The sequence below is a fragment of the Streptomyces exfoliatus genome (assembly GCF_000725545.1).
GTDB lineage: Bacteria > Actinomycetota > Actinomycetes > Streptomycetales > Streptomycetaceae > Streptomyces > Streptomyces exfoliatus.
Genome location: NZ_JNZP01000015.1, coordinates 115344 through 340024, shown reverse-complemented (window position 1 = coordinate 340024; position 224681 = coordinate 115344). Strand labels below are relative to the sequence as shown.

213 protein-coding genes, 7 tRNA genes and 2 pseudogenes (2 of these 222 cut by a window edge) are annotated in these 224681 nt (G+C 72.0%); 143 read left to right on the top strand and 79 right to left on the bottom strand.

Features of this window, described 5'->3' with window-relative positions; translation table 11 throughout:
* Both IO20_RS0119365 and IO20_RS0119360 read right to left on the bottom strand, forming a co-directional pair.
* On the bottom strand, positions 1-187 hold the start of the coding sequence (locus IO20_RS0119365; protein ID WP_245684980.1) for a response regulator. Its footprint begins 509 nt before the window's first position; 187 of the gene's 696 nt are visible here — the first part of the coding sequence; it begins with the start codon at positions 185-187; the stop codon falls past the left edge of the window.
* A gap of 5 nt (positions 188-192) precedes the next feature.
* A complete protein-coding gene (locus IO20_RS0119360; protein WP_030551547.1) occupies positions 193-1392 on the bottom strand; it encodes a sensor histidine kinase in 1200 nt (399 codons plus the stop codon).
* 159 nt (positions 1393-1551) lie between these two features.
* On the opposite strand from IO20_RS0119360, the gene IO20_RS0119355 reads away from it, so the two are divergent.
* Positions 1552-2463 (top strand): ATP-binding cassette domain-containing protein, encoded by a 912-nt coding sequence (locus IO20_RS0119355; protein ID WP_030551549.1) that lies wholly within the window; start codon positions 1552-1554, stop codon positions 2461-2463.
* A 37-nt stretch (positions 2464-2500) separates the two neighbouring features.
* On the top strand, positions 2501-3388 hold the full coding sequence (locus IO20_RS0119350) for an ABC transporter permease (RefSeq protein WP_030551551.1): 888 nt from the start codon (positions 2501-2503) through the stop codon (positions 3386-3388).
* A gap of 65 nt (positions 3389-3453) precedes the next feature.
* On the opposite strand, the gene IO20_RS0119345 is transcribed toward IO20_RS0119350, so the two are convergent.
* The 3 genes from IO20_RS0119345 to IO20_RS0119335 all read right to left on the bottom strand — a co-directional run bounded on the left by IO20_RS0119345 (position 3454) and on the right by IO20_RS0119335 (position 5943).
* A complete protein-coding gene (locus tag IO20_RS0119345; protein WP_037635796.1) occupies positions 3454-4377 on the bottom strand; it encodes a DMT family transporter in 924 nt (307 codons plus the stop codon).
* Between the two features lie 168 nt (positions 4378-4545).
* The gene (locus IO20_RS0119340) at positions 4546-5241 is read right to left on the bottom strand and encodes an ArsR/SmtB family transcription factor (RefSeq protein ID WP_030551555.1); all 696 of its coding nucleotides are present in this window, start codon (positions 5239-5241) and stop codon (positions 4546-4548) included.
* Positions 5242-5259: 18 nt separating this feature from the next.
* Entirely contained in the window at positions 5260-5943 is a 684-nt protein-coding gene (locus tag IO20_RS0119335) for a TetR/AcrR family transcriptional regulator (protein ID WP_030551556.1), read from the bottom strand.
* 70 nt (positions 5944-6013) lie between these two features.
* Here IO20_RS0119335 and IO20_RS0119330 point away from each other — a divergent pair, with 70 nt between their 5' ends.
* The 3 genes from IO20_RS0119330 to IO20_RS0119320 all read left to right on the top strand — a co-directional run bounded on the left by IO20_RS0119330 (position 6014) and on the right by IO20_RS0119320 (position 8268).
* A complete protein-coding gene (locus IO20_RS0119330; protein WP_030551558.1) occupies positions 6014-7171 on the top strand; it encodes an acyl-CoA dehydrogenase family protein in 1158 nt (385 codons plus the stop codon).
* Between the two features lie 109 nt (positions 7172-7280).
* Entirely contained in the window at positions 7281-7568 is a 288-nt protein-coding gene (locus IO20_RS0119325; RefSeq protein WP_030551560.1) for a YiaA/YiaB family inner membrane protein, read from the top strand.
* A gap of 73 nt (positions 7569-7641) precedes the next feature.
* Positions 7642-8268, top strand: a complete 627-nt coding sequence (locus tag IO20_RS0119320; protein ID WP_030551561.1) for a TetR/AcrR family transcriptional regulator — start codon at positions 7642-7644, stop codon at positions 8266-8268.
* Here the strand turns inward: IO20_RS0119320 and IO20_RS0119315 are convergent.
* Entirely contained in the window at positions 8259-8720 is a 462-nt protein-coding gene (locus tag IO20_RS0119315; protein WP_030218146.1) for a MaoC family dehydratase, read from the bottom strand. The two genes, IO20_RS0119320 and IO20_RS0119315, sit on opposite strands and share 10 nt — an antisense overlap.
* Before the next feature lie 123 nt (positions 8721-8843).
* Here IO20_RS0119315 and soxR point away from each other — a divergent pair, with 123 nt between their 5' ends.
* Complete coding sequence (gene soxR / locus IO20_RS0119310) at positions 8844-9323, top strand: redox-sensitive transcriptional activator SoxR (protein WP_030551563.1); 480 nt, start codon at positions 8844-8846, stop codon at positions 9321-9323.
* Between the two features lie 9 nt (positions 9324-9332).
* On the opposite strand, the gene IO20_RS0119305 is transcribed toward soxR, so the two are convergent.
* From IO20_RS0119305 to IO20_RS0119290, 4 genes are all read right to left on the bottom strand, one after another.
* Positions 9333-9947, bottom strand: coding sequence for a hypothetical protein (locus IO20_RS0119305; protein WP_030551566.1), 615 nt, complete (start codon positions 9945-9947; stop codon positions 9333-9335).
* A 163-nt stretch (positions 9948-10110) separates the two neighbouring features.
* Positions 10111-11376, bottom strand: coding sequence for an alpha/beta hydrolase family protein (locus IO20_RS0119300; protein WP_031127463.1), 1266 nt, complete (start codon positions 11374-11376; stop codon positions 10111-10113).
* A gap of 127 nt (positions 11377-11503) precedes the next feature.
* The gene (locus IO20_RS0119295) at positions 11504-12838 is read right to left on the bottom strand and encodes an erythromycin esterase family protein (protein ID WP_030551570.1); all 1335 of its coding nucleotides are present in this window, start codon (positions 12836-12838) and stop codon (positions 11504-11506) included.
* A 119-nt stretch (positions 12839-12957) separates the two neighbouring features.
* Positions 12958-14199: an exo-beta-N-acetylmuramidase NamZ family protein gene (locus IO20_RS0119290; RefSeq protein WP_030551572.1), complete on the bottom strand. Its 1242-nt coding sequence runs from the start codon at positions 14197-14199 to the stop codon at positions 12958-12960.
* Between the two features lie 139 nt (positions 14200-14338).
* Here IO20_RS0119290 and IO20_RS0119285 point away from each other — a divergent pair, with 139 nt between their 5' ends.
* Positions 14339-15115 carry an SDR family oxidoreductase gene (locus IO20_RS0119285; protein ID WP_030551574.1) on the top strand — a complete coding sequence of 259 codons (777 nt, stop codon included), beginning with the start codon at positions 14339-14341 and terminating at the stop codon, positions 15113-15115.
* 83 nt (positions 15116-15198) lie between these two features.
* Positions 15199-15792 carry a TetR/AcrR family transcriptional regulator gene (locus tag IO20_RS0119280; protein WP_030551576.1) on the top strand — a complete coding sequence of 198 codons (594 nt, stop codon included), beginning with the start codon at positions 15199-15201 and terminating at the stop codon, positions 15790-15792.
* A 60-nt stretch (positions 15793-15852) separates the two neighbouring features.
* Here IO20_RS0119280 and IO20_RS0119275 read toward each other — a convergent pair whose 3' ends face one another.
* Positions 15853-17067 (bottom strand): acyl-CoA dehydrogenase family protein, encoded by a 1215-nt coding sequence (locus IO20_RS0119275; protein WP_030551578.1) that lies wholly within the window; start codon positions 17065-17067, stop codon positions 15853-15855.
* 6 nt (positions 17068-17073) lie between these two features.
* Positions 17074-18096: a phosphotransferase family protein gene (locus IO20_RS0119270; RefSeq protein ID WP_030551579.1), complete on the bottom strand. Its 1023-nt coding sequence runs from the start codon at positions 18094-18096 to the stop codon at positions 17074-17076.
* A gap of 134 nt (positions 18097-18230) precedes the next feature.
* Here IO20_RS0119270 and IO20_RS0119265 point away from each other — a divergent pair, with 134 nt between their 5' ends.
* Positions 18231-19520: an enolase C-terminal domain-like protein gene (locus tag IO20_RS0119265; protein ID WP_030551580.1), complete on the top strand. Its 1290-nt coding sequence runs from the start codon at positions 18231-18233 to the stop codon at positions 19518-19520.
* Positions 19521-19523: 3 nt separating this feature from the next.
* Here the strand turns inward: IO20_RS0119265 and IO20_RS0119260 are convergent, their stop codons facing one another.
* From IO20_RS0119260 to IO20_RS0119230, 7 genes are all read right to left on the bottom strand, one after another.
* Complete coding sequence (locus IO20_RS0119260) at positions 19524-20456, bottom strand: MBL fold metallo-hydrolase (protein ID WP_030551582.1); 933 nt, start codon at positions 20454-20456, stop codon at positions 19524-19526.
* A 77-nt stretch (positions 20457-20533) separates the two neighbouring features.
* The gene (locus IO20_RS0119255; RefSeq protein ID WP_030218178.1) at positions 20534-20830 is read right to left on the bottom strand and encodes a hypothetical protein; all 297 of its coding nucleotides are present in this window, start codon (positions 20828-20830) and stop codon (positions 20534-20536) included.
* Between the two features lie 112 nt (positions 20831-20942).
* Positions 20943-21251 carry a DUF202 domain-containing protein gene (locus IO20_RS0119250; protein WP_030551584.1) on the bottom strand — a complete coding sequence of 103 codons (309 nt, stop codon included), beginning with the start codon at positions 21249-21251 and terminating at the stop codon, positions 20943-20945.
* Complete coding sequence (locus IO20_RS0119245) at positions 21248-21643, bottom strand: YidH family protein (protein WP_030551586.1); 396 nt, start codon at positions 21641-21643, stop codon at positions 21248-21250. Before IO20_RS0119245 ends, IO20_RS0119250 begins: the two co-directional genes overlap by 4 nt.
* A gap of 20 nt (positions 21644-21663) precedes the next feature.
* Positions 21664-22191 carry an NUDIX hydrolase gene (locus tag IO20_RS0119240; RefSeq protein WP_030551588.1) on the bottom strand — a complete coding sequence of 176 codons (528 nt, stop codon included), beginning with the start codon at positions 22189-22191 and terminating at the stop codon, positions 21664-21666.
* Positions 22192-22226: 35 nt separating this feature from the next.
* Entirely contained in the window at positions 22227-22991 is a 765-nt protein-coding gene (locus IO20_RS0119235; RefSeq protein ID WP_030551590.1) for a glucose 1-dehydrogenase, read from the bottom strand.
* Positions 22988-23644: a TetR/AcrR family transcriptional regulator gene (locus IO20_RS0119230; RefSeq protein ID WP_051874540.1), complete on the bottom strand. Its 657-nt coding sequence runs from the start codon at positions 23642-23644 to the stop codon at positions 22988-22990. The genes IO20_RS0119235 and IO20_RS0119230 overlap by 4 nt, the downstream gene beginning before the upstream one ends.
* Positions 23645-23737: 93 nt before the next feature.
* Here IO20_RS0119230 and IO20_RS0119225 point away from each other — a divergent pair, with 93 nt between their 5' ends.
* A complete protein-coding gene (locus IO20_RS0119225; protein WP_030551594.1) occupies positions 23738-25393 on the top strand; it encodes an FAD-binding dehydrogenase in 1656 nt (551 codons plus the stop codon).
* A gap of 18 nt (positions 25394-25411) precedes the next feature.
* Here the strand turns inward: IO20_RS0119225 and IO20_RS0119220 are convergent, their stop codons facing one another.
* Genes IO20_RS0119220 through IO20_RS0119210 form a run of 3 tightly spaced genes read right to left on the bottom strand, consistent with a single transcriptional unit; the run spans position 25412 to position 27835 of the window.
* Positions 25412-25849, bottom strand: a complete 438-nt coding sequence (locus tag IO20_RS0119220) for an ASCH domain-containing protein (protein WP_030551596.1) — start codon at positions 25847-25849, stop codon at positions 25412-25414.
* Between the two features lie 54 nt (positions 25850-25903).
* Positions 25904-27301 (bottom strand): GntT/GntP/DsdX family permease, encoded by a 1398-nt coding sequence (locus IO20_RS0119215; RefSeq protein ID WP_030551597.1) that lies wholly within the window; start codon positions 27299-27301, stop codon positions 25904-25906.
* Between the two features lie 15 nt (positions 27302-27316).
* Positions 27317-27835, bottom strand: a complete 519-nt coding sequence (locus tag IO20_RS0119210; protein WP_030551599.1) for a gluconokinase — start codon at positions 27833-27835, stop codon at positions 27317-27319.
* Between the two features lie 146 nt (positions 27836-27981).
* Between IO20_RS0119210 and IO20_RS0119205 the strand changes: the two genes are divergently transcribed.
* The 4 genes from IO20_RS0119205 to IO20_RS0119190 all read left to right on the top strand — a co-directional run bounded on the left by IO20_RS0119205 (position 27982) and on the right by IO20_RS0119190 (position 32174).
* Positions 27982-28683, top strand: a complete 702-nt coding sequence (locus IO20_RS0119205) for a FadR/GntR family transcriptional regulator (protein ID WP_030551601.1) — start codon at positions 27982-27984, stop codon at positions 28681-28683.
* Positions 28684-28879: 196 nt separating this feature from the next.
* A complete protein-coding gene (locus IO20_RS0119200) occupies positions 28880-30337 on the top strand; it encodes an amino acid permease (protein ID WP_030551604.1) in 1458 nt (485 codons plus the stop codon).
* A 122-nt stretch (positions 30338-30459) separates the two neighbouring features.
* Positions 30460-31545: an S-(hydroxymethyl)mycothiol dehydrogenase gene (locus IO20_RS0119195; protein ID WP_030551606.1), complete on the top strand. Its 1086-nt coding sequence runs from the start codon at positions 30460-30462 to the stop codon at positions 31543-31545.
* Positions 31545-32174: an MBL fold metallo-hydrolase gene (locus IO20_RS0119190; RefSeq protein ID WP_030551608.1), complete on the top strand. Its 630-nt coding sequence runs from the start codon at positions 31545-31547 to the stop codon at positions 32172-32174. Before IO20_RS0119195 ends, IO20_RS0119190 begins: the two co-directional genes overlap by 1 nt.
* On the opposite strand, the gene IO20_RS0119185 is transcribed toward IO20_RS0119190, so the two are convergent.
* A complete protein-coding gene (locus tag IO20_RS0119185; RefSeq protein WP_031127456.1) occupies positions 32158-33018 on the bottom strand; it encodes an RluA family pseudouridine synthase in 861 nt (286 codons plus the stop codon). The genes IO20_RS0119190 and IO20_RS0119185 overlap by 17 nt on opposite strands.
* Before the next feature lie 56 nt (positions 33019-33074).
* Positions 33075-33159: transfer RNA gene (locus tag IO20_RS0119180), tRNA-Leu, on the bottom strand.
* 207 nt (positions 33160-33366) lie between these two features.
* Between IO20_RS0119180 and IO20_RS0119175 the strand changes: the two genes are divergently transcribed.
* The 3 genes from IO20_RS0119175 (at position 33367) to IO20_RS40995 (ending at position 35986) form a co-directional block, all read left to right on the top strand.
* Positions 33367-34692, top strand: coding sequence for a M20/M25/M40 family metallo-hydrolase (locus IO20_RS0119175; protein ID WP_030551611.1), 1326 nt, complete (start codon positions 33367-33369; stop codon positions 34690-34692).
* Positions 34693-34818: 126 nt separating this feature from the next.
* Complete coding sequence (chpH, locus tag IO20_RS0119170) at positions 34819-35052, top strand: chaplin ChpH (RefSeq protein WP_030218232.1); 234 nt, start codon at positions 34819-34821, stop codon at positions 35050-35052.
* 139 nt (positions 35053-35191) lie between these two features.
* Positions 35192-35986, top strand: coding sequence for a chaplin (locus IO20_RS40995; RefSeq protein WP_030551613.1), 795 nt, complete (start codon positions 35192-35194; stop codon positions 35984-35986).
* 71 nt (positions 35987-36057) lie between these two features.
* Here IO20_RS40995 and IO20_RS0119160 read toward each other — a convergent pair whose 3' ends face one another.
* Entirely contained in the window at positions 36058-36246 is a 189-nt protein-coding gene (locus tag IO20_RS0119160) for a DUF5703 family protein (RefSeq protein WP_030218240.1), read from the bottom strand.
* A gap of 47 nt (positions 36247-36293) precedes the next feature.
* Between IO20_RS0119160 and IO20_RS0119155 the strand changes: the two genes are divergently transcribed.
* Positions 36294-36986 carry a hypothetical protein gene (locus IO20_RS0119155; protein ID WP_031127452.1) on the top strand — a complete coding sequence of 231 codons (693 nt, stop codon included), beginning with the start codon at positions 36294-36296 and terminating at the stop codon, positions 36984-36986.
* Positions 36987-37058: 72 nt separating this feature from the next.
* Here the strand turns inward: IO20_RS0119155 and IO20_RS0119150 are convergent, their stop codons facing one another.
* Together IO20_RS0119150 and IO20_RS0119145 are read right to left on the bottom strand one after the other, a co-directional pair.
* Complete coding sequence (locus IO20_RS0119150; RefSeq protein WP_030551617.1) at positions 37059-39233, bottom strand: ATP-dependent DNA helicase; 2175 nt, start codon at positions 39231-39233, stop codon at positions 37059-37061.
* On the bottom strand, positions 39230-40207 hold the full coding sequence (locus IO20_RS0119145; RefSeq protein WP_037635793.1) for an aldo/keto reductase: 978 nt from the start codon (positions 40205-40207) through the stop codon (positions 39230-39232). The genes IO20_RS0119150 and IO20_RS0119145 overlap by 4 nt, the downstream gene beginning before the upstream one ends.
* 130 nt (positions 40208-40337) lie before the next feature.
* Between IO20_RS0119145 and IO20_RS0119140 the strand changes: the two genes are divergently transcribed.
* Both IO20_RS0119140 and IO20_RS0119135 read left to right on the top strand, forming a co-directional pair.
* Positions 40338-41387 carry an LLM class F420-dependent oxidoreductase gene (locus IO20_RS0119140; protein WP_030551620.1) on the top strand — a complete coding sequence of 350 codons (1050 nt, stop codon included), beginning with the start codon at positions 40338-40340 and terminating at the stop codon, positions 41385-41387.
* Between the two features lie 255 nt (positions 41388-41642).
* Positions 41643-42428, top strand: a complete 786-nt coding sequence (locus tag IO20_RS0119135) for a hypothetical protein (protein ID WP_030551622.1) — start codon at positions 41643-41645, stop codon at positions 42426-42428.
* 53 nt (positions 42429-42481) lie between these two features.
* On the opposite strand, the gene IO20_RS0119130 is transcribed toward IO20_RS0119135, so the two are convergent.
* Complete coding sequence (locus tag IO20_RS0119130; RefSeq protein WP_030551623.1) at positions 42482-43474, bottom strand: magnesium and cobalt transport protein CorA; 993 nt, start codon at positions 43472-43474, stop codon at positions 42482-42484.
* A gap of 95 nt (positions 43475-43569) precedes the next feature.
* On the opposite strand from IO20_RS0119130, the gene IO20_RS0119125 reads away from it, so the two are divergent.
* The 4 genes from IO20_RS0119125 (at position 43570) to mshC (ending at position 47096) form a co-directional block, all read left to right on the top strand.
* The gene (locus IO20_RS0119125) at positions 43570-44259 is read left to right on the top strand and encodes a histidine phosphatase family protein (protein WP_030551625.1); all 690 of its coding nucleotides are present in this window, start codon (positions 43570-43572) and stop codon (positions 44257-44259) included.
* 68 nt (positions 44260-44327) lie between these two features.
* Positions 44328-44918, top strand: a complete 591-nt coding sequence (locus IO20_RS0119120; protein ID WP_015032465.1) for a DUF3090 domain-containing protein — start codon at positions 44328-44330, stop codon at positions 44916-44918.
* Positions 44915-45718, top strand: a complete 804-nt coding sequence (locus IO20_RS0119115; protein WP_030551628.1) for an SCO1664 family protein — start codon at positions 44915-44917, stop codon at positions 45716-45718. The genes IO20_RS0119120 and IO20_RS0119115 overlap by 4 nt, the downstream gene beginning before the upstream one ends.
* Before the next feature lie 148 nt (positions 45719-45866).
* Positions 45867-47096 (top strand): cysteine--1-D-myo-inosityl 2-amino-2-deoxy-alpha-D-glucopyranoside ligase, encoded by a 1230-nt coding sequence (gene mshC, locus IO20_RS0119110; RefSeq protein ID WP_030551630.1) that lies wholly within the window; start codon positions 45867-45869, stop codon positions 47094-47096.
* A gap of 141 nt (positions 47097-47237) precedes the next feature.
* Here mshC and IO20_RS0119105 read toward each other — a convergent pair whose 3' ends face one another.
* From IO20_RS0119105 to IO20_RS0119085, 5 genes are all read right to left on the bottom strand, one after another.
* Entirely contained in the window at positions 47238-48320 is a 1083-nt protein-coding gene (locus IO20_RS0119105) for a PAC2 family protein (protein ID WP_078946046.1), read from the bottom strand.
* A gap of 188 nt (positions 48321-48508) precedes the next feature.
* The gene (locus IO20_RS0119100) at positions 48509-50113 is read right to left on the bottom strand and encodes a glycerol-3-phosphate dehydrogenase/oxidase (RefSeq protein WP_030551634.1); all 1605 of its coding nucleotides are present in this window, start codon (positions 50111-50113) and stop codon (positions 48509-48511) included.
* A 6-nt stretch (positions 50114-50119) separates the two neighbouring features.
* Positions 50120-51646: a glycerol kinase GlpK gene (gene glpK, locus IO20_RS0119095; RefSeq protein WP_030551636.1), complete on the bottom strand. Its 1527-nt coding sequence runs from the start codon at positions 51644-51646 to the stop codon at positions 50120-50122.
* A gap of 35 nt (positions 51647-51681) precedes the next feature.
* Entirely contained in the window at positions 51682-52440 is a 759-nt protein-coding gene (locus IO20_RS0119090; protein ID WP_030551637.1) for an MIP/aquaporin family protein, read from the bottom strand.
* Between the two features lie 253 nt (positions 52441-52693).
* A complete protein-coding gene (locus IO20_RS0119085) occupies positions 52694-53458 on the bottom strand; it encodes an IclR family transcriptional regulator (protein WP_030218268.1) in 765 nt (254 codons plus the stop codon).
* 243 nt (positions 53459-53701) lie between these two features.
* Between IO20_RS0119085 and IO20_RS36710 the strand changes: the two are divergent.
* The 4 genes and pseudogenes from IO20_RS36710 to IO20_RS0119065 all read left to right on the top strand — a co-directional run bounded on the left by IO20_RS36710 (position 53702) and on the right by IO20_RS0119065 (position 61684).
* Positions 53702-57128 (top strand): annotated as a pseudogene (locus IO20_RS36710) (homocysteine S-methyltransferase family protein).
* A 128-nt stretch (positions 57129-57256) separates the two neighbouring features.
* A complete protein-coding gene (locus IO20_RS0119075; protein WP_030551639.1) occupies positions 57257-57955 on the top strand; it encodes an HAD family hydrolase in 699 nt (232 codons plus the stop codon).
* Between the two features lie 472 nt (positions 57956-58427).
* On the top strand, positions 58428-60017 hold the full coding sequence (locus IO20_RS0119070; protein ID WP_030551640.1) for an ABC transporter substrate-binding protein: 1590 nt from the start codon (positions 58428-58430) through the stop codon (positions 60015-60017).
* 86 nt (positions 60018-60103) lie between these two features.
* Positions 60104-61684: an ABC transporter substrate-binding protein gene (locus tag IO20_RS0119065; RefSeq protein ID WP_030551641.1), complete on the top strand. Its 1581-nt coding sequence runs from the start codon at positions 60104-60106 to the stop codon at positions 61682-61684.
* A gap of 104 nt (positions 61685-61788) precedes the next feature.
* Here the strand turns inward: IO20_RS0119065 and IO20_RS0119060 are convergent, their stop codons facing one another.
* Both IO20_RS0119060 and IO20_RS0119055 read right to left on the bottom strand, forming a co-directional pair.
* Positions 61789-62463, bottom strand: coding sequence for a response regulator (locus IO20_RS0119060; protein WP_030220416.1), 675 nt, complete (start codon positions 62461-62463; stop codon positions 61789-61791).
* A gap of 43 nt (positions 62464-62506) precedes the next feature.
* Positions 62507-63409, bottom strand: coding sequence for a RecB family exonuclease (locus IO20_RS0119055; protein WP_245684979.1), 903 nt, complete (start codon positions 63407-63409; stop codon positions 62507-62509).
* Positions 63410-63590: 181 nt separating this feature from the next.
* Between IO20_RS0119055 and IO20_RS0119050 the strand changes: the two genes are divergently transcribed.
* The 3 genes from IO20_RS0119050 (at position 63591) to IO20_RS0119040 (ending at position 66380) form a co-directional block, all read left to right on the top strand.
* Positions 63591-64724, top strand: coding sequence for a site-2 protease family protein (locus IO20_RS0119050; RefSeq protein WP_245684985.1), 1134 nt, complete (start codon positions 63591-63593; stop codon positions 64722-64724).
* An 18-nt stretch (positions 64725-64742) separates the two neighbouring features.
* Entirely contained in the window at positions 64743-65630 is an 888-nt protein-coding gene (locus tag IO20_RS0119045) for a tRNA (adenine-N1)-methyltransferase (RefSeq protein WP_015032448.1), read from the top strand.
* A gap of 171 nt (positions 65631-65801) precedes the next feature.
* A complete protein-coding gene (locus IO20_RS0119040) occupies positions 65802-66380 on the top strand; it encodes a hypothetical protein (protein WP_030551650.1) in 579 nt (192 codons plus the stop codon).
* 3 nt (positions 66381-66383) lie between these two features.
* Here IO20_RS0119040 and IO20_RS0119035 read toward each other — a convergent pair whose 3' ends face one another.
* On the bottom strand, positions 66384-66695 hold the full coding sequence (locus tag IO20_RS0119035) for a ferredoxin (RefSeq protein ID WP_030551652.1): 312 nt from the start codon (positions 66693-66695) through the stop codon (positions 66384-66386).
* 253 nt (positions 66696-66948) lie between these two features.
* On the opposite strand from IO20_RS0119035, the gene arc reads away from it, so the two are divergent.
* The 5 genes from arc to prcA all read left to right on the top strand — a co-directional run bounded on the left by arc (position 66949) and on the right by prcA (position 72581).
* The gene (gene arc / locus IO20_RS0119030) at positions 66949-68715 is read left to right on the top strand and encodes a proteasome ATPase (protein WP_030220400.1); all 1767 of its coding nucleotides are present in this window, start codon (positions 66949-66951) and stop codon (positions 68713-68715) included.
* Between the two features lie 181 nt (positions 68716-68896).
* The gene (gene dop / locus IO20_RS0119025) at positions 68897-70408 is read left to right on the top strand and encodes a depupylase/deamidase Dop (protein WP_030551654.1); all 1512 of its coding nucleotides are present in this window, start codon (positions 68897-68899) and stop codon (positions 70406-70408) included.
* A gap of 160 nt (positions 70409-70568) precedes the next feature.
* Positions 70569-70781 (top strand): ubiquitin-like protein Pup, encoded by a 213-nt coding sequence (locus IO20_RS0119020; protein ID WP_030213091.1) that lies wholly within the window; start codon positions 70569-70571, stop codon positions 70779-70781.
* Positions 70782-70942: 161 nt separating this feature from the next.
* A complete protein-coding gene (prcB, locus tag IO20_RS0119015) occupies positions 70943-71782 on the top strand; it encodes a proteasome subunit beta (protein WP_030551656.1) in 840 nt (279 codons plus the stop codon).
* Positions 71783-71828: 46 nt separating this feature from the next.
* Entirely contained in the window at positions 71829-72581 is a 753-nt protein-coding gene (prcA, locus tag IO20_RS0119010; RefSeq protein WP_030551658.1) for a proteasome subunit alpha, read from the top strand.
* A 66-nt stretch (positions 72582-72647) separates the two neighbouring features.
* Here prcA and IO20_RS0119005 read toward each other — a convergent pair whose 3' ends face one another.
* The gene (locus tag IO20_RS0119005; protein WP_030551659.1) at positions 72648-73667 is read right to left on the bottom strand and encodes a LacI family DNA-binding transcriptional regulator; all 1020 of its coding nucleotides are present in this window, start codon (positions 73665-73667) and stop codon (positions 72648-72650) included.
* 120 nt (positions 73668-73787) lie between these two features.
* Here IO20_RS0119005 and IO20_RS0119000 point away from each other — a divergent pair, with 120 nt between their 5' ends.
* The 13 genes from IO20_RS0119000 (at position 73788) to IO20_RS0118935 (ending at position 87673) form a co-directional block, all read left to right on the top strand.
* Positions 73788-75068 (top strand): MFS transporter, encoded by a 1281-nt coding sequence (locus IO20_RS0119000; RefSeq protein WP_030551660.1) that lies wholly within the window; start codon positions 73788-73790, stop codon positions 75066-75068.
* Between the two features lie 69 nt (positions 75069-75137).
* On the top strand, positions 75138-76499 hold the full coding sequence (gene pafA, locus IO20_RS0118995; protein WP_024755470.1) for a Pup--protein ligase: 1362 nt from the start codon (positions 75138-75140) through the stop codon (positions 76497-76499).
* Between the two features lie 116 nt (positions 76500-76615).
* Positions 76616-77554 carry an FKBP-type peptidyl-prolyl cis-trans isomerase gene (locus IO20_RS0118990; protein ID WP_030551661.1) on the top strand — a complete coding sequence of 313 codons (939 nt, stop codon included), beginning with the start codon at positions 76616-76618 and terminating at the stop codon, positions 77552-77554.
* A gap of 43 nt (positions 77555-77597) precedes the next feature.
* The gene (locus IO20_RS0118985) at positions 77598-77978 is read left to right on the top strand and encodes an FKBP-type peptidyl-prolyl cis-trans isomerase (protein ID WP_030551662.1); all 381 of its coding nucleotides are present in this window, start codon (positions 77598-77600) and stop codon (positions 77976-77978) included.
* A 143-nt stretch (positions 77979-78121) separates the two neighbouring features.
* Entirely contained in the window at positions 78122-79078 is a 957-nt protein-coding gene (locus tag IO20_RS0118980) for a helix-turn-helix transcriptional regulator (protein WP_030551663.1), read from the top strand.
* Between the two features lie 16 nt (positions 79079-79094).
* Positions 79095-80048, top strand: coding sequence for a helix-turn-helix transcriptional regulator (locus IO20_RS0118975; protein WP_030551664.1), 954 nt, complete (start codon positions 79095-79097; stop codon positions 80046-80048).
* A gap of 57 nt (positions 80049-80105) precedes the next feature.
* The gene (locus tag IO20_RS0118970; protein WP_037635791.1) at positions 80106-80369 is read left to right on the top strand and encodes a CpXC domain-containing protein; all 264 of its coding nucleotides are present in this window, start codon (positions 80106-80108) and stop codon (positions 80367-80369) included.
* A gap of 31 nt (positions 80370-80400) precedes the next feature.
* On the top strand, positions 80401-80598 hold the full coding sequence (locus IO20_RS0118965; RefSeq protein ID WP_030551669.1) for a hypothetical protein: 198 nt from the start codon (positions 80401-80403) through the stop codon (positions 80596-80598).
* Between the two features lie 185 nt (positions 80599-80783).
* A complete protein-coding gene (gene tatA, locus IO20_RS0118960) occupies positions 80784-81086 on the top strand; it encodes a Sec-independent protein translocase subunit TatA (protein ID WP_030220367.1) in 303 nt (100 codons plus the stop codon).
* Positions 81087-81191: 105 nt separating this feature from the next.
* Positions 81192-82094 (top strand): twin-arginine translocase subunit TatC, encoded by a 903-nt coding sequence (tatC, locus tag IO20_RS0118955; protein WP_211270396.1) that lies wholly within the window; start codon positions 81192-81194, stop codon positions 82092-82094.
* Between the two features lie 40 nt (positions 82095-82134).
* Positions 82135-83157: a diacylglycerol kinase family protein gene (locus IO20_RS36705; protein ID WP_030551674.1), complete on the top strand. Its 1023-nt coding sequence runs from the start codon at positions 82135-82137 to the stop codon at positions 83155-83157.
* Positions 83158-83201: 44 nt separating this feature from the next.
* A complete protein-coding gene (locus IO20_RS0118940) occupies positions 83202-86030 on the top strand; it encodes a DEAD/DEAH box helicase (protein WP_030551676.1) in 2829 nt (942 codons plus the stop codon).
* Positions 86031-86263: 233 nt separating this feature from the next.
* A complete protein-coding gene (locus IO20_RS0118935; RefSeq protein WP_030551678.1) occupies positions 86264-87673 on the top strand; it encodes a cytochrome P450 in 1410 nt (469 codons plus the stop codon).
* 14 nt (positions 87674-87687) lie between these two features.
* On the opposite strand, the gene IO20_RS0118930 is transcribed toward IO20_RS0118935, so the two are convergent.
* Positions 87688-88575 carry a hypothetical protein gene (locus tag IO20_RS0118930; RefSeq protein WP_245684984.1) on the bottom strand — a complete coding sequence of 296 codons (888 nt, stop codon included), beginning with the start codon at positions 88573-88575 and terminating at the stop codon, positions 87688-87690.
* Positions 88576-88756: 181 nt separating this feature from the next.
* Between IO20_RS0118930 and IO20_RS0118925 the strand changes: the two genes are divergently transcribed.
* Positions 88757-89389 (top strand): MerR family transcriptional regulator, encoded by a 633-nt coding sequence (locus IO20_RS0118925; RefSeq protein ID WP_030551682.1) that lies wholly within the window; start codon positions 88757-88759, stop codon positions 89387-89389.
* 145 nt (positions 89390-89534) lie between these two features.
* Here IO20_RS0118925 and IO20_RS0118920 read toward each other — a convergent pair whose 3' ends face one another.
* Complete coding sequence (locus tag IO20_RS0118920) at positions 89535-90371, bottom strand: siderophore-interacting protein (RefSeq protein WP_030551684.1); 837 nt, start codon at positions 90369-90371, stop codon at positions 89535-89537.
* An 82-nt stretch (positions 90372-90453) separates the two neighbouring features.
* A complete protein-coding gene (locus IO20_RS0118915; RefSeq protein WP_030551686.1) occupies positions 90454-91359 on the bottom strand; it encodes a 5'-3' exonuclease in 906 nt (301 codons plus the stop codon).
* A 279-nt stretch (positions 91360-91638) separates the two neighbouring features.
* Between IO20_RS0118915 and IO20_RS0118910 the strand changes: the two genes are divergently transcribed.
* The 4 genes from IO20_RS0118910 (at position 91639) to IO20_RS0118895 (ending at position 96013) form a co-directional block, all read left to right on the top strand.
* Complete coding sequence (locus IO20_RS0118910) at positions 91639-92691, top strand: quaternary amine ABC transporter ATP-binding protein (RefSeq protein WP_037635790.1); 1053 nt, start codon at positions 91639-91641, stop codon at positions 92689-92691.
* Entirely contained in the window at positions 92684-94498 is a 1815-nt protein-coding gene (locus tag IO20_RS0118905; RefSeq protein WP_030551690.1) for an ABC transporter permease/substrate binding protein, read from the top strand. Before IO20_RS0118910 ends, IO20_RS0118905 begins: the two co-directional genes overlap by 8 nt.
* Before the next feature lie 165 nt (positions 94499-94663).
* On the top strand, positions 94664-95215 hold the full coding sequence (locus IO20_RS0118900; RefSeq protein ID WP_030551692.1) for a helix-turn-helix domain-containing protein: 552 nt from the start codon (positions 94664-94666) through the stop codon (positions 95213-95215).
* Between the two features lie 81 nt (positions 95216-95296).
* Positions 95297-96013 (top strand): helical backbone metal receptor, encoded by a 717-nt coding sequence (locus IO20_RS0118895; RefSeq protein ID WP_030551694.1) that lies wholly within the window; start codon positions 95297-95299, stop codon positions 96011-96013.
* Here the strand turns inward: IO20_RS0118895 and IO20_RS0118890 are convergent.
* Positions 95940-97112, bottom strand: coding sequence for a TDT family transporter (locus tag IO20_RS0118890; RefSeq protein WP_030551695.1), 1173 nt, complete (start codon positions 97110-97112; stop codon positions 95940-95942). The genes IO20_RS0118895 and IO20_RS0118890 overlap by 74 nt on opposite strands.
* A gap of 70 nt (positions 97113-97182) precedes the next feature.
* On the opposite strand from IO20_RS0118890, the gene IO20_RS0118885 reads away from it, so the two are divergent.
* Positions 97183-98130 (top strand): LysR family transcriptional regulator, encoded by a 948-nt coding sequence (locus tag IO20_RS0118885; RefSeq protein ID WP_030551697.1) that lies wholly within the window; start codon positions 97183-97185, stop codon positions 98128-98130.
* Positions 98131-98392: 262 nt separating this feature from the next.
* Here IO20_RS0118885 and IO20_RS0118880 read toward each other — a convergent pair whose 3' ends face one another.
* Both IO20_RS0118880 and IO20_RS0118875 read right to left on the bottom strand, forming a co-directional pair.
* Entirely contained in the window at positions 98393-100021 is a 1629-nt protein-coding gene (locus IO20_RS0118880) for an amidohydrolase (RefSeq protein ID WP_030551699.1), read from the bottom strand.
* A 43-nt stretch (positions 100022-100064) separates the two neighbouring features.
* Complete coding sequence (locus IO20_RS0118875; protein WP_030551701.1) at positions 100065-100832, bottom strand: TetR/AcrR family transcriptional regulator; 768 nt, start codon at positions 100830-100832, stop codon at positions 100065-100067.
* A gap of 69 nt (positions 100833-100901) precedes the next feature.
* Between IO20_RS0118875 and IO20_RS0118870 the strand changes: the two genes are divergently transcribed.
* Together IO20_RS0118870 and IO20_RS0118865 are read left to right on the top strand one after the other, a co-directional pair.
* Positions 100902-102356 carry a purine-cytosine permease family protein gene (locus tag IO20_RS0118870; protein WP_030551703.1) on the top strand — a complete coding sequence of 485 codons (1455 nt, stop codon included), beginning with the start codon at positions 100902-100904 and terminating at the stop codon, positions 102354-102356.
* A complete protein-coding gene (locus tag IO20_RS0118865) occupies positions 102353-103438 on the top strand; it encodes a C45 family autoproteolytic acyltransferase/hydrolase (protein WP_051874543.1) in 1086 nt (361 codons plus the stop codon). Before IO20_RS0118870 ends, IO20_RS0118865 begins: the two co-directional genes overlap by 4 nt.
* A gap of 15 nt (positions 103439-103453) precedes the next feature.
* On the opposite strand, the gene IO20_RS0118860 is transcribed toward IO20_RS0118865, so the two are convergent.
* The 3 genes from IO20_RS0118860 to IO20_RS0118850 all read right to left on the bottom strand — a co-directional run bounded on the left by IO20_RS0118860 (position 103454) and on the right by IO20_RS0118850 (position 106487).
* A complete protein-coding gene (locus IO20_RS0118860) occupies positions 103454-104146 on the bottom strand; it encodes a gamma-glutamyl-gamma-aminobutyrate hydrolase family protein (RefSeq protein ID WP_030551707.1) in 693 nt (230 codons plus the stop codon).
* A 48-nt stretch (positions 104147-104194) separates the two neighbouring features.
* On the bottom strand, positions 104195-105640 hold the full coding sequence (gene eat, locus IO20_RS0118855) for an ethanolamine permease (RefSeq protein ID WP_030551709.1): 1446 nt from the start codon (positions 105638-105640) through the stop codon (positions 104195-104197).
* A 118-nt stretch (positions 105641-105758) separates the two neighbouring features.
* Positions 105759-106487, bottom strand: a complete 729-nt coding sequence (locus IO20_RS0118850) for a FadR/GntR family transcriptional regulator (RefSeq protein ID WP_030551711.1) — start codon at positions 106485-106487, stop codon at positions 105759-105761.
* An 89-nt stretch (positions 106488-106576) separates the two neighbouring features.
* Here IO20_RS0118850 and IO20_RS0118845 point away from each other — a divergent pair, with 89 nt between their 5' ends.
* The 4 genes from IO20_RS0118845 to IO20_RS0118830 all read left to right on the top strand — a co-directional run bounded on the left by IO20_RS0118845 (position 106577) and on the right by IO20_RS0118830 (position 111442).
* Positions 106577-107941, top strand: a complete 1365-nt coding sequence (locus IO20_RS0118845; protein ID WP_030551713.1) for a glutamine synthetase family protein — start codon at positions 106577-106579, stop codon at positions 107939-107941.
* A 17-nt stretch (positions 107942-107958) separates the two neighbouring features.
* Complete coding sequence (locus IO20_RS0118840) at positions 107959-109323, top strand: aldehyde dehydrogenase family protein (RefSeq protein ID WP_030551715.1); 1365 nt, start codon at positions 107959-107961, stop codon at positions 109321-109323.
* Positions 109320-110102 (top strand): 3-oxoacyl-ACP reductase, encoded by a 783-nt coding sequence (locus IO20_RS0118835; RefSeq protein WP_030224212.1) that lies wholly within the window; start codon positions 109320-109322, stop codon positions 110100-110102. The genes IO20_RS0118840 and IO20_RS0118835 overlap by 4 nt, the downstream gene beginning before the upstream one ends.
* Before the next feature lie 86 nt (positions 110103-110188).
* Positions 110189-111442 carry a haloacid dehalogenase-like hydrolase gene (locus IO20_RS0118830; protein ID WP_030551717.1) on the top strand — a complete coding sequence of 418 codons (1254 nt, stop codon included), beginning with the start codon at positions 110189-110191 and terminating at the stop codon, positions 111440-111442.
* A gap of 167 nt (positions 111443-111609) precedes the next feature.
* Here IO20_RS0118830 and IO20_RS0118825 read toward each other — a convergent pair whose 3' ends face one another.
* A complete protein-coding gene (locus IO20_RS0118825; protein ID WP_030551719.1) occupies positions 111610-112812 on the bottom strand; it encodes an amino acid deaminase/aldolase in 1203 nt (400 codons plus the stop codon).
* A 110-nt stretch (positions 112813-112922) separates the two neighbouring features.
* On the opposite strand from IO20_RS0118825, the gene IO20_RS0118820 reads away from it, so the two are divergent.
* The 3 genes from IO20_RS0118820 to IO20_RS0118810 are packed head-to-tail and all read left to right on the top strand — an operon-like array spanning position 112923 to position 116290.
* Complete coding sequence (locus IO20_RS0118820) at positions 112923-114350, top strand: hypothetical protein (protein WP_342668774.1); 1428 nt, start codon at positions 112923-112925, stop codon at positions 114348-114350.
* Positions 114347-115513 carry a type VII secretion-associated serine protease mycosin gene (mycP, locus tag IO20_RS0118815; RefSeq protein WP_030551722.1) on the top strand — a complete coding sequence of 389 codons (1167 nt, stop codon included), beginning with the start codon at positions 114347-114349 and terminating at the stop codon, positions 115511-115513. Before IO20_RS0118820 ends, mycP begins: the two co-directional genes overlap by 4 nt.
* A 45-nt stretch (positions 115514-115558) precedes the next feature.
* Positions 115559-116290, top strand: coding sequence for an SseB family protein (locus IO20_RS0118810; RefSeq protein ID WP_030551724.1), 732 nt, complete (start codon positions 115559-115561; stop codon positions 116288-116290).
* 9 nt (positions 116291-116299) lie between these two features.
* Here the strand turns inward: IO20_RS0118810 and IO20_RS0118805 are convergent, their stop codons facing one another.
* Positions 116300-116677 (bottom strand): DUF1844 domain-containing protein, encoded by a 378-nt coding sequence (locus IO20_RS0118805; protein WP_030204702.1) that lies wholly within the window; start codon positions 116675-116677, stop codon positions 116300-116302.
* 354 nt (positions 116678-117031) lie between these two features.
* Here IO20_RS0118805 and infC point away from each other — a divergent pair, with 354 nt between their 5' ends.
* From infC to IO20_RS0118755, 10 genes are all read left to right on the top strand, one after another.
* Complete coding sequence (infC, locus tag IO20_RS0118800; protein WP_078623348.1) at positions 117032-117709, top strand: translation initiation factor IF-3; 678 nt, start codon at positions 117032-117034, stop codon at positions 117707-117709.
* A 122-nt stretch (positions 117710-117831) separates the two neighbouring features.
* Positions 117832-118026 (top strand): 50S ribosomal protein L35, encoded by a 195-nt coding sequence (gene rpmI / locus IO20_RS0118795; protein WP_024760685.1) that lies wholly within the window; start codon positions 117832-117834, stop codon positions 118024-118026.
* 106 nt (positions 118027-118132) lie between these two features.
* On the top strand, positions 118133-118519 hold the full coding sequence (rplT, locus tag IO20_RS0118790; protein WP_015032398.1) for a 50S ribosomal protein L20: 387 nt from the start codon (positions 118133-118135) through the stop codon (positions 118517-118519).
* A gap of 113 nt (positions 118520-118632) precedes the next feature.
* Complete coding sequence (locus IO20_RS0118785) at positions 118633-119472, top strand: TrmH family RNA methyltransferase (protein WP_030551728.1); 840 nt, start codon at positions 118633-118635, stop codon at positions 119470-119472.
* 80 nt (positions 119473-119552) lie between these two features.
* Complete coding sequence (locus IO20_RS0118780) at positions 119553-120749, top strand: sensor histidine kinase (protein ID WP_030551730.1); 1197 nt, start codon at positions 119553-119555, stop codon at positions 120747-120749.
* 156 nt (positions 120750-120905) lie between these two features.
* Positions 120906-122033, top strand: a complete 1128-nt coding sequence (gene pheS / locus IO20_RS0118775; protein ID WP_030551732.1) for a phenylalanine--tRNA ligase subunit alpha — start codon at positions 120906-120908, stop codon at positions 122031-122033.
* A complete protein-coding gene (gene pheT, locus IO20_RS0118770; protein ID WP_030551734.1) occupies positions 122033-124561 on the top strand; it encodes a phenylalanine--tRNA ligase subunit beta in 2529 nt (842 codons plus the stop codon). The genes pheS and pheT overlap by 1 nt, the downstream gene beginning before the upstream one ends.
* Positions 124562-124848: 287 nt before the next feature.
* Positions 124849-125916, top strand: a complete 1068-nt coding sequence (locus IO20_RS0118765) for a PP2C family protein-serine/threonine phosphatase (protein WP_030551736.1) — start codon at positions 124849-124851, stop codon at positions 125914-125916.
* A 326-nt stretch (positions 125917-126242) separates the two neighbouring features.
* Complete coding sequence (locus IO20_RS0118760) at positions 126243-127583, top strand: NsdA family TPR-like regulatory protein (RefSeq protein ID WP_030551738.1); 1341 nt, start codon at positions 126243-126245, stop codon at positions 127581-127583.
* A 62-nt stretch (positions 127584-127645) separates the two neighbouring features.
* Positions 127646-128176 (top strand): NUDIX hydrolase, encoded by a 531-nt coding sequence (locus IO20_RS0118755; protein ID WP_030551741.1) that lies wholly within the window; start codon positions 127646-127648, stop codon positions 128174-128176.
* A gap of 79 nt (positions 128177-128255) precedes the next feature.
* On the opposite strand, the gene IO20_RS0118750 is transcribed toward IO20_RS0118755, so the two are convergent.
* Positions 128256-129116, bottom strand: coding sequence for a 3-hydroxybutyryl-CoA dehydrogenase (locus IO20_RS0118750; RefSeq protein ID WP_030551743.1), 861 nt, complete (start codon positions 129114-129116; stop codon positions 128256-128258).
* Positions 129117-129285: 169 nt separating this feature from the next.
* On the opposite strand from IO20_RS0118750, the gene IO20_RS0118745 reads away from it, so the two are divergent.
* The gene (locus IO20_RS0118745; RefSeq protein ID WP_051874544.1) at positions 129286-130566 is read left to right on the top strand and encodes a glycoside hydrolase family 10-like protein; all 1281 of its coding nucleotides are present in this window, start codon (positions 129286-129288) and stop codon (positions 130564-130566) included.
* Here IO20_RS0118745 and IO20_RS0118740 read toward each other — a convergent pair.
* Together IO20_RS0118740 and IO20_RS36700 are read right to left on the bottom strand one after the other, a co-directional pair.
* The gene (locus IO20_RS0118740) at positions 130542-130745 is read right to left on the bottom strand and encodes a DUF1918 domain-containing protein (RefSeq protein ID WP_030551747.1); all 204 of its coding nucleotides are present in this window, start codon (positions 130743-130745) and stop codon (positions 130542-130544) included. The two genes, IO20_RS0118745 and IO20_RS0118740, sit on opposite strands and share 25 nt — an antisense overlap.
* 82 nt (positions 130746-130827) lie before the next feature.
* Complete coding sequence (locus IO20_RS36700; protein ID WP_031127438.1) at positions 130828-131832, bottom strand: DMT family transporter; 1005 nt, start codon at positions 131830-131832, stop codon at positions 130828-130830.
* Between IO20_RS36700 and IO20_RS0118730 the strand changes: the two genes are divergently transcribed.
* The 4 genes from IO20_RS0118730 (at position 131831) to IO20_RS0118715 (ending at position 135813) form a co-directional block, all read left to right on the top strand.
* Positions 131831-133267 carry an aminotransferase-like domain-containing protein gene (locus tag IO20_RS0118730; RefSeq protein ID WP_078946050.1) on the top strand — a complete coding sequence of 479 codons (1437 nt, stop codon included), beginning with the start codon at positions 131831-131833 and terminating at the stop codon, positions 133265-133267. The genes IO20_RS36700 and IO20_RS0118730 overlap by 2 nt on opposite strands.
* 123 nt (positions 133268-133390) lie before the next feature.
* Positions 133391-133843 carry a GNAT family N-acetyltransferase gene (locus IO20_RS0118725; RefSeq protein WP_030551753.1) on the top strand — a complete coding sequence of 151 codons (453 nt, stop codon included), beginning with the start codon at positions 133391-133393 and terminating at the stop codon, positions 133841-133843.
* Between the two features lie 69 nt (positions 133844-133912).
* Positions 133913-134488, top strand: coding sequence for a histidine phosphatase family protein (locus tag IO20_RS0118720; RefSeq protein WP_030551755.1), 576 nt, complete (start codon positions 133913-133915; stop codon positions 134486-134488).
* 161 nt (positions 134489-134649) lie between these two features.
* Positions 134650-135813 (top strand): methyltransferase, encoded by a 1164-nt coding sequence (locus IO20_RS0118715; protein ID WP_030551757.1) that lies wholly within the window; start codon positions 134650-134652, stop codon positions 135811-135813.
* A gap of 55 nt (positions 135814-135868) precedes the next feature.
* On the opposite strand, the gene IO20_RS0118710 is transcribed toward IO20_RS0118715, so the two are convergent.
* The 5 genes from IO20_RS0118710 to IO20_RS0118690 all read right to left on the bottom strand — a co-directional run bounded on the left by IO20_RS0118710 (position 135869) and on the right by IO20_RS0118690 (position 140325).
* Positions 135869-136270, bottom strand: coding sequence for a VOC family protein (locus IO20_RS0118710; protein WP_030551759.1), 402 nt, complete (start codon positions 136268-136270; stop codon positions 135869-135871).
* Positions 136271-136289: 19 nt separating this feature from the next.
* Positions 136290-137120 (bottom strand): sigma factor-like helix-turn-helix DNA-binding protein, encoded by an 831-nt coding sequence (locus IO20_RS0118705; protein ID WP_030551761.1) that lies wholly within the window; start codon positions 137118-137120, stop codon positions 136290-136292.
* 157 nt (positions 137121-137277) lie between these two features.
* On the bottom strand, positions 137278-138723 hold the full coding sequence (argG, locus tag IO20_RS0118700; RefSeq protein ID WP_030551763.1) for an argininosuccinate synthase: 1446 nt from the start codon (positions 138721-138723) through the stop codon (positions 137278-137280).
* Between the two features lie 171 nt (positions 138724-138894).
* A complete protein-coding gene (locus IO20_RS36695) occupies positions 138895-139326 on the bottom strand; it encodes a dihydrofolate reductase family protein (RefSeq protein ID WP_342668772.1) in 432 nt (143 codons plus the stop codon).
* A 123-nt stretch (positions 139327-139449) separates the two neighbouring features.
* Positions 139450-140325: a metalloregulator ArsR/SmtB family transcription factor gene (locus IO20_RS0118690; RefSeq protein WP_030551764.1), complete on the bottom strand. Its 876-nt coding sequence runs from the start codon at positions 140323-140325 to the stop codon at positions 139450-139452.
* A gap of 116 nt (positions 140326-140441) precedes the next feature.
* Here IO20_RS0118690 and argC point away from each other — a divergent pair, with 116 nt between their 5' ends.
* Genes argC through IO20_RS0118665 form a run of 5 tightly spaced genes read left to right on the top strand, consistent with a single transcriptional unit; the run spans position 140442 to position 145299 of the window.
* Entirely contained in the window at positions 140442-141470 is a 1029-nt protein-coding gene (gene argC / locus IO20_RS0118685; protein WP_030551766.1) for an N-acetyl-gamma-glutamyl-phosphate reductase, read from the top strand.
* Positions 141467-142633: a bifunctional glutamate N-acetyltransferase/amino-acid acetyltransferase ArgJ gene (gene argJ, locus IO20_RS0118680; protein WP_030551768.1), complete on the top strand. Its 1167-nt coding sequence runs from the start codon at positions 141467-141469 to the stop codon at positions 142631-142633. The genes argC and argJ overlap by 4 nt, the downstream gene beginning before the upstream one ends.
* Positions 142630-143547 (top strand): acetylglutamate kinase, encoded by a 918-nt coding sequence (gene argB, locus IO20_RS0118675; protein WP_030551770.1) that lies wholly within the window; start codon positions 142630-142632, stop codon positions 143545-143547. Before argJ ends, argB begins: the two co-directional genes overlap by 4 nt.
* Positions 143547-144761, top strand: coding sequence for an acetylornithine transaminase (locus IO20_RS0118670; RefSeq protein WP_030551772.1), 1215 nt, complete (start codon positions 143547-143549; stop codon positions 144759-144761). The genes argB and IO20_RS0118670 overlap by 1 nt, the downstream gene beginning before the upstream one ends.
* A gap of 7 nt (positions 144762-144768) precedes the next feature.
* Positions 144769-145299, top strand: a complete 531-nt coding sequence (locus IO20_RS0118665; RefSeq protein WP_030204657.1) for an arginine repressor — start codon at positions 144769-144771, stop codon at positions 145297-145299.
* 9 nt (positions 145300-145308) lie between these two features.
* Here the strand turns inward: IO20_RS0118665 and IO20_RS0118660 are convergent, their stop codons facing one another.
* The 3 genes from IO20_RS0118660 to IO20_RS0118650 are packed head-to-tail and all read right to left on the bottom strand — an operon-like array spanning position 145309 to position 147005.
* Positions 145309-146001, bottom strand: a complete 693-nt coding sequence (locus IO20_RS0118660; protein ID WP_030551774.1) for a L,D-transpeptidase family protein — start codon at positions 145999-146001, stop codon at positions 145309-145311.
* A gap of 48 nt (positions 146002-146049) precedes the next feature.
* On the bottom strand, positions 146050-146649 hold the full coding sequence (locus IO20_RS0118655; RefSeq protein ID WP_030551776.1) for a pyridoxamine 5'-phosphate oxidase family protein: 600 nt from the start codon (positions 146647-146649) through the stop codon (positions 146050-146052).
* 59 nt (positions 146650-146708) lie between these two features.
* On the bottom strand, positions 146709-147005 hold the full coding sequence (locus IO20_RS0118650) for a hypothetical protein (RefSeq protein WP_030551778.1): 297 nt from the start codon (positions 147003-147005) through the stop codon (positions 146709-146711).
* A 294-nt stretch (positions 147006-147299) separates the two neighbouring features.
* Between IO20_RS0118650 and argH the strand changes: the two genes are divergently transcribed.
* Positions 147300-148727, top strand: coding sequence for an argininosuccinate lyase (gene argH, locus IO20_RS0118645; RefSeq protein WP_030551780.1), 1428 nt, complete (start codon positions 147300-147302; stop codon positions 148725-148727).
* Positions 148728-148747: 20 nt separating this feature from the next.
* Here argH and IO20_RS0118640 read toward each other — a convergent pair whose 3' ends face one another.
* Positions 148748-149260 carry an HAD domain-containing protein gene (locus IO20_RS0118640; protein WP_030551781.1) on the bottom strand — a complete coding sequence of 171 codons (513 nt, stop codon included), beginning with the start codon at positions 149258-149260 and terminating at the stop codon, positions 148748-148750.
* 84 nt (positions 149261-149344) lie between these two features.
* Here IO20_RS0118640 and IO20_RS0118635 point away from each other — a divergent pair, with 84 nt between their 5' ends.
* Both IO20_RS0118635 and IO20_RS0118630 read left to right on the top strand, forming a co-directional pair.
* Complete coding sequence (locus tag IO20_RS0118635; RefSeq protein ID WP_030551783.1) at positions 149345-149896, top strand: TetR/AcrR family transcriptional regulator; 552 nt, start codon at positions 149345-149347, stop codon at positions 149894-149896.
* On the top strand, positions 149893-151437 hold the full coding sequence (locus IO20_RS0118630) for an MFS transporter (RefSeq protein WP_030551785.1): 1545 nt from the start codon (positions 149893-149895) through the stop codon (positions 151435-151437). The genes IO20_RS0118635 and IO20_RS0118630 overlap by 4 nt, the downstream gene beginning before the upstream one ends.
* Positions 151438-151503: 66 nt before the next feature.
* Here IO20_RS0118630 and IO20_RS0118625 read toward each other — a convergent pair whose 3' ends face one another.
* Entirely contained in the window at positions 151504-152175 is a 672-nt protein-coding gene (locus IO20_RS0118625; protein WP_030551787.1) for a lysophospholipid acyltransferase family protein, read from the bottom strand.
* A 220-nt stretch (positions 152176-152395) separates the two neighbouring features.
* Between IO20_RS0118625 and IO20_RS0118620 the strand changes: the two genes are divergently transcribed.
* The 3 genes from IO20_RS0118620 to IO20_RS0118610 all read left to right on the top strand — a co-directional run bounded on the left by IO20_RS0118620 (position 152396) and on the right by IO20_RS0118610 (position 154822).
* Complete coding sequence (locus tag IO20_RS0118620; RefSeq protein WP_030551789.1) at positions 152396-153583, top strand: glycerophosphodiester phosphodiesterase; 1188 nt, start codon at positions 152396-152398, stop codon at positions 153581-153583.
* 107 nt (positions 153584-153690) lie between these two features.
* Positions 153691-154293, top strand: a complete 603-nt coding sequence (locus IO20_RS0118615; protein ID WP_245684978.1) for a sigma-70 family RNA polymerase sigma factor — start codon at positions 153691-153693, stop codon at positions 154291-154293.
* Positions 154294-154330: 37 nt separating this feature from the next.
* Positions 154331-154822 (top strand): GNAT family N-acetyltransferase, encoded by a 492-nt coding sequence (locus tag IO20_RS0118610; RefSeq protein WP_030551793.1) that lies wholly within the window; start codon positions 154331-154333, stop codon positions 154820-154822.
* A 1-nt stretch (position 154823) separates the two neighbouring features.
* Here the strand turns inward: IO20_RS0118610 and IO20_RS0118605 are convergent, their stop codons facing one another.
* Complete coding sequence (locus tag IO20_RS0118605; protein ID WP_030551795.1) at positions 154824-155252, bottom strand: hypothetical protein; 429 nt, start codon at positions 155250-155252, stop codon at positions 154824-154826.
* Between the two features lie 2 nt (positions 155253-155254).
* The gene (locus IO20_RS0118600; RefSeq protein WP_030551797.1) at positions 155255-155617 is read right to left on the bottom strand and encodes a hypothetical protein; all 363 of its coding nucleotides are present in this window, start codon (positions 155615-155617) and stop codon (positions 155255-155257) included.
* Positions 155618-156180: 563 nt separating this feature from the next.
* On the opposite strand from IO20_RS0118600, the gene IO20_RS0118595 reads away from it, so the two are divergent.
* From IO20_RS0118595 to IO20_RS0118560, 8 genes are all read left to right on the top strand, one after another.
* Positions 156181-157239 (top strand): methionine ABC transporter ATP-binding protein, encoded by a 1059-nt coding sequence (locus tag IO20_RS0118595; RefSeq protein ID WP_030551799.1) that lies wholly within the window; start codon positions 156181-156183, stop codon positions 157237-157239.
* Positions 157236-157904 (top strand): methionine ABC transporter permease, encoded by a 669-nt coding sequence (locus tag IO20_RS0118590; RefSeq protein WP_030551801.1) that lies wholly within the window; start codon positions 157236-157238, stop codon positions 157902-157904. Before IO20_RS0118595 ends, IO20_RS0118590 begins: the two co-directional genes overlap by 4 nt.
* Positions 157905-157996: 92 nt before the next feature.
* The gene (locus IO20_RS0118585) at positions 157997-158854 is read left to right on the top strand and encodes a MetQ/NlpA family ABC transporter substrate-binding protein (RefSeq protein ID WP_030551803.1); all 858 of its coding nucleotides are present in this window, start codon (positions 157997-157999) and stop codon (positions 158852-158854) included.
* 165 nt (positions 158855-159019) lie between these two features.
* The gene (locus IO20_RS0118580; protein ID WP_030551805.1) at positions 159020-159658 is read left to right on the top strand and encodes a GNAT family N-acetyltransferase; all 639 of its coding nucleotides are present in this window, start codon (positions 159020-159022) and stop codon (positions 159656-159658) included.
* Positions 159659-159728: 70 nt separating this feature from the next.
* The gene (gene cbiE, locus IO20_RS0118575; RefSeq protein ID WP_030551807.1) at positions 159729-160976 is read left to right on the top strand and encodes a precorrin-6y C5,15-methyltransferase (decarboxylating) subunit CbiE; all 1248 of its coding nucleotides are present in this window, start codon (positions 159729-159731) and stop codon (positions 160974-160976) included.
* 305 nt (positions 160977-161281) lie between these two features.
* Positions 161282-164917 (top strand): nicotinate-nucleotide--dimethylbenzimidazole phosphoribosyltransferase, encoded by a 3636-nt coding sequence (gene cobT / locus IO20_RS0118570; protein ID WP_030551809.1) that lies wholly within the window; start codon positions 161282-161284, stop codon positions 164915-164917.
* A gap of 300 nt (positions 164918-165217) precedes the next feature.
* Positions 165218-166471, top strand: a complete 1254-nt coding sequence (cobA, locus tag IO20_RS0118565; protein WP_030551810.1) for a uroporphyrinogen-III C-methyltransferase — start codon at positions 165218-165220, stop codon at positions 166469-166471.
* A 76-nt stretch (positions 166472-166547) separates the two neighbouring features.
* The gene (locus IO20_RS0118560) at positions 166548-167366 is read left to right on the top strand and encodes a TrmH family RNA methyltransferase (protein ID WP_030551811.1); all 819 of its coding nucleotides are present in this window, start codon (positions 166548-166550) and stop codon (positions 167364-167366) included.
* A gap of 26 nt (positions 167367-167392) precedes the next feature.
* Here IO20_RS0118560 and IO20_RS0118555 read toward each other — a convergent pair whose 3' ends face one another.
* Positions 167393-168625: a serine/threonine-protein kinase gene (locus IO20_RS0118555; protein ID WP_031127431.1), complete on the bottom strand. Its 1233-nt coding sequence runs from the start codon at positions 168623-168625 to the stop codon at positions 167393-167395.
* Positions 168626-169148: 523 nt separating this feature from the next.
* Between IO20_RS0118555 and IO20_RS40755 the strand changes: the two genes are divergently transcribed.
* The 3 genes from IO20_RS40755 to IO20_RS0118540 all read left to right on the top strand — a co-directional run bounded on the left by IO20_RS40755 (position 169149) and on the right by IO20_RS0118540 (position 170902).
* Positions 169149-169316 carry a hypothetical protein gene (locus IO20_RS40755; protein WP_030551813.1) on the top strand — a complete coding sequence of 56 codons (168 nt, stop codon included), beginning with the start codon at positions 169149-169151 and terminating at the stop codon, positions 169314-169316.
* A gap of 254 nt (positions 169317-169570) precedes the next feature.
* A complete protein-coding gene (locus IO20_RS0118545; protein WP_037635786.1) occupies positions 169571-170563 on the top strand; it encodes a phosphotransferase family protein in 993 nt (330 codons plus the stop codon).
* 45 nt (positions 170564-170608) lie between these two features.
* Positions 170609-170902 (top strand): TFIIB-type zinc ribbon-containing protein, encoded by a 294-nt coding sequence (locus IO20_RS0118540; RefSeq protein WP_030551815.1) that lies wholly within the window; start codon positions 170609-170611, stop codon positions 170900-170902.
* Positions 170903-170965: 63 nt separating this feature from the next.
* Here the strand turns inward: IO20_RS0118540 and IO20_RS0118535 are convergent.
* From IO20_RS0118535 to IO20_RS0118520, 4 genes are all read right to left on the bottom strand, one after another.
* Positions 170966-171037, bottom strand: a tRNA-Val gene (locus IO20_RS0118535).
* A gap of 39 nt (positions 171038-171076) precedes the next feature.
* Positions 171077-171148, bottom strand: a tRNA-Val gene (locus tag IO20_RS0118530).
* A 1-nt stretch (position 171149) separates the two neighbouring features.
* Positions 171150-171223 (bottom strand) — tRNA-Cys (locus IO20_RS0118525).
* A 39-nt stretch (positions 171224-171262) separates the two neighbouring features.
* A tRNA-Gly gene (locus IO20_RS0118520) sits at positions 171263-171335 on the bottom strand.
* Positions 171336-171565: 230 nt separating this feature from the next.
* On the opposite strand from IO20_RS0118520, the gene IO20_RS0118515 reads away from it, so the two are divergent.
* From IO20_RS0118515 to IO20_RS0118505, 3 genes are read left to right on the top strand one after another with little or no spacing between them, the layout of a single operon-like run.
* Positions 171566-172633 carry a chorismate-binding protein gene (locus IO20_RS0118515; RefSeq protein ID WP_030551817.1) on the top strand — a complete coding sequence of 356 codons (1068 nt, stop codon included), beginning with the start codon at positions 171566-171568 and terminating at the stop codon, positions 172631-172633.
* Positions 172630-173460 (top strand): aminotransferase class IV, encoded by an 831-nt coding sequence (locus IO20_RS0118510; RefSeq protein ID WP_030551819.1) that lies wholly within the window; start codon positions 172630-172632, stop codon positions 173458-173460. Before IO20_RS0118515 ends, IO20_RS0118510 begins: the two co-directional genes overlap by 4 nt.
* A gap of 42 nt (positions 173461-173502) precedes the next feature.
* Positions 173503-174342: a GNAT family N-acetyltransferase gene (locus tag IO20_RS0118505; protein ID WP_030551821.1), complete on the top strand. Its 840-nt coding sequence runs from the start codon at positions 173503-173505 to the stop codon at positions 174340-174342.
* Positions 174343-174354: 12 nt separating this feature from the next.
* On the opposite strand, the gene IO20_RS0118500 is transcribed toward IO20_RS0118505, so the two are convergent.
* Positions 174355-174870: a DsbA family protein gene (locus tag IO20_RS0118500; protein WP_030551823.1), complete on the bottom strand. Its 516-nt coding sequence runs from the start codon at positions 174868-174870 to the stop codon at positions 174355-174357.
* A 178-nt stretch (positions 174871-175048) separates the two neighbouring features.
* Between IO20_RS0118500 and IO20_RS0118495 the strand changes: the two genes are divergently transcribed.
* Both IO20_RS0118495 and IO20_RS40750 read left to right on the top strand, forming a co-directional pair.
* The gene (locus IO20_RS0118495) at positions 175049-175471 is read left to right on the top strand and encodes a membrane protein (RefSeq protein ID WP_030551825.1); all 423 of its coding nucleotides are present in this window, start codon (positions 175049-175051) and stop codon (positions 175469-175471) included.
* Positions 175472-175582: 111 nt separating this feature from the next.
* Complete coding sequence (locus IO20_RS40750; RefSeq protein WP_169749523.1) at positions 175583-175744, top strand: hypothetical protein; 162 nt, start codon at positions 175583-175585, stop codon at positions 175742-175744.
* Positions 175745-175773: 29 nt separating this feature from the next.
* Here IO20_RS40750 and IO20_RS0118485 read toward each other — a convergent pair whose 3' ends face one another.
* Both IO20_RS0118485 and IO20_RS0118480 read right to left on the bottom strand, forming a co-directional pair.
* A complete protein-coding gene (locus tag IO20_RS0118485; RefSeq protein ID WP_030551827.1) occupies positions 175774-176331 on the bottom strand; it encodes a CGNR zinc finger domain-containing protein in 558 nt (185 codons plus the stop codon).
* A gap of 190 nt (positions 176332-176521) precedes the next feature.
* On the bottom strand, positions 176522-176935 hold the full coding sequence (locus IO20_RS0118480; RefSeq protein ID WP_015032345.1) for an SsgA family sporulation/cell division regulator: 414 nt from the start codon (positions 176933-176935) through the stop codon (positions 176522-176524).
* Positions 176936-177125: 190 nt separating this feature from the next.
* Between IO20_RS0118480 and IO20_RS0118475 the strand changes: the two genes are divergently transcribed.
* Positions 177126-177548, top strand: a complete 423-nt coding sequence (locus IO20_RS0118475; protein ID WP_030551829.1) for a TIGR02611 family protein — start codon at positions 177126-177128, stop codon at positions 177546-177548.
* A 54-nt stretch (positions 177549-177602) separates the two neighbouring features.
* Positions 177603-177677, top strand: a tRNA-Val gene (locus IO20_RS0118470).
* A gap of 49 nt (positions 177678-177726) precedes the next feature.
* Here the strand turns inward: IO20_RS0118470 and IO20_RS0118465 are convergent.
* Positions 177727-180234, bottom strand: a complete 2508-nt coding sequence (locus IO20_RS0118465; protein ID WP_030551831.1) for an SCO7613 C-terminal domain-containing membrane protein — start codon at positions 180232-180234, stop codon at positions 177727-177729.
* A 92-nt stretch (positions 180235-180326) separates the two neighbouring features.
* On the opposite strand from IO20_RS0118465, the gene IO20_RS0118460 reads away from it, so the two are divergent.
* Both IO20_RS0118460 and IO20_RS0118455 read left to right on the top strand, forming a co-directional pair.
* The gene (locus IO20_RS0118460; protein ID WP_030551833.1) at positions 180327-180773 is read left to right on the top strand and encodes an SRPBCC family protein; all 447 of its coding nucleotides are present in this window, start codon (positions 180327-180329) and stop codon (positions 180771-180773) included.
* A gap of 39 nt (positions 180774-180812) precedes the next feature.
* Positions 180813-180884: transfer RNA gene (locus IO20_RS0118455), tRNA-Val, on the top strand.
* Between the two features lie 48 nt (positions 180885-180932).
* On the opposite strand, the gene IO20_RS0118450 is transcribed toward IO20_RS0118455, so the two are convergent.
* Positions 180933-181661, bottom strand: a complete 729-nt coding sequence (locus tag IO20_RS0118450; RefSeq protein WP_030551835.1) for a 3'-5' exonuclease — start codon at positions 181659-181661, stop codon at positions 180933-180935.
* 121 nt (positions 181662-181782) lie between these two features.
* On the opposite strand from IO20_RS0118450, the gene IO20_RS0118445 reads away from it, so the two are divergent.
* From IO20_RS0118445 to thrS, 3 genes are all read left to right on the top strand, one after another.
* Complete coding sequence (locus IO20_RS0118445; protein ID WP_030551837.1) at positions 181783-182349, top strand: DUF4365 domain-containing protein; 567 nt, start codon at positions 181783-181785, stop codon at positions 182347-182349.
* Positions 182349-183662, top strand: coding sequence for a serine/threonine-protein kinase (locus IO20_RS0118440; protein WP_030551846.1), 1314 nt, complete (start codon positions 182349-182351; stop codon positions 183660-183662). The genes IO20_RS0118445 and IO20_RS0118440 overlap by 1 nt, the downstream gene beginning before the upstream one ends.
* Before the next feature lie 149 nt (positions 183663-183811).
* Positions 183812-185788: a threonine--tRNA ligase gene (thrS, locus tag IO20_RS0118435; RefSeq protein WP_030551848.1), complete on the top strand. Its 1977-nt coding sequence runs from the start codon at positions 183812-183814 to the stop codon at positions 185786-185788.
* Positions 185789-185800: 12 nt separating this feature from the next.
* Here thrS and IO20_RS42180 read toward each other — a convergent pair.
* Positions 185801-186000, bottom strand: a pseudogene (locus tag IO20_RS42180) (potassium channel family protein); the annotation flags it as partial.
* Here IO20_RS42180 and IO20_RS40745 point away from each other — a divergent pair.
* Both IO20_RS40745 and IO20_RS0118425 read left to right on the top strand, forming a co-directional pair.
* Positions 185957-186163: a hypothetical protein gene (locus IO20_RS40745; protein ID WP_030551850.1), complete on the top strand. Its 207-nt coding sequence runs from the start codon at positions 185957-185959 to the stop codon at positions 186161-186163. The pseudogene IO20_RS42180 and the gene IO20_RS40745 sit on opposite strands and share 44 nt — an antisense overlap.
* A 77-nt stretch (positions 186164-186240) precedes the next feature.
* Entirely contained in the window at positions 186241-186804 is a 564-nt protein-coding gene (locus IO20_RS0118425) for an HIT family protein (RefSeq protein ID WP_030204577.1), read from the top strand.
* 88 nt (positions 186805-186892) lie between these two features.
* Here the strand turns inward: IO20_RS0118425 and IO20_RS0118420 are convergent, their stop codons facing one another.
* Complete coding sequence (locus IO20_RS0118420; RefSeq protein ID WP_030551852.1) at positions 186893-188551, bottom strand: hypothetical protein; 1659 nt, start codon at positions 188549-188551, stop codon at positions 186893-186895.
* Positions 188552-188726: 175 nt separating this feature from the next.
* Positions 188727-190934 (bottom strand): elongation factor G-like protein EF-G2, encoded by a 2208-nt coding sequence (locus tag IO20_RS0118415; protein WP_030551853.1) that lies wholly within the window; start codon positions 190932-190934, stop codon positions 188727-188729.
* 271 nt (positions 190935-191205) lie between these two features.
* Between IO20_RS0118415 and pgsA the strand changes: the two genes are divergently transcribed.
* The 15 genes from pgsA (at position 191206) to IO20_RS0118340 (ending at position 206523) form a co-directional block, all read left to right on the top strand.
* A complete protein-coding gene (gene pgsA / locus IO20_RS0118410) occupies positions 191206-191868 on the top strand; it encodes a phosphatidylinositol phosphate synthase (RefSeq protein WP_030204569.1) in 663 nt (220 codons plus the stop codon).
* Between the two features lie 38 nt (positions 191869-191906).
* The gene (locus IO20_RS0118405; RefSeq protein ID WP_031127425.1) at positions 191907-192842 is read left to right on the top strand and encodes a phosphatidylinositol mannoside acyltransferase; all 936 of its coding nucleotides are present in this window, start codon (positions 191907-191909) and stop codon (positions 192840-192842) included.
* The gene (locus IO20_RS0118400) at positions 192839-193990 is read left to right on the top strand and encodes a glycosyltransferase family 4 protein (RefSeq protein WP_030551858.1); all 1152 of its coding nucleotides are present in this window, start codon (positions 192839-192841) and stop codon (positions 193988-193990) included. Before IO20_RS0118405 ends, IO20_RS0118400 begins: the two co-directional genes overlap by 4 nt.
* Positions 193991-194192: 202 nt before the next feature.
* A complete protein-coding gene (locus IO20_RS0118395; RefSeq protein WP_030551860.1) occupies positions 194193-194735 on the top strand; it encodes a membrane protein in 543 nt (180 codons plus the stop codon).
* 117 nt (positions 194736-194852) lie between these two features.
* Positions 194853-195776, top strand: a complete 924-nt coding sequence (gene pdxS, locus IO20_RS0118390; RefSeq protein ID WP_030551862.1) for a pyridoxal 5'-phosphate synthase lyase subunit PdxS — start codon at positions 194853-194855, stop codon at positions 195774-195776.
* Positions 195777-195782: 6 nt separating this feature from the next.
* Positions 195783-196376: a pyridoxal 5'-phosphate synthase glutaminase subunit PdxT gene (gene pdxT / locus IO20_RS0118385; RefSeq protein WP_030551864.1), complete on the top strand. Its 594-nt coding sequence runs from the start codon at positions 195783-195785 to the stop codon at positions 196374-196376.
* 62 nt (positions 196377-196438) lie between these two features.
* A complete protein-coding gene (locus IO20_RS0118380; protein ID WP_030204558.1) occupies positions 196439-197191 on the top strand; it encodes a YebC/PmpR family DNA-binding transcriptional regulator in 753 nt (250 codons plus the stop codon).
* A gap of 129 nt (positions 197192-197320) precedes the next feature.
* On the top strand, positions 197321-197884 hold the full coding sequence (gene ruvC, locus IO20_RS0118375; RefSeq protein ID WP_030551865.1) for a crossover junction endodeoxyribonuclease RuvC: 564 nt from the start codon (positions 197321-197323) through the stop codon (positions 197882-197884).
* Complete coding sequence (gene ruvA, locus IO20_RS0118370; protein ID WP_030551867.1) at positions 197881-198513, top strand: Holliday junction branch migration protein RuvA; 633 nt, start codon at positions 197881-197883, stop codon at positions 198511-198513. The genes ruvC and ruvA overlap by 4 nt, the downstream gene beginning before the upstream one ends.
* Positions 198514-198551: 38 nt before the next feature.
* Positions 198552-199640: a Holliday junction branch migration DNA helicase RuvB gene (gene ruvB, locus IO20_RS0118365; protein ID WP_030551869.1), complete on the top strand. Its 1089-nt coding sequence runs from the start codon at positions 198552-198554 to the stop codon at positions 199638-199640.
* Positions 199641-199805: 165 nt separating this feature from the next.
* Complete coding sequence (gene yajC / locus IO20_RS0118360) at positions 199806-200294, top strand: preprotein translocase subunit YajC (RefSeq protein WP_030551871.1); 489 nt, start codon at positions 199806-199808, stop codon at positions 200292-200294.
* 144 nt (positions 200295-200438) lie between these two features.
* Positions 200439-202208: a protein translocase subunit SecD gene (gene secD / locus IO20_RS0118355; protein WP_030551873.1), complete on the top strand. Its 1770-nt coding sequence runs from the start codon at positions 200439-200441 to the stop codon at positions 202206-202208.
* A 1-nt stretch (position 202209) separates the two neighbouring features.
* The gene (secF, locus tag IO20_RS0118350; protein WP_030551875.1) at positions 202210-203292 is read left to right on the top strand and encodes a protein translocase subunit SecF; all 1083 of its coding nucleotides are present in this window, start codon (positions 202210-202212) and stop codon (positions 203290-203292) included.
* Positions 203289-203840, top strand: a complete 552-nt coding sequence (locus tag IO20_RS0118345; RefSeq protein ID WP_030551876.1) for an adenine phosphoribosyltransferase — start codon at positions 203289-203291, stop codon at positions 203838-203840. The genes secF and IO20_RS0118345 overlap by 4 nt, the downstream gene beginning before the upstream one ends.
* Before the next feature lie 202 nt (positions 203841-204042).
* Positions 204043-206523 (top strand): RelA/SpoT family protein, encoded by a 2481-nt coding sequence (locus IO20_RS0118340; protein WP_030551877.1) that lies wholly within the window; start codon positions 204043-204045, stop codon positions 206521-206523.
* Between the two features lie 67 nt (positions 206524-206590).
* On the opposite strand, the gene IO20_RS0118335 is transcribed toward IO20_RS0118340, so the two are convergent.
* Together IO20_RS0118335 and IO20_RS0118330 are read right to left on the bottom strand one after the other, a co-directional pair.
* Positions 206591-207820, bottom strand: a complete 1230-nt coding sequence (locus tag IO20_RS0118335; protein ID WP_030551878.1) for a DUF349 domain-containing protein — start codon at positions 207818-207820, stop codon at positions 206591-206593.
* A gap of 198 nt (positions 207821-208018) precedes the next feature.
* Entirely contained in the window at positions 208019-208822 is an 804-nt protein-coding gene (locus IO20_RS0118330) for a peptidylprolyl isomerase (RefSeq protein WP_030551879.1), read from the bottom strand.
* 161 nt (positions 208823-208983) lie between these two features.
* On the opposite strand from IO20_RS0118330, the gene IO20_RS0118325 reads away from it, so the two are divergent.
* The 5 genes from IO20_RS0118325 (at position 208984) to rpsD (ending at position 214136) form a co-directional block, all read left to right on the top strand.
* Entirely contained in the window at positions 208984-209700 is a 717-nt protein-coding gene (locus tag IO20_RS0118325; RefSeq protein WP_030551881.1) for an MBL fold metallo-hydrolase, read from the top strand.
* Between the two features lie 8 nt (positions 209701-209708).
* Positions 209709-210971: a histidine--tRNA ligase gene (gene hisS, locus IO20_RS0118320; RefSeq protein ID WP_030551883.1), complete on the top strand. Its 1263-nt coding sequence runs from the start codon at positions 209709-209711 to the stop codon at positions 210969-210971.
* Between the two features lie 164 nt (positions 210972-211135).
* Positions 211136-211762: a vitamin K epoxide reductase family protein gene (locus IO20_RS0118315; protein ID WP_030551885.1), complete on the top strand. Its 627-nt coding sequence runs from the start codon at positions 211136-211138 to the stop codon at positions 211760-211762.
* 43 nt (positions 211763-211805) lie between these two features.
* A complete protein-coding gene (locus tag IO20_RS0118310) occupies positions 211806-213158 on the top strand; it encodes a replication-associated recombination protein A (protein ID WP_030551887.1) in 1353 nt (450 codons plus the stop codon).
* A 363-nt stretch (positions 213159-213521) separates the two neighbouring features.
* Positions 213522-214136 (top strand): 30S ribosomal protein S4, encoded by a 615-nt coding sequence (rpsD, locus tag IO20_RS0118305; protein ID WP_015032311.1) that lies wholly within the window; start codon positions 213522-213524, stop codon positions 214134-214136.
* A gap of 34 nt (positions 214137-214170) precedes the next feature.
* On the opposite strand, the gene IO20_RS0118300 is transcribed toward rpsD, so the two are convergent.
* Entirely contained in the window at positions 214171-216333 is a 2163-nt protein-coding gene (locus IO20_RS0118300; RefSeq protein ID WP_030551889.1) for an ATP-binding protein, read from the bottom strand.
* Positions 216334-216490: 157 nt separating this feature from the next.
* Here IO20_RS0118300 and IO20_RS0118295 point away from each other — a divergent pair, with 157 nt between their 5' ends.
* The 8 genes from IO20_RS0118295 to aroC form a co-directional block, all read left to right on the top strand.
* Positions 216491-216904 carry a DUF948 domain-containing protein gene (locus IO20_RS0118295; protein ID WP_030551891.1) on the top strand — a complete coding sequence of 138 codons (414 nt, stop codon included), beginning with the start codon at positions 216491-216493 and terminating at the stop codon, positions 216902-216904.
* Between the two features lie 6 nt (positions 216905-216910).
* The gene (locus IO20_RS0118290) at positions 216911-217264 is read left to right on the top strand and encodes a DUF6167 family protein (RefSeq protein WP_030551893.1); all 354 of its coding nucleotides are present in this window, start codon (positions 216911-216913) and stop codon (positions 217262-217264) included.
* Positions 217264-219933 carry an alanine--tRNA ligase gene (gene alaS, locus IO20_RS0118285; protein ID WP_030551895.1) on the top strand — a complete coding sequence of 890 codons (2670 nt, stop codon included), beginning with the start codon at positions 217264-217266 and terminating at the stop codon, positions 219931-219933. Before IO20_RS0118290 ends, alaS begins: the two co-directional genes overlap by 1 nt.
* Positions 219934-219935: 2 nt before the next feature.
* The gene (gene ruvX, locus IO20_RS0118280; protein ID WP_030204525.1) at positions 219936-220400 is read left to right on the top strand and encodes a Holliday junction resolvase RuvX; all 465 of its coding nucleotides are present in this window, start codon (positions 219936-219938) and stop codon (positions 220398-220400) included.
* A 101-nt stretch (positions 220401-220501) separates the two neighbouring features.
* Positions 220502-222250, top strand: a complete 1749-nt coding sequence (gene mltG, locus IO20_RS0118275; RefSeq protein ID WP_030551898.1) for an endolytic transglycosylase MltG — start codon at positions 220502-220504, stop codon at positions 222248-222250.
* The gene (locus IO20_RS0118270) at positions 222247-223074 is read left to right on the top strand and encodes a shikimate dehydrogenase (RefSeq protein ID WP_030551899.1); all 828 of its coding nucleotides are present in this window, start codon (positions 222247-222249) and stop codon (positions 223072-223074) included. The genes mltG and IO20_RS0118270 overlap by 4 nt, the downstream gene beginning before the upstream one ends.
* A 62-nt stretch (positions 223075-223136) precedes the next feature.
* Positions 223137-223391, top strand: a complete 255-nt coding sequence (locus IO20_RS40350) for a hypothetical protein (protein ID WP_030551901.1) — start codon at positions 223137-223139, stop codon at positions 223389-223391.
* A gap of 114 nt (positions 223392-223505) precedes the next feature.
* On the top strand, positions 223506-224681 hold the 5' portion of the coding sequence (gene aroC / locus IO20_RS0118260) for a chorismate synthase (RefSeq protein WP_030551903.1). 9 nt of this gene lie beyond the right edge of the window; the window shows 1176 of its 1185 coding nt (coding positions 1-1176); it begins with the start codon at positions 223506-223508; the stop codon falls past the right edge of the window.

Below are 224681 nucleotides of genomic sequence, written 5' to 3'. Positions count from 1 at the left end.
CATCAGGCGCCAGCCGTTCCGCGAGCCGTACCGCCTCCTCGCCGTTCGCCGCCTCGCCCGCCACCTCCAGCCTGGGGTGGTCGGCGATCAGCACCCGCAACCCGTGCCGGACCAGCGGCTGGTCGTCGGTCAGCAGCACCCGGGTCAGCCGGTCCCCGCCGGTACCGGAAGGGTCGTATGACGGCACCCGCGTCATCCGTTCGCCGCCGGTACGGGGAGCCGGGCCGCCACGCGGAAGCCGCCCTCGGCGCGCGGCCCGGCCGTGAACTCGCCGTGCAGCAGCGCCGCGCGCTCCCGCATGCCCGTCAGGCCGTAGCCGGCGGCGCCGGGCAGGCCGGCCGGGCCGTGTCCCTCGTCGGTGATCTCGATGGACAGGTCGTCCGCACGGCGCTCGACGGTCACCCGGCAGGCGTCGGCGCCCGAGTGGCGGACGACGTTGGTGAGGGCCTCCTGGACGATGCGGTACGCGGACAGCTCGATCTCCGCGGGCAGCGGCCGCCGTTCGCCCCGCCAGTCGATGCGCACCCGCACGCCCGCGTCGCGGGTGCGCTCCGCGAGCCCGTCGAGATCGGCGAGCACCGGTGCCGGGCCGAGCGGGGAGCCCCCGTCCCCGGGGTCCGCCTCCCGCAGCGCGCCGAGCATCCGGCGCAGGCCCGCCAGGGTGTCGCGGCTGGTCTCCTCGATGGCGGCGAGGGAGTTGCGGGCCTCCGCCGGCTGGGTGTCGATGACGCGCCGCCCGACCCCGGCCTGGATGGCGATGACGCCGATGCTGTGCGCCACCATGTCGTGCAGTTCCCGGGCGATCCGCAGCCGTTCCGCGGTGACGGCCCGCTCCGCGGCCCGGTCCCGCAGCGCGGCCGCGTGCCGGCGGCGCTCGCCGGCCGAGTGGCCGAGCGTCCAGGCGGTGACCGTCATCAGGGCCAGGAAGGCCGAGACGGCGAGGAACGACGAGGCGTAGTAGGCGGCCGCCCCGATCTGCGCTCCGAGCGCCACGAGCGCGGCGCCGGCCGCCGTCGCCCGCGACCGGGTGGCGGCGATCCGTCCGACGGCGAGAGCGGTGAGCACGGCCTGCAGATACGCGATCTGCCAGGCCTGCGTCCGCGCGGCCGCCGGTACGCCGTCGAAGCCCTGCCCCGCGGCCATCATCGAGTTCGCCATGACGGTCGCCGTGAAGGAGGCGATGAGCAGGAGCGCCAGGGCGGGCAGCGGACGTCGCCGCGTCAGGGGCAGCAGCAGTACGACGGGCAGGGCGGCCGGAACCAGCCGCATGCCGGTCAGTTCGGTGCCGGTGTTCAGCGTGACGACGTACAGCAGGACGACGTAGACGAGGCCCGCGCACCAGGCCGCGACCTCGGCGGGGAGTGCCCGCGGAGCATCCTGAGGGGCGTTCATGCGCAGCTCACCTGCCGGGCTTTCATGCGCCGATCATAGGCAGGCGGTCCGGCCCCGGGCATCGGCCCGTGGGCGTACTCCCGTGGGCTACCGCCGGCGCCCCGATGGTGGCCGGCGGCCCGATGCCCGCGGGGGGTCCGCCCCGGCAGCGTGGACACCGTGATCGAAGCGACCGAACTCATCAAGCGCTACGGCGAGACCACCGCCGTCGACCGCCTGTCCTTCACCGTCCGCCCGGGTGTGGTCACCGGGTTCCTGGGGCCGAACGGTGCCGGCAAGACCACCACCCTGCGGATGGTCCTCGGCCTGAACCGGCCCACCGGCGGCACCGTGACCGTCGACGGGCAGCCGTTCGGCGACCGCCCTCGTGGCCTGCGCCACGTCGGCGCCCTCCTCGACGCCCATGACGTGCACGGTGGTCGGACCGCCCGCGCCCACCTCACGGCACTGGCGGTCGGCAACGGGCTGCCGCGCCGACGGGTGGCGGAGGTCCTCGCGGAGGTGGGCATGGCCGACGCGGCGGGCCGCAGGATCGGCGGGTTCTCCCTGGGAATGAAGCAGCGGCTCGGCATCGCCGCCGCCCTCCTCGGCGATCCGCCCGTACTGCTCTTCGACGAGCCGCTCAACGGCCTCGACCCGGAGGGCGTGCGCTGGGTGCGGAACCTCTTCGGGCGACTGGCGGGCGAGGGCCGCACCGTGCTCGTCTCCAGCCATCTGATGCGGGAGATGGAGCAGACCGCAGAGGAGCTGATCGTCATCGGCCGCGGCAGGCTGATCGCGGCGGAGAGCCTGCGGGACTTCGCCGCCCGCGGCAGGGAGCCGCAGGTGAGCGTCCGTACGCCCGACACGGCCGCCCTGTCCGGGCTGCTGGCGGAACAGGGGGCGGTGGTACGGGCGGAGCCCGGCGGGGCGTACACGGTGACCGGTCTGCCCGCGGACCGCATCGGCGAGCTGGCCTTCGCGCACGGGGTGCGGCTGCACGAACTCAGCACGTGCGCGGCCTCCTTGGAGGAGGCGTTCATGGAACTCACCGCGGAGAGCGTCGAATACGCCGCGGGAGCCGACCGATGACCCCCGTGACCTCCCCGTACTCCTCAGGAGCCGCCCGATGACCCCACTGCTCGACACCGCCCCGGCCCGCCTCCCGGCTCGCCTTCCGCCCAAGGTTCCCGTCCGGTTCCGGCACCTCCTCGCCGCCGAGTGGATCAGACTCTGGTCGCTGCGGTCCACCTCATGGGTGCTCGGCGTCGGAGCGCTGGCCGTGATGGGCATCAACGTGAACTCCGCCGCGTCCAACGCGGACCGGCTCGCGGATCAGGCCCAGCGGCCGCCGGAGCCGCCGGCGGGGGTTCCGGACGGCCCCGAGTTCCTGTTCGATCCGCTGCACACGGCCTTCGTCGATCCCGCCTGGCAGCTGTTCATGATCATCGCCGCTGCCGTGGGGGCGATCGTGGTCTTCGGCGAGTACACGACGGGGCTGATCCGTACGACCTTCGCCGCGGTCCCCGACCGGCGGGCGGTGATCGCCGCCAAGGTGACCGTGGTGTCGGCGGTCATGCTCGCGCTCGGCACGCTGGTCTCCGCCACCTCCTTCGGCGTCACCCAGATGCTGCTGCGCGAGCACGGCGGCCTGTCGCTCGGCGACCCGGGCGCCCTGCGCGCCGTGGTCGCGGGCGCCCTCCTCGCACCGCTGTGCGCGCTGGTCGGTATGGCGGTGGGTGCGGTGGTCCGGCACGCCGCCGGGTCCGTCGTCACGGTCGTCGGCCTGCTGTTGCTGCTGCCGGCGCTGTTCGGGGGCGAGCGCTACCGCTGGGTCAAGGAGATCGGCAACGCCATGCCGCTCAGCGCCTGGCAGCGGCTGGTGACGAACCCCGAGCGGGCGCACGACCTCGGCAGGTATCCGCTGACCGTCACCGAGGCGTGGATCGTGTACGGAGCGTGGACCGCCGCCGCGGTGGCCGTCGCGGTGCTGGTGGTACGGCGCCGGGACGTGTGAGCGCCAGGGGGCCGGCGCCCACCGGAGCGGGCGTCGGGCCCCACCGGCCCGGCGCCCCCGGCCCGTCAGGTGGATTCGGCTGCTCCGGCGCCGACGGACGACCGGGACCGGGAGCGGGAGACGGCCACACCGGCCAGGCACAGCGCGCCCCCGGCGAGGGTGAGAAGCCCGGGCAGCTCGCCCAGGAACACCCACGCCATCAGCACGACCAGGGCGGGTACGGCGTACGTCGTCGCCCCCATCCGCCCGGCGGTCGTACGGGCCAGGGCATAGGCCCAGGTCGTGAACGCGAGCGCGGTCGGGAACACGCCCAGATAGATCATGTTCAGCGTCGCGGACAGCGGTGCGCGGCCCGCCTCCTCGACCAGCTGCCCGGCGAACGGCAGGCAGGCCACCGCCCCCACCAGGCAGCCGAAGGTGGTCACCTGGAGCGCGCTGCCGTGAGCGAGCGCCGGCTTCTGGGCCACCACCCCGCCCGCGTACGCCATCGCCGCGAGGACGCAGAGCACCACCCCGAGCACCGAGGCGTGGCCGCCGGAGGAGCTGCCGTCCGCCCCGGACATGGACAGGCCCACGGTCACCGCGCCCGCGAAGGACACCGCCATGCCGGCGAGCAGCCGGGGCGGCAGCGACTCCCCGAGGAAACGGGCGCCGAGCAGGGCGATCAGGATCGGTCCGATGTTCACCACCATCGCCGCCGTGCCCGCGTCGACCTCCTGCTCGCCCCAGTTGAGCACCACCATGTACACCCCGAACCAGAGCAGGCCCGAGACCGCGATCCCCCGCCAGGCCGCTCGCGGCGGCAGCCCCTCCCGCCGGATCAGGAGGACGGCCCCCAGGACCAGGACCCCCGCGAGCAGCCGGCCGAGCGCGAGCGCGCCGGGCGAGTAGGCCGTCCCGGCGCTGCGGATGGAGACGAAGGCGGAGGCCCAGAGGACCACGGTGACACCGGCGGCGGCGAGCGCGAGCCGCGAGGATTGCTTCTGCATGGCTCGACCGTAGGGCGCGGACGCTTCGGCGTTCACCGCAATATCGCCCCGCGACGGCCCGCCCCGCGACCGCCCGCCCCGCGACGTCGGACCTCGCGCCCTGCGACCGCCGCCCCGCGACCGTGCGTCCTGCGGCCATGCACCCCGCGACCGCGCGCAGGACCGGCCTCACCCAAGCTCCGCCGGAGCGATGCCCAGGGACGCGTACAGCGCGCTCTCGCCCTCCTCGGTCACCTTCACGGCCCGCTCCGACCCGATGCGTACGCACCATCCCGCGTCCAGCGCGTGCCGGCACAGCGCGGCGCCGGCGACCCCCGCGAGATGCGGCTTCCGCTCGGTCCAGTCGAGGCAGCCGCGCGCGACGGGCCGCCGGCCCCGGCGTACGAGGGGGACGCCGAGGTCGTCGAACCAGGCCAGGCCCTGGTCCGTGAGCGCGAAGCCGGTGTCCTGGCGCAGCAGTCCGCGCGCGGTCATCGCCTCGGTCACGACGATGCCCAGCCGTCCCGCGAGGTGGTCGTAACAGGTCCGCCCCCGGGCCATCGCCCGCCCCGCGTTCGCGGCCCGCAGCGAGCGGGGCGGCGCGGCCACCGCCGGTTCGGACCGCACGGCCAGGTCCTCGACGAGGTGCGCGATCCCGGGATCGGCGAGGCGGACGTAGCGGTGGCGCCCCTGCCGCTCCTCCGCGAGGACCCCGCCGGAGACCAGCTTGCCGAGGTGCTCGCTCGCGGTGGACGGCGCCACGCCCGCGTGCCGGGCGAGTTCCCCCGCGGTCCAGGCCCGCCCGTCGAGCAGGGCGAGCAGGAACGCGGCGCGGGTCTCGTCCGCGAAGAGCGCCGCGAGGGCGGCGAGGTCACTGGCTGCCATGCGTCGAGGTTCCCGCACTCACGCTTCGGCGGCGGCCGAAGTGTCGGGGCGGGCCGGGGGGCGCCGGCCGAGGGTCTCGTACTGGAGCCTGAGCCCGTCGAGCAGGGCCCGCAGGCCCGTGTCGAAGGCGCCTTCGTCGACCTTCTGGCGGTGTTCCGCGAGGAGGTGGGCCTGGCCGAGGTGGGGGTAGTCGGCCGGGTCGTAGGCCGACTCGTCGTCGACGAAGCCGCGGGCGAAGGAGCCGAGCGCGGAGCCGGTGATGAAGTACCGCATGAGGGCGCCGATGGAGGTGGCCTGGGCCGGCGGCCAGCCCGCGCGGACCATCGCGCCGAAGACGGCGTCCGCGACCCGCAGACCGGCCGGGCGGCGGCCGGGGCCCTGGGCGAGGACCGGGACGATGTGGGGGTGGTCGGCGAGGGCGGCGCGGTAGGAGACGGCCCAGTCGTGGAGCGCCGAGAGCCAGTCGCGGCCGTCGTCCTCCGTGAACATCGACAGGTCGATCTTCTCGCTCACCGCGTCGGCGACGGCGTCGAGGATCTCGTCCTTCGTGCGGAAGTGGTTGTAGAGCGAGGGGCCGCTCACCCCGAGTTCGGCCGCGAGCCGGCGGGTGGAGAGCGCGCCCAGGCCCTCCGCGTCCACGAGCGCGCCCGCCGTCTCGACGATGCGGTCTCGGCTGAGCAGGGGCTTGCGCGGTCGGGCCATGGCGCACATAGTAGGCCTGCGTTCAAAAACTAGCAGTGGTAATTAACGGGACCGGACGAGGTGATGCACGGTGGATCTGGCGCTGAGCGAGGAACAGGAAGCCGTACGGCGGCTCGCCGAGGACTTCGTGGCCCGCGAGGTCACCCCGCACGCGACGGCATGGGACCGCGCCGAGGAGGTCGACCGGGGAATCGTGAAGAAGCTCGGCGCCGTCGGCTTCCTCGGACTCACGATCCCGGAGGAGTACGGCGGCTCCGGCGGCGACCACCTCGCGTACTGCCTGGTGACCGAGGAGCTCGGCCGCGGCGACTCCTCCGTGCGCGGCATCGTCTCCGTCTCCCTCGGCCTCGTCGCCAAGACGATCGCCTCCTGGGGCAGCGAGGAGCAGAAGCGGCAGTGGCTGCCCCGGCTCGCCTCCGGCGAGGCGCTCGGCTGCTTCGGCCTCACCGAACCCGGCACCGGCTCCGACGCGGGGAACCTCGCCACCCGGGCGGTACGGGACGACGCCACCGGCGACTACGTGATCAACGGCACCAAGATGTTCATCACCAACGGCACCTGGGCCGATGTCGTCCTGCTCTTCGCCCGCACCGGCGACGCCCCGGGACACAAGGGCGTCTCCGCCTTCCTCGTCCCCACCGACACCCCCGGCCTCACCCGCCGGCCCGTCCACGGCAAGCTCGGCCTGCGCGGCCAGGCCACCGCCGAACTGGTCCTGGAGGACGTCCGCGTCCCGGCCGGCGCGATGCTCGGCCCCGAGGGCAAGGGCTTCACCGTCGCCATGTCCGCCCTCGCCAAGGGGCGCATGTCGGTCGCCGCGGGCTGCGTCGGCATCGCCCAGGCCGCGCTCGACGCCGCCGTGCGGTACGCGGGGGAGCGCGAGCAGTTCGGCAAGCCCATCGCCTCGTACCAGCTGGTGCAGGAACTGATCAGCGACATCGCCGTCGACGTGGACGCCGCCCGGCTGCTCACCTGGCGGGTCGCCGACCTGATCGACCGGGGCCAGGACTTCGCCACCGCCGCCTCCAAGGCGAAGCTGTACGCCTCCGAGGCAGCCGTCCGCGCCGCGAACAACGCCCTCCAGGTCTTCGGCGGCTACGGCTACATCGACGAGTACCCGGTCGGCAAGCTGGTCCGCGACGCGCGCGTGATGACCCTGTACGAGGGCACCAGCCAGATCCAGAAGCTCATCATCGGACGGGCGCTGACGGGGATCTCGGCCTTCTGACCTCCGGCTGCCGATCCCCGCCTCCCGCTTCCGATCCGTGCCTTCTGAGTACGACGCTGAGTACCCGGACGGATGTGGCAGCGGCCACGTCCGGCCGATGCTGACCTGCATGAGCGACACACCGGTCAAGCACCAGAACACCGCCGCCTACTACATGCAGGCCGTCCTCTCCTTCGGCATCGCCCTCGCGGCCGTGGCCATCGGGATCTTCCAGCTGGAGGCCAGCGCCTGGGTGCGGGCCTTCCTCGCCGTCGCGGTCCTCTACCTCACGACCTCGGCGTTCACGCTCGCCAAGGTCGTCCGCGACCGCCAGGAGGAGGGCCAGATCGTCAGCCGCGTCGACCAGGCCCGGCTGGAGAAGCTCCTCGCCGAGCACGACCCCTTCCAGAAGCTCTGAGCCACCGGATCTAAGCGCTTGCTCACCCTCGTTGTATGGTGTTCGTCCTGACGGGGTCGAGAAGGAGTGTCGGATGAGCGCGGCGGAGGAGACGCCCGGGGTCGAGGACGTGCCCTGGGGCGAGGTCACGCCCGAGGCGGCCCGGCGACTGCTCGTGGCCGCCGTCGAGGCGTTCGCCGAGCGGGGCTACCACGCCACCACCACCCGGGACATCGCCGGCCGCGCCGGCATGAGCCCGGCCGCGCTCTACATCCACTACAAGACCAAGGAAGAGCTGCTCCACCGCATCAGCCGGATCGGCCACGACAAGGCCCTGGAGATCCTCCGGGCCGCGGCCGACGGCGACGGCCCGGCCGCCGAACGCCTCGCCGACGCCGTACGCTCCTTCGTCCGCTGGCACGCCGAGCGCCACACCACGGCCCGGGTCGTCCAGTACGAGCTCGACGCCCTCGGACCCGAGCACCGCGCCGAGATCGTGGAGCTGCGTCGCGAGTCCGACGCGACGGTGCGCCGCATCATCGACGAGGGCGTGGCGGCCGGCGAGTTCGAGGTGCCGGACGTGTCGGGCACCACGGTCGCCGTGCTCTCCCTCTGCATCGACGTCTCGCGCTGGTTCAACACCCAGGGCCGCCGCACGCCAGACGAGGTCGGCGCGCTCTACGCCGACCTCGTCCTCAGGATGGTCGGCGCTCAGAAGTAGTAGCGGGAGACCGACTCGGCGACACAGACGGGCTTCTCGGAGCCCTCGCGCTCCACCGTCACCGCCGCCGTCACCTGCACGCCGCCACCGGCCTCCTCCACCTTCGTCAGGACGGCCGTGGCGCGCAGCCGCGAGCCGACCGGCACGGGCGCCGGGAAACGCACCTTCTCCGTGCCGTAGTTGACGCCCATCTTCATGCCCTCGACCGTCAGGACCTGCGGGACGAACAGCGGCAGCAGCGACAGGGTCAGATAGCCGTGCGCGATGGTCGTGCCGAACGGGCCGGAGGCCGCGCGCTCCGGGTCCACGTGGATCCACTGGTGGTCCCCGGTCGCCTCGGCGAAGAGGTCGATCCGCTTCTGGTCGATCTCCAGCCAGTCGCTGTGTCCCAGCTGTTCGCCGACCCCCGCGCGCAGCTCCTCGGCGGAGGTGAAGATCCTCGGCTCGGCCATGTTCCTGTCCCTTCTGGTACGGCGCACCGTCCCGGTACGGCATACCCAACGGTCGGTATCTAAGCGCTTGCTCAGCATGTGGGGGTGAGGGTGCCCCTGTCAACGGACCAGTAGGGTCGCGGGGTGCCGCAGATTCCAGAGAAGATCCACGAGCTCACCGTCGGCCAGCTCTCCGCCCGTAGCGGAGCCGCCGTCTCCGCCCTTCACTTCTACGAGGCGAAGGGGCTTATCAGCAGCCGCCGCACCACCGGCAACCAGCGCCGCTACGGCCGCGACACGCTGCGCCGGGTCGCCTTCGTCCGCGCCGCGCAGCGGGTCGGGATCCCGCTGGCCACGATCCGCGAGGCGCTCGCCCAGCTCCCGGAGGAGCGCACCCCCACCAACGAGGACTGGGCCAAGCTCTCCGCCGCCTGGCGCACCGAGCTCGACGAACGCATCAAGCAACTCGGCCGGCTCCGCGACCACCTGACGGACTGCATCGGCTGCGGCTGCCTGTCCCTGCAGAACTGCGTCCTGTCCAACCCGGACGACGTCTTCGGCGAACGGATGGCGGGCTCCCGCCTGATGCCGGTACGCCGGACCGCCCCGGAGGATCCGGCGTAGGGGCCCGGTTCAGGCCGCCGACGCCAGCGGCCGGTTCCGTTCCCCACGGGCGCGGGCCAGCGCCCCCGAGGTCAGCACCGCGCGGGGGACGCCCACTCCGCAGTCCCCGCACACCGGGCCGAGCCAGGGCTCGTACGCGTCCCCGGGACCGGTCCACTCGATCCGCGGCCCCGCGCACACCGGGCACTCCTCGCCGGGACCGCGCTCCAGGGCCGTGATCAGCCGCCGCAGCACCTCCGGCAGGGGGTCCGACGGATGCACCGCCGGATCGCCGCACCGGACCACCCCGTTGCCGCCCCAGATCCGCCGGTGCCAGTCGTCGAGCGCCCCCAGTCCCCGCAGGCCCTCCTGCTTCTCGCGCCGCCGCCGGGCGGCGAACCGCTCCTCGTAGGCGAGCCACAGGGCGCGCGCCTCCTCCAGCTCGTCGAGCGCGGCGATCAGCCGCCCGGGGTCGAGGTCCCGGTCCTCGGGTCCGAACCTGTGCCTGCGGCACAGGTGGTCCCACGTCGCCCGGTGCCCGTACGGCGCGAACCGCTCCAAGCACTTGCGCAGCGAGTACCTGCGCAGCGCCGTGTCGCACCCCGGATCGCGCACCTGTCTCGCGAGACTCCGGAAACCGGCCATCTCCCGCCACCTCCGTCGCTGGTCATTCCGCGGTATCAGAGGGACGAACGAGCGCCCCGCCGTGTTCCATCGAAATTCGGATGGCAGCCATCAGCGGCGCGCCGGAGCACCCCGAAAGGGGCTCTGACCAGGCCCGGGACCGACCTGGTCGGAAAGACGGGCTTCAACGCCCCGCGCGGGCCGCCGACACCACCACCCGGGCCAGCTCCGGCTCGCAGACGTCGCTGTGCGAGCGGACCACCTCCGCCGTGTCCACGTTCACACAGCCCGAGGCCGGCACCCCCGCGCCCAGGACCGCCGCCAGGCTCCGCTGCACCGTCCCCGGCACCGCCTGGACGCCGTCGTACCCGATCGCACCCCAGCGCGGATCGCTCGCGCCCGGCAGTCGCAGGCCACCGAGCGACTCGGAGTCGCGCGCGAGCCGGGACGCCAGCGGGTACATCACCCCGAGTGCCGTGTCGTGCCGCGAGTAGCAGGCCACCAGGGGCCCCCGGATCCGCTGCTGCACGTCCCGCAGCGAGCCGGACCGCCGGGCGTCGTGCGGCAGCCGCGCGGCGAACGCGTAGTGCGAGAAGGCGCCCTGGAGGAGCGTCACGGAGGCGACGGGGCGGGCCTCCGACGGCAGCCCCTTCAGCGCGTACGAGACGAGCCGGGCGCCCATGCTGTGGCCCACGAGGTGGACGCGGAGGCCGGGGGCGGCCCTGGCGACCTCGCCGAGCAGCGGTCCGAGGCCCGCTTCGCCGACCCGCCCGGCCCGCTTCTTCATCACGTAGTAGGTGGCCTGCCGCAGGGCTTCCCGGGCGCCCTTCCAGTACCGCTTGAGCCCCTCCCCGAAGCCGCTCTCGAATCCGTCAGCCGGTACGGCCACCGCTGGGACGGCCCCCGCTGGTACGGCCCCGGACGAGACGGCCCCCGCCTCCCGCGCCTCGGCCTCCAGTGCCTCCGTGAACAGGGCGCAGACCTCGACCGGGTCCGCGAGCAGGAACGCCGGCACCGCTTCCACCGCGGCGGCGCCTCCGCCGGACACGTCCGTCAGCTCCCGCAGCAGCGCCCCGAACTCGGCGAACGCCCTCTCGTCCGCCGCTGCCGTCACGAGGAGTTCGGTGAGCCGGTCGAGCACCGGCTCCTTCTCCGGGAGGACCGTCACGAGGGCCCGGTAGTCCGGTCCCGGCTCACCGGTGAACATCATCGACGGCCAGACCACTCCCGCGTACCCGGCCTCGGTCCCGGGGGCGAGCAGACCCGGGAAGGGGGCGAAGAAGTCGGAGTAGAGACGGGTGGCGCCGGAGGGAGAGCTGTTCCACCCGTGCGCGAACACCACCAGCTCCGTGACCCCTTGCCTCGCCAGTGCGGCGAGGGACGCGGACTGCCCCGGGGGTCCGTCGCCGTCCTTGTCGAAGGTGATCTCCCGGTACGGCTCCACACTCATCCCGGTCACGACCAGACCCGTCCCTCCACGTCGAGGGGGCCGCAGCGCCGAGTGCGCCCCGTGCGCGGGCGGCGGCTCCATGGCCAGCATGCCCGCGCACGGCCCCGTCCAGACGTCCGACGGGGTGTCAGCGCAGCCGGGCCGCCGTGATCCGGGGGAAGTGGATCAGCAGGTCGTACGCGGTGGAGAGCCGGACCGGGGCCACGGAGCCCGGCCAGGGGTACGCGGTCCCGATGTGCCGGCTCGGCCGGTGCGTGCCGAGCCAGTCGCGCGCCGCCGGTGTCGTCCGCCGCAGGTCCAGGTAGAAGGCGTCCGGCGAGACCCGGTCCAGGGTGTGGGCGCTGCTGTCGGCGCCGAGCGTGCCGAGGGTGAAGGTGCGGAGCGGCTCGCCCGGGGCCTCGGTGTCGTGGGCGTTGAACGAGCCCTGCCCGAAGGAGGCGCCGACGGTCACGTAGTCCCGGCCGAGGGCGTCACGGAGGAAGGCGCCCTGGGTGCGCGGGTACTGGTCCGGCTTCATCGACTCGTAGCCGACGTGCCCGTTGTGCGCCGAGAGCACCATCCGGTCGCCGGTCCGCCGCTGCCACCACACGGTGTTCTCGGCCATGATCCGGTCGCGGTAGAGCATCGCCTCCGCGACCCCCGCGTCCGTCGTCATGTCGTGGGCGTAGACGGTGCCGACCTGGGCGATGGCCCGCGCGTGCTGGACCGCCCAGGCGGCGGCCTCACGCGCGCGTGCGTCCTGACCCGGGGTCTGTCGCTCCAGGAGGGCGAGGGCGGTGTTCACCTCGCCGGCCATCCGCTGCCGCTCGGCCTCCGGCCTGGCCATGTACCCCTTCATCCACGCCCGCACCTCACCGGTGGGGCGCGAGGCCCGGTACAACTCCTGGAAGCGGGGGAGGAGCGCCGGGTGGGTGCGAGCCACGTACGAGGTCACCGTGTCGAAGAGGCTCCGGCCCGCGTAGCCGAGGTCGTTGCCCATGAAGCGGACCTGGTGGCCGGGGTGGAGCTGGTTGTGCCGGCGCATCCACAGGAACAGGTCGAGGTACTCCTCGGTGTTCCAGAGGCGGTACGACTCCTGGAACTCGTCCCGCATGATGGCCCGGATGTCGCCGCGGCCGGTGCGGACCCACTCGTCGACGAGGAGCCCGGTGGACCAGTTGGCCTCCAGGGCGAAGGTGGTGAAGCCCCGCCGCTCCACGAGGTGTTCGAAGATCCGGTGCTTGGCGGTGAAGAACTCGGCCGAGCTGTGGGTGGCCTCGCCGATGCCGACGACCTTGGCCGAGCCGATCATCCGGTCGAGCGGGCGCAGATCGGTCAAGGGCTGTGCGCTGCGGGCGAGTTCGCGGGCGGGATCGGAGGTGGTGGGGGTCGCGGCCGCGCCTGCGGCGGGGGCCAGGGTGCCGAGGCAGGCGGCGACCAGGAGTCCGACGAGGGGCAGGCGGCGTCGTAAGGAGAGGTTCATGGGCCCAGCCTGGTCGGCGGGACACCTCGTCGGACATCCCGCCCGCACCCTTCTCGACCGGGGGACAACCCCTCGCCGGCCGGGGGACACCCCCCGGTCGACACCGGGCGCGACCGCCTTCACCGGTACAGCAGATACCCCTCCCGAACCGCGCGGAACGCCGCCAGGTCCGACTGCCACGCCCCCACGACCTCGTCCACGCCCGCGCCCGCGTCGATCAGCGTCCGCACCCGGGTCGAGCCGGTCAGCTTGTCGATCCAGTGGTCCGCCCGCCAGGCGAAGCCGGACCACGAGCTCCGGGCGCTGACCAGGAGCCCGATCCCCGTCCGTACCGGGTCGAAGGAAACGCGGTCGTGGACGTGCACCTGCACCCCGCCCACGGTCTTCCCCTGGAACTTGGAGAAGGTCGGAGCGAAGTACGCCTCCCGGAAACGGACTCCGGGCAGGGCGAGCGCGTTCGCCGCCTCCGCCCACCGCCGGTCGATCCCCTCGGCGCCGAGGAGTTCGAAGGGGCGGGTGGTGCCCCGGCCCTCGGACAGGTTCGTCCCCTCGAAGAGGCAGGTGCCGGAGTAGACGAGCGCGGTCTCCGGCGTCGGCATGTTCGGGCTGGGCGGCACCCACGGCAGCCCGGTCGCGTCGAAGAACTCGCCGCGCCGCCAGCCCGTCATCCGTACCGTCTCCAGGGCCACCGGCCGGGTCAGGAACTCGCCGTTGAAGAGCCGGGCCAGCTCGGCCACGGTCATCCCGTGCGCCTGCGCGATCGGCTCGCGCCCGACGAAGGTGGCGAACGCCCGGTCCAGTACGGGGCCGAGCGCCGCCCGTCCGGTCACCGGGTTCGGCCGGTCCAGGACCACGAACCTCTTCCCGGCGAGCGCGGCGGCCACCATGCAGTCGTACAGCGTCCAGATGTAGGTGTAGAAGCGGGCGCCGACGTCCTGGATGTCGAAGACGACCGTGTCGACCCCGGAGGCGGTGAAGACGTCCGCGAGTGGCTGCCCGCTCTTCAGGTACGTGTCGTACACGGGTAGTCCGGTCGCCGGATCGTCGTACCGGCCCTCGGATCCGCCCGCCTGCGCGGTTCCCCGGAAACCGTGCTCGGGGCCGAAGACGGCGACCAGGTCCACCCGCTCGTCGGCGTGCATCGCGTCCACGACGTGCCCGGCGTCCCGGGTGATCCCGGTCGGGTTGGTGACGATGCCGACCCGCTCGCCGGCCAGAAGGGCGTACCCGTCGGCCGCGAGCCGCTCGAAGCCGGTCCGCACCCGGCCGTGACCGGGGGCGGCCGACGCGGTGGGCGCGGTGGCCGCCACCGCCCCGAGCGCGCCGCCGGCGGCCAGCAGACTCCGTCGCGACAGGCCCATGGAACCTCCTCGGGGTGACATGGGCACGCACGCTAGCGCTCCTGGCCGCTCCGGGGAACGAGGCGTGCGGAACGGGTCTTCCCCCACGGCATACCGACTGGTTAGTCTGTCCGCGTCGTCACAGCCGAGAGGTGGGTCCATGAACGCGGACAGGAACGAACTCCAGGGCGCCGGAGTCGTCGTCACCGGAGCGGGCGGCGGCATCGGCGCCGCCCTCGCCCGCAGGTTCGCCGCCGAGGGAGCCAGGGTGGTCGTGAACGACCTCGACCCCGTCCGCACCAAGGCCGTCGCCGAGGAGATCGGCGCCCTCGCCGTCCCCGGCGACGCCTCCGCCGTCGTCGACGAGGCCCGCGAGGCGCTCGGCGGCACGGTCGACGTATGGTGCGCCAACGCCGGCCTCTCCTCGCCCGGCGACGCCTTCGCCGACGAGGACGTCTGGGCCGCCGCCTGGGACGTCAACGTCATGGCCCACGTCCGCGCGGCCCGCGCCCTCCTCCCGGAGTGGCTGGAGCGCGGCAGCGGCCGGTTCGTCTCCACCGTCTCCGCCGCCGGACTGCTCACCATGATCGGCGCGGCGCCGTACAGCGTCTCCAAGCACGGCGCGTACGCCTTCGCCGAGTGGCTCTCCCTGACCTACCGGCACCGTGGTCTCAAGGTCCACGCCATCTGCCCGCAGGGCGTCCGTACGGACATGCTCACCGCCGCGGGATCGGCCGGCGACCTCGTCCTCGCGCCCACCGCCATCGAGCCCGAGGACGTCGCCGACGCCCTCCTCGACGCCATCGCCGCCGACCGCTTCCTCGTCCTCCCGCACCCCGAGGTCGCCGGCTACTACCGCAATCGGGCCACGGACCCCGAGCGCTGGCTGACCACCATGAACCACGTCCAGCAGGCCTGGGAGACCGGCACCCGTTAACGGGTGCCACGATCGGTGGGAAGATCTACAGGCGGAAACACGTTCCGCTGACCGAAAACGACCACCAAGGAAGGCGGCGGAGCATGGCCAGGACGACGGACGGGAGCGGCGCACCCGTCCCCCAGAGGCTCCTCGCCGCCGCCACCCGGCTCTTCGCGGAACAGGGCTACGACCGCACCTCCGTGCAGGAGATCGTCGAGGCCGCCGGGGTCACCAAGGGCGCCCTGTACCACTACTTCGGCTCGAAGGAGGACCTCCTCCAGGAGGTCTACGCCCGCGTCCTGCGCCTCCAGCAGGAACGGCTCGACGCCTACGCGGGCGCCGACGCGCCCATCGAGGACCGGCTGCGCGACGCGGCGGCCGACGTCGTCGTCACCACCATCGAGAACCTCGACGACGCGGCCATCTTCTTCCGCTCCATGCACCACCTCAGCCCGGAGAAGAACAAGCAGGTCAGGTCCGAGCGGCGCCGCTACCACGAGCGCTTCCGCGCCCTGATCGAGGAGGGCCAGCGGTCCGGGGTGTTCTCCTCGGCGACACCCGCCGACCTGGTCGTCGACTACCACTTCGGCTCGGTGCACCACCTCTCCACCTGGTACCGCCCGGACGGCCCGCTCACCCCCGAACAGGTCGCGGGACACCTCGCCGACCTGCTGCTCCGGGCCCTGCGCCCCTGACGGACGCCCACACGGAAGGGGCCCACGACCGACCGGTCGTGGGCCCCTTCCGTCGTACGGCTACAGGTACTTCTTCAGCTCCCGCCGCGCCAGCGACCGCTGGTGCACCTCGTCCGGCCCGTCCGCGAGCTTCAGCGTCCGCGCCGACGCCCACAGTTCGGCCAGCGGGAAGTCCTGCGAGACCCCGCCCGCCCCGTGTGCCTGCACCGCCTTGTCGATGATCTCGACGACCGCGCGCGGGGTCGCGATCTTGATGGCCTGGATCTCCGTGTGCGCACCCCGGTTGCCGACGGTGTCCATGAGCCAGGCCGTCTTGAGGACGAGGAGCCGCAGCTGCTCGATCGTCACCCGTGCGTCCGCGATCCAGTTCTGCACGACGCCCTGCTGGGCGAGCGTCTTGCCGAAGGCGGTACGGGAGACCGCGCGGCGGCAGGTCAGCTCGACGGCCCGCTCGGCCATGCCGATGAGCCGCATGCAGTGGTGGATGCGGCCGGGGCCGAGCCGGGCCTGCGCGATGGCGAAGCCGCCGCCCTCCTCGCCGATCAGGTTCGAGGCCGGGACGCGGACCCCGTCGAAGACCACCTCGGCATGGCCGCCGTGGGAGTGGTCCTCGTACCCGTACACCTGCATCGCGCGCCGCACCTCGACGCCGGGGGTGTCGCGCGGCACGAGGATCATCGACTGCTGGCGGCGGATGTCCGCGCCGTCGGGGTCGGTCTTGCCCATCACGATGAAGATCTTGCAGTCGGGGTTCATCGCCCCGGAGATGTACCACTTGCGGCCGTCGACGACGTACGAGTCGCCGTCCCGCCGGATCCGGGTCTCGATGTTGGTCGCGTCGGAGGAGGCGACCTCGGGCTCGGTCATCGCGAACGCCGAGCGGATCTCACCGGCGAGCAGCGGCTCCAGCCACTGCTTCCTCTGCGCCTCGTCCCCGAACTGGGCCAGCACCTCCATGTTGCCGGTGTCGGGCGCAGCGCAGTTGAGGGCGGTCGGCGCCAGGTGCGGGCTGCGGCCGGTGATCTCGGCGAGCGGCGCGTACTGGAGGTTGGTGAGGCCCGCCCCGTACTCGGCGTCGGGAAGGAAGAGGTTCCACAGGCCCTGCCGCTTGGCCTCGGCCTTCAGCTCCCCGACGACCGCGGGGGTGTCCCAGGGCGAGGCGAGCAGCGCGCGCTGCTCCTCGGCGACTGCCTCGGCCGGGTAGACGCGCTCGTCCATGAAGGCGAGCAGCTTCGTCCGCAGCTCCTCGGTGCGCGCGTCGAATGAGAAGTCCATGGTGGGTCAGCCCTCCTGAAGGGTGGTCAGGCCGTGCTCGATGAAGACGGGGACGAGTTCGCCGATGCGGTCGAAGCCCGCGCCGACGGTCTGCCCGAGGGTCCAGCGGTAGTGGATGCCCTCCAGGATCACGGCGAGCTTGAACCAGGCGAAGGCGGTGTACCAGGCGAGGGCCGAGGTGTCGCGGCCCGAGCGGGCCGCGTAGCGCTCGGCCAGTTCGGCGGGGCTCGGGTGACCGGGGGCCGTGGCGGTGGTGGAGACGGGGGAGTCCGGCAGGCCGAGCGGCGTGCTGTACATGACGAGCAGGCCGAGGTCGGTGAGCGGGTCGCCGAGCGTCGACATCTCCCAGTCGAGGACGGCCCTGATGCGGTCGTCGCCGTCGACGAGGACGTTGTCGAGCCGGTAGTCGCCGTGGATCACCGTGGGCGGGGGCGAGACCGGCAGGGAGCGGCCGAGGGCGGCGTGCAGCTCGTCGATCCCGGCGAGGTCACGGCCGCGCGAGGCGTCGAGCTGTTTGCCCCAGCGGCGCAGCTGCCGGTCGAGGAAGCCCTCGGGGCGCCCGAAGTCGCCGAGCCCGACGGCCTCCGGGTCGACGGCGTGCAGGTCGACGAGGGTGTCGACCAGGCCGAGGACGGCGGCGCGGGTGCGGTCGGGGCCGAGCGGGGCGAGCTCCGCGGCCGAGCGGTACGGCGTGCCCTCGACGAACTCCATGACGTAGAAGGGCGCTCCGAGGACGGACTCGTCCTCGCAGAGCAGCAGCGTCTCGGGGACGGGCACGTCCGTGCCGTGCAGGGCGCTGATGACGCGGTGCTCGCGCCGCATGTCGTGGGCGGTGGCGAGGACGTGGCCGAGCGGGGGCCGGCGGACGACCCAGCGGCCGGTGCCGTCGGTCACGACGTACGTCAGGTTCGACCGGCCGCCTTCGATCAGCCGGGCTTCGAGGGGGCCGGACACCAGGCCGGGGCGCTCGCGGTCGAGGTGGCGGCGCAGCTGCTCGGGGTCGAGGCCTGGCGGCGGGGCGGAACTCATACGTGCGTACCTCCGGATCGGCTTCGGTCGGCGTTCATGATGACCGACCAGTCGGTATGTCGTCCAGAGGGGCGGCCGGAAAGTACGTTCCGCACTCTGGCTGACGGTCGCCGGGCTGAATAGAGTTCACAAGCATGGATGCGAAGCTGATCGTCGACGAAGTCCGGATCACCCCGATCCTCATCTCCGACCCGCCCCTCCTCAACGTCCAGGGCGTCCACCAGCCCGCCACTCCACGGCTCGTGGTGGAGGTCGTCACCAGGGGAGGAGTGAGCGGCCTCGGGGAGACCTACGGCGACGGCGTCTACCTGGACATCGCCCGGCCCCTTGCCGAGGCCCTCCCCGGCCGCTCGGTCGCGGACGTGAACGGCCTCTTCGCGCTCGCCGACACCGCCGGTCCCGCCTCTCCCGCCCTTCCCGCCGACGAGGGCGTCGACGCGGGCGGCCTGCGCGGCGTCCGCACCGCCGACAAGCTCCGCCTCTCCGTCGTCTCCGCCTTCGAGACCGCCTGCCTCGACGCCCTCGGCAAGACCCTCGGCCTGCCCGTCCACGCCCTGCTCGGCGGCAAGGTCCGCGACACGGTCGAGTACAGCGCCTACCTCTTCTACCGCTGGGCCGCCCACCCCGGCACCGACGCCCCGACGGACGACTGGGGCCCGGCCCTCGACCCCGCGGGCATCGTCGCCCAGGCCCGCCGCTTCGACCGCCTGTACGGCTTCCGCTCCTTCAAGCTCAAGGGCGGCGTCCTCCCGCCCGAGCAGGAGGGCGCCGCCGTCCGCGCCCTCGCCGAGGCGTTCCCCGGCCGGCCCCTGCGGCTCGACCCCAACGGCGCCTGGTCGGTGGAGACCTCGCTCGCCGTCGCCCGCGAACTGGGCGACGTGCTCGAATACCTGGAGGACCCGGCGAGCGGCACCGGCGCCATGGCCGAGATCGCCGCCCGCACCGACGTGCCGCTGGCCACCAACATGTGCGTGACCACCTTCGAGGAGGTGCCCGAGGCCTTCGCGAAGGGCGCGGTACGGATCGTGCTCTGCGACCACCACTACTGGGGCGGACTGCACCGCACCCGTGAACTCGCCGCGCTCTGCCGGACGTACGGCGTCGGGCTCTCCATGCACTCCAACACCCACCTGGGCATCAGCCTCGCCGCCATGACCCAGGTCGCCGCGACCCTCCCCGAACTCCACCACGCCTGCGACACCCACTACCCCTGGCAGACCGAGGACGTCGTCACCACCCGGCCCGTCTTCCGGGACGGGCGGCTCGCCGTCACCGACACCCCCGGCCTCGGCGTCGACCTCGACCGCGCCGCGCTCGCCGCCCTGCACCGCCGCTGGCTCGACGACGACGGCACCCTGCGGGACCGCGACGACGCGGCGGCGATGAGGCGCGCGGACCCGAAATGGCGCCCGCAGACGTGGTAGCGGCTACGCGTGGCAGGCCACCGGCACCCCGCCGTTCATCGCCGCCATGTCGCCGAAGACCGTCACCGCGTCGAGCGGCGACCCCTCCGGAAGGCCCGCCAGTTCCGCGTACGCCCGGTGCAGGTTCGCCACCAGACGCTCGCTCTCCCGCCACGCGCCGAACTCGCCGAGGTCCGCCGTCCGCGCCGTCTCCAGCGGCGTCGCCCCCTTCGCGTACCCCTCCGCCGCCAGCTCCCGCACCCAGCGCAGATACCGCTCCGTCGCGTCGTACGCCGCGGGGTCGGTCACCCGCCCGTGCCCCGGCACGACCGTCGGCGCGTCGAGCGAGCGCAGCAGGGCGAGGGCGCGCAGCGACCCGGCGAGCGAACCCATCGGCAGGAACGGCGTCCCGCCGTGGAAGACCAGGTCACCGGTGAAGACCACGCCCTGCTCGGGGAGGTGCACGATCGAGTCGCCCGTGGTGTGCGCGGTGCCCGGGTGGATCACCCGCACCTCGATGTCCCCGACGTACAGCGTCAGCCGCTCCCGGTAGGTGACGGACGGCGGCCGGATGTCGACCGTCCCGAAGTCGGTGCGCGGCCACAGCAGATGGAGCTGGTGCCCGGCCGCGAGCTGCTCGCTCCGGCAGTTCTCGTGCCCCACGATCCGCGCCTCCGGCAGGAACACCCCGTTGCCGTAGGTGTGGTCGCCGTGGTGGTGGGTGGAGACGACGGTCCCGGGCAGCGGAAGACCCCGGGCGAGGACCGCGTCCCGCAGCAGCCGGGCGCGCCGCTCGGTGGCGGCGGTGTCGACGAGCAGCGACTCGCGGGCGTCGCCGAGGAAGCCGGCGTTGTTCAGGCACCAGCCGCCGTCGGGCTGGACGAAGGCGTGGACGCCGGGCGCGAGCGCGACCACATAGGGATCGGTGGCGGACGCGTCGGGATCGGTGACGGACAAAGGGATTCCCCCGGTGGAGAGCGGCCGGACAGGCGCAGCCTGTCAGCCGGTCGGGTTCCGGGGGAAGGCGACACGGCTCAGTGGTCGTCCCAGTGGCCGTCGTGGGCCGCGTGCCGGTGTCCGTCGTGGACGTAGTCGACGTGGTTCCCGTGGCTCACGGCCTGGTGCCCGCACTCCGGCCCGTGCTGGTGGGTGTGGGCGTCGTGGGAGACGTGGCCGGACTTCTCGCACTCGTCCCAGTGCCCGGAGTGCTCGCGGTGCAGATGCCCGTCGTGCGCGTAGTCGACGTGGTCCTCGTGGGTCACCGCCGCGTGGCCGCAGTCCGGGCCGTGCGCGTGGGCGTGCGTGGGGTGCTCATGGTGGAGAACGGTCATGACATCGCCTCTGTGAGGGGTCGGCTGACGCACCCAGGCTAGCCGCGAACGCCCCTCTCGTCCTGGTTCGCCACTTCTGTCCGCTCCGTCGCTCCGGCACCGGCATCCCCGGTCACCAGATCATCGCCGCCCCGCAGACGGCGAGCGCGATCGTGCACACCGCCGCGAGCAGCGCGCCCCGGTACGAGAGGGGGTGCGGCCTGGCCGCGTCCAGGGCTCGGATGCGCCGGTGGGCGACGGCGAGGAACGCCACCCACACCAGGGCCGACAGGGCGAGCCCGGTCAGACCGGCCGCCGTGATGTCGTCGTGCACGGCCACCTTGACGGCGAGCACCGCCACCACCGTGCAGGACAGGGTCGTACGACGCCACGCGAGCCGGGTCCGCTCCGGCTGGAGTCCCGGATCGCGGACCTCGGTCACCGCCCGGCCCAGCCGAAGACGACGACCACCACCATCGCGAGCGCCACCACGGCCACCGCGAGGCTCAGTACCGCAGGGAACCGGGAGACGGGCAGGTCCTCGCCGCGCCGCATGGCCCGCTCGCAGCGCACCCAGTGGTTCACCGCGCGCAGGGCGCACAGCACGCCGGCCGCGAGCAGGGCGAGCGCGAGCCCGACGCGCACGCCCCAGCGCAGGTCCGGCAGGAACTGGTCGACGGCGAACCCGCCGCCGACGAGCGCGAGCGCGGTCCGGATCCAGGCGAGGAATGTCCGCTCGTTGGCCAGGGAGAACCGGTAGTCGGGGGTCTCGCCCTCGTCCTTGATCCGCCCGGGCGCGAACCACAGCCGCAGACTCTGCACGAAATCGCTCACATGCGCACCTTAGGGCCTGTCTAGACGGTGCCCCGCCGATCACGCCGGGCCCGCAGCAGTTCGTACGCGGCGAGCCCGTCCGGCACCCACTCCCACTCGTCCAGCCGGCCGGCCAGCTCCTCGTCGGTGAGGAAACCGTGCCAGGCGACCTCCTCGACCTGCGGGCGGACCGGCAGTTCGCAGCGGACCTCGTAGACGGCGGACCACCAGCGCGCGACGCCCTCGGGGGAGCGGTACAGGAACCTGAAGAGCGGCGTCGGCCGCGGCAGGCCCGAGACGCCGAGTTCCTCCTCGGCCTCGCGCAGCGCCGCCTCGTCGTAACTCTCGCCCGCCCCGACGACCCCGCCGACGAACATGTCGTACAGAGAAGGGAAGACCAGCTTCGTCGGGGTGCGGCGATGCACGAAGACGCGCCCTCCGGCGTCCCTGACCAGGACGAAGGCGCAACGGTGGATCAGGCCCCCCGCGTACGTCTCGCCGCGCGGGGCCTGGCCGATCACCTCGTCGTTCTCGTCGACGATGTCGAGGATCTCCTCAGCGGGGTTCATGGCCCCATGAAATCACCGGCGTACGACACTCCCGCTCACTGCCCCATGACGTACTTGACCGTCGGCCCGGTGGTCCAGCCGCCGTCGACCGCCAGCTCCGCGCCGGTCACGTACGAGGCCGCGTCCGAGAGCAGGAAGACGACCGCGCCCGCGATCTCGTCGGCCTCGCCGACCCGGCCCATCGGCGTGTTCGGGTACTTGCCCTCGCCGCGCTCGATGCCGACGGAGGCCGTCATCGGGGTGTACGTCATGCCCGGGTGGACGGAGTTGACGCGGATCCCCGCCGTGCCGAGCTCCACCGCGCCGATCTTCGTCAGGCCGCGCACGCCCCACTTGGAGGCACCGTAGCCTGCGGTCAGCGCCAGGCCCATCAGGCCGGCGGCCGAGGAGATGTTGACGATCGAGCCGCCGCCCGCCTCCCGCATCGCCGGGATCGCGGCCTTCATGCCGATGAAGACGCCGGTCAGGTTGATGTCGAGGACCTTGCGGAAGTGCTCGACGGACTCCGTCTCCAGGAAGGCGCCGGTGGAGATGCCCGCGTTGTTCACCAGGCCGTGCAGCCCGCCGAACTCCGTCACCGCGTAGGCGACGGCCGCCGCCCACTCCTCCTCGGAGGTCACGTCGTGGTGGAGGAAGCGGGCCCGCTCGCCGAGCGCGTCGGCGGTGGCCTTGCCGTCCTCGTCGAGGACGTCGGTGACGACGACGTTCGCGCCGGCGGCGACCGCCTGCCGGGCCGCCTCGGCGCCCAGGCCCCGGGCGCCGCCCGTGATGAGGACGGTCTTGCCGGTGAGGTCGTTCATGAGGGGTCCTTGCGTTGTTGGTGGGTCGCCCGCTCCGGCTGCGCGGCACGCAGCAGGGCGGTGGTGGTCTCGATCAGATCGGCGAGGAAGAGCGCCTCACCGGTGAGGGGTTCGGCGCCGTCGAGGTACTGCCTGGCCCGGTCCGCCATCGCCGCGCCGACCACGGTCAGCGCCAGGTCGAGGCGTTCGAGGAGCAGGGGCTCGGGCAGTCCGGCGGCGGCCAGCCGGTCCGCGATCCGCTCGATCAGCCGCCAGTAGCCGGTGCCCGCGAGCGTGGGGTGGGGAGTGCCGGTGCGGACCCCGCTCTCGTGGCTGAGCTGGGCGGAGATCCGCAGGCAGCGGCGGCCCCGGTCGGTGCGCAGCTCGCTCGCCTCCGCCGTGACGAGGGCCGCGACCAGGGCGCGCAGCTCGTCGGGGGCGGCCGCGAGCAGCGGGGCGAGCACGCTCTCCGTCCGGGCCTGCCGACCGGCCATCACCGCGTCGAGCAGGCCGCCGCGCGAGCCGAAGTGGTACTGCACGGCGGAGGGATTGGCCTGACCCGCGCGGGTCACGACGTCGCGCAGCTGGGCGCCGTGCACGCCCTGAGCGGCGAAGAGCTCCTCCGCGGCTCGGATCAGTCTGTCCCGGGTCTCGGGTCCCGATGTCCTGGCCATGCGTTCATGTTAATGCTCGACATTAAAAAGTGGGAGGGGCTGGGGGCAGCCAAACGGTTGACTCGATACATCCGTGTATCCAAGATGCGGTCCATGTCCTACGACGCTGATGTCATCGTGATCGGGGCCGGCCTCGCCGGCCTCGTCGCCACCGCCGAGCTGGTCGACGCCGGCCGCACCGTGATCCTCCTCGACCAGGAACCCGAACAGTCCCTGGGCGGCCAGGCCCACTGGTCCTTCGGCGGCCTCTTCCTCGTCGACTCGCCCGAGCAGCGCAGGATGCGCGTCAAGGACAGCCACGCCCTCGCCCTCCAGGACTGGTACGGCACCGCCGGCTTCGACAGGACCGAGGACCACTGGCCCAGGAAGTGGGCCGAGGCGTACGTCGACTTCGCCGCCGGCGAGAAGCGCTCCTGGCTCCACGCGCGCGGGGTGCGCTTCTTCCCCGTCGTCGGCTGGGCCGAGCGCGGCGGCTACGACGCCAACGGCCACGGCAACTCCGTCCCCCGCTTCCACATCACCTGGGGCACGGGCCCCGGCCTCGTCGCCCCCTTCGAGCGCAAGGTCCGCGAGGGCGTCGCCCGCGGCCTCGTCCGGCTCCGCTTCCGCCACCGGGTCACCGCCCTCGGGCGTACCGCCGGAGCCGTCGACACCGTCACCGGCGAGATCCTCGAACCCTCCACCGCCGCCCGCGGCACCGCCAGCACCCGCACGTCCACCGGCACCTTCGAACTGCGCGCCCAGGCCGTGATCGTCACCTCCGGCGGCATCGGCGGCAACCACGACCTCGTCCGCGCGCAGTGGCCCGAGCGCCTCGGCACCCCGCCCGCCCGGATGCTCTCCGGCGTGCCCGCCCACGTCGACGGCCTGATGCTCGGCGTCGCCGAGAAGGCCGGCGCCCGCCACATCAACCGCGACCGGATGTGGCACTACACCGAGGGCATCGAGAACTGGAACCCCATCTGGGCCCGGCACGGCATCCGCATCCTGCCCGGACCGTCCTCGCTCTGGTTCGACGCGACCGGCAGGCGCCTGCCCGTCCCGCTCTTCCCCGGCTTCGACACCCTGGGCACCCTCGAACACATCATGCGGACCGGCCACGACCACACCTGGTTCGTCCTCGACAAGCGGATCATCGGCAAGGAGTTCGCGCTCTCCGGCTCCGAACAGAACCCCGACCTCACCGGCAAGTCGATCCGCGACGTCCTCGGCCGCGCCCGCGCCGACGTGCCGGGCCCCGTCCAGGCGTTCATGGACAAGGGCGTCGACTTCGTCGTCGAGAACGACCTCTCCGCCCTCGTCCGCGGCATGAACCGGATCACCGGCGAGGACCTGATCGACGAGACGGCCCTGCGCCGCGAGATCACCGCCCGCGACCGTGAGATCGCCAACCCCTTCACCAAGGACCTCCAGGTCACGGCGATCCGCGGCGCCCGCAAGTACCTGGGCGACAAGCTCATTCGCACGGCGACCCCGCACCGGATCCTGGACCCCGAGGCGGGCCCGCTGATCGCCGTACGCCTCAACATCCTCACCCGCAAGTCCCTCGGTGGCCTGGAGACCGACCTCGACTCCCGGGTCCTGACGGAGGGCGGCGAACCGCTCGCGGGCGTGTACGCGGCGGGCGAGGCGGCCGGCTTCGGCGGCGGAGGCGTCCACGGCTACCGCTCCCTCGAAGGCACCTTCCTCGGCGGCTGCATCTTCTCGGGCCGCGCGGCGGGCCGGGCGGCGGCGAAGGCGGTCGGCTGAGGTCGGGGGGAAGTACGGTCAGCTGACGTCGGGGGACAGCGTCTCCACCACCCGGAACCGCTCCACCACCAGCATCGTCCCGTCGTCCACCACGAACCCCGGGTCCCCGAGCGCCTCCCGCATCTCCTCGCCGTGCCAGAAGCGCTCGTGGGCCTCGCGCCAGTCCGCGACAGACAGGAAGCCCTCGCCCTCGTCGAGGGCGAGCCGGAGGTCCGCCTCGCCCAGGGGCAGCACGCGGACCTCCGTGATCTCCACGACCGCCACCTCGCGGCCGTCCGAGTCGATGAGCGCCGAGCGCTCGCCCGCCTCCGGCAGATCCTCCTTCTCGATCTCGTACTCCACGAGGAGCCCGGTCGTGGCCGTCTTCTCGCCGGAGAGGACGGCGGCGACGAGCCGGTCGCGGAGCGGGCCGGGGAAGGCGAGGAGGAAGGGCTTGAGCGCGTGAGGGCCGGTCATGGCCGACAGTCTGTCAGCCACGACCGGCCCTCGGAGCCGTACGCGAGAGCTGGGCTACAACACCAGCGAAAGCAGCAGGACGAAAACGATGCCGACGACCGAGATGATCGTCTCCATCACCGACCAGGTCTTGATCGTCTGGCCGACGCTCATCCCGAAGTACTCCTTCACCAGCCAGAACCCCGCGTCGTTGACGTGGCTGAAGAAGAGCGAACCCGCACCGATCGCGAGGACGAGCAGGGCCGTCTCCCCGGTCGACATGCCCTCCGCCAGCGGAGCCACGAGCCCCGCCGCCGAGATCGTCGCCACCGTCGCCGAGCCCGTGGCGAGCCGGATCGCGACCGCGATCAGCCAGGCCAGCAGCAGGGCCGGGATGGACCAGTTCTCGGAGAAGTCCAGGATCATCTGGCCGACGCCGATGTCGATCAGGGTCTGCTTGAAGCCGCCGCCCGCGCCGACGATCAGCAGCACGCCCGCGATCGGGGCGAGGGACTTCTCGACGGTCGAGGACAGCCGCTCCTTGGTGAAGCCGGCGGCCCGGCCGAGCGTGAAGAGGGCGACTATGACGGCCGTGAGCAGCGCGATCAGCGGCGAGCCGATGACGTCCGTGACCTTCTGGACGCTGTTCTCCGGGTCGTCCACCACGATGTCGACGAGCGCCTTGACCAGCATCAGGACGACGGGCAGCAGCACGGTCGCGACGGTGACGCCGAAGCCGGGACGCTTCTCCAGGTCCTCGGAAGGACGCGTCGGGATCATGTGCTCGGGCGCCGGGATGTCCACCCAGCGGGCGGCGTACCGGGAGAAGACCGGGCCGGCGATGATCACCGTCGGGATCGCGACGACCAGGCCGAGGGCGAGGGTGACGCCCAGGTTGGCGCCGACCGCGTCGATCGCGACGAGCGGACCGGGGTGCGGCGGGATGAGCCCGTGCATCACGGAGAGTCCGGCGAGGGCAGGGACGCCGATCCGCATCAGGGAGTAGTTGCCGCGCTTGGCGACCATCAGGACCACCGGGATCAGCAGCACGATGCCGACCTCGAAGAAGAGCGGCAGCCCGATCACGGAGGCGATGAGGACCATCGCCCAGGGCATGGCCCGGCCGCTCGCCCTGGCCAGGATCGTGTCGACGATCTGGTCGGCGCCCCCGGAGTCGGCGAGGAGCTTGCCGAGGATGGCGCCGAGCGCGATCAGCACGCCCACGCCGGCCACGGTGGCGCCCAGGCCGGTGGTGAACGACTTGATCGTGTCGGCGAGCGGAGCGCCGGCGAACGCGCCGAGCGCGAGCGACCCGATGGTCAGCGCCAGGAACGCGTGCAGCTTGAACTTGGTGATGAGCAGGACGATGACGGCGATGCCGGCGAGTACGGCGATGCCCAGCTGGGCGTTGCCGGCCGAGGTGATCGGTTCGACGGCGTCCGCTGCCAGGGTCTCGACGCTGAGACTGGTCACGGTGGGTCCTCGGGGTCAGTGGGTGAGCCGGCGCAGTGCGACGACGGCGCGGGCGGCGATTTCTTCGGGGGTGCCGGACACGTCGACGGCGACGCCGGCCTCGTCGTCCTGCAGCGGCTGCAGGGTGGCGAACTGGGAGTCAAGGAGCGCCGTCGGCATGAAGTGGCCCTTGCGGCCTCCCATGCGCTGCTCGATGAGCTTCCGGTCGCCTGTCAGATGGAGGAAGACCACGCCGGGGGCCGCGGCGCGCAGCCGGTCCCGGTAGCTCCGCTTCAGCGCGGAGCTGCTCACCACCCCGCCGAGTCCGGCCCGGTCGTGCGCCCACGTCCCGATGGCGTCGAGCCAGGGCTCCCGGTCGGAGTCGTCCAGGGGGGTGCCGGCCGACATCTTGGCCACGTTCGAGGCCGGGTGGAAGTCGTCGCCCTCCGCGTACGGGAGGTTCAGCGCTTCGGCGACCAGCGGGCCGATCGTGGTCTTGCCGGTCCCGGCGACGCCCATCACGACGACGACCGGAAGGTGGGGGGTGGTGCTCATGTGTGGTGCCTCGCTGTCTTCTTCGACATCGATCCGTCGCGCCCATGAAACCCATTGGGTACGACGTATTCAAGAGGCTGTGACATAAAAGTAGTACTTTTAATTCCCGAAGTGATCACCCGGGCGGGCCCGCATAGGCTTGCCCCATGACGACACCGGCCCAGGGGCTCCACTCACACGTCCTGGCCACCCTGGGCCTCGCGATCACCGCGGGGGAGTACCCCCCGGGCACCGTGCTGCGCACCGACGAGCTGGCCCAGCGCTTCGACGTCTCCCGGACCGTCGTCCGCGAGGTCGTCCGCGTCCTGGAGTCCATGCACCTCGTCGAGTCCCGACGCCGCGTCGGCGTCACCGTGCTCCCCACCGCGAGCTGGAACGTCTACGACCCCCAGGTCATCCGCTGGCGCCTCGCCGGCGCCGACCGCCCCCGCCAGCTCCGCTCGCTCACCGTGCTGCGCTCCGCCGTCGAACCCGTCGCCGCCGGGCTGGCCGCCCTGAACGCCACCCCCGAGCAGTGCCGCGAGCTCACCGAACAGGCCCTCGGCATGGTCGCCACCTCGCGCGGCCGGCGCCTGGAGGAGTACCTCGTCCACGACGTCGCCTTCCACCGGGTCGTCCTCGACGCCTCGGGGAACGAGATGTTCGCCCGCCTCGGCGACGTCGTCGCCGAGGTCCTCACCGGCCGCACCCACCACCACGTGATGTTCGAGGACCCCGACCCGGCCGCCGTCACCCTCCACGTCCAGGTCGCCGAGGCCGTGCGCGAGCGGGACGCGGCCCGTGCCGAGGAGCTGACCCGCCAGATCGCCGTCGGCGCCCTCCGGGAACTGGACGTTCTCGCTCCGTAGCCGGAGGTGTCCGGGAGGCGACGGGCGCCCTACGGACGGGTAAAGCTCTGAACTAGCTCAAATATGGGCGTTCAGTGACATGCGCCACAGTCAGTTGGCGCTCCTTGCCGTGAGGATGACCGCTGGCCGTGCCGGGAGACCCCCACCAGCGCACGGCCGGGTACCGCACAGCCCCCTCACGAAGGCGAACAACTCCATGAGTGACCGCGTCACCGCGGCCGAGCCGCTGTCCGCCGTACCGGCGAGCCCGGCCGCCCCCCACGTCGACGCCGGCGACGCCGGATACCGCAAGGACCTCAAGTCCCGGCACGTCAACATGATCGCCATCGGCGGCGCCATCGGCACCGGCCTCTTCCTGGGCGCCGGCGGCCGGATGTCCCAGGCGGGCCCCTCCCTCTTCATCGCCTACGCCGTCTGCGGCGTCTTCGCCTTCCTCGTGGTGCGGGCCCTCGGCGAGCTGGTCCTCTACCGCCCCTCCTCCGGCGCCTTCGTCTCCTACGCCCGTGAGTTCATGGGCGAGAAGGGCGCCTACACGGCCGGCTGGCTCTACTTCCTCAACTGGTCGACCACCGCCGTCGCCGACATCACCGCGGCCGCCACCTACGCCCACTTCTGGGCGATGTTCAGCGACGTCCCCCAGTGGATCCTCGCCCTGATCGCCCTCGCGGTCGTCCTCGCCGCCAACCTGATCTCCGTGAAGTACTTCGGCGAGATGGAGTTCTGGTTCGCGATCATCAAGGTCGGCGCCCTGGTCGTCTTCATGCTCATCGGCATCTACCTCGTCGTGACCTCCCACGAGATCGGCGGCCACACCCCGGGCCTCGCCACGGTCACCGACAACGGCGGCATCTTCCCCAGCGGCGTCATGCCGATGCTGCTGCTCATCCAGGGCGTCGTCTTCGCCTACGCCTCCGTCGAACTGTGCGGCGTCGCCGCCGGCGAGACCGAGAACCCCGAGAAGATCATGCCGAAGGCGATCAACTCGATCATGTGGCGCGTCGGCCTCTTCTACGTCGGCTCGGTGATCCTCCTCGCCCTCCTGCTGCCGTACACGGCCTACTCCGGCGACCAGAGCCCCTTCGTCACCGTCTTCGACAAGCTGGGCATCGCCGGCGCCGCCGGCGTGATGAACCTCGTCGTCCTCACCGCCGCCCTCTCCAGCCTCAACTCGGGCCTGTACTCCACCGGCCGCATCCTGCGCTCCATGTCGCTGGCGGGCTCCGCGCCCAAGTTCACCGGCGTCATGAACAAGGGCGGCGTGCCTTACGGCGGCATCCTGCTCACCGCGGGCTTCGGCATCCTCGGCGTCGGCCTCAACTACGTCATGCCCGACGACGCCTTCGAGCTGGTGCTGAACTTCGCCTCCATCGGCATCATCGGCACCTGGGCCATGATCATGGTCTGCTCGCTGCTCTTCTGGCGCCGCGCCCAGGAAGGCAAGGTCACCCGCCCCGGCTACAACCTGCCCTGGGCCCCGTACACCCAGATCGTGACCCTGGGCTTCCTCGGCTCCGTCCTCGTCCTCATGTGGATGGACGGCGGCGTCGGCCGCACCACCGTCGCCTGTCTGCCGCTCATCGCGGCGGCCCTCGTCGGCGGCTGGTTCCTGGTCCGCCGCCGGGTCCGCACGACCGCCGCGGCGCACCGGAACTGACCTCCCCCCACGGGACCGGACGGGACCCCCGCAGGCACGGCCTGCGGGGGTCTCGCCTTTTGTCAGGAGATAGTGGTACCCAGGAGCCTTACAAGATCCGTTCGGAGGAAGGGAAGTTCGCGATGCCGCAGCACGTCCAGGGGGTCATCGCCCCCGGCAGGAACGAACCGGTACGGGTCGAGACGATCGTCATCCCCGACCCCGGCCCCGGCGAGGCCGTCGTGAAGATCCAGGCCTGCGGCGTCTGCCACACCGATCTCCACTACAAGCAGGGCGCCATCAACGACGAGTTCCCCTTCCTCCTCGGACACGAGGCCGCCGGAATCGTCGAGTCGGTCGGCGAGGGCGTCACCGACGTGACCCCCGGGGACTTCGTGATCCTCAACTGGCGCGCCGTCTGCGGCGCCTGCCGGGCCTGCGAGCGGGGCCGCCCCTGGTACTGCTTCGACACCCACAACGCCAAGCAGCGGATGACCCTGCTCGACGGTACGGAGCTCTCCCCGGCCCTCGGCATCGGCGCCTTCGCCGAGAAGACCCTCGTCGCCGCCGGCCAGTGCACCAAGGTCGACCCCGCCGTCGCCCCCGAGGTCGCGGGCCTCCTCGGCTGCGGCGTGATGGCCGGCATCGGCGCCGCGATCAACACCGGGAACGTCGGCCGCGGCGACACCGTCGCCGTCATCGGCTGCGGCGGCGTCGGCGACGCGGCGATCGTCGGCTCACGCCTCGCCGGAGCCGCGAAGATCATCGCCGTCGACATCGACGACCGGAAGCTGGAGACCGCCCGGACGATGGGCGCCACCCACACCGTCAACTCCCGCTCCACCGATCCCGTCGAGGCGATCCGCGAACTCACCGGCGGCTTCGGCGCCGACGTCGTCATCGAGGCCGTCGGCCGCCCCGAGACGTACAAGCAGGCCTTCTACGCCCGCGACCTCGCCGGCACCGTCGTCCTCGTCGGCGTCCCCACCCCCGAGATGCAGCTCGAACTCCCCCTCCTGGACGTCTTCGGCCGCGGCGGCGCCCTCAAGTCCTCCTGGTACGGCGACTGTCTGCCGTCCCGCGACTTCCCGATGCTCGTCGACCTGCACCAGCAGGGCCGTATCGACCTCGCCGCCTTCGTCACCGAGACCATCGGCCTCGGCGACGTCGAGAAGGCCTTCGCCCGCATGCACGAGGGCGACGTCCTGCGCTCGGTCGTGGTGCTGTGATGGCCGCCCGCATCGACCACCTCGTCACCTCGGGCACCTTCAGCCTCGACGGTGGCACCTGGGACGTCGACAACAACGTCTGGATCGTCGGCGACGACACCGAGGCCATCGTCATCGACGCCGCCCACGACGCCGAGGCGATCCTCGCCGCCCTCGACGGCCGCGCCCTGCGCGCCATCGTCTGCACCCACGCCCACGACGACCACATCGACGCCGCCCCGGCCCTCGCGGCCGCCACCGGCGCCCGCATCCTGCTCCACCCCGCCGACCAGCCGCTGTGGAAGCGGACCCACCCCGACCACAGCCCCGACGGCGACCTCGCCGACGGTCAGGTTCTCACCATCGCCGGGATCGACCTCACGGTCCTCCACACCCCGGGTCACGCCCCCGGAGCGGTCTCCCTGTACGCCGCGGACCTCGGCACGGTCTTCACCGGCGACACCCTCTTCCAGGGCGGCCCCGGCGCCACCGGCCGGTCGTTCTCGGACTTCCCGACGATCGTGGACTCGATCCGCGACAAGCTGCTGACCCTCCCCCCGGAGACGGTGGTACGCACCGGCCACGGCGACCCGACGACGATCGGCGCCGAAGCCCCCCAGCTCGAAGAATGGATCAAGCGAGGCCACTGAGAGCCGACCGGCTCTCGAAACGCATCGCCACACCCGTGAACGGGTCGGTGAACTCCAGCGTCCGTGCCAGCAACTGCAGCGGACGCGAGAAGTCCTCCGGCCCGTCCGCACGGACCACCGGATAGATCGGATCGTGCAGGATCGGCAGCCCCAGGGCGTTCATGTGCACCCGCAGCTGATGCGTCCGTCCGGTCTCCGGCACCAGCCGGTACCGCCCGAGCCCGCCCCGCCGCTCCACGAGCGCGATCCTGCTCTCGCTGTTCGGCTCGCCCGCCACCTCGCGGGCGGCCATCACCCCGCGCTCCTTCTCGATCCGGCTGCGGACGGTCACCGGCAGCCCGACCGCCGGATCGTACGGCGCCACCGCCTCGTACTCCTTGCGCACGACCCGGTCCCGGAACAGCGTCTGGTACGCCCCCCGGTCCTCCTCGCGTACGACGAACAGCACCAGCCCCGCGGTCAGCCGGTCCAGCCGGTGCGCCGGCTGGAGGGTCGGCAGGCCGAGGTCCCGCCGCAGCCGGGCCGTCGCGGTCTCCGTGACGTGCCGCCCCCGGGGCATGGTCGACAGGAAATGCGGCTTGTCGGCGACGATGATCCGCTCGTCCCTGTGCACGACCCCGATCGGGAACGGCACCGGCGTCTCGGCGGGGAAATCCCGGTGGAACCAGAGGTACCGCCCCACGGCGTACGGCTCGTCCCCGCCGACGGGACCGTCCGTCCCCACGAAACGGCCGCTCACCAGCATGTCCTCGACCCGCCCCGCACCGATGGCGCCCGCGTACCGGTCGAGCAGATGGTCCCGTAGGGTCCCCCAGACCCCCTCGGGATCCTCCGGAAACCGCACCCGCACCGGATCGATCCCGTCCCGCTGGGGGAGGGGCGAAAGGGGGGCCTTCGAGGTGTCCGAGGGGGGACTTGAACCCCCACGCCCGATAAAGGGCACTAGCACCTCAAGCTAGCGCGTCTGCCATTCCGCCACCCGGACAAGGTGTCTGTCTTCCTGGCCGCTGGGCCCTTCCGACGAGGAAAACCATAGCAAACATTCAGGGTGGTCGATCACCACCCCGGCGGCCCCCGACATGTGACGGGCGCATGTCGGCCGAGGGCCGCCCTTGGGCGGGGAGGGGGCCACGCGGGAGGATGGGGCGAGCACCGAAGCAATCACGTGGGGCACGTAGTGGGAGGAAGCAGCGTGAGCGAGTCGAACACGGGCCGAAGCGTCACCGCCGAGAGTGAGGTCGTGGACCTCTGCAGCGAGCTCATCCGCATCGACACCAGCAACTACGGCGACCACTCCGGGCCGGGCGAGCGGGGGGCGGCCGAGTACATCGCCGAGAAGCTCGCGGAGGTGGGGCTCGAGCCGAAGATCATCGAGTCGCACCAGGGGCGGGCCTCCACCGTCGCCCGCATCGAGGGCGAGGACCCGTCGCGGCCGGCCCTGCTCATCCACGGCCACACCGACGTCGTCCCGGCCAACGCGGAGGACTGGACGCACCACCCCTTCTCCGGGGAGATCGCCGACGGCTGCGTCTGGGGCCGCGGCGCCGTCGACATGAAGGACATGGACGCGATGACCCTCGCGGTCGTACGCGACCGGATGCGCAGCGGCCGCAAGCCCCCGCGCGACATCGTCCTCGCCTTCCTCGCCGACGAGGAGGCCGGCGGCACCTACGGCGCCCGGCACCTGGTCGACAAGCACCGGGGCCTCTTCGACGGGGTCACCGAGGCCATCGGCGAGGTCGGCGGCTTCTCCTTCACCGTCAACGAGAACCTGCGCCTCTACCTGGTCGAGACGGCCCAGAAGGGCATGCACTGGATGCGCCTCACCGTCGAGGGCACGGCGGGGCACGGCTCGATGACCAACGACGACAACGCGATCACGGAGCTCTGCGAGGCCGTGGGCCGCCTCGGCCGCCACCAGTGGCCGGTGAGGGTCACCAAGACCGTGCGCTCCTTCCTGGACGAGCTCTCGGACGCGCTGGGCACCCCCCTCGACCCCGAGGACATGGACGGCACCCTCGCCAAGCTCGGCGGCATCGCCAAGATGGTCGGCGCCACCCTGCGCAACTCGGCGGCCCCGACCATGCTCGGCGCCGGCTACAAGGTGAACGTGATCCCCGGCCAGGCCACCGCGCACGTCGACGGACGGTTCCTGCCCGGCTACGAGCAGGAGTTCCTCGCCGACCTCGACCGGATCCTCGGCCCGAAGGTGAAGCGCGAGGACGTGCACGGCGACAAGGCCCTGGAGACCAGCTTCGACGGTGCCCTGGTGGACGCCATGCAGCTGGCACTGCGCGCCGAGGACCCGATCGCCCGCGCCGTGCCGTACATGCTCTCCGGCGGCACCGACGCGAAGTCCTTCGACGACCTCGGGATCCGCTGCTTCGGCTTCGCGCCGCTCCAGCTGCCGCCCGAGCTCGACTTCGCCGGCATGTTCCACGGAGTGGACGAGCGGGTGCCGGTGGACGGTCTGAAGTTCGGTGCCCGGGTCCTCGACCGCTTCATCGACGCCTGCTGATTCGGGCGTGCGTTTGCGTGTGACCAGAAAGAGTGAATGAACACGGGGGCTCGTAGCCCCCTCCATTCCCCCTCGTTACAGGTGTGCGGTCCGCGGCTGGGACCGCGTTTCCAACTAGGAGGAATAATGATCAAGAAGGTCGTCGCTGCTGCGGCTGCCACTGGCGGTCTCGTTCTCGCGGGTGCGGGAATGGCCGTTGCCGACGCGGGTGCCCAGGGTGCCGCCATCGGTTCCCCCGGTGTCCTCTCGGGCAACGTCGTCCAGGTGCCGGTTCACGTCCCCGTGAACCTGTGCGGCAACACGGTCTCCGTGATCGGCCTGCTGAACCCCGCCTTCGGCAACACCTGCGTCAACGCCTGACGTTGTGCCTCGCCCGTGAGGGTGTGAGCCGGTCCGGCCCCGGAGTGCGTGCCATGCACTCCGGGGCCGGTGGCCATTTCCGCCCCGGGTTTTCCGCCCGGTGGCACTCTTTCGAAGCCGAGCAGGCAGGAAACAAGCTATGCGACAGGTCACGCGCAAAGGTCTCATCACCGTCGCGGCAGCCGGGGGCGTCTTCGCCGCCGTCGGCGGCGGTTTCGCGCACGCCGATTCCGGTGCGAACGGTACGGCCACGAACTCCCCGGGCGTCGCGTCCGGAAACTCCGTCCAGGTCCCGGTGCACGTACCGGTGAACGCCTGCGGTAACACCGTCAACGTCGTCGGACTGCTGAATCCGGCGATGGGCAACTCCTGTGCCAACACCTCCAGGCCGGGCGGCGACTCCGCCGCCGGCGGGCACACCAGCAACTCCCCGGGAGTGGCCTCCGGCAACACCGTCGAGGTGCCGGTCGACGTTCCGGTCAACGCGTGCGGCAACAGCGTCACGGGCATCGGCCTGGGCAACGCCGCCGGGGGCAACGACTGCGCGAACGGCGGGGACACCGGGTACGGGGAGGAGGAGCCGGGTAACCCTGGTAATCCTGGGAACCCCGGAAACCCGGGCAACCCCGGAAACCCGGGCAACCCGGGTAACCCTGGGAACCCCGGAAACCCTGGGAACCCTGGGAACCCGGGTAACCCCGGCACTCCCGGCACCCCCGGCACTCCCGGCACTCCCGGCAACCCGGGTACGCCCGGCGGCCCCGGCGACGGCGGCGGGTCGAACACTCCCGGTGAGCACGGTGTCACTCCGCCCCGTGCCGTGGAGGAGCTCGCCGAGACCGGATCCGGCCCGCTCGGCGTGATCATCCCGGCCGGTGCAGGTCTGCTGCTCGCCGGGTCGCTGATCTACCGGCGCGCCCGCAACGCCGCCTGAGCCCGTCCCGCGTCACGCACCACGCACAGGGGCCCCGCACACCGCGGGGCCCCTTCTCGTCGTCGGTCCGGCTACCAGGTCGGCCGGAGCTGGCGGATGATCCGCCGCCTCAGCCGCACTCTGCGGCTCCCGTCCCGGTGCAGGCTCAGACGGTCCAACTCCCAGTGTCCGTACTCGGCATGGTCGGTCAGCAGCCGCGTCGCCTCCTTGCGGGAGACACCGCGCGGCACGTACACGTCGACAAATTCGTATTCCGGCATCGCATCTATTGTGCGGGCACCGGCCCGGTACGGATAGCGTCTGTCCCATGTCTGATGCTGCGCAGCCCACCGCTGCCGAGGTACGTGCCGCCGCCGAGGCGGTCAAAGCCGCACTGGACCGTCACCTCGCGGCGGTCGAACGCCGCTCGGGAGACGACGACTCGGCCGTCTACGAAGCCTTCAACGCCCTCGCCACGGCGGCCGAGGCGTACGACGAAATCCTCTACGACCGCTACGACGAGGTCACTCCCTTCGAGATCCCCGGAGCCGACGGCGCCCTGCCGCCGTACGCCGGACCTGACGAACCGCACGCCCTCAGCGTCCTGATCCGCCGCGACTACGCCGTGGCCGAACCGCAACGACTGCTCGCCCAGGCACGCCGGGTCGCCGAGATCGACGGCGAGCCGGACACCACCGGGCCGGCCGCCAGGGCCGGCGTCTCGCCGCTCGCCGCCCTCGGGGTGCTCTTCGGCGAGTACGAACCGGACGAGATCGCCTCACGGCACAAGGAGTTCGGTCTGGAGGAGGGCGACTCCACGCTCTGGGTCACCGCCGCCGAGGAGCTTCCGGAACCGGGGGAGTGGCTCACCGCCCCCTTCGAGCACGCCGACCCGGAGCGGATCATCTGCCGCTTCGACGTCAGCTCCGTCTTCGACGAGGACGACGAAGACGAGGACGACGAAGACGAGGACGACGAAGACGATCACCAGGGGGAAGGGGCCGGAGGCTCCGACTCCTGAGGGGGAGACGGCGGAGGGCCGGGACACCACGATCGGTGTCCCGGCCCTCCGCCGTCTCCGCCCCGGCCGGGGCTACTCCTCGGGCGTGGCGAGGAGCCCTTCCAGCAGAGGCCGCAGCCGCGTCGTGAACTCCGGAGCCGCCCCCTCGGCCACCGCGCGGGCCAGCGCCTGGTCCACGCCGTGCACGACCGACAGATGGCGCTCCGCGCGGCCGAAGGCCGTGTACACCCACGGCCTGCTCAGGCCGCCGGCGGCGTCCCCCGGCAGCACCACGACCACCGCGGGCCAGCGCGCCCCGGCCGCCTGGTGCGCGGTGAGCGCCCAGCCGTGCCGCAGCGCGGACTCCACCCGCTCCTTCGGGACGAGGAGCTCCTCGTCCCCGCACCGCAGCCGCAGCCCCTCAGCGTCCGCCGAAAGCACCGTGCCCGTCACCGTCCGGCCCGGTGTCGGCGCGTACGCCACCCGGTCCCCGATGTCATAGCCGCCGAACCGGCCGGGGCCAGGGTTGAGCCGCTGCTTCAGGGCGGCGTTCAGCGCGCGCGTACCGGCCGAGCCGCCGTGGCCGACCGTCACGACCTGGGTCTGCTCGGGCGGCACCCCGATCGCCCGCGGCACCGAGTCGGCCACCAGCTGGACCGTACGGTGCACGGCCTCGCCGGCGTCCCGCACCGGGACGATCACGATCTCCTTGCCGGGAGCCTCGACCTGGTTCAGCTCCCCGGCACCGATGCCCGAGACGAGCTCGCCGAGCGGCCCCGGGTCGGGCAGGCGCGAGGCGATCCGCGGGCACACCCGGGCCGCGAGCAGGTCCCCGAAGACCTGTCCTGCTCCCGGCGCGCCGAGCACCTCCGGGTCGCCGCTCAGCACCAGACGGCAGCCGTCGGGCAGCGACTCCACGAGCGTCGCGGCCGTCTCCACGTCCAGCTGCGGCGCGTCGAGCACCACGAGGAGGTCCAGGGCGAAGGCGCCCTCCTCGTCGCGGCCGGGACCGGCGGCCCCGGAGAGCAGGTCGGCTACCGTGACCACGTCCACTCCCTCGGCCGCCGTCGCGCGCCGCCGGCCGTCCGCATGGACGGCGACCAGGGTGCGCAGGCCACGGGCGCGGGACGCCGCGGCGAGCGCCACCGGCTCGGCGCGGGACGCCTCGCCGCCCGTGTGCAGCACGAGACCGTGCGAACCGGCGGCCCGCTCGAGCTCGGAGCCGTCCCACTCCGCCGCCTTCACCGTCCTGACCAGCCGGGAGAGGGCGTCCGCGAGGCTCTCCTCCGCCAGCGCGTACCGCTCGAGGCCGAGCAGCACGGGCGCGGCCGGCTCCTCCGCGACGGCCGTCACGGGCTCCGGGTCTTCTTCCTCCCCTTCGGGCACGTCCTCCGTCGGCTCCTCCTCCTGGAAGACGAGGACGGCTCCCGCCGAGACCGCCTCCTCGACCGCGGCCTCCGGGTCGGGCACCGCGTGCGCGGTGAGTCCCGCGCGCACGGATCCGATCTCCAGCGCCGTGTGGCCCTGGATCGCGGCCCGCTCCAGGAGCCAGACGGTGAGGGCGACCGTCCGGCGCGGATCGTCCGGGCCGCACGCCGGGCCGAGCAGGGCCCGCGCGAAGCCGTCGGCCTGCTCCGGACGCACTCCGGGCACCGCGAGCAGCTGCCACGGGTCGTCGAGCAGCGCCGCGGCCGCGCCCTCGCCGAGCACGGCGGCGACCTGCCCGGCCAGCGCCTCGGGGGCGCCGCCCTTGGCCAGGACCTCCCGCACGGCGGCCGTGGTGCCGGGCGCGGGCGCGGCCGCCCGCACCGGTGCGGCGGGCCGCGTGGTCACGGCAGGGGCCGCCTCGGGCGCGGGGCGCCGGGGCGCGGGCTCCGGAGCCTCGTAGAACGCGGTGCCGGAGGCGGCGCCGCCCTCCACGGCCCGTACCGCCGCGAGCAGGTCGGCCGCCGTGCCGCTCAGCTTGGCGCCGCTCGCCAGGGGCCCCTCCTTCTCGGCCTTCCGCGCCTCGATCCTGGCCCGCAGCTCCCGCTGCGCGGCGATCTCGGCCTGCGCGTCGCTCAACTCGGGCGCGTCGGCGGGCTTCTCGGCGTCGGCCTGCGGCTCCTCGGCGGCGGTGCCGGGCTCCTCGGCGGGACCCGGCTCCCCGGCCGTACCCGGCTCCTCTGGCGCGTCGGGCTCCGGGGCGGCAGCCTCGGCGGCTCCGTCCCGCAGGTCCTCGGCGGGTTCCACGGCCTCGGGCGCGGTCTCCCCGGAAGGCTCGGTCACAAGGTGCTCCAGTCGTGATCCGGATAGCGGTGCACGGGCGCCGACACATCGTCCAGCGCCCGACAGATCTCGTCAGGAAGACTAAGGGTCTCCACCGACAACGCGGCCGTGAGCTGCCGCGCCGTGCGCGCGCCGACGATCGGCGCGGTCACCCCCGGCCGGTCGCGGACCCAGGCGAGCGCCACGTGCAGCGGGGTCGTGGCGAGACCGTCCGCCGCCGTCGCGACCGCGTCCACGATCCGGCTCGCCGGTTCGTCCAGGTACGGCTCCACGAACGGCGCCATCGTCTCCGACGCCGCCCGCGAGTCCGACGGGGTACCGCTGCGGTACTTGCCCGTCAGGACACCCCGCCCCAGCGGTGAGGAGGGCAGCAGGCCCATCCCGAGGTCCAGGACGGCCGGCAGGACCTCGCGCTCCACGCCCCGCTGGAGCAGCGAGTACTCCAGCTGCGCGCCCGCGAGCCGGGTCCTGTCCCCGCCGAGCTGCCAGGTGCCCGCCTTGGCGAGCTGCCAGCCGCAGAAGTTCGCCACGCCCGCGTACCGCGCCCGTCCGCTGCGTACGGCTATGTCGAGTGCCTGGAGGGACTCCTCCAGGGGCGTGTACGGATCGAAGGCGTGCAGCTGCCACAGGTCGACGTGGTCGGTGCCGAGCCGGGCGAGGGAGGCGTCGAGCGCGGCGAGGAGGTGCCCGCGCGAGCCGTCCGTCCGCCGGTCGGGGTCCGGCACGCTGCCCGCCTTGGTCGACAGGACCAGGTCCTGCCGGGGGACGAGCCGCTCCATGAGACGCCCGAGCAGATACTCCGCCTCGCCCCCGCCGTACACGTCGGCGGTGTCCACGAGCGTGCCGCCCGCGTCCCAGAACGTCTTCAACTGCTCGGCGGCGTCGTGCTCGTCGGTGTCCCGGCCCCAGGTGAGGGTGCCGAGTCCGATGCGCGACACACGCAGGCCGGTACGTCCGAGATGCCTCTGCTCCATGGGCGCGAGATTACTGGCCAGGGCACCACGCGGAGAGAGCCTGTGGACAACCGCGTCCTGACGGATCGCCCGAGCGCGCGCTAGAGTCCGGGCCACAAGGACGTTACCGATGGGTAAGGGGTGCGTGGACATGCGGCTCGGCATCAACCTCGGCTACTGGGGCGCCGGTATGGACGGCGACAACCTCGCCGTCGCCCAGGAGGCGGACCGCCTCGGCTACGACGTCTGCTGGGCCGCCGAGGCCTACGGCTCCGACGCCCCCACCGTCCTCGCCTGGGTCGCGGCGAAGACCGAGCGGATCGACGTCGGCTCCGCGATCATGCAGATCCCCGCCCGGCAGCCGGCCATGACGGCGATGACCGCCGCCACCCTCGACTCGCTCACCGGCGGCCGCTTCCGGCTCGGCCTCGGAGTCTCGGGGCCCCAGGTCTCCGAGGGCTGGTACGGCGTGAAGTTCGACAAGCCGCTCGCCCGGACCCGCGAGTACGTCGAGATCGTCCGCAAGGCCATGTCGCGCGAGCGCCTCACCCACGAGGGCGAGCACTGGACCCTGCCGCTGCCCGGTGGCCCCGGCAAGCCCATCAAGCTCACCGTCCACCCGGAGCGCGAGCACATCCCGCTCTACATCGCCGCCATCGGCCCCAAGAACCTGGAGCAGACCGGCGAGATCGCCGACGGCGCCCTGCTGATCTTCCCCTCCGCCGCCCACCTGGAGGAGACCGCGCTGCGGCCGCTGCGCGCGGGCCGCGAGAAGGCCGGCCTGACGATGGACGGCTTCGACGTCTGTCCCACCGTGCCGCTCGCCCTCGGCGAGGACGTCGGCGCCCTCGCCGACGTGTTCCGCCCGTACACCGCGCTCTACGTCGGCGGCATGGGCAGCCGCAAGCAGAACTTCTACAACCAGCTCGCGCAGCGCATGGGCTACGAGAAGGAGGCCGCCGAGATCCAGGACAAGTACCTGGCCGGCGACAAGACCGGCGCCGCGGCCGCCGTGCCCCACAGCCTGATCGACCAGACGACCCTGCTGGGCTCCGTCGAGCGGATCGCGGAGCGGATGACGGCCTACGCCGAGGCCGGGGTCACCACCCTCACCCTCGCCCCGGCCGGCTTCACCCTGGACGAGCGGGTGGCGGCCCTGCGGGCGGGCGTGGAGGCCATGGAGCGTGCGGGCCTCGCCTGACGCGGGAGGGGCGTTCACCCGCGTACGCGGGTGAACCGGAAACCGAAGTCCGCGGCCGTGGTGGGGGCTCGGGGGGTCTTCCCCGCCACGGCCGTCACACAGCACAACGGCTCCGCGGGGCCCGCGGTTACGCCCCCGGGACTCACTCTTTCGGCCGAGTCGTACGGCCCTCCTGTTGCCCGCCGTCCCGGACCGCACTTGACTCGTGGTCCCGGGGGCGTACGAGGTGCGGACACGCGCACGGAGGTGGCGGCGATGCTCACGGCCAGGAGCCTGTTCCAGGAAATCATCGACAACGACGAGTCCTTCCAGCTCTTCTGTTCCATAGCGGCGAGCGGAGAGACCCAGGGCGGCTGGGAGAACGCCCGGATCGCGGCTCTGGTCGCGCCCGGCATGCGGGACCTCACGCCCAAGATCACCCGGCACGGCGCCGACGAGGACAAGCACGGCCGGATCTTCAACGCGTTGATGAAGAAGCGCGGCCTCGAACCCGTCCCCGTACCGCCCGACACCGACTACACGATGCTCCTCGAACAGCGCGGCATCGGCCTCGCGCACGACAAGCTGCGCCAGGACGAGCCGCTGACCGAGCAGGACGTCGTCGTCTACCTCGCCCACAGCCGGGTCACCGAGCAGCGGGCCGCCGACCAGATGGACATGCTCGTGACGTACTTCGGGGACCACCCCGAACTCGGCAGGGCCATCCACATGATCGACAACGACGAGGCGAACCACCTCGCCTACTGCCACGAGGAGCTGCTCCGCCTCGCCCGCGCGGGCCACGGCCGGCTCATCCAGCGGACCCTGCGCGAGTCGGCCCTCGTCGAGATCCAGGTCTACCGCGACGTCAGCCTCGCGGTGATGGCCCACATGGGCGGGATCCTGCGCTGGCCCCGGCCCAAGGCGCTCGCGCTCGCCGCGGGGATCCACGGCATGTACGCCTACGAGCGCGCCGCCGGCTGGCACAGGATGGTCGACCTGCGGATGCCCGAGCGCCTCGACGCCCTCGGCGGGCCCGCGACCCCCGTCCCCGCCTTCTGAGCCCGCGCCACGCCTGGTGAGCACCGGCCCCGCCCGGCAGGCGGGGCCGGTGCTCACATCCAGCCGCGCCGCTTGAACAGCCGGTACAGGGCGAGCACGATGCCCGTCATCGCGACGATCACCACCGGGTACGAGCCCACCCAGCGCAGCTCCGGCATGTGGTCGAAGTTCATGCCGTAGATGCCGGCGACCATCGTGGGCACCGCCGCCATGGCCGCCCACGCCGAGATCTTCCGCATGTCGTCGTTCTGCCGCACCCCCATCTGCGCGAGGTGGGCCGACAGCACGTCGGACAGAAGCCGGTCGAGGCCCTCCACCTGCTCGTTGGAGCGCAGCAGATGGTCGTTGACGTCCCGGAAGAACGGGTACGACTGCTTGTTCACGAACGGCACCGAACCGGCCGTGAGCCGGGCCAGCGGTCCCGCGAGCGGACCGCTGGCCCGCCGGAACTCCAGGACCTGCCGCTTCGCCGTGTAGATCCGCTCCGCGGTGTTCGCCGGATTGCCCCCGGTGGGCGCGAAGACGTCCGCCTCCAGCTCCTCCAGGTCCACCTGGAGCTCGCCCGCCACCTCCAGGTAGTGGTCCACGATCGCGTCGCTCACCGCGTACAGCACCGCCGTCGGCCCGTGCTTCAGCACCTCCGGGTCGGCCTCCAGGCGCCTGCGCACCTGCGCGAGCGGTGCCCCCTCGCCGTGCCTGACCGTCACCACGAACGAGTCGCCCATGAACAGCATCAGTTCGCCCGAGGAGACCCGGTCGCTCTCCGGCTCGTAGATGATCGGCTTCAGCACCGCGAACAGCGAGTCGTCGTAGACCTCCAGCTTGGGTCGCTGATGGGCCTTGAGGGCGTCCTCGACCGCCAGCGGGTGCAGCTGGAACTCGGAGGCGACATGGTCGAACTCCGCCTCCGAGGGCTCGTGCAGCCCGACCCAGAGGAAGGCGTCCCCGGCGGCCCGCGCCTCGTCGAGCGCGTCCGAGAGGTCGGCGGGCCCGTCGGTGCGGCGCCCGTCCCGATAGATGGCAGAGTCCACGATCACGCGCCGCATTCTCCCCCGAACGGCCCCGCCACGCACGCGTGCGTCCGTCCGGGGCCTCTCCGCCTCATCCCGGTTCCCGACGGACACCGCCTACGCTGGCCGTCATGGCCACGCTGATCCTCGTCCGGCACGGACGCTCCACCGCCAACACCTCCGGGGTCCTCGCCGGGCGCACGCCCGGGATCGCCCTCGACGAGCGGGGGGCCGCCCAGGCCGCCGCGCTGCCCGGGCGCCTCGCGGACGTCCCGCTCGCCGCCGTCGTCTCCAGCCCCCTCCAGCGCTGCCGGGAGACCCTGCGGCCCCTCCTGGCGGCCCGCCCGGACGTCCCGCTGCACATCGAGGACCGGATCAACGAGTGCGACTACGGCGACTGGTCCGGCCGCAAGCTCGCCGAACTGAGCGACGAGCCGCTCATGCAGGTCGTCCAGGCGCACGCCTCCGCCGCCGCCTTCCCCGGCGGCGAGTCCATGCGCGGCATGCAGGCCCGCGCCGTCGAGGCCGTCCACGACTGGAACGCCAGGATCGAGGCCGAGTACGGCGAGGACGCCTGCTACGTCATGTGCTCGCACGGAGACATCGTCAAGTCGGTCGTGGCGGACGCCCTCGGCCTCCACCTCGACCTCTTCCAGCGCATCCACGTGGACCCCTGCTCGGTCACCGTCATCCGCTACACACGCCTGCGGCCCTTCCTCCTCCGCCTCGGCGACACGGGGGACTTCACCGGATTCGGCCCCCGTGACCACCCCGACAGCAGTGGGACGGCTGAGGTCGGTGGTGGTGCGGGCGCACCGTGATCCCCTCGCGCAGTAGGGTGGACGCGCCGCTGTAGTACGACTGTCGAGACGCAAGGGAGCCGGGAAACGTGTCCCGTCAGGTGTTCCTCTACGACCCACCGGAGCGTTTCGTGGCCGGTACGGTCGGACTGCCTGGGCGCCGTACGTTCTTCCTCCAGGCGTCCGCCGGCGGCCGGGTCACCAGCGTCGCCCTGGAGAAGACACAGGTCGCCGCCCTCGCCGAGCGCATGGACGAACTCCTCGACGAGGTCGTGCGCCGCACCGGGGGCAACGCACCGGTCCCCGCCGTCGCTCCCGCCGAGGTGTCCGACACCGCCCCCCTCGACGTGCCCGTCGAGGAGGAGTTCCGGGTCGGCACCATGGCACTCGCCTGGGACGGCGAGGAGCAGCGCATGATCGTCGAGGCGCAGGCGCTCGTCGAACTCGACGTGGACTCCGAGGAGGACCTCGCCGAGGCCGAGGAGCGGCTGCTCCAGGACGAGGAGAACGGCCCGCCGATGCTGCGGGTCCGCCTCAGCGGCGCGCAGGCGCGCGCCTTCGCCAAGCGGGCCCTGGACGTCGTCAACGCCGGCCGGCCGCCGTGCCCGCTGTGCAGCCTGCCGCTCGACCCCGAGGGCCACGTCTGCCCCCGCCAGAACGGATACCGCCGCGGAGCATGAGCAGCAGCCTCACGACGCCCGACGCCGAGCTGCTCGCCCGCGGTGAGCTGACCGTGCGCGGCCAGGTCCGCGAGGCCTCCAACGCCGTGCTCTACTGCTCCGTCGCGTACGAGGGCCGGGAGGCGGCCTGCGTCTACAAGCCGGTCGCGGGGGAGCGGCCGCTGTGGGACTTCCCCGACGGCACCCTCGCCCAGCGCGAGGTCGCGGCCTACGAGATCTCCGAGGCGACCGGCTGGGGCCTGATCCCGCCGACCGTGCTCCGCGACGGCCCGTACGGCGAGGGCATGGTCCAGCTGTGGATCGAGGCCGACCCGGAGGCGCGCCTGCTCGCCCTCACCGAGGACGCGGAGGCGGGCGCGGGCTGGAAGGCCGTCGGGCCCGCCCAGCTCGACGAGGAGCGCACCGCGCTCCTCGTCCACGCGGACACCCCCGAACTGCGCCGGCTCGCCGTCCTGGACGCGGTCATCAACAACGGTGACCGGAAAGGCGGGCATCTGCTGCCCGCGCCCGACGGACGGCTCTACGGCATCGACCACGGGGTCACCTTCCATGTCGAGGACAAGCTGCGCACCCTGCTGTGGGGCTGGGCGGGCGAGGAGCTGCCCGCCGAGGCGGCCGGGGTGCTCGACGCGCTCGACCGCTCCCTGACGCCGGGAGCGGCCCTCGCGGCCCGGCTGGCGGATCTGCTGACCGGCGCCGAGGTGGCGGCGGTACGCGCGCGCGTGGAGGCGCTGCGCGCCACCGGGCGGCACCCGGAGCCCTCCGGGCAGTGGCCCTCGATCCCCTGGCCTCCGGTCTGAGCCGGAGCGAAAGGTTTCAGCCACACTGTGGGCGGGGTCCTCACCCCAGGGGGGTATGCATCCGAGCCTCCGACCCGCAAGAGCGCCTAATCGGTCAAGATCCCCCTCCGGTTCGTATCCGGAACACCTGTCCGGTTACGCTCGGGTCATGCATGCCTGGCCCGCTTCTGAGGTCCCCGCCCTTCCCGGCAAGGGCCGCGACCTCCGGATCCACGACACCGCGACCGGCGGACGAGTCACCCTCGCCCCCGGCCCCGTCGCCCGTATCTATGTCTGCGGCATCACGCCGTACGACGCGACCCATATGGGTCACGCGGCGACCTACAACGCGTTCGACCTCGTTCAGCGCGTGTGGCTCGACACCAAGCGGCAGGTGCACTACGTCCAGAACGTCACGGACGTGGACGACCCGCTCCTGGAGCGCGCGATCCGCGACGGCATCGACTGGGTCGGCCTCGCCGAGCGCGAGACCGCACTCTTCCGCGAGGACATGACCGCCCTGCGGATGCTGCCCCCGCAGCACTACATCGGCGCCGTCGAGGCCATACCGGGCATCGTCCCGCTCGTCGAGCAGCTCCGGGACTCCGGGGCGGCGTACGAGCTCGAAGGCGACATCTACTTCTCCGTCGACGCCGACCCGCACTTCGGGCAGGTCTCGAACTACACCACCGAGCTGATGCGCCACCTCTCCGCCGAGCGCGGCGGAGACCCGGAGCGCCCCGGCAAGAAGAACCCGCTCGACCCGATGCTGTGGATGGCCGCCCGCGAGGGCGAGCCGAGCTGGGACGGCGCCAGCCTCGGCGCCGGCCGCCCGGGCTGGCACATCGAGTGCGTCGCCATCGCCCTCGACCACCTCGGCATGGGCTTCGACGTGCAGGGCGGCGGCTCCGACCTGATCTTCCCGCACCACGAGATGGGCGCCTCCCACGCCCAGGCCCTCACCGGCGAGTTCCCGATGGCCAAGGCGTACGTCCACGCCGGCATGGTCGGTCTCGACGGCGAGAAGATGTCCAAGTCCCGCGGCAACCTGGTCTTCGTCTCACGGCTCCGCCGCGACGGCGTCGACCCGGCCGCCATCCGGCTCGCACTCCTCTCCCACCACTACCGCGCCGACTGGGAGTGGACCGACCAGGTCCTCCAGGACGCCGTGGAGCGCCTCGGCCGCTGGCGCGCCGCCGTGTCCCGGCCCGACGGACCGTCCGCCGACGCGCTCGTCGAGGAGCTCCGCGAGGCCCTCTCCGACGACCTCGACGCCCCCGCCGCACTGGTGGCCGTCGACCGCTGGGCCGCGCTCCAGGAGGCCGAGGGCGGCACCGACGACTCCGCCCCCGGGCTCGTCTCCCGCGCGGTCGACGCCCTCCTCGGCGTCGCCCTGTAGCAGGGATCCCGCACCCGGCACCCGTTCACGCGACCGCCCCCGGACCTCTCCCGAGGTCCGGGGGCGGTTTCGTCGTGGCACGGCCGAACGGGCCCGGACAGCCGTACGGGAGGGGCGGTCGCGCCACCCCTCCCGTACCGCTCACTCCTCGGAGTCGTCGCCCGCGCCCTCACCGGGCGGCTCGGGCCCCTCGGGCCCGTCGCCTCCGTCGGCGTCGCGCGGGGCCTCCTTCGCCGGACCCGCCTCGGGCGCCGCCTCCGCGCCCGGCACGGCCTCCGGGCCCGGCTGCTCCGGCTTCGGCGGCCTCGTCCGGCCGCTGCCGGGGTCCCGCAGGAACGCCGTGTCGCCGCCCTCCGTCGCCAGGCCCGGACCAGGGCCCGAACCCGGCTCACGCCGCCGCAGATACCGCTCGAACTCGCGGGCGATGGCCTCGCCCGAGGCCTCCGGAAGCTCGGCCGTGTCCCGGGCCTCCTCGAGGGTCTGCACGTACTCGGCCACCTCGCTGTCCTCGGCGGCCAGCTGGTCCACGCCCAGCTGCCAGGCCCGCGCGTCCTCGGGCAGCTCGCCCAGCGGGATGCGCAGCCCGATCAGATCCTCCAGGCGGTTGAGGAGCGCGAGCGTCGCCTTCGGGTTCGGCGGCTGGGACACGTAGTGCGGCACCGCCGCCCACAGGCTCACCGCGGGCACGCCCGCGTGCGTGCACGCCTCCTGGAGGATGCCGACGATGCCCGTGGGGCCCTCGTACCGGGTCTCCTCCAGATCCATCGTCCGCGCGAGGTCCGGGTCGGACGTCACCCCGCTGACCGGCACCGGCCGGGTGTGCGGGGTGTCCCCGAGCAGCGCGCCCAGGATGACGACCATCTCCACACCCAGCTCGTGGGCGAAGGCGAGGATCTCGTTGCAGAAGGAGCGCCAGCGCATCGACGGCTCGATCCCGCGCACCAGCACCAGGTCGCGGGGCTTGTCGCCGCCGACCCTGACCACGGAGAGCCGGGTCGTCGGCCAGGTGATCTTCCGTACGCCGTTGTCCAGGAAAACCGTGGGCCGGTTGACCTGGAAGTCGTAGTAGTCCTCGGCGTCGAGCGCCGCGAACACCTCGCCCTTCCATTCCCGGTCCAGATGGGCGACCGCGGTGGAGGCGGCGTCGCCGGCGTCGTTCCAGCCTTCGAACGCGGCCACCATGACCGGGTCGATCAGCTCGGGTACCCCCTCGAGCTCGATCACCCAGCGCCTCCTTTTCGAAGTTCCTGTCGTACGGACCAACCTTACGGCTTCCCGGAGGTCCGTCCGCAGCCCCCGGACACCCCCGAAAACCCGTGCGGCCTTGATCGACTACCCAGGAACCCGGCTCCGCACACGGCACGCGAGAGGGGCGGTTCCTCCCCGAGGAACCGCCCCTGACCCGAAGGAAGTTACTTCCCGAGCATCGACTCGACGCCGGCGCGGACCTCGTCCGTCGCGAGACCGCGGATGGTCAGCGTCGTACGGCGGCGCAGCACGTCGTCCGCCGTCTCGGCCCACTCGTGGTCGCGGGCGTAGGCGACCTGCGCCCAGATCTCCGGCGCGTCCGGGTGGACACGGCGGGCGAGCTCCGGGTTCTCGTTCGCCATGCGGGCGATGTCGAAGGCGAGCGAACCGTAGTGCGTCGCCAGGTGCTTGGCGGTGTCGGCGGCCATCCGCGGACCGGGCGCGGGACCGTCGACGAGCAGCCGGTGCGCGACCGCGTTCGGGTTGGCGATGCCGGGCAGCGGAAGCCGCTTCGGCAGCGTCGACACCGACTCGTAGTCCTCGCCCAGCGGGTGGCCGGGGAGCTGTTCCAGCTTCCGCATCACCGTACGGCCGATGTGGCGGAAGGTCGTCCACTTGCCGCCGGCCACCGACAGCATGCCGCCGCGGCCCTCGGTGACGACCGTCTCGCGCTTGGCCTTGGAGGTGTCGCCGGGGCCGCCCGGAAGCACCCGGAGACCGGCGAAGGAGTAGGTGATCAGGTCGCGCGACAGCTGCTGGTCACGGATGGAGAAGGCGGCCTCGTCCAGGATCTGGGCGGTGTCCTTCTCGGTGACCTCGACCTGGCCGGGGTCGCCCTCGTACTCCTCGTCGGTGGTGCCGAGCAGGAGCATGTCCTCCCAGGGGAGGGCGAAGGTGATGCGGTACTTGTCGATCGGGGTGGCCAGGGCGGCCTTCCACGGCGAGGTCCGCTTGAGGACCAGGTGCGCGCCCTTGGAGAGGCGGATGGAGGGGGCCGCGTTGGGGTCCTCCATCTTGCGCAGGTGGTCGACCCACGGGCCGGTGGCGTTGAGCACGAGACGGGCGGTGACGCCGAACTCGTCGCCGCTGGTGCGGTCCTTGAGCTCGGCGCCGGTGACCCGGCCGCGGGTGAAGCGGAGCCCGGTGACCTCGGCGTGGTTGAGGACGGTGGCTCCGGCGTCGACCGCGGCGCGGACCGTCATCAGGGCCATGCGGGCGTCGTTCATCTGGTCGTCGCCGTAGACGGCCACGGCCTTCAGGTTGTCCGTGCGCAGCTCCGGCACGTCCTGCGCGGCCTTGGCGGGGGAGAGCAGGTGCCCGACGCCGTCACCGAAGGCCGAGAGGGCGGAGTACGCGAAGACACCGGCACCCAGCTTGGCCGCGCCGTGCGGGCCGCCCTTGTAGACGGGCAGGTAGAAGGTGAGGGGGTTGGCGAGGTGCGGTGCCACCTGGCGGGAGACCGCACGCCGCTCGAAGTGGTTCTCCGCCACCAGCTTGACCGCGCCGGTCTGCAGGTAGCGCAGACCGCCGTGGAGGAGCTTCGAGGAGGCGGAGGAGGTGGCGCCGGCGAAGTCGCCGGCGTCCACCAGGGCCACCCGCAGGCCCGACTGCGCGGCGTGCCAGGCGGTGGAGATGCCCAGGATGCCGCCGCCGATCACCAGGAGGTCGTACGTCGCCTTGGAAAGCCGGTCCCGGGTCTCGGCGCGGCTCGGGAGGGAGCCGGAAGCCGGGTGCGTCCCGAGGGCGGGGACGCTCTGCAGGGTGGTCATGTCGATCTACTCCTCGTCCTCGATCCAGCCCATGGTCCGCTCCACGGCCTTGAGCCAGCTCTTGTACTCGCTGTCACGCCTGTCGGCGTCCATGCGAGGGGTCCATTCCGCGGCGCGGCGCCAGTTGGCGCGCAGCGCGTCGGTGTCCGGCCAGAAGCCGACGGCCAGGCCGGCGGCGTAGGCGGCGCCGAGGCAGGTGGTCTCGGCGACCATCGGACGCACGACAGGCGCGTCCAGGAAGTCCGAGAGGGTCTGCATCAGCAGGTTGTTGGAGGTCATGCCGCCGTCGACCTTGAGCGCGGTCAGCTCGACGCCGGAGTCCTTCGTCATGGCGTCGGTGATCTCGCGGGTCTGCCAGGCGGTGGCCTCCAGGACGGCGCGGGCGATGTGCGCCTTGGTGACGTACCGGGTGAGGCCGGCGATCACGCCGCGGGCGTCGGAGCGCCAGTACGGGGCGAAGAGACCGGAGAAGGCCGGCACGAAGTAGGCGCCGCCGTTGTCCTCGACCGAGGACGCGAGGGTCTCGATCTCGGCGGCCGACTTGATCAGGCCCATCTGGTCGCGCATCCACTGCACCAGCGAACCGGTGACGGCGATCGAGCCCTCCAGGGCGTAGACCGGCTTCTCCTCGCCGATCTGGTAGCCGACCGTGGTCAGCAGGCCGCTGTAGGAGTTGATGATCTTGTCGCCGGTGTTCATCAGCATGAAGGTGCCGGTGCCGTACGTCGACTTCGCCTCGCCCTCGGCGAAGCAGGTCTGGCCGAACAGGGCGGCCTGCTGGTCGCCGAGCGCCGAGGCGACCGGGACACCGGCGAGGACGCCGTCCTTGACGTGGCCGTAGACCTCGGCGGAGGACCTGATCTCCGGGAGGACGTTGAGCGGGACGCCCATGGACTCGGCGATCTTCTCGTCCCAGGCCAGGGTGTGGAGGTTCATCAGCATGGTGCGCGAGGCGTTGGTGACGTCGGTGACGTGCACGCCGCCGTCGGCGCCGCCGGTGAGGTTCCAGATGACCCAGGAGTCCATGGTGCCGAAGAGGATGTCGCCGGCCTCGGCGCGCTCCCGCAGGCCCTCGACGTTGTCGAGCATCCAGCGGATCTTCGGTCCCGCGAAGTAGCTGGCCAGCGGCAGGCCGGTCTCGCGGCGGAAGCGGTCCTGGCCGACGTTGCGGCCGAGCTCCTTGCAGAGGGCGTCGGTGCGGGTGTCCTGCCAGACGAGGGCGTTGTGGACGGGCTCACCGGTGTTCTTGTCCCAGAGCAGCGTGGTCTCGCGCTGGTTGGTGATGCCGATGGCCTTGACGTCCGAGGCGGCGATGCCGCCCTTCGACAGGGCGCCGGCCACGACCTCCTGGACGTTGGTCCAGATCTCGGCGGCGTCGTGCTCGACCCAACCCGGCTTCGGGAAGATCTGCTCGTGCTCCTTCTGGTCGACCGAGACGATCCGGCCGTCCTTGTCGAAGACGATGCAGCGGGACGACGTGGTGCCCTGGTCGATGGCCGCGATGAACGGGCCGGAGGTGTGTGCGTCGGTCACGGTGTGCTCCAAGGGAAGTCTGGGAGAAGGACGGCTCAGGCGAACGCGATGTTGTAGATACCCGCGGCGATGGCGCCACCGATCAGCGGTCCGGCGACCGGGATCCAGGCGTAGCTCCAGTCGGAGCCGCCCTTGTTCGGCAGCGGCAGCAGGGCGTGCACGATGCGCGGACCGAGGTCACGGGCCGGGTTGATCGCGTAGCCGGTGGGGCCGCCGAGCGAGAGGCCGATCGAGACCACCACGAACGCGGTGATCAGGGCGCCTATGACGCCGAGACCCTTGCCGCTGTCGTTGAGGCCCTGGGTGAGCACGGCCAGGACGAGCACGACGGTGCCGATGATCTCGGTGGCCAGGTTCTGCCAGGTGTTCCGGATCTCGGGTCCTGTGGAGAAGACGCCGAGCACCGGGCCGGGGCCCTCGACCGGCTTCTTCGCGGCGGCCTCGGGGTCGGTGAGGTGGGCCTGGAACTGGCCGTAGTAGGCCACCCAGACCAGTGCCGCACCGATCATCGCGCCGAGTATCTGGCCAGCGATGTAGACGGGGACGTCGTCCCACGTCCCGTCCTTGATCGCGATTCCGACCGTGACGGCGGGGTTCAGATGGGCGCCCGAGAGGGAAGCCGTCATGTAGACGGCCGTCATCACGGCGAAGCCCCACCCGAAGGTGATCGCGAGCCAGCCCGCGTTGCGGGCCTTGGAGCCCTTGAGCGTGACGGCGGCACACACACCGCCGCCGAGCAGAATGAGAACGGCGGTACCGATGGTCTCGCCGAGGAAGATGTCGGAGCTGGACACCCGCGACTCCTTTGTCCTTCGTCCAGGGGAAGGCGAACCCCGGGTCCCTCCGGTGGTCCGCACCCTCGTGTGAGGGCGTTACCGGCCCTTGGCACTGCCACACTCTAACGCCTATTGCCGTCAAGTGTTCGGCATTGCCGACCGATGCACGGAAGTTTTGCCCCCAGGTGAACAGCGCGTCAAGGGCTCCGGATGCGAAAAACCCGCCGATAACGCGATCGTTACCGGCGGGTTCAGGCTGTCGGGCCCAGGCTCAGAAGCGCCGGGCCCCCAGGTCCCGGGACACCGCGCGGGCGCAGTCCCGCACCGCCGCCACCAGCTCCGGACGCAGCTCGCCGTTCGGGCAGAGCCGCTCCACGGCGCCCGTGACCGCCACGGCGCCCACCGGCATCCGGCGCCGGTCGTGGATGGGCGCCGCCACCGAGGCCACGCCGTCCCACGTCTCCTCCACGTCCGCCGCCCAGCCCCGTGCCCGCGTCAGGTCCAGCAGCGACTCGAAGTCCGTCAGCTCCGTGGTCGTACGGGGCGTGAACGCCTCCCGCTCGACCTCCACCACCTCGCTGTGCGCCACCGGGTCGTACGCCGAGAGGACCTTGCCCAGTGCTGTGGAGTGAAGCGGCTGCATGGCCCCCACCTCCAGGACCTGCCGGCTGTCGTCCGGCCGGAAGACGTGGTGGACGATCAGCACGCCCTGCAGGTGCAGCACCCCCAGGTGCACGCTCTCGCCGCTGGACCGGGCCAGGTCGTCCGTCCAGACGAGGGCCCGCGCGCGCAGCTCGTGCACGTCCAGATAGCTGTTGCCGAGCCGCAGCAGCTCCGCGCCGAGCTGGTAGCGGCCCGAGGTCGCCTCCTGCTCCACGAAGCCCTCCGCCTGGAGGGTGCGCAGGATGCCGTGGGCGGTGCCCTTGGCGAGCCCCAGCGAGGACGCGATGTCCGACAGGCCGAGCCGGCGCTCGCCGCCGGCGAGCAGTCGCAGCATGGCCGCCGCTCGTTCAAGCGACTGGATGTTCTTCGCCATCGCCCGGCCCTTCTCCCTCTCACGTTGTTCGACAATGCTGAACACTATCGGTCGATGTCGACCTTGCGTCACACCTGACAGTGTCGGGCAAGAACGGGCCGGACCGGGAGTCCCCGCACACAGGATGCCGTCCGGCCTGTGGGACGCCGTGTCCACCCCAAGGCGAGCGCGGTTACGCTGGCCCCGTGCACCCTCCTCCGAAGGTGCAAAGCCGACAGCCGTCGCACCCCTGGGAGCTCATCCATGGCCTCGTTGCCGACCCCTTCCGCCGATATCCGGACCCGTGCCGCAGCCCTCCGTGAGGCGCTGGCGAGCCGCGTCGTCGTCGCCGACGGCGCCATGGGCACCATGCTCCAGGCGCAGGACCCCACGCTCGAGGACTTCCAGAACCTCGAAGGATGCAACGAGATCCTGAACGTCACCCGGCCGGACATCGTCCGCTCGGTGCACCGGGAGTACTTCGAGGCCGGCGTCGACTGCGTCGAGACCAACACCTTCGGCTCCAACCATTCGGCGGCGGGCGAGTACGACATCGCCGACCGGATCTTCGAGCTGTCCGAGGCCGGCGCCCGGATCGCCCGCGAGGTCGCCGACGAGTTCGGCGCCCGGGACGGCCGCCAGCGCTGGGTGCTCGGCTCGATCGGCCCCGGCACCAAGCTGCCGTCGCTCGGCCACATCGGGTACGGCGTCCTGCGCGACGGCTACCAGCAGAACGCCGAGGGCCTGCTCGCCGGCGGCGCCGACGCCCTGATCGTCGAGACCACCCAGGACCTGCTGCAGACCAAGGCCAGCCTCATCGGCGCCCGCCGCGCGATGGAAGCCGTCGGGCTCGACGTACCCCTGATCTGTTCGCTCGCCTTCGAGACCACGGGCGTCATGCTGCTCGGCTCCGAGATCGGCGCGGCGCTGACCGCCCTCGAGCCCCTCGGCATCGACCTGATCGGCCTGAACTGCTCCACCGGCCCGGCCGAGATGAGCGAGCACCTGCGCTACCTCGCCCGCCACTCCCGTACGCCGCTCATGTGCATGCCGAACGCCGGCCTGCCCATCCTGACCAAGGACGGCGCCTACTTCCCGCTCACGGCGCCCGAGATGGCCGACGCGCAGGAGAACTTCGTCCGCGACTACGGCCTCTCGCTGGTCGGCGGCTGCTGCGGCTCGACCCCCGAGCACCTGCGCCAGGTCGTCGAACGCGTCCAGGGCCTCACCCCCGGCGCGCGCGACCCGCGCCCGGAGCCCGGCGCCGCCTCGCTCTACCAGACCGTGCCGTTCCGCCAGGACACCGCGTACATGGCAATCGGCGAGCGCACGAACGCCAACGGCTCGAAGAAGTTCCGCGAGGCCATGCTCGAAGGCCGCTGGGACGACTGCGTCGAGATGGCCCGCGACCAGATCCGCGAGGGCGCGCACATGCTCGACCTGTGTGTCGACTACGTGGGCCGCGACGGCGTCGCCGACATGGAGGAGCTCGCCGGCCGCTTCGCGACCGCCTCCACGCTGCCCATCGTCCTGGACTCCACCGAGGTGGACGTCCTGCGGGCCGGCCTGGAGAAGCTCGGCGGCCGGGCCGTCATCAACTCCGTCAACTACGAGGACGGCGACGGCCCCGAGTCCCGCTTCGCCAAGGTCACCCGCCTGGCCCAGGAGCACGGCGCCGCGCTCATCGCCCTCACCATCGACGAGGAGGGCCAGGCCCGGACCGCCGAGCACAAGGTGGCCATCGCCGAGCGGCTCATCGAGGACCTCACCGGCAACTGGGGCATCCACGAGTCCGACATCCTCATCGACACCCTGACCTTCACGATCTGCACCGGCCAGGAGGAGTCGCGGAAGGACGGCATCGCCACCATCGAGGCGATCCGCGAGCTGAAGCGCCGCCGCCCGGACGTCCAGACCACGCTCGGCCTCTCCAACATCTCCTTCGGTCTGAACCCGGCCGCCCGCATCCTCCTCAACTCCGTCTTCCTCGACGAGTGCGTCAAGGCGGGCCTGGACTCGGCGATCGTCCACGCCTCGAAGATCCTGCCCATCGCCCGTTTCGACGACGAGCAGGTCACCACCGCCCTCGACCTGATCTACGACCGGCGCTCCGAGGGCTACGACCCGCTGCAGAAGCTGATGGCCCTGTTCGAGGGCGTCAACACCAAGTCGATGAAGGCCGGCAAGACCGAGGAGCTCCTCGCCCTGCCGCTGGACGAGCGGCTGAAGCGCCGGATCGTCGACGGCGAGAAGAACGGTCTGGAGGCCGACCTCGACGAGGCGCTGACGCTCCGGCCCGCGCTGGAGATCGTCAACGAGATCCTGCTCGACGGCATGAAGACCGTGGGCGAGCTGTTCGGCTCCGGCCAGATGCAGCTGCCGTTCGTGCTGCAGTCCGCCGAGGTCATGAAGACGGCCGTCGCCTACCTCGAACCGCACATGGAGAAGTCGGACCAACAACGGCTACAACGTCGTCAACATCGGCATCAAGCAGCCGGTCTCCGCGATCCTCGAAGCCGCCGAGGAGCACCGCGCCGACGTCATCGGCATGTCCGGTCTCCTCGTGAAGTCCACCGTGATCATGAAGGAGAACCTGGAGGAGCTGAACCAGCGCGAGCTGGCCGCCAAGTACCCCGTGATCCTCGGCGGCGCCGCCCTCACCAGGGCGTACGTCGAACAGGACCTGTACGAGATCTACCAGGGCGAGGTCCGCTACGCCCGCGACGCCTTCGAGGGCCTGCGCCTCATGGACGCCCTCGTCTCCGTCAAGCGCGGCGTCCCCGGAGCCGTACTCCCCGAGCTCAAGCAGCGCCGGGTCCCGAAGCAGGACACCGCCGCCCTCCAGGTCGCCGAGCCGGAGCCCGGCGGGCGCTCCGACGTCGCCACCGACAACCCGGTGCCCACCCCGCCGTTCTGGGGCACCCGGGTCGTCAAGGGCATCCCGCTGAAGGACTACGCGTCCTGGCTCGACGAAGGCGCCCTGTTCAAGGGCCAGTGGGGCCTCAAGCAGAACCGGACCGGCGACGGACCCACGTACGAGGAGCTCGTCGAGACCGAGGGCCGGCCGCGGCTGCGCGGCTGGCTGGACAAGCTCCACACGGAGAACCTGCTCGAGGCGGCCGTCGTCCACGGCTACTTCCCCTGCGTCTCCAAGGGCGACGACCTGATCATCCTGGACGAGGCGGGCAACGAGCGGACCCGCTTCACCTTCCCGCGCCAGCGCCGCGGCCGCCGCCTCTGCCTCGCGGACTTCTTCCGCCCGGAGGAGTCCGGCGAGACCGATGTCGTCGGCCTCCAGGTCGTCACCGTCGGCTCGAAGATCGGCGAGGCCACGGCCAAGCTCTTCGAGTCCGACTCCTACCGCGACTACCTGGAGCTGCACGGCCTCTCCGTGCAGCTGGCCGAGGCCCTCGCCGAGTACTGGCACGCCCGGGTCCGCGCCGAGCTGGGCTTCGCGGGCGAGGACCCGGCCCACGTCCAGGACATGTTCGACCTCAAGTACCGCGGTGCGCGCTTCTCCCTCGGCTACGGCGCCTGCCCCGACCTGGAGGACCGCGCGAAGATCGCGGAGCTGCTGGGCCCGGAGCGCATCGGTGTGCACCTGTCGGAGGAGTTCCAGCTCCACCCCGAGCAGTCCACCGACGCCATCGTGATCCATCACCCTGAGGCGAAGTACTTCAACGCCAGGTGACCGTCCCGGGGTAAATCCCCGCGTCCGCGATGATCGGGACGTACACTTGTCGGTCCAGTGCAGGCCGGTCCTCCTCCCCGTACCGGGGAGGGGGGCCGGCCTTCTCGTCCCTCCATGGAGGTGTCCGGATGACCAGTACGGTCCCCGCGTCCCTGTTCCGTACGAACGGAAGCTCCGCCCTGCAGGCGGTCTTCCTCGACATGGACGGCACCCTCGTCGACACGGAGGGCTTCTGGTGGGACGCGGAGGTGGAGGTCTTCGCCGACCTCGGGCACCGGCTGGACGAGGCCTGGCGGGACGTCGTCGTCGGCGGCCCGATGACCCGCAGCGCGGGCTATCTCATCGAGTCCACCGGCGCCGACATCACCCTGGCCGAACTGACCGTCCTGCTCAACGAGAAGTTCGAGCGGCGCATCGACCGGGGAGTGCCGCTGATGCCGGGAGCCGAGCGGCTCCTCGCCGAACTGGCCCGGCACTCCATCCCCACCGCCCTGGTCTCCGCCTCGCACCGGCGGATCATCGACCGGGTCCTCGACTCGCTCGGCCGTGACCGCTTCACCCTCACCGTCGCCGGGGACGAGGTCACCCGGACCAAGCCGCATCCCGAGCCCTATCTGACCGCCGCCCGCGGGGTCGGGGCCGACCCGGCGCTGTGCGCCGTCATCGAGGACACGGCGACCGGTGTGGCGGCCGCGGAGGCGGCCGGCTGCCGGGTCGTCGCGGTGCCCTCCGTCGCCCCCATCGCGGCCTCTCCCGGCCGGGTCGTCGTGCGTTCCCTCGAAGAGGTCGACGTGCCCTTTCTCCGCACGTTGATCACCGGGATCTGAGGTTTCTCTGAGCTTTCCCGGCGGAATGCGCTTTCGCCGTACGGAAAGCGCCGCGGCCATTCCCCGAAAAGGCCTCTGCGTGACCTTGGTCACCCAGAGTGCCTGACGGTGGGTGGCCCTTCTTGTGTCCGCGCCCGAAAACATCGGGTTTCGGCGCCCCAAGTGTCCCGATTGGCTCTACGCCGTCCGCATCATCCACCGCATGACTATCGAGCCCCCCGCATCCATGATCACTGTGCGATTACCCCCAGGGGCACCCGTGGTCAGGCAATAGCGGCGCCGCCCACTAATCTTTCGCGAGTACTTCGCCGCATAACCGCGTGCACCGGCGCACACCCAAGTCGCCGTGAACAGCCGCGAACACAGGACCGATCGCAACACCCGGCCCGATCGCTCCCGCCCCGACCGGGCGGCCGGCGGCGGAGTTCCACTGACCGCTGTATCCCAGTGCCGGATGAGGAGATCGTCCCTGATGAACCGCAAGACCCTGGTGCTCCCGGCCGCGGCCGGACTGCTCGTCCCCCTGCTCGCCGCCTGCGGCGGAGCCGAGGAGGACGGAGCGATCGTCGTCGGCACCACGGACCAGTTCATCGCCACCGCGGACGCCCCCGCCCCGTTCGACCCCGCCTTCGCCTACGACACCGGCGCGTGGAACATCCTGCGGCAGACCGTCCAGACCCTGATGCACGTGCCCCACGGCGGCGGCGAGCCCGTCCCCGAGGCCGCCCAGAGCTGCGGGTTCTCCGACAAGGCCAGCGAGAGCTACCGCTGCAAGCTCCGCTCCGGCCTCACCTTCGCCGACGGCACCCCGATCACCGCCGAGGACGTCAAGTACTCCGTCGACCGGGTCCTGAAGATCAAGTCGGACAACGGCACGGCCGCCCTCCTCTCGAACGTCGACACCGTCGAGACCAAGGGCACCGACGAGGTGATCTTCCACCTGAAGACCCCCGACGCCACCTTCCCGTACAAGCTCTCCACCCCGGTCGCCGGCATCCTCAGCAAGGACAAGTACGCCGCCGACAAGCTCCGCGACGGCTTCGACGTCGACGGCTCCGGGCCGTACACCATGAAGGTCGAGCGCGAGGGCGAGAAGGCCACCCGCTTCGTCTTCACCAAGAACCCGGCCTACAAGGGCGACATCACCCTGCGCAACGACAAGGTCGTCCTGCGCCCCTACGCCGACGCGAGCACCATGGGCCAGGCCCTGGAGAGCGACGACATCGACATGATGGCCCGCTCCCTGTCGCAGCAGCAGGTCAGGAACCTCACCGAGAAGCCCAAGGAGGGCATCGAGATGATCGAGGTCCCGGGCCTGGAGATCCGCTACCTCGGCTTCAACACCAAGGCCCCCGCCGTCGAGGAGAAGGCCGTCCGCCAGGCCATGGCCGCCGTCGTCGACCGCGGCGCCCTCGTCAACTCGGTCTACGGCCCCACCGCCGAGCCCCTGTACTCGCTGATCCCCTCCAGCATCACCGGCCACGCCACCCCGTTCTTCGACGAGTACGGCGAGCCCGACCGCGCCCGGGCCGCCAAGCTCCTCAAGGACGCGGGCGTCGAGACGCCGGTCAAGGTGACCCTGAACTACACCACCGACCACTACGGCGCCGAGACCGCCCAGGAGTTCGAGGCGCTCAAGAAGCAGCTCGACGCCACCGAGCTCTTCGACACCACCGTCCGGGGCGCCGAGTGGTCCACGTTCCGCACCGCCCAGAAGCGCGGCGACTACGCCGTCTACGGCCTCGGCTGGTTCCCGGACTACCCGGACCCGGACAACTACATCGCGCCGTTCCTGGACAGCGACAACTTCCTCAACACCCCGTACGTGAACAAGGTCGTCCGCGACCAGCTCATCCCGCGCTCGCGCCGCCAGGCCGACCGCACCGCCGCGAGCCCCGTCTTCAACCAGATCCAGAAGATCGTCGCCGAGGACGTGCCCGTCCTGCCGCTGTGGCAGGGCAAGCAGTACGTCGCCGCGCGCACCGAGCTCAACGGAGTCGAGAACGCCCTCAACACGTCCTCGGACCTCCTGCTCTGGGAACTGGGCCGCGGCACCGCATAACACCGCATGACCCCGTCGACAGGATCGGTTACACCGGCCGCGCACCGCGCGCGGCCGGCCTGACAAGAGATCACGAGGCACGTTCTGTGAAGACGCACAACAAGTGGCTGACGGCCCCGCTCGCCGCCGGCCTGGCCGCCGCCCTCCTCAGCGGCTGCGGCACCGAACAGGGCGGAGCCGGAGGCTCCGGCAACGGCGTACGCGTCGGCATGTCCGACGAGATCCTCGCCACCGACCCGGCGGCCGGCTACGACCCCGGCTCCTGGCTGCTGTTCAACAACGTCTTCCAGTCCCTGCTCGCCTTCCCCAAGGGCGGCTCCGAGCCCGAGCCCGAGGCCGCCGACAAGTGCGGCTTCTCCGCGGGCAGCACCGTGTACACCTGCACCCTGCGCGACGGCCTCACCTTCTCCAACGGCAACAAGCTCACGTCGGAGGACGTCAAGTACTCCTTCGACCGGGCCCTCAAGATCGCCGACCCGGCCGGCCCCGCGCCGCTGCTCTCCACCATCGAGAAGATCGAGACCCCGGACGAGCGGACCGTCGTCTTTCGGCTCAAGGTCCCGGACGCCACCTTCCCCAGCAAGATCGCCTCCGGCGCCGGCTCCATCGTCGACCACCGCGAGTACCCGGCCGACGCGCTCCGCACCGACGGCAAGGCCACCGGCTCGGGCCCGTACAAGCTGGACTCCCTCAGCGACACCGAGGCCACCTTCTCCGCCAACTCCGGCTACCAGGGCACCGCACGCCACAAGAACGACGCCGTCACCCTCAAGCTCTACCGCGGTGACCGCTCCGCCCTCTCCAAGGCCCTCACCGACGGACAGATAGACGTCGCCTACCGAGGCCTCTCCGCCGACGACATCTCCGCCCTCGAGAACTCCGCCACGACCGGCGACCGGGGCATCGAGGTCACCCAGGGCAGCAGCGCCGAGGTCCAGCACCTGGTCTTCAACATGAAGGACCCGGTCGCCGGCAAGCTCGGCGTACGCAAGGCCATCGCCCACCTCGTCGACCGCGAAGCCCTCGTCGAAGGCGTCTACAAGTCGACGGCCACCCCGCTCTACTCGATCGTCCCGGCCGGCATCGCCGGACACAACACCGCCTTCTTCGACACCTACGGCACCCCCGACAAGGCGAAGGCGAAGAAGGCCCTGCGCGCGGCCGGCATCACCGACAAGGTGAAGCTCACCCTCTGGTCCACCCCCAGCCGCTACGGCCCCGCCACCGACCAGGAGCTCAAGGCCATCGCCGGCCAGCTCAACGCGAGCGGCCTGTTCGACGCCGACGTCAAGTCCGTCGCGTACGACCAGTACGAGAAGGACATCGCGGCCGGCAAGTACGGCGTCTACGTCAAGGGCTGGGTCCCCGACTACCCCGACGCCGACAACTTCACCGCCCCCTTCTTCGGCGAGGGCAACGTCGTCGGCAACCACTACGACAACGCCACCATCACCGGCAGCCTCCTCCCGAAGACGGCAGCCGTCGCCGACCGCGCCGCCACCGCCGACGAGTACGGGAAGCTCCAGGACCTCGTCGCCGAGGAGCTCCCCCTGCTGCCGCTCTGGCAGGGCAAGCAGTACGCCGTCGCCCGCGACGACGTCACCGGCCTCGAATGGACCCTCGACGCCTCGACCGTCTTCCGCTTCTGGGAGATCCGCAAGGGCTGACCGTCCCACGACGGCACGGGACACACGGCACGAGACACGACAGAGGGGCCCGGCGCGCACCGCGCACGGGCCCCTCGCGTCGTCGCCGGTCCCGGCGGAACCGGCTACTGGCCGGCGCCCGGCCGCACCAGACCGCTCTCGTACGCGTACACCGCGGCCTGCACCCGGTCCCGCAGCCCCAGCTTCGTCAGCACATGACCCACGTGCGTCTTCACCGTCGTCTCGCTGACGAACAGGTCCGCCGCGATCTCCGCGTTCGACAGGCCCCGCGCCACCAGCTTCAGGACCTCCACCTCACGGTCCGTCAGGCTGTTCAGCGCGTCCGGCATCCGCTCCTCGCCCGTCGGCAGATGCGCCGAGTACTTGTCGAGCAGCCGGCGCGTGATCGAGGGGGCCAGCATCGCCTCACCGGCCGCGACCACCCGGATCGCCTGCACCAGCTCGTTCGCCGGGGCGTCCTTCAGGAGGAAACCACTCGCCCCCGCCCGCAGTGCCTCCACCACGTACTCGTCGAGGTCGAAGGTCGTCAGGACCAGCACCTTCGCCGGACCGTCCCGGCCGGGACCGGTGATCTGCCGGGTCGCCTCCACCCCGTCCATCCGCGGCATCCGGATGTCCATCAGCACCACGTCCGGCTGCAGCGCCCGCACCTGATCCTGCGCCTGGAGACCGTCCCCGGCCTCACCCACCACCGCGATGTCCCCCTCCGCCTCCAGAATCATCCGGAAGCCGGTGCGCAACAGCGGCTGATCGTCGACCAAGAGGACGCGGATCGTCACAAGGGCTCCTTCACGGGACCTGGGCTCACGAGGTACGCCGGCACTACGGTGCCGGCGGGACCGGGTCCATTCTGCCCTGCCCCGATTCGCCCGACTCCGGCGGGCGCGCGGCAACGATCTTCAGCGGATAGACCGGGGGAGTCCCACCGAACTCCGGGCACACCGCCTGGTGGTCACACCAGCCGCACAGCTTCGTCGGACGCGGCCGCCAGTCACCCGACTCCGTCGCCAGCCGGATCGCCTCCCACAGAGCGAGCAGCTTCCGCTCCACCCGCAGCAGGTCCGCCTCCACCGGGTCGTACGTCAGCACCTCCCCGCTGCCGAGATAGACCAGCTGCAGCCGCCGCGGGATCACCTGCCGCAGCCGCCACACCACCAGGGCGTAGAACGTCATCTGGAACAGCGCGCCGTCGCGGTACTCCGGCCGCGGCGCCTTGCCCGTCTTGTAGTCGACGATCCGCACGTCACCCGAAGGCGTCACGTCGATCCGGTCGATCACCCCGCGCAGCCGCAGCCCCGAGTCCAGCTCCGTCTCCACGAACAGCTCACGCTCGGCCGGCTCCAGACGCGTCGGGTCCTCCAGCGTGAACCACCGCTCGACCAGCCGCTCCGCCTCACCCAGCCAGCCCGCGAGCCGCTCACCCTCCGGATCCTCCGCGAACAGCTCACCCAGCTCCGGCTTCGACTCCAGCAGCCGGTCCCACTGCCCCGGAACCATCGCCCGCGCCCGCGGAGCCGTCCGCTCCACCGCCGGATCGTCGAAGAGCCGCTCGAGCACCGCGTGCACCAGCGTGCCCCGCGTCGCCGCCGCACTCGGCTTCTCCGGCAGCCGGTCGATCACCCGGAACCGGTACAGCAGCGGACACTGCATGAAATCGCTCGCCCGCGACGGCGACAACGACATGGGCGCCCGGGGCTCCGCCGGCACCTGCTCGCTCGTACTCATGACGAAGACCCTACGACCCGCCACCGACAACGGGCGGAATACCATCGACCCGGGACCCCGTCGCACTGCATGATCGAGATGTGACGCAACCGACGTGGGTCACGCCCCGCGACGAGAGGAACCCGTGAACCAGGACGAGCCCAAGCCGCAGCGGACCGAGGAGCCCGGCGGCGGGATCCTCATGGGCCGCCCCTTCGGTGTGCCCGTCTACGTCGCCCCCAGCTGGTTCCTGGTCGCCGCCCTCATCACCTGGGTCTTCGGCGACCAGATCGAACGCGTCCTGCCCGAACTGGGCGCCGCACGCTACCTCGTCTCCCTCTTCTTCGCCGTCGCCTTCTACGCCTCCGTGCTCGTCCACGAACTGGCCCACACCATCGCCGCGCTCCGCTTCAAACTCCCGGTGCGCCGCATCCAGCTCCAGTTCTTCGGCGGCGTCTCCGAGATCGAGAAGGAGACCGAGACCCCCGGCCGCGAGTTCGTCCTCGCCTTCGTCGGCCCCCTCCTCTCCCTCGTCCTCGCCGGCGTGTTCTATCTCTCCCTGTACGCCGTGGAGCCCGGCACCGTCCCCGGCGTCCTCCTCGCCGGCCTGATGATCTCCAACCTCATCGTCGCGATCTTCAACCTGCTCCCCGGCCTGCCGCTCGACGGCGGCCGCATGCTCCGCGCCGTCGTCTGGAAGATCACCGGCAAGCCCATGAGCGGCACCATCGCCGCCGCCTGGGTCGGCCGCTTCCTCGCCGTCCTCGTCCTCGTCGGCCTGCCCCTGCTCACCCGCACCGGCCTGCTCGGCAACTCCACCGACGACATCAGCGGCCTCGACACCGTCACCGACGCCCTGCTCGCCGCCATCCTCGCCGCCATCATCTGGACCGGCGCCGGCAACAGCCTCCGCATGGCCCGGCTGCGCGAGCACCTCCCCGAGCTGCGCGCCCGCAGCCTCACCCGCCGCGCCATCCCCGTCGAACCCACCACCCCCCTGTCCGAGGCCCTCCGCCGGGCCAACGAGGCCGGCGCCCGCGCGCTCGTCGTCGTCGACGGCAGCGGCGACCCCACCGGCATCGTCCGCGAGGTCGCCATCGCCGCCGTACCCCAGCACCGCCGGCCCTGGGTCGCCGTCAGCACCCTCGCCCAGGACCTCACCGACGGCATGCGCGTCCCCGCCGAACTCACGGGACAGCCCCTCCTCGACCACCTCCGCGCCAGCCCGGCCACCGAGTACCTGGTCGTCGAGGAGACAGGCGAGATCTACGGCGTCCTCGCCACCACCGACGTGGAACGTGCCTTCGTCAAGGCCATGGCACGACCCTCTTCGTAATCCCGGTACTCTGTTCGCATGTCCGAACCGACCGGTGCCGCCCGCCGACGCGGGCCCTTCAAGGTCGGGGACCAGGTTCAGCTGACCGACCCCAAGGGCCGTCACTACACGTTCACGCTCGAAGAGGGAAAGAACTTCCACACCCACAAGGGTTCTTTCCCGCACGACGAACTGATCGGCGCCCCCGAGGGCAGCGTTGTCCGCACCACCGGAAACGTCGCCTACCTCGCGCTGCGCCCCCTGCTCCCCGACTACGTCCTGTCCATGCCCCGCGGCGCCGCCGTGGTCTACCCCAAGGACGCGGGGCAGATCCTGGCCTTCGCCGACATCTTCCCCGGCGCACGTGTCGTGGAAGCCGGAGTGGGCTCGGGATCGCTCAGCAGCTTCCTCCTGCGCGCCATCGGAGACAGCGGCATGCTGCACTCCTACGAGCGCCGCGAGGACTTCGCCGAGATCGCCAAGGGCAACGTCGAGCGCTACTTCGGCGGCCCCCACCCCGCGTGGCAGCTCACCGTCGGCGACCTCCAGGACAACCTGTCCGACACCGACGTCGACCGCGTCATCCTGGACATGCTCGCCCCCTGGGAGTGCCTGGAGGCCGTCTCCAAGGCCCTGGTCCCCGGCGGCATCCTCTGCTGCTACGTGGCCACCACCACGCAGCTCGCGCGCACCGTGGAATCCATCCGCGAGTTCGGCTGCTACGCCGAGCCGCAGCCCTGGGAATCCATGATCCGCAACTGGCACGTCGAGGGCCTCGCCGTCCGCCCCGATCACCGCATGATCGGCCACACCGGCTTCCTCGTCACGGCCCGTCGCCTCGCCGACGGCGTCGAGCCGCCGATGCGCCGCCGCCGCCCCGCCAAGGGCGCGTACGGCGAGGACTACGAAGGCCCCAACAAGGGCTGACGTCCCGACACCCACGGCGCGCCGTCGCCGAGTTCCCCGCCCATGGCGGGGAACTCGGCGACGGCGCCCTCATGTTCCGGGCGCCACCGGCCGACCCCGGCTGTTCCGTCTCCCTGTGACGTGTGGCACGATGCCCGAAAACCACCGTGCCACCCACAGGAGACGTCTCGCGTGCAGCCCTCCGCCGCCCCGGAACTCGCGGACCTCGCACACACCCTCGCCCGGCCGGCCCACTGGCTGGCCACCGCCACCGCGACCGCCGCGGTCGTCGCCCTCGCGGGCCTCCTCCAGCCCGGCCCCGCCGGAGCGAGCGCGGCCCCCGCCACCGCCCCACGTCCCGCACCCGCCCCCGAGGCCGCCGGAGCGGACTACCCCGTGGACTGCGCGGGAGGTCCCAGCACGGTCGCTAAGCGGGTCTCCGGAGATCTCGACGGGGACGGAAACCCCGAGACCGTTGCGGTCGTGCACTGCGAAGCCGGCTCCGGAACGCCGCCGAGCGGCGTCTACGTCCTCACCCGCGGCAAGGCGAAGGGCGCACCCGCGCGCGTGGTGGCCACCCTCGTCGAACCCGGAGAGCACAAGAACGTCACCGAGCTCGCCGTACGCGACGGAGCGGTCCTCGCCACCCTGCTCGGCTACTCGTCCCTCGACGTGCCCCGCTGCTGCCCCGACGAGAAGGAGCAGGTCAGCTGGCGCTGGCAGGGTGGCGCCTTCGTACGCGCCGGGCAGGCCGACGCGTACGGCGCCTGACCTCTACTCCGCGTCGGGGCCGTACACCTCGACCCGATCCGCGACCCGGCGGACATGGATGCAGTCGCCCGGGCACTCCTTCGCGGAGTCCACGACGTCCTGGAGCAGGGTCAGCGGCACCGGCGTCGTCGCGCCGGCGTCCTGGAGCAGCTCGTCCTCGGGGCTCTTCACATAAGCGAGCCCGTCGATGTCCAGCTCGAAGACCTCGGGGGCGTACTGCACGCAGATCCCGTCCCCGGTGCACAGGTCCTGGTCGATCCAGACCTCCAGCGCCTCTTCGGCGCCCGTGGAAGGGGCCTCGTGCTGCACGGTCATATTCTCGCCGCTCCCGCTTCTCGTTCTGCTTCTCGCCGGTAAGTCGGGCCCCCTCCGAAGGGTGTTGGCCCATGACGACGATACAACCGCCCGCTTTCAAGCGGTGAAGGGTGGGTATTCCCTCTGGCAAGAGGGGAAGCGCAAGGGTGAAGATCGGACACACCACGGAGTCTTTTTGATCTAGGGGTTTCAATCATCACCCACGCAGGTAGGGTCAGGAAGCGTCCAGCTCCCCCTGGAGGAGGTGAGGACCGTGGCAGCCCACGACGACGACATCAACCGCGGCATCCGGCCCGGGCGAGGGTCTGAGGACCCCGCCGGACAGGTTGCCTATCTCGAGCAGGAAATCGCCGTCCTGCGCCGCAAGCTCGCCGACTCTCCGCGACACACGAGGATTCTCGAAGAGCGGATCGTCGAGCTGCAGACCAACCTGGCCGGCGTGTCCGCGCAGAACGAACGACTCGCGAACACGCTCCGTGAGGCCCGCGACCAGATCGTGGCCCTCAAGGAAGAGGTCGACCGGCTCGCACAGCCGCCGGCCGGCTTCGGTGTCTTCCTGCAGGCGAACGAGGACGGCACGTGCGACATCTTCACCGGGGGCCGCAAGCTCCGGGTGAACGTCAGCCCGAGCATCGAGCTCGACGAGCTCAAGCGCGGCCAGGAAGTCATGCTCAACGAAGCGCTCAACGTGGTCGAGGCCATGGAGTACGAGCGCGCCGGGGACATCGTCACCCTCAAGGAGATCCTCGAGGACGGCGAGCGCGCCCTGGTGGTCGGGCACACCGACGAGGAGCGGGTGGTGAGGCTCGCCGAGCCTCTGATGGACGTCACCATCCGCGCCGGCGACGCCCTGCTGCTCGACTCCAGGTCCGGCTACGTGTACGAGGTGGTCCCGAAGAGCGAGGTCGAGGAGCTCGTCCTCGAAGAGGTGCCGGACGTCGACTACGACAAGATCGGCGGTCTGGGCGGCCAGATCGAGATGATCCGCGACGCGGTCGAGCTCCCCTACCTCTACCCGGACCTCTTCAAGGAGCACGAACTGCGGCCGCCCAAGGGCATCCTGCTCTACGGGCCGCCCGGCTGCGGCAAGACGCTGATCGCGAAGGCCGTGGCCAACTCCCTGGCCAAGAAGGTCGCCGAGGTCACCGGCCAGCCCGCGGGGAAGTCCTACTTCCTCAACATCAAGGGTCCCGAGCTCCTCAACAAGTACGTCGGCGAGACCGAGCGGCACATCCGCCTCGTCTTCCAGCGTGCCCGCGAGAAGGCGAGTGAGGGCACCCCCGTCATCGTCTTCTTCGACGAGATGGAATCCCTCTTCCGCACCCGCGGCTCCGGTGTCAGCTCGGACGTGGAGAACACCATCGTCCCGCAGCTGCTCGCCGAGATCGACGGTGTGGAGGGCCTGGAGAACGTCATCGTCATCGGCGCCTCCAACCGCGAGGACATGATCGACCCCGCGATCCTGCGCCCCGGCCGGCTCGACGTCAAGATCAAGATCGAGCGTCCGGACGCGGAGGCCGCGAAGGACATCTTCGCGAAGTACCTCACGGCCACCCTGCCGCTGCACACCGACGACATCTCGGAGCACAGTGGTTCCAAGGCCGCCGCCGCCCACGGAATGATCCAGTCCGTCGTCGAGCAGATGTACGCCGAATCCGAGGAGAACCGCTTCCTCGAAGTCACGTACGCCAACGGCGACAAGGAAGTCCTCTACTTCAAGGACTTCAACTCCGGCGCGATGATCCAGAACATCGTCGACCGGGCCAAGAAGATGGCCATCAAGGCCTTCCTCGACCACAACCAGAAGGGCATCCGCGTCTCCCACCTCCTCCAGGCCTGCGTGGACGAGTTCAAGGAGAACGAGGACCTGCCCAACACCACCAACCCCGACGACTGGGCCCGCATCTCCGGAAAGAAGGGCGAGCGGATCGTGTTCATCCGCACGCTCGTCACCGGAAAGCAGGGCGCGGACACCGGACGGTCCATCGACACGGTGGCCAATACCGGTCAGTACCTGTAAAACGCCCACCGGCTGCGGATGCCCGGAAACCGGGTATCCGCAGCCGACGCATTCCATCCAGCATTTCCCCCGGCATCACAGGGAAATACGCGACAGATCTCCCCACCAGCGCGGAGCCGCTCTAGGCTCATCGGTACCGCCGAGTCGCGCACAGTGAGCGCCGCCGGGCAAGGAGGGCCGCATGACCGTACGGCGAGTAATGGGCATCGAGACGGAGTACGGGATCTCCGTCCCGGGACATCCGAACGCCAATGCCATGCTCACCTCGTCCCAGATCGTCAACGCCTACGCGGCGGCGATGCACCGGGCGCGCCGCGCCCGCTGGGACTTCGAGGAGGAGAACCCGCTGCGGGACGCCCGCGGCTTCGACCTCGCCCGCGAGGCCGCCGACTCCAGCCAGCTCACCGACGAGGACATCGGCCTCGCCAACGTCATCCTCACCAACGGCGCCCGCCTCTACGTGGACCACGCCCACCCCGAGTACAGCTCGCCCGAGGTCACCAACCCGCGCGACGCCGTCCTCTGGGACAAGGCCGGCGAGCGGATCATGGCGGAGGCCGCCGAGCGGGCCGCCCAGCTCCCCGGGGCGCAGCCCATCCACCTCTACAAGAACAACACCGACAACAAGGGCGCCTCCTACGGCACGCACGAGAACTACCTGATGAAGCGGGAGACCCCCTTCTCGGACATCGTGCGCCACCTCACCCCCTTCTTCGTCTCCCGCCAGGTCGTGACCGGCGCGGGCCGGGTCGGCATCGGCCAGGACGGACGCGCGGACGGCTTCCAGATCAGCCAGCGCGCCGACTACTTCGAGGTCGAGGTGGGTCTGGAGACCACCCTCAAGCGGCCCATCATCAACACCAGGGACGAGCCGCACGCCGACGCCGAGAGGTACCGCCGGCTGCACGTGATCATCGGTGACGCGAACCTCTCCGAGATCTCGACCTATCTCAAGCTCGGCACCACCGCGCTGGTCCTGTCGATGATCGAGGACGGGTTCATCACCGTCGACCTGGCCGTCGACCAGCCCGTGCGCACACTCCACCAGGTCTCCCACGACCCGACGCTCCAGTACCTCGTCACGCTCCGCAGCGGCCGGACACTCACGGCCGTGCAGCTTCAGATGGAGTACTTCGAGCTGGCCAGGAAGTACGTGGAGGAGCGGTACGGCTCGGACGCGGACGAGCAGACCAAGGACGTCCTGATCCGCTGGGAGGACACCCTCAACCGGCTCGAGAACGACCCCATGAGCCTGGCCGGCGAGCTCGACTGGATCGCCAAGAGGGAGCTCATGGAGGGCTACCGGCGGCGGGACGGCCTGGACTGGGACGCGCCACGGCTGCATCTCGTGGACCTCCAGTACGCGGACGTGCGCCCCGAGAAGGGCCTGTACAACCGTTTGGCGGCCCGCGGGCGCATGAAGCGGCTCCTGGACGAGTCCGACGTGGAGCGGGCCGAGACGGCGCCCCCCGAGGACACCAGGGCCTACTTCCGCGGCCGCTGCCTGGAGCAGTACGCCGACGACGTCGCCGCGGCCTCCTGGGACTCGGTGATCTTCGACCTGCCCGGCCGGGACTCGCTCCAGCGCGTACCGACCCTGGAGCCGCTGCGGGGCACGAAGGAGCACGTCAAGGCGCTCCTGGACCGCTGCCGCACGGCCGAGGAGCTGGTGCGCGTGCTCTCCGGCGGCTGATCGGGGGCCCGGCACGGGCCTGAAATGCCCCGGCACTGGGAATCATGGAAACAGTGCCCGGGCGTTGTGGAAACTGCGGGGCCGAAATCAGACCCGACCGATAGGGTCTGATCTTGTACGGACTCAACCGAGCGGGCCGATTTCGAGCGGGGTGAGGGATATGGCGACCAAGGACACCGGCGGCGGACAGCAGAAGGCGACGCGTTCCACGGAGGAGGTCGAGGAGACCACCACGGAGGCGAGCTCCGACCTCCAGGAGCGCCAGGAGAAGCTGAGCGAGGACGTGGACTCCGTTCTGGACGAGATCGACGACGTACTCGAGGAGAACGCCGAGGACTTCGTGCGGTCCTTCGTCCAGAAGGGCGGCGAGTAGCCGCCTCGCGCACCTGTCGTCCTCCGTCCCCGGAGCCCGGAACAAAGCCGTGGCTCCGGGGACGGATGACAAGCGGTGGCACGGGTAAGGTCCGTGCACAGCATCCAAGATCGGCCGGCGCTTCCCACGGCTGGCCGACTCTCCCACCCGGAAGGAATCGCGTGGAAGCCAACCCTCGTAGCACCGGGCGTCTGCCGGCGGCCTTCCTGACGCCGGGCTCGTCCTCGTTCCTCGACTTCCTGGCGGCGCACTCGCCGGAGATGCTTCCCGGCGGACGGAAGCTGCCGGAGGGGGTCGTCGAGGCCCCGCACGGCACCACCATCGTGGCGGCCACCTTCCCCGGCGGGGTCGTCCTCGCCGGTGACCGGCGGGCCACCATGGGCAACATGATCGCGCAGCGGGACATCGAGAAGGTCTTCCCGGCCGACGAGTTCTCCGCCGTCGGCATCGCCGGCACCGCCGGTCTCGCCGTGGAGATGGTCAAGCTCTTCCAGCTGGAGCTGGAGCACTTCGAGAAGGTGGAGGGCGCGACGCTCTCCCTGGAAGGCAAGGCGAACCGTCTCTCCACCATGATCCGCGGCAACCTCGGCATGGCCATGCAGGGGCTCGCCGTCGTACCGCTCTTCGCGGGCTGGGACGAGAGCAAGGAGAAGGGCCGGATCTTCTCCTACGACGTGACCGGCGGCCGCTCCGAGGAGCACGGCTTCGCCGCCACCGGCTCCGGCTCGATCTTCGCGCGCGGGTCGATGAAGAAGCTCTACCGGGCCGACCTCGACGAGCAGCAGGCCACGACCCTGGTCGTGCAGGCGCTGTACGACGCGGCGGACGACGATTCGGCGACCGGCGGCCCCGACATGGCCCGCCGGATCTTCCCGATCGTCACCGTCATCACCGAGGAGGGTTTCCGCAGGCTCAGCGAGGAAGAGTCCTCCGGGCTCGCCCGGTCGGTCACCGAGCGGCGCCTCGAGCAGCCCGACGGGCCGCGCGCCGCCCTGCTCTGACCACTCGTCGCCCTGTAGAAGCCCAGAAGAAAGGGACGGACCGCCGGTGTCCACTCCGTTCTACGTCTCACCCCAACAGGCCATGGCCGACCGGGCGGAGTACGCCCGCAAGGGCATCGCCCGGGGACGCAGCCTTGTCGTCCTCCAGTACACCGACGGGATCGTCTTCGTCGGCGAGAACCCGTCGCGCGCACTGCACAAGTTCAGCGAGATCTACGACCGGATCGGCTTCGCCGCCGCCGGCAAGTACAACGAGTACGAGAACCTCCGCATCGGCGGCGTGCGCTACGCCGACCTGCGGGGCTACACCTACGACCGGGACGACGTCACCGCGCGCGGCCTGGCCAACGTCTACGCCCAGACGCTCGGCACGATCTTCTCCAGCGCGGGGGAGAAGCCGTACGAGGTGGAGCTGGTCGTCGCCGAGGTCGGCACCGAGCCGGAGGGCGACCAGATCTACCGGCTGCCGCACGACGGCTCGATCGTCGACGAGCACGGCTCGGTCGCGGTCGGCGGGAACGCGGAGCAGATCAGCTCCTTCCTGGACCAGCGGCACCGGGACGGCATGTCGCTCGCCGAGGCCCTGAAGCTGGCCGTGCAGGCGCTGTCGCGGGACACCAACGGCACCGAGCGGGAGATCCCCGCGGAGCGCCTGGAGGTGGCGGTCCTGGACCGTACGCGTCCGCAGCAGCGCAAGTTCAAGCGGATCGTCGGCCGGCAGCTGTCCCGCCTCATGCAGGCGGACAACGCGGCGGTGACGAAGACGGACGAGCCCTCGGACGAGGCTCCGGAGGAGTAGTCGACGGTGCCCGGAGGGGCTCCGGTCCACGCGCGAGCGGACCGGGGCCCCTCCGGCGTTTCCGCCTCAGGAGGCCGGTGCGGGCCCCGAGGAGCCCCGGGGCACCAGGGTGACGGGAAGGGTGAGCGAGGGCGGCCGTTCGCCCGCGAGAACGGCGAGGAGGGCCTCCATGCCCCGTCGGCCGAACTCCTCCGCGGGCAGCCGCACGGTGGTGAGCTCCGGTTCGACCACGGTCGCCAGGGCCATGTCGTCGAAGCCCGTGACCGACAGGTCCTCGGGAACCCGCAGACCGAGCCGGCGCGCGGCCTTGCAGACGCCGACCGCGAGGATGTCGTCGTCGCAGATCACCGCCGTGGGCCGGGGTCCCGCGGCGGCGAGGGCACGTTCCGCGGCCTCCCCCGCGGCCACGACGTTCAGCGGCGACCGCACGGTGCGCACGTCCGTGCCGCGCAGGGCGTGGGCGAGCGTCGCGGCCCGCACGTCGAAGGTCCAGGACGGCGCGGCGGACGCCAGGTGCAGGAAGCCGCGGTGCCCGAGACCGAGCAGGTGGTCGGTCACCCGGCGCATCCCGTCGGCGACGTCGAGGTTCACATGGGCGGCGGCGCCGGCGTCGGCCGGATCGCTGTCGAGCATGACGAGCGGGAGGTCGCTGCCCCGGAAGGCCTCCAGGGCGTCGGTCGCCATCGAGGAGGCGATCACCCCGTCCAGGGCGGCCTGCGCGGAGGCGAAGGGGTCACGGGCGGGCCCCAGGCCGTCGGGGGAGGGGTAGAGGACGACGCCGAACCCGTGCGCCGCCGCCGCGGCGGCCGCGCCCGTGTGGACGTGCGCGAAGAACTCGTTGGTGAGGGCCGGGACGACGAGGAGCGCGGTCCTGGTACGACCGAGCCGGAGGTTGCGCGCGGCGAGGTTGGGCCGGTAGCCGAGACTCCGGGCGGTCTCCCGTACGGCCTCGGCGGTGCGCTCCGACACCCGGCCGCGCCATTTGTCACCGAGGACCAGGGAGACGGTGGCCTGGGAGACCCCCGCGGCACGCGCCACGTCCCGGCTGGTGGGGCGGGCGCCGCCGATCGGTTCCGGGGTGTGCACACAAGCCTCCGCGTCGACGGTTCCTGGGCGCGGGGTGGACCCGCGTACAGCCGTCATGGTACGTATGACGTCGGACGTTATACGTAAAACCTCGGTGGGATCCGAGGGAGGGGAGACCACATGGCCACCGAGGCACCGGCACACGGCGGCTATCTCGACATACTCCGGGCGCCGCACGCCGCCCGCCTGCTGGCCGGAACCCTCGTCGGGCGTCTGCCCAACGGCACCGGCCCCATCGCGCTCACCCTCTTCGTCCGCGACCAGGGCGGCAGCTACACCCTCGCCGGCGGTCTCATCGCCGCCTACGGCGTCGCCACCGCCGTAGGCCAGCCCCTCCTCGGCCGCGCCGTCGACCTCAAGGGCCAGCCCCGCGTCCAGCTCCCCGCCGCGGTCCTCTCCGCCCTCGGCATGGCCCTCCTCGCGCTCACCGGCATCGGGCACCTCGCACTCGCCTACGTCGCCGTCGTCCTGGCCGGCCTCTTCACCCCGCCCCTGGAGGGCGGGCTGCGCGCCCTGTGGCCGAGCGTCCTGGGCCGCGAGGACCGGGTCCACCGGGCGTACGCGCTCGACGCCGTCGCGCAGGAGGTCATGTTCACCGTCGGCCCGCTGCTGCTGACCCTCCTCGTCTCCCTCTGGTCGCCCGCCGCCGCCCTCCTCGTCATCAACCTCCTCGGAGTCCTCGGCGCCCTCGCCGTCGTCCTCTCCGAGCCCTCCCGCGCCTGGCGCTCGGCGTCCCGGGAGGCGCACTGGCTGGGCGCTTTGCGCTCTCCGGGGCTGCTCGCCCTGCTCGGGTCCTTCTTCTTCGTCGGCCTCGCGCTGGGCTCCATCACCGTCGCCGCCGTCGCGTACGCCGACGACCGGGGCAGCCCGTCCGTCTACGGCTGGCTGATGGCCGCCCTCGGGCTCGGCGCGCTCCTCGGCGGTGTCGTCTACGGCGCCCGGCCGTGGGCCGGAGCGCCCGAGCGGCGGCTGCGCGTCCTCGTCCTGCTCCTCGCCGTCTGTTACCTGCCGCTCGTGCTCACGCCCGGCCCCGTCGCCATGACCGGGCTCTCGGTCCTCGCCGGCGTGTTCCTGGCGCCCGCCCTCGCCTGCGCGTTCATCGTGGTGGACCGGCACGCGCCGCGCGGCACGGTGACCGAGGCCTTCTCCTGGCTCGTCACCACCTTCGGCGTCGGCTCGGCCCTCGGCTCCGCCGCGGCGGGCCCCGCCGTCGAACTCGCGGGGACGGCCACCGGGTTCGCCGTCGCCGGGGCGGGCGGCCTGGTCGCCTTCCTCGTCCTGCTGGCCACCGGCCGTGTCCTCGACGCGCCGACGGGCTCCGACACGCCTGCGGCCGACGCGCGACACGCCGTCGGTACGGGCGCGTCCACGGCCGTACACAGCGAAAAGAACACGCACTGATCGGAAAATGATCGAAACGGGAACGTCCAACCCGGTTTCAGCACCGGCCGTCAGGCGTAATGTTCAGACATGGACCGCCGCATTTTCGGGCTGGAGAACGAGTACGGCGTCACGTGCACGTTCAGGGGACAGCGCCGACTGTCTCCTGACGAAGTGGCGCGCTACCTCTTCCGCCGTGTCGTGTCATGGGGCCGCAGCAGCAATGTCTTCCTGCGGAACGGCGCCCGCCTGTACCTGGACGTGGGATCGCATCCGGAATACGCCACACCGGAATGCGACGACGTGACCGAACTGGTCACCCACGACAAGGCCGGCGAGCGCATTCTCGAAGGCCTTCTCGTCGACGCCGAACGCCGCCTGCACGAGGAGGGAATCGCGGGCGACGTCTACCTCTTCAAGAACAACACCGACTCGGCCGGAAACTCGTACGGGTGCCACGAGAACTATCTCGTCGCCCGGCACGGAGAGTTCTCCCGGCTCGCGGACATCCTCATTCCGTTCCTCGTCACCCGGCAGCTCATCTGCGGCGCGGGAAAGGTCCTCCAGACCCCCAGGGGCGCGGTGTTCTGCGTCTCCCAGCGTGCCGAGCACATCTGGGAGGGCGTCAGCTCCGCGACCACCCGCTCGCGGCCCATCATCAACACCCGGGACGAGCCGCACGCCGACGCCGAGCGCTACCGCAGGCTCCACGTCATCGTCGGCGACTCGAACATGTCCGAGACCACCATGCTGCTCAAGGTCGGCGCCACCGACCTGGTGCTCCGCATGATCGAGGCGGGCACGGTGATGCGCGACCTGACCCTGGAGAACCCCATCCGGGCCATCCGCGAGGTCAGCCACGACATCACCGGCCAGCGCAAGGTCCGGCTCGCCAGCGGCCGGGAGGCCTCCGCGCTCGAGGTCCAGCGCGAGTACTACGAGAAGGCCGTCGACTTCGTCGACCGCCGGGGGATCAGGACCGGCACGGTCGCCCAGGTCCTGGAGCTGTGGGGCCGCACGCTCGACGCGATCGAGAGCGAGCGGCTCGACCGGATCGAGACCGAGATCGACTGGGTCATGAAGCACCGGCTCATCGAGCGCTACCGGGCCAAGCACAACATGACCATGTCGAACCCGAGGGTCGCGCAGATAGACCTCGCGTACCACGACATCCACCGTCGCCGTGGTCTCTACTACCTGCTGCAGAAGAACGGGCAGGCGGCCCGGATCTGCAACGACATGAAGATCTTCGAGGGCAAGTCGGTGCCCCCGCAGACCACTCGGGCCCGGCTCCGCGGCGACTTCATCCGCCGCGCCCAGGAGCAGCGGCGGGACTTCACCGTCGACTGGGTCCACCTCAAGCTGAACGACCAGGCACAGCGCACGGTGTTGTGCAAGGACCCGTTCCGCTCCGTCGACGACAGGGTCGAAAAGCTGATCGCCGGAATGTAAGCAGGTCATACCGGCCGTGGGCCCCGCACGTTTGGCGTGCGGGGCCCTCGACGTGACAGGAGGGTCCCCTAGAGTGTCGGCATTAACTACTGTGCCGTCTGAGATCTGAGGAACACGTGCGCCGACTTGCCGGCCTTCTCGTCGTCCCACTGCTGCTGCTCTCGACAGCGGCGTGCGGCAGCGACGACAAGGGCTCCGATTCCGCCTCGATGACGAACGGACTGCCCGCCATCACCGCGGGCCAGAAGTTCGGGGAGAAGCCGACCCTCGCCAAGGGCGAGGGCGCCCCGCCCAAGGAACTGAAGGTCAACGTCATCAGCGAGGGCAAGGGCCCGGTGACGAAGAAGGGCGACGCGCTCCAGGTGAACTACCTGGGTCAGGCCTGGGACTCCACCAAACCCTTCGACAACAGCTTCGACCGCGGCCAGCCGTTCGACCTGACGCTGGGCGCCGGTCAGGTCATCAAGGGCTGGGACCAGGGCCTCGAAGGCCAGAAGGTCGGCAGCCGCGTCGAGATCGGCATCCCGCCGGAGCTCGGTTACGGCGCGCAGGGCCAGGGCGAGATCAAGCCCAACGCCACCCTCGTCTTCGTCGTGGACATCCTGAAGTCGGTCACCATCCCGAAGTCCGCCACCGGCACCCCGGTCGCCCAGGACAACAAGGACCTGCCGAAGGTCGGGACGAACACCGACGGCAAGGCGCCCACCCTGACCGTGCCGAAGACCGACCCGCCGTCCAAGCTCGTCTCGAACTACGTGCTCGAGTCCACGGGCGAGGCCGTGAAGGCCACCGACACGGTCGTCGTGAACTACGTGGCGGCCCTGTGGAAGGACGGCAAGGTCTTCGACTCGACGTACACCACCGGCAAGCCCGCGAACTTCCCGCTCGCGCAGCTCACGCTGAAGGGCCTCAAGGACGGTCTCGTCGGCAAGAAGATCGGCAGCCGCGTCCTCATCGTCGCCCCGCCGTCCGAGGCGTTCGGCAACGAGGAGAAGCAGGGTATTCCGAAGGGCTCCACGCTGGTGTTCGCCGTGGACATCCTCACGAAGATGTAAGACTGTCCCGATCACGCAGTTCATCAGTTTGAGGAGCAGTTCAGTGAGCATCGAGAAGCCCGAGATCGACTTCCCGGGTGGCGAGCCGCCGAAGGACCTGTCGATCAAGGACATCTGGGAGGGCGACGGCGAGCTCGCCGAAGCCGGTGACGCCGTCCAGGTCCACTACGTGGGTGTGGCCTTCTCCACCGGCGAGGAGTTCGACGCCTCCTGGAACCGCGGTAGCGCGCTCGGCTTCAACCTCGGCGCCGGTCAGGTCATCCAGGGCTGGGACCAGGGCATCCAGGGCATGAAGGTCGGCGGCCGCCGCGAGCTGATCATCCCCGCGCACCTCGCCTACGGCGACCGTGGCGCCGGCAGCGCGATCGCCCCGGGCGAGACGCTGATCTTCGTCTGCGACCTCGTGGCCGTGAAGAAGCGCTGACCCGCGCACCCCGTGACCGGTTCCGGTCGCTCCGAGGGCCCCCGCCATCCGTGGCGGGGGCCCTCGGCTTTGGCCCCGACACCCCGGGGCGGTACGGTCGGACGTCCGAGAAGTCGATACGGCTGAAGAGGTGCAGGGCGTCGATGGCGATTGCCAAGTCCGAGCGGCTGATGAATCTCGCGCTGTGCCTGCTCGGGACCCGCCGACCGCTGAGCAAGCGTGAGCTCCGCGGCTCCATCGAGGCCTACCTCGAAGCGAGCGGCGACGAGGCCTTCAACCGCATGTTCGAGCGCGACAAGGACGACCTGCGCGAGCTCGGCCTCGTCATCGAGACCGTCGAGAACCTGGAGGGCGAGACCGGCTACCTCGCCCGCCGCGACTCCAACCGGCTGCCGCCCATCACCCTCGACGCCGAGGAGGCCGCCGCGCTCGGCCTCGCCGCGAAGGTCTGGCAGCAGGCCCGCCTCGCCGGGGCCGCCAGTGGGGCACTCCAGAAGCTCCGCGCCGCCGGCATGCCGGAGGCGGAGGACTCGTACGACATCCAGCCCAGCGCCCTGGAACCGCGCATCCCGGTCCACGAGGCCGCCTTCGAGCCCCTCATGCTGGCCTGCCGCGACCGCCGGACCGTCGCCTTCGACTACCGCAAGGCCAATGCCGCCCGCCCCGAGACCCGCCAGGTCGAGCCCTGGACCCTCGAATGCTGGCGCGGCCACTGGTACCTGGCCGGCTGGGACCGCGACCGGGGCGCCGAGCGCGTCTTCCGGCTCTCCCGGATCACCGGCAAGGTGCGCTCCCGGGCCGGCGCCTTCACCGCGCCCGTGCCCGACGTCGTCACCGTCCGGGAGACCGTGGAGAGCTGGGCGGGGGAGACCGCCACCCGCTCGGCCCGGATCCGGCTGCGCACCGGCTGCGGCTACCCGTTGCGGGCCCGCGCCCAGTCCGTGCGCGAGGGCACCGACGGTTGGGACGAGCTGGAGATCCCGTACGGGCACGGGCTCGACGCCTGGCTCGTCGAGTTCGGTCCCGATGTCGTCGTACTGGAACCGGCCGATCTGCGGGCCGACGTGGTGGACCGGCTGCGCGCCGTGGCCAAGGGCTGAGGGGGAGACGTACCGCATGGCTGCCAACGCGATCGACCAGACGAGGCGGATGCTCTCGCTCGTCACCTATCTCCGGGAGCGCCCCGGCGCCCACGTCGCCGATGTCGCGCGTGCCTTCGGGATCACCGAGGACGAGCTGATCTCGGACCTCGACGTGCTGCCCATGTGCGGGACCAGCTTCCGCGGCGGCGACCTCCTCGACATCGACACCGACGGCGACCGGATCTGGTGGCACAACCCGGACGACGTCGCCGAGCCGCTGCGGCTCGCCGCCGACGAGGCGACGGCCCTCCTGGTCGCCGCCCGCGCCGTCGCCACCCTGCCGGGGCTCCGCGAGAGCGACCGGGAGGCGCTGCTGCGCGCCACCGCCAAGCTGGAGGCCGCGGCCGGCGAGGCCGCCGGCGCCAGCTCCCGGCTCTCCGTGACCTTCGAGTCCGAGGGCGGGGTCTTCGCCGAGGTCGACCGGGCCATCTCGGAGCGCCGCCGCCTGTGGGTGCGGTACTACTCGCCGGCGCGAGACGAGCTCACCGAGCGCGAGGTCGACCCGATCCGGCTGTTCGCCGTCGGCCACACCTACATGGAGGCCTGGTGCCGGCTCTCCGAGGCGCGCCGCACTTTCCGGCTCGACCGCGTGGCCGAGATCCGCATCCTCGACGAGCAGGCGGCGCCGCCCGAGCTGGAGCTGCGCGACCTCTCCGAAGGGCTGGTCCAGCCCTCCGCCGACGACCCCGAGGTCGTGGTCGAGGTCGGCCCCGGCGGACGCTGGGTCGCCGAGTACTACCCGCACGACCGGGCCGACGAGCTGCCCGACGGGGGACTGCGGATCAGCCTGCGGACGCCGGACCCGGCCTCGCTGCGCCGGCTGGCGCTGAGGCTCGGCAGCGACGGGCGGATCGTCGTGCCGCAGGAGCTCGCCGACAACGCCAGGACGGCGGCCGCCGCCGCGCTCGCCGCGTACGGCGGCGAGTGACGTTCTCGGCGTGGGGGACGCTGTTACGGACGTAGCCGCGGAGGCGGGAGTCGAGAGATGAGGGAAATGTCCTTGATGCACGGTTTTACGGCGACGCTGGCTCCGGTCCTCTTCAAGGCCGCCTGCCCCGACTGCCGCTCCCGTTTCGAACTCTCCGCGAGCGCCCTGCGCCTCGCCATCGGAGCGAGCCGCCGCACCACCTTCTACTCCTTCACCTGCCCCGAGTGCGGCAGTTCCGTCCGCAAGCCGGCGGGCGAGCGCATCGTCGAACTGCTCACCGGCGGCGGCGTCAGGACCCTCCGCCTCCACACCACCGCCTGAGCGCCCACCGCCCAAGGTCTAGGCTCAGCACATGTTCTGGCCCATGCTCGCCATCGCCCTCGGCTTCCTCGGCATCGCCGTCCTCGGCGTCCTCGCCGTCAAGGTCTTCCTGGAGGTCCAGCGCCTCGGCCGTCAAGTGGCCCGCACCACAGAGCGGATCACCCGGGCCGCCGAAGAACTCGAAACGGCCGCCGTCGGTCTGGCCCGAACAGGCGAGACCCTGCGCTGAGTCCGTGCCGTACGCTGCGTGAAACGGCCCCCGGCCGCTCACGCGGGACGCAATCGGGAGTATGCACGGGCATTGCCCTGCGTTTACTCCTGCGGGTTACGATCGCAGACAGCGCGGTGGCCGGACGTCCGTCCGACCCGCCGGGCACGCACTCCATGTCGCCTCGGTGAAGAAGGTATACAGCTATGGGTAGGCTCGGCCCCACCGAGATCATTCTCATTCTCGTCGTCATCATCCTGCTGTTCGGCGCCAAGAAGCTTCCGGACATGGCGCGCTCGCTCGGCAAGTCGGCCCGCATCCTCAAGAGCGAGGCCAAGGCGATGAAGTCGGACGACCAGCAGACCGCCCCCGCCGACCCTCCGCAGGCCGGAACCGGCACGGGAGCCACCGCCCAGGACCAGCCCGCCCCGCGCACCATCCAGGCCGCTCCCGGAGACGTGACCAGCTCGCGTCCCGTGACCGAGCCCTCGGACACCACCAAGCGCTGACCCGGTCCGCCGCGGCCGCCGCACCGGGCGGCGGCCTGCCGCACGAGATGAGGACGTGGGTTGCCCAAGTCTGCCCGCAAGCAGGAGAAGGATCCCGAGGGCCGGATGCCCCTCGTGGAGCACCTGCGTGAACTCCGCAACCGACTGGCGAAAGGTCTCCTCGCCGTCGCCGCGGTGACGATCGTGGCCCTCGTGTACAGCGAGGAGCTGATGCAGTTCCTGACCCAATCGGTGCCCACCTGCGCACCGGGCGTCACCAGTGACGGCGGAAACTGCGCGATCGTCTCCTTCAACACGCTGATGGCTCCGTTCAGCACGACGATCCAGCTGTCCCTGACGGCCGGCCTCGTCGTCGCGAGCCCCGTCTGGCTCTACCAGCTGTGGGCCTTCGTCGCGCCCGGACTGCACAAGAGCGAGAAGAAGTACACGTACGCCTTCGTCGGTGCGGCCGTGCCGCTCTTCACCGCCGGCGCCTACCTCGCGTACCTCATCCTCCCCATCAGCGTGAAGGTGCTCATCAGCCTCACGCCCACCGGCTCCGCGAACATCCTCTCGCTCGGCGACGTCCTCGACTTCACCCTGCGCATGGTGCTCGTCTTCGGCCTCGCCTTCGAGCTGCCGCTCGTCCTGGTGATGCTCAACCTCACCGGGGTCCTCACCGGCCGCCGCATGGCCGGCTGGTGGCGCGGGGTGATCATGGGCGTCTTCGTCTTCGGCGCCGTCATCACGCCGACGACCGACCCCGTCGGCATGGTCGCCCTCGCAGGACCCATCACCGTCCTGTACTTCGGGGCCGTCGGCTTCTCGCTCCTCAACGACCGGCGACGCAGGCGCAACAACCCCGATGCCGAACTCGACGACGACGAGGCCTCCGCGCTCGACCTCACCCCCGAGGCCGTCGGCTCCGTCGAGACGGTCGCCGCCTCCCGCGCCCTGCCCGAGCAGGCCACCGGCGAGACCGGCGGAACCGTCGCCCACCGGGTCAACGGTTACGACGACATCACCTGATCTTGTAGGGTCCCCCCAGACTCCGTCCGGGGGGACCCCAATGACCGGCGACATCACCCTCTTCGTCAACCCCACCGCGGGCCGCGGTCGCGGCGCCCGCGCCGCCCGGCCCGCAGCCCGCGCCCTCAGGGACGCGGGCTTCGCCGTCCGTACGGTCCTCGGACACGACGCCGCCGACGCGTTGCGGCGCGCCCGCGAGGCCGTCGCCGCGGGCACCGGCGCCCTCGTCGCCGTCGGCGGCGACGGCATGATCTCCCTCGCGCTCCAGGCCGTCGCCGGCACCGCCACCCCCCTCGGGATCATCGCCGCGGGCACCGGCGACGACTTCGCCCGCACCCTCGGCCTGCCCGTCCGCGACCCCGGCGGCGCGGCCCGCGTCACCGCCGCGATCCTCGGCGCGGGCGGCGGCCGGAGCATCGACCTCGGGCGGGTCCGCGGCGGCACCGCGGGTGCCATCAGCGTCGCCACGGGTGGCATCACGGGGATCGTGGGCCCCGCGGGTGGCATCGCGGGCGCCGCGGGTCACATCACCGGCGCCCCCGCCCGCTGGTACGGCACCGTCCTCGCCTCCGGCTTCGACTCCCGCGTCAACGACCGGGGCAACCGCATGCGCCTCCCCGCCGGACGCTTCAAGTACGACCTCGCGATCCTCGCCGAGCTCGCCCGCTTCCGGCCCGTCCCCTACCGCCTCACCTTCGACGACGGACGCGTCCTGGAGACCGACGCCACCCTCGTCGCCGTCGGCAACGGCAGCTCCTACGGCGGCGGCATGCGCATCTGCGCCGACGCCCGCACCGACGACGGACTCCTCGACGTCACCGTCGTCGGCGACTGCGACCGACGCACCCTGCTCAAGGTCTTCCCCCGCGTCTACAAGGGCACCCACCTCAGCCACCCCGCGGTCACCACGTACCGGGTCCGCTCCCTCACCCTCGACGCCCCCGACACCACCGGCTACGCCGACGGCGAGCCCCTCGGCCCGCTGCCCCTCACCGTGGACTGCGTCCCCCGCGCGCTGCGCGTCCTCGCGCCCGAGCCGGGCCCCGGCACATCCCCTCGATAAAGATCGCGTCACTGTCACAGGTGGCGGGTAGGCTCGAGAACAAGATGACAGAGGACCTCACACCAGCCCAGGCGTACGCGGCCGCCCGTGCCCGCAACGCCGAGCGGGCCACCGCGCTGGCCCCCTTCCGCGAGATGTACGACTTCGATCTGGACCCCTTCCAGATCGAGGCGTGCAAGGCCCTCGAAGCGGGCAAGGGGGTGCTCGTCGCCGCGCCCACGGGCTCCGGCAAGACCATCGTCGGCGAGTTCGCCGTCCACCTCGCCCTCACCCAGGGCCGCAAGTGCTTCTACACGACGCCCATCAAGGCGCTGTCGAACCAGAAGTACGCCGACCTCGTGAAGCGGTACGGGCCCGACAAGGTCGGCCTGCTCACCGGCGACAACAGCGTCAACGGCGATGCGCCGATCGTGGTCATGACCACCGAAGTCCTCCGCAACATGCTGTACGCGGGATCCCAGGCCCTCTCCGGCCTCGGACACGTGGTCATGGACGAGGTCCACTACCTCTCCGACCGCTTCCGCGGCGCCGTCTGGGAGGAAGTGATCATCCACCTCCCCGAGTCCGTCACCCTCGTCTCACTCTCCGCGACCGTGTCCAACGCCGAGGAGTTCGGCGACTGGCTCGACACCGTCCGCGGCGACACCGAGGTCATCGTCTCCGAGAGCCGGCCCGTCCCCCTGTGGCAGCACGTCCTCGCCGGACGCCGGATGTACGACCTCTTCGAGGAGGAGACCGACCACGGCGGCCGCGGCGCCTCCCGGCGCGAGGTCAACCCCGACCTCCTCCGCCTGGCCCGCACCGAGAACACCCGCACGTACAACCCGCGCGACCGGCGACGCGGCAAGATGATCCGCGAGGCGGACCGCGAGCGCGAGCGCCGCCAGCGCTCCCGCATCTGGACCCCCGGACGCCCCGAGGTCATCGAGCGCCTCGACGCCGAAGGCCTCCTGCCCGCCATCACCTTCATCTTCAGTCGGGCCGCCTGTGAGGCCGCCGTACAGCAGTGCCTGTACGCCGGACTCCGGCTCAACAACGACGAGGGGCGCCTGCGCGTCCGCGAGATCGTCGAGGAGCGCACCGCCTCCATCCCCACCGAGGACCTCCACGTCCTCGGCTACTACGAGTGGCTCGAAGCCCTGGAGCGGGGCATCGCCGCCCACCACGCCGGGATGCTCCCGACCTTCAAGGAGGTCGTCGAGGAGCTCTTCGTCCGCGGCCTCGTGAAGGCCGTCTTCGCCACCGAGACCCTCGCCCTCGGCATCAACATGCCCGCGCGCACCGTCATCCTGGAAAAGCTCGTCAAGTGGAACGGCGAGCAGCACGCCGACATCACCCCCGGCGAGTACACCCAGCTCACCGGCCGGGCCGGCCGCCGTGGCATCGACGTCGAAGGCCACGCCGTCGTCCTCTGGCAGCGCGGCCTCGACCCGGAGCACCTCGCCGGACTCGCCGGTACGCGCACGTACCCCCTGCGCTCCAGCTTCAAGCCCTCGTACAACATGGCGGTCAACCTCGTCGACCAGTTCGGCAGGCACCGCTCGCGCGAGCTCCTCGAAACCTCCTTCGCCCAGTTCCAGGCCGACCGCTCGGTCGTCGGCATCTCCCGGCAGGTCCAGAAGAACGAGGAAGGGCTCGACGGCTACCGCGAGGGCATGACCTGCCACCTCGGTGACTTCGAGGAGTACGCGCGGCTCCGCCGCGACCTCAAGGACCGTGAGACGGAACTGGCCAAGCAGGGCGCCGCCCAGCGGCGCGCGCAGGCCGCCGGGTCCCTCGAGAAGCTCAAGCCCGGCGACGTCATCCACGTCCCTACGGGCAAGTTCGCCGGACTCGCCCTCGTCCTCGACCCGGGCATCCCGGCCGGCCGCACCAACGGCCACCGCGGCTTCGAGCACCACGACGGCCCGCGCCCCCTCGTCCTCACCGCGGAACGGCAGGTCAAGAGGCTCGCCTCCATCGACTTCCCCGTCCCCGTCGAGGCCCTGGAGCGCATGCGGATCCCCAAGTCCTTCAACCCGCGCTCCCCCCAGTCCCGCCGCGACCTCGCCTCCGCGCTGCGCAGCAAGGCCGGACACATCAACCCCGAGCGCCACCACAAGCAGCGCGCCGCCGCCGCCGACGACCGTGAGATCGCCCGGCTGCGCACCGAGATCCGCGCCCATCCCTGCCACGGCTGCGACGAGCGCGAGGACCACGCCCGCTGGGCCGAGCGCTACCACCGCCTCCAGCGCGACACGCAGCAGCTGGAGCGGCGCATCGAGGGCCGCACCAACACCATCGCCCGCACCTTCGACCGGATCGTCGCGCTCCTCACCGAGCTCGACTACCTCCGGGGCGGCGAGGTCACCGAGAACGGCAAGCGGCTCGCCCGGCTCTACGGCGAACTCGACCTGCTCGCCAGCGAATGCCTCAGGGACGGCGTCTGGGAGGGGCTCACTCCGGCCGAACTGGCCGCGTGCGCCTCCGCGTTGGTGTTCGAGGCGCGCCAGTCCGACGACGCCGTCGCGCCCAAGCTGCCCGCCGGCAACGCCAAGGCGGCGCTCGGCGAGATGGTCAGGATCTGGGGGCGCCTCGACGCGCTCGAAGAGGAGTTCAAGATCAACCAGGCGGAGGGGGTCGGCCAGCGCGAGCCCGACCTCGGCTTCGCCTGGGCCGCCCACCAGTGGGCCTCCGACAAGAGCCTCGACGAGGTGCTGCGCGAGGCCGAGATGCCCGCCGGTGACTTCGTCCGCTGGTGCAAGCAGGTCATCGACGTCCTCGGCCAGGTCGCGGCGGCGGCTCCCAAGGAGAACAGCACCGTCTCCAAGAACGCCCGCAAGGCGGTGGACGCACTGCTGAGAGGTGTTGTGGCCTACAGCTCGGTGGGCTGACGGCTTCCCCTCCTTCGGCAGCGAGTGCCCGTGGCCATCAGGCCCCGGGCACTCGGCGTTCCCGGACATCCGGTGCCCGTCGCCGCCCAGGTCGTCGCGTGGAGGTGATCACGCGCAGGCGGTCGTCCGAACGCAGTTGTCCACAGGCTGTTGTCCACAGGGGTGGCGTGGGTGGAGCCCTTCCGCTTGCATGGACTCACAGGCACGGCAGGCCAGTTGGGGAGGGGACTCGCATGACCACGCAAGCCGGTCATCCGCACGCCGAGGCACGCGACGAGAAGGCGCCACCGTCACCGGACATCGCGGAAGGCCCCCGAGGAGTACCCCTCCTCGGCAACCTGCCCGCGTTCGGCAAGGACCCACTCGGCTTCTTCGAACAGCTCCGGGACCGGGGCGACTTCGTCCGCTGGCGCTTCGGCCGCAAACCGTCCCTCTTCGTCGCCCACCCCGACACCGTCGGCGAACTCCTCACCGAGGTCGAGCGCACCTTCGACCAGCCCGACCTCGGCATCGCCTTCCGCACCCTCCTCGGCAACGGCGTCATCGTCTCCCGCGGGGCCGACTGGCGACGCAAGCGTTCCCTCGTGCAGCCCTCCGTGCGCCCCAAGCAGGTCCGCTCCTACGCGACAACCATGGCCGAGTGCGCCGTCGCCCTCGCCGACCGGTGGGCCGACGGACAGCAGGTCGACATCAAGAGGGAGATGGCCGCCCTCACCCAACTCATCGCCGTCCGCACCATCTTCGGCGTCGACACGGCGGCGGACGCCGAGGCCATCGGGCGGGCGATGGACATCGCGCAGAAGGAGATCGGCGCCGAGTTCAGCGGCATCGGAGCGGTGCTGCCCGACTGGGTACCGACCCCCGGACGCGCCCGCATCAAGCGCGCCACCGCCGTCATCGACGCTGAGGTATCCCGTGTCGTCTCCCGCCACCGCGACGGCGACACCGAGCGCCCCGACCTCCTGAGCCGCCTCCTCGCCGCCCGCGACGAGACCGGTGCGCCCCTCTCCGACCAGGAGATCCGGGACGAGACCGTCACCCTCTACATCGGCGGCCACGAGACCACCAGTTCCACCCTCGTCTGGGCCTGGTACCTGCTCTCCCGCAACCCCCGGGTCCGCGACGCCCTCACCGAGGAACTCGACCGGGTCCTCGTCGATCACGAACCCGGCTTCGACGACTACGCCTCCCTCACCTACACCCAGGCCGTCATCAAGGAGACCCTGCGTCTCTACCCGACGATCTGGCTGATCACAGGCCTGGCCAAGGAAGGCGCCACCCTGGGCGGTAGGCCGGTGCCCGCCGGCACCCGCGTCTGGACCAGCCAGTGGGCCACCCACCGCGACCCCCGCTGGTACGGCGACGCGGAGGCCTTCCGCCCCGAGCGCTGGCTCACCACCGAGGACGGCGAACCCGCCGAGCAGATACCGGAGTACGCCTGGTTCCCCTTCGGCGGTGGCCCCCGCGTCTGCCTCGGCACCCGCTTCGCCCTCGTCGAAGCCGTCCTGGTCCTCGCGGTCCTCGCCCGCCGCTACGACCTCGACCTGACCACCGACGCCATCCGCCCCGTCCCCAGCCTCACCCTCCAACCGGACCGCGAGGTCCTGGCCACCGTCCACGCCCGGAGCCGGAGCGGGGCCTGACGCGGAAGGGGCCTTCAAGAGGAGGGGATGGGGGAGGGGGAGGAGGGAGCTCCCCGGAGGGACAGGGCGGTTGCCGTGGTGCCGAGTGCGGCGATCGCTCCCGCCGCGGCGAGTGTCACGCCGTCCGGTGCGAGCAGGGCCTGGCCTCGTAGTGCCTGCCAGGTCAGCAGGGCGAAGGTCGCTGTGTACACGGCCGAGGCCGTCAGCGTGAGCCGGAGCCGTACGCGCTCGTCCGCGAGCCGGGCGAAGCGCGGCGCGAGGGCGGCCAGCGTCAGGACCAGCAGCGGGAGCAGCTGGAGGGCGTGCATGCCGAAGAAGTGCGGTATGCGCAGGTCGCCGCCCGTTTCGGCCCAGCCGGTCAGAGGCAGGGACGGGCCGCCGTCGGGTACGCCGACGGCGTGGGCGCCTACGACCGGCGCGTTGTCCTGCGCCAGCTGCTCAGGGGTCGGACGCACCATCAGGAAGCCCACGGCCGCGCCGGCCAGGGCGATCAGCGACGACAGTCGGACGGCCCATGCCATGGTCAGGTCGAGGATCCGGGTGCGTAGCAGCAGGATCGCGATGGTCAGGGCGCCCAGCCACAGGACGACGACGGTGCCGCCCATGATCTGGAAGACGGCGTTGTCGAAGGGGGTCGCCTGGTTGAAGTGGCTCTGCTTGCCACGGATCACCTGGAGGGTGATCAGCGCCATCTCGCCCGCGCCGGTGACGGCGACCACTGTCCCTGCCCACCAGGCGACCCGACGGCCCTTCGGCAGCAGCGTGAGCACCCAGGCGAGCGAGAGCGCGTAGGCGAGGAACGAGACCGAGAACTTGAACGGCTTGCTCCAGATCGGCACGCCGACCAGGACACGGCCGTCGACGGCCAGTCCGATGGCGGACACCAGGGTGAGGACCCCCATGGAGGCGGCGAACCACACCAGCGGTCGATGGAGTCGGGTGAGTGGTTTCAGGCTCGGTGCGGGCATGGGTATCCCCCGGGAAGTATGGATAGTGGCACTTGCCGCTATCTGATAGCGCCACTATCTATGATGGGAGCGTGGAACGGCAAGGCCGTAGCAAGGCTGGGAAGGTGAACGCGCGGTGCGCATTGGAGAGTTGAGTCGCAGGGCAGGCGTGTCCGTGCCGACGATCAAGTTCTACGTACGGGAAGGGCTGCTGCCGGCGGGGGAGTTGACGAGCCCCAACCAGGCTTCGTACGGAGAGACGCATGTGCAGCGCCTTCGCCTGATCCGTGCGCTCCTCGACGTGGGCGGCCTGTCGGTCGCGGCGATCCGGGAGGTGATCCTGGCGATCGACGACTCAGGGCGCCCGGTGCACAAGGTGCTGGGCACGGTCGCCGACCGGATGGTGCCGCGCTACGACCGCGAGCCGGGTGCCGGGATCGCGGAGGCACGGGGACAGGTCGGCGCGCTGATCGCCGCGCGGGGCTGGCGCGTACATCCGGAGAGCCCGGCTGCTGAGGCGTTGGCGGTGGCTCTCGAAGCACTCGAAGAGGTCGGCCACGGCGCGTTCACGGAAGCCCTGGACACGTATGCGGACGCGGCGGAGCGGGTGGCGCGGGCGGACCTGGAGTACGTGGCGCACCATGTGGCGCGCGAGGAGCTCGTGGAGAGCGTGGTCGTGGGCACGGTCATGGGCGACGCGATCTTCTCGGCCCTGCGGCGCCTGGCCCAGACGGACGCCTCGGACCGTGTTTTCGGGGGCGCGAGGTAGTCCGGGCCGAGGGGAGGGGGAGGGGGAGGGGGAAAGTACGAGGGCTCGGGGCCCCTCCTGGGGTCCCGGGCCTCGGTCGTCCTGTTCCTGCGGGTGGGCCCGGGGGCTCAGCGGCTCGGGCCCGGTGCTCCGCCGAGTCCCCGCCTCACTTCTCCTGTTCGCGCTCCACCTGGTCGTTCCACTCGCGCTTGATCGCGCGCCACGCCTCGTCCGACTTCCCCTGGCGCCAGTAGCCCGAGATCGACAAACGTTCGCGCGGCACCCCGCGGTCGAGCCGCAGGTGGCGGCGGAGCTCCTTCACGAAGCCCGCCTCGCCGTGGACGAAGGCGTGCACGTCGCCCGCGGGGAACTCCAGGGCGCGTACGGCCTCCACGAGGGCCTCGCCCGTCGGGCGGTCGCCCCGGTGCAGCCAGGTGACGTCGACACCGTCGGCCGTCGCGAACTTCTGCTCCTCGCTCGCGTCGGGGATCTCCACGAACGCGTGCGCCTTCGCTCCGGCGGGCAGTGCCTCCAGGGCCACCGCGATGGCCGGCAGCGCGCTCTCGTCGCCCGCGAGCAGGTGCCAGTCCGCCGCCGGGTCCGGCGTGTAACCGCCGCCGGGGCCGAGGAAGCGCACGGTCTCGCCTTCCGTGGCGCGGGCCGCCCACGGGCCGGCGAGGCCTTCGTCGCCGTGGACCACGAAGTCGACGGTCAGCTCGCGGTGGACCGGGTCCCACGCCCGTACCGTGTACGTCCGCGTCGTCGGCCACTGGTCCCGGGGGAACTCCTCCCGGATCCGCTCCATGTCGAACGGCTCCGGGTAGGCGACCCCCTCCGGTGCGAACAGCAGCTTCACGTAGTGATCGGTGTACGCGCCGACCTCGAAGGCGTCGAGCCCGGGGCCGCCGAGGACGATCCGCACCATGTGCGGGGTGATCCGCTCGGTGCGCACCACGCGTGCTTCGGTGGCCTTCGGTGCCTTGCGGGCCGGCTGCTCTGCCACGAGGGGCTCTCCTGACTCGACGTACTTAGGTATGCCTAAGCTAGCATCCCCGAGCGCGGTCGACCCAATGGTTTCCCTTCGGTCAGCGCGCCAGAACGGGCAGCAGGCGCCCGACCGCCCCGCCGAGCCCCCAGCGCTTCACCAGGGCGTCCAGCGCCTCCGGGTCGCGGGGAGCCGCAGGCAGCGCCGCGTCGAACTCCGGCAGCGGTACGTCCCCGGCGACCCGCACCACCGTCGGCGCGACGTCCAGGTACGCGGCCGCCTCCACGATCCCGCGGCGCTTGGCCGGCGTCAGCTTCGACGTCCGGTCCTCCGCGGCCGCCCGCACACCCGCCAGATCCCCGTACTCCGTGATCAGCTGCGCCGCCGTCTTCTCGCCGATGCCCTTCACACCGGGCAGCCCGTCGCTGGCGTCGCCGCGGAGGGCGGCGAAGTCCGCGTACTGGTCGGGGCGCACCCCGTACTTCCCGCGGATCAGTTCCGCGTCCACCAGGTCGCAGTCGCCGACACCCTTGCGCGGGTACAGCACGCGCACGCCGCGCGCGTCGTCCACCAGCTGGAACAGGTCGCGGTCGCCCGTGACGATGTCCACCGGCCCCTCGGCGCGGCCCGCCAGCGTCCCGATCACGTCGTCGGCCTCGTACCCCGCGGCGCCGACGCGGGCGATGCCCAGCGCCGCGAGGACCTCCTCGATCACCGGCACCTGGGGGGACAGGGTGTCCGGGATCTCCTCCTCGTCCGGGCCGGTCTCCGTCTCGACGGCGACCCGGTGCGCCTTGTACGAGGGGATCAGGTCCACCCGCCACTGCGGCCGCCAGTCGGCGTCCCAGCAGGCCACCAGGTCGTCCGGGCGGTGGTCCTGCACGAGCCGCGTGATGAAGTCGAGCAGCCCGCGGACGGCGTTCACCGGGGACCCGTCGGGCGCACGGACGGAGTCCGGCACGCCGAAGTACGCGCGGAAGTACAGGCTGGCGGTGTCGAGGAGCATCAGGCGTCGAGTCACACCCCGATCATGCCGCACCCCACCGACAGCGCTCTGCGAGCGACAGGCTCCTCCGGTCGATCCCTCCCCGCGGGTGACCCCCGTCACCTTTGCGTTTGCACCCAGTGGACCCGGGCATGCGCGAGCCCGGAGCGGAACCCGGTACGGGATTCAACGAAAGGGAATCCCCGTACGCGACGGGCCCGCGGGCCGATCCCGCCCGCTCCACGGCCCGGCCGCGCGGGGGTGGTGGGGCCGTTCTTCATCGCTACCCGTGAGGTATATGTGTCCAGGCTCCAGGCCGATCACCTGTACAAGGTGTTCGGCAGACGACCCGACGACGCCGTCCGCAGGCTCGCCGACGGCGCCGACCGCGAGGAGCTGCGCGCCGAGGGGACGACAGCAGCCGTCGTGGACGCCGGTTTCACCGTCGAACCCGGTCAGATCTTCGTCGTGATGGGGCTCTCGGGTTCCGGCAAGTCCACCCTTCTGCGCATGCTCAACGGCCTTCTCGAACCCACCGCGGGCCGGGTCCTCTTCGACGGCCGCGACCTGACCGCGCTCTCCCCCCGCGAGCTGCGCACCGTTCGCGCCACGAAGATCAGCATGGTCTTCCAGCACTTCGCGCTGTTCCCGCACCGGAACGTTCTGGAGAACGCCGCCTACGGCCTTGAGGTGCAGGGCGTCCCGCGCGCCGAGCGCGAGACCCGTGCCACCGAGGCCCTCGAACTGTGCGGCCTCGCCGGCTGGGAGACGTCCTGGCCCGACGAGCTGTCCGGTGGCATGCAGCAGCGCGTCGGCCTCGCCCGCGCCCTCGCCACCGACGCCGACCTGCTCCTCATGGACGAGTCCTTCAGCGCGCTCGACCCGCTGATCCGCCGCGACATGCAGGACCAGCTCCTGGTCCTTCAGCAGCGCCTGAAGAAGACGATCGTCTTCATCACCCACGACCTCAACGAGGCGATGCGCCTCGGCGACCGGATCGCCGTCATGCGCGACGGCCGGATCGTGCAGCTCGGCACCGCCGAGGACATCCTCGTCAGGCCCGCCGACGACTACGTCGCCTCCTTCATCCAGGACGTCGACCGCTCCCGGGTGCTCACCGCCGCCGCCGTCATGACCGAGGGCGCCGTCCCGGCCGACTGCCCGGCGGACTGCGCCTGCCAGACCGTCGGACCCGACACGCTCGTCGCCGACCTGTGCGCCGTGGCCGCGCTGGCCCCGCACCCCGTGACCGTCGAGGACACCGGCGGCTCCGTCCTCGGAGTCGTACCGCAGGAACGGCTTCTCGCCGCCCTGGGCGGCCTCGCCGGCCGGGAGGTGACCACCCATGCCTAAGCTTCCCCTCGGCGAGTGGGTCGACAGCTCCGTCGACTGGCTCCAGGCCCAGTTCTCCTGGCTCTTCGACGCCGTCAGCACCGGCGTCACCGGTCTCTACGACGGCATCGACGCCGTCCTCTCCGCGCCCCAGCCGCTGCTCTTCGCGGGCATCCTCGCCGTCGTCGCCTGGTGGCTGCGCGGTCTGGCCGCCGGTGTCCTCGCCTTCGCCGGATTCGCGCTCGTCGACTCCGTCCAGCTCTGGGACGAGGCCATGGCGACGCTGTCGCTCGTCCTCGTGGCCACCCTGGTGACCCTGGTGATCGCCGTACCGCTCGGCATCTGGGCGGCCCGCTCGAAGACCGTCAGCGCCGTCCTGCGGCCGGTCCTCGACTTCATGCAGACCATGCCGGCGATGGTCTACCTCATCCCCGGCATCATCTTCTTCGGCGTCGGCGTGGTCCCCGGCATCATCGCCACCATCATCTTCGCGCTGCCCCCGGGCGTCCGCATGACCGAGCTGGGCATCCGGCAGGTCGACGGCGAACTCGTCGAGGCGGCCGAGGCCTTCGGCACCACCCCACGGAACACGCTGCTCCGCGTGCAGCTCCCGCTCGCTCTGCCCACGATCATGGCCGGCGTCAACCAGGTCATCATGCTGGGCCTCTCCATGGTCGTCATCGCCGGCATGGTCGGCGGCGGCGGACTCGGCGGTGCCGTCTACCGCGCCATCGGCAACGTCGACATCGGCCTCGGCTTCGAGGCGGGCGTGTCCATCGTCGTCCTCGCCATGTACCTGGACCGGATGACAGGCGCCCTCGGCCGCCAGGTCTCCCCGCTGGGCCGCCGTGCCGCCGCCAAGGCCCGCGCGGCGCTGAGCGCCAAGCGGCCCGGGGCGAAGCTCTGGGCTCACCGCCCGCAGCCCGTCACCGCGCTCGTCGGCGTCGTCGTCCTCGCTCTCGTCGCCGGCGGCACGGGCTTCCTCGGCGGCTCCGGCGGCGCGACCCCGGCCGCCGCGTCGGGGAAGAGCGGTGGCCACGGCAAGAAGATCAGCATCGGCTACATCCCCTGGGACGAGGGCATCGCCTCCACGTACCTCTGGAAGGAGCTCCTGGAGCGCCGGGGCTACGAGGTCGAGACCAAGCAGCTGGAGGCCGGCGCGCTCTACACGGGCCTGGCCGGCGGCCAGCTCGACTTCCAGACCGACGCCTGGCTCCCCGTCACCCACGCCCAGTACTGGGAGAAGTACAAGAACAAGCTGGAGGACCTCGGCTCCTGGTACGGCCCCACCTCCCTGGAGCTCTCCGTCCCCTCGTACGTGAAGGGCGTCGACTCCCTCGCCGACCTCAAGGGCAAGGCGGGACAGTTCAAGGGCCGGATCGTCGGCATCGAGCCCAGCGCCGGAATGATGGGCATCCTCAAGGACAAGGTCCTCAAGGAGTACGGCCTGGAGGGCGAGTACGAGGTCGTCGACGGCTCCACGCCCGGCATGCTCGCCGAGCTGAAGCGCGCGTACGAGCGCAAGGAACCGGTCGTCGTCACCCTCTGGTCCCCGCACTGGGCCTACGCCGCCCACGACCTGAAGAAGCTCGACGACCCCAAGGGGTCCTGGGGCAAGGGCGACGGCGTCCACACGCTCGCCCGTAAGGGATTCTCCGAGGAGAACCCCGAGGTCGGAGCCTGGCTGAAGGACTTCGAGCTGACCGAGAAGCAGCTCACCGACCTGGAGGCCGTCATCCAGAAGACGGGCAAGGGCAAGGAGCAGCAGGCCGTCCGCGACTGGCTGGACCGCAGTCCCGGCCTGGCGGAGAAGCTCGCTCCGCAGTAGCGCCGGTGCGGGAGAGTCGACTCCTGTCCGAAAAGGGGTGGTCGCCGAACGTGTTCGGCGGCCACCCCTTTTCGTCACGACGCGAAACCCCACCCCAAAGCTGCGTAAGGTGCAGGTAACCGCCCGGTACGGGGGTACGCACGACGCACCAGGGAGGGAGCCGACATGGACGAGAAGGAAGCACCCCGCGTGGGCGCGGCCGTCAAGAGGCGACGCAGAGCGCTGCAGCTCACCCTTGCCGTCGTCTCGTCCCGCAGCGGCCTCTCCGTGCCCTTCCTCAGCCAGGTCGAGAACGACCGGGCCCGCCCGAGCCGCCGCTCCCTGGAGCTCGTCGCGGAGGCCCTGGAGACCACGGTCGGCGAACTCCTGGCCGCCGCCGAGGCCTCCCGCACCGTCGACGTCGTACGGTCGGACGAGCACTCCCCCGTCCTGCCGGCGGGCGTCCGGGCGCTCGTCAGGGGCCGCCACCAGCTGCACGCCCTGGAGTTCACCGGCGAGCAGGACGCGGGGCGGGAGTTCCAGCACCGCAACGACGAGCTGCTGTACGTCGCCGACGGCGCCGCCGAGGTCGAGGCCGAGGGCCGCGCCTACCGGCTGGGGCGCGGTGACACCCTCTACCTCTCCGGCGGGGTACGCCACCGCTGGCGCGCCACCGAGGCGGGCACCCGCCTCCTCGTCGTCGCGGTCGCCGAGCACGTCGAGGCCGAGGTGGAATGAGGACTCCGCCGCGATGAGAACCCCCACGGCGACGAGGACCCACGGCGAGGAGAGCCCCACCGCGATGAGGACCCCGCCGCGATGAGGGTCGTCTCCCTCGTGCCTTCCCTGACCGAGACCGTCGCCGTCACGGCGCCCGGTGTCCTCGTCGGCGCCACCGACTGGTGCACGCACCCCGCAGACCTCGATGTCGTACGCGTCGGCGGCACCAAGAACCCTGACGTCCCCGCGATCACGGCCCTCCGCCCCGACCTCGTCCTCGCCAACGAGGAGGAGAACCGGGCCCCCGACCTCGACGCGCTACGGGCCGCCGGCCTGGACGTCCTCGTCACCGAGATCCGCACCCTCGGCCAGGCCCTCCGGGAGCTGGAGCGGGTCCTCGCCGCCTGCGGCGCACCCCGGCGGCCGCGCTGGCTCGACGAGGCCGAGGCGGCGTGGGACGCGCTGACCCCCGGAGGGACGTACACGGCGGTCGTGCCGATCTGGCGCCGTCCCTGGATGGTCCTCGGCCGCGACACCTTCGCCGGTGACCTGCTCGCCCGCCTCGGGGTGCGCAACCTCTACGCGGACCATCCGGAGCGCTATCCGCGCCTCCCGCTCGACGAACTCAGGGCCGCCGCGCCCGACCTGGTCGTCCTGCCCGACGAGCCGTACCGCTTCACACGGGACGACGGCCCCGAGGCGTTCCCCGGGACCGCCGCCGCGCTCGTCGACGGGCGCCTGCTCACCTGGTACGGGCCGTCCCTGGCCGAGGCGCCGCGAGCACTGGCGCGGGCCCTGCGAGCAGCGCGCCGCTGAACAGGCCCCGCAGGGTGCGGGAGCCGGCCACCAGCCAGGCCGCGACGAGGAACACGTACAGGCCGATCGCGAGCCACCGGAACGCGGCGAGGTCGGTGTGCCGGGCGAGTCCCTCGGCGCCGGTGACACAGGTCCCGACCGGGAAGGTGAACGCCCAGAAGGTCATCGCGAAGCCCATGCCCCGCCGGCGCGCCCGCAGCACCATCGCCCCGGCGAGCGCCAGCCACAGCAGCGCGAAGCCCATGACGGGCACCCCGTAGAGAACGGCGAAGGCGGTGAAGCCGTGCGCGTACGGGGTGGGCAGGACGCCCGGTGCCACGTCGGCGAACGTGTTCGCGGCGGTCGTCGACTGGCCGAGCGGGCCGAGGACGAGGAAGAGGGTGGGGGTGAGCGCGAGGGGCAGCGGGCCGCCGGTCACGAGTCGGCCGAACACCAGCGGCAGCATGATCAGGGTCGCGAGCAGACTGACGCCGAACATCGCCCAGCAGGCGATCAGCAGCGTCTCCTGCGCCTCCCCGGCGGGCAGATGGGGCACGAGCAGGGGGCCCAGCGCGGCGGACACCATGGGGGCCACGACCGGCAGCAGCCACACCGGGGACGCGCTCTCGATCCGGTGGTGCACCACCATGAGGTACGGGACGGCCACCGCCGCCACCAGGCCGACGACCGTGCCGGCGGTGAACAGGACGGCGTCCAGCGCCACGGCCGCCGGGAGCCCGATCCAGTCCCGGCCCACGATCATCGCCCCGCCGCCGACGGCGAGCAGCGCCATCGAGAGACAGCCGTAGAACGGCGCCATGGCGGGGTCCATGAGATGGGCGCGGGCCTGGTCGCGGTGGTGCAGCCAGTGCGCCGCGCGGGCGGCGACCAGGGCGATCAGCATCGCGAGCGACAGGGCCCAGACCGCCGCGCAGAGCGTGCGCAGGCCGGGGACGTCCAGGGGGAGGCCGGCGCCGGCGTTGGCCACGACGGCCGTACCCATGACGGAGGCGTACCAGTTCGGTCCGAGGTGACGGACGGAACGGGCCGGGGAGGCGGTCGGCCGGGCGCCGGGGGTGGTGGCGCGGAGGGCCGGAAGGAGAGGTGCGTGGCTTGCCATGCCTCCACCGTCGCCCGGTTCACCGGTCCCCACCAGGGATCTTGCGGCTATGACGTCATAAGCTGGGTTTATGAGCAGGGAAGCGCGGGGCGACGAGACGTACGGGGCCGACGTCAGGGGCCGGCTCCATCACCGGGTCCCGGACCTCGGCGCACTCGAACTGCTCCTCGCCGTCGCCCGGTACGGGAGCCTCGGGGCCGCCGCCCGCGAGATCGGCATCACCCAGCCGGCCGCCAGCAGCCGCATCCGTTCCATGGAACGGCAGCTCGGCGTGGCCCTGGTCGACCGCTCGCCGCGCGGCTCGCGGCTCACCGACGCCGGCGCCCTCGTCACCGACTGGGCGCGGCGGATCGTGGAGGCGGCCGAGGCCTTCGACGCGGGCGCGCAGGCCTTGCGCGGGCGGCGGGACTCCCGGCTGCGGGTGGCCGCGTCCATGACGATCGCCGAGTACCTGCTGCCCGGCTGGCTCATCGCGCTGCGTGCCGAGCGCCCGGACACGGCCGTGTCCCTCCAGGCGGGCAACTCGGCGGTGGTCGCGGAACGGCTCCTCGCCAACGAGGCGGACATCGGTTTCGTGGAAGGGCTCGCCGTGCCCGACGGACTGGACGGGGTGGTCGTCGCCCACGACCGGCTCGCGATCGTCGCCGCGCCCTCGCACCCGTGGGCCCGGCGGCGCGGCCCGCTCGACCCGGCGGAGCTGGCCGCGACGCCGCTGGTCCTGCGGGAACGCGGCTCCGGTACCCGGCAGGTCCTGGACGCGGCGCTCGCCGGCCACGGCGGCCTCGCGCAGCCGCTGCTCGAGCTCGCCTCCACGACGGCGGTGAAGGCGGCCGCCGTCAGCGGGGCCGGGCCGGCCGTCCTCAGCGAACTCGCCGTCGCGGAGGAGCTGGGCTCGCGCCGCCTGGTGGCCATCCCCGTGGAGGGGGTCCTCCTCCGCCGGGACCTCCGCGCGGTCTGGCCTACGGGCCACCGCCCCACGGGCCCGGCCCGCGACCTCCTCTCGCTGACGCGAGGCTGAGGCTTGTCCGGTGGAACCCGGCCGGCTCCGCGGATCCCGGCCGGCTCCGCGGAGACCTGCCAGGCCCTGACGCCGGCCGTGCCGTAGACCCCCACCCCGCCCCTTCCCGAAACCCTGCCGGGGGCTGGTGGCCTCGCCCTGCCGTCGTGGGCCGCCGTCCGGCTGGGCGGGACGGGTGGGCACAACGGCAGGGCGTCCTTGAGGGTGCCTCCGTTCCCTGCCGGGGTGCCCCCAGGGCCGTACCCGTGTGCACCCCCGCCCGTTAGACGTTCGACGCCCGGTACGTCAGTCGGCCGCCCACCGCCGTCAGGCGGACCGGTACGTCCGGCAGTTCCGTCGGCGGGGTCGTCAGCGGGTCCGCAGCCAGGGCCGTCAGGTCGGCGCGGTAGCCCAGGGCGAGCCGCCCCGCCTCGTGCTCCTCGCCCGCCGCGTACGCCGGCGCCGTCGTCATGCCGCGCAGCGCCTCCAGGGCCGTGAGCGCCTGCTCCGGCAGGTGCGGCGCCTGGCCGAGGTCGCGGCTCGGGCGCCGGTGCGCGGCCCCGGCCATCACGCCGAGCGGCGGGAACGGCGCGATCGGCCAGTCGGAGCCGAGGAGCACGGTGGCCCCCGCGTCCACCAGATCCCGGCAGCGCCACGCGCGCGAGGCGCGCTCCTCGCCGAGCCGGCGCGACCAGTTGTCGGTGTGGTCGGCGCGGGTGAAGTCGCAGCAGTGCGTGGGCTGCATGGAGGCGAGGACGCCCAGGTCGGCGAAGCGCCGCAGGGTGTCGTCCGGCACGGTCTCGATGTGCTCGACCCGGTGCCGTACCTCGGTCCCGCCGGTGGCCCGTGCCTTCTCGACGGAGTCGAGGACGTGCCGGACGGCCGCGTCCCCGATGGCGTGCGTCGCCGTCGGGACGCCCGCCCGGTGCAGTTCCCCGACGACGCGGGTGTACGTCTCGGGGTCCGGCCAGAACGCGTGCGTGGACTCGCCGTGGCAGTCGGGGCGTTCCAGCCACGCGGTGCCGTTGTCGATGGTCCCGTCCATGAAGAGCTTCACCCCGGCGACCCGCCACAGCGCCCCGCCCGTGCCCTGCCGCGCGATCAGGGCCCGTACGCCGTCCGCGTCGGTGCCGGGCTGGCACCAGGGTGCCACCCGGAGCCGGAGCGGCAGCTCGCCGGCCGCGTCCAGCTCCCCGTACAGCGCGAGGCTGTCGCCGTTGGCGTCCATGGCGTGGCCGCCGGTGAGTCCGGTCGCCGCCATGGCCCGCAGGGCCGCCGCGAGCCGTTCCCGGCTCTCCTCGCGCGTCGGCCGCGGGGCGACCCGCTCGACCAGCTCGCAGGCGGCGTCCTCCTGGAGCAGCCCGGTCGGGCGCCCGTCGGCGTCGCAGACGACCTCGGCGGAGGCCTGGGCGAAGGTGCGGGGCCCGTCCACTCCGGCGAGTTCGAGCGCGCGCCTGCTGGCGAGCGCCGAGTGGGCGTCGAAGAGCAGGAGGAAGGCCGGTACGCCGTCGAGCACGGTGTCGAAGGGCGCGATGCCGACGGGCCGGTCGCCGAAGACGTTCGGGTCGAGGCCCCAGCCGAAGAGCCAGGCGCCCCGGTCCAGGGTCCGTACCTCACGGGCGAGGGCCTCCCGAACGTCGTCGAGGTCGGCGCAGTACGAGAGGTCGAGGCCGTGGGTCAGTTCGGCGCCCGTCACCGGGTGCACGTGTCCGTCGACGAGACCGGGCGTGACCACGGCCCCCTTCAGGTCGACGACGGTGGTGCCGGGTCCGGCGAGCGCGCGGATCTCCCGGTCGTCGCCGAGGGCGCCGATCCGGCCGTCGTCGGAGACGGCGAGCGCGGTCTCGGGCAGGAACGCCCCCGTGCCGGGGTCGAGCAGACGGGCGGAGAGCAGGACGAGTCGGGTGCGCACGGTGGCTCCAGGAAGGGGGCGGGCGGGGGAGGGGGTGGCGGCGTCAGGCGGGGTCGGCGGGCGACGCAGGCCCGTCAGTGGACTGCGGAGCCGATACGTCGGCAGGCTCCGCCGGAGCCGGTACGTCCCCGGAGTCCGCCGGACCCGGTACGTCGGCAGGCTCCGTGGGCTCCGCCGGTGCCGGTACGTCGGTGAGCGCCCCGTGGGGCAGGCCGAGTTCGCGTTCCGCCGTGGTGAGGGGCATGCGCGCCACGGCCGCCGGGCGGTTGCTCCGGTCGGTGTTGGCATGGGCGCCGAGGCCGTCGAGGACCACCAGGATCTGGATGGCGGCGGCACGCGGGTCGTCGGTGCGGAACTCGCCCCGCTCGACGCCCTCGCGGATCAGCTGCTCCAGGCGGTCGTCGTTGGCGCGTTCCTGTTCGGCGACCCGCTCGCGCAGGACGGGCCGGTAGCGGCTGAGGTGCCGGGCGTTGATCCAGAGGCGGCTGATGTCGTCGTAGGCCTCGCCCGCCGAGAGGGTGAAGTAGCGCGCGAGGTACTGCGTGGGGGTGCCGTGCGGGCGGTCGGCGGGCAGCAGGGCGTCGAGTTCGCCGGTGGCGGCCACGCTGAAGGCCTCGCCCACCAGATCCTCCGCCGAGGGGAAGTAGTGGCTGATCAGGCCGGGGCGGACGGCGAGCTCCTCGGCGATCCGCCGCAGGGTGACGCACTCGAGCCCCTCGGTCAGGGCGACCCGTGCCGCGGTCTCCACGATCTCCGCCCGCCGGGCTTCCGGGGTTTTCCGAACTCGCTTGCGTTGGACGCTTGACGACATACCCGGGATGCTATTGAGTGTGCGACCAATAAGCAAGCAGGTGGGCACGACACGCATCCGGAGGGCCGTATGGCTTCCCCTATCCCCGACCCGCACCCAGGCTCCCCGGGCGGCCGAGTCGTCGCACAGGCCGCCGACCGGCCGGCCCGCATCGAGGCCCACGGCATCGACCACATCCCCGACGCCGAACGCCACGGACACCCCCGTGAGCTGTTCTCCGTCTGGGCCGCGGCCAACGTCAACTACCTCAGCCTCGTCATCGGCGGCGCCCTCGTCCTGATGGGCCTGAGCCTCTGGCAGGCCCTCGCCGTGACCGTCATCGGCAACCTGTTCTGGCTGCTCCCCGGCCTCCTCGCCACCTCGGGACCGGCCGCGGGCGCGCCCAGCGAGGTGATCACCCGGGCCGTGTACGGGGTCCTCGGCAACCGCGCGAACAACGCGATCGGCGGCTGGCTCGTCTCCGTCTGCTACTTCGCCCTCAACCTGGCCGCGGCGGCCACCGCCGCCTTCGCGCTCGTCGAGAAGGCCGGCATCACGGCGAACACGCCCGTCAAGGTCGCCGTCATCATGGTCATCGCCGCCCTCACGCTGGCCATCAGCGTCTACGGCCACGCCCTGATCATCAAGCTGTACCTGCCGATCACCCTGGCCCTCGCCGGCGCCTTCACCGTCGTCGCGTTCGCCGTCCTGCGGCACGCCGACTTCTCGTACGCCCCGGAGGCGCCGCTCACCGGACTCGAACTCTGGGCCCTCCTGCTCGCGGGCACCACGATGATCGCCTCCGGCCCGCTCTCGTACACCACGAGCGCCGACTTCTCCCGCTACCTGCCCCGTACGGCCTCCAGGAAGGCGATCATCGGCTGGACCGCCCTCGGCGCCTTCCTGCCCAGCGTCGTCGTCTGCGCTCTCGGCGCCTTCGCGGCCACCGCCGTCGACATGACCGACCCGCAGACCGCGCTGCAGGAGATCCTGCCCGGCTGGTTCGTCCCGGTCTTCCTGCTCGCCCTGGTCCTCGGCACGATCTCCATCAACGCCCTGACCGCCTACAGCGCCGGACTCGCCCTCCAGGCCGTCGGCTTCCGCATCCGCCGCTCCGTCAGCGTCCTCTTCGACGGCGCCGTCGCCGTCGCCCTCACCCTCTACGGACTGCTCGTCTCCCACTTCCTCGACACCGTCAGCAACGCCCTCCAGGTGATCGTCGTCCTGGTCGGCCCCCTGATGGCCGTGTACGCCACCGACGTCCTGCTGCGCCGGGGCCGCTACGACGGCCCCGCGCTCTCGGACGAGACCCCCGGCAGCCCTTTCTGGTACACCGCGGGCGTCAACCCGGCCGGTGCCCTCGCCCTCGTCGCGGGCGTCACCGCGGCCGCCCTCTGCGTCAACACCCTCTACACGGGACCCATCGCCGCCGCCCTCGACGGCGTCGACCTCTCCCTCCCCGTCGGCATGGCGGTCTCCGCCGCCCTCTACGCCCTCCTCATGCGGAACGACCGCACCCTGCGCGCCGCCCGGGCGGGCGCGTGAACAGCCGTACGACCCTCCGGATCGGCGGCGCCACGCCCCGGCGGCGCGGCGAGGACCGGGGCCGGCAGGCCCGCGCCGGCGTCACGCGCGCGTGGCGGGTGTACGAGGAGCTCTTCACGACCGTCGCCGCCGCGAACGCCCGGACGCTCGACGTGCCCGCACTCGCCCTCCGCTGCGTCGACGCGACCCGCGCCTGGGCGCCCGAACTCGTCGAGGAGTTGGAAGGGGTCGCCGAGGGCGCCGGAGTGCCGTTCTGGACGATCGCCGCGCTCAACGCGCGCACCGAGATCCTCGCCGAGGCCGGTGCGCCCCGCACGGGGGAGTGCTCCACGCTCGTCCACGGCGGCGACGCCAGGACCACCGGCGGTCAGTGCTGGGACTGGCACGACGAACTCGCCGACGCCTGGCACCTCCAGACGGTCACCGGGGACGTCCACGGCTTCGCCGGGATCACCGAGCACGGCATCCTCGCGAAGATCGGCGTCAACGAGGCCGGTGTGGGCGTGCTCTTCAACATCCTCGGCCACCGGGAGGACGCGGCGGGCGGGGTCCCCGTGCACCTGGTGGCACGTCAGGTCCTGGGCACGGCGGGGTCGTTCGACGAGGCGGTCGGGATCCTGACGAGTGCCCCCGTATCGGCGTCCACGGTCATCACCGTCGTGACAGCCGACCGGGCCGCGTCCGTGGAGCTCGCCCCGGCCGGCTCGTCCGTGGTCGTCCCCGACGAACGGGGCCGGCTGGTGCGGACGAACCACTTCCTCTCCCCGGCCCTCGCGGCCGGGGAGCTGCGCGGTCGCCGGGACCCGGAGACGTACGACCGCCACCGGCTGCTCACGGAACGGCTCCTCGGTCACACCGGCCCGTTCGGCCCCGACGCGCTCGTGAGCCTGCTCGCCGCCCATCGGGACGACGGTGCCGAGGTCTGCTGCCACGCCCCCGCCGAAGGGGTACTGGGCAGCCGATGGGCGACCCTGGCCACGGTCGCGGCCGATCCGGCCGAGCGGCGCCTCATGGTGCACGACGGCGGACCCTGCACGGCGGGTCCGGGGACCTGGACGCCGCTCACGGCCCCCGGGGGCTGATCCGGCGCACCACCTTCACCCCTGGCGCGCCGCCTCCGCCGCCTCCACGAGCCCCCGCATCACCCGCAGGTCCTCGCCCATCTCCGGGTGCCACTGCACGCCGAGGGCCCAGGCCGGGGCGGCCAGTTCCACCGCCTCCACCGTGCCGTCCTCCGCGTGGGCCGAGGCGGCGAGTCCCGCGCCGAGCCGGTCCACGGCCTGGTGGTGGTAGGTCGGGACCTCGGCGAGTTCGGGCACCAGGGAGGCGTACCGGCTCCCCGGGACCGGCTTCACCGCGTGCCGGCCGATCACCCCGACCGCCTCCACGTGCCCGTCCAGGTGCTGGACGAGGGTTCCGCCGAGCGCCACGTTGAGGAGCTGCATGCCCCGGCAGATGCCGAGCAGCGGGGTCCCGGAGGCGAGGGCGGCGCCGATCAGGGCCAGCTCCCAGGAGTCCCGCTCCCGGGCGGGCGGGCCGGTACGGGGGTCGGGCTCGGCCCCGTACCGTACGGGCTCGACGTCCGCCCCGCCCGCGACGACGAGCCCGTCGAGCCGGGCCACGACCGCGGCCGCGGCCTCCGGCCCGTCCGGCGGCAGCATCATCGCGAGCCCTCCGCTCTCCTGGACGAGCCGGGGATAGGGGGCGGGCAGAAGCGCGGCCCGCATGTCCCACACCCCCCACCGGGCCTGGTCGAGGTAGGTGGTCACGCCGATGAGCGGCTTGGTCACGGAACATCCTCCAGAGGTGCGGAGCATCGGTGGATCGGTCGCGTCGGATCAGCCGCGTTCGAGTTCGGCCTCGGCCGCGGCGAGCGCCGCGAACTCCTCCTCGGGCGCGGAGGCCACCAGATGATGCCGACTGTAGAACGCGAAGTAGCCGAGGGCGATCGCGTACACCCCGAGCGCCATGAACGCCGCCGTCCGGTCCACCAGGAAGGTCGCGACCAGGGCGGAGAGGGCCAGGACGAAGGCCACGGAGGAGGTCACGATCCCCCCGGGGGTGCGGTACGGCCGGTGGAGCCCCGGCTCGCGGCGCCGCAGCACGATGTGGGAGAGCGCCATCAGGGCGTACGAGATGGTGGCGCCGAACACGGCGATGTTCAGCATCCGGGCCCCGTCCCCGGTCCCGGCCGCGAGCGCGAAGCCGATCGCGCCCGGGATGAGCAGACCCAGGTACGGCGACTTGCGGCGGCTGGTGAGGGAGAGGAAGCGCGGCAGGTAGCCGGCCCGGGAGAGGGCGAAGAGCTGGCGGGATCCGGCGTAGATGAGGGAGAAGAAGGAGGCGACGAGACCGGCGAGGCCCGCGTAGTTCACGAAGCGGCTGAGCGCCGTCGGGTCCCCTTCGCCCTGGAGTGCCACGACGAGGGGGTTGCCCGCCTCCTGGACGGCGGCCGAACCGCGCGCCCCGGTCGCGGCGAAGAAGGTCATGACGGCGAGCAGCACCAGGATGCCCATGGAGAGGGCGAGCGCCTTCGGCATCGACCGCACCGGGTCCTTCGCCTCCTCTGCGGCGAGCGGCACTCCCTCCACGCCGAGGAAGAACCACATGCCGAAGGGGAACGCGGCCCAGATCCCGAGCAGGCCGAACGGCAGCCAGGAGTTGGACCCGAAGGCCTCTCCGTCGACCGGGATGTCATTGAGTCCGTCGACGTGGAAGTCGGTGAGGGCGCCGAGCGCGAAGACGACGAGGGCGGCGACGGCGATGGCCGTCACGATCAGGCTGAAGCGCAGCGCCTCGCCCACGCCCCACAGGTGGATGCCGATGAAGAGCGCGAAGCAGACCAGGTAGACCGGCCAGCCGGACTCCAGGCCGAAGAGGCCGAGGGACTCGACGTAGTCGCCGATGAAGATCGAGATGGCGGCGGGCGCGAGGATGTACTCGATGAGGATCGCGGTGCCGGTGAGGAAGCCGCCCCAGGTGCCGAGTGCCCGGCGGGCGAAGCCGTAGCCGCCGCCCGCCGTGGGCAGGATGGCGGAGAGCTCGGCGAGCGCGAAGACCAGACAGGCGTACATCGCGCCCATCAGGACGGTCGCGATGGCGAGGCCGCCGAACCCGCCCTTCGAGAGGCCGATGTTCCAGCCGGAGAAGTCCCCGGAGACGACGTAGGCGACGCCGAGCCCGGTGAGCAGCAGCCAGCCGGCGCTGCCGCGGCGCAGCGCGCGCCGTTCCAGATAGTCGTCCTTCGGTGGGGTGGTGTCCCCGGTGGTGTCTTCGAGCGTCATGGCAGCGTCAGCTCCCCGCAACGGGCCCAATGGATTGGAGCCATACCTTTGCGGTGGCCGACGGGGGAGCGCAACCCCCCTGCGTTACTTTCGGGTTACGTGGGGACCCCGGGCGCGCTCACGTCAGGAATCCCCGCAGCAGCGCCGCCGTGCCCGCGCAGTGCTCCCGCATCACCTCGCGGGCCGCGTCCGCGTCCCCGTCGAGCACCGCCTCCACCAGGGCGGTGTGCTGGTGCTGGGAGTGCTCCAGGTTGCGTACGAGCAGGGGGATGCAGTCCAGGAGGTCGTTCACCGTGGCCCGGACCGCCGCGTACTGGGCCGTCAGCGTCGGCGAGCCGGACAGCTCGGCGAGCGTGAGGTGCAGCAGGGTGTCCTGGCGGCGGTAATCGGCCAGCGGGGCGTCGTGGGTCGCCGCCACGGCGCTCCGCAGCCGCTCCACGCCCGCCGTGTCGAGCCCGTGGGCCGCGCAGAGACCGGCGGCCCCCACCTCCAGCACCTCCCGGAAGCGCAGGGTGTCCTCCATGTCGACCGAGGCGATCCGGCGGCGCAGCTCGTCCTCGTCGGCGGTCTGGGTCCGGGGCAGGACGAACGTTCCGCCGTACCGGCCGCGCCGGCTCTCCACGAGCCCCTGCTCCTGGAGGACCTTCAGGACCTCGCGCAGGGTCACCCGGCTGATCCCCATCCGGTCGGCCAGCTCCCGCTCGGCGGGCAGCCGCTCCCCGCCGGGCACGAGACCGAGCCGCACCACCTGGAGGATCTGCTCCAGGGCCTCCTCGAAGCCGTTGCCCGCCCGCACCGGCCGCAGCACGGGCGTCAGCCGGTCCGCCGATTCACTCGTACTGGCCACGTTCGCGTTTCCCCTTCTCCGGGACTTCCCAAGTAATGGTCTTCCGCAATACCTTATGACTTCCGGCAGGCCGAAGGAGGAGCAATCCCGTGGCAGACCGCAAACCCCCGCTCGCCGTCGAGGAGCTCCGAGCCCTCGTCGCGAGCGGCGAGATCGACACCGTAGTCCTGGCCTTCCCCGACATGCAGGGACGGCTCCAGGGCAAGCGGTTCGCCGCCCCGTTCTTCCTGGACGAGGTACTCGGCCACGGCACCGAGGGCTGCAACTATCTTCTGGCCGTCGACACCGAGATGAACACCGTCGACGGATACGAGATGTCCTCCTGGGACCGCGGCTACGGCGACTTCGCCATGCACCCCGACCTCACCACCCTCCGCCGCCTCCCCTGGAACGAGGCCACCGCCATGGTGACCGCGGACCTCGCCTGGGGCGACGGCACCCCCGTCGTCGCCGCGCCCCGCCAGATCCTCCGCCGCCAGCTGGAGCGCCTCGCGGAGCACGGCCTCACCGCCCACGTCGGCACCGAACTCGAGTTCATCGTCTTCAGGGACAGCTACGAGCAGGCCTGGGACGCGAACTACCGCGACCTCACGCCCGTCAACCAGTACAACATCGACTACTCCGTCCTCGGCACCGGACGCATCGAACCCCTCCTGCGCCGCATCCGCAACGAGATGACCGGCGCCGGACTCACCGTCGAGTCCGCCAAGGGCGAGTGCAACCCCGGCCAGCACGAGATCGCCTTCAAGTACGACGAGGCCCTCGTCACCTGCGACCGACACGCCGTCTACAAGACGGGCGCCAAGGAGATCGCCGCACAGGAGGGCTACTCGCTCACCTTCATGGCGAAGTACAACGAGCGCGAGGGCAACTCCTGCCACATCCACCTCTCCCTCCAGGATCAGGAGGGGACGAACGTGATGGCGGGCGACGACGAGCACGGCATGTCCGCGACCATGCGGCACTTCCTCGCGGGACAGCTCGCCGCCCTCCGCGACTTCTCCCTCCTCTACGCCCCCAACATCAACTCCTACAAGCGGTTCCAGCCCGGCTCCTTCGCCCCCACCGCCGTCGCCTGGGGCCACGACAACCGCACCTGTTCGCTCCGGGTCGTCGGCCACGGCCGCTCCACCCGCTTCGAGAACCGCCTCCCCGGCGGCGACGTCAACCCGTACCTGGCCGTCGCCGGTCTGGTCGCCGCGGGACTCCACGGCATCGAGCAGCGCCTCGAACTCCCCCCGCCCTGCACCGGCAACGCCTACACCGCCGAGTACGCGCACGTGCCCACCACCCTGCGCGAGGCCGCCGACCTCTGGGAGACCAGCGAGATCGCCAAGGCCGCGTTCGGCCCCGAGGTCGTCGCCCACTACCGCAACATGGCCCGCGTCGAACTCGACGCCTTCGACGCCGCGGTGACCGACTGGGAACTGCGTCGTTCCTTCGAACGCCTGTGACAAGAGAGAGGAACGCGGTGCTGCAGGTACTGAACCCGGCGACCGAGGATCCGGTCGCCACCGTCCCCGCCGCCACCCCCGCCGACGTCGACGCCGCCGTCGCTCGGGCCGCGGCCGCCCAGCGCGGCTGGGCGGCCGCGGCGCCCGCCGACCGGGCCCGGCTGCTCCGCCGCTTCGCCTCCGTCGTCGACGGGCACGTCGAGGAGCTCGCCCGCCTGGAGGTCACCGAGGCCGGGCACACCATCGGCAACGCCCGCTGGGAGGCGGGCAACGTCCGCGACCTGCTCGACTTCGCCGCCGGGGGAGTCGAGCGCCTCAACGGGCGCCAGATCCCCGTCGCCGGCGGACTCGACATCACGATCCTCGAACCGCTCGGGGTCGTCGGCGTCATCGCGCCCTGGAACTTCCCCATGCCGATCGCCGCCTGGGCCACCGCACCCGCCCTCGCCGCGGGCAACGCCGTCATCCTCAAGCCGGCCGAGACCACCCCGCTCACCGCGCTCCGCCTCGCCGAGCTCGCCCTCGAAGCCGGTCTGCCCGAAGGCCTCTTCCAGGTCCTCCCCGGCACGGGACCGGTCGCCGGCAACGCCCTCGTCGAACACCCCGGCATCGCCAAGATCGTCTTCACCGGCTCCACCAGGGTCGGCAAGTCGATCATGGCGAAGTGCGCCGGCCAGGTGAAGCGGGTCACCCTCGAACTCGGCGGCAAGAGCCCCAACATCGTCTTCGCCGACGCCGACCTGGAAGCGGCGGCCGCCGCCGCCCCGATGGCCTTCCTCGACAACAGCGGGCAGGACTGCTGCGCGCGTACCCGCATCCTCGTCCAGCGGAGCGCGTACGACCGGTTCATGGCACTCCTCACCCCCGCGATCGAGGAGATCGTCGTCGGCGATCCCTCCGACGAGCGCACCCAGATGGGCCCGCTCATCTCCCGCGCCCAGCTCGACCGCGTCCGCTCCTACGTCACCGACGACCTCACCGGCATCCGGGGCAAGGCCCCCGAAGGCCCCGGCTTCTGGTTCCCGCCGACCGTCCTCACCGACGTGCCCGAGGACGCCCCCTGCGCCGTCGAGGAGATCTTCGGACCCGTCGCCGTCGTCCTCCCCTTCGAGGACGAGGCCGACGCGATCCGCCTCGCCAACGCCACCGAGTACGGCCTGTCCGGCTCGATCTGGACCCGGGACGTCGGCCGCGCCCTGCGCGCCTCCCGCGCCGTCCGGGCCGGCAACCTCTCGGTCAACTCCCACTCCAGCGTCCGCTACTGGACGCCCTTCGGCGGCTACCAGCAATCCGGCCTCGGCCGCGAACTCGGCCCCGACGCCCTGACCGCCTTCACCGAGACTAAGAACGTCTTCATCAGCACGGAGGGTCCCGCACTGTGAGCAACGAGATCATCTGCCGCCGCCTGGTCGGCCGTACCGCCGTCATCACCGGAGCCGGCAGCGGCATCGGCCTCGCCACCGCCCGACGCCTCGCCTCCGAGGGCGCCAACGTCGTCTGCGGCGACATCGACGAGACCGCGGGCAAGGCCGCCGCCGAAGAGGTCGGCGGCACCTTCGTCCAGGTCGACGTCACCGACCCCGAGCAGGTCGAGGCGCTGTTCAGGACGGCCTTCGACACCTACGGCTCCGTCGACATCGCCTTCAACAACGCCGGCATCTCGCCCCCCGACGACGACTCCATCCTGGAGACCGGACTCGAGGCCTGGAAGCGCGTCCAGGACGTCAACCTGACCTCCGTCTACCTCTGCTGCAAGGCCGCCCTGCCCTACATGCGCCGCCAGGGCAGGGGCTCCATCATCAACACGGCCTCCTTCGTCGCCCTCATGGGCGCGGCCACCAGCCAGATCTCGTACACCGCGTCCAAGGGCGGCGTCCTCGCCATGTCCCGCGAGCTCGGCGTCCAGTTCGCCCGCGAGGGCATCCGCGTCAACGCCCTCTGCCCCGGGCCCGTCAACACCCCGCTCCTCCAGGAGCTGTTCGCCAAGGACCCCGAGCGGGCCGCGCGCCGCCTCGTCCACATCCCCGTCGGCCGCTTCGCCGAGGCCGAGGAGATCGCCGCCGCCGTCGCGTTCCTCGCGAGCGACGACTCCTCCTTCGTCAACGCCAGCGACTTCGTCGTCGACGGCGGCATCGCGGGCGCGTACGTGACGCCGCTCTAGCCCCTCCCGCTCCTTCCCCCCCCCACCCCCGGCAGCCGGGCGTCGCAAGGCGCCCGGCTGTTCCGCGTACAGACCAGGAGAGTGACGTGACCACCCACCACCGACTCCGCACGTCCGCGGCCACCGCCGCCCTCGCGCTCGCCGCGACGGGCCTCGTCGCCACGGGGCCGGCCCAGGCGGAGAGCCGCGCCTGCCCGACCCTGAAGGTCTCCGAAGGCTGGTACGGCGACAACAAGGCCCGGCTCGACGCGCTGATCGCCGACCACTGCCGCGACAAGGGGAAGAAGCCCGTCGCGGTCTTCGACTGGGACAACACCGTCATCAAGAACGACGTCGGCGACGCCACCTTCTACTGGCTCCTCCGCAACGACCGCATACGCCCGCCCCGGAACGGAGACTGGTCCACCACCAGCCGTCACCTCACCCCCGGGGCCGCCGCCGCCCTCGGCCACGCCTGCCCCTCCGGCGTACGCACGCTCCCCACGGCCACCGACACCCGCTGCGCCGACGAGATCCTCTCCGTCTACGGCACGGGCGCCACCACCGGCGGCGCGGCGGCCTTCACCGGGTTCGACCACCGCCGCATGGAACCCCAGTACGCCTGGCTCGCCCAGCTCCTGCGCGGCTGGACCGCCCGCCAGGTCGAGTCCTTCGCCGCGGCCGCCCGCGCCGAGAACCTGGCCGCCCCGCAGGGCGCCGTCCAGCGCGTCGGCACGTCCGAGGTCACCGGCTGGGTCCGCCACTACCCCCAGCAGCGCGACCTGATCCGCACCCTCCAGGACGCCGGCTTCGACGTCTGGATCGTCTCCGCCTCACCCGAACCCGTCGTCGACGTCTGGGCGAAGGGCGTCGGCGTCCACCCCTCCCGCGCGATCGGCATCCGCAACACCATCGAGCACGGCCGGCTCACCGCCCACCTCAAGGGCTGCGGCACCGTCCGCGACGGCGAGGACCGGATGATCACCTACATCGACGGCAAGCGCTGCTGGATCAACCAGGAGATCCTCGGCGTCCACGGCCCCGCCGCCGAACGCGTACAGCCCGCCTCCCGGCGCCACGTCCTCGCCGCCGGGGACTCCGACACCGACGTCTCCTTCCTGCGGGACGCCACCGGCCTGCGCCTCGTCCTCAACCGCAACAAGAACGAACTCATGTGCCGGGCGTACGAGAACGGCGACGGCCGCTGGATCGTCAACCCCATGTTCATCGAGCCGAAGAAGCCGAAGACGACCCCCTACCCGTGCGCCACCACCGGCTACACGGCGGCCGACGGCACGGCGGAACCGGTCCGGCGCTCCGACGGCAGCGTGATCCCGGACCAGACGGACTCCGTCCACTAGGGTCTTTCGTTTGGATCAGGCCGGATCAGGGAGCGGGGTCAGGTGCCGTGCCTCGCAAGGCGGAGGAGGGCGCCATGGCAACCGACGACAACGCGGCGAGGCGCGGTGCCGGACCCCGCGAGCCCGGCATGATCCAAACGAAAGGCCCTAGCTCCTGCCGGCTCCTGCTAGAGGAAGGTCCTGCCCTCGCCCCGGTACGTCGGCACGGTCGCCGTGATCCGGTCGCCCTCGACCAGCAGAAGGCTCTCGAACCGCTCGCACAGCTCGCCGGCCTTCGCGTGCCGGAACCACACCTTGTCGCCGATCCGCAGATCGTCGGCCGGCGAGCCGAGCAGCGGGGTCTGCACCTCGCCGGGGCCCTCCTGCGGGTCGTACCGCAGGCCCTCCGGCAGGTACGGCACGGGCAGTCGGTCCCGGCCCGGCGCCCCGGACGCCGGATAACCGCCCCCGAGCACGGTCACCACCCCGACACCCGGACGACGGACGACCGGCTGCGCGAACAGGGCGGCGGGCCGCCCGCTGAACGAGGTGTAGTTGTCGAAGAGGCGCGGCACGAAGAGCCCCGAGCCCGCGGCGATCTCCGTCACCGCGTCCTCGGCGGCCGTGTGCTGCACGCTGCCGGTGCCGCCGCCGTTCACGAACTCCAGGTCCGGCGCCACCGCCCGTACGGCACGCACCACGGCCGCCCTGCGCTCCGCCAGCTCCCTGCGGGCCGCCGCCTGCATCAGCCGGATCGCCCGCGAGCGCAGCGGCCGGCCCGCGACCGCGTCCCCGACCCCCGCGACATGCCCCTCGTACGCCATGATCCCGACCAGCCGGAAACCGGGGCGGCGCACCACCGAGCGGGCCAGCTCGGCCAGCTGGGCGGGCTCGCGCAGCGGCGAACGCAGCGCTCCGACCCGTATCCGGCCCCCGATCAGCCGCAGCGACGTGTCCAGCTCCAGGCAGACCCGGACCTCCTCCGTCCCGCCCGCGCGGGACGCGTCGATCAGATCCAGCTGCGCCACGTCGTCGACCATCACCGTCACCGCGGCGGCGAGCTTCGGGTCCCGCGCCAGCTCCCCGAACCCGTTGCGGTCCGCCGAGGGATACGCGAGCAGGACGTCGTCGAACCCGGCACGGGCCAGCCACAGCGACTCGTCGAGCGTGAACGACATGATTCCCGCGAAACCCTCCCGCGCGAGCACCCGCTCCAGGAGCGCCCGGCACCGCACGGACTTGCTCGCCACCCGGACGGGCTTGCCGCCCGCCCGGCGCACCAGGTCCGCCGCGTTGGCGTCGAAGGCCTCGAGATCGACGATCGCCACGGGCGCGTCGAGATGAGCGGTGGCCCGGTCGTAACGGGCCCGGTCGGCGGCGCGGGGAGTCATGGCCCGAGCTTGCCAGACGGGTTTACGGGTGGGTAGCCCCTGGGTTCCCGTGCCAGGGGGAACAGCCCGTAGAGTGACGGCCATTGTCGACACGAGCGGGGGGAACGGGGATGACCGGCGAGCAGCGCCCCGGCACGGCGTCGCGCATCACGGACGCCCTCCTCCCGACCGCCGCCACCCCCGAGCCGCCGGCGGTGGAGACCACCGCCCGCCTCCGCGTGATCCGCCCGACGGAGACGGCACCGGGCGCGCCGCGCACCCCCACCGGTTCGGCGCCCACGGCGCCCACGGGTGCGCCACGCCAGACGTCGGCGACGGGGGACGGGACCCCTACGGGCGCGCGTCGTCCGGCGTCCGGGGACGCGAACCCTTCGGGTGCGCAGCGCCCGGCGTCACGGGACGCGAACTCTCCGGGCGCGCCGCGTCCGGCATCACGGCCGGACACCTCGGCGCCCGCGGCGCCGTCGCGTCCGCCGGCTGCCCCGGCTCCCGCCGCTCCGGCGCCCGCCCGTCCCGCCGCTGCCACTCCGCCGCACCCGGGGCACGGCACGCCCCCTCTGCCGGCCTCGGCTCCCGCCGGTCCCTCCCGGCCCCACAGCCGCCCCGCCGGCCCGGCGCCCGCCCGACAGGCACCGGTCGCCGCCGCGCCCTCCGCCCCTCCGCACGTCCGGCCCCCCGTCCCGCCCTACGGCCACACCTACGCCTACGGCGCCGCCACTCCCGGCGCCCTCCCGCCCGAGGCGCCCGTCGAGACGACCACGCGCCTTCGGCCCGTACGCGAGCGGCGCACCGGGCGGAACCTCGCCGCCGCCGTCTGCGCCGTCCTCGGCGTCGGGCTCATCGGCGGCGCCCTCGCCGGAGTGTGGCTGGCCGCCGCCGAGCCCGGGGAGCGCCCCGAACCCGCCGGTTACACCGAGGCGATGGAGCTCTGGCACAACGCCCCCGTCGACACCCTCTTCCCCCGCACCCTCGCGGGCCCCGCAGCGGGCCCAGGCGCGGCCGCACGCACCTGGACCCGGATCGTCGTCGCCCCGGACGCCGCCTGCTCGCCCGCCGTCCTCGCCAAGGGCCTGCTCGCCACCCTCCGGCCACTCGGCTGCGAACGCGTCCTGCGCGCCACCTACACCGACGCCACCGCCAGCAGCGTCATCACCGTCGGCCTCGTCTTCACCCGCGCCGACGTCACCGCCCAGCGCGCTCTCGGCCAGGGCGGCCTCACCACCCGCCTCGGCCAGGACGTACCCCCCGCCCTCGCCGGCCCCGGCACCGTCGCCGCCCGGTTCGGCGCCGACCAGCGCGCCAGCTGGTGGCTGAACGCCCCCACCGACCTGCCCGTCGTCGTCACCGCCGTCTCCGGCTTCGCGGACGGCCGGGCCGTCGCGGAACCGCAGCCCGCCGACCGGACCATGGCCCGGGGCCGTACCGACGCCGCCGCGCAGTCCGGCCTCGGCCACGAGGCCAAGGGCATCACGGTGCGGATCGAACGGCTGCTGCGCACGACCGCCGCCGCGGCGGCGAAGGAGAAGAGCGCCCGGTGACCCGCCTCCGTACCCCCGCGGCCGTCCTCCTCGCCACCGCCTTCTCCGTCCTGCCCGCCACCACGACACCCGCCCACGCCGACACCATCCGCGCCCGCCAGTGGGGCCTCGAAGCGCTCCACACCACCGAGGCCTGGCGCACCACCAAGGGCGAGGGCGTCACGGTCGCCGTCCTCGACACCGGAGTCGACGCCGAGCACCCGGACCTCGAGGGCTCGGTCCTCACGGGACGCGACCTCATCGGCTTCGGCGCGGCCAAGGGCGACCGCGCCTGGGCCCGGCACGGCACCGCCATGGCCGGGATCATCGCCGGACACGGCCACGGGTACGACGGCCGGGACGGCGTCCTCGGCATCGCCCCCGAAGCGAAGATCCTCCCCGTGCGCGTCATTCTCGAAGGCACCGACAAGGCCCGCGACAAGGCCCGCAAGTCCCGCGGCGCCGCCCTCGCGGAAGGCATCCGCTGGGCCGCCGACCACGGCGCCGACGTCATCAACCTCTCCCTGGGCGACGACTCCAAGTCCGCCCACCCCGACGCGGGCGAGGACGCCGCCGTCCAGTACGCCCTCGCGAAGGGCGTCTCCGTCGTCGCCTCCGCGGGCAACGGCGGCGAGAAGGGCGACCACATCTCGTACCCCGCCGCCTACCCCGGGGTCATCGCCGTCACCGCAGTCGACCGCTACGGCACCCACGCCTCCTTCTCCACCCGCCGCTGGTACGCCACCGTCAGCGCCCCCGGTGTCGACATCGCCATCGCCGACCCCGACCGCCGCTACTACGAGGGCTGGGGCACCAGCGCCGCCGCCGCGTTCGCCTCGGGGGCCGTCGCCCTCGTCCGCGCCGCGCACCCCGACCTCACCCCCGCCCAGGTCAAGCGGCTGCTCATCGACACCGCCCGCAGCCGCCCCAAGGGCGGCCGCAGCGACGCCAAGGGGTACGGGACGGTCGACCCGGCCGCCGCGATCGAGGCGGGCGGCAAGCTCAAGGGCGGCGACCCGAAGAACACCAGCTCCGGCTACAAGGGCCGGTACTTCGGCCCCGGACCGCTCCCCGCCCCCGAGGAGAGCCGCCCCATCGGGCTGCTCGCCCCGCTCGCCGGCGGGCTCGGCGCCCTGCTGCTCCTCACAGCCGTCGTCCTACGGCGCGCCCACCGGACCTCGTAGGGGGTGGCGGGCCGGGCGTCCCCGCGCGCCGGTTAGGCTCGGTGCGTGGCGCTCAAGAACATCCCGGACCCCGGTTTCTCCGACGACGACGGCACCGCCGACCCGCGGCTCGCCGCGGCCCTCGCGGCCTGGGCGGAGGACAGAACCGCCCACGGCCCGGTCCTCGACGCGCTGCGCGAGGCCCGGCTCCTCGTCCCCGTGGTCGCCGTCCTCGGCGAGGTCGAGACCGACGAGAACGGCCTGCGCCGCGAGAAGACCAGCGACATGGCGGTCCCCACCCTCACGGCCGGAAACCGGCGCGCCCTGCCCGCCTTCACCTCGATCGCCTCGCTCGCCCTCTGGGACCCCGAGGCCCGGCCCGTGGCGGTCCCGCTCCACCAGGCGCTCCAGGCGGCCGCGCACGAGAAGGCGGACACGGTCGTCCTGGACCTCGCGGGCCCCGTGCCGTACCAGCTGACCGGCCCGGCGCTGCTCGCCCTCGCCGAGGGCCGGACCAGCGCCGACCCGCTCGACGACCCGGCCGTACGGGAAGCGGTACGGGCCGCCGTCGCCGCCGAGCCCGCGGTGCTCCGCGCCCACCTGGGCCCCGGCGCCGCCGACGGCACCCTCGCCCTGGTCCTCGCGGGAGACGTCGCCCCTGCGGAGGCCGCCCAGCGCGTGGCCCGCGCCCTGGCCGCCGACGAAACACTGAGGGCCCGCCTGGTGCGGGGCCTCGACCTGGCACTCCTGCCGGCCTCGGCCACGCCTCCGGGCGAGCCCTTCTACGTGAGAAAGTAAGAGAAGCCCCTAGCCGTACACCGGCCCCGTGTACTTCTCGCCCGGGCCCTGGCCCGGCTCGTCCGGGATCAGGGAGGCCTCGCGGAAGGCGAGCTGAAGGGACTTCAGGCCGTCCCGCAGGGGAGCGGCGTGGAAGGAGGAGACCTCCGTCGCGCCGGCGTCGAGCAGACCCGCGAGCGCGTGCACCAGCTTGCGCGCCTCGTCGAGGTCCTTGTACTTGTCGCCCTCCTCGGTGAGCCCGAGCTTCACCGCGGCGGCGCTCATCAGGTTGACGGCGACCGTCACGATCACCTCGACCGCCGGGACCTCCGCGATGTCGCGGGTCATGGCGTCGAAGTCAGGGGCGTCGGGGGAGTCCGGGGACTCGTTCTGGGGCGTCTCGCTCATGCCTCATACGATAGGCCGGTCCTCGGTTAGCGGAGACCGCCGGGTCCTGCTAACCTTGTGTAACGACCGGCCGGACACGTGTGTGCCCGGCCCACAAGTGGAGGCTCCGAACTCCCACCTGACCACCCTCGCGGGTGGCGGGTCACCGGTCAGGTGGCGCCCATCGTTCCGTACGGACGATGGAGCCACCCGATGTGCGCCCCGCGGTTGACCGCGGCGGTGTTCCGGTATTTCCCTGGAGCCCCGCCTGTGTCCCGTCCGGGGCGTTTTTCATGTGCCGGCTCGGTTGGTCTCAGAAACAGACGTTGCGCGTCCGTCCGCCAGGCGGTCGCGTGGTGCTACCTAGGAGGATCCATCAGCGCCGAGCCCCGCATCAACGACAGGATTCGCGTTCCCGAGGTGCGACTTGTCGGACCCAGCGGCGAGCAGGTCGGGATTGTTCCGCTTGCCAAGGCCCTGGAGCTCGCACAGGAGTACGACCTCGACCTGGTCGAGGTCGCGGCGAACGCCCGTCCGCCCGTGTGCAAGCTCATGGACTACGGGAAGTTCAAGTACGAGTCGGCCATGAAGGCCCGTGAGGCGCGCAAGAACCAGGCGCACACGGTCATCAAGGAGATGAAGCTCCGGCCGAAGATCGACCCGCACGACTACGACACCAAGAAGGGTCACGTCGTCCGGTTCCTCAAGCAGGGTGACAAGGTCAAGATCACGATCATGTTCCGTGGTCGTGAGCAGTCCCGTCCCGAGCTTGGTTTCCGGCTGCTGCAGCGGCTGGCGTCGGACGTCGAGGAGCTTGGCTTCATCGAGTCCAACCCGAAGCAGGACGGCCGGAACATGATCATGGTTCTCGGCCCGCACAAGAAGAAGACCGAGGCCATGGCCGAGGCGCGTGAGGCCCAGGCCGCACGCAAGGCCGAGCGCCAGGGCGTCACCTCCGAGGAGACGTCCGAGGCCCCGGCCGACGAGACCGAGGTCGAGGCTCCGGTCGCCGAGGCCGAGGTCGAGGCTCCGGCCGAGAACCCCGAGGCGTGACCCGACGGGCTGCCACCCAGGCAGCCCTGGGGCCCGCCCGGACCCACCAGACGAAGAATTGACGCTCCCGGATGTCCGGTGCCCACACCGGGGGAGCGCCACTGACGAGGAGATACGGCGCGATGCCGAAGAACAAGACGCACTCCGGTGCCAAGAAGCGCTTCAAGGTCACCGGCACCGGCAAGATCATGCGCGAGCGCGCCGGCAAGCGCCACCTGCTCGAGCACAAGTCGTCCAAGCTGACGCGTCGCCTCACCGGCAACGCCGAGATGGCCCCGGGCGACGCGGCCAAGATCAAGAAGATGCTGGGCATCTGATCTGATCACCCGCCCTCGGCGACGAGGGCTACCGGCCAGGTCCGGGACCCATTCGTTTTTCGGGTCGTGTGAGTCCAACCACGACCCCGCTACAAGGAGTTAACAAGTGGCACGCGTCAAGCGGGCAGTCAACGCCCACAAGAAGCGCCGGGCGATCCTCGAGGCGGCCTCCGGCTACCGCGGTCAGCGCTCGCGCCTGTACCGCAAGGCCAAGGAGCAGGTCACCCACTCGCTGGTCTACAACTACAACGACCGCAAGAAGCGCAAGGGCGACTTCCGTCAGCTGTGGATCCAGCGCATCAACGCCGCTGCCCGCCTGAACGGCATGACGTACAACCGCCTCATCCAGGGTCTGAAGGCCGCCAACATCGAGGTGGACCGCAAGATCCTCGCCGAGCTGGCCGTCAACGACGCCAACGCGTTCGCCGCGCTGGTCGAGGTCGCGCAGAAGGCTCTGCCGGCCGACGTCAACGCCCCGAAGGCCGCCGCCTGATCTCGCAGGCCGCAGTACCTCTGCCCGGACCCGCAGGCGCGTGCGCCTGCGGGTCCGGGTGCGTCGGCCCCCGATGCCGCCGTCCCCCTCGATAGAGAGAACCGCCGCACCTCATGGTCACCCCCGAGCTGATCTCCCCGCGTTCCCCGCGCGTCGTCGCCGCCCGGCGGCTCGCCAAGCGGAACTTCCGGGGCAAGGACCGCCTCTTCATCGCCGAGGGCCCGCAGGCCGTCCGCGAGGCCGTCGAGCACCGCGGCTCCACCGGAGAGCCGACCCTCGTCGAGCTCTTCACCACCGTCGAGGCCGCCGAGCGCTACGCCCCGATCGTCGAGGCCGCCCTCGCCTCCGGTGCCCGCGTCCATCACGCGTCCGACGCCGTCCTCGCCGAGGTCTCCCAGACCGTGACCCCGCAGGGGCTCGTCGGCGTCTGCCGGTTCCTCGACTCGCCGTTCGAGCAGATCGTCGCGTCCCGGCCCAAGCTGGTCGCCGTCCTCGCCCACGTACGCGACCCCGGGAACGCCGGCACCGTACTGCGCTGCGCCGACGCGGCCGGCGCCGACGCCGTCGTCCTCACCGACGCCTCCGTCGACCTCTACAACCCCAAGTCCGTACGCGCCTCCGTCGGCTCCCTCTTCCACCTGCCGGTCGCCGTCGGCGTCCCCGTCGAGCAGGCGGTCGCCGGACTGAAGAGCGCGGGGGTAAGGATCCTCGCCGCCGACGGGGCCGGCCAGGACGACCTCGACGCCGAGCTGGACGCCGGCACCATGGGCGGGCCCACCGCCTGGATCTTCGGCAACGAGGCCTGGGGGCTTCCCGAGGAGACCCGGGCCCTCGCCGACGCCGTCGTCCGCGTCCCGATCCACGGCAAGGCCGAGAGCCTCAACCTCGCCACCGCCGCCGCGGTCTGCCTGTACGCCTCCGCCCGCGCCCAGCGCCCCCGAACCTCCGCCTGAAGGCCCCCTCCGTCCGCCCCGCCCAGTAGAGTGACGCACTCGGGGGCCCACTGCGCTACACGGAGGGGTGGGGTACGGGGATGACGGTCGGCACGGACAGTCCCGCACAGGCACGGAGCACCGCTCCGCCGTGCGCGCCGGAGTCCCAGGAGTCCCCGGACCGGCACCCCGAGGCCGCACCCGGCCCCGCCGGGAGCGCCGGTCCCGGCGAGAACGCCGGGTTCGGGGGACTGAACCCCGACGACCTGCCCGACGGTCTCGTCGTCGCCGACGAGACCGGCCGCGTCATCTGCTTCAACGCCGCCGCCAGCCGTATCACCGCCGTCCCCGGCGACCGCGCCCTCGGCCTCCCCCTCGACCAGGCGCTGCCCCTCGAAGACCTCAAGGGCCGCCGCTGGTGGACCCTGACCGACCCGTACGGCGGCCTCGCCATCCGCCGCGGCCAGCCCGAGCGCAACCTGCTGCTGCCCGGCGGACGCGAGGTCCTCGTCTCCGCCACGTACGTCCGCGAGCACCCCACCGGACCGGTCCGCCGGGTCGTGGTCTCGCTGCGCGGCACCGAGGCGCGCCGCCGCACCGAGCGCAGCCACGCCGAACTCATCGCCACCGTCGCCCACGAACTGCGCTCCCCGCTCACCTCCGTCAAGGGCTTCACCGCCACCCTCCTCGGCAAGTGGGAGCGGTTCAACGACGAGCAGAAGCGGCTGATGCTGGAGACCGTCGACGCCGACGCGGGCCGCATCAAGCGGCTCATCGCCGAACTCCTCGACATCTCGCGGATCGACTCCGGCCGCCTCGAAGTCCGCCGCCAGCCCGTCGACATCGCCGCCGCCATCGGCCGCCACATCCAGGTGCACACCACGGGCGGCCAGTCCCCGGACCGTTTCTTCGTACGGATCAGGCCCGACCTGCCCGATCTCTGGGCCGATCCCGACAAGATCGACCAGATCCTCGGCAACCTCCTCGAAAACGCGGTGCGCCACGGCGAAGGAACCGTCACCATCGAGGTGGCACCCGCCAGGGCGGGCGACGACGGAGAACAGGGGACGGAGGTCACCGTGAGCGACGAGGGACCCGGCATCCCCGAGGAGTCGATGAGCCGCGTCTTCACCCGCTTCTGGCGAGGCAGCAAACGCGGCGGCACCGGGCTCGGGCTCTACATCGTCAAGGGCGTCGTCGAGGCCCACGGCGGAACCATCACCGTCGGAAGGGGCCCCCGGGGCGGGGCCGAGTTCCGATTTATCCTGCCCGTCGGCACCCCGGCCCATCTCCTCTGACGTCTCACCTGACGAGACCACGAGAGATCAGGAGCCGTCCGGCCTGCCCACGGGCTCATTCGCGTCCCCCCACCCCGTTAGACTCGTCCTTTGGCACGTTTGCGCCCTTGACGTCGAGCGGGGCCGCCCAGCCAGCCAACGGAAGCACGGGAAGAGATGTCCGCACCCAATAAGTCGTACGACCCGGTTGAGGTCGAGGCACTGAAACCGGAAGAGATCGAGCGCATGCGGGACGAGGCGCTCGCCGCCTTCGCCGCCGCGGGCGACCTCGACGCGCTCGCGCAGGCGAAGACCGCGCACACCGGTGGCACCTCGCCGCTGGCGCTCGCCAACCGCGAGATCGGCGCCCTGCCTCCGCAGGCCAAGGCCGCCGCCGGAAAGGTCGTGGGCCAGGCTCGCGGCGCCGTCTCGAAGGCGCTCGCCGCCCGCCAGACCGAGCTGGAGGCCGAGCGCGACGCCCGCGTCCTCGTCGAGGAGGCCGTCGACGTCACCCTGCCGTACGACCGCGTCCCGGCCGGTGCCCGCCACCCGCTGACCACCCTCATGGAGCGCGTCGCCGACGTGTTCGTCTCCATGGGGTACGAGGTCGCCGAGGGCCCCGAGGTCGAGGCGGAGTGGTTCAACTTCGACGCCCTGAACTTCGTCCCGGACCACCCGGCGCGCCAGATGCAGGACACCTTCTTCGTCGAGGGCCCTGAGGGGACGACGGGCGACGAGTCCGGCGTGGTGCTCCGTACGCACACCTCGCCGGTCCAGGCCCGCACCCTCATCGACCGGGAGCCCCCGGTCTACGTGGTGTGCCCCGGTCGCGTCTACCGCACCGACGAGCTCGACGCCACGCACACCCCGGTCTTCCACCAGATCGAGCTGCTCGCCGTCGACGAGGGCCTGACCATGGCCGACCTCAAGGGCACCCTGGACCACATGGTCCAGGCGCTCTTCGGCCCGGACATGAAGACCCGGCTCCGCCCGAACTTCTTCCCCTTCACCGAGCCGTCCGCCGAGATGGACATGCTCTGCTACGTCTGCCGCGGCGAGTCCATCGGCAACCCGGACCGCCCCTGCCGCACCTGCGGCAGCGAGGGCTGGATCGAGCTCGGCGGCTGCGGCATGGTCAACCCGAAGGTGCTCGTCGCCTGCGGTGTGGACCCCGAGAAGTACAGCGGATTCGCCTTCGGGTTCGGCATCGAGCGGATGCTGATGTTCCGCCACAACGTCGACGACATGCGAGACATGGTCGAGGGTGACGTCCGGTTCACCCGGCCGTTCGGGATGGAGATCTGATGCGGGTCCCGCTTTCTTGGCTGCGGGAGTACGTCGACCTGCCGGCGACGGAGACCGGCCGCGACGTCCAGGCCAAGCTCATTTCGGCAGGCCTCGAGGTCGAGACCGTCGAGCAGCTCGGCGCCGGCCTGACCGGCCCGCTGGTGGTCGGCAAGGTCCTCACCATCGAGGAGCTGACGGAGTTCAAGAAGCCCATCCGCTTCTGCACCGTCGACGTCGGCCAGGCCAACGGCACCGGTGAGCCGCAGGAGATCATCTGCGGCGCCCGGAACTTCGCCGCGGGCGACAAGGTCGTCGTGGCCCTGCCCGGCGCCGTCCTCCCCGGTGACTTCCGGATCGCCGAGCGCAAGACGTACGGCCGCGTCTCCCGGGGCATGATCTGCTCGGGCGACGAGCTCGGCATGGGCGACGACGGCACGCACGGCATCATCGTGCTGCCGCCGGAGCACGAGGTCGGCACCGACGCCACGGTCCTCCTGGAGCTGTTCGACGAGGTCCTCGACATCGCCGTCACCCCGGACCGCGGCTACTGCCTCTCGATCCGCGGTGTCGCCCGCGAGACCGCCATCGCGTACGGCCTGCCGCTGCGCGACCCGGCGCTCCTCGACGTGCCCGCGCCGAACTCGTACGGCTACCCGGTCCAGGTCACCGACCCGATCGGCTGCGACCGCTTCACCGCGCGCACCGTCGTCGGTCTGGCGCCCGAGGCCCGCTCCCCGATCTGGCTGCGGCGCCGCCTCCAGAAGGCCGGCATGCGCCCGATCTCGCTGGCCGTCGACGTCACCAACTACGTGATGCTGGAGCTCGGCCAGCCGCTGCACGCCTACGACCGCACGCGGCTCGACGGCCCCATCGGGGTCCGCCGCGCCGAGGCCGGAGAGAAGATCACCACTCTCGACGGCACCGTGCGCGTCCTGGACGCCGCGGACCTGGTCATCACCGACAACCGCGGCCCGATCGGCATCGCGGGCGTCATGGGCGGCGCCAACACGGAGATCGCCGACCCGGCGACGGACCCCGAGACCGGCTTCGTCAGCGGCACCTCCGAGGTCGTCATCGAGGCGGCGCACTTCGACGCGATCTCGATCGCCCGCACGGCCCGCCGCCACAAGCTGTCCTCCGAGGCGTCCAAGCGCTTCGAGCGCGGTGTCGACCCGCAGGCCGCCGCCGCTGCCGCACAGCGCACGGTCGACCTGCTCGTGCTGCTCGCGGGCGGTACGGCCGAGGCCGGCGTCACCGAGATCGTCGCCCCGTCCGCGCCGCGCACGATCACCATGCCGGCGAACCACCCGGACAAGGTCGCGGGCGTCGACTACGGCCGTGAGACCGTCGTCCGCCGCCTCCAGGAGGTCGGCTGCGACGTCTACGGCCAGGACGAACTGGTCGTCACCGTGCCGTCGTGGCGCCCCGACCTGGGCGCCCCGAACGACCTCGCCGAAGAGGTCATCCGGCTGGAGGGCTACGAGAACCTGCCCTCCACGCTGCCGAAGCCCCCGGCCGGCCGCGGGCTCACCGAGCGCCAGCGCGTCCACCGCCGGGTGGGCCGCGCGCTCGCCGGCGCCGGCTACGTCGAGGCCCTGAACTACCCGTTCATCGGGGAGCAGGCCCTCGACAACCTCGGCCTCGACGCGGACGACGCCCGCCGCGTGCTCGTGAAGCTGGTCAACCCGCTCTCGGACGAGGAGCCCGCGCTCCGTACGACGCTGCTCCCCGGCCTGCTCGGTGCGCTCCGCCGCAACGACAGCCGCGGCAGCCACGACCTGGCGCTCTTCGAGACCGGTCTGGTCTTCCGGCCGGAGGGGCAGCCCGGCGTCGCCGTCCGGCTGCCCGTCGACCGCCGTCCCACGGACGCGGAGATCGCCCAGGTCAACGCCGCGCTGCCCGCGCAGCCGCGCCGCGCGGCCGTCGTCCTCGCCGGTGCGCGCGAGCAGGCCGGCTGGTGGGGCAAGGGCCGCCCGGCCGACTGGGCCGACGCGGTCGAGGCCGGCCGGACCGTGGCCGCGGAGGCCGGGGTCGAGCTGATCATCAGCGCCGACCAGCACGCCCCCTGGCACCCGGGCCGATGCGCCGCGTTCCACGTCGAGGTGGACGGCGAGAAGGTCCTCGTCGGCCACGCCGGCGAACTCCACCCGCGCGTGGTGAAGGCGTTCGGTCTCCCGGCCCGCAGCTGCGCCATGGAGATCGACCTGGACCTGCTCGAGAAGGCGAACGAGGGCCCGCTCAAGGCTCCCCGGATCTCCTCCTTCCCGGTCGCCACCCAGGACGTCGCCCTGGTCGTCGCCACGGAGGTCCCGGCCGCCGAGGTCGAGGCCGCCCTCGCCGAGGGCGCGGGTGAACTCCTGGAGTCCATCCGCCTGTTCGACGTCTACACCGGCGACCAGCTGGACGAGGGCACCAAGTCCCTGGCGTACGCGCTGAAGTTCCGCGCCACGGACCGCACCCTCACGGTCGACGAGGCCAGCGCCGCCCGCGATGCGGCCGTGGCCCTGGCCGCCGACCGGACGGGCGCCGTCCTGCGCGGCGCCTGACACACGGCGAGCACGACTGAGGAGGGCCGTCCCGGGGATTCCCCGGGGCGGCCCTCCGCCGTTTCCCCGCCCCGAAGAGACGCACGCGCATACGGGGTGCGTCCGTCCGTGCGCGTGGCGGAGCCCTGGCGAAGGGCGGCGCGGCGGGGGTGCTCACTCCTTCGGGTGAGATCGTCGGGCGGTGTTCCCCGGTGGGCCGTGGGCTCGGCAGAATCGACCCGGCCGCAGGGGCGGACCTGTGTGCCGCAGGGCCTTCGGGCGCTGTCGGGGCTCGGGAAGGGCCAGGCATGATCCGTATGAGGTCGTTGGTCTCCGATGGCTCCCGGCTCCGCCGGCTGGCCCCGCTCGCTCTTCCCACCGTGTGGGGTGCGGTGGCCGTGGCATGGAAGTTCGGCTGTCCGCTGGCCCGGCAGCCGGGACTGCCGATGCGGATCGCCACCAGTGTCGTCTTCCTCACCGTGGGCATCGGCATGGTCCTCGGTCTCCGGCGCGGACTCGTGCGCGAGCTGGCCCGGGTGCGGGCCGTCGCCGTCGCAGCCCAGCAGGTGCTGCTGCGTCCGCCGCCCGCCCGGCTCGACGGCCTGTCCCTTGCCGCCGGGCAGTTGTCGGCCTCCCGGGGCGCGTCCGTCGGGGGCGATCTGTACGAGGCGGTGGCCACCCCGTACGGGGTGCGGATCGTCATCGGGGACGTCCGGGGCCACGGTCTCGCCGCGCTCGGCGCGGTGGTGGCGGTGCTCGGCAGCTTCCGCGAGGCCGCCCACGACGAGCCCGAACTCGGCGGGGTGCTGAGGCGTCTGGAGCGTGCCCTGGAGCGGCATCTGCGGGAGCGGGCGCGGGACGAGCACCCGGCGCGGAGCGGGACGGACCCCGAGCATCCGGCCGCGGAGGAGTTCGTGACCCTGCTGCTCCTGGAGCTCGGGTCCGACGGGCGGCTCGCGGCGTTCAACTGCGGCCACCCGGGCCCGTACCTCCTCGCGCGGACGGTGGCGCGGCTTCCGGTCGGCGACCCGCTGCCCCCGCTCGGGGTCCTGCCGCTGCCCGCCGTGCTCGTCCCGCACACGGTGGCCGGACCGCTGCCGGGGGAGACGCTGGTCCTCCACACGGACGGCGCCGAGGAGGCCCGTGACCATCGGGGCCGGTTCTTCGCGCTCGACACCGCGCTGGCCGGGATGTCGGGTGAGGCGCCCGCCGCGCTCGTCCGCCGCCTCCACGCGGCCCTCCTGCGCCATACGGGCGGCCGGCTCACCGACGACGTCGCGCTGCTCGTCGTACGCAACGACCGGGTCCGGGTGCCGGCGCAGCCCGCCGAACCCGGGCTGCGCCGTTCCCGGCCCGCCCCCTCCTCCCACTGCTGAGGGGAGGGGGCGGGTCGGCGTCGCCCGCCCCGCCACGGAGTGTCGGGCAGATCAGCGGGGCGGGCGACGCGGACCGGGCGGCCGCACTGTTGAGGGGGGAGCCGGCGGCCCGGTGGTCGCCTTGCGGCGAGAAGCACAGTCAACCGGTACGGGGACGAGTGCGGCAGGGTACGCGGACCGGAAGAACGAGTACTTCGTTCACACCCCGTGCGAAATCGTCCGGGCGGAGTTGACCCGAAGGGGGGCCCTCCGTAGTGGTTCGGTCCGTACGAAATCAGCCACCGCTACGCTGAGTTCACCGAGCGACCGGAGTGACCGGAGCGGCCATGCAGCCCAACACCTTGCTCGACGCCCTGCTCGACGAAGCGGGCGTCTCCCACGCGGGCCTCGCCGCCCACGTGAACCGGGCCGGCCGGGCCCGGGGTCTCGCCCTGCGCTACGAACACACCGCCGTGGCACGGTGGTTGAAGGGGCAGCGGCCGCGCGGCCAGGTGCCGGACCTGATCTGCGAGGTGCTCGCCGCGAGGCTGCGCCGGCAGGTGACCCTGGACGACATCGGCTTCGGGCTGCCGGACGGGCCGCTCCCCGCGGCCGGTTCGCCGCTGTCCGGGTTCGTGGAGCGGGCGGCCGCCCTGTGGCGTTCCGACGAGCAGCAGCGGCCGCACATAGTCGGTGCGCCGGCCGTGACCGGGACTCCGGCGGTGATGCCCGTGTGGGAGTGGGAGAACCCGCCGGAGGACGGGGACGTCTCCCGTACGGGACGGACGTCGGTCTCGGCCGCGGACATCGCCGTGCTGGGTGCCGCCCGGTCCCACTACGAGCAGATGTACCGCAGGGCCGGGGGCATCGCGACCCGGGCCCGGATCGTCGGCTTCCTCACCACGGAGACCGCGCCGCTGCTGCGGGGCTCGTACAGCGACGCCCTCGGCCGGCGGCTGCACCGGGCCACCGGCGGGCTCGTGGCGGTGGCCGGCATCTGCGCGTACGACGCGGACGCGCACGGTCTCGCCCAGCGCTACTTCCACCAGGCACTGCGGCTGGCGAAGGCGAGCGGGGACCGGGGGCTCGGCGCCTATGTGATCGCGCTGCTCGTCAACCAGTCGCTGTTCATGGGGGAGTACCGGCAGGCGGTGGCGTTCGCTGAGGCGGCGCTGCGGGCCGCGGGGCGGCAGATCACCCCGGCGCTCGCGGCCGATCTGACGGCGATGCAGGCGAAGGCGTACGCGCACCTGGGCGACGGGGCCGCCGCGTTGGCGTGCATCCGGCGGGCGGAGACGGCGGCGGAGCGGATCAGCCCGGGGGAGGAACCGGCGGAGACGGGCTATGTGCAGCCGGGACTCGTCAACGTCCAGGTGGCCGAGGCCCTCCTCAGTCTGGGTGACCTCGCGGCGGCGCACGAGCACGCGTCGATGGCGGTGGGAACTCCCTCGCACGACCGGGGCCGGGTGCACCGGCTCGCGATGCTGTGCCAGATCGAGCTGCGGCAGGGGGAGGCCGACGGGGCGGCGCGTACGGCGGTGGAGATGACCGAGCGGGCGCGGGGGATGGAGTCGCGGCGGCTGCGGGACCGGCTGCGGCAGGTGCGGGAACATCTCCTCGCGAGCGGCGGAGGGGAGGCCCGGGACGCGGCGGCTCTCATCGACGGGGCGCTACGCGTTCCCCTATGAGCGCCGAGCTGCTGCGATATTGCCACCAAACAAGCACCGACCAGTCGGAAGGTGGCAAGAACGTGCAGTGGACGAAACTTAGCGAACGCTCCGTCTATGAGAATCGCTGGTTCCGGGTGAACCTCGCGGACGTCGAACTCCCCGACGGCCGCCACCTCGACCACTATCTGATCCGGCTCCGTCCTGTCGCCGTCGCGACCGCCGTCAACGAGGCCGACGAAGTCCTGATGCTCTGGCGCCATCGCTTCATCACCGACAGCTGGGGCTGGGAGCTGGCCGCCGGCGTCGTCGAGGACGGCGAGGAGATCGAGACCGCAGCCGCCCGGGAGATGGAGGAGGAGACCGGCTGGCGGCCGGGGCCGCTGCGCCATCTCCTCACCGTCGAACCGTCCAACGGCCTCACCGACGCCCGGCACCACGTCTACTGGGCCGAGCGGGCCACGTACACGGGACCGCCCGAGGACGCCTTCGAGTCCTCGCGGCGGGCCTGGATCCCGCTGAAGGAGATCCCGGACATGATCGCCCGGGGCGAGATCCCGGCCGCCAACATGGCCGCCGGGCTCCTGATGCTCCGCCATCTGCGCCTCGGCTGACCCCCGGCGTGACAACGCCGGACGGCCCGTACCTGTGCGAGAGAACGGGCCGTCCGGTGATCGGGGGTGGTGCGGCGGATCAGGCGTACGGGTAGAAGCCCCAGCCCGTCTTCCGGCCGAGCCGGCCGGCGTCCACCATGCGCTGGAGCAGCGGCGGAGCGGCGTACAGCGGCTCCTTGAACTCCGCGTACATCGAGTCGGCGATCGAGGCGATGGTGTCGAGACCGATCAGGTCCGACAGCTTCAGCGGGCCCATCGGGTGGGCGCAGCCGAACTCCATGCCGTTGTCGATGTCGTCGCGGCTCGCGATGCCCGACTCGAACATCCGGATCGCCGAGAGCAGGTACGGCACGAGCAGCGCGTTGACCACGAAGCCGGACCGGTCCTGCGCGCGGATCGCGTGCTTGCCGAGCGTCTTCTCCGCGAAGGCCTGGGCCCGGCTGATGGTGCCCTCGGAGGTGGTGAGGGCCGGGATCAGCTCGACGAGCTTCTGCACCGGGGCCGGGTTGAAGAAGTGGATGCCGATGACCTGGTCGGGGCGGGAGGTCGCCACGGCCAGCTTGACCAGCGGGATGGACGAGGTGTTCGAGGCCAGGATCGCGTCGCGCCGGGTCATGACCTGGTCGAGCACCTGGAAGATCTCGGTCTTGACCTGCTCGTTCTCCACGACCGCCTCGATGACGAGGTCGCGGTCGGCGAACTCGCCCAGGTCGGTGGTGAAGCTGAGGCGAGCGAGCGTGGCGTCCCGCTCCTCCTCGCTGATCTTGCCGCGTTCGGCGGCCTTCGCCAGCGAGTTGTAGAGCCGCGTGCGGCCGAGCTCCAGCGCCTCGCCGGTGGTCTCGGCGACCTTCACCTCAAGGCCGCTCCGGGCACACACCTCTGCGATGCCCGCGCCCATCTGGCCGCAGCCCACCACTCCGACGCGCTCAATGTCGGCCATGGAGTCCGTCACCTCGTGCCTTTCGCTCTTCTCTGCGGCGGGCCCCGTGTGATTCCGGTGCGTCCGCCTCGACCCCCACGACGTTACCGCTCATTAACCGATGATCGATCGTCCGGGGCGGGCATGCTGTCCGGGTGGGTGTGACGTATCCGACAGAGGAGGGGTACAAGTGCGGCCTATCGGCAGAAGAGGGTTCGTGGCCGGAGCCACCGGGGCGGCGCTCGCCGTGACGGGGACGACAGGCCGGGCATCGGCCGGGGACGAGTCCTCGGTACGGGCGGGGCCGCACCGCCGACAGGAGTTCCGCGGCATGTGGATCGCCACGGTCGCCAACCGCGACTGGCCCTCCCGTGCCGGGCTGACCGCCGAGGGGCAGCGCGCCGAGCTCCTGGCCCACCTGGACAGGGCGGTCGAGCGTCGGCTCAACGCGGTGGTCCTCCAGGTCCGGCCCACCGCCGACGCGCTCTGGCCCTCGCCGCACGAGCCGTGGGCGCAGTGCCTCACCGGGACGCAGGGCCGCGACCCCGGCTGGGACCCGCTCGGCACGGCCGTAGAGGAGGCCCATGCGCGGGGCCTCGAACTGCACGCCTGGTTCAACCCGTACCGAGTGGCGAATCACACGGACCCGAGCCTGCTCGTCGCCGATCATCCGGCCCGGCTGCACCCGGAGTGGGTGCTGCCCTACGGCGGAAAGCTCTACTACGACCCGGGGCTGCCCGAGGTCCGCCGCTTCGTCCAGGACGCGATGCTGGACGCGCTGCGTCGCTACGACATCGACGCCGTGCACTGGGACGACTACTTCTACCCGTACCCGGTGGCCGGGGAGGTCTTCGCCGACGACGACGCGTACGCGCGGTACGGCGGTGACTTTTCCGACAGGGCGGCCTGGCGGCGGCACAACACCGATCTGCTCGTCTCCGAGATGTCCGCCCGGATCAAGGAAGTGAAGCAGGGGGTGGCCTTCGGCGTCAGTCCCTTCGGTGTCTGGCGGAACAGCGCCACCGATCCGGAGGGCTCGGACACAGACGCGGGCGTCCAGACCTACGACGACCTGTACGCCGACGTCCGGAAGTGGATCCGGGAGGGCTGGATCGACTACGTGGTGCCCCAGCTGTACTGGAACATCGGCCTGCCCGCCGTCGACTACGCCAAGCTGCTGCCCTGGTGGGACGCCGTGGTCCGGGACACCGGCGTCGGCCTCTACATCGGAGAGGCGCTCTACAAGGCGGGCGATCCCGCCCAGCCCGCGGCCTGGCAGGACCCGGGGGAGCTGTCACGCCACCTGGACCTCGCCGCCCGCCACCCGACGGTCGGCGGCCACTGCTTCTTCGCCGCGACGGAGGTCGCCACGGACCGGATCGGGGCGATGGCCGCCGTGGTGGCCGATCACTACCCGACCAGGGTCCGTCCGCCGAAGGAGAGGGCTCAGCGGGCCTCCGCCTCCGGGTGAGGGCGTACGACGGTGTCGGGGCCCGGCGACATCAGGGCCTCGTGACCGTCGTCGTCGAACTTCACGCGGTACGGGGGAGTGCCGTTCTCCCCCAGGACCTGGAGCACCTCGGCCGTACGGTCGTGATGACCGACGGTCCGGCCGTGCACCAGCAGTTTGTCGCCCACGCTCGCCTGCATCGGGGGGCCTCCTCGCGACCGGGCCTGTCCTACTCGGAGCCTACGCCTGCCATTGTGACCCGGGTCACCCCGATCCGTCGCGTCAGCTCTTCGCCCGCTGGGTGACGGCGATGCAGACCAGGACGGCCACCGCCGCGAGCGGGGCGGCGAGCGGCAGGCTCTCGTCGAGCAGGAACACCGACCAGAAGAGGGTGAGGAGCGGCTGCGCCAGCTGCAACTGGCTGGCCTTGGGGATGCCGATCGCGGCCATGCCCCGGTACCAGACGTACAGGCCGAAGAAGGTGGAACCGGCGGCCACCCAGACCAGGCCGATCACGCCGTGGGCGTTCAGGTGGACCGGCTCCAGGGACAGCGCCACGGCGGAGCCGACGGCCATCAGCGGCAGGCACAGGACCAGGGCCCAGCCGATGACCTGCCAGCCGGGCATGAGCCGCGCGAGCCGACCGCCCTCGGTGTAGCCCGCCGCGCAGACCAGGAGGGCGCCGAAGAGGTACAGGTCGCCCTGGGAGACGGCCCCGCCGCTCTGCTGGAGCGTGAAGGCGATCACCACGACCGCGCCCGACACGGCCGCGAACCAGAACGTGCGGGAGGGACGCCGTCCGGTCCGCACCGCGGCGAAGGTCGCCGTGGTGAGCGGCAGCAGACCCACCACGACGGCGGCGTGCGAGGTGGTGGAGGTCTGCAGGGCCAGGGTCGTCAGGAGCGGGAAGCCGATGACGACACCGCCGGCGACGACGGCGAGGCCCGCCCAGTGGCGCCGCTCCGGCAGCGGAACCCTCCCGACGAGCAGGAACGCGCCCGCGATGAGGGCGGCGAGGGTGGAGCGCACGGCGACCAGGGACCAGGGGCCGAAGCTCTCCAGGCCCCAGACGGTCGACGGGAAGGTCAGCGAGAAGGCGACCACGCCGAGGCCGGCGAGCAGCGTGCCACGGGGGAGCGGATCGGTGGCGGTCCGGGCGGTGGCGGTGCTGCTCGCGCCGGGTCCCGTACTCGCTCCGGCGTCGGTGCCCACGCCGGTTCCGGTGCTTCCGGCGGAGGCGGTGACCGCTATCGTCCTGGAGGTAGTAGCGCTATTCTGTGCTGTCATGAACGAGCGTAGCAGTGTCGCAGAACTGGCGCATTCCTTGAGGAGTGAGCTGAACCGCTACTCTCCAGGTGGAAAGCTGCCGTCGAGCCGTGCGCTCGTCGAGCGCTACCGGGTCTCCCCGGTGACCGTCACCCGAGCCCTCGCCCAGCTCGCCGCCGAAGGGCTCGTGGTCACCCGGCCCGGCGCCGGCGCGTTCCGGGCCGAGCGCCGCACCGCCACCCCCGTCGCCGGGGACACCTCCTGGCAGGAGCTCGCCCTCAGCGCCGACTCGGCCACGGAACTCGTCCCCCGGGCCGTCGACGCCTCCGGCGTCCTCGTCACCCTCGCCGCGCCGCCGCCGGGAGTGATCGAGTTCAACGGCGGCTATCTCCACGCCTCCCTCCAGCCCGAGCGGGCGCTCGCGGCCGCCCTCGCCCGCGCCGGACGCCGCCCCGGCGCCTGGAGCAGACCGCCCACCGACGGCCTGCCCGAGCTGCGCGAGTGGTTCGCCCGCGAGATCGGCGGCAGCGTCACCGCCGCCGACCTCCTCATCACCGCCGGCGGACAGTCCGCCATCACCACCGCCCTGCGCGCCCTCACCCCGCCCGGCACGCCCGTCCTCGTCGAGTCGCCCACCTACCCGGGCATGCTGGCCGTCGCCCGCGCCGCGGGCCTGCGCCCCGTGCCCGTCCCCGTCGACGCCGACGGGGTGCGCCCCGAACTCCTCGAAGCCGCGTTCCGCGCCACCGGAGCCCGAGTCTTCGTCTGCCAGCCGCTCTTCCAGAACCCGACCGGCGCCGTGCTCGCGCCGGAGCGGCGCCGCGAGGTCGTCCGCATCGCCCGTGCCGCCGGAGCCTTCGTCGTCGAGGACGACTTCGCCCGACGTCTCGTCCACGAGGACGCCCCGCCGCTCCCCGCCCCGCTCGCCGCGGACGATCCCGACGGGGTGGTCGTCCACGTGTGCTCGCTCACCAAGGCCACCTCGCCCAGCCTCCGCGTCGGCGCCCTCGCCGCCCGCGGCCCCGTCCTGGAACGCCTCCGCGCCATCCAGGTCGTCGACAGCTTCTTCGTCCCCCGCCCCCTCCAGGAGGCCGCGCTCGAACTCGTCGGATCGCCCGCCTGGCACCGCCATCTGCGGGCCGTCGCCCAGGAGCTCAAGAGCCGCCGGGACCTGCTGTCCGGTGCGGTCGCCCATCAGCTGCCCACGCTGGCCCTGTCGTACGTGCCCTACGGCGGCTACCACCTCTGGCCGCGCCTGCCCGACGCGCTGCCGGAGGCCGCCTTCCTCGCCGCCGCCCTGCGGGCCGGCGTCGCCGCGGCCCCGGGCCGTCCGTACTTCTGCGCGGAACCCCCCGCCGGGCACATCCGGCTGAGTTTCGCGGGTGTCGCGGGCCCCACGGAGATCGTGGAGGGCGTGCGCCGGCTGCGGACGGCGGTCGACGAACTCACCCCCTGACCGCGGGGGCCGGGACGGACGCCCCTCCGGGGCCGTCCCCGCCCCCGGTCCACCCCGATCCTGGCCGCCCGGAGGCGGGCAAATTCACCTGACAATCCCCGGTGTCACTGGAAGCCTGCGGTCATGAGCGACAGCACGACCACCGGCAGCCCCCTCATGCACGGGACGTACGAGATCTCAGCCGACCCCGCGCGGATCGACGCGGCCCGCGTCCACCACTGGCTCTCCACGGACGCCTACTGGGCCCTCGGCCGACCTCGGGAGAAGCAGGACGCGGCCATCGAGGCATCCCTCAACCTGGGCGCGTACCACCGTGAGACCGGCGAGATGGCCGCCTACGCCCGCGTCGTCACCGACTACGCCACCTTCGCCTGGCTCTGCGACGTCTACGTCGACCGTCCGGCCCGTGGCACCGGCCTCGGCACGGCGCTCGTCACCGCGGTCCGCGACCACCTCGCGCCGTACGGGCTGCGCCGCATCATGCTCGCCACCGCCGACGCGCACGGGGTGTACGAGAAGGTCGGTTTCACGCCACTACAGAATCCGGACAAGTGGATGGCTCTCGGGCAGCAGTGAGCCGGAGCCCCTCCGGCCCCGGGGAATGACCCCTTGACCTGCGGCGCCTCCGGCCTCACGATCGCGCCCATGAGTCTTCGGGTGACGCTCGTCACGGCGGCACGCAGCTCCTCCCTGCTCGCCGAACGCTTCGACGACGACCGGCCACTGGACGAGGCCGGCTGGTACGACGTGCAGCTCGCCGCGCCCGCGCTCATCCCGCTCGGCGCGGCCGAACTGCGCTACTGCTCCCCGACCCCGCGCTGCCGCGCCACCGGCACCGCCCTCGGCTACGCACCCCTCGCCCAGCCCGCACTGCGCGACTGCGACATGGGCCGCTGGCGGGGCCTGACCCTCGCCGAGGTCGCCGCCCTCGAACCGGCCGCCGTCGACGCCTGGCTCACCGACGCCCGCAGCGCCCCGCACGGCGGCGAACCGCTCCTCGCCTTCATCACCCGGATAGGGAACTGGCTCGACACCCGCCCCGCCGAGGACGGCGCCATCGTCGCCGTCGCCGAACCCGCCGTCGTACGCGCCGCCCTCGTGTACGCCCTGAAGGCACCGCCGGCCACCTACTGGAACGTCGACGTCCGCCCCCTCTCCACCGTCACCCTCACCGGCCGCCCGGGCCTCTGGCACCTCCAGCTCGCCGCGGCGCCGCACTGACACCGCACGTACGCCTCCGCGGCGCCGTACTGACACCGCACGTACGCCTCCGCGGCGCCGCACTGACACCGCACCGGCACACCCTCGCGGGCGGGCCGAGGACCCGGCCTTCGCGCGCGACGGGAGTGCGGGCGGCCGCGACCGGCTAGCCTGGAGGCACGATGAACCGTTTGACCACGTCATGGGGCGCCTTCACGCTGACCCGCTTTCCCGAGGACCCGCGCGACCAGCTGCGCGCCTGGGACGCGGCCGACGAATACCTCCTGGGCCACCTGGCCGAGAGCGGAACCGACCTGTCCGGCACCGTCGCCGTCCTCGGCGACCGCTGGGGAGCCCTCGTCACCGCGCTGCACGCCGCCGGGACCGGCGAGCTCGTCCAGATCACCGACTCCTACCTCGGCGAACAGGCCACCAGGGCCAACCTGGCCCGCGCCGGGGCCGCCCCGGACGCCGTCCGGCTGCTCACCACCCAGGACCCGCCACCCCAGCGGATCGACGTCCTCCTGGTCCGGGTCCCCAAGAGCCTCGCGCTCCTCGAGGACCAGCTGCACCGGCTCGCACCCGCCGTGCACGAGGGCACCGTGATCGTCGGCACCGGCATGGTGAAGGAGATCCACACCTCCACGCTCCGGCTCTTCGAGCGGATCATCGGGCCCACCCGCACCTCGCTCGCGGTGAAGAAGGCCCGGCTGATCCACACCACCCCGGACCCCTCGATCACCCCGCGCCCGAACCCCTGGCCGCACCGGTACGACCTCCCGGCGGACACCCCCGCGCCCGGTCTGCCCGGTCTGACCGTCACGAATCACGCCGGTGTCTTCTGCGCCGACCGCCTCGACATCGGCACCCGCTTCTTCCTCGCGAACCTGCCCGGGGACCTCGGCACGGCCCGCGTCGCCGACCTCGGCTGCGGCAACGGCGTCGTCGGCCTCGCCATCGCCCTCTCCGAGCCCGACGCGGAACTGGTCTTCACCGACGAGTCGTATCCGGCGGTCGCCTCGGCCGAGGAGAACTTCCGGACCCACGTGGGCGAGGGACGCAAGGCGGAGTTCATCGTCGGCGACGGACTGAGCGATCTGCCCGAGGGCTCGGTGGACCTGGTTCTCAACAACCCGCCGTTCCACAGCCACCAGGCCACCACCGACCGCACGTCCCGCCGCATGTTCGCGGAAGCCAGGCGCGCGCTGCGGCCCGGCGGCGAGCTGTGGGTCATCGGCAACCGGCACCTCGGTTACCACGTCACCCTCCGCCGGATCTTCGGCAACAGCGATCTCGTCGCCAGCGACGCGAAGTTCGTGGTCCTGCGCGCGGTGCGTACGGCCTAGTCCCCGCAAGGGGTGCGCGCGGAGCCGTCCGGCCCGCCCGCACCCCTCCGGGTCGTCATCCCCAGGTACGCGAGCACAGGACCAGCCGGTATCCGTCGGGATCGGCGACGGTGACGCCGAAGGTGTCCCAGTAGGGGTTGTGCGCGGCCACCCGGGTCCCGCCGGAGGCGACCAGCCGCTCCACCTGCTCCTCCTCGACGGGCGCCCCCAGGTACAGGACGAACAGGTCGTCGACGGTCGGCGTGGGCTCCAGCGGATGCTCGGGATCGTGGGTCAGCTCGAAGTGCCAGCTCCCGTCCTTCGGCCCGACCATGAGCAGGTCGTGCTCGCCGGGCACCCGCTCGGTGCTCCGCCACAGCACGTCGAGCCCGAGCCCGTCGACGTAGAACCGTTCGGCGGCGGCCAGGTCCCGCGAGGGGCGGGCGACTCGTACATGGGTCTGCGCGTCGATGATCATGTCCTCAGGTTAGGCGGCGTCACGTCGACTCGGTCCCCTCGGGAAAGACCGGTTCGAGCGCGCGCACCCGGTCCTCCCCGGTGGTGAAGGAGAGGCTGACGACGCGGTCCCCGCGGAAGGTGAACGCCACGGCGGCGACCGGCCGCCCGGCGACGTGCGCGACCGCTCCGACGGCCCCGTCGACGAGAGCGGGCCGGGCGAGGCCGGCGAACCGCGCGAAGCCGGCCGCCCGCTCGGCGACGGCCGGAGCGCCGTGCAACGGGCCGTGCTCGGAGTAGGCGACCACGTCCGGATCGAGTACGGCGGCGAGCGCACGGGCGTCACGCGCGCGTACGGCCGCCAGGAACCGTTCCACCACCGCCCGCTGCCGCTCGGCGTCACCCTCGGCACGGGCCGCCCCGCCGCCGCGGATTCGCGCTCTGGCCCGCCGGGCGAGCCGCGTCACCTCCTCGGGGGAGCCGCCGGTGATTCGCGCCGTCTCGGACGGCGGCAGCCCGAACGCGTCGTGCAGGACGTAGGCGAGCCGCTCCTCGGCCCCGAGCGCGTCGAGTACGACGAGCAGCGCGAGCCACAGGGAGTCGACGCCGACCGCACCGCCGTCCCCCGGAGCCGGGCGCCGCTCACGGACGCCTCGCTCCTGGAGTCCCCGTACGCACGCCTGCCCCACCGAAACCGTCAGCCAGGCCCGTACCGCCGCCCCGCCGGTCCGGCCGAGCGCCGCCCGCGCCGTCGAGAGCACCTCCTCTGCCTCGGACCGTGAGCCCATCATCCGGAGGGCCACCTGCCGCAGTCGGTCCTCGTGCGCGTCGAAGCGCCCGGTCAGGGCGGTCAGAAAGGGGTCGTCGTGCATGGCGCCTCGCTCCTCGTCGGTTCCGTCACCGCGTTGACGAGGGGACCCGCCCGGATGTGACAGAACCGGCCACCGCCCGGCACACGGAAAGGCCGGCACGACGCGGGGGCGTCGAACCGGCCTTCCTGGGTGTCGAGCGTGTCGCCCGACGGGCGGATCAGTCCGTGCCGAACTCCATCGCGGCGCGGTCCAGCATCTCCTCGTCGTCGGAGACCTCGCCACGGGACGCGATGGCCTCCGCGCCGCCCTCCGGCATGGTGCCGATCAGCCCGGTGGCGGCCGCCTGGGCGGCGCCGATGGAGGGGCTGCCGGTGCCGATCAGGCCGAGGCCCGCGTACTGCTCCAGCTTGGCGCGGGAGTCGGCGATGTCGAGGTTGCGCATGGTGAGCTGGCCGATCCGGTCCACCGGGCCGAACGCGGAGTCCTCGGTGCGCTCCATGGACAGCTTGTCCGGGTGGTAGCTGAACGCCGGGCCCGTGGTGTCGAGGATCGAGTAGTCCTCGCCGCGCCGCAGCCGCAGGGTCACCTCGCCGGTGACGGCGGTGCCGACCCAGCGCTGCAGGGACTCGCGGACCATGAGCGCCTGCGGGTCCAGCCACCGGCCCTCGTACATCAGCCGGCCGAGGCGCCGTCCCTCGTTGTGGTACTGGGCGACGGTGTCCTCGTTGTGGATGGCGTTGACCAGGCGCTCGTACGCCGCGTGCAGCAGGGCCATGCCGGGCGCCTCGTAGATGCCGCGGCTCTTGGCCTCGATGATGCGGTTCTCGATCTGGTCCGACATGCCCATGCCGTGGCGGCCGCCGATGGCGTTCGCCTCCATGACCAGGTCGACGGCGGAGGCGAACTCCTTGCCGTTGATGGACACTGGCCGGCCCTGCGCGAAGCCGATCGTGACGTCCTCGGTCTCGATCTCGACCGACGGGTCCCAGAACCGCACGCCCATGATCGGCTCGACGGTCTCGACACCCGTGTCCAGGTGCTCCAGGGTCTTGGCCTCGTGGGTGGCGCCCCAGATGTTGGCGTCGGTGGAGTACGCCTTCTCGGTGCTGTCGCGGTAGGGCAGCTCGTGGGCGAGCAGCCACTCCGACATCTCCTTGCGGCCGCCCAGCTCGGTCACGAAGTCCGCGTCCAGCCAGGGCTTGTAGATCCGCAGGTGCGGGTTGGCGAGGAGACCGTAGCGGTAGAACCGCTCGATGTCGTTGCCCTTGAAGGTCGAGCCGTCGCCCCAGATCTGGACGTCGTCCTCGAGCATCGCCCGGACGAGGAGGGTGCCGGTGACGGCACGGCCGAGCGGCGTGGTGTTGAAGTAGGCGCGGCCGCCGGAACGGATGTGGAACGCCCCGCAGGTGAGTGCGGCAAGACCCTCCTCGACCAGCGCCGCGCGGCAGTCGACCAGACGCGCGATCTCGGCGCCGTAGGTCTTGGCACGGCCGGGCACCGAGGCGATGTCGGGCTCGTCGTACTGGCCGATGTCGGCGGTGTAGGTGCACGGGATGGCGCCCTTGTCGCGCATCCATGCGACCGCGACGGAGGTGTCGAGGCCGCCGGAGAAGGCGATGCCGACGCGCTCGCCGGCGGGCAGGGAGGTGAGGACCTTGGACATGGGAAGAGTATGCATCATTGCGCATGGTCATGCAAAGGGTGGTCGGCGGAGGGGTGCGGAATCGCCTCGTCCGGCACCCCTGCGCACAGGCCGGGCCCGCCCTGAGCTGCGCACCGCCTTGACGGGCCGAGCGCGGCCCGAGTGTGTCGTCCGGCCTGCGGCCCGGTCCGGTCAGCGGACCCGGTCGTAGACCAAGGCCGTCTCGCCGAGCTCGCCGGCCTCCTGGCTGACGAGCCGCCACCGTGAACCGGGCAGTCCGTCGTCGAACGGCAGCTGCCCGTCCCCGGCGATCTCCGGGCAGATCAGCAGGTACAGCCGGTCCACCAGGTCCGCGGCGAGGAGCGCCTTGGTGACGCTCGGGCTGGTGTTGACCAGGATGTCGCCCTCGCCGTGGCTCTTGAGTTCGGCGACGACCTCGGCGGCCGGGGCGTTCACCACGCGGGCGCGTTCCCATGGGGACGCGGTCAGGGTGGTCGACAGAACCACCTTCTCCGTGTCGACGAGCCACTTCGCGTAGCCGCGGTCGCGGGGGTCGGCGTTCTCGTCTGCCGCGGCCGAGCAGTGCGGTCGTCGCGTTCTCCCAGATGCGGGTGAGGTGGTCACGGGCGACCTCGGTGGTCGCGTACGGGACGATCGCCGAGAGGTCTCCCGGCCCGCCGGCGCCGTTGTGGCGCCCGTCGAGGGTGAGGGCGATGTCGGCGGTCACCTTGCGTCCGGTGGAGGGGGTCACGGCCGTACCTGCTTTCCTTCGGTACGGGCTGAGGTGTGAGGCGCGTCGTGATGCGCGCCGACGGCGCCGGCGAGCTTGTCGAGGCATTGTCCGAAGCCGATCTCGATGCCCGCGATGAAGTCGGCGGACTCCACCGCGCTGTCGGCGATCAGGTAGTGGACGTCGAGGTCCGTGCCGGCGCCGGTGGGCCGGAGGTCGAAGTCGACGTGGGCCGTGAAGGCGGCGCTGCCGTCGGGGAGCCGCGGCGAGAGCCGGTACGCGAGCCGCTCGCCGGGGCGGGCGACGTCGACGACGCCGTCCCCGCGCCCGGCGACCGGGTCGGAGTGCCCGGTGTCCTCGGCGTCGCGGTACTCCAGGAGGATCCGGCCCCCCGGCCGGGCCTCGAAGGCGAGGTCCGAGACGCGCAGGTCGTCAGGTGTCCACCAGCGGGCGAGCAGGGCGGTCTCGGTCAGGTGGCGCCAGACCGAGCCGGGGTCCCCGGCCAGTGAGCGGTGGAACCGGAACGAGCGCTCGTCGGCCCATCCCGGCCCCTCCGCCGCGAGCCGCTCGCTCGCGAGGCTGAGCCCGTGACGGTCGTACGTCTCGCGTGACCCGCCGGCTCGGTCCGCGGTGTAGGCCAGCCGCCCGAGCGTGGCCGCCAGATCCCGCAGCGGGCCGGGCTGGAGGGCGTAGACCCGGCGCTGTCCGGAGCGCTGGGAGGTGACGATCCCGGCCCGTTCCAGCGTCTGCAGGTGCTTGGTCGTCTGTGGCTGCCGCGCCTCGGCGAGCTGGGCGAGGACGCCGACGGGGCGGGGCCGTTCGGCCAGCAGGCGCACCAGGCGCCAGCGGGCAGGGTCGGCCAGTGCGATGAGGAGAGGGTCTGCGTCGTCCACGCGGACAAGTATTCGCCGTCGAGAATATTCTCGTCAAGGAATATTCGGGGGCTCAATGGTCGTTGCATAAAACTGCTGGGTTACGTATAGTCATGCCATCCATGAGGAGGGTTTCGATGACGGTACGAGTAGCAGTGGCGGGTGCGAGCGGATACGCGGGTGGAGAGCTCCTGCGACTCCTCCTCGCCCACCCCCACGTGGAGATCGGCGCCCTGACCGGCCACTCCAACGCCGGCCAGCGCCTCGGGGCGCTCCAGCCCCACCTGCTGCCGCTCGCGGACCGCGTCCTCGTGCCCACCACCGCGGACGAGCTCGCCGGGCACGACGTCGTCTTCCTCGCCCTGCCGCACGGCCAGTCCGCCGCCGTCGCCGAGCAGCTCGGTCCCGACGTCCTCGTCGTCGACATGGGCGCCGACTTCCGGCTCAAGGAGCCCGCCGACTGGGAGACGTACTACGGCTCCCCGCACGCCGGGACCTGGCCCTACGGGCTGCCCGAACTGCCGGGTGCCCGCGCCGCCCTCGAAGGGTCCAAGCGGGTCGCGGTGCCCGGCTGCTACCCGACCGCCGTCTCGCTCGCGCTCTTCCCCGCGTACGAGAACGGGCTCGCCGAGCCCGAGGCCGTGATCGTCGCCGCCTCGGGTACCTCCGGCGCCGGCAAGGCGGCCAAGCCGCACCTCCTCGGCAGCGAGGTCATGGGCAGCATGTCGCCGTACGGCGTCGGTGGCGGCCACCGGCACACCCCCGAGATGATCCAGAACCTCAGCGGTCCCGCGGGGGAGCGGGTCACCGTCTCCTTCACGCCGACCCTGGCGCCGATGCCCCGCGGCATCCTCGCCACCTGCACCGCCGCCGCGAAGCCCGGCGTCACCGCCGAGACCGTGCGCGCCGCCTACGAGAAGGCCTTCGCGGACGAGCCGTTCGTCCACCTGCTCCCCGAGGGGCAGTGGCCGGCGACGGCGTCCGTCTACGGTTCCAACGCCGTTCAGGTGCAGGTCGCGTACGACCCGGCGGCGAACCGGATCATCGCGATCAGCGCCATCGACAATCTCACCAAGGGCACCGCCGGCGGCGCGGTGCAGAGCATGAACATCGCCCTCGGGCTTCCCGAGAGCACCGGACTTTCCACGATTGGAGTCGCTCCATGAGCGTCACCGCAGCGAAGGGATTCACGGCAGCGGGCATCGCCGCCGGGATCAAGCAGAACGGCAACCCGGACCTGGCCCTCGTGGTCAACACCGGGCCCTGCCGCGCCGCCGCGGGAGTCTTCACCTCCAACCGCGTCAAGGCCGCCCCCGTCGTCTGGTCGCAGCAGGTCCTCGCCGACGGCGAACTGACCGCCGTCGTCCTCAACTCGGGCGGCGCCAACGCCTGCACCGGCCCCCAGGGCTTCCAGGACACCCACGCCACCGCCGAGAAGGTCGCCGAGGTCCTCAGCGCCAAGGGCACCGAGGTCGGCGCCGGCGAGGTCGCCGTCGCCTCCACCGGCCTCATCGGCATCCTGCTCCCCATGGACAAGCTGCTCCCCGGCGTCGAGAAGGCCGCGGCCGAACTCTCCGAGCACGGCGGCGAGAAGGCCGCCATCGCCATCAAGACCACGGACACCGTCCACAAGACCTCCGTGGTCACGAAGGACGGCTGGACGGTCGGCGGCATGGCGAAGGGCGCCGGCATGCTGGCCCCCGGTCTCGCCACCATGCTCGTCGTCCTCACCACCGACGCCGACGTCGACGCCAAGGGCCTCGACAGCGCCCTCCGGGGCGCCACCCGCGTCACCTTCGACCGGGTCGACTCCGACGGCTGCATGTCGACCAACGACACCGTCCTCCTCCTCGCCTCGGGCGCCTCCGGCGTCACCCCGGCGCAGGACGCGTTCGCCCAGGCCGTCCGAGAGGTCTGCGACGACCTGGCCCGCCAGCTCATCGGCGACGCCGAGGGCGCGAGCAAGGACATCCGCATCGAGGTGGTCAACGCGGCCACCGAGGACGACGCCGTCGAGGTGGGCCGGTCCATCGCCCGCAACAACCTCCTCAAGTGCGCCATCCACGGCGAGGACCCCAACTGGGGCCGGGTGCTCTCCGCGATCGGCACCACGCGGGCCGCGTTCGAGCCCGACCGCCTCAACGTCGCCATCAACGGCGTCTGGGTCTGCAGGAACGGCTCCGTCGGCGACGACCGCGACCTCGTCGACATGCGGTACCGGGAGGTCACCATCACCGCCGACCTCGCCGCCGGCACCGAGTCCGCCGTCATCTGGGCGAACGACCTGACCGCCGACTACGTCCACGAGAACAGCGCGTACTCGTCGTGAGCGACAAGACGGGCCAGAACCCGACCCGCAAGCACAAGGCGCTCCCCAAGGCGCAGATCCTCATCGAGGCCCTGCCCTGGCTGACCCGCCACAACGGCAAGACCGTCGTCATCAAGTTCGGCGGCAACGCCATGATCGACGAGGACCTCAAGGCGGCCTTCGCCCAGGACGTCGTCTTCCTGCGCCAGGCCGGCCTCAAGCCGGTCGTCGTGCACGGCGGCGGCCCCCAGATCAGCGCCGCCCTCGACCGGCACGGCATCGTCAGCGAGTTCAAGGCGGGCCTGCGGGTCACCACCGAGGACGCCATGGACGTCGTACGGATGGTCCTCGCCGGCCAGGTCCAGCGCGAGCTCGTCGGGCTGCTCAACCAGCACGGCCCGCTGGCCGTGGGCCTCACCGGCGAGGACGCCCACACGATCACCGCCACCCGGCACCGTCCGGTCGTCGACGGTGAGCAGATCGACATCGGCCGGGTCGGTGAGATCACCGCCATCGACACCGGCGCCATCCAGGCGCTCCTGGAGGACGGCCGGATCCCGGTCATCTCCTCCATCGCCCGTTCCCAGGACGACGGACATGTCTACAACGTCAATGCTGATACGGCGGCTGCGGCACTCGCTGCGGCGCTGGGCGCCGAGACGCTGATGGTCCTGACCGACGTCGAGGGCCTCTACGAGGACTGGCCGAACAGCGACGAGGTCATCAGCCGGCTCACCGCGAGCCAGCTGGAGAAGCTGCTGCCCGAGCTCTCCAGCGGCATGGTCCCCAAGATGGAGGGCTGCCTGCACGCCGTACGGAACGGGGTCACCACGGCCCGCGTGATCGACGGCCGGGTCCAGCACTCCATCCTGCTGGAGATCTTCACCGACGAGGGCATCGGCACGATGGTCGTGCCGGACGGACAGGGGGACTGATGAGCGACACCACGGAGCCCGGCAACGAGCAGCTGACCCAGCGGTGGCAGGGCTCGCTCATGAACAACTACGGCACCCCACGACTGCCCCTCGTCCGCGGTGCCGGCGCCAAGGTGTGGGACGCCGCGGGCAAGGAGTACCTGGACTTCGTCGGCGGCATCGCCGTCAACGCCCTCGGCCACGCCCACCCGGCGGTCGTCGAGGCCGTCACCCGGCAGATCCAGAGCCTCGGCCACGTCTCCAACCTGTTCGTCGCCGAGCCTCCCGTGGCCCTCGCCGAGCGGCTCCTCGGCCTCTTCGGCCGGCCCGGCAAGGTCTTCTTCTGCAACTCGGGCGCCGAGGCCAACGAGGCCGCGTTCAAGATCGGCCGGCTCACCGGCCGGTCCCACATGGTCGCCACGGACGGTGGCTTCCACGGCCGGACCATGGGCTCCCTCGCGCTCACCGGTCAGCCCGCCAAGCAGACCCCGTTCCTGCCGCTGCCCGGCGACGTCACGCACGTCCCGTACGGCGACGTGGAAGCGCTGCGGGCGGCGGTCACCGAGGACACCGCCTTCGTGATCATCGAGCCGATCCAGGGCGAGAACGGCGTCGTCGTCCCGCCCCCCGGCTACCTCAAGGCCGCCCGGGAGATCACCCGCGCCACCGGCACCCTCCTCGTCCTCGACGAGGTGCAGACCGGCGTCGGCCGCTGCGGCCACTGGTTCGAGTACCAGGCCCACGAGGGCGTCGACCCCGATGTCGTCACCCTCGCCAAGGGCCTCGGCGGCGGGCTCCCGCTCGGCGCGACCATCGCCTTCGGGCCCGTGGCCGACCTCTTCGCGCCCGGCCACCACGGCACCACCTTCGGCGGCAACCCGGTCGCCTGCGCCGCCGGGCTCGCCGTCCTCGACACCCTCGGCGCCGACGCGGCCCTCGACCACGTGAAGGCGGTCGGGGAGCGGCTGCGGCAGGGAATCGAGGGTCTGGGGCACCCGCTGGTCTCCCACGTCCGTGGTGCGGGCCTCCTGCTGGGTATCGTGCTCACGGAGTCCCTCGCACCCCAGGTGCAGCAGGCGGCTCAGGACGCCGGTCTCCTGGTGAACGCGCCCGCCCCCGATGTCGTACGGATCATGCCTCCGCTGGTCCTCACCGACGCCGAGGCGGACGACTTCCTCCGGGCCCTGCCCGGGGTCCTCGATGTGGCGAACGCGCAAGGACGAACCGGAGAATGAGACGACGATGACCGACGCGCAGGAGAACGAGCACGGCGGGCCGTCCGTTCCGCAGACCCGCACCGCACGCCACCGCAGGATCGTCGACATCCTCAACCGGCAGCCGGTGCGCTCGCAGAGCCAGCTCGCCAAGCTCCTCAGCGACGACGGGCTGAGCGTCACGCAGGCGACGCTCTCCCGCGACCTCGACGAGCTGGGCGCGGTGAAGATCCGTAACACCGGCGGCGAGCTGATCTACGCGGTGCCCAGCGAGGGCGGTTTCCGTACCCCGCAGGCGCCGTTGGGAGAGTCCGCCAAGGAGGAGCGCATGCGGCGGCTCTCCGGCGAACTCCTGATCTCCGCCGAGGCCTCCGCCAACCTGGTGGTCCTGCGGACTCCGCCCGGCGCCGCCCAGTTCCTCGCGTCGGCCATCGACCAGGCCGAACTCCAGGCCATCCTCGGCACCATCGCGGGTGACGACACCCTGCTGCTCATCAGCCGCGACCCCATGGGCGGCCAGGCGCTCGCGGACCACCTGCTGATGCTGGCGCAGAAGTAGGCCGCGACTTCAGTAGCGCGTGATCGCCGTCGGACCGCCCCGCGTTCCGACGGCGATGTGCGGTCGGCGCGCGGGATCCGCCCAGGCGAGCACCGCGCGCATCGCGTCCACCGGCACGGAGACACAACCGGCGGTCGCCCCGCGCCCGTTGACGTGCAGGAAGATTCCGGCTCCGCGCGCGCGTACCGGACGGTCGTAGTTGAACCCGATGACGAGCGCGTGCGCGTACTGCTCGCGGTACGCGACGAGATGCTCGGCCTCGGCGGCCCGGCAGTCCCGGGGCAGCCCCTCGACCCAGCGGTTGTACGCGCGCGAGTCGTTGTCCTGGCACCACCAGGAGCGGTCGGTCACGCGCGCGTAGCGGTACGAGGTCCCGGGCGGCGCGGGCTCGATCCCGAAGGCGTACGGCAGCCGGTAGAGCCCGGTGGGCGTGGTGTTCGTGCCCTGCCGCCGCAGCCCGCCCTCCGCGAGTCCCTTCGCCCCGAACCGCGCGGGCGTGGACCCCGCCTTCACCCACCGGCCGCCCCGCCGGTCCCACCAGGTCAGCGTGCCCGTGGTGGAACCCGTGCCGGCGGCCTCCGCGGTGATCAGCTGCGAGCCGCCGCCGGTGTACGCCATCCGCTCGGGCAGCGGCGCGGGGGCGGGGGCGGAGGCGGCGCCGAGGGAGAGCAGGGCGGCGCCGAGCAGGAGAAGGGTGCGCATGGGCGCGACGCTAGAGCCCCGGGAGGGGTTCCCGCGCGCGGGGCGGGGCTATTCGGCGGGCAGCGGCGGCAGCGGGAGCGGCAGTGCGGGCAGCCCGTCGAGGCTGGTGGCGACGTGGTCCTTCTTGACGCAGTACGCGTTGAACTCCTCGTCCGTCTTCCGGTTGAAGTACTCGGCGTGCATCGTCCGGTCCTCCTGGTACTCCATCAGCGGGACGGCGAACCCGCACGAGTCGCTGACCCGCCGCGCGTGCACCAGGACGATCGCCCGCGCGCTGCCCTGCCCCTCCACGGCCTCCGCAGGGAACCGCGCGAACAACTCGCCCCAGCGCGGGTCGTCCCGCAGCACGGCCTCCCCGGTCCCGTGCACCCGCACGACGGTCGGCGGCCCGGAGAACGCGGTCCACATGAGCGTGATCCGCCCGTTGCCGGGCTCCCGCAGATGCGCGACGGTCTCGGCGCTGCTCCCGCCGAAGTCCACGTAGGCGAGGGTCAGTTCGTCGATGACGACGAGGGTGCCGCGTCGTCCCTTGGGGGACAGGTTGACGTGGCCGTCGGCGGAGAGGGGAGCGGTGGCGGTGAAGTACACCGGCTGCGCCTCGATGAAGGCACGAAGCCGGCCGTCGATACGCTCATATGTCTTTCCCATGGCGGGCATCCTGCCCGCCGCGTCCTTCGGAGACGCCCCCGTGTCACGCCCGTCACCCCCTAGGCCCAGGGGGACAGCGCCTTCCTCGCCTCCCGCACGACCCGGGGAGAACTGTCGTCGAGCAGGGGCGCGAGACGCCCGGGGCGGACGGCGTCCATCAGGCGCAGTCCCACCACGGCGCTCGCGCGCACCTGGGGCAGCGCGTGGCCGGTGAGCGACCAGAGCGTCGGCGCGTCCGCCGTCCGGTCGCCGCATTCGGCGAGCCCCACGGGGGCGTGGTGGGGCGTCCGGGGGTACCCGGCCGCGCAGGCCGCCCGGTAGAGCGGCAGCGGTTCGGTCCCCGCCTGACGCAGCACGTCGAGGACGGCCGGATCGGGCGTGGCCGTGGCGAGTACGGCGTTCGCGCAGAGGCATGGGCCGGAGCGTAGGTGGTCGCGTTGCGGCGCCGCCGGTCTTTTTCCGCCCCTGAGGGCCGGGTCCGGGCCGGGCTTTGACAAAACATACGGTGCACCGCATAGTTATGCCTACGACAGTGCGCCCCGGGCCGCGCCACCGGCCCCGGCGTGACCCGCCCCCGTTGAACAGGCTGCCCTCCCGTCCCGAGCCCGGGGCGCGAGGGCCCACGGTCCACCACCTTCCGAGGAGCAGCAGTGAGCAGCAACAACGGTGACGTCCGGCTCTGGGGCGGACGGTTCGCCGACGGTCCCGCCGAGGCCCTGGCGAAGCTCTCCGCGTCGGTCCACTTCGACTGGCGCCTCGCGCCCTACGACATCGCCGGTTCCCGTGCCCACGCGCGCGTGCTGCACAAGGCCGGGCTGCTCACCGAGGACGAGCTGACCCGTATGCTCGCCGGTCTCGACGAGCTGGAGGCCGACGTCGCCGACGGCTCCTTCGTCGGCACCATCGCCGACGAGGACGTCCACACCGCCCTGGAGCGAGGCCTCCTGGAGCGCCTCGGCCCGGACCTCGGCGGCAAGCTGCGCGCCGGCCGGTCCCGCAACGACCAGGTCGCCACCCTGTTCCGGATGTACCTGCGCGACCACGCCCGGATCATCGGCGGCCTCGTCGCCGACCTCCAGGACGCCCTGGTCGGCCTCGCCGAGGCGCACGCGGACGTCGCCATGCCCGGCCGTACGCACCTCCAGCACGCCCAGCCGGTGCTCTTCGCCCACCACGTCCTGGCCCACGCCCAGTCCCTCTCCCGGGACGCCGAGCGGCTGCGCCAGTGGGACACCCGTACGGCGGTCTCCCCGTACGGCTCCGGCGCCCTCGCCGGTTCCTCGCTCGGGCTCGACCCGGAGGCGGTCGCCAAGGACCTCGGCTTCGAGCGGGGCTCGGTCGGCAACTCCATCGACGGCACGGCCTCCCGCGACTTCGTCGCCGAGTTCGCCTTCATCACCGCGATGATCGGGATCAACCTCTCCCGGATCGCGGAGGAGATCATCATCTGGAACACGAAGGAGTTCTCCTTCGTGACCCTCCACGACGCCTTCTCCACCGGCTCGTCGATCATGCCGCAGAAGAAGAACCCCGACATCGCCGAGCTGGCCCGTGGCAAGTCGGGCCGCCTCATCGGCAACCTGTCCGGCCTGCTCGCCACCCTCAAGGCGCTCCCGCTCGCCTACAACCGGGACCTCCAGGAGGACAAGGAGCCGGTCTTCGACTCCTGCGACCAGCTGGAGGTCCTGCTGCCCGCCTTCACCGGCATGATGGCCACGCTCACCGTCAACCGGGAGCGCATGGAGGAGCTGGCCCCGGCCGGCTTCTCGCTGGCGACGGACATCGCGGAGTGGCTGGTCAGGCAGGGCGTGCCGTTCCGGGTGGCGCACGAGGTGGCCGGCGAGTGCGTGAAGGTCGCCGAGGCGGAGGGCAAGGAGCTGGGCGAGCTGACGGACGAGCAGTTCGCCAAGATCTCCGAGCACCTCACCCCCGAGGTCCGCACGGTCCTTGACGTCCCCGGCGCCCTCGCCTCCCGCGACGGCCGGGGCGGCACCGCCCCCTCGGCGGTCGCCACCCAGCTCGTCGAGGTCAAGGCGGACCTGGTGATCCAGCACGCCTGGGCCACCGCCAAGAACTGACCCCGTAGTCCCGCGTAGTCCTACAGCGCCGCCGCCCAGTCCGCGAGCGCGTCGAAGTCCGGCCGGATCAGTCCGATCCGGGGGTCGACGCGCAGCAACAGGGCGGCGGCGAGGTGGTTCTGCTCCACGTACTCGTGGTCGTACGAGGTGATGTCGTCGTCGACCCAGGCGAACGGCCGCCCCTCCGCGTACTCCAGGATGTACTGCGTCTTCCAGAAGGTCCCGCGAGGGGCCTTCCCGTGCATCTGGGGCCAGTCGACGAACGGCAGCTCGGGCAGCCCGAGGTGCGGCCCTATCCAGTCGTTCGCCTCGCCCTTCCAGGTCGTCGCCCACACCAGCTCGTACGCCTCCGCCAGTGCGAGCAGCTCGCCCCCGTGCTCCGGATTCAGCCACACGCGCAGGGGCTTCGCCTCGAACAGCCATCCGCTCGGCCGCATGCGGTGCGTCGTGTACCCCTGCGGGCGCCGCTCGCGCTGCGCCGCGTACGGATTCAGTGGCCCGTCGACGTCGATCAGCAGCAGTGGCTTCGTCATGTTCACAGCATTCCGTTCCCGCCTCGGTGAGGCGTTGATTTATTGAATGAGACGTCGATGTCTCATTCGGTGTATGGTCGTCTCATGTCAGTCGATCGCAACCAGGTGCTCCGCGCCGCCGCCGCCCTGCTCACCCGCAAGGCGACCGCCACCATGGACGAGGTCGCACGCGCCGCCGGGATCGGCCGGGCCACCCTGCACCGGCACTTCGCCGGGCGGGACGCCCTCGTGCGGGCGCTCGAGGAGCTCGGGCTGCAGGAGCTGGAGAGGGCCCTCGACCGGGCCGGGATCGACGCCGGCCCCGAGGACGCGGCCGTGCGCCGGCTCGTCGCCGAGGTGGAGCCCGTCGCACCCCTGCTGTCGTTCCTCGTCACCGAGAACCAGCTCTTCGAGGGCGAGCAGGTCAACGAGGGCTGGGCCCGCCTCGACGCCCGTGTCTCCGCGCTCTTCCGGCGCGGACAGGAGAACGGCGTCTTCCGGATCGATCTGACCCCCGCCTGGCTCACCGAGGCCTTCTACGGGCTCGTCGGTTCCGGCGCCTGGGCCGTGCAGGACGGCCGGGTCGCCGCCAAGGACTTCCAGTACATGATCGTCGAGCTGCTGCTCGGCGGAGCGCGCAGGAGCGTGGAGAAGTGACCACCAGCACCCTCAGGACCGCGAGCCATACCGAGGGCGTGCGCCGCCCCGGCCGGTGGCTCGCCCTCTCCGTACTCGTCCTGGCCGTCCTCCTCGTGGCGGTCGACGCCACGGTACTGGGACTCGCCACCCCCTTCCTCTCCGAGGACCTGAAGCCCTCCGGCACCCAGCTGCTCTGGATCGGCGACGTCTACTCCTTCGTCATCGCCGGACTCCTGGTCTCCATGGGCAGCCTCGGCGACCGCATCGGCCGCAAGAAGCTGCTCCTGATCGGCGCCACCGCCTTCGGCGCCGTCTCCGTCCTGAACGCCTACGCGACCAGCCCCGAGATGATGATCGTGGCCCGCGCGCTGCTCGGCGTCGCCGGCGCGACCCTGATGCCGTCCACCCTGGCGCTCATCCGCAACCTCTTCCACGACCCGCGCGAACGCAGCCTCGCCATCGGCATCTGGGGTGCCATGGCCTCGGCCGGCGCCGCCGTCGGACCGGTCGTCGGCGGGTTCCTCCTGGAGCACTTCTGGTGGGGCACGGTCTTCCTCATCAACCTGCCCGTGATGGCCGTCCTCGTCCTCGTCGGCATCAAGCTGATCCCCGAGTCGAAGAACCCGAACCCCGGCCCCTGGGACGTGCCCAGCGTCGCGCTCTCCCTCGTCGGCATGATCGGCCTCGTCTACGCGGTCAAGGAGCTGGCCTCCCACGGCCCGTCCCTGGACTCCGGGCTCGCCGCCCTCGCGGGCGCCGCCGCCCTGGCCTGGTTCGTCCGCAGGCAGCTGACCCTGCCCGCGCCGCTCCTGGACATGCGCCTGTTCCGCCACCGCGGCTTCTCCGGCGCGGTCCTCGCCGACCTGCTGACCATCCTCGGCCTCTCCGGCCTGGTGTTCTTCCTGTCCCAGTTCTTCCAGCTGGTCCAGGGCCGTCAGCCGCTCGAAGCCGGACTCGCCGAACTGCCCGCCGCAGTCGGCGCGGTCACGGCCGGTCTGATCGCGGGCGTGGTGGCCCGCCGCTTCTCCGTACGGTCCGTGGTGGCCGGCGGTCTCGCGGCGGTCGGCCTCTCCCTCGCCGTCCTGACGACGCTCGACCAGCACACCGGCTACCCGCTGCTCGGCGCCGCGCTGCTCGTCGTCGGCGTGGGCGCCGGCTTCGCCTTCACCGTCACCGCCGACGTGATCCTCTCCAGCGTCCCCAAGGAGCAGGCCGGATCGGCCTCGGCGGTCTCCGAGACCGCGTACGAACTGGGCGCAGCGCTCGGCATCGCCGTGCTCGGCTCGATCGTGACCGGCGTCTACCGGGACTTCGCCACCCCGGCCGGTGTCCCCTCGGGCGTCGCGTCCGCCGCCCACGAGTCGCTCGGCGGCGCCGTCGAGGCCTCCGGAGCCCTCGCCCCGGAGACGGCGACGGCCCTGGTGTCGGCCGCCCAGGAGGCGTTCGTCGACGGTCTGCGGATCGCGGCCGGCGTCGGCGCGGCGGTCCTCCTCGTGACGGCGGTCGCGGCCTGGTTCCTGCTCAGGGGCCAGAAGCTGGAGGACGGCGTCGAGCACTGACGCGCCGCGTACACGACCGGGCCCCGTACAGCACTGCCGTACGGGGCCCGGTCACGACCTGGGGGACTACGCCGCCTTCGCCTTGGTGGCGTACATGTCCACGTACTCCTGGCCCGAGAGCCGCATGACCTCGGCCATCACCGAGTCCGTCACCGCCCGCAGCACATAGCGGTCGCGGTCCATCCCGTCGTACCGGGAGAACTCCATGGCCTCGCCGAAGCGGACCGTCACCCTGCCCGGACGCGGGAAGCCCGCCCCGCCCGGCTGGATCTTGTCGGTACCGATCATCGCGAACGGCACCACCGGCGCACCGGTCATCAGGGTGAGCCGCGCGATGCCCGTACGGCCCCGGTAGAGCCGGCCGTCGGGGGAGCGGGTGCCCTCCGGGTAGATCGAGAAGACCTTGCCCTCCTCGAGGACCCGGCGGCCGGTCATCAGCGCCGCCACACCACCGCGGCCGCCGTCCCGGTCCACCGGGATCATGCCGACGCTGGTGAAGAACCAGGCCATCGCCCGGCCCTTGAGGCCCTTGCCCGTCACGTACTCGTCCTTGCCGATGAAGTAGACCGGACGGTCCAGGCAGATCGGCATGATCATCGAGTCGATGAAGGTCAGGTGGTTCCCCGCGAGGATGACGGGACCGGTCCCCGGAATGTTCTCAGCGCCCTCCACGCGGGGGCGGAACATCAGGCGCATGACCGGCCCGAGCACTGCCTTGATGATCGCGAGACGGGACAACGGTTCCTCCGGTGGGACGCGGGTCAGTCGAGCTGACGGTGCAGCTGGCGACGATACTCGCGGGTCACCACCGCGCGCACATCGGGTTCACCGAGTGGATACGCAGTGTTGACGTGTGTTTCCGCCATGTTCGGCCGAGGTCTGCCGGGCGGAGGGGGTTGATGCCTAGCGTCGGGGGCACCCGTCGACAGGTGCGGGACATGACACAGGAGGACACCTCATGACCCAGGGCGAACGCCGGACGACGGCCCGGCGCACGGTTCTCGGAGCGGCGGGCGCCACCGTCCTCGGAGCCTCCACGGCCCTCGCGGCCGGGACCGGCGCCGCCCAGGCGGCCGACGAGCGGACCACGGGGGCGGACCGGGCGCACGGTGGGGGCCGCGGCTACCGCTCCCTTCCCGTCCCCACCGTCATCGCCCACCGCGGCGCCAGCGGCTACCGTCCCGAGCACACCCTCGGCTCCTACCGGCACGCCCTCGACCTCGGCGCCCACGTCATCGAGCAGGACCTCGTCCCCACCAAGGACGGGCACCTCGTCTGCCGCCACGAGAACGACATCACCGGCACCACCGACGTCGCCGACCACCCGGAGTTCGCGTCCCGGAAGACCACCAAGAGCGTCGACGGCACCTCGTACACCGGCTGGTTCACCGAGGACTTCACGCTCGCCGAGCTCAAGACCCTGCGGGCCAAGGAGCGCATCCCCGGCACCCGCCAGAAGAACACCCTCTACGACGGCCGCTGGACGATCCCGACCTTCGAGGAGGTGCTGCGCTGGGCCGAGGACGAGGGCCGCCGCCGGGGCCGCGAGATCTGGCTCCACGTCGAGACCAAGCACCCCACCTACTTCCGCTCCCTCGGCCTCGGCCTGGAGGAGCGCCTCGCCAAGCTCCTGCGCCGGTACGGCCGCCACCGCGCGAACTCCCCGGTCTTCCTCCAGTCCTTCGAGCCGAGCAGCGTCCAGCGGCTTTCGAAGCTCGTGGACTCGCCCGGCGTCGTCCTGCTCTCCGGCGCGAACAGCCGCCCCTGGGACTTCGTCCAGGCCGGCGACCCGCGCACGGTCGCCGATCTGGTGACGCCCGAGGGCCTGCGCTGGATCGCCTCGTACGCGAAGGGCATCGGCCCCACCCTCGACCTGGTCATCCCCAAGGACGCGAGCGGCCGGCTCGGCGACCCCACCACCCTGGTCCGCGACGCGCACGCGGAGGGCCTGATCCTCCACCCGTACACCCACCGCAACGAGAACGCCTTCCTGCCCGTCGACTTCCGCCGGGGCACGGACCCGACGGCGTACGGCGACTCCTTCGGCGCCCTGAAGCGGTACCTGGGCACGGGCATCGACGGCCTCTTCTCCGACAACCCGGACACCGCCCTGCTCGGCGCGGCGGACCTCACCGCCCGCGACTGACGGGCGAGGACCGTGCGGGCCCGGCGACCGGGCCCGCACGCCCTCCTCCCGGGTGGTTTACGCCCCGTACCGCAACCACGCCCGCGTGCCCCCGCATCGTGCCGGTCATGACCACCCCCGAGACCCCCCGGCAGACCGCGTCCCCCCGCGGCTCCGCGTCCCCGGCGCACACCGACCCCACCCCCGGACTCCTCGCCGCCCTCGCCCCGCTGCTCGCCGCCGAGTCGGACGCGGAGGCGCCCGCCGCCGGCATCGAGCCGAGCGACCTCGAACAGGCCGTCTGGCTCCGGCTCCTGGAGCAGCTCCAGGAGACGGGGGCCGCCCCCGAGCGGCCCGCCGAATGGCTGCGCCGGGCGGTCCGGTCGGAGGCGCGCCGCGCCCGCAGGACCAGCGACCGCGAACGCCCCTACCGCGAGGAGCCCGCTCACGACCCCGGCGGCCCCGGTCCGCACGGCTCGCCCGAACACTCGCTGATGGTCGCCGAGGGCCGCCGCACGCTGCGCGCCGCCGTCACCCGGACGCCCGGCCGCTGCCCCCGGGTGCTGACCGCGATGCTCGACCCCGAGGACCGCACCTACCGGGAAATCGCAGGGGAGTTGGGTATCTCACAGGGCAGTCTGGGGCCGATGCGTTCCCGTTGCCTGGGATGCCTGCGCAGAATGCTGGCTGCGGAGGTTCCCGCCCCGGGTCGACGGGGAAGGGTGCGGTAAACCGATGATCGACCAGATGAGCGGGAGGCGTGCACACATGGGCCTGAGTGTGACCATCTCAGCGGCGGACGCGCGGGACGCGGAGCACATCCTGAAGCTGCAGTACCTCTGCTACCAGAGCGAGGCGGAGCTGTACGGGGACTGGTCCATCGAGCCGCTCACCCAGACGCTCGACGAGCTGCGCGCCGAACTGGACGAGGGCCACGGTCTGGTGGCGCGGCTCGGTGACGAGGTCGTCGCCTCCGTGCGGGCCCGCCTCGACGAGGACGGCACGGTACGGATCGCCAAGCTCATCGTCCACCCGCGCATGCGGCGGCACGGCCTCGGCGGCCGGCTACTCGACGGCATCGAGCGCCACTTCGGCGCCGACGCGGCCCCGGCGGAGGCGTCCGCCAAGCGCTTCCAGCTCTTCACCGGCCACCGCAGCGACGGCAATCTGCGGCTCTACCGCAGCAAGGGCTACGCCCAGGTCGGCACCCGAGAGGTCGGCCCCAGGCTCACCCTGGTGACCCTGGAGAAGGCCGCCTGACTCAGGCGGCCGTACGGGACCTCCGCAGCCACCAGATGCCGGTCAGCGGCAGCAGCACCGGAATGAACAGGTAGCCGTAGCCGTAGTCCGACCAGACCGTCGCGTCCGGGAAGGCGGACGGCTCGACCAGCGTCCACGTCCCGACGACCAGTACGCCCGCGAGCTCGGCGGCGCAGCACACCAGCGCCGCCCTGCGGGCCTTCTCCCCGCCGCGTACCAGCGTGTACGTGATGAAGGCGTACACGACCGCGGCCACCGCCGACAGGGTGTACGCGAGCGGCGCCCGGCCGAACTCGGTGGCGATCTGGTAGATCGAGCGGGAGACCGCGCCGACCGACATCACGCCGTACAGCCAGACGAGCAGGATCCCGGGCCCCGTGACGAGACGGGTCCGCGTGCCGCGCTCCGCCTTCTCCTGAGTCGCGGTCATGATCAGCCCACCGTCCAGATGTCGTGGAGACGCACTTCGAGCACGGCCAGGACGACCGCGCCCGCGGCCACCGTGGCCGAACCCCACCGGCTCCGCTCCGCGAGCGACATGAACCCGGCGATGGGGACCGCGCACAGCGCCCCGATCAGATAGGCGACGAAGATCGTCGCGCCCTCCTCGGCCTTCTCGCCGCGCGCCAGCTGCACGATCCCGACGATCAGCTGGACCAGGACGAGGAAGGTCACCACGGCCATGCCGATGAAGTGCCAGTCCTTGGTCGACTGGTCGCGGAAGGCGGCGAAGCCGCACCAGGCGGCGAGGGCGAGCGCGGCCACGGAGACCGCGACCGTCAGGGCGTCAAGCATGCGCCCGAGGGTATTACGGTCGATAAGGCCCGATGCCCTCGCCCCCTGTCGGCGGCGGACGTGCGGACCGTGGCCTTGGCCACAACCCCCCATCGCACCGGCCGCCGTGGACCGTCGAAGGCGGCGGCCCACACGGTCCTTCCGCGCAGGCCACGCACGGGAAACAGAGCGGAACGGCAGCCTCCGTACTGTCCGCATGGCGTCTCAATGACGTCCGCTATTCGGACAGCCCCCTTTTGTTCGCGACTGCGCATGCTTTACTTGCAGACATGACCACGACGAGCAGCCGCATCCTTGCGACCGAGGCGATCACGACGCCCGGTGCTCGTTGTATGTGTCGAATGTGCGCCTTCTGAGGGCCCCCGCCTGAGTTTCGCGCCCCGAAGCGAGACCCGACGGCCGTGCCGTTCCTCCCGCCGACAGGCGGCGGACCGTGCCCGCCCCGCGCACCACCGGTGCCCGGCCACCCGCCGGACCGGCCTCCGTGCGCCTGACTGTCCGAAGACGAATGCCCCGTGCGTGACGGACCCCGCGTCGCGCACTCGACAGTGACGGAAACCCCTGTGATCACCACTTCGGGCCTGACCAAGGTCTACGAGTCGCGCGGCCGGAAGGTCACCGCTCTGGACGGCGTCGACCTCCACGTCCGCGAGGGCGAGGTCTTCGGCGTGATCGGCCAGAGCGGCGCCGGCAAGTCCTCGCTCATCCGCTGCGTCAACCTCCTGGAGCGCCCCACCTCCGGCACCGTGACCGTCGACGGCGTCGACCTCACCGCCCTCGCCGGGAAGAGCCGCCGTGCGGGCAAGGACCTGCGCCGGGCGCGCAGCAGCATCGGCATGGTCTTCCAGCACTTCAACCTGCTGTCCTCCCGCACGGTGAAGGACAACATCGAGCTCCCCCTGGAGATCCTCGGCGTCTCGGGCGCCGAGCGTTCCCGCCGCGCCCTCGAACTCCTCGACCTGGTCGGCCTCGCCGACAAGGCCAGGTCCTACCCCGGCCAGCTCTCCGGCGGCCAGAAGCAGCGCGTCGGCATCGCCCGCGCCCTCGCCGGCGAACCCAAGGTCCTGCTCTCCGACGAGGCCACCAGCGCGCTCGACCCGGAGACCACCCGCTCCATCCTCCAGCTGCTGCGCGACCTCAACCAGCAGCTCGGCCTGACGGTCCTCCTCATCACGCACGAGATGGACGTCGTGAAGACGATCTGCGACTCCGCCGCGCTGATGCAGCACGGCCGCGTCGTCGAGTCCGGCACCGTCGCCGAACTGCTCGCCACCCCCGGCTCCCAGCTGGCCGCCGAGCTCTTCCCGGTCAGCGGCGCCGCCACCGGCCCCGACCGCACGGTCGTCGACGTCACCTTCCACGGCGAGTCCGCGACGCAGCCCGTCATCTCGCAGCTCTCCCGTACGTACAACATCGACATCTCCATCCTCGGCGCGGCGATGGACACCGTCGGCGGCCGGCAGATCGGCCGGATGCGCATCGAGCTGCCCGGACGGTACGAGGACAACGTCGTCCCGGTCGGCTTCCTGCGCGAGCAGGGGCTCCAGGTCGAGGTCGTGGAAGAAGACGCGGAGACGCCGGCCGCGGCCGCGACCGCACTGGTCAAGGAAGGTGCCAAGTGACCTGGTCCGAGATGCAGCCCCTGCTGGAGCAGGGCACCGTCGACACGCTCTACATGGTCCTCTGGGCCACCGTCGTCACCGTGCTCGGCGGCCTGCCGCTCGGCATCCTCCTCGTCCTCACGGACAAGGGCGGACTGCTGCAGAACCGGCCCGTGAACAAGATCGTCGGTGCGATCGTGAACGTGGGGCGCTCGCTGCCCTTCATCATCCTGCTCATCGCCCTGATCCCCTTCACGACCCTCGTCGTCGGCACCTTCATCGGCCCCACCGCGATGATCGTGCCGCTCGCCATCGGCGCCATACCCTTCTTCGCCCGCCTCGTGGAGACCTCGATCCGCGAGGTCGACCACGGACTCGTCGAGGCCGTCCAGGCCATGGGCGGCGGCATCCCCACCATCGTCCGCAAGGTGCTGCTCCCGCAGGCCCTGCCCTCGCTGGTCTCCGGCGTCACCACCACGGTCATCGTCCTCATCGGCTACTCGGCGATGGCCGGCGCGGTCGGCGGCGAGGGCCTCGGCTCCAAGGCCGTCACCTACGGATACCAGCGCTTCGACACCACCTTCATGCTGGTCACCGTCGTCGTCCTGGTCCTGATCGTGACCGTCGTCCAGCTCATCGGCGACGGAGTCGTACGACTCCTCGCCCGCCGGGGCCGTACCGCGTAACGGCCCCCGGCCCCCCCAGACTTCGTCCTTCGAAGAACAGCCCGGACTTGTTGTCCAGGCGTCCACCGCACCACCGGAAAGAGGCACTCTTCGTGCGTAAGAACATCAAGCTCACCGCCGGTATCGCCACCGCCGCCGCCCTCGCCCTCGGTCTCAGCGCCTGCGGCACCTCCTCGGACCCGTCCTCCTCCAAGGACACGGCCGGCGCCGCCGACAAGCCCCTCGTCGTCGCCGCGTCCCCGACGCCGCACGCCGACATCCTCAACTACGTCAAGGACAACCTGGCCGAGAAGGCCGGCCTGAAGCTGGAGGTGAAGGAGTTCACGGACTACGTCCTGCCGAACACCGCCACCCAGTCCGGCCAGGTCGACGCCAACTTCTTCCAGCACAAGCCGTACCTCGACGACTTCAACCAGAAGAACAAGACCACCATCGTCCCCGTGGTCAACGTCCACCTGGAGCCGCTGGGCCTCTACTCCAAGAGCCTGAAGTCGGTGAAGGACATCAAGGCCGGCCAGACCATCGCCGTCCCCAACGACACCACCAACGGCGGCCGCGCGCTCCAGCTGCTCGCCGAGAACGGCCTGATCACCATCAAGCCGGGTGTCGGCACCAACGCCAAGCTCTCCGACATCACCGACAAGAAGGGCCTGGAGTTCAAGGAGCTGGAGGCCGCCACCGTGCCCCGCGCCCTGAACGACGTGGACGCCGCCGTCATCAACGGCAACTACGCCATCGAGGCCAAGCTCTCGCCGGCGAAGGACGCCCTGGTCCTGGAGAAGGCCGAAGGCAACCCGTACGCCAACTTCCTCGCCGTCAAGGAGGGCAACGAGAAGGACGCCCGCGTGCAGAAGCTCGCCGAACTCCTCAACTCGCCCGAGGTGAAGAAGTACATCGAGGACACCTACAAGGGCTCGGTCATCCCGGCCTTCGGCGCCGTCGCCAAGTAGGTCCCGCAGTAAGCTCGTTACGACGAAGGCCCCCGCACCCCGTCCGGTGCGCGGGGCCTTCGTCGCGCCCCGGCCACATCCGACCCGGCCATGCGCGGGGGCCGCCGCATGCTGCATGCTGTGCGTTCACGGTCGATTCGGACGGTCCACGGCATGGAGCTGCGCATGACTACCACCTTTCCGGACATCTCCATCAACACGGACCGGTTGGTGCTGCGCGCGCTCGAAGAGGCGGACGCCCCCGCTCTCGCCGCCATGATGAACGACGAACTCGTCGGCGCCTGGACCGCAGTGCCCCAGCCCCTCACCGAGGCCGCAGCCCTCACCTGGATCACCGAGTACGCCCCCGCCGAACGCGCCGCGGGACGGGGCATCGACCTCGCCGTCGTCGAGTTCCTCACCCAGCGCCTGGTCGGCCTCATCCAGCTGGGCAGCACCGACTGGCGCGTCCGCTCCACCGAGCTCTCCTACATCGTCGCCCCCTGGGCCCGCGGCGAGGGCTACGCCTCGGAGGCCGCGCTCGCCACCGCCCAGTGGCTCTTCAGCGACCAGATGTTCGAACGCCTCGAACTGCGCACGGCGGCCGACAACACCGCCGCCCAGCAGGTCGCCCAGAAGATCGGCTGCATCAGCGAAGGCGTCCTGCGGAACGCCTGCATAGCCCGCACCCGCACCGAGGGCGGCGACTGGACCGAACTGCGCACCGACTTCATCGTCTGGGGCCTCCTCCCCGAGGACCTCGACGGCGTCGCCGACCAGATGGCCGAGGCCGCCGGATACTCCTCGTACACCGACTGGAGCTGAGCCCCGGGAACGAACCCGGGGTACGCTCGGCACGCCCGCGACCTGCGACGACACCAGGAGACAGACGACGATGGCCGACCGCGTCACGGTGATCGGCTGGGACGGCTCACCCCTCACCGCGGCGGGCCGGTCCGCGCTCTCCGCCGCCACCCTCGTGGCCGGCGCCGCCCACCACCTGGCACTGCCCGAGGTGCCGCCCGGCGCCGAACGCGTCCGCCTCGGCAGCGTCGACCTCGCCGCCCGCCGCATCGCGGGCCACCGCGGCACCGCCGTCGTCCTCGCCGACGGCGACCCCGGCTTCTTCGGCGTCGTCCGCACCCTGCGCGCCCCCGAGCACGGCCTGGAGGTCGAGGTCGTCCCCGCCGTCTCCTCCGTCGCCGCGGCCTTCGCCCGGGCCGGGATGCCCTGGGAGGACGCCAGGACCGTCGTCGCCCACCAGCGCACCCTGCGCCGCGCCGTCAACGTCTGCCGCGCCCACCCCAAGGTCGCCGTCCTCACCTCGCCCGGCGCGGGACCCGCCGAACTCGCCCTCCTCCTCGAAGGCGTCCACCGCACCTTCGTGGTCTGCGAGGAACTCGGCACCGACCGCGAACAGGTCTCCGTCCTCACCTCCGACAAGGCCGCCGACCACACCTGGCGCAACCCGAACGTCGTCCTCGTCATCGGCGGCACCACCGGCGGCACTCCCGCCGCCCCCTGGCTGTCGGGCCAGGACCCGTCAGCGCCTCCGGTACGCGGCTGGGCCCTGCCCCCGGAGGAGTACGAGCCCCGGGGGCACGGCACCGGGGACCGGGCGGCACGGACCGGCGCGGGCGAGGACCCGTCCCTGCGCGCCGCCCAGCTCGCCCGCCTCGGACCCCGCGTGGGCGACCTCGTCTGGGACATCGGCTGCGCGGGCGGAGCCTTCGCCGTCGACGCCGCCCGCTTCGGCGCCGCCGTCATCGCGGTGGACACCGACCCGACGGCCTGCGCCCGCACGGAACAGGCCGCCCGCCGCCACGGCGTACCCCTCCAGACCGTCCAGGGCCGGGCCCCGCACGTCCTGGAGGACCTGCCCGAACCCGATGTCGTACGCATCGCCGCCGGCGGCGTTCCCGTCGTCACCGCCTGCACCGACCGGCGTCCGGAGCGCATCGTCGCCCACGCCTCCACCCGCGACGAGGCGGAGGCCGTCGGCGCCGCCCTCGCCGACGGCGGCTACACCGTCGAGAGCCTCCTCCTCCAGACCGTCGGACTCGACCCCGAGGACTGGTCGGAACGCGAGCGCTCGGTCGTCTTCCTGCTGTCCGGCCGCAGGACCGACCACCCCCACCCGTGATCGTGCCGTCCGCGCGGGCAGGTAGGCTGGCCGATTGTTGTACCGCATCCGGATGTTCGGCGGTTCGTTCGTCAATGTCCTGAATTGGTGGCCACTTTGTGCCGCTGACGTGGTACGCGACCAGGGGGGACCGCGCGACGTGGCGCAGTCCACAGCCCACCGTGGCGAATCTTCCTGCCACGACGGCCGGAGGCCGCGACAATGTGTGGGTGTCCGCGCGTCCTTCGTGCCGCGCGGCGCGCGCGCTCGTTCTTGTCGACGGGCGCAGGTCTGAAGGAAGCACAAGCGATGGGCGAGGGGTACGCATGACGGACACCGGCCAGGTCCCGGGCGAGGGGCTGCCGGAGAACGCAGGCATGGTCGAGCAGCCGGGCATCCCCGCTCCGGGCGCGTACACCTTCCTGGACCCCTCCGAGCACACCACCGAGGACGACGACCTGCTGCTGATGCCGGGCGCCCAGGGCGCCTGGAGCGAGCACCCGCCGGGCGTCGCGCCCGCGCCGCCGGTCGCCGTACCGCCCCCGCCGGCGGCACCCGTGGTCCCGAACCAGGCGGCGCCGCAGCAGCAGGGCCTCCCGCAGGCGGCCGTCCCGCATCCGGCGGCCCCGGAGGCGCAGATCCCGATGGGCGACCCGCTGAACGACCCCCTGACGGCCCCGCTGGACTCCGTCGCCCTCGGCGACGTCCTGACGGCCCCGCAGAACCAGACCCCGCCGCAGGGCGTCCCGCTCGCCGGGACCCCCGCGCACGGTGTCCCCGTCGAGCAGTTCGCCGGCACCCCGGCCCACGGCGTCCCGGCGGCTCCGCCCGTCGGCACGCCGCCGCACGGGGTCCCGTACGCCGGCACCCCGGCGCACGGTGTCCCCGTCGAGCAGTACGCGGGGACCCCGGCCCACGGTGTCCCCGTCGCCCCGCAGGAGCCGGTCCACACCGACCACGGCTACGAGCCCGGCATCCTCGACACCGGCGCCCACGAGGCCGCAGGCCGCGACTCCGGCTCCGTGGACCTCGGCGGCGTCCGTGCCCCCGCGCCTCCCGCGGCGCCCGCACCGCAGGCGGCCCGCCGCCCGCTGCACATGGGTCCGGCCGTGCCCGAGGCCACCGGCGGCGTCGTGCTGTCGCTCGCCGACCGCGGCCCCGCCGCCGTACCCGCCCCGGCCCCGCAGCCCGCTCCGGTCCCCGTGCACGAATCGCTCGTGGCCACCGGCCCCGCGCCGGTGCCGGTCCGGAACCCGGGCCCGCCGACCACCGGCCCCGAGTACCTCGACATGCCGCAGGACCAGCACCTCGCACCGCAGGGCGCCGAGCCGTGGGCCGCGCAGCCGCAGGAAGCCGTGGCACCGCAGGCGCCGGCCTCCCCCGCAGAAACGGTCGTCCCGCAGTCCGGCCAGTTCGTGCAGGTCGAGGGCAACGTCCCGACGACCCCGCACCTGGCACCGATCCCGCAGGCCGAGCGGACCCAGGCCGCCGAGCCCGTCCCGGCCGCAGAGCCGGCGGAGGTCCCCGAGGCCCCCGTGGCGGTCGCCGAGACCGCCGCCGCACCCGCGGAGGCCCTGGCGGCCCCGGCGGAGACCGTCGAGCCCCAGGCCACCGAGCCCCAGGCCACCGAAACCCAGGCCACCGTCCCCGCCCCGCGCGAGGCCGAGCCCGCCGCCGAGGCCCCCGAGCCCGCGACGGCCGAGCCGGAGGCCGCCGCTGCCCCCGAGCCCGAGCAGGCCCCGGAGGCCGAGGAGCAGGCGCCCGTCGCCGCCGAGACCCCGGCCGAGCCGGTCGCGGTCGCCGAGCCCCCGCTGGAGGAGCAGACCCCCGAGGAGGCGGCCCCGGAGGCGGTCCCCGAGGAGGCGGCCCCCGAAGAGGTCCCCGTCGAGGTGTACGCCCACGAGGTCCCGTTCGTGCCGGAGGAGGAAGCCCCCGAGGCCCTGCCCGAACCGACCCCAGAGGTCGAGGCCGAGGCCGCGGTCACCGAACAGCAGCCCCCCGCCGACGAAGCGCCCCTGCCCGAGCCCGCGGAGACTCTCCCGCAGCCGGTGGAAGCAGTCGACGCGGCCGAGGACGTCGAGCCGGAAGCGGCAGCTGAGGCGGAGCCGGCCCCGACCCCCGCCGAGCAGTCCGAGCAGTCCGACCAGTCCGAGCAGAGCGCGGACACGGAGACGGACACGGACGAGGCCGAGGCCGAGGCGGCGGAAGTCGACCGCGCCGCGGTGGAGTCGGCGCCCGCGCCCGGCTACGCCGACGCCGAGCGCGAGGCCGTCCTCCGCGTCATGCGCGAACGCCGCGACATCCGCAACGGCTTCCGCTCCGACCCGATCCCGCACGAGGTGCTGCTCCGCGTCCTGGAGGCCGCCCACACGGCCCCCAGCGTCGGCCACTCGCAGCCCTGGGACTTCGTGGTCATCCGCTCCGCCGAGACCCGGCAGACGATGCACGAACTGGCCCAGCGGCAGCGCGAGGCGTACGCCAAGTCGCTGCCGAAGGCCCGGGCGAAGCAGTTCAAGGAACTGAAGATCGAGGCCATCCTCGACACCCCGGTGAACATCGTGGTGACGGCCGACCCCACCCGGGGCGGCCGCCACACCCTCGGCCGCTACACGCAGCCGCAGATGGCCCCGTACTCCTCGGCGCTCGCCGTCGAGAACCTCTGGCTCGCCGCCCGCGCCGAGGGCCTCGGCGTCGGCTGGGTCAGCTTCTTCGACGAGCGCGAGATGGTCCGTACCCTCGGCCTCCCCGAGCACCTCGAAGTCGTCGCGTACCTCTGTGTGGGATACGTCGACGAGTTCCCCGAGGAGCCCGAGCTGATGCAGGCGGGCTGGTCCAAGCGCCGCCCGCTGTCCTGGGTCGTCCACGAGGAGACGTACGGCCGCCGCGCCCTGCCCGGCGAGGAGCCGCACGACCTGCTCCAGGAGACGGTCGCCAACATCCGCCCGCTGGACGCCAAGGCACTCGGTGAGGCCTGGGAGCGCCAGAAGCGCATGACCAAGCCGGCCGGTGCCCTCGGCATGCTGGAGATCATCTCCGCACAGCTCTCCGGCCTCTCCCGTATGTGCCCTCCCCCGATCCCGGAACCGGCCGCCGTCGCGATCTTCGCGGGAGACCACGGCGTGCACGCCCAGGGCGTCACGCCCTGGCCGCAGGAGGTCACCGGCCAGATGGTGGCCAACTTCCTCGGCGGGGGAGCGGTCTGCAACGCCTTCGCGAACCAGGTCGGCGCCGAGGTCTGCGTCATCGACGTCGGGGTGGCGTCCGAGCTCCCGGCCACGCCCGGCCTCCTGCCCCGCAAGGTCCGCCCGGGCACCGGAGACTTCACCACGGGTCTCGCGATGACCCGCGAAGAAGTGCTGGCCGCGATCGAGGTGGGCATCGAGACGGCGAGGGACCTGGTCGCCGCCGGCAACAAGGCCCTCCTCACGGGCGAGATGGGCATCGCGAACACCACCGCGTCCGCCGCCCTGATCTCCGTCTACACCGGCGTGGACCCGACCGAGGTCACGGGCCGCGGCACGGGCATCAACGACGAGACGCACGCCCGCAAGGTGGACGTGGTCCGCCGCGCCCTCGCCCTGCACCAGCCGGACCCGGCCGATCCGATCGGTGTCCTGTCGGCGGTCGGCGGCCTGGAGCACGCGGCCCTGGTGGGCCTGATCCTGGGCGCCGCCTCCCTGCGCACCCCGGTCATCCTCGACGGCGTGTCGACCGGAGCGGCGGCCCTCGTGGCCCGGGCCATCGCGCCCGAGTCGCTCGCGGCCTGCATCGCGGGCCACCGCAGCGCGGAGCCGGGCCATGTGGCGGCCCTCAACAAGCTGGGCCTGCGCCCCCTGGTCGACCTGGACCTCCGCCTCGGCGAGGGCACGGGCGCCCTGCTGGCCCTCCCGCTGGTGCAGAGCGCGGCCCGCGTGATGCACGAGGTCGCCACGTTCGACTCGGCGGGCGTCACCGAGAAGTAGGACCAGGACGCGTCCCCCACCACGCACGGGAGTGGGGGACGCGCAGGGACCGTGTTCGGGACGTGAAGCGTGATGTGTGGCGCCTATTGAGGGGCCACCGTCCAAGGCCCCTGCGCGCCGTGAATCATGCGGTCCCGAACACGGTCCCGGAGCGGCCGCCACGTCACGTACCCACCGCCGGGACATCCGTCACACCCTGCCTCCCGCAGGCCACCGATATCGTGGGGTCACGCAACGCGTCCCACCAGCCGCTTCACCGCAGCAGCGGCCAGCACCCGCCCTCCGAGGAGCCGCTCACCCATGGCCGAGCACGCCGATCACACCGCCCAGCCGACGACGTACCCCGCCTACCCGGTTGGCCTGCGTCTGGCGGGCCGCCGCGTAGTAGTCCTCGGCGGCGGTCAGGTAGCCCAGCGACGGCTGCCCGCTCTGATCGCCGCGGGTGCGGACATCACCCTGATCTCCCCCTCCGCGACCCCCTCGGTGGAGGCGATGGCCGAATCCGGCGAGATCGCCTGGATCAAGCGGCGCTACGAGGACGGTGACCTCGCCGACGCCTGGTACGCCCTGGTCGCCACCACCGACCCGGCCTCGAACGCCGCCGCCTCCGCCGAGGCCGAGCGGACCAGGACCTGGTGCGTCCGCTCCGACGACGCCGAGGCGGCCACCGCCTGGACCCCGGCGACCGGCCGCGACGCGGGCGTCACGGTGGCGGTGCTCACCGGCCACGACCCCCGCCGCTCGGCCGCCGTCCGCGACGCGATCGTCGAGGGCCTGCGCGACGGCTCGATCGCCGCGCCGGCGCACCGCTCCCGTACCCCCTTCGTCGCCCTGGTCGGCGGCGGCCCCGGTGACCCGGACCTGATCACCGTCCGAGGCCGCCGGCTGCTCGCGGAGGCGGACGTGGTCATCGCGGACCGGCTCGGCCCGCGCGACCTCCTGGACGAGCTGCCCCCGCACGTCGAGGTCATCGACGCGGCGAAGATCCCGTACGGCCGTTTCATGGCCCAGGAGGCCATCAACAACGCGCTGATCGAGCACGCGAAGGCGGGCAGGTCCGTCGTCCGCCTCAAGGGCGGCGACCCGTTCGTCTTCGGCCGTGGCATGGAGGAGGCGCAGGCGCTCGCCGCCGAGGGCATCGCCTGCACGGTCGTCCCCGGCATCTCCAGCTCGATCTCGGTCCCGGGCGCGGCGGGCATCCCGGTCACGCACCGGGGAGTGGCCCACGAGTTCACGGTGGTGAGCGGCCATGTCGCCCCCGACGACCCGCGCTCGCTCGTCGACTGGGCTTCCCTCGCGAAGCTCACCGGCACCCTCGTGATCCTCATGGGCGTCGACAAGATCGGGAAGATCGCCGAGGCGCTCATCGCCCACGGCAAGGACCCGAAGACGCCGCTGGCGCTGGTCCAGGAGGGCACGACGGCGTCCCAGCGCCGGGTGGACGCCACGCTCGCGACGGTCGCGGAGACCGTGAAGGCGCGGGAGGTCCGACCGCCGGCGGTCATCGTCATCGGAGAGGTCGTCACCGAGGGCCCCGCCAAACTGGTGAAGTAACAGGCGGCGCCCCCCGCCCCGCCCCCCCCGCGTCGCACACATTGGCACCTCACCCCGGACAAGGCAGTATCACCTCGTGGCCGAACTCATCACGATCGACGACCCCGACGACCCGCGCCTGCGCGACTACACCGGCCTGACCGACGTCGAGCTGCGCCGCAGACGCGAACCGGCCGAGGGCCTGTTCATCGCGGAGGGCGAGAAGGTCATCCGCCGCGCCAGGCAGGCGGGGTACGAGATGCGGTCGATGCTGCTCTCCGCCAAGTGGGTCGACGTGATGCGGGACGTCATCGACGAGGTCCCGGCGCCGGTGTACGCGATCCAGCCGGACCTGGCGGAACGCGTCACCGGCTACCACGTGCACCGGGGCGCCCTCGCCTCCATGCAGCGCAAGCCGCTTCCGGACGCCGCCGAACTGCTGGTCGGCGCCCGCCGGGTGGTCGTGATGGAGTCGGTCAACGACCACACCAACATCGGCGCGATCTTCCGCAGCGCGGCGGCCCTCGGCATGGACGCCGTACTGCTCTCGCCGGACTGCGCGGACCCGCTGTACCGGCGCTCGGTGAAGGTGTCCATGGGGGCGGTGTTCTCCGTGCCGTACGCGCGCCTGGACAGCTGGCCGCGTGGCCTGGAGACGGTACGGGAGGCGGGCTTCAAGCTGCTCGCGCTCACTCCCGCGGAGAAGGCGACCTCCATCGACGAGGCCGCCCCGCACCGCCTGGAGCGGGTGGCCCTGATGCTGGGCGCGGAAGGGGACGGCCTGTCCACGCAGGCCTTGCGCGCCGCCGACGAGTGGGTCCGGATCCCGATGGCCCACGGCGTCGACTCGCTGAACGTGGGCGCGGCGGCGGCGGTCGCCTTCTACGCCGTGGCGACGGGCCGCCCGGAGTCCTGACCGCCGGTCCTGCGGCGAGTCGGGTCCTATCCCTGAAGGGCCTGGGCGGCGGCGATGCCCAGGGCCACCACGAGCGTCACCACGACGAAGACGAAGAGTCGCTGCCGCAGCAGCCGGGGGTTGGCGGGACGGCGGCCCGTCGACGTCGTGCGGGCACCCGGCCTGGTCCCGGCACCGGTACGGGACTGCGTTCCCCGGGACCCCCCGGTCCGCGGCCCGCCGGAGGGACGGGAGGACGGTCCGGGCCCACGCCCCGGCGCCCGGTCCCGCTCGGAGCCGCGCTCCCCGCCACCTGCACCGCGCTCGGCGGCCCGGTCGGCACCCCGCTCCTGGCCACGGCCGGGCACGTCCCGCTCGGTGTACCGCTCGGTCGGCCGTACGGTGTTGCGTTCCTCGGCCCGCTCCCGCTGTACGGGCGGCCGGGAGACCGGCAGCCCCTGTGCCTCGCGCGCCGCGATCTCCTTGAGCCGCATCGACAGCTGGAGCGTGCTGGGACGGTCCTCGGGATCCTTCGCCAGGCAGGCCCGGATCAGCGGTGCGAGGGCGTCCGGCACCCCGTGCAGCTGCGGCTCCTCGTGCACCACCCGGTAGAGCATGACCTCGGAACTGCCGTGCCCGAAGGGGGAGTCGGCCATCGCCGCGTACGCCAGGGTGGCACCGAGCGAGAACACGTCGGTGGCGGGGGTGACGGCCGCTCCGCGCACCTGCTCGGGGGCGAGGAAGCCGGGTGAACCGACGGCCGTGCCCACGTGCGTCAGGGTGCTGGCGCCGGTGGCCCAGGCGATGCCGAAGTCGATGATCCGCGGGCCCTTGGGGGAGAGCAGGATGTTCGAGGGCTTGAGGTCCCGGTGCACCACCCCGGCCTCGTGGACGGCGACGAGTCCCTCCGAGAGCGCCGCCCCGATCGAGGCGACGTCGGCGGCGCGCAGCGCGCCCTCCTCGGCGACCCGGTCGTGCAGGGAGGGGCCGGGTACGTACTGGGTGGCGAACCAGGGGCGTTCGGCCTCCAGGTCGGCGGCGACGAGGCGTGCCGTGCAACCGCCGCGGATGCGGCGGGGCGCCGACACCTCGCGGGCGAACCGCGACCGGAACTCCTGGTCCTCGGCCAGGTCCGGCCGGATCACCTTCAGCGCCACCCGCTGGCCGCGCCGGTCGGACCCCAGGTACACGACGCCCATCCCGCCGGCGCCCAGCCTGCGGTGGAGCCGGAACGACCCGACGATCCGCGGATCCTCGCGCCGGAGCCGCATCATCGCCATGTCCGTCCCCTCGTCCGTTCGACGTGGCACAGCTTACGTAGTGCCGCCCGCGCGTGCTCATAGGCCGCGCCCTCACGCCAGGATCGATTGTCAGTGCTGAGGGGGACGGGAGAAGGAGCCCGGATCGCGGCGCGCACCCCAACCCCCTTCTGCCGCGCCCTATTTGACGAACGGTCGAGAACACCGTCAGCGGGCTCCGGGGGCGTACTCGGACGCCCCGGAGCAGGGCTTTCGCGCGACATCCGGCGAAGTGAGCCATGTCACGCCCCCTGCCGCCCGTCCAGTCGGGTCCCGGCCCCCTGGGGGAACCCCTCCGGGAAGACCCGGGGTTCCGTGCCCCGGTCTCCACCCAGGGGAGTACACCGTGCGGGTGGGGGTCATCCTCCGGGAGGCCCGCAAGTCGGTACGAGGGCATGACGTCCAGGCGCTCCCCGCTCCCTAGTGTTGAGGTCAAGCGGCGGGTGCAGCACTCGTCCCCCGAGGTCACGCACCCGCCGCGCCAGTTCACGACAGGAGAGGAACCATGGCTTACACGGCACCGCGGACGACCACCCGGCCTTCGAGCCAGCGTCACCCCCTGGTGGCCACCGCCATGGTCCTCCCTCTCGCGGCCCTGCTCGTAGTCGTCTTCGGCGGCTGGGACGCGGTGGTCACACAGGCGTCGTCCGTGGGCGTGATGCTGGGGCGCTGAGCAGCGCCCCAGACCCGGGAGAGCGGCCCGGGTCGGGACATCCGGCCATCAACCCCGTGGGGACGGGGGTGCGGCGGACGGCAGCGTGGGGCCGGTCAGCTGGGGAGCTGACCGGCCCTCGCGCTTTCCTCCCCGCGGGACGACCACCGAAAGCCGCGACCGGAGCCGGCCCCGTACGGGCCCGGAGCCCGCCCCGCACAGGCGCGTCCGCCCGCCCCGTACCGACGCGTCCGCCCGCCCCGTACGCTCCACCCGTGGACTCCACCGCCCGGCCCCCGCTCGACCGGCTCGCCGCCCTCGCCTCCGCCGCCGCCCACCGTCCCGGCGCGCCCTGCCGCTGCGCGAACGGTGCCGTGGGCGTGCTCGCCGACCGGGACGACGGGACCGTCGTACGCCACGGGCGGCTCGTCGCCAAGGCGCACGCCCCCGGCACCGACCCCGAGGCGCACCGCGCACGGCTGGCGCTCGCCGCCCACCCCGACGTCGCCGGTGTCTTCCTCCCGCCGCTCCCGCCGCCACCGGCGCCCGCGCCCGACGAGCTCGACGGTCGGCCCGTGACCGTCTGGCCGTACGGTCCGTCCGTCGACCCCGCGGACCCCGACGCCGCCCCCTGGGAGGAGGCGGCGCGGCTGCTCGCCCTGCTCCACCGGACTCCACCGCCGCCCCTGGGGGCCGACCGGCTCCCGGAGATGCGGGCCCCGGTCAAGGCGGCCCTCGCCGTGGACCGGATGCGCCGGACGGCGCCGGGCCACCCGGCCCTCGCGACCGTTCTGGCCGCCTGGCGGTCGCTCCCCGACCCTGCCCCGGCGGCCCCCCGGATGCTGTGCCACGGCGACTTCCACCTCGGTCAACTGGTCCGGGCCCCGGCCGGGGAGCCGGCCGACGGCGCCGGACCCGCGCACACCGGGCCCTGGCGGCTCATCGACATCGACGACTCGGGCCTCGGTGACCCGGCCTGGGATCTGGCCCGCCCCGCCGCCTGGTTCGCCGCCGGCATCCTCCCGCCGGAGGTCTGGTCCCGCTTCCTCGGCGCGTACCAGGAGGCGGGCGGTCCGGCCCTGGGGGCCGACCCGTGGCTCAGACTCGACGTGCCCGCCCGCGCCCTGACGGTCCAGACCGCCGCCCTGGCCCTGGCGAAGTCGACGGCCGAGGGCCGACCGCTCGACGAGGTGGAGGGCGTGATGATCGACACCTGTGCCCGTATCGCCGCACAGCGAACCGACCGGGGCGCGTCCGCGTCCGCATAGGGTGAAGCATCATTCGAACGGCGATGTCAGGGAGTTGAGCCGAGCATGCAGTGTCCCAAGTGCCATGCGGCCATGCACACGTACAACCGCAACGGTGTCCAGATCGAGCAGTGCAGCGGCTGCCGCGGGATATTCCTGGACTACGGCGAGCTGGAGGCCCTGACCCGCCTGGAGTCGCAGTGGGTCCAGCCGGCCCCGCCCGCTCCGCAGGCCCCGCAGGCCTACCCGGCGCAGCCCGCGCCCGCCGCCCCCGCCTGGGGCGCCCCGCAGCACGGCGGCCACCACGGCGGCGGTCACTACCGCCAGCGCGGCTTCGGCCGGATGCTCTTCTCCTCCTGACCGGGGTACGAGAAAACCCCCGGCCGTGAGATGCGGCCGGGGGTGATCTTCGGTTGTTCTGCGTGCGCGATACTGGGATTGAACCAGTGACCTCTTCCGTGTCAGGGAAGCGCTCTCCCGCTGAGCTAATCGCGCGGGACGGTCCATGTGGACCGGATCTTCGGTTGTTCTGCGTGCGCGATACTGGGATTGAACCAGTGACCTCTTCCGTGTCAGGGAAGCGCTCTCCCGCTGAGCTAATCGCGCTTGGAGGTGGAGACGGGATTTGAACCCGTGTAGACGGCTTTGCAGGCCGTTGCCTCGCCTCTCGGCCACTCCACCAGGAGTGAATACAGGGGTTCGGGAAGATCCCCCACATCGAGCGGACGACGAGATTCGAACTCGCGACCCTCACCTTGGCAAGGTGATGCTCTACCAACTGAGCCACGTCCGCTTGTCGTTTCCGTTTCGCTTGCGCGTCCCGGCGACGTGTTGAACTCTAGCGGATTCCTGGGCCAGCACAAAAACGCGTTTCCGCAGCGTGCTGACCTGCGGGCCGAACCGGGTGCCCCGCCCGGCGTCCCCGAGGCTTCGCGCCGCGTTCACTCGCCGTGTCCCCCGGGTGGCGCGGAGCCGCCACGCACCCGTCCGGTACGCCTCCGTCGACGGACCTAGACTCGATGCGTGCACGACCTTGCTCCTCTGGCCCGCTTCGGCGGCCTCGTCGCGACCGACCTCCGGGACGTCACCCACGACCCCGAAGCCCTCGACAGCTCCGGCTTCTGGGCCGTCTGCGCGGACTTCGAAGGGCGTCTCACCTGCGCACGCTTCGGCGACGTGCGGCCCGATCCCGTCCCGGCGCCCCTGCCGGGCGCCTGGCGCGGGCCCGCCGCCGGCGACTGGACGTCCTCCCTCGACCGAGAGGCGTACGTCGCGGGCGTCCGGCGCGTGCGCGAGCACATCGCGCGCGGCGAGGTCTACCAGGCCAACCTGTGCCGGGTGCTGACCGCGCCGCTGCCGGACCCGGCCGCCGCCGACGTCGACGCCCTCACCGCGCTGCTCGCCCTGGGCAACCCCGCCCCCTACGCGGGAACGATCCGGCTGCCCGCCCACGGCGTGGAGGTCGCCACCGCGTCCCCCGAGCTCTACCTGCGCAGGGAAGGGGCCCTGATCACCTCCGGCCCCATCAAGGGGACCGGCCGCACGGTCGCCGACCTGCTGCCCAAGGACCACGCCGAGAACGTGATGATCGTCGACCTGGTCCGCAACGACCTGGGACGGGTCAGCGAGACCGGCTCCGTCGCCGTCCCCGCCCTCTGCGCGACCGAGGAGCACCCGGGCCTCGTCCACCTCGTCTCCACCGTCACCGGCGTCCTGCGCGCGGACGCCGGCTGGCCCGAGCTGCTCGACGCCACCTTCCCGCCCGGCTCCGTCACCGGCGCCCCCAAGTCCAGTGCCCTGCGGATCATCGAGGCCCTGGAGACCGCCCCCCGCGGCCCGTACTGCGGAGGCGTCGGCTGGGTCGACGCCGACGCGGGCACCGCGGAGCTGGCCGTCGGCATACGCACCTTCTGGATCGACCGCCCCGAGGGCGTGCTCCGCTTCGGCACCGGCGCCGGGATCACCTGGGGATCCGACCCGGAGCGCGAGTGGGAGGAGACCGAGCTCAAGGCGGCCCGGCTCGTCGCGATAGCGTCGGGCGCCTACGAGTCAGGCGCCCTTGCGGCGAGCGGAAAGGCCACTTCTCGATGAAACTCTGGGTCAACGGCGGGCTGCACGACGCGGAGGCCGCCCTGGTCTCCGTACTGGACCACGGGCTGACCGTCGGCGACGGCATCTTCGAGACGGTCAAGGCGGTCAGGGGAGAAACGTTTGCTCTGACCCTCCACCTGGAGCGGCTCACCCGCTCCGCCCTGGGTCTCGGCCTCCCCGCCCCGGACCTCGACGAGGTCCGCCGCGCCTGTGCCGCCGTCCTCGAGGCGAACCCGATGGAGCTCGGGCGGCTCCGCATCACGTACACCGGCGGCCTCTCGCCGCTCGGTTCGGAGCGCGGCGACGCCGGGGCCAGCCTCGTCGTCGCCCTCGGCGAGACCGGCCGCCGCCCCGACTCCACCGCCGTGATCACCGTGCCCTGGACCCGCAACGAGCGTGGCGCCCTCACCGGCCTCAAGACCACCTCGTACGCCGAGAACGTGGTGGCCCTCGCCAGGGCACGCGAGCAGGGGGCCTCCGAGGCCCTCTTCGGGAACACCGTGGGGCGGCTCTGCGAGGGCACCGGCTCCAACGTCTTCGTCGTGGTCGACGGGCAGCTCCTCACCCCGCCCGTCTCCTCCGGCTGCCTCGCCGGCATCACCCGCGCCCTGGCCGTGGAGTGGACCGGCGCCCAGGAGGCCGACCTGCCGCTGGACGTCCTGGACAGCGCCGAGGAGATCTTCCTGACGTCGACCCTCCGCGACGTACAGGCGGTGCACCGGGTCGACGGGCGCGAGCTGTCGCCGGCGCCCGGCCCGATCACCGCGAAGGCGATGCGGATCTTCGACGAGCGGGCGGCGGCGGATGCCGACCCCCGTCTCGGGTAAAACCTGATGACGGACGGCCCCGGGGTGGGTAGAACACCAGTGATGACCACCACCCTGCGGCCGGCCGAGCCGCTTCAGCAGACGCCCGAGGGCGGCCGTGCGCGTACCTACGACGTGTGCGTGAACAGCCGCCGCGTCGGCTCCGTCCGCCTCTCCACCGACCCGGGATTCGGCGCCGCCTCCGGCGTGATCAGCGGTCTCGGGGTCGACGAGCCCGACCGCGGACGCGGCCGGGGCACGGTCGCGGCGCTCGCCTCCGAGGAGGTGCTGCGGGGCTGGGGCTGCGTCGAGGTGCAGATATCGGTGCCCGCCGACTCCGAGGCGGCGCTGCGGATGGCCCGCTCGCTCGGCTACACCGAGCGCAGCCGGAACATGGTCAAGGAACTGCCCGCCGAGCCGCCGGAGCTGCCGGAGGGCGTCGAGGTCCGGCCGATGACCGAAGCCGAGTACGTCGGGTGGGAGGTGCGCGCCAGGGAGCAGTTCGCCCAGAGCTGGATCGACCGGGGCGTTCCTGCGGAGCAGGCCCGCGCCAAGGCCGAGGGCAGCCACCGGAGGTTCCTCCCGGAGGGCCTGGCGACGCCCGGTGTCGCGATCCACGTCGTCGTCCGCGACGGCCGGCCCGCCGGCCATCTGTGGACCGGCCGGATGGAACTGGAACCGGGGCGGTGGGCGGCCTTCGTGTACAACATCGAGGTCGAGGAGGAGCAGCGCGGGCACGGCTACGGGCGGGCGCTCATGCTGCTCGCCGAGCGGGTGGCGCGGGAGGCCGGGGACACCCTGCTCGGACTGCACGTCTTCGCGGGCAACACCCCGGCGATCCGGCTCTACGAGTCGCTCGGCTACCGCACCACCCATGTCAACAGCGCCAAGGAGCTGCGGTAGGGGAGGGGGGCGTCAGGCCCCCAGGAGGCGGTCGGCGATCTCCTCGACGCGCTCGCGCAGGCCGTCCTGGCTCTGGCCGCCGTCCAGGCGCTCGCCGTCGATCACATAGGTCGGCGTGCCGGTGACCTTGATCGCCTTGCCCTCGGCCTCGTCCGCGTCGACGGTCAGCAGGTGCCGGCCGTCGATCAGTGCGGTGTCGAACTCCTCGGCGTCCAGGCCGAGTTCGGTCGCCACCTCCATGAGGACCGGCTCGCCCCGGTCGCCGAGCTCGGCGGTCCTGGCGAGCAGCGCCTCCGCGTACGGCCAGCCCTTGCCCTGCTCGACGGCCTCCTCTGCGGCCTGGGCCGCGGCGTACGCGTGCTTGTGCTTCGCCAGCGGGAAGTGGCGCAGCTGTACGTCGAGCCGGTCGCCGTACTTCTCGCGGAGCGCGCGGACGTCGTCGAGGGCCTGGAAGCAGTCGGGGCACTGGAGGTCGAACCAGGCCTCCAGGACGACGGGGGAGGCGGGTGCGGTGGTGGAGTCGCTCATGACAGCAGTCTCCCTCACCGGGACCGGGCCCACGAGGCACCCCCCGGGGGGTGCCTCAGGAGGAGATCCGGCCGGGCCGACCCGGAGATCTCCCTGATACCGGCCTCGGGACATGGCCCCGGGCGGTCCCGTCGGTGCAGGATGGAAGGGACGTATCACCCGGGGTCTGGAGGACCGCATGCTCGCCGAGACGATCTGCTCCGCGGTGGCCGCGGCGGGCCTGGGCATCGCCGCCGTCGCGGCGTACCGGAAGCGATTCCTGTCCGCCGCCCGTATCGCCGCCTACGCGCTTGTGCCGCTCGGCCTGGTGATGACGGGGGCGGTCGACTGGATCGCGGACACGGCGTTCAGCCCTGTCGCCTGGGCCGGGTTCGGTGTTCTCGGCGTGGCCTGGCTGCTCTTCCTGTCCACCAGGGCGGTTGAGCGGCGTCGTGGCGGCCGTGTGGACAGCGCCGACGGGACCGACGTGCCGAGAGCGGTGGCCCCGGGGGCTTCGGCGCCGTCGCGTGCCGTGACGGCGAAGCCGAAGCCGAAGGCCGGGCAGGCCGCCGGGGACGACTTCAGCGACATCGAGGCGATTCTGAAGAAGCACGGAATCTGACCGCTTCTGGCGATTCCCGTTCCCATGATCCACGGGAAGGGGTGAACACCCCCTGCCAAGGGGCGTGTTACGGGAATTTCGGGGTCGCGGGTACGCCATCATCCCCCCGAGATGCTGGATACCTCGCGGGAGCCCGTCCCCGCCACCGATGCCCCTGCCGAAGAGCCGCGCGGCTGCCTGTTCGCGCTCTCCCAGCCACCGTTGATGATCTTTCTCGGGGTGATCGGCTGTCTGCTGCTCATGGCCGCCGTGTACGACCTCTTCGTGCTGTGACGGCTCTGCGTGCCCCGGCGGCTCCCGCCTCAGCCCGCCGCTTCCTTGCGGCGCGCCCGGTAGGCGGCCACGTGCAGGCGGTTGCCGCAGGTGCGGCTGTCGCAGTAGCGGCGCGAGCGGTTGCGGGAGAGGTCGACGAAGGCCCGGCCGCAGTCCGGTGCCTCGCAGCGCCGCAGTCGCTCCTGCTCGCCCGCCACCACGATGAACGCCAGTGCCATGCCGCAGTCGGCCGCGAGGTGGTCCGCCACGGAGGCGCCCGGCGCGAAGTAGTGCACGTGCCAGTCGTAGCCGTCGTGGTCGGTGAGTTGCGGCGTGGTGCCGGCGCCTGCCACCAGCTGGTTGATCAGGGGGGCCGCGATCCGGGCCTCCGGCGCTGAGAAGACGGCCGCGAACTTCTCGCGCACCGCGCGGACGGCGCGTAGATCGGCGGGGCCCAGGTCGCCCACATCGCTGATCTTGTGCGCGCGGACGAAGGTGCCCAGCCCTTCCAGGTCGGCGAGCTCGTCGGCGCGGTCGCCCTGGGCCGCGGTGTTCATCAGATCGACGACGGTGTCGAGGGCGATCCGGGTGTCGTGGGGGATCAGCACGATTCGCTCCCTGGCCGGCCGCGGGCGGGTGCCCGCGGAATGGCGCTGACTTTAGCGCGACCGGGAAAAGGACACCGGCGCCCACCACCGCGCCGGCTGCGCGGTGGGAGCGCCGGATGTCGTGCCTATGTGGCTGCCCACGCGGCGCCGTCGCCCCGAGTCGGACGGCGCCGTGCGGCTCTCGCCTGGCTCAGCTGTCGGCCAGGATGTGGGAGAGCTCCGTATCGAGATCGAAGTGCCGGTGCTCGGTGCCCGGTGGCACAGCGGCGTCGGTCCTCTTCAGGAACGACTCCAGGGCCCTCGCCGGGGCCTCGAGCAGGGCTTCTCCCTCGGGGGAGCTCAGTGCGATGCAGACGACTCCCTGACCGTGACTCCGGGACGGCCAGACGCGGACGTCGCCCGTGCCGGTGGGCCTGTGCAGCCCCTCGGCGAGAAGGTCGCGGGCGAAGACCCACTCGACCGTCTCCTCGGCTCCGGTGTGGAAGGTGGCGTGCACGGCATAGGGATCGGCCGTGTCATACCGCAGGCCCGCGGGTACAGGCAGTGAGGACTCGCTCGACACAACGAGGCGCAGGTGCAGCTCGCAGCTGACCGTGGTGTTCATAAGCGCCAGGGCCTTTCGCTCAGTGTGCGCTCGGGGATTCGCACGTCGGCGAAATCGACATGCCACCTGCGGTGCCGTTGTAAACCCCTCTGTCGGTTTTGTGAGTGTTCAGGACACTCGATCGGGTGTGTGTGACCTGCGGTAATACCGCCATTCCGGTGACGGCTCCGAGTCCGGTAGGTTGTGGGGTATGAATGCGGAGAGTGACGAGCGCACCGGGGAGTCCGCAGACGGCCAGGAAGCCGAACTGGGATCCCGCGCACCGGAGTTCATCAAGTCCCGGCGAGGCCTGCATCTGAGCTGGCAGGTCGGCGTCTTCATCGTGGGACTCGCCGTGGTCGGCGCCGGAGTGGTGATGCTGCCGCTGCCCGGGCCCGGCTGGCTGGTCATCTTCGGCGGCATGGCGATCTGGGCGACCGAGTTCGTCTGGGCGCAGCTCGTGCTCCGCTGGACCAAGCGCAAGGTCACCGAAGCCGCCCAGCGCGCCCTCGACCCCAAGGTCCGCCGCCGGAACATCATCCTCACCACCGTCGGCCTGGTGATCTTCGCCGCCCTGGTCGGCGTCTACCTGTGGAAGTGCGGCTTCGTCATGCCGTGGAAGACCACCGAGTGACCCTGGGATGGTTCGGGAGCCCCGCTGACATGCGGTAATGTTTGCGGTGCACCGGGGCGATTAGCTCAGTGGGAGAGCACTTCGTTCACACCGAAGGGGTCACTGGTTCGAACCCAGTATCGCCCACCACCCGGTCCGAAGGCCCCGAGACGGAACACCGTCTCGGGGCCTTCGGCGTTCACCGCATCCGGGCCACCCGGTCCCGGAGCCTCCTGGCGTCCCGCAGCCGCTGCTCGTACGTGGCGCCCACCGCGAGCAGCAGGAGCCCGGCGAGGGCCGGCGGCAGCCAGCGGGGCAGCGCGCCCACCACCTGCACCACGTACGGGGCGAGCTCGTGCAGCCCGTCCAGGGCCAGGACCACGCCGCCGAGGACCAGCAGGGCCTGCAGCCGGAACCGGGCGCCCAGCAGCGTCACCACCAGGGCCGCGACGCCCAGTGCCAGCGGGCGGACCCACTCGGGGTCGGTCCAGGCCGCGGCGAGGCTCGGCAGCAGCGTCGCCGCGAGACCCGGGCCGTACGCCGTCCAGGACGAGGCCTCGGCGTCCCGGCGCCGCCGCAGGAACCCGGCGACGAGGGCGGGGACGGTCACCGGGAGGGTGTACGCCTCCGGCGTCGTCACCTCGAAGGCCGCGAGGCGCACCCAGGTGGCCAGCAGGAACAGCGCCGCCGCCGTCCACGAGGCGAACCGCCGCCGTTCGGGACGTACCGCCGTCGCCGCCGCGATCACCCCGCCGAGGGCCAGGGCGAGCGCGAGGAACGCCGGCCGGGACGCGGCGAGACCGAACGCGGGGATCGCCACCACCGCGCCGGTGATCTCCACGGCCAGGGCCACCGCGGGCGGGCGTGTCCGGGCCCCCACGGCGGCGGTGGCCGCCGGGACCAGCAGGAGGGCCAGGGCCGTCCAGTGGTCCTCGAACCCGCCGGCGGCGGCGACCGCCCCCACCAGTCCGGCCCCGGCCAGGACCGCGCCGCAGGCGGCCACCACCCGGCGCGCGTCCGTGGCGAGCACCGCCACGCCGGTGAGGAGCCCCAGCACCGCACCGAGCGCGAGGAACGTGGCCCCCCGCACGTCCAGGGCGAGCGCGACGGCGCTCAGGGCGGACGCCAGCCCACCGGCGTACGCAGCCCACCCGAGGACGGTCCCCGGCTCCACGGCCGGCAGCTGTCGCCCGGTCCCCGTCGGCGCCCAGCCGGCCCACGGCGTCGCCCCTCCGGCCGAAGGCGGGGTGAGCACGGGTCCCGCGGACGTCGGACCGGCCGGGGTCTCGGCCGCGCGCAGGCCCCGCGTCAGCGGCTCCGGGCGTACGGCGACCCACAGGGCAGCGGCGGCGGTGAGCAGCTGCAGGGCGAGCGTCGCCGCGTACGGCAGGTCGAGGGAGACCGGCAGGGCCGTGAGCAGCCCCCAGGCCAGGACGAGGGCCGCACACCGGGTCCAGAGGCGCGGGACGGCCGCGAGAGCGGCCACCGCCACCGCGAGGACCAGGGCCGCCGTCGCCGGGAACGATGTCAGGACCCGCCCGGCGTGCTCGCCCGACCAGACCTCCGTGGTCCGGCCCATCGGCCCGAGGAGCCCGGCGAGCACCGGCGGCAGCGCCCACACGACTCCGAGGGCGGCCACTCCCGCCCCCGCACCGGCGAGCCCGAGCCGGACACCGCGCGGGAGCCGTCCGGCCGGCGTAGCGGCAGTGCCGTCCCCCGGCGCCGCGGCCGCCGGGCCCACGCGCCACACCGACGCCGGCACCAGTGCGCACAACACGTACACCGGCACCGTCCAGTCCGCCGGGACCGCGGAGCGCAGCAGGCCGCCGACGGCCGTCACCACGGCCAGGCCCGCGACCGCCGAGGCCGCCACCGCGAGCGCGGGCGTGCGCCAGGCCACGTACAGCGTCACCGCCGCGCCCGCCACGAGCAGCGGCGCGCCGCTCCACGGCGAGGCGAGCGAGAGCCAGCCGCCCGTCAGGAGGGCCCAGCCGCCCAGGACCACCGCACCGGTGACCGCCGTGATCCGGACCGACGCCGGCCGGACCCACAGCACCACCGCGCCGTCCGCGGCGGCCGTGACGAGGGCCGCCCAGGCGAAGGCCGTCGGCCCGCCCCCGGCGGCGAGCACGCCGAGCGGCAGCGGGAGCTGCCCCGCGACCACGGCCACCGGCAGCGGGATCCGGAGCCGGGACAGCGCCGAGCCGTACGCGGTCCACGCGCCCGCGAGGACGGCCGAGGCCACCGCCGCGTATCCGAGGCCGTCCGTCTCCGACAGCGCCGCCCGGTGCAGCGCGTACGCGTCGAGCACCATCAGGACGAGCCCGAGGGCCGCCACCGACTCGGCCGTCGAGACCAGGCTCCTGCGAAGCAGCGCCACCGGGGCCGCCAGGGCCGCCGAGGTCACCACGAACAGGACCGCCGCCCGGCCGCCGATGCCCATCGAGCCCCAGCTGACCAGGGTGAAGGCGACCGCGGCGATCGTCAGCAGGGTGCCGCCCAGCGTCAGCAGGACGTTCTGCGCGCTCCGCGGCGTCGAGTCCGCCACGGGCGGACGGGGCCATGGAGCCGCCGACGGCGCGGGCGCGTACAGCACCTGCAGCAACCAGGCCCGCCGGGCCAGCAACTGGGACCGGCGCGCGTCGAGTTGCGCCAGCTCGCGGTCGACGAGCACCAGCTCGTCCGCGGGCGGCAGTGAGTTGTCCATATCCGGAGTGTGGCCCCGGCCACTCCCGACGGGAATGCGTGCCGGTACTCATCTTCCGGCGCCGACCGCCTGAGTACGTCCACACTGGGGGCATGGACTGGTGCAGGTACCGCTTCCGCAGCGTCTGGCGGCTCGCCGCCCCGCCCGAAGCCGTCTACGCGGCCCTCGAACGCGCCGAGGAGTACCCCCGGTGGTGGCCCCAGGTCCGCGAGGTCGTCCCCGTCGACGACACCACCGGCACCGCCCGTTTCCGCTCCCTGCTGCCGTACGACATCGTCGTCACCGCCCGCGCGCTGCGCCGCGACCCGGCCGCCGGGATCCTGGAGGTCGGCCTCGGCGGCGACCTGGAGGGCTGGGCCCGCTGGACCCTGACCCCGGAAGGGGCCGGCACCGTCGCCGTGTACGAGCAGGAGGTCGAGGTCCGCGCACGGCTCCTGAGGACCCTCGCCGTGCCCGGGCGACCGGTGTTCCGCGCCAACCACGCCCTGATGATGCGCGGCGGGCGGCGGGGACTCGCCACCCACCTGCGGGCGGTTTGAACGAAGGGCGCGAAGACCTGTATGGTTCAACCCGTTCCCGGGCGATTAGCTCAGCGGGAGAGCACTTCGTTCACACCGAAGGGGTCACTGGTTCGATCCCAGTATCGCCCACCGGGTAGAGGCTGGTCCGTCGAAAGACGGACCGGCCTCTGTCATGTGTCACGCCGCCGTGCGCAGTTCCGGCCGCAGCGGCCACGCCGGGTCCACGATCTCCGGCGTGCCCTGCCGGGTGAACCACGCCTGCAGACCCCGCGCCTGCGCCGCGTGCCACACCGCCTGCAGCGTGTGCAGCTCCGCCGGGGTCAGCCGCTCGAGGCGGGACGAGAAGCGCCGTGCCACCGCCCGTACGACATCGAGCGCCGCCGTCGCGTCCGCCGCCGCGTCGTGCGCCCCCGTCAGCTCCACCTCGTAGTGCGCGCACAGGTCCGTGAGCGTCCGGCGGCCCTTCCGGTAGCGGTCCAGGTGCTTGTCCAGGACCCGGGGGTCGAGCACGCACAGGGGCGTGCCCGGCAGGTAGGCGCCCAGCGTGGACGCCCGGTGCCTGCGCAGCTCGCGGTCGAGGATCGTCAGGTCGAACGGCGCGTTCATCACCACCAGCGGGCGCCCCGCCGCCACCTGCTCCGCCAGCGCGCGCGCCAGCTCCTCCATCACCGGAGCCGGCCACCGGCCGTTCCGCTGGAGGTGATCGTCCGTCAGGCCGTGCACCGCGGTGGCCCCCTCGGGCACCGGTATGCCCGGATTGACCAGCCAGCGCGTCACCCGGGGGCGCGCCCCCGCGGCGTCCTGCACGACCAGAGCGGCCGAGACGATCCGGTCGCCCTCGACGTCAACTCCCGTGGTCTCCGTGTCGAAAGCGGCCAGGGGCCCTTCGTACCAGTGCAATGTCATCCCTGAACTCCCTGCACACGTGCGGCAGATGGCCAACCCCCTGCCCCGAAACGGTGATACCCGGACTGTTTGCGCCGTACGCGGACCGGTCACAACACAAGGGACGGGGAAGGAAATCGACATGGCGCTCGCCCAGCCCGAGTCGGGAGGGCTGCCGCCCCAGCGGCTGGCTCCGACGCGCGGCTCACTCGCCACCACCGCCTGCATGGAGACCCTTCAGGTGGGATACCTGCACGCCGTCGCCGCCGCGGCCGGCTGCTCGCTGTCCCAGCCCTTTCCGGACAACGGCATCGACTGGCACGTGAGCCACGGCTCTCCCGGGCACACCGTCGACGACGAGGTCACCATCAAGGTGCAGCTCAAGTGCACCTACCAGATACCGCCGCGCCCGAGCGGGAGCACCTTCGCGTTCACGCTCGACAACGACCACCTGGTGAAACTCGCCAGGACCCCGGTGTCCGTGCACAAGATCCTCGTCGTGATGCTCGTCCCGAGGTCACAGGAGGACTGGCTGAGGGCGAGTCACGACCGGCTCGACCTGCGGCACTGCTGCTACTGGATCAACCTGGCCGGGCACCCGGTCACGGGACGGCGCAGGACCACCGTGCGCGTCCCGACGGCACGGATCTTCGACGACCGGGCGCTCTGCGAGATCATGACCCGAGTCGGCGTGGGAGGGAGACCTTGATGCACCGGCCGATCGACGAACCGAGGTTCGGGGACGAGGGGGGCGGGCACGGCCCCGCCTCCGTGCCCCCGCCCTACCGGCCCCACCCCGCGCCCCACGACCTCCCGGCGTCCTGGACCGGCGTCCCCGGCCCGCCCGCCGGACCCTGGGCGGACAGCCAGGGCGCACCCGACCCGGGCAGGGTGGATCCGCGCGTCCTCGGCGCCCTCCTCGCCCGCCACGGATGGCGCCGGCGCGGCGGGGCGGCCGGCCGCTACAGCCGATGGACCCCGCCGGGCAGCGGCACCGGCACCAGCCTCCTCGTCCCGGAGAGCCGGGCCTTCCCCGACTGCGAGGACCTGCTCGGCGAGGCGCTCACCGCCCTCGCCCGCAGCGCCACACCCTCCGCCCGCGAGGTCCTCACCGGCCTCGCCGTGCCCAGCGACGAGATCCGCTGGTGGCGCGACGTGCCTCCGGGTCCCGCCGGCACGGTCCCCTGGACCGTGCAGGAACAGCTCAGGTCCGCCGCCCGCCAGCTGCTCCTGGCGGGCGCGCTCGCCGTGCGCGGCCGGGCCGGCTACCACGGGGCCCGGCACCGGCGCCCCGCCCAGGCCTCCCTGGAGTCGGTCGTCGTCGGCGCGGTCACCGGCGGCCGCGGCCTCACCGCCTTCCTGCCGGTCGAGCCGGGCCGCGCGGTCGCCGTCCGGCTCTACCACGCGCTCCACGCGGCCCGCGAGGCCACCGACTACCAGCGGGCCACCGGCGGCATGGAAGCCTTCGACGCGGCCGTCGAGGCGGGCGTCAGCCGCGAACTCACCGAGGCCCTCGTCGCCCTCGTCCGCGGCACCGAAGGGGCCCGCGTCGCCCTGGAGTGGGCCCCCTCCGCCGGGGCTCCCGAGGGCTGCGCGGCCCGGCCCGAACCGGTCGAGTTCTCGCCCGGCGACCTGCCGGCCCTGCGGGAGGCGAGCGCCCGCTACCTGACGGACGAGCCCTCCGTACCGGTCCGGCTCACCGGCGCCGTCGTCCGCATGCGCCGCTCAGGGCCCCGCGGCGAGGGCACCGTACGCCTGCGTGTGCTCGGCGGGGCGGAGGTCCCGCACGTCCGGGTCACCCTCGACGAGGAGGCGTACCGCACCGCCGGCCACGCCCATCTCGTCGGGCTCCCGATCCGGGTGGTGGGCCGCCTCGAGAGCAGGGGCGGCTTCCGACGCCTCACCGACGCCTCCGGGGTCGTCCCCGTACAGGTCGACGAGACCGAACGGGACAGGCTCATGAAGGCGCTCCAGGAGAACCTGGACTTCTTCGAGGAGGCGTGCGGGCCGGACGAGGGGTGAGGGGTCAGGCGTGAGGCCCGAGGGAAACCGTTTCGCGGGTGGGACGGTCACCTCGGTACCATCGGCGATGCGCGGCACCTCGTCTCTGTCGCGCACCGTCGGCGCCGGCACCTCGTGTCTGTCCGCGCCCCAAAGGAAGAAGAACACCCGTGTCTGATGTCCGTGTGACCGTCCAGTCCGCCTCCGGAGCAGAGGAGAGGGCGGTGAGCGCGGGCACCACCGCCGGCGCCCTGTTCGCCGACGACCGCACCGTCATCGCCGCCCGCGTCGGTGGCGAGCTGAAGGACCTGTCGTACGAGCTCTCCGACGGCGATGTCGTCGAGGGCGTCGAGATCTCCTCCCCGGACGGTCTCGACATCCTGCGCCACTCGACCGCGCACGTCATGGCCCAGGCCGTGCAGGAGCTCTTCCCCGAGGCCAAGCTGGGCATCGGCCCGCCGGTCCGGGACGGCTTCTACTACGACTTCGACGTCGAGAAGCCCTTCACTCCCGAGGACCTCAAGGTCATCGAGAAGAAGATGCAGGAGATCCAGAAGCGCGGCCAGCGTTTCGCCCGCCGTGTGGTCACCGACGAGGACGCCCGCGCGGAGCTGGCGGACGAGCCGTACAAGCTGGAGCTCATCGGCATCAAGGGTTCCGCGTCGACCGACGACGGCGCCAGTGTCGAGGTGGGCGGCGGCGAGCTGACCATCTACGACAACATCGACGCCAAGACCGGCGACCTGTGCTGGAAGGACCTCTGCCGCGGTCCGCACCTGCCGACCACCCGGAACATCCCGGCCTTCAAGCTGATGCGCAACGCCGCCGCCTACTGGCGCGGCAGCGAGAAGAACCCGATGCTCCAGCGCATCTACGGCACCGCCTGGCCGTCGAAGGAGGAGCTGAAGGCCCACCTCGACTTCCTCGCCGAGGCCGAGAAGCGCGACCACCGCAAGCTCGGCAACGAGCTCGACCTCTTCTCCATCCCCGACGAGATCGGCTCCGGCCTCGCGGTCTTCCACCCCAAGGGCGGCATCATCCGCCGGGTCATGGAGGACTACTCGCGCAAGCGTCACGAGGAGGAGGGCTACGAGTTCGTCTACTCGCCGCACGCCACCAAGGGCAAGCTGTTCGAGAAGTCGGGCCACCTGGACTGGTACGCCGAGGGCATGTACCCCCCCATGCAGCTCGACGAGGGCGTGGACTACTACCTCAAGCCCATGAACTGCCCGATGCACAACCTGATCTTCGACGCGCGCGGCCGTTCGTACCGTGAACTGCCGCTGCGCCTCTTCGAGTTCGGCACCGTGTACCGGTACGAGAAGTCCGGCGTCGTGCACGGCCTGACCCGGGCCCGCGGCTTCACCCAGGACGACGCGCACATCTACTGCACCAAGGAGCAGATGGCGGAGGAGCTCGACAAGACCCTCACCTTCGTCCTCAACCTGCTGCGCGACTACGGCCTGACCGACTTCTACCTGGAGCTGTCCACCAAGGACCCGGAGAAGTTCGTCGGCTCGGACGAGATCTGGGAGGAGGCCACCGCGGTCCTCCAGCAGGTCGCCGAGAAGCAGGGCCTCCCGCTGACCCCCGACCCGGGCGGCGCCGCGTTCTACGGCCCGAAGATCTCGGTGCAGGCGCGGGACGCCATCGGCCGTACCTGGCAGATGTCGACCGTGCAGCTCGACTTCAACCTGCCGGAGCGCTTCGACCTGGAGTACACCTCCCCGGACGGCACCAAGCAGCGCCCGGTCATGATCCACCGCGCGCTGTTCGGCTCGATCGAGCGCTTCTTCGCGGTGCTCCTGGAGCACTACGCGGGCGCGATGCCGCCGTGGCTGGCGCCCGTCCAGGCCACCGGCATCCCGATCGGCGACGCCCACGTCGACTACCTGCACGAGTTCGCCGCCAAGGCGAAGAAGCAGGGTCTGCGGGTGGAGGTCGACTCCTCCTCGGACCGGATGCAGAAGAAGATCCGGAACGCGCAGAAGCAGAAGGTCCCCTTCATGATCATCGCCGGTGACGAGGACATGGCCGCAGGCGCCGTCTCCTTCCGCTACCGCGACGGTTCGCAGGAGAACGGCATCCCCGTCGACGAGGCCATCGCCAAGCTGGCCAAGATCGTCGAGGACCGCGTCCAGGTGTGATGACCTGAGCGTTCAGGAGGCCCCCGGGGAATCCCCCGGGGGCCTCCCGCCTTCCTCCGGCCCGTCGCCCTTCTCGTCCTCCCGGGTGTCGCCTGGATCAGCCAGGACGAGAACGAACCCGTCACCGCGCCGAGCAGGGCCGGCCCGCAGGCCATCACGCCCACCGCCGTGACCCGGCCGACCGGGGTCACCCGGGCGACGTCCCCCGGCCCAGGAGGCGAGCGTGACGGCGAGGCCGAGGTCGAGCCAGGCCTGGGGGAGATCCTCGTGACCGAGGACCCGGACCGCGTACCCCGCCAGAAGGACGCCGGAGGCCACGGCGAGCGGGTACGCCAGAAGCTCGTCCCCGCGCTCCTGCCGGGCCGGTTTCGGTGACCTGTCGCTCATCGGATCAGCACGGCCGCCGCATGGATCTTCCGCCCCGGCGACACGTTCCGAACGGGCGACGCAATATGCTGCTCGGCATGACGACTGAGCCGGAGCAGCAGATCGGAGTCGGGACGCGGGACGCGTTCCAGCGCCTGTGGACGCCTCACCGGATGGCGTACATCCAGGGCGAGAACAAGCCCACCGGGCCGGGGGCCGAGGACGGCTGTCCGTTCTGCTCGATTCCGGCGAAGTCGGACGAGGACGGTCTGGTGATCGCGCGGGGCGCGAGCGTGTACGCGGTCCTCAACCTGTACCCGTACAACGGCGGCCACCTCATGGTCGTCCCCTACCGTCACGTCGCCGACTACACGGACCTGGACGTCGCGGAGACCACGGAGCTCGCCGACTTCACCAAGCGCGCGATGGTCGCGCTGCGCGCCGCGTCCGGTGCGCACGGCTTCAACATCGGCATGAACCAGGGCGCCGTCGCGGGCGCCGGCATCGCCGCCCATCTGCACCAGCACGTGGTGCCGCGCTGGGGCGGGGACACGAACTTCATGCCGGTCGTCGGCCACACCAAGGTGCTGCCGCAGCTGCTCGCCGACACCCGGAAGATGCTGGCCGACGCCTGGCCGGCCACCGTCTGATTCGTACGGGCCTTTCGTATCAGATATCCCGTATCCAATGTCCGTCCACCGTAAGGACATTGGATACGGGATATCGGATACGGGCGCGTCAGGCGTCGTAGACGTCGGCCTTCTTCGGGCCCGGTTCCTGGACGGCGCCGCCGAGGACCAGCGAGCGGTTCGTGAAGCGCTCGGTGTCCACGCCGTGGTCGTCGAGCATCTTGATGGTCGCGGTGTGGACCGCCCGCAGCACGGGAGTCGCCATGCGGATCGCGTCGTCCGCCATGAACCGGTTCTTCCAGGGCGGCCCGGCCCAGATGTGCCGCAGCCCGAAGGGCTCCGGCAGGACGAGCTTGCCGCCGAGATAGTCCAGGACCGGCGGATACCAGGTGAGCGGGGCGCGGACCGCGAGCCGGACGACCTCGTCCGTCGTCATCAGCGGCTGCTTGATCTCCCGGGTCTCCCAGAAGCGGACGGTCTTGGAGACCTCCTTCGTCTTCGCCTTCGGCTTCGTCGTGAACAGACCGTGCACAGGTCCGAGCGCGTGCCCCGTGACCTCGATGCGGAGGGTGTGGAGCAGCGACGTCACCGTGACCATCATGGTCAGGACCAGGTTCCCGTCCCAGAGCGTGAACTGGACGCCGAGGTAGTGGCGGTTGCCGGCGCCGAACTGCTGGTCGTTGCAGATGCGCTGTATCTCGTGCGGCTTGACCTGGTAGTGGACGATGCTGTCGCCCTCTGGCCGGCTGACCTCGTCGGCGCCCTCCCCGACCGGCGAGACGACCCAGTGCTTGACGGTCGGCTTCGGGAAGCCGGTCTTCAGCGAGCCGCGCTCCAGCAGGGTGAGCTGGTCGTGGATCTTGCGGACGAGGTCCCAGGCGCGGAAGTCGTGGATCTCGCGGCCGGGCTGTGGGACGAGCTCCTCGGCGAGGGTCCAGCTGCCCCAGCGGGTGCCGAGGCCCAGGACGCCCTTGGCGCCCGCGTAGAACACGATGTTGGACTGCTGCTCGGCCGAGAGCTTCTCCAGGTTCTGCCGCAGCTCCTCCGCGGCCTTCTCACCAGGATCCCTGGGCGCGGCTTCGGGGATCTTGGCACCGATGCCGCCGCCGCTGAGCAGGGCCGTCCAGCGCTCACGGAGGTCGACGGCGGTGCCCTCGCAGATGCGCCGGGCGAGGAACCAGCCCACGACCGGGGCCGCGATCATGGCCCGCACGTAGTTCGGCAGGATCCCGTCGAAGGGCAGCTTCAGCAGGACGAGCAGGGCGAAGAGTCCGGCCGCGACGAGGAGCGCGGTGCCGGCGGCGCTGGTGCGCTTGTTGTCCGAGCCCGCGGCGAGCCGGCGGAGCTGGATGACTCCGAGCCAGAGCAGCAGACCGGGCAGGAAGAGCACGCCGCAGACGAAGGTGACCAGGGTCAGCTTGATGTCGCGCTGCCTGCGGAGGCGGGAGGCGGCGAGGCAGTGCTCGACGACCGGCTGCGGGTCGGCGCCGAAGGACTGGATGAGTGCCTTGCGGGCGCCCCCGAGCATGCGGACCTGGACCGCGCGGGAGAACGCCTCGCCGAGGTCGGGGTGGAAGAGCTTGTGCCACTTCCCTTCCTTGACCGTCGACTTGTAGAGGTCGTTGTCGGCTTCCTTGATCGTGTCCAGCGGACTGTCCCGGTACGCGGCGGAGGCGAGGGCGTTCGTCGCCCCCGCCCCGCCACCGGAGCCCTGCAGGGGAATCTGTGCCCCGGGTCCGAAACCGTCCATCGCCACTGCCGCCCCCATCGCGCGCGAGTACCTGTGCGGGCTGTTCCCAACTGCCGCGCCCCGCACACCTTCTGAGCTGGGCACCCCAGCGTAACCGGGTACCGCCTGATGCGTCACCGGAGTAGGGCGGGTCGGCCGAATGCCGCCCGCTCCACGGTGGCGACGCGGGCGGCCCACGGCATCCACTCGCCAATCAGGAGCCCTTTCCGGCCTGTTCGCGGACCTTCTCCGCGAGGTGCGGCGGCATCGGCTCGTGCCGCGCGTACGTACGGTCGAACCTGCCGGTGCCGTGCGACACGGAGCGCAGGTCGATCGCGTACCGCCCGATCTCGATCTCCGGCACCTCGGCCCTGACCACGGTCCGCCCCGGGCCGGCCTGGTCGGTGCCGACCACCCGGCCGCGCCGCCCCGACAGGTCACTCATCACGGGTCCGACGTACTCGTCCGGCACGAGGACCTCGACCTCGGCCACCGGCTCCAGGAGGTGGACGGCGACGTCCGCGGCCGCCTCCCGCAGCGCGAGCGCCCCGGCCGTCTGGAAGGCCGCGTCGGAGGAGTCCACCGAGTGGGCCTTGCCGTCCCGCAGGGTGACCCGGATGTCGACCAGCGGATACCCGGCGGCGACGCCCCGCGCGGCCTGGGCCCGTACCCCCTTCTCCACGGAGGGGATGAACTGGCGCGGGACCGCCCCGCCGACCACCTTGTCGACGAACTCGATGCCGCTGCCCGGCGGGAGCGGCTCCACGTCGATCTCGCAGATGGCGAACTGGCCGTGGCCGCCGGACTGCTTGACGTGCCGGCCGCGGCCCGCCGAAGGCCCGCCGAAGGTCTCGCGCAGCGACACCTTGTACGGCACGGCGTCCACCTGGACCCCGTACCGGCCCCTGAGCCGTTCGAGCACGACGTCCTGGTGGGCCTCGCCCAGGCACCACAGCACCACCTGCCGGGTGTCCTGGTTGTGTTCGCGGCGCAGGGTCGGATCCTCGGCGACCAGCCGGGCGAGGCCCTGCGAGAGCCGGTCCTCGTCGGCCTTGCTGTGCGCCTCGACCGCGAGCGGGAGCAGCGGCTCCGGCATGCTCCAAGGCTCGATCAGAAGGGGGTCGTCCTTCGCGGAGATCGTGTCGCCCGTCTCCGCCCGGCCGAGCCGGGCCACACAGGCCAGGTCCCCGGCGACGCACTGCGCCATGGGCCGCTGCTGCTTGCCGAAGGGCGAGGTGAGCCCGCCGATCCGCTCGTCGACGTCGTGGTCCTCGTGTCCCCGGTCGGCCAGGCCGTGACCGGAGACGTGGACGGTCTCGTCGGGGCGCAGGGTCCCGGAGAAGACCCTGACCAGGGAGACCCGGCCCACATAGGGGTCGGCGGCGGTCTTGACGATCTCGGCTACCAGGGGGCCTTCGGGGTCGCAGGTGACCGGCGGCCGGGGGCGGCCGTCGGGGGTCGTGACGGCGGGCGGCTCGTGCTCCAGCGGGGACGGGAACCCGCCGGTGATCAGCTCCAGGAGTTCGACGGTGCCCAGGCCCTGCGCACCGCCGTCGGCGGCCGGGGCGGCCGCGAGCACCGGGTGGAAGGCGCCCCGGGCGACCGCCTTCTCCAGGTCGTCGACGAGCGTCTTCACATCGATCCGCTCACCGCCGAGGTAGCGGTCCATGAGGCTCTCGTCCTCGCTCTCGGCGATGATCCCCTCGATCAGCCGGGCGCGGGCCTCCGCGATGAGTTCCCGCCGGCTCTCGTCGGGCGGGCTCTCCCGCCGTACCCCCGTGGAGTAGTCGAAGATCCGCTCCGAGAGCAGGCCGACCAGACCGGTGGCGCGCGCGTGCCCGTCGGGCCCCTCCTCGCCGCGCACCGGGAGGTAGAGCGGGAGGACGGCGTCCGGGTCGTCACGGCCGAAGAGGGAGGAGCAGACGGCGGTCAGCTCGTCGAAGTCGGTGCGGGCCGTGTCGAGATGGGTGACGACGATGGCCCTGGGCATGCCGACGGCGGCGCACTCCTCCCAGACCATCCGGGTGGAGGCGGCGACGGCGTCGGCCTCCTGGGCGGCCGAGACGACGAAGAGGGCCGCGTCCGCCGCGCGCAGACCGGCCCTCAGCTCCCCGACGAAGTCGGCGTACCCAGGGGTGTCGAGGAGGTTGATCTTGTACCCGTCCCAGCCGACCGGAACGAGCGAGAGCTGTACGGAGCGATGCTGGCGGTGCTCGATCTCGTCGTAGTCGGAGACGGTGGCGCCGTCCTCGACCCGGCCCGCCCGGTTGAGCGCCCCGGCGGTCTGCGCGAGCGCCTCCACCAGGGTCGTCTTGCCCGATCCGCTGTGGCCGACCAGCACCACGTTCCGCACGGACGTGGGCCGGTCGGCCGTCAGAGCCCCGCCGGCGGCCCCGGCGGTCGTGTTCGCCTTGTCACCCATGATGTGTTCCTCCCGGCTGCTCGCACGGTGCGGCGGGACGCGGGGCGCGGGGGAGTGGTGTGTCGCGGTACGGCTCCGGCGGTGCCCGCGGTGGTCCTTCGAGCTTTGCACCGACGCCGGGACGCGTCCATACGTCGTACACGGAGCGGGCCCGCCGGGAGGACGGCGACGCGGCGGGGCGGGTGCCGCCGGTGCGCCGCGGTGCTCGTGGCTACGATGGGTGAGCCGGTGGTCATAGGGGCCGCGCGGCCCACCGAACCTCGGGAAGGCCATGCTGAACAAGTACGCGCGTGCATTCTTCACGCGTGTCCTCACACCGTTCGCCGCGTTTCTGCTCCGCCGGGGCGTCAGCCCCGACGCGGTCACGCTCATCGGCACGGCGGGAGTGATGGCCGGTGCGCTGGTCTTCTTCCCGCGCGGAGAATTCTTCTGGGGCACCATCGTCATCACCCTCTTCGTCTTCTCCGACCTCGTCGACGGCAACATGGCCCGGCAGGCCGGGATCTCCAGCCGCTGGGGCGCCTTCCTCGACTCGACGCTCGACCGGGTCGCCGACGGCGCCATCTTCGGCGGTTTCGCGCTCTGGTACGCGGGCAAGGGCGACGACAACGTGCTGTGCGCCGTGGCGATCTTCTGCCTGGCCAGCGGTCAGGTCGTCTCGTACACCAAGGCGCGTGGCGAATCGATTGGCCTGCCGGTCGCGGTCAACGGCCTCATCGAACGCGCCGAACGGCTCGTGATCTCGCTGGTCGCCGCAGGCCTCGCCGGTCTGCACGCCTTCGGCGTACCGGGCGTCGACGTGCTGCTCCCGATCGCCCTGTGGATCGTGGCCGTCGGCAGCGCCGTCACCCTGGGACAGCGGGTCGTGACCGTACGACGGGAATCGGCCGAGGCGGACGCCGCCGCGGCCGGGGGGAGCGGGGCGACATCGTGAGTGCGCAGAAGGACGGCACGTCCGCCAAGGACAGCACGCTGAAGGAACGACTGAGCGACGGGCTGTACGGCGCCGGCTGGGCGACCGTCAAGAAACTCCCCGAACCGGTGGCCACCGGCCTCGGCCGGCGCATTGCCGACTTCACCTGGAAGCGGCGCGGCAAGAGCGTCCTGCGCCTTGAGGCCAACCTCGCGCGCGTGGTGCCCGACGCCACTCCGGAGCGCCTGGCCGAGCTGTCGAAGGCCGGCATGCGCTCGTACATGCGGTACTGGATGGAGTCCTTCCGGCTGCCGACCTGGGACAAGGACCGGGTCCAGCGCGACGTCGACATCAAGGACGCCCACCACCTCAGGGAAGGCCTCGCCGCCGGGCGAGGGGTCGTCCTGGCCCTGCCGCACCTGGCGAACTGGGACCTGGCCGGGGTCTGGGTGACCCGCTGCCTCGGCATCCCCTTCACGACCGTCGCCGAGCGGCTCAAGCCGGAGACCCTCTACGACCGCTTCGTCGCCTACCGCGAGTCCCTCGGCATGGAGGTCCTCCCGCACACCGGGGGCTCCGCCTTCGGCACGCTCGCCCGGCGCCTGCGCGCGGGCGGCCTGGTCTGCCTGGTCGCCGACCGCGACCTGTCGGCCTCCGGCATCGAGGTCGACTTCTTCGGCGACACGGCGCGGATGCCGGCCGGACCCGCGATCCTCGCGCAGCAGACGGGCGCGCTGCTGCTGCCGGTGACCCTCTGGTACGACGACACGTCGGTCCTGAGGGGCCGGATCCATCCGCCGGTCGACGTACCCGACGCGGGGAGCAGGACCGAGAAGACGGCCGTTATGACACAGGCGCTCGCCGACGCCTTCGCCGTCGGCATCGCGGACCACCCGGAGGACTGGCACATGCTGCAGCGACTGTGGCTCGCCGACCTCGAGGAACGCCCGGAACCCGCGGTGGTTCCCGGGCGGGACGGGGAGCGCGGCGCGTGAAGATCGGGATCGTCTGCCCGTACTCCTGGGACGTGCCGGGCGGCGTCCAGTTCCACATCCGCGACCTCGCCGAGCACCTCGTCCGGCTCGGCCACGAGGTCTCCGTCCTGGCGCCCGCCGACGACGAGACCCCGCTGCCGCCGTACGTGGTCTCGGCCGGCCGGGCCGTCCCCGTGTCGTACAACGGCTCGGTGGCGCGGCTCAGCTTCGGCTTCCTCTCCGCCGCGCGGGTACGCCGCTGGCTGCACGACGGCACCTTCGACGTCGTCCACATCCACGAGCCGACCTCGCCCTCCCTGGGACTGCTCACCTGCTGGGCGGCGCAGGGACCGATCGTGGCCACCTTCCACACCTCGAACCCCCGCTCGCGCGCGATGCTCGCCGCCTACCCGATCCTCCAGCCGGCCCTGGAGAAGATCAGCGCCCGGATCGCGGTCAGCGAGTACGCGCGCCGCACGCTCGTCGAGCACCTCGGGGGAGACGCCGTCGTCATCCCCAACGGGGTCGACGTGGACTTCTTCGCCCGCGCCGAACCGAAGAAGGAATGGCAGGGCGAGACCCTCGGCTTCATCGGCCGGATCGACGAGCCGAGGAAGGGCCTGCCGGTCCTCATGCGCGCCCTGCCCCGCATCCTCACCGAGCGGCCCGGAGCGCGGCTCCTCGTCGCCGGGCGCGGGGACGAGGAGGAGGCGGTGGCGTCGCTGCCGCGCGAGATGCGCTCCCGGGTGGAGTTCCTCGGCATGGTCAGCGACGAGGACAAGGCACGGCTGCTGCGCAGCGTCGACGTGTACGTGGCGCCCAACACCGGCGGCGAGAGCTTCGGCATCATCCTCGTCGAGGCGCTGTCGGCGGGCGCGCCGGTCCTCGCCTCCGACCTGGACGCCTTCGCGCAGGTCCTCGACCAGGGAGCGGCGGGCGAGCTCTTCGCCAACGAGGACGCGGACGCGCTCGCGAGCGCGGCGATCCGGCTCCTGGGCGACGAGGAACGCCGCGCGGGGCTCAGCGCCCGGGGCTCGGCGCACGTCCGCCGCTTCGACTGGGCGACGGTCGGCGCGGACATCCTGGCGGTCTACGAGACGGTGACGGACGGCGCGGCGGCGGTGGACACGGACGAACGAGTGACCCTGCGGTCCCGCCTGGGCCTGTAGGGCCCGGGGGCGGTCGGCCTGCGGCCCTCGGGCACGAGCGGACTCGCCCTCCGGGCGTGGGGAGGTCCGCCGGTCACCCTTCCACCGCCGTGTGGGCGCCCCGGCAAGGGACGCCGTTCCGTTGTGCCCACCCGTTCCGCCCCGGCGGAACGCCTGCCCACAACGGGGGTAGCGGCGGCCGGCCCCGGTAGCCTGTGCGCCCGTGACCGAAACCCTGATCTGGACCGTCGTCGCGCTGATCCTCATCGGCGTCTATCTCAGCTGGACCGCCGGACGGCTCGACCGGCTGCACTCCCGTATCGACGCGGCCCGGGCGGCCCTGGACGCCCAGTTGCTGCGCCGGGCCTCGGTCACCCAGGAGCTGGCCACCTCCGGTGTGCTCGATCCGGCCGCCTCGATCGTGCTGTACGAGGCCGCGCACGCCGCCCGGCAGGCGGAGGAGGACCATCGGGAGGTCGCCGAGAGCGAGCTCAGCCAGGCGCTGCGGGCCGTGTTCGGCGAGCCCGAGCAGATGGAGGTCGTCCGGGCTGCCCCCGGCGGCGAGGAGGCCGCGGGAGAGCTGGCGCAGGCCGTCCGCCGGGTGCCGATGGCCCGCCGCTTCCACAACGACTCCGTACGGGCCGCCCGCGCCCTGCGCCGCCACCGGAAGGTCCGCTGGTTCCGGCTCGCGGGCCACGCGCCCTTCCCGCTGGCCTTCGAAATGGACGACGAGCCGCCGGTGGCCCTTGCCGATCGCCCGGTCTGACACCCCGTAACCTGCGAAAACGATCCACCGGGTCCACATTGGCCCTTGCTGTGGACCCCAGGTGGACTGTTTCCTCGACCTAGTCGTCAACCCCCGTTGTCACGAGTGAGGTACCCCGTGTCCACCACGCCTTCCGTTTCCCCCCAGTCCGCTGAGTCCTCTGCGATCGGCACTTCCCGTGTGAAGCGCGGCATGGCCGAGCAGCTCAAGGGCGGCGTGATCATGGACGTGGTCAACGCCGAGCAGGCGAAGATCGCCGAGGACGCCGGCGCCGTGGCCGTCATGGCCCTGGAGCGGGTCCCCGCGGACATCCGCAAGGACGGCGGCGTGGCCCGCATGTCCGACCCGAACATGATCGAAGAGATCATCGGCGCCGTCTCCATCCCGGTCATGGCCAAGTCCCGCATCGGCCACTTCGTCGAGGCCCAGGTCCTGCAGTCCCTCGGCGTCGACTACATCGACGAGTCCGAGGTCCTCACCCCGGCCGACGAGGTCAACCACTCCGACAAGTGGGCCTTCACGACCCCCTTCGTCTGTGGCGCCACCAACCTGGGCGAGGCCCTGCGCCGCATCGCCGAGGGCGCGGCCATGATCCGCTCCAAGGGCGAGGCCGGCACCGGCAACGTCGTCGAGGCCGTCCGTCACCTGCGCCAGATCAAGAACGAGATCGCCCGCCTGCGCGGCTTCGACAACAACGAGCTGTTCGCCGCCGCCAAGGACCTGCGCGCCCCGTACGAGCTGGTCAAGGAGGTCGCCGAACTCGGCAAGCTGCCGGTCGTGCTGTTCTCCGCCGGTGGCGTCGCCACCCCGGCCGACGCCGCGCTCATGCGCCAGCTCGGCGCCGAGGGCGTCTTCGTCGGCTCCGGCATCTTCAAGTCGGGCGACCCGGCCAAGCGCGCCGCCGCCATCGTGAAGGCCACGACCTTCTACGACGACCCGAAGATCATCGCGGACGCCTCCCGCAACCTGGGCGAGGCCATGGTCGGCATCAACTGCGACACCCTCCCCGAGTCCGAGCGCTACGCCAACCGTGGCTGGTAAGCACCGATGAACCCCTCTCCCGTGATTGGTGTCCTGGCCCTGCAGGGCGACGTACGGGAGCACCTGATCGCCCTGGCCGCGGCGGACGCCGTGGCCAGGCCGGTGAGGCGCCCCGAGGAACTCGCCGAGATCGACGGCCTGGTCATCCCCGGTGGTGAGTCCACCACCATCTCCAAGCTGGCCGACCTGTTCGGCATGGCGGAGCCGCTCCGCGAGCGCATCGCGGCCGGTCTGCCGGTCTACGGCACCTGCGCCGGTCTGATCATGCTCGCCGAGAAGATCCTCGACCCGCGTTCGGGCCAGGAGACCTTCGGCGGCATCGACATGATCGTCCGCCGCAACGCCTTCGGGCGGCAGAACGAGTCCTTCGAGGCCGGCGTCACCGTGGCGGGCATCGAGGACGGGCCCGTCGAGGGCGTCTTCATCCGGGCCCCCTGGGTGGAGTCCGTCGGCGCCGAGGTCGAGATCCTCGCCGAGCACGAGGGCCATGTCGTCGCCGTACGGCAGGGCCGGGCGCTCGCGACCTCGTTCCACCCGGAACTCACCGGGGACCACCGCATCCACGCCCTGTTCGTCGACATGGTGCGCGCCGCGCGCTGATCCGATCCCGGTAGGATCTCTGGGGTTCGTTCAGTAATGGGTTACGCGAAGGAGACAGGCAGATGTCCGGCCACTCTAAATGGGCTACGACGAAGCACAAGAAGGCCGTGATCGACGCCAAGCGCGGCAAGCTCTTCGCGAAGCTGATCAAGAACATCGAGGTCGCGGCCCGTACGGGCGGCGCCGACCTGGACGGTAACCCGACGCTGTTCGACGCCGTCCAGAAGGCGAAGAAGCAGTCGGTCCCGAACAAGAACATCGACTCCGCGCTCAAGCGCGGGGCGGGTCTCGAGGCCGGCGGCGCCGACTACGCCACGATCATGTACGAGGGCTACGGCCCGAACGGTGTCGCGGTGCTCATCGAGTGCCTCACCGACAACCGCAACCGCGCCGCCTCCGACGTGCGCGTGGCCATGACCCGCAACGGCGGCTCCATGGCCGACCCGGGCTCGGTCTCGTACCTGTTCAACCGCAAGGGCGTCGTCGTGCTCCCCAAGGGCGAGCTGTCCGAGGACGACGTCCTGGAGACGGTTCTCGAAGCGGGCGCCGAGGAGGTCAACGACCTCGGTGAGTCGTTCGAGATCATCAGCGAGGCCACCGACCTGGTGGCGGTCCGTACCGCCCTCCAGGAGGCCGGTATCGACTACGACTCCGCCGAGTCCAGCTTCGTCCCGACCATGCAGGTCGAGCTCGACGAAGAGGGCGCGCGCAAGATGTTCAAGCTGATCGACGCGCTGGAGGACAGCGACGACGTGCAGAACGTCTTCGCCAACTTCGACGTCAGCGACGAGGTCATGGAGAAGGTCGACGCCTGATCGCGGCCGCTCCGCAGCGGGCCGACGGGGACACACCCCCGTCGGCCCGCTGTCGTTCGTGCGGCGTTGTCGGTGGCAGCCGATAGCCTGCACAAACAGGTGATCGATGGAATCGGTGGAGGGGGCGGCGTGCGTGTTCTCGGGGTGGACCCCGGTCTGACCCGGTGCGGTGTCGGCGTCGTCGAGGGCGTCGCCGGACGACCGCTGACCATGCTCGGCGTCGGCGTGGTGCGGACCGCGGCGGACGACGACATCGGGGTCCGCCTGGTCGGCATCGAGCGCGGCATCGAGGAGTGGCTCGACCGCTTCTCACCCGAACTCGTCGCCGTGGAGCGGGTGTTCAGCCAGCACAACGTGCGTACGGTGATGGGCACGGCACAGGCGAGCGCCGTCGCCATGCTCTGCGCCTCGCGCCGCGGCATCCCCGTCGCCCTGCACACCCCGAGCGAGGTCAAGGCCGCCGTCACCGGCAGTGGACGCGCCGACAAGGCGCAGGTCGGCGCCATGGTGACCCGGCTGCTCCGGCTCGCCGCCCCGCCCAAGCCGGCCGACGCCGCCGACGCCCTCGCCCTCGCCATCTGTCACATCTGGCGCGCCCCCGCCCAGAACCGTCTCCAGCAGGCCGTCGCGCAGAACCGTCTCCAGCAGGCGGTCGCCCAGCAGACGTCCGCAGTGAAAGGCCGAACCCGATGATCGCCTTCGTCAGCGGCCCGGTCGCCGCCCTCGCCCCCACCACGGCCGTGATCGAGGTCGGCGGTGTCGGCATGGCCGTCCAGTGCACCCCGGCAACGCTCGCGGGACTCCGGATCGGGCAGGACGCCCGGCTCGCCACCTCCCTCGTCGTCCGTGAGGACTCCCTCACCCTGTACGGCTTCGCCGACGACGACGAGCGCCAGGTCTTCGAGCTCCTCCAGACCGCGAGCGGCGTCGGCCCCCGCCTCGCGCAGGCCATGCTCGGGGTGCACAGCCCCGACGCCCTGCGCCTCGCCGTGTCCACCGGGGACGAGAAGGCCCTCACCGCGGTGCCCGGCATCGGCAAGAAGGGTGCCCAGAAACTCCTCCTCGAACTGAAGGACAAGCTCGGCAGCCCGCTCGGCAGCAGCGGCCTCGTCGGTGCCCAGCGCGCCGCGGCCCCCGGACCCGCGCCGTGGACCGAGCAGCTGACCGCCGCCCTGATCGGCCTCGGCTACCAGAGCCGCGAGGCCGAGGAGGCCGTGGGCGCCGTCGCACCGCAGGCCGAGGCCGCCATCGCGGAGACCGGCGCCGCCCCCGTACCGCAGCTGCTCCGCGCCGCCCTGCAGACCCTCAACCGCGCCCGCTGACCCGCGGCCCACCCCGTACGAACGAGAAGGCATCCACCGTGAACTGGGACGACGACACCACCGCCGAGGCCGCGGACGCCGAGGCGCGCATCGTCGGCGCCGCCGCCGAGGGCGACGACCAGGCCGTCGAGGCGGCCCTGCGCCCCAAGGACCTCAGCGAGTTCGTCGGCCAGGAGAAGGTCCGCCAGCAGCTCGACCTGGTCCTCAAGGCCGCCCGCCAGCGCGGCGCCACCGCCGACCACGTCCTGCTCTCCGGCGCCCCCGGCCTCGGCAAGACCACCCTGTCGATGATCATCGCGGCCGAGATGAACGCCCCGATCCGCATCACCTCGGGCCCCGCCATCCAGCACGCGGGAGACCTCGCCGCGATCCTCTCCTCCCTCCAGGAGGGCGAGATCCTCTTCCTCGACGAGATCCACCGCATGTCCCGGCCCGCCGAGGAGATGCTCTACATGGCGATGGAGGACTTCCGCGTCGACGTCATCGTCGGCAAGGGCCCCGGCGCCACCGCCATCCCGCTCGAACTCCCGCCCTTCACCCTGGTCGGCGCCACCACCCGCGCCGGACTCCTGCCGCCGCCGCTGCGCGACCGCTTCGGCTTCACCGGCCACATGGAGTTCTACGACCCGGCCGAGCTCCAGCGGGTGATCCACCGCTCCGCAGGACTCCTCGACGTCGAGATCGACGCGGCCGGCGCCGCCGAGATCGCCGGCCGCTCCCGGGGCACCCCCCGCATCGCCAACCGTCTGCTGCGTCGCGTCCGCGACTACGCGCAGGTCAGGGCCGACGGAGTGATCACCCGCGAGATCTCCGAGGCGGCCCTCAGGGTGTACGAGGTCGACGGCCGCGGCCTCGACCGGCTCGACCGCGCCGTCCTGGAGGCCCTGCTCAAGCTCTTCGGCGGCGGACCGGTCGGTCTGTCCACCCTCGCGGTCGCGGTGGGGGAGGAGCGGGAGACCGTCGAGGAGGTCGCCGAACCCTTCCTCGTACGCGAAGGTCTGCTGGCCCGCACACCCCGTGGCCGGGTCGCCACTCCGGCGGCCTGGACCCACCTCGGACTGGCTCCGCCGCAGGCAGCGGGCCCGGGCGGGAGAGGAAGCGGACAACAGGGGCTCTTCGGGGCGTGACGGTGTCGACACTCGCCCGGACAGGAACCGGGGTGCGATGCTGGACGTTGTTCCATCGATGCGGACTCGCCTAGACTCCGCCGATGCCGCCCTTTCTGGTCGGCGCGCCCACCCCCGAAGATCAGGCCGCGGGTTCTCCGCGACCGTGCGAAGGAAACCCGTCCCGTGAGCATCGTGACCCTCCTCCCCTTCATCGTCCTCATCGGGGCCATGTTCCTGATGACCCGCTCTGCCAAGAAGAAGCAGCAGGCGGCGGCGCAGATGCGCAACGAGATGCAGCCCGGCACCGGCGTACGCACGATCGGGGGGATGTACGCCACCGTCAAGGAGATCGGTGACGAGACCGTCCTCCTCGAAGTCGCGCCCGGCGTGCACGCCGTCTACGCCAAGAACGCCATCGGCGCGGTCCTCGAGGACTCCGAGTACAACCGCATCGTCCACGGCGACGACGAGTCGGACTCCGACGCCGTCGTCCCGGACGACGCCTCGTCGCTGACCGAGGCCGCCGAGGCCACGGAGGGCACGGAGACCGCCAAGGCCGCCGACACGGACGACGCGGCCGCCAAGGCCGATCTGACGAAGAAGGACGCGGCCGACGCCGCCACCGAGGGCCAGAAGGACGGCAAGGCCGAAGGCGAGACCGACGCGAAGTAGTCGCGGCCGGGAGCACCGCGCACGCCCACCGGCGCGCGCGGTCCCCGGAACGGTTCCACGTCTGCGGGGGCAGGTCCCCACACACACTTCGTGGCCGTCTCACGCATACCCGGCGCGAGACGGTTGGACAGGGAGATACGACAGGTGGCAGCACCGAAGAAGGGCCGAAGGCCGGCGGGGGGACAGAGCCGGCCGGGCCGCGCCCTGGCACTCATCCTGATCGCCATGGTCGCGCTCACCGGCGGCATGTTCTGGTCGGGGCACACCACCCCGCGCCTGGGCATCGACCTCGCCGGCGGTACGTCGATCACGCTCAAGGCCAAGGCTGAGCCTGGCCAGGAGTCGGCGGTCAACGAGACCAACATGAACACCGCCGTCGGCATCATCGAGCGCCGTGTCAACGGTCTCGGCGTCTCCGAGGCCGAGGTCCAGACGCAGGGCCGCGAGAACATCATCGTCAACATCCCTCGCGGGACGAACGAGAAGCAGGCCCGGGAGCAGGTCGGTACCACCGCCCAGCTCTACTTCCGGCCCGTTCTCGCCGTGGCGGCCGCCGCGCCGCAGCCGGCGCCGACCGCCAGCTCCTCCGGCTCCCCGTCGGCCCCGCCGAAGCCGTCCCCCTCCGCCTCCGGCGCGACGGCGGGCGAGAAGTCGGCGACCCCGACGGCCACCGCCTCCACGCAGGGCCGTGCGCTCACCGAGGCCCTCAAGGCCCCGACCCCGACGCCCACCGGAAGCGCCTCGTCGTCCACTACGCCGAAGGCCACCGGGACCCCGCAGGCGACCCCGACGCCCGACGCCGCCCAGGCGGCGCTGGAGCAGAAGTTCGCCACCCTGAACTGCCTCGACCCCAAGCAGCGCTCGGCCGCCGGTCAGGGCGTCAAGCCGACCGAGCCCACCGTCGCCTGTGGCGAGGACGCCCCGGGCATCTGGTCGAAGTACCTGCTCGGCCCGGCCGCGGTGGACGGCAAGGACGTCGACGACGCCAAGGGCGCCCTCGACCCGCAGCGCGGCATGTGGATCGTGAACATGGAGTTCACGGACGCGGGCTCGAAGAAGTTCCAGGCGATCACCAGCAAGCTGGCGTCCCAGACCGACCCGCAGAACCGCTTCGCGATCGTCCTGGACGGCGAGGTCGTCTCGGCTCCGTCGGTGCGCACGACGCTGAGCGCCAGTGCGGAGATCTCCGGCAACTTCAACCAGCAGTCGGCGCAGGACCTCGGCAACATCCTGTCCTACGGTGCCCTGCCCCTGACGTTCGAGACACAGAGCGTCGACACCGTGACCGCCGCCCTCGGCGGTGACCAGCTGGAGGCCGGCCTCATCGCCGGCGCCATCGGTCTCGGACTGGTCATCGTCTACCTGGTCGCGTACTACCGGGGCCTGTCGCTGGTCGCCATCCTCAGCCTCGGCGTCTCCGCGCTCCTCACCTACGTGATCATGGCCCTGCTCGGCCCGGCCATCGGCTTCGCGCTGAACCTGCCGGCCGTCTGCGGCGCCATCGTCGCCATCGGTATCACCGCGGACTCGTTCATCGTCTACTTCGAGCGCATCCGAGACGAGCTGCGCGAGGGCCGTACGCTCCGCCCGGCCGTCGAGCGCGCCTGGCCGCGCGCCCGCCGCACCATCCTGGTCTCCGACTTCGTGTCGTTCCTGGCCGCGGCCGTGCTGTTCCTCGTCACCGTCGGCAAGGTCCAGGGCTTCGCGTTCACGCTCGGCCTGACCACCCTGCTCGACGTCGTGGTGGTGTTCCTCTTCACCAAGCCGGTCATGACGATGCTCGCGAAGACCAAGTTCTTCGGCAACGGTCACCCGTGGTCGGGTCTCGACCCGAAGCGTCTCGGCGCCAAGCCGCCGCTGCGCCGCGCCCGCCGTGCCACTGCCCCTGCCGCTGCCGACCCGAAGGAGGCGTGAGATGTCGAAGCTCGGCGATCTCGGCGCCCGGCTCCACCGCGGTGAGGTCGGTTACGACTTCATCGGCAACCGCAAGATCTGGTATGGCCTGTCCATCCTGATCACCATCACCGCCATCGTCGCCCTGGCCGTCCGCGGCCTCAACATGGGCATCGAGTTCCAGGGCGGCGCCGTCTTCACCACCCCGAAGTCGGAAGTCTCCGTCAGCCAGGCCCAGGAGTACGCGGAAGAGGCCTCCGGCCACGACGCGATCGTCCAGCAGCTCGGCAACGGCTCCCTGCGCATCCAGGTCGGCGGCCTCGACACCGCGCAGTCCGACCAGGTCCGCTCGGAGCTGGCCAAGGACCTCAACGTCCCCGAGGACAAGATCGCGGCGGAGCTCGTCGGCCCGAGCTGGGGCGAGCAGATCGCCAACAAGGCCTGGACGGGCCTGGGGGTCTTCATGATCCTCGTGGTGATCTACCTGGCCATCGCCTTCGAGTGGAGAATGGCGGTCGCGGCGCTCATCGCCCTCATCCATGACCTCACGATCACGGTGGGCATCTACTCGCTGGTCGGCTTCGAGGTCACGGTCGGTACGGTGATCGGTCTGCTGACCATTCTCGGATATTCGCTGTACGACACGGTCGTCGTCTTCGACTCCCTCAAGGAACAGACGAAGGACATCACGAAGCAGACCCGCTTCACGTACAGCGAGCTGGCGAACCGCTCGATCAACGGCACCCTGGTCCGTTCGATCAACACCACCGTCGTCGCGCTGCTGCCGGTCGCCGGCCTGCTGTTCATCGGTGGCGGTGTCCTCGGCGCCGGAATGCTCAACGACATCTCGCTGTCGCTGTTCGTCGGTCTCGCCGCCGGTGCGTACTCCTCGATCTTCATCGCCACCCCGCTCGTCGCCGACCTCAAGGAGCGCGAGCCGGCGATCAAGGCCCTCAAGAAGCGCATCCTCGCCAAGCGGGCCAGTGCCGCCGCCCAGGGCGAGTCGCCGGACGGGACGGACAACTCGTACGCCGACGAGGGCGAGATCGCCGTCATCGGCCCGCGGGCGGGCCGCCACGGCCGCGCGCCGGAGCACCGAGGATGACCGCCGAGGTCCAGGACGTCACCGCACTCCTGCTGAGCCGCATCCGCGACGTACCCGACTATCCGAAGCCGGGCGTGCTGTTCAAGGACATCACGCCGCTGCTCGCGGACCCGGAGGCGTTCACGGCGCTCACCGACGCCCTCGCCGCGCTGTGCTCCGCGCACGGCGCGACGAAGATCGTCGGCCTCGAGGCGCGCGGCTTCATCCTGGCCGCCCCGGTGGCCGTCCGCGCGGGCCTGGGCTTCATCCCGGTCCGCAAGGCCGGCAAGCTTCCCGGGGCGACGCTCCGCCAGGCGTACGAGCTGGAGTACGGCACCGCCGAGATCGAGGTGCACGCCGAGGACCTGCAGGCGGGCGACCGCGTCATGGTCATCGACGACGTCCTCGCCACCGGCGGCACGGCCGAGGCCTCCATCGAGCTCATCCGGCGCGCGGGCGCCGAGGTCGCGGGCGTGGCCGTCCTGATGGAACTCGGCTTCCTCCCGGGCCGTGCCCGTCTGGAGCCGACCCTGAACGGCGCTCCGCTCACGGCGCTGATCCAGGTCTGATCACCTCGCACGGAAGGGGCGCCCCGGGAATCCCCGGGGCGCCCCCGCCGTTTTCCCGGGTGTCCCCGTCCGGGGCCCGGGACGAGGGCCCGCACGTGCGGGGTCGTCCGCCCACCGGCCGCGTGCGCATCGCGACCCCCGGCTCGATACCATGGGCTTTCCGGGCCTGACCGGGGGACCCGGCACCGCACGAGGAGCGCTCTTGCCAGACGAGGCCCAGCCACTCTCCGCCGCGCAGCCCGACCCGAAGGCCGACAAGGCCGCGCAGGGGACCGGCACGCCCGAGAACAAGCCCGCGGAGACCGGGCCCGCGCCTGCCGCGTCCGCGTCGCCCGCGCCCGAGGCCCCGGCCCCCGCGCGGCCCGCCCCGGCCACGCCCGGCCGCTCCGGCGGCTCGTCCAACCGCGTGCGCGCCCGTCTCGCCCGGCTGGGCGTCCAGCGTTCCTCCCCGTACAACCCGGTCCTCGAACCGCTGCTGCGGATCGTCCGCTCCAACGACCCCAAGATCGAGACGGCCACGCTCCGCCAGATCGAGCGGGCCTACCAGGTCGCCGAGCGCTGGCACCGCGGCCAGAAGCGCAAGAGCGGCGACCCGTACATCACGCACCCGCTCGCGGTCACCACCATCCTCGCCGAGCTCGGCATGGACCCGGCGACCCTGATGGCCGGGCTCCTGCACGACACCGTCGAGGACACCGAGTACGGCCTCGACACCCTGCGCCGGGACTTCGGCGACCAGGTCGCGCTCCTCGTCGACGGCGTCACCAAGCTCGACAAGGTCAAGTTCGGCGAGGCCGCCCAGGCGGAGACCGTCCGCAAGATGGTCGTCGCCATGGCCAAGGACCCGCGCGTCCTGGTCATCAAGCTCGCCGACCGCCTGCACAACATGCGCACGATGCGCTATCTCAAGCGGGAGAAGCAGGAGAAGAAGGCCCGCGAGACCCTGGAGATCTACGCCCCGCTGGCGCACCGGCTGGGCATGAACACCATCAAGTGGGAGCTGGAGGACCTCGCCTTCGCGATCCTCTACCCCAAGATGTACGACGAGATCGTCCGGCTCGTCGCGGAGCGCGCCCCCAAGCGGGACGAGTACCTCGCGATAGTGACCGACGAGGTCCAGACGGACCTGCGCGCCGCCCGTATCAAGGCCACCGTCACCGGGCGCCCCAAGCACTACTACAGCGTCTACCAGAAGATGATCGTCCGCGGCCGTGACTTCGCGGAGATCTACGACCTGGTGGGCATCCGTGTCCTCGTCGACACGGTGAGGGACTGCTACGCGGCCCTCGGCACCGTCCACGCGCGATGGAACCCGGTCCCCGGCCGGTTCAAGGACTACATCGCGATGCCGAAGTTCAACATGTACCAGTCGCTGCACACGACGGTCATCGGACCCAACGGCAAGCCCGTCGAGCTGCAGATCCGCACCTTCGACATGCACCGGCGCGCCGAGTACGGCATCGCCGCCCACTGGAAGTACAAGCAGGACCCTTCCGCCGGCGCCTCCAAGGTGCGCACCGACGTGCCGAGGAAGACCGGCAAGGACGACCACCTCAACGACATGGCGTGGCTGCGTCAGCTCCTCGACTGGCAGAAGGAGACCGAGGACCCCGGCGAGTTCCTGGAGTCCCTGCGCTTCGACCTCTCCCGCAACGAGGTCTTCGTCTTCACGCCCAAGGGCGACGTCATCGCGCTGCCCGCCGGAGCCACTCCCGTCGACTTCTCGTACGCGGTGCACACCGAGGTCGGCCACCGCACCATAGGAGCGCGGGTCAACGGGCGCCTCGTACCGCTCGAATCGACCCTCGACAACGGCGACCTGGTCGAGGTCTTCACCTCCAAGGCCGCCGGCGCGGGGCCTTCCCGCGACTGGCTCGGCTTCGTCAAGTCACCGCGCGCCCGCAACAAGATCCGCGCCTGGTTCTCCAAGGAACGCCGGGACGAGGCCATCGAGCAGGGCAAGGACGCCATCGCGCGGGCCATGCGCAAGCAGAACCTGCCGATCCAGCGGATCCTGACCGGCGACTCCCTCGTCACCCTCGCCCACGAGCTGCGCTACAGCGACATCTCCTCGCTGTACGCGGCGATCGGCGAGGGCCATGTCACCGCCCAGTCCATCGTGCAGAAGCTGGTCCAGGCGCTCGGCGGCGAGGAGGCCGCCACCGAGGACATCGACGAGGCGGCGCCGCCCACCCGCGGCCGCTCCAAGCGCCGCTCCAGCTCCGACCCCGGTGTCGTCGTCAAGGGCGTCGAGGACGTCTGGGTGAAGCTGGCCCGCTGCTGCACCCCCGTGCCCGGCGACCCGATCATCGGCTTCGTCACCCGCGGCAGCGGCGTATCGGTCCACCGCAGCGACTGCGTCAACGTGGAGTCGCTCTCCCGGGAGCCGGAGCGGATCCTGGAGGTCGAGTGGGCCCCGACCCAGTCCTCGGTGTTCCTGGTCGCCATCCAGGTCGAGGCGCTCGACCGGTCACGGCTGCTCTCGGACGTCACCCGGGTCCTCTCGGACCAGCACGTCAACATCCTCTCCGCGGCCGTCCAGACCTCCCGAGACCGGGTGGCCACCTCGCGCTTCACCTTCGAGATGGGCGACCCGAAGCACCTGGGCCACGTCCTGAAGGCCGTACGGGGCGTGGAGGGCGTCTACGACGTGTACCGCGTGACCTCGGCCCGCAGGCCGTAACAGCGGCTACGAGAAGGCCCCCCGGCTCACTGCCGGGGGGCCTTCGTCGGTCGTACGGTCGGGAGGCTCAGCCGCCGAACTCCTCCAGGCCCTTCAGGGCCTGGTCGAGCAGGGCCTGTCGGCCCTCCAGCTCACGGGAGAGCTTGTCGGCCTTGGCGTCGTTGCCCGCGGCACGGGCCGCGTCGATCTGCTTGCGCAGCTTCTCGACCGCGTCCTGCAGCTGACCGGTCAGACCCGCGGCACGCGCGCGTGCCTCCGGGTTCGTCCGGCGCCACTCGGCCTCCTCGGCCTCCTGGATCGCCCGCTCCACCGTGTGCATCCGGCCCTCGACCTTGGGACGGGCGTCACGCGGCACGTGCCCGACGGCCTCCCACCGCTCGTTGAGGGAGCGGAAGGCCGCACGCGCCGCCTTCAGGTCCGTCACCGGCAGCAGCTTCTCGGCCTCGGTCGCGAGCTCTTCCTTCAGCTTGAGGTTCTCGGTCTGCTCCGCGTCCCGCTCGGCGAAGACCTCGCCACGCGCCGCGAAGAAGACGTCCTGGGCGCCGCGGAAGCGGTTCCACAGATCGTCCTCGTGCTCGCGCTGGGCGCGGCCGGCCGCCTTCCACTCCGCCATCAGATCGCGGTAGCGGGCCGCCGTGGTGCCCCAGTCGGTGGAGCCGGAGAGCGACTCGGCCTCGGCGACCAGACGCTCCTTGACCTTGCGGGCGTCCTCGCGCTGGGCGTCCAGCGAGGCGAAGTGGGCCTTGCGGCGCTTCGAGAACGCCGAGCGGGCGTGCGAGAACCGGTGCCACAGCTCGTCGTCGGACTTGCGGTCGAGCCGGGGCAGGCCCTTCCAGGTGTCCACGAGCGCCCGCAGACGCTCGCCCGCGGAGCGCCACTGCTCGCTCTGGGCCAGCTCCTCGGCCTCCGTGACGAGCTGCTCCTTGGCGGCGCGAGCCTCGTCGGTCTGCTTCGCCTTCTGGGCCTTGCGCTCCTCACGGCGCGAGTCGACCGTCTCGACGAGCTTGTCGAGGCGGACACCGAGCGCGGCCAGGTCACCGACGGCGTGGTGCTCGTCGATCTGCTGCCGGATGTGCTCGATCGCCGTCGTGGCGTCCTTCGCCGAGAGGTCGGTTGTCTCCACCCGCTTCTCGAGGAGGCCGATCTCGACCACCAGGCCCTCGTACTTGCGCTCGAAGTAGGCCAGAGCCTCCTCAGGGGTGCCGGCCTGCCACGATCCGACGACCTTCTCACCCTCGGCCGTCCGCACGTACACGGTGCCCGTCTCGTCGACGCGGCCCCACGGGTCGCTGCTCACAGCGCCTCCTCACCATGATGCCGTCGCGGGGTCGTACCCCCCGGGCATCGTCCACAGTTTCCCGGCGGGCCTCGCCCGCCTTCCGCAGCGCGGCCGACGGCCCAACGCTGCACAACGCCAATCTAGGCGAACGGCGGCCCGGCTGTCCGCACTCAGCGCGACCGAGATTCGACGGTCGCGCGGGTGCGGACGCCCGACTCACTTCTTCGTGACGGTCGCCTTCTCGATGGTGACGGCCGTCTTCGGCGCGCCGTCCGTGGCGCCGCCCTCGACACCGGCCGCGGCCACGTCCTGGACCACCTTCAGACCGGCCGCGTCGATCTTCCCGAACGGGGTGTAGCTCGGCGGCAGCTTGGTGTCCTTGTAGACGAGGAAGAACTGCGAGCCGCCGGTGTTCGGCTGCGAGGTGTTCGCCATGGCCACGGTGCCGGCCGGGAAGGTCACGGTGCCGTCCGCGCCCGCCTTGCCCAGGGCGTCCAGGTTCTCGTCCGGGATCGTGTACCCCGGGCCGCCGGTGCCGTCGCCCTTGGGGTCACCGCACTGGAGCACGAAGATGCCCTGGGTGGTGAGCCGGTGGCACTTGGTCCCGTCGAAGTACTTCTTGTCGGCGAGGTGCTTGAAGGAGTTCACCGTGCGCGGCGTCTTCGCCGCGTCCATGGTGAACGTGATGTCGCCTTCGCCGGTCTTCAGAGCCATGGTGTACGTGGCCTTGGCGTCCACGGACAGCTTCGGCTCGGGGCTCGCCGACTCGCTCGCCGAGGGCGTGGGCGCGGAGCTGGTCGGGGTGTCGCCCGCCGCGCTGTCCGTGCCCTTCGGGGAGTTGTCGTCCGTCAGCGCCACGGACGCGTACACGGCGCCGCTCGCCGCGAGGACCACGGCGAGGGCGGCGGCCACGACGGTGTTGCGGCGCTTCGCCTTGCGCCGGTTCTCCTCCCGCCGCTGCTGCTGCCGCTGGTACTTCTCCCTGGCAAGCTGCCGCCGCCGCTGATCGCTGGTGACCACCGGTTCCGCTCCTGTCGCTCGTCTGTTCCCGTCCTGGCCGGATGTGCCCGTACCGTATACGGGTTGGCTGTGGAAGCGGCACCGCCGGTAGGCTCTGATCTGCTGAATCCCGTGATTTCCGGGATTTACGCGCCCGTGCCGGACGACAACTAAGGACGAACGTGCTGATTGCCGGGTTCCCCGCCGGGGCCTGGGGGACCAACTGCTATCTGGTCGCCCCCGCCGCAGGCGAGGAGTGCGTGATCATCGACCCGGGCCACCAGGCCGCCCAGGGCGTCGAGGAGACGCTGAAGAAGCATCGGCTCAAGCCCGTCGCCGTCGTCCTCACCCACGGACACATCGACCACGTCGCCTCCGTGGTCCCGGTGTGCGGCGCCCATGACGTCCCCGCGTGGATCCACCCGTCCGACCGCTACATGATGAGCGACCCGGAGAAGGCCCTCGGCCGCTCCATCGGGATGCCCCTCATGGGCGAGCTGACCGTGGGAGAGCCCGACGACGTGCGCGAGCTCACCGACGGCGCCCAGCTGAAGCTCGCCGGTCTGGAGTTCTCCGTCGCCCACGCGCCCGGTCATACCAAGGGGTCGGTGACCTTCAGGATGCCGGAGACCACGGAGATCCCCTCCGTGTTCTTCTCCGGGGACCTGCTGTTTGCCGGCTCCATCGGACGCACCGACCTTCCCGGCGGTGACATGGACGACATGCTCGAGTCGCTGGCACGCGTGTGCCTGCCGCTCGACAACTCGACCGTGGTGCTGTCGGGACACGGTCCCCAGACGACCATCGGCCAGGAGCGCGCCACCAACCCCTATCTGCGGGACGTGGCCTCAGTTCGCCAAGGGAACGGCAGCACGGACGCTCCCCGACGAGGAATGTGACGACTCACGTGAGCACCTTCAAGGCCCCCAAGGGCACGTACGACCTGATCCCGCCGCGCTCCGCCACCTTCCTGGCGGTGCGCGAGGCGATCTCGACCCCGCTGAAGAACTCGGGTTACGGATACGTCGAGACGCCCGGCTTCGAGGACGTCAAGCTCTTCTCGCGCGGTGTCGGCGAGTCCACCGACATCGTGTCCAAGGAGATGTACACCCTCACCACGAAGGGCAACGACGAGCTCGCCCTCCGCCCCGAGGGCACCGCCTCCGTCCTGCGGGCGGCCCTGGAGGCCAACCTGCACAAGCAGGGCAACCTGCCCGTCAAGCTCTGGTACTCGGGTTCGTACTACCGGTACGAGCGGGCCCAGGCGGGCCGCTACCGCCACTTCTCGCAGGTGGGCGCCGAGGCGATCGGCTCGGAGGACCCGGCGCTCGACGCCGAGCTGATCATCCTCGCCGACCAGGCGTACCGCTCGCTCGGCCTGCGGAACTTCCGCATCCTGCTGAACTCGCTTGGCGACAAGGAGTGCCGCCCCGTCTACCGGGAGGCGCTCCAGTCCTTCCTCGGCGGTCTCGACCTCGACGAGGACACCCGTCGCCGCGCCGAGATCAACCCGCTGCGCGTCCTCGACGACAAGCGCGAGGCCGTGCAGAAGCAGCTGGTCGGCGCGCCGCTGCTGCGCGACTACCTGTGCGACGCGTGCAAGGCGTACCACGAGGAGGTGCGCGCCCTGATCACCGCGGCGGGCGTCGTCTTCGAGGACGACGACAAGCTGGTGCGCGGCCTCGACTACTACACCCGTACGACCTTCGAGTTCGTCCACGGCGGTCTCGGCTCGCAGTCGGCGGTCGGCGGCGGCGGCCGCTACGACGGCCTCTCCGAGATGATCGGCGGCCCCGCGCTGCCGTCCGTGGGCTGGGCGCTCGGTGTGGACCGCACGGTCCTCGCCCTGGAGGCGGAGGGCATCCAGCTCGACCTCCCCGCCGCCACCAGCGTCTTCGCGGTGGCCATCGGCGACGAGGCGCGCCGCCTCCTCTTCGGCAAGGTCACCGAGCTGCGCAGGGAGGGCATCGCCGCGGACTTCGCCTTCGGCGGCAAGGGCCTCAAGGGCGCCATGAAGGACGCCAACCGCTCCGGGGCCCGCCTCGCCGTCGTCGCCGGTGAGCGCGACCTCGCCGAGGGCGTCGTCCAGCTCAAGGACATGGAGTCCGGCGAGCAGCAGGCGGTTCCCGTGGACGGTCTCCTGGACGCGGTACGGGCCAAGCTGGCCTGACGGACCGTACGGACGGGGGGCCCGGACCACGCGCACGCGCCGGTCCGGGCCCCTCCGCGTGTCCTTATGGCCGCTTCACTTATCCCCGGCGAACGGTGGACGCGAGGCGCCGTACGGCAGAATGACCGTGTCCAGGGGGCCAGCGAGCGAGGGAAAACGGCGACATGACGAAGGCAGCGGTGGACGAAGCCGCCTCCGGCCGGGACGGCGACGGCACGATCGGTGCGAGCCGGGCCTTCGCCTGGCTGCTGGTGATCACCGGAGCGGCCGGAGTGCTCGCCGCGTGGGTCATCACGATCGACAAGTTCAAGCTCCTGGAGGACCCGAACTTCACGCCGGGGTGCAGCCTCAACCCGATCGTGTCCTGCGGCAACATCATGAAGAGCGAGCAGGCCTCGGTCTTCGGCTTCCCCAACCCGATGCTCGGCCTGGTGACCTACGCCATGGTCGTCGCGATCGGCCTGGCGCTGCTCGCCGGAGCCCGCTACCGCCGCTGGTACTGGCTCGGCCTCAACGCCGGCACCCTCTTCGGCGTCGGCTTCTGCACCTGGCTGATGTACCAGTCGCTGTACGAGATCAACTCGCTCTGCCTCTGGTGCTGCCTGGCCTGGGTCGCCACCATCGTCATGTTCTGGTACGTGACCTCGCACAACGTCCGGTACGGCGTCATCCCCGCACCCCGCGGCCTCAGGACCTTCTTCGACGAGTTCACCTGGATCCTGCCCGTCCTGCACATCGGGATCATCGGCATGCTGATCCTGACCCGCTGGTGGGACTTCTGGACCAGCTGACGGCGGAGCGCTCTGTCAGTGCCGTGACCTAGGCTTCATGACTGTGGAGCCCGATCTCTTTACCGCAGCAGCCGAAGAACGGCAGGAGAAGGACCCGGCCGGCAGCCCGCTGGCCGTCCGGATGCGCCCGCGCACCCTCGACGAGGTGGTGGGCCAGAAGCACCTGCTCAAGCCCGGATCGCCGCTGCGCCGCCTCGTCGGGGACGGGGGCGGCGGCCCCGCCGGCGCCTCCTCCGTGATCCTCTGGGGTCCGCCGGGCATCGGAAAGACCACCCTCGCGTACGTGGTGTCGAAGGCGACCGACAAGCGGTTCGTGGAGCTGTCCGCGATCACCGCGGGCGTCAAGGAGGTCCGGGCCGTCATCGAAGGGGCCCGGCGCGCGGTCGGCGGCTACGGCAAGGAGACCGTCCTCTTCCTCGACGAGATCCACCGCTTCTCCAAGGCCCAGCAGGACTCGCTCCTGCCCGCCGTGGAGAACCGCTGGGTGACGCTGATCGCCGCCACCACCGAGAACCCGTACTTCTCCATCATCTCCCCGCTCCTCTCCCGCTCGCTGCTCCTCACCCTGGAGCCGCTGACCGACGACGACCTGCGCGGACTCATGGCCCGGGCCCTCACCGGCGAGCGGGGGCTCGGCGGGGCGGTGACCCTGCCCGCGGACGCCGAGGCGCATCTCCTCCGCATCGCCGGCGGTGACGCCCGGCGCGCCCTGACCGCCCTCGAAGCGGCGGCCGGCGCCGCCATCGCCAAGGGCGAACCGGAGATCACCCTCCAGACCGTCGAGGAGACCGTCGACCGCGCGGCCGTGAAGTACGACCGGGACGGCGACCAGCACTACGACGTGGCCAGCGCGCTCATCAAGTCGATCCGCGGCTCCGACGTCGACGCGGCCCTGCACTACCTCGCGCGCATGATCGAGGCGGGGGAGGACCCGCGGTTCATCGCCCGCCGGCTGATGATCTCCGCGAGCGAGGACATCGGCCTCGCCGACCCGAACGCGCTGCCGATCGCCGTCGCCGCCGCGCAGGCCGTCGCCATGATCGGTTTCCCCGAGGCAGCCCTCACCCTGAGCCACGCGACCATCGCGCTGGCCCTCGCCCCCAAGTCGAACGCCGCGACGACGGCCATCGGCGCCGCCCTCGCCGATGTGCGCAACGGCCTCGCCGGATCGGTCCCGCCGCACCTGCGCGACGGCCACTACAAGGGCGCGGCCAAGCTCGGCCACGCCCAGGGGTACGTCTACCCGCACGACGTACCGGGCGGCATCGCGGCCCAGCAGTACGCCCCCGACGCGATCCACGGCAAGCAGTACTACGAGCCGACGCGCTACGGCGCGGAGGCGAGATACGCCGACGTGGTGGAGCGCGTACGAGCCCGTCTGAAGGGCGACGAGTAGCGCCGTCCCGGCCGTGGGGAGGGTGGGCACGGGCCGCCCGCGCACCCGGTACACTGGTTCGGATTGCTGCGTCCCGTGTCCGACCCCGGTCGGCACACCAGAACGGGACAGTCAGCCGGAGACCCGGCCCTCGGGCGGGGTTTCCAGGAGCGTCGCGCACCTTCGAAGGTGTCGCGGGCAACCCACCACCACCCGGATCCCGGGAGCGGCGGTGGGCCGTTCGCGTGCTGCACGTATGTGCCCAGACCTGGGAGCGGCTGCCCGACAGGTCCGTCTCGTACGGACCAGACGGGTTTCCCGGCTGCGGATGCGACCTCCCCTAACCCTGGTGAAGCCGTTTCGTACGAAGAGAGAGGTTGGTTCATGCCGAACCAGTCCCGTCCCAAGGTCAAGAAGTCGCGTGCCCTCGGCATCGCGCTGACCCCGAAGGCTGTCAAGTACTTCGAGGCCCGCCCCTACCCGCCGGGCGAGCACGGCCGTGGCCGCAAGCAGAACTCGGACTACAAGGTCCGTCTGCTCGAGAAGCAGCGTCTGCGCGCCCAGTACGACATCAGCGAGCGTCAGATGGCGCGCGCCTACGACCGTGCCAAGAAGGCCGAGGGCAAGACGGGCGAGGCGCTGGTCGTCGAGCTCGAGCGCCGCCTCGACGCCCTGGTCCTGCGTTCGGGCATCGCCCGCACCATCTACCAGGCCCGTCAGATGGTCGTCCACGGCCACATCCAGGTCAACGGTGGCAAGGTCGACAAGCCGTCGTTCCGCGTCCGTCCCGACGACGTCGTGATGGTCCGCGAGCGCAGCCGCACCAAGCCGCTGTTCGAGATGGCCCGCGAGGGTGGCTTCGCCGCCGACGGTGAGACCCCGCGCTACCTGCAGGTCAACCTGAAGGCCCTGGCCTTCCGCCTCGACCGCGACCCGAACCGCAAGGAAATCCCGGTCATCTGCGACGAGCAGCTGGTCGTCGAGTACTACGCCCGCTGATCCCGGCTTCGGCGCAGTACCACCCACGCGGTGTTCAGCCCGCCGCTTCCCCACCCTTTCCGGTGGGGGAGCCGGCGGGCTTCCGCGTTCCCGGGACCGCCGCCGACCTGCCCGTACGGAAGGGGCGCGGGGCCGACGGCTCCGCCGGGCCGCCGATGGCCGGCGGACGGCCGGCCGCGAGCGCCCGCTCCACCGTCTCCGCCGCCGAGAGCCCCTCGCCCTCCCGGAACGCGGCGCCGTACGCCTCCGCTCCGAGCACCTCCTCAGCCCGCTGCGCGCACAGCGCCCTCGGTCCGTCGAACGCCTCCGAACCGAAGAGCTGGATGCCGACCGTCTGCCACACCGGCACCGTCGCCCCCTGGAGGACCGCCGCCTCCACCGCGTCGCCCTCGCTCACCGTCACCAGGGCGAGCATCTCGATCGCGAGCACCAGCCCCACCAGGTCACGGAAGGTGTGGTTGATCAGGACGCACTCGGTGAGCAGCTCCCGGGCCTCGCCGTACGCGCCCCGGGTCCACGCCGAGTACCCCAGCACGTAGAGCGCGTAGGCCTTCGTCCACAGCTCGCCCCGCTCCTCGCAGACCTCCCGGACCTCCCGGCAGAGGGCGACCGCCCCCTCCAGGTCTCCCGCGAAGGCCCGCGCCATCGCCATCTCGACCTGCCCCATCAGCACGTTGCTGTTCAGCTCGCCGAGCTCCCGGTACGAGTCGAGCGCCCACCCGATCAGCTCCTCGGCCCGTGCCATGTCGTCCGTGAGCAGCGCGAGACAGCCCAGCCGGTGAGTCGCGTACGCCTCCGCGAGCTCGTTCCGCGAGGATCGGGCCCGCTCCCGGCACTCGTGGAGCGCGGCCACCGCCGCCGTACCGTCCCCCTGCAGCACGGCCACGTACCCGAGCACCCACAGCGCCTTCAGCCGCGCCTCCTCGTGCCCCGACTCCAGCGCGAGCGAGCGCTCCAGCCAGTGCCGGCCCTCCGAGAGACGCCCGCAGCCCACCCACGCGAACCAGAGCGTGCCCGCCAGGTGCTGGGCGAGATGGGCCTCCTCGGGGAGCTCCAGGCAGAGGTCCAGGGCCGCCCGCAGATGCGGGAGGGCCGCCTCCGTGAGGGCCGCCACCTCCGGCTGGCGGGGACTGAACCACTCCAGCTCGCACCAGGTCGCCAGGCCCATGTACCAGTCGCGGTGCCGCCGCCGCATCCGCTCCGTGTCGCCGAGCGCCGCCAGCCACTCCGCGCCGTACGCGGCGACCGTGTCGAGCATCCGGTAGGCCGGGCCCGCGGGGGTGTCCTCCCGCATGAGCAGCGACTGCGCGAGCAGCCCGCCGAGCAGCTCCAGGATTTGCTCGGGCGGCAGCTCCCGCCCCCCGCACACGTACTCCACCGCCTCCAGGTCGAAGGGGCCGGGGAACACCGAGAGCCGCGCCCAGAGGAGCCGCTCCTCCGGGGTGCACAGCTCATGGCTCCAGCCGATGGCGGTGCGCAGCGTCTGATGGCGGGGGAGCGCGCCGCACACGCCGTCCGTGAGGAGCCGGAAGCGGTCGTCCAGACGGAACAGCATCTGCTCGACGGAGAGGAGCGGGAGCCGCCCGGCCGCCAGTTCCAGGGCGAGAGGAATCCCGTCGAGCCGCCGGCAGAGCTCCCGTACGGCGGCCTCGCCGGTCGCCGGCGCCGGCGCGCCCGCCTCGGCCGCCCGCTCCGCGAGCAGCGTCACCGCGTCCGCCTCGCCCAGCGGCGCCAGGGGGAACACGGCCTCGCCCGGCACCCGCAGGGGGCGCCGGCCGACCGCCAGGACGGTGAGCCCGGGAGCCTGTTCGAGGAGCTCGCGCAGCAGCGGAGCGCAGCGCTCCACGAGGTGCTCGAAACCGTCCACGACGAGCAGCAGCCGCCGCTCCGCGAGATGGTCGAGGAGCACCTCGCGCGGGGCCTTGAGGGTGTGGTCGGTCAGGCCGAGCGCCTCGACCAGCGCGTACTCGACCATGCCGGGGTCGCGCAGCGGCGCGAGCCCGGCGAGCCGGACCCCGTCGCCGTAGCGTTTCTGCGTCTCTTCGGCGGCCCTGAGCGCGAGCCGGGTCTTGCCGACCCCGCCCACGCCCACGACCGTGACCAGGCGGGACGTCTCGAGGAGCGCCATCAGTGCGGCCTGCTCGGCGGCCCGTCCGACGAACCGGTTCAGCTCCGCCGGGAGATTGCTCCGTCGCATGGGACACGGAGCGTACTCATCCACACGCTCTCCGTACAATCGGTTCTCGTAAGTCCCGTCCCACGGGCGGTAATGAGGTACGGCACGACACCCCGGGCGCGATAGGGTCGGAGGACGACTTGTCCAAGGGCCCAACGACAGAAGAGAGCGGTGCAGAGTGACCGGTGGAGAGGTTGCCGGGATCCTGGTGGCCGTCTTCTGGGCGATCCTGGTCTCCTTCCTCGCCGTGGTGCTGGTGAGGCTGGCGCAGACGCTCAGGGCGACCACCCAGCTCGTGGCGGACGTGACCGAGCAGGCCGTCCCCCTGCTGGCCGACGCCTCCGCGACCGTGCGCTCGGCACAGACCCAGCTCGACCGGGTCGACGCCATCGCGTCGGATGTCCAGGAGGTCACCTCCAACGCCTCCGCGCTCTCCTCCACCGTCGCCTCCACCTTCGGCGGCCCGCTCGTCAAGGTCGCCGCCTTCGGCTACGGGGTGCGCAAGGCGCTCGGCCGGGCCGGCGACGGCGACCGCGCGGTGATCGTCGGCCGTACCGTGCCGTCCTCGCGACGCCGGAAGCAGAAGGGCTGAGCCGCGATGTTCCGCCGCACGTTCTGGTTCACGGCCGGCGCAGCCGCCGGCGTGTGGGCCACCACCAAGGTCAACCGGAAGCTGAAGCAGTTGACCCCCGAGAGTCTCGCGGCCCAGGCGGCGAACAAGGCGGTCGAGACCGGCCACCGCCTCAAGGACTTCGCCCTCGACGTCAGGGCGGGCATGGTCCAGCGGGAGGCCGAACTGGGCGAGGCGCTCGGCCTGGAGGCAGCCCCGGCCGACGACCGGGACCGCGAACTCCCGCCGCCCCGCCGCAGAGCGGCGCTCGATCCCACCGTGCGCCCCACCACCACGTATTCAATCCCCACGATCTCGTACAACCGGAATGAGGACCACTGATGGAGTCGGCTGAAATCCGCCGCCGCTGGCTGAGCTTCTTCGAGGAGCGCGGGCACACCGTCGTCCCTTCGGCGTCGCTCATCGCGGACGACCCGACTCTGCTGCTCGTCCCCGCCGGCATGGTGCCCTTCAAGCCCTACTTCCTGGGTGAGGTCAAGCCGCCCTTCTCGCGCGCCTCCAGCGTGCAGAAGTGCGTGCGCACGCCCGACATCGAAGAGGTCGGCAAGACCACCCGCCACGGCACGTTCTTCCAGATGTGCGGCAACTTCTCCTTCGGCGACTACTTCAAGGAAGGCGCCATCAAGCTCGCCTGGGAGCTGCTGACCACGTCGGTGGAGCACGGCGGCTACGGGCTCGACCCGGAGAAGCTCTGGATCACCGTCTACCAGGAGGACGACGAGGCCGAGCAGATCTGGCGCGACGTCGTCGGCGTCCCGGCCGAGCGCATCCAGCGCCTCGGCAAGAAGGACAACTACTGGTCGATGGGCGTCCCCGGCCCCTGCGGCCCGTGCTCCGAGATCAACTACGACCGCGGCCCCGAGTTCGGCGTCGAGGGCGGCCCGGCCGTCAACGACGAGCGGTACGTGGAGATCTGGAACCTGGTCTTCATGCAGTACGAGCGCGGTGAGGGCTCCGGGAAGGACGACTTCCCGATCCTCGGCGAGCTGCCGTCGAAGAACATCGACACGGGCCTCGGCCTGGAGCGCCTGGCGATGATCCTCCAGGGCGTCCAGAACATGTACGAGACGGACACCCTCCAGGTCGTCATCGACAAGGCCACCGAGCTCACCGGCGTCGACTACGGCACGTCCCAGGAGAGCGACGTCTCGCTGCGCGTGGTCGCCGACCACATGCGCACCTCCGTCATGCTCATCGGCGACGGCGTCACCCCCGGCAACGAGGGCCGCGGCTACGTGCTGCGCCGCATCATGCGCCGCGCCGTCCGCAACATGCGTCTGCTCGGCGCCACGGGACCGGTCGTCCAGGAACTCGTCGACACCGTGATCAACACGATGGGCGAGCAGTACCCGGAGCTGGTCACCGACCGCAAGCGCATCGAGACCGTCGCCCTCGCCGAAGAGGCCGCCTTCCTCAAGGCCCTCAAGGGCGGCACCAACATCCTCGACACCGCCGTCACCGAGACCAAGGCCTCCGGCGGCACGGTCCTCTCCGGCGACAAGGCGTTCCTGCTCCACGACACCTGGGGCTTCCCGATCGACCTCACCCTGGAGATGGCCTCCGAGCAGGGCCTCTCCGTGGACGAGGACGGCTTCCGCCGCCTGATGAAGGAGCAGCGGGACCGCGCCAAGGCCGACGCCAAGGCCAAGAAGACCGGCCACGCCGACATGACGGCGTACCGGGAGATCGCCGACGGCAACGGCGCCACCGAGTTCACCGGCTACACCAACACCGAGGGCGAGACCACGGTCGTCGGTCTCCTCGTCAACGGCGTCCCCTCGCCGGCCGCCTCCGAGGGCGACGACGTCGAGGTCGTCCTCGACCGCACCCCGTTCTACGCCGAGGGCGGCGGCCAGATCGCCGACCAGGGCCGGATCCGGCTCCACAGCGGCGCGGTCATCGACATCCGCGACGTGCAGCAGCCGGTGCCCGGCGTCTCCGTGCACAAGGGCTCCGTGCAGGTCGGTGAGGTGACCGTGGGCGCCACCGCCTACGCCACCATCGACGTGCGCCGCCGCCGGGCCATCGCCCGCGCCCACTCGGCCACCCACCTCACCCACCAGGCGCTGCGCGACGCCCTCGGCCCGACGGCCGCCCAGGCCGGCTCCGAGAACCAGCCCGGTCGGTTCCGCTTCGACTTCGGTTCGCCGAACGCCGTCCCCGGCGCGGTCCTCACCGACGTCGAGCAGAAGATCAACGAGGTCCTCGCGCGGGAGCTCGAGGTCCACGCCGAGGTCATGCCGATCGACGAGGCCAAGCGCCAGGGCGCCATCGCCGAGTTCGGCGAGAAGTACGGCGAGAAGGTGCGTGTCGTCACCATCGGCGACTTCTCCAAGGAGCTGTGCGGCGGTACGCACGTCCACAACACCGCCCAGCTGGGTCTGGTGAAGCTGCTCGGCGAGTCGTCCATCGGATCCGGCGTGCGCCGTATCGAGGCCCTCGTCGGCGTCGACGCGTACAACTTCCTGGCCAAGGAGCACACGGTCGTCGCCCAGCTCCAGGAGCTGGTCAAGGGCCGGCCCGAAGAGCTGCCGGAGAAGATCTCCACCATGCTCGGCAAGCTGAAGGACGCCGAGAAGGAGATCGAGAAGTTCCGCGCGGAGAAGGTCCTCCAGGCCGCCGCCGGGCTCGTCGACTCCGCCCAGGACATCCGCGGTGTCGCCGTGGTGACCGGCCAGGTCCCGGACGGCACCGGCGCCGACGACCTGCGCAGGCTGGTCCTCGACGTGCGGGGCCGCCTCGTGGGCGGCCGTCCGGCCGTCGTCGCCCTGTTCACCACGGCCAACGGCAAGCCGCTCACCGTCATCGCCACCAACGAGGCCGCCCGCGAGCGCGGTCTCAAGGCCGGCGAGCTGGTCCGCACGGCCGCAAAGACCCTCGGTGGCGGTGGCGGCGGCAAGCCGGACGTCGCCCAGGGCGGCGGCCAGAACCCGGAGGCCGTCGGCGAGGCCATCGCCGCCGTCGAGCGCCTCGTGGGGGAGACGGCGTGACGATGCGCCGCGGCCGCCGTCTCGCGGTGGACGTCGGGGACGCCCGGATCGGGGTCGCCTCGTGCGACCCCGACGGGGTCCTCGCCACGCCGGTGGAGACCGTGCCCGGACGTGACGTCCGGGCCGCCCACCGGCGGCTCCGCCAGATCGTCGAGGAGTACGAGCCGATCGAGGTCGTCGTGGGCCTGCCCCGCTCGCTCAGCGGGCGGGAGGGTCCTGCAGCGACCAAGGTCCGTGCCTTCGCCGTGGAGATGGCGCGCGGGATCGCCCCGGTGCCCGTTCGTCTGGTCGACGAGCGCATGACGACCGTCACGGCCACGCAGGGCCTGCGGGCCTCCGGCGTGAAGGCCAAGAAGGGGCGGTCCGTCATCGACCAGGCCGCCGCTGTGATCATCCTGCAGAACGCTCTTGAGTCCGAACGGGTATCAGGTAATCCGCCCGGCGAGGGCGTCGAAGTGGTCATCTGATCGCGATACGGTAACGTTCCGCGCGATGCGGCGGTGTTCGAACAGCTGCCGCACTACGTAGAGGCGGATCGTCCGGAAGCCTCGCGGCTGTTTGGGGATCGATGACTGAGTATGGCCGGAGCCCCGGCTCCGAACCGTGGCACCCCGGGGACCCGTTGTACGGGGACCAGGGGTGGGAGGGCCAGCAGCAGTACCCGCACCCGCAGCAGGCGAACGAGTACGGCCAGGAGTACGCGAGCGACCCGTACCAGCAGCAGCATCAGCAGCAGTACCAGCAGCCCCAGTACCAGGAGCCGCAGCAGTCCCACGGTTACGTGGATCCGCAGTACCAGCAGCAGATGCAGCAGCAGTATGAACAGCACCCGCAGCAGCAGCAGTACGGGACGGGGTACCCGGGCGGTTACGACACGCCCGGGAACCTCGGACAGCAGTACGACGGCAACTGGGAGACCGGCCAGGCGGCGATGGCCTACGGCGCGCCCCCGGCCGATCCGTACGGCGGCCAGAACCCCGATCTCTACGGAACGCCCGAGGCGTACCCGCCGCCCCAGCCTCCCGGCCACCGGCAGAACCCGCCGGAGCCGGTGAGGGACTGGGCGCCGGAGGAAGAGGCACGCCCCGAGCCCGAGGAGGAGAAGCACCCCTTCTTCACCGGCGAGGACGATCGGGCCGACGAGTACGACGAGTACGACGACGAGCCGGCCTCCGGCCGGGGTTCCCGCGGCGGCGACCGCGAACGCCGCAGCAAGGCGAAGAAGCGCAAAGGCAAGAACGGCGTGGCCTGCCTGGTCGTCGCGCTCGTCCTGGCGGGTGGCGTCGGCGGCGTCGGCTACTTCGGCTACCAGTTCTGGCAGGGCCAGTTCGGCGCGGCCGAGGACTTCGCGGGCACCGGCAGCGGTGAGGTCCAGGTCGAGATCCCGAAGGACGCCGGCGGCTACGAGATCGGCAACATCCTGAAGAAGGCGGGCGTCGTCAAGAGCGTCGACGCCTTCGTCTCGGCGCAGGGGCGGAACCCGAAGGGTCTCTCGATCCAGGCGGGCGTCTACACGCTGAAGAAGGAGATGTCGGCCGAGAGCGCGGTCTCCCTCATGCTCGACCCGGTCAGCCAGGCCAACCTCGTCATTCCCGAGGGCAAGCGGAACGCCTGGGTGTACGACCAGCTCGACAAGCGCCTCGACCTCAAGGCGGGCACCACCAAGGGCATCGCGCAGGCGAAGGCGGACTCCCTCGGGCTGCCCGACTGGGCCAAGAACCACGACGACGTCAAGGACCCGCTGGAAGGCTTCCTCTTCCCGGCGAGCTACCCCGTCGCCAAGAACAGCAAGCCGGAGGACGCCCTCCGCAAGATGGTCTCCCGCGCGAACCAGGAGTACGCCAAGCTGGACCTGGAGGACAAGGCGAAGGGCGTGGGCCTGAGCGGACCCTGGGAGCTGCTGACCGTCGCGAGCCTGGTGCAGGTCGAAGGCAAGTACAAGCACGACTTCGACAAGGTCGCGCGCGTCGTCTACAACCGGCTCAAGCCGAACAACGTGGAGACCGTGGGGCGCCTGGAGTTCGACTCCACGGTGAACTACCTCAGGGGCACGAGCACCCTCGACGTCGGATCCGTCGAGGAGATGCGCAAGATCAAGGACCCGTACAACACGTACGCGTTCGACGTGAAGGGCCTCATTCCCGGTCCCATCAGCAACCCCGGCATCGAGGCGCTGAACTCGGCGATGAGCCCGGCCGACGGCCCGTGGTACTACTTCGTGTCGATCAACGAGAACAAGACGGTCTTCTCCGTGACGCTCAAGGAGCACAACCGGAACGTCGCGGAGTACGAGAAGGAACGGGAACAGGGCCAGTGAGCAAGCAGCACCGCGCGGCCGTCCTCGGTTCGCCGATCGCCCACTCGCTCTCCCCGGTCCTGCACCGGGCCGCGTACGCGGAACTCGGCCTCGACGCGTGGTCGTACGACCGCTTCGAGGTCGACGAGGCGGCGCTGCCCGGCTTCGTGGCCGAGCTCGACGCGACCTGGGCCGGTCTGTCGCTGACCATGCCGCTCAAGCGGGCGATCATCCCGCTGCTCGACGAGATCAGCGACACGGCGGCCTCCGTGGAGGCCGTCAACACGGTCGTCTTCCGGGGAGACGGCCGCCTGGTCGGGGACAACACCGACATTCCCGGCATGATCGCCGCCCTGCGGGAGCGGGGCGTCGAGAAGGTCGAGTCGGCGGCGATCCTCGGCGCCGGCGCCACCGCCTCCTCCGCGCTCGCCGCGCTGGCCCGGATCTGCGCGGGGCCCGTCACCGCGTACGTGCGGAGCGAGGCGCGTGCCGAGGAGATGCGCGGCTGGGGCGAACGGCTCGGCGTGGAGGTCCGTACCGCCGACTGGGACGACGCGGCGGAGGCGTTCGCGTCCCCGCTGGTCATCGCGACGACCCCGGCCGGCACCACGAACGCCCTCGCCACCGACGTCCCCGACGCGGTCGGCACGCTCTTCGACGTCCTGTACGACCCCTGGCCGACCGCACTCGCGGCGACCTGGTCCGACCGCGGAGGCAAGGTGGTCGGCGGCCTCGACCTCCTCGTCCACCAGGCCGTCCTCCAGGTCGAACAGATGACGGGTGTCCCGAGAGCGCCGCTGACCGCCATGCGGGCGGCGGGGGAGCGGGCGCTGGCCGCCCGATAGGCGGAAGCCCGTGCCGGACCGCCGGCACGGGAAGCAGGACGAACACGGGGAGCACGGGGGACATGGGCGGGGAAACACTGCTGGCGTCGAAGTGGGACGTCGGCGTCGACGTGGTGCGCTTTCTCTGGGTGGGGCTCTTCAGCTCTCTGCCCGCGTGGGCGCGCTACACCGTGCTCGCCCTTTTCGGCCTGACCTTGGCCTACGGCTTCCTCTCCTGGCTGAGGAGCCGGTCCTCCTCCGCCCCGGAGGCCGAGGGCGCCGAGAGGGCCGAGGAATCCGACGAGACCGTCCAGCGGGACGAGACGCGCGTCCGATAGCTGGACCGGCGACCAAGCGGACGCCCCGGACGTGGGAGGATCGGTGGTGGCGGGCCAGGGCCGCGCACCCGGCCGCGTCGTCGCAGTGCCCAGGCGCGAGCATGAGGAGCATCGTTGAGCAGGTTGCGTTGGCTGACCGCTGGGGAATCCCACGGACCCGCGCTGGTCGCGACGCTGGAGGGTCTTCCCGCCGGCGTCCCGGTCACCACAGAACTGGTGGCGGACCACCTCGCGCGGCGACGTCTCGGCTATGGGCGTGGCGCCCGGATGAAGTTCGAGCAGGACGAGATCACGTTCCTCGGCGGCGTCCGCCACGGGCTCTCCCTCGGCTCCCCGATCGCCGTCATGGTCGGCAACACCGAGTGGCCCAAGTGGGAGAAGGTCATGTCGGCCGACCCGGTCGACCCCTCGGAACTCAAGGAGACGGGCCGCAATGCCCCCCTGACCCGGCCCCGGCCCGGACACGCCGACCTCGCCGGCATGCAGAAGTACGGCTTCGACGAGGCCCGGCCGATCCTGGAGCGCGCCAGCGCCCGTGAGACCGCCGCCCGTGTCGCCCTCGGCGCGATCGCCCGCTCCTTCATCAAGGAGACCGCGGGCATCGAGATCGTCTCGCACGTCGTCGAGCTGGCCGCCGCCAAGGCGCCCTACGGCGTCTACCCGACCCCCGGCGACGTCGAGAAGCTCGACGCCGACCCGGTCCGCTGCCTCGACGCCGACGCGTCGAAGGCGATGGTCGCCGAGATCGACCAGGCCCACAAGGACGGCGACACCCTCGGTGGCGTCGTCGAGGTCCTCGCGTACGGCGTGCCCGTCGGGCTCGGCTCGCACGTCCACTGGGACCGGCGTCTCGACGCCCGGCTCGCCGCCGCCCTCATGGGCATCCAGGCCATCAAGGGCGTCGAGGTCGGCGACGGCTTCGACCTCGCCCGCGTGCCCGGCTCCCAGGCCCACGACGAGATCGTGAAGACCGACGACGGCCTCAGGCGCACCTCCGGCCGCTCCGGCGGCACCGAGGGCGGCCTGACCACCGGTGAGCTGCTGCGCGTCCGCGCCGCGATGAAGCCCATCGCGACCGTCCCCCGCGCGCTCGCCACCGTCGACGTCGCCACCGGCGAGGCCACCCAGGCCCACCACCAGCGCTCCGACGTGTGTGCCGTCCCCGCCGCCGGCATCGTCGCCGAGGCCATGGTCGCGCTGGTCCTCGCGGACGCGGTCGTCGAGAAGTTCGGCGGCGACTCGGTCCCCGAGACCCGCCGCAACGTCCGGTCGTACCTCGACAACCTGCGC

What these genes read in the sequence shown, in the direction of transcription:
- IO20_RS0119360 (WP_030551547.1), bottom strand. Translation starts at nt 1,392, where the DNA reads ATGAACGCCCCTCAGGATGCTCCGCGGGCACTCCCCGCCGAGGTCGCG.
- IO20_RS0119350 (WP_030551551.1), top strand. Translation starts at nt 2,501, where the DNA reads ATGACCCCACTGCTCGACACCGCCCCGGCCCGCCTCCCGGCTCGCCTT.
- IO20_RS0119345 (WP_037635796.1), bottom strand. Translation starts at nt 4,377, where the DNA reads ATGCAGAAGCAATCCTCGCGGCTCGCGCTCGCCGCCGCCGGTGTCACC.
- IO20_RS0119340 (WP_030551555.1), bottom strand. Translation starts at nt 5,241, where the DNA reads ATGGCAGCCAGTGACCTCGCCGCCCTCGCGGCGCTCTTCGCGGACGAG.
- IO20_RS0119335 (WP_030551556.1), bottom strand. Translation starts at nt 5,943, where the DNA reads ATGGCCCGACCGCGCAAGCCCCTGCTCAGCCGAGACCGCATCGTCGAG.
- IO20_RS0119325 (WP_030551560.1), top strand. Translation starts at nt 7,281, where the DNA reads ATGAGCGACACACCGGTCAAGCACCAGAACACCGCCGCCTACTACATG.
- IO20_RS0119320 (WP_030551561.1), top strand. Translation starts at nt 7,642, where the DNA reads ATGAGCGCGGCGGAGGAGACGCCCGGGGTCGAGGACGTGCCCTGGGGC.
- IO20_RS0119315 (WP_030218146.1), bottom strand. Translation starts at nt 8,720, where the DNA reads ATGGCCGAGCCGAGGATCTTCACCTCCGCCGAGGAGCTGCGCGCGGGG.
- IO20_RS0119305 (WP_030551566.1), bottom strand. Translation starts at nt 9,947, where the DNA reads ATGGCCGGTTTCCGGAGTCTCGCGAGACAGGTGCGCGATCCGGGGTGC.
- IO20_RS0119300 (WP_031127463.1), bottom strand. Translation starts at nt 11,376, where the DNA reads ATGAGTGTGGAGCCGTACCGGGAGATCACCTTCGACAAGGACGGCGAC.
- IO20_RS0119295 (WP_030551570.1), bottom strand. Translation starts at nt 12,838, where the DNA reads ATGAACCTCTCCTTACGACGCCGCCTGCCCCTCGTCGGACTCCTGGTC.
- IO20_RS0119290 (WP_030551572.1), bottom strand. Translation starts at nt 14,199, where the DNA reads ATGGGCCTGTCGCGACGGAGTCTGCTGGCCGCCGGCGGCGCGCTCGGG.
- IO20_RS0119285 (WP_030551574.1), top strand. Translation starts at nt 14,339, where the DNA reads ATGAACGCGGACAGGAACGAACTCCAGGGCGCCGGAGTCGTCGTCACC.
- IO20_RS0119280 (WP_030551576.1), top strand. Translation starts at nt 15,199, where the DNA reads ATGGCCAGGACGACGGACGGGAGCGGCGCACCCGTCCCCCAGAGGCTC.
- IO20_RS0119275 (WP_030551578.1), bottom strand. Translation starts at nt 17,067, where the DNA reads ATGGACTTCTCATTCGACGCGCGCACCGAGGAGCTGCGGACGAAGCTG.
- IO20_RS0119270 (WP_030551579.1), bottom strand. Translation starts at nt 18,096, where the DNA reads ATGAGTTCCGCCCCGCCGCCAGGCCTCGACCCCGAGCAGCTGCGCCGC.
- IO20_RS0119265 (WP_030551580.1), top strand. Translation starts at nt 18,231, where the DNA reads ATGGATGCGAAGCTGATCGTCGACGAAGTCCGGATCACCCCGATCCTC.
- IO20_RS0119255 (WP_030218178.1), bottom strand. Translation starts at nt 20,830, where the DNA reads ATGACCGTTCTCCACCATGAGCACCCCACGCACGCCCACGCGCACGGC.
- IO20_RS0119240 (WP_030551588.1), bottom strand. Translation starts at nt 22,191, where the DNA reads ATGAACCCCGCTGAGGAGATCCTCGACATCGTCGACGAGAACGACGAG.
- IO20_RS0119235 (WP_030551590.1), bottom strand. Translation starts at nt 22,991, where the DNA reads ATGAACGACCTCACCGGCAAGACCGTCCTCATCACGGGCGGCGCCCGG.
- IO20_RS0119230 (WP_051874540.1), bottom strand. Translation starts at nt 23,644, where the DNA reads ATGGCCAGGACATCGGGACCCGAGACCCGGGACAGACTGATCCGAGCC.
- IO20_RS0119225 (WP_030551594.1), top strand. Translation starts at nt 23,738, where the DNA reads ATGTCCTACGACGCTGATGTCATCGTGATCGGGGCCGGCCTCGCCGGC.
- IO20_RS0119220 (WP_030551596.1), bottom strand. Translation starts at nt 25,849, where the DNA reads ATGACCGGCCCTCACGCGCTCAAGCCCTTCCTCCTCGCCTTCCCCGGC.
- IO20_RS0119210 (WP_030551599.1), bottom strand. Translation starts at nt 27,835, where the DNA reads ATGAGCACCACCCCCCACCTTCCGGTCGTCGTCGTGATGGGCGTCGCC.
- IO20_RS0119205 (WP_030551601.1), top strand. Translation starts at nt 27,982, where the DNA reads ATGACGACACCGGCCCAGGGGCTCCACTCACACGTCCTGGCCACCCTG.
- IO20_RS0119200 (WP_030551604.1), top strand. Translation starts at nt 28,880, where the DNA reads ATGAGTGACCGCGTCACCGCGGCCGAGCCGCTGTCCGCCGTACCGGCG.
- IO20_RS0119195 (WP_030551606.1), top strand. Translation starts at nt 30,460, where the DNA reads ATGCCGCAGCACGTCCAGGGGGTCATCGCCCCCGGCAGGAACGAACCG.
- IO20_RS0119190 (WP_030551608.1), top strand. Translation starts at nt 31,545, where the DNA reads ATGGCCGCCCGCATCGACCACCTCGTCACCTCGGGCACCTTCAGCCTC.
- chpH (WP_030218232.1), top strand. Translation starts at nt 34,819, where the DNA reads ATGATCAAGAAGGTCGTCGCTGCTGCGGCTGCCACTGGCGGTCTCGTT.
- IO20_RS40995 (WP_030551613.1), top strand. Translation starts at nt 35,192, where the DNA reads ATGCGACAGGTCACGCGCAAAGGTCTCATCACCGTCGCGGCAGCCGGG.
- IO20_RS0119160 (WP_030218240.1), bottom strand. Translation starts at nt 36,246, where the DNA reads ATGCCGGAATACGAATTTGTCGACGTGTACGTGCCGCGCGGTGTCTCC.
- IO20_RS0119155 (WP_031127452.1), top strand. Translation starts at nt 36,294, where the DNA reads ATGTCTGATGCTGCGCAGCCCACCGCTGCCGAGGTACGTGCCGCCGCC.
- IO20_RS0119145 (WP_037635793.1), bottom strand. Translation starts at nt 40,207, where the DNA reads ATGGAGCAGAGGCATCTCGGACGTACCGGCCTGCGTGTGTCGCGCATC.
- IO20_RS0119140 (WP_030551620.1), top strand. Translation starts at nt 40,338, where the DNA reads ATGCGGCTCGGCATCAACCTCGGCTACTGGGGCGCCGGTATGGACGGC.
- IO20_RS0119135 (WP_030551622.1), top strand. Translation starts at nt 41,643, where the DNA reads ATGCTCACGGCCAGGAGCCTGTTCCAGGAAATCATCGACAACGACGAG.
- IO20_RS0119130 (WP_030551623.1), bottom strand. Translation starts at nt 43,474, where the DNA reads ATGCGGCGCGTGATCGTGGACTCTGCCATCTATCGGGACGGGCGCCGC.
- IO20_RS0119125 (WP_030551625.1), top strand. Translation starts at nt 43,570, where the DNA reads ATGGCCACGCTGATCCTCGTCCGGCACGGACGCTCCACCGCCAACACC.
- IO20_RS0119115 (WP_030551628.1), top strand. Translation starts at nt 44,915, where the DNA reads ATGAGCAGCAGCCTCACGACGCCCGACGCCGAGCTGCTCGCCCGCGGT.
- mshC (WP_030551630.1), top strand. Translation starts at nt 45,867, where the DNA reads ATGCATGCCTGGCCCGCTTCTGAGGTCCCCGCCCTTCCCGGCAAGGGC.
- IO20_RS0119100 (WP_030551634.1), bottom strand. Translation starts at nt 50,113, where the DNA reads ATGACCACCCTGCAGAGCGTCCCCGCCCTCGGGACGCACCCGGCTTCC.
- IO20_RS0119085 (WP_030218268.1), bottom strand. Translation starts at nt 53,458, where the DNA reads ATGGCGAAGAACATCCAGTCGCTTGAACGAGCGGCGGCCATGCTGCGA.
- IO20_RS0119075 (WP_030551639.1), top strand. Translation starts at nt 57,257, where the DNA reads ATGACCAGTACGGTCCCCGCGTCCCTGTTCCGTACGAACGGAAGCTCC.
- IO20_RS0119070 (WP_030551640.1), top strand. Translation starts at nt 58,428, where the DNA reads ATGAACCGCAAGACCCTGGTGCTCCCGGCCGCGGCCGGACTGCTCGTC.
- IO20_RS0119055 (WP_245684979.1), bottom strand. Translation starts at nt 63,409, where the DNA reads ATGAGTACGAGCGAGCAGGTGCCGGCGGAGCCCCGGGCGCCCATGTCG.
- IO20_RS0119050 (WP_245684985.1), top strand. Translation starts at nt 63,591, where the DNA reads ATGGGCCGCCCCTTCGGTGTGCCCGTCTACGTCGCCCCCAGCTGGTTC.
- IO20_RS0119045 (WP_015032448.1), top strand. Translation starts at nt 64,743, where the DNA reads ATGTCCGAACCGACCGGTGCCGCCCGCCGACGCGGGCCCTTCAAGGTC.
- IO20_RS0119035 (WP_030551652.1), bottom strand. Translation starts at nt 66,695, where the DNA reads ATGACCGTGCAGCACGAGGCCCCTTCCACGGGCGCCGAAGAGGCGCTG.
- dop (WP_030551654.1), top strand. Translation starts at nt 68,897, where the DNA reads ATGACCGTACGGCGAGTAATGGGCATCGAGACGGAGTACGGGATCTCC.
- IO20_RS0119020 (WP_030213091.1), top strand. Translation starts at nt 70,569, where the DNA reads ATGGCGACCAAGGACACCGGCGGCGGACAGCAGAAGGCGACGCGTTCC.
- IO20_RS0119000 (WP_030551660.1), top strand. Translation starts at nt 73,788, where the DNA reads ATGGCCACCGAGGCACCGGCACACGGCGGCTATCTCGACATACTCCGG.
- pafA (WP_024755470.1), top strand. Translation starts at nt 75,138, where the DNA reads ATGGACCGCCGCATTTTCGGGCTGGAGAACGAGTACGGCGTCACGTGC.
- IO20_RS0118980 (WP_030551663.1), top strand. Translation starts at nt 78,122, where the DNA reads ATGGCGATTGCCAAGTCCGAGCGGCTGATGAATCTCGCGCTGTGCCTG.
- IO20_RS0118975 (WP_030551664.1), top strand. Translation starts at nt 79,095, where the DNA reads ATGGCTGCCAACGCGATCGACCAGACGAGGCGGATGCTCTCGCTCGTC.
- IO20_RS0118970 (WP_037635791.1), top strand. Translation starts at nt 80,106, where the DNA reads ATGAGGGAAATGTCCTTGATGCACGGTTTTACGGCGACGCTGGCTCCG.
- IO20_RS0118965 (WP_030551669.1), top strand. Translation starts at nt 80,401, where the DNA reads ATGTTCTGGCCCATGCTCGCCATCGCCCTCGGCTTCCTCGGCATCGCC.
- tatA (WP_030220367.1), top strand. Translation starts at nt 80,784, where the DNA reads ATGGGTAGGCTCGGCCCCACCGAGATCATTCTCATTCTCGTCGTCATC.
- tatC (WP_211270396.1), top strand. Translation starts at nt 81,192, where the DNA reads ATGCCCCTCGTGGAGCACCTGCGTGAACTCCGCAACCGACTGGCGAAA.
- IO20_RS36705 (WP_030551674.1), top strand. Translation starts at nt 82,135, where the DNA reads ATGACCGGCGACATCACCCTCTTCGTCAACCCCACCGCGGGCCGCGGT.
- IO20_RS0118940 (WP_030551676.1), top strand. Translation starts at nt 83,202, where the DNA reads ATGACAGAGGACCTCACACCAGCCCAGGCGTACGCGGCCGCCCGTGCC.
- IO20_RS0118935 (WP_030551678.1), top strand. Translation starts at nt 86,264, where the DNA reads ATGACCACGCAAGCCGGTCATCCGCACGCCGAGGCACGCGACGAGAAG.
- IO20_RS0118930 (WP_245684984.1), bottom strand. Translation starts at nt 88,575, where the DNA reads ATGGGGGTCCTCACCCTGGTGTCCGCCATCGGACTGGCCGTCGACGGC.
- IO20_RS0118915 (WP_030551686.1), bottom strand. Translation starts at nt 91,359, where the DNA reads ATGCTCCTCGACACCGCCAGCCTGTACTTCCGCGCGTACTTCGGCGTG.
- IO20_RS0118905 (WP_030551690.1), top strand. Translation starts at nt 92,684, where the DNA reads ATGCCTAAGCTTCCCCTCGGCGAGTGGGTCGACAGCTCCGTCGACTGG.
- IO20_RS0118900 (WP_030551692.1), top strand. Translation starts at nt 94,664, where the DNA reads ATGGACGAGAAGGAAGCACCCCGCGTGGGCGCGGCCGTCAAGAGGCGA.
- IO20_RS0118895 (WP_030551694.1), top strand. Translation starts at nt 95,297, where the DNA reads ATGAGGGTCGTCTCCCTCGTGCCTTCCCTGACCGAGACCGTCGCCGTC.
- IO20_RS0118890 (WP_030551695.1), bottom strand. Translation starts at nt 97,112, where the DNA reads ATGGCAAGCCACGCACCTCTCCTTCCGGCCCTCCGCGCCACCACCCCC.
- IO20_RS0118885 (WP_030551697.1), top strand. Translation starts at nt 97,183, where the DNA reads ATGAGCAGGGAAGCGCGGGGCGACGAGACGTACGGGGCCGACGTCAGG.
- IO20_RS0118875 (WP_030551701.1), bottom strand. Translation starts at nt 100,832, where the DNA reads ATGTCGTCAAGCGTCCAACGCAAGCGAGTTCGGAAAACCCCGGAAGCC.
- IO20_RS0118870 (WP_030551703.1), top strand. Translation starts at nt 100,902, where the DNA reads ATGGCTTCCCCTATCCCCGACCCGCACCCAGGCTCCCCGGGCGGCCGA.
- eat (WP_030551709.1), bottom strand. Translation starts at nt 105,640, where the DNA reads ATGACGCTCGAAGACACCACCGGGGACACCACCCCACCGAAGGACGAC.
- IO20_RS0118825 (WP_030551719.1), bottom strand. Translation starts at nt 112,812, where the DNA reads ATGACTCCCCGCGCCGCCGACCGGGCCCGTTACGACCGGGCCACCGCT.
- IO20_RS0118820 (WP_342668774.1), top strand. Translation starts at nt 112,923, where the DNA reads ATGACCGGCGAGCAGCGCCCCGGCACGGCGTCGCGCATCACGGACGCC.
- IO20_RS0118805 (WP_030204702.1), bottom strand. Translation starts at nt 116,677, where the DNA reads ATGAGCGAGACGCCCCAGAACGAGTCCCCGGACTCCCCCGACGCCCCT.
- rpmI (WP_024760685.1), top strand. Translation starts at nt 117,832, where the DNA reads ATGCCGAAGAACAAGACGCACTCCGGTGCCAAGAAGCGCTTCAAGGTC.
- IO20_RS0118785 (WP_030551728.1), top strand. Translation starts at nt 118,633, where the DNA reads ATGGTCACCCCCGAGCTGATCTCCCCGCGTTCCCCGCGCGTCGTCGCC.
- IO20_RS0118780 (WP_030551730.1), top strand. Translation starts at nt 119,553, where the DNA reads ATGACGGTCGGCACGGACAGTCCCGCACAGGCACGGAGCACCGCTCCG.
- pheS (WP_030551732.1), top strand. Translation starts at nt 120,906, where the DNA reads ATGTCCGCACCCAATAAGTCGTACGACCCGGTTGAGGTCGAGGCACTG.
- pheT (WP_030551734.1), top strand. Translation starts at nt 122,033, where the DNA reads ATGCGGGTCCCGCTTTCTTGGCTGCGGGAGTACGTCGACCTGCCGGCG.
- IO20_RS0118765 (WP_030551736.1), top strand. Translation starts at nt 124,849, where the DNA reads ATGATCCGTATGAGGTCGTTGGTCTCCGATGGCTCCCGGCTCCGCCGG.
- IO20_RS0118760 (WP_030551738.1), top strand. Translation starts at nt 126,243, where the DNA reads ATGCAGCCCAACACCTTGCTCGACGCCCTGCTCGACGAAGCGGGCGTC.
- IO20_RS0118750 (WP_030551743.1), bottom strand. Translation starts at nt 129,116, where the DNA reads ATGGCCGACATTGAGCGCGTCGGAGTGGTGGGCTGCGGCCAGATGGGC.
- IO20_RS0118740 (WP_030551747.1), bottom strand. Translation starts at nt 130,745, where the DNA reads ATGCAGGCGAGCGTGGGCGACAAACTGCTGGTGCACGGCCGGACCGTC.
- IO20_RS0118730 (WP_078946050.1), top strand. Translation starts at nt 131,831, where the DNA reads ATGAACGAGCGTAGCAGTGTCGCAGAACTGGCGCATTCCTTGAGGAGT.
- IO20_RS36700 (WP_031127438.1), bottom strand. Translation starts at nt 131,832, where the DNA reads ATGACAGCACAGAATAGCGCTACTACCTCCAGGACGATAGCGGTCACC.
- IO20_RS0118725 (WP_030551753.1), top strand. Translation starts at nt 133,391, where the DNA reads ATGAGCGACAGCACGACCACCGGCAGCCCCCTCATGCACGGGACGTAC.
- IO20_RS0118720 (WP_030551755.1), top strand. Translation starts at nt 133,913, where the DNA reads ATGAGTCTTCGGGTGACGCTCGTCACGGCGGCACGCAGCTCCTCCCTG.
- IO20_RS0118715 (WP_030551757.1), top strand. Translation starts at nt 134,650, where the DNA reads ATGAACCGTTTGACCACGTCATGGGGCGCCTTCACGCTGACCCGCTTT.
- IO20_RS0118710 (WP_030551759.1), bottom strand. Translation starts at nt 136,270, where the DNA reads ATGATCATCGACGCGCAGACCCATGTACGAGTCGCCCGCCCCTCGCGG.
- IO20_RS0118705 (WP_030551761.1), bottom strand. Translation starts at nt 137,120, where the DNA reads ATGCACGACGACCCCTTTCTGACCGCCCTGACCGGGCGCTTCGACGCG.
- argG (WP_030551763.1), bottom strand. Translation starts at nt 138,723, where the DNA reads ATGTCCAAGGTCCTCACCTCCCTGCCCGCCGGCGAGCGCGTCGGCATC.
- argC (WP_030551766.1), top strand. Translation starts at nt 140,442, where the DNA reads ATGACGGTACGAGTAGCAGTGGCGGGTGCGAGCGGATACGCGGGTGGA.
- argJ (WP_030551768.1), top strand. Translation starts at nt 141,467, where the DNA reads ATGAGCGTCACCGCAGCGAAGGGATTCACGGCAGCGGGCATCGCCGCC.
- IO20_RS0118670 (WP_030551772.1), top strand. Translation starts at nt 143,547, where the DNA reads ATGAGCGACACCACGGAGCCCGGCAACGAGCAGCTGACCCAGCGGTGG.
- IO20_RS0118665 (WP_030204657.1), top strand. Translation starts at nt 144,769, where the DNA reads ATGACCGACGCGCAGGAGAACGAGCACGGCGGGCCGTCCGTTCCGCAG.
- IO20_RS0118660 (WP_030551774.1), bottom strand. Translation starts at nt 146,001, where the DNA reads ATGCGCACCCTTCTCCTGCTCGGCGCCGCCCTGCTCTCCCTCGGCGCC.
- IO20_RS0118655 (WP_030551776.1), bottom strand. Translation starts at nt 146,649, where the DNA reads ATGGGAAAGACATATGAGCGTATCGACGGCCGGCTTCGTGCCTTCATC.
- IO20_RS0118640 (WP_030551781.1), bottom strand. Translation starts at nt 149,260, where the DNA reads ATGACGAAGCCACTGCTGCTGATCGACGTCGACGGGCCACTGAATCCG.
- IO20_RS0118635 (WP_030551783.1), top strand. Translation starts at nt 149,345, where the DNA reads ATGTCAGTCGATCGCAACCAGGTGCTCCGCGCCGCCGCCGCCCTGCTC.
- IO20_RS0118620 (WP_030551789.1), top strand. Translation starts at nt 152,396, where the DNA reads ATGACCCAGGGCGAACGCCGGACGACGGCCCGGCGCACGGTTCTCGGA.
- IO20_RS0118615 (WP_245684978.1), top strand. Translation starts at nt 153,691, where the DNA reads ATGACCACCCCCGAGACCCCCCGGCAGACCGCGTCCCCCCGCGGCTCC.
- IO20_RS0118610 (WP_030551793.1), top strand. Translation starts at nt 154,331, where the DNA reads ATGGGCCTGAGTGTGACCATCTCAGCGGCGGACGCGCGGGACGCGGAG.
- IO20_RS0118605 (WP_030551795.1), bottom strand. Translation starts at nt 155,252, where the DNA reads ATGACCGCGACTCAGGAGAAGGCGGAGCGCGGCACGCGGACCCGTCTC.
- IO20_RS0118600 (WP_030551797.1), bottom strand. Translation starts at nt 155,617, where the DNA reads ATGCTTGACGCCCTGACGGTCGCGGTCTCCGTGGCCGCGCTCGCCCTC.
- IO20_RS0118580 (WP_030551805.1), top strand. Translation starts at nt 159,020, where the DNA reads ATGACTACCACCTTTCCGGACATCTCCATCAACACGGACCGGTTGGTG.
- cbiE (WP_030551807.1), top strand. Translation starts at nt 159,729, where the DNA reads ATGGCCGACCGCGTCACGGTGATCGGCTGGGACGGCTCACCCCTCACC.
- cobT (WP_030551809.1), top strand. Translation starts at nt 161,282, where the DNA reads ATGACGGACACCGGCCAGGTCCCGGGCGAGGGGCTGCCGGAGAACGCA.
- cobA (WP_030551810.1), top strand. Translation starts at nt 165,218, where the DNA reads ATGGCCGAGCACGCCGATCACACCGCCCAGCCGACGACGTACCCCGCC.
- IO20_RS0118555 (WP_031127431.1), bottom strand. Translation starts at nt 168,625, where the DNA reads ATGGCGATGATGCGGCTCCGGCGCGAGGATCCGCGGATCGTCGGGTCG.
- IO20_RS40755 (WP_030551813.1), top strand. Translation starts at nt 169,149, where the DNA reads ATGGCTTACACGGCACCGCGGACGACCACCCGGCCTTCGAGCCAGCGT.
- IO20_RS0118540 (WP_030551815.1), top strand. Translation starts at nt 170,609, where the DNA reads ATGCAGTGTCCCAAGTGCCATGCGGCCATGCACACGTACAACCGCAAC.
- IO20_RS0118510 (WP_030551819.1), top strand. Translation starts at nt 172,630, where the DNA reads ATGAAACTCTGGGTCAACGGCGGGCTGCACGACGCGGAGGCCGCCCTG.
- IO20_RS0118505 (WP_030551821.1), top strand. Translation starts at nt 173,503, where the DNA reads ATGACCACCACCCTGCGGCCGGCCGAGCCGCTTCAGCAGACGCCCGAG.
- IO20_RS0118500 (WP_030551823.1), bottom strand. Translation starts at nt 174,870, where the DNA reads ATGAGCGACTCCACCACCGCACCCGCCTCCCCCGTCGTCCTGGAGGCC.
- IO20_RS0118495 (WP_030551825.1), top strand. Translation starts at nt 175,049, where the DNA reads ATGCTCGCCGAGACGATCTGCTCCGCGGTGGCCGCGGCGGGCCTGGGC.
- IO20_RS40750 (WP_169749523.1), top strand. Translation starts at nt 175,583, where the DNA reads ATGCTGGATACCTCGCGGGAGCCCGTCCCCGCCACCGATGCCCCTGCC.
- IO20_RS0118480 (WP_015032345.1), bottom strand. Translation starts at nt 176,935, where the DNA reads ATGAACACCACGGTCAGCTGCGAGCTGCACCTGCGCCTCGTTGTGTCG.
- IO20_RS0118475 (WP_030551829.1), top strand. Translation starts at nt 177,126, where the DNA reads ATGAATGCGGAGAGTGACGAGCGCACCGGGGAGTCCGCAGACGGCCAG.
- IO20_RS0118465 (WP_030551831.1), bottom strand. Translation starts at nt 180,234, where the DNA reads ATGGACAACTCACTGCCGCCCGCGGACGAGCTGGTGCTCGTCGACCGC.
- IO20_RS0118460 (WP_030551833.1), top strand. Translation starts at nt 180,327, where the DNA reads ATGGACTGGTGCAGGTACCGCTTCCGCAGCGTCTGGCGGCTCGCCGCC.
- IO20_RS0118450 (WP_030551835.1), bottom strand. Translation starts at nt 181,661, where the DNA reads ATGACATTGCACTGGTACGAAGGGCCCCTGGCCGCTTTCGACACGGAG.
- IO20_RS0118445 (WP_030551837.1), top strand. Translation starts at nt 181,783, where the DNA reads ATGGCGCTCGCCCAGCCCGAGTCGGGAGGGCTGCCGCCCCAGCGGCTG.
- IO20_RS0118440 (WP_030551846.1), top strand. Translation starts at nt 182,349, where the DNA reads ATGCACCGGCCGATCGACGAACCGAGGTTCGGGGACGAGGGGGGCGGG.
- IO20_RS0118425 (WP_030204577.1), top strand. Translation starts at nt 186,241, where the DNA reads ATGCTGCTCGGCATGACGACTGAGCCGGAGCAGCAGATCGGAGTCGGG.
- IO20_RS0118420 (WP_030551852.1), bottom strand. Translation starts at nt 188,551, where the DNA reads ATGGGGGCGGCAGTGGCGATGGACGGTTTCGGACCCGGGGCACAGATT.
- IO20_RS0118415 (WP_030551853.1), bottom strand. Translation starts at nt 190,934, where the DNA reads ATGGGTGACAAGGCGAACACGACCGCCGGGGCCGCCGGCGGGGCTCTG.
- pgsA (WP_030204569.1), top strand. Translation starts at nt 191,206, where the DNA reads ATGCTGAACAAGTACGCGCGTGCATTCTTCACGCGTGTCCTCACACCG.
- pdxT (WP_030551864.1), top strand. Translation starts at nt 195,783, where the DNA reads ATGAACCCCTCTCCCGTGATTGGTGTCCTGGCCCTGCAGGGCGACGTA.
- IO20_RS0118380 (WP_030204558.1), top strand. Translation starts at nt 196,439, where the DNA reads ATGTCCGGCCACTCTAAATGGGCTACGACGAAGCACAAGAAGGCCGTG.
- ruvA (WP_030551867.1), top strand. Translation starts at nt 197,881, where the DNA reads ATGATCGCCTTCGTCAGCGGCCCGGTCGCCGCCCTCGCCCCCACCACG.
- secF (WP_030551875.1), top strand. Translation starts at nt 202,210, where the DNA reads ATGTCGAAGCTCGGCGATCTCGGCGCCCGGCTCCACCGCGGTGAGGTC.
- IO20_RS0118345 (WP_030551876.1), top strand. Translation starts at nt 203,289, where the DNA reads ATGACCGCCGAGGTCCAGGACGTCACCGCACTCCTGCTGAGCCGCATC.
- IO20_RS0118315 (WP_030551885.1), top strand. Translation starts at nt 211,136, where the DNA reads ATGACGAAGGCAGCGGTGGACGAAGCCGCCTCCGGCCGGGACGGCGAC.
- rpsD (WP_015032311.1), top strand. Translation starts at nt 213,522, where the DNA reads ATGCCGAACCAGTCCCGTCCCAAGGTCAAGAAGTCGCGTGCCCTCGGC.
- IO20_RS0118300 (WP_030551889.1), bottom strand. Translation starts at nt 216,333, where the DNA reads ATGCGACGGAGCAATCTCCCGGCGGAGCTGAACCGGTTCGTCGGACGG.
- IO20_RS0118290 (WP_030551893.1), top strand. Translation starts at nt 216,911, where the DNA reads ATGTTCCGCCGCACGTTCTGGTTCACGGCCGGCGCAGCCGCCGGCGTG.
- alaS (WP_030551895.1), top strand. Translation starts at nt 217,264, where the DNA reads ATGGAGTCGGCTGAAATCCGCCGCCGCTGGCTGAGCTTCTTCGAGGAG.
- ruvX (WP_030204525.1), top strand. Translation starts at nt 219,936, where the DNA reads ATGCGCCGCGGCCGCCGTCTCGCGGTGGACGTCGGGGACGCCCGGATC.
- mltG (WP_030551898.1), top strand. Translation starts at nt 220,502, where the DNA reads ATGACTGAGTATGGCCGGAGCCCCGGCTCCGAACCGTGGCACCCCGGG.
- IO20_RS40350 (WP_030551901.1), top strand. Translation starts at nt 223,137, where the DNA reads ATGGGCGGGGAAACACTGCTGGCGTCGAAGTGGGACGTCGGCGTCGAC.